Source organism: Geomicrobium halophilum, assembly GCF_014207655.1.
GTDB classification, from domain to species: Bacteria; Bacillota; Bacilli; order Bacillales; family Marinococcaceae; genus Geomicrobium; species Geomicrobium halophilum.
Window position 1 is genome coordinate 1,384,118 of the sequence record NZ_JACHHJ010000001.1, and the last position, 191,919, is coordinate 1,576,036.

A 191,919-nucleotide genomic window follows, 5' to 3' on the forward strand; every position below is an offset into this window, starting at 1 on the left:
GAAACGACAACAATTCTGCGTGAAGGATCAGACTGCATAATTTCGGTCAATTTTTCAATTTGACCCCCGCTTGCTACCGAAGTTCCACCAAACTTAGCGACTTTCATATACGATTAACTCTCCCTTTGCCTATGTGAAATATTTCCATTATTCGGTTTCTGAATGTAACATATCTTCTTCTGACCACTTCTGTTCACTGACACCGATCATTTGTAGCATCGCCACGAACAATGGAACATCAGATTCTTGATAGAATTCCGCCGAACAAGAAGACTCTGCATCATAATCAAGTGACAGTGCATGGCCGTAAGTGGTTTCCTGCAAATAATTCGTTACTTCCGCATCGTCAATACAAGAAGGCGATACATAGTTTTGTGTTGTATGGTCAAGGATTGTTCTTGTATCTGACGGAGCACCGACATTAATAGGAACTACCAAACCGCCCAAAAGCAATATAAGCACTATTACTGACAGACTTATGACAACTTTCCGCTCTTTCCTATCCATGATTATCCCTTTTCCCTATTCATTTACATTTTATCATTATACTCGGATTTAAGCTTCTGGTCTAGAGGGAAATGGGGAAAAGACAGGTTCCCCCCTCACCTTGACAAAATACTCTCTCCCTTCTAAGATAAAAATGAATGTCTTACGGTGTTGGCTAGCTATTGCTGGGCAGAGGGGAGTGACAGATGACGATAGAGACTCTAAAAAACAGACCATTAATGAACAAGGAGATTCACGATTTAATCGTTTCTCACGAAAAGGTCGCACACGTTCAACTTCAAAACCCGCTTGATCATGCCCTGTTAGTTTTAATTAAATCTGGTTATACAGCAATCCCAGTATTAGACAAAGATTATCGTGTACAGGGACAAATTAGTAAAACAGAAATTCTCGATTCAATTCTTGGACTAGAACGATTAGAAATGGAAAGACTGCACGATATCACCGTCGAAGCCGTAATGAATCCAAAGATACCACGCTTAAATACAGATGCTACCTTCGGGAAAGCGTTAACCACCTCCATTAGTCATCCCTTCATTTGTATTGAAGATGAGTACGAAGCATTTGTCGGAATATTGACTCGAAGGTCTATACTCGCCTTAATTAATCGTTATTTTAAATAAATGATGAACACCCGCCTACATAATGTAAGCGGGTGTTCGAATATCAACAATTACAGCTTCCACCTGAACCACAACCCCCACTGCATGAGGTTTCGTCAAAGTATGGATTGCTTGAAGGAACTTTTATATTTTGAGAAATTGAAGAAGCTAGTAACTCACTAATTTCTGTAAGTAACTTTTCTAAACTGCGCTCTGCCAGCTTATAAGCACTTACGCTTTCACACACATCCATGTTACGCTTTGCCAAACGTAAAGCTTTTGTAACTTCGCTATAGTCAGGGTGGTATTTGCCAAAGCGCTGAACCTCTTCGAATTTTATTTTATGATGATTAAAATCTTCAATCAACCTCTGAGCTTCTTCATCTTCCAACATCGTCTGGCGTGCCTCAACAAAGCTTTGATATATTTGTGATGAAAGAATCATCTTTGATAATTCTTCAGATTCATCCAACAGTTCAATCGGGGTTGATACAACAGCCTCCAACCATAACACCTCCGTGAGGTAATTATAACATGTCTGCCCGGAGAATGTTTAATCCCTCCCAATTATTATTTAACGTTACCCTTTCTTAACATCGATAACAGCCTTTATTCCGGGATGGAGAGCGAAAATGACTCTTTTAATCCTAAGGGTTGATCATTCTGATCATATACTTCTAATTCGATGAAATGTTCTCCGCTTTCTAGACCTTTAATAATGAAGGCGGCTTGATTGATTTCTTCTTCATATTCTCCATCTACGCGCAGCATTAAATATCCCTGCGTTACTTCTGGTTGATGATCATTTTCGTAAAAACTAAAGGACGGAATATAACTCTCTACATAAACCTGTCCATCCCACACATCATAATCGACATTAAACTGCATATCAAGTTCTTGTTGTTCAGATTTCATTACAGGTAAAGGTTGAACTTCCAAGTCTGGAATACTGCCGTTTGCAGTACCTAGTACAAGGCATGCTACTACTCCAATCAGAAAATTACTCATTAAAAAACCTCCTTAGCTCTAGTATGCAATAAGAAGGTTTTCATTATCCTGAGCGAATATGAGTTATCGTTTTATCATGTTGAGTAAATTAATCGTCATACCTAGACCCTGGTTCATACGAGCAACCCGTTGAGGCCACGTCTGCCCATTAAAAAGCCGTGCTTCTTTTTCCATTTCAGAAAGCCTCTCCGGGCGCCTTGCCAATATTCGGTACCATGAAGGTTCTGCTCGCAAATATTTTTTAAGATCCGGTTTTGCTAAGATATATCGGTTGATTTCCGGGTGCATATACGCCCCCCCTAGAAAAAATTAAGCAACGCGATACAAATGAATATTAGAGTATGTTCCCTATCTCAATCTAAATAAGAGTAAACCATTTTGCCAAGGTAATTAATGTTTGATACCATTTTGTTTTATTTTAAAATCCTCGAAAGGAAAAAGGGTTTTCATGACTATCACTACGTGGAGAGCCAGGCCTTGCCTGAAATTGATTCATTAACTGTTGCACATTCCCCATAACCCCACTAAATTGGGAGAGGTGGTTTTGTAGGTCGCTGATGTTCATTTGCCCGAGTGATTTCATTAGCGAAGCAACGGTTTGATTGGGATTAAACAGATTGGCATCTTCTTGCTCTGCATTTTCTGAAGAGGAAGATGAAGATACTGACTCAGGATTAGGGTCATCCACCGTTTCTTTGTAATCATGCCAATGCCGATCATCGCCCCCTATGATCACCCAATCCTGATATAAACCATTCCACGTTGTTTTTCCAGTTCGAACTTCTTGAACCAGCTTCGGGTGGCTCTTTACAAACTCCTTAAATTCGCGCACCGAAGGGTCCATATGCGTATTCTCTTGCACCAAGATCCCTCCTAGCGTTTCATCCTCATTGGTCAATCGAACAATGGAAACCTTACCTACCGTACTATACGCACATGGAGTAGTCCATGTTCGCCCAATCTCTATTTGCGTTTGATTGCATAATATGCAAATTCATAATAAGATAAAGTGGATAGAGTTGTTGAGGAGGTAAACCTTTGAAGTTAACAGATTTTAATTTTCCTGACAAAGAAGTAAAATTCGGTAACTTAATACCAGTGATGGAACAGGCAGGCTTCATTTTTGCGGAACAGTGGGATTACGAGCGTGTAACTTTTGATTACAAAATGCCTGACGAGAGTGATCCTGGAACCTTTTATCTACGTGTTCCCGCCTTCGCTGTTCACGGAGATATCCCCGGGGATGATACACTCGTGAAATTAATGACACCTATACTAGGGCGTCATTATTATCCTCACGGTGTAGAATACAGTGATGATTTGGAATTCCCGGATAAGATTATTAAAAAATGCAAGCAAAAACTAGCAGCCGTTGACGAGCAATTGTATGACTAAGGCGATTTGATCAGGGGACGATATCAAAAGGCATTCTTCGAAGTCCCCCACTTGATCGTTAAAATCACCTAAAAAATAATCCCGTACCACTTTCAAAGTGATACGGGATTATTTTGGTATTCAGCCAACGTTTAGACCCTTTTAAGACTGCCCCCTCTTTACGAATAATAAGGGGAAATCATAAGGTAAATCAAAACACCGGTAATGCTAACATATAACCATAAGGGCATGGTCCAGCGCACAATTTTACGATGCTTTTGAAGCTGGTTCGTGAAGCCCCAGATGACAGAAAACAACGCGAGCGGGACTATAATTGCTGCCAATGGAATATGTGTCCAGAGAATGAAATAATAGATCCCTGCCATTATACCGTCCCCACCATACACAGTAGCCTCCGATAAGGCATGATGAGCTAAGTATGTGACTAGAAATAGGGTGGTCGTTGTTAAGGCTGCATAGATGAACCGACGATGGGCCTTAATGTTCTTTTTCAAAATCGCGTAAAGCGCTGCTAGCAGGAAGACAGTCGTAAAGCTATTGTAAATGGCGTTGAGCATAGGTAGTAACGTAACATCGAAAGGTGCGGTTGCATTTACACCATCCAGAAAAAAAAGAGCGGCAATGAGCCCATTAATAATCACAGTTAATGTAGCAACGAGTGGTATATAGTTTTTCCCCTTGATTTGCGAATCCGTTATTTGATTCATGAAAGTCAACCTCCTTATCCACCATTATACTAAAAATAAAAGTACAGCTCCAAAACCGGCATTTGACGATCCCATGACATTGCAGGTCTTTAGCGAGAAAGCCCCCTCCTTTAGGGGGAGGGATAAATTGCTGCTCCCCCTAGTGTATAACTTAAGCCAGGGGGTTAAGATACAACTGTTGAAGACGACATTTTAAAATTTTCAATTGCATTGTATGCATTATAAAACGCTAAGACTGCAACTACCATTTATCAAACATTTTCTACCGTGGAATGGCCATCCGCGATCGGGACGAGACGTCAAATCGAAGAAGCGACACCAAAAAGCCAAAACCTTTCGTCGTTTCTAGTGTGATGGTAACAACCAAAGAGTTCTTAAACTCTAAGCAGAGGCCTAGTCCTTCCCATACGTATAGCTAAAGATAAAAAACAGGTTAACCCAATGGTTGGTTAACCTGTTTTTTTACATTAAAATTTCACGATACCAATCAACAACATTAAAGCGACGATCGTAGGTGCTGTGAGCACGAGACCCGATATCATGAATGAATTCGGCCAGCCGTGATCTTTGTCCTTTAAATGCATGAAGTAGTATAACTGTAAAAACAACTGCACAACCGCTAGTAAAAGAATAAACGGGATTGTAAATGTTCCTGGCAGCATATCGCTTCCGGCAGCAATAAACGCAAGCAATGTTAAACCAATCATTACCGCGAACGCGATCATTTGTACGCGCTGTTCGCGGTTAATCTTCCGTTTTTCTTCGTTAGACATTGAACTCTTCTCAAATGGTTGTTCCATGTCTTCAGCCATCTACGCTCATCCTCCTATTCCCATCAAGTATACGGCAGAAAAGATGAATACCCAAACAACATCAATAAAGTGCCAATAAAGGCTAAACACATAAAATTTCGGTGCATTTGTTAGGGTGATTCCTGCGTTTCGATTACGTACGAGCAAGAGAGTAGCCCATAAAAGACCAAACAATACGTGCGCACCGTGTAGACCTACGAGGGCATAGAAAGATGATGCAAACGCACTCGTCGTAAAACCAAGACCGTGTTCAACATATTCCACAAACTCATAAATCTCAAACCCTAGGAATACAGCACCTAGTGCAACAGTGATCCACATCCACCGTTTCAACTTTTGGAACTGGTTTTTTTTCATCGCGTATATAGCCATTACACTTGTCAATGAACTTGTCAAAAGCAACATCGTCATAATAAATACAAGTGGTAGTTGAAAAATTTCTGAGGGCTCCGGTCCTCCGGCCGTACCGCTTTGGAGTCCCAGGTACGTACCGAAGAAGACAGCGAACATTGTCGTTTCACCTGCTAAAAAAACCCAGGCTCCAAGAAATTTATTTTTGCCATCGAGCGTCGCTTTTTCCGGGTTGGCAGGAAGCCCTTTCGATAGATCAGCTGAATTTGCCATCGGTTAGCTCAACTCCTTTTCCATTTCTTCCACGGTTTCTTTCGGTATATGGTATCCGTGGTCATCTTTAATGGAACGCATAGCCATCGAACCGAAGGTAATGATTCCGCCAACTGCAATCCATATATACGGTGAGATGAATAGATCTAAGTGGAAACTAATGAACCCAAACCCTACAATAAACAAGCCTAAGCTCATCATGAACGGGATAAACGATCCATTCGGCATATGGATCTCATCCATAGGCTCTGCTGGTTTCATCTTGCCGTTCCCATGAATCTTCTCATAAAATAGCGGATCTAATGATCTTACCTGCGGGGTTTGCGCAAAGTTATACTCTGGGACAGGAGTATGTGTTGCCCATTCTAATGTACGCGCATCCCACGGGTCATCAACAGTAATGCGTTCAGCTTTTAGTGCTGAATAAATGATATTAATGATCAAGATAACAACTGCTGCAGCCATGATAAAAGCACCAATGGAGGAAATAAAGTTCATCGTGTCCATTCCCTGTTCTTCTAAATACGTATACACTCGTCTTGGCATACCGATAAGCCCAAGGATATGTTGGACGAAAAACGTGAGATGGAACCCGATATAAAACAGCCAGAACATGATTTTACCAAGTGTTTCATTGAGTTTATGCCCAAACATTTTCGGATACCAGTAGAATAATGCTGCAAATATCCCAAGAACAATACCGCCAACGATAATGTAGTGGAAGTGGGCCACAACGAAATACGTGTCATGGTAAAGGTGGTCGACTGGTGCCATCGCGAGCATAACCCCTGTTACACCACCGAGTACAAATGTAGGTACAAAGGATGCTGCAAAAAGCATTGCAGTATTAAACGTTAGTTTGCCTCCCCACATGGTAAATAACCAGTTAAAGATCTTAATCCCGGTGGGTACACCAATGACCATGGTAGCAATTGCGAATACGGAGTTTGCAATTGGGCCAATACCAACAGTAAACATGTGGTGAACCCAAACCATAAATCCTAGGAAACCAATAATTAGGGTTGCAAAAACCATCGCGGTATACCCGAAAAGTCTTTTCTTTGAGAAAGCAGGTATAACTTCTGAAATCATCCCAAAAGCCGGAAGTACAAGAATGTACACTTCAGGGTGGCCAAATATCCAGAAGATATGTTGCCAAATAACAACATTTCCGCCTTCGCCTGGTATAAAGAACTGACCATCAAAAATCCGATCCAGCATTAGCAACGCAAGGCCAGCAGCAAGCGGTGTAAAGGCAAAGACGATGAGAATTGATGTGACAAGTGTCGTCCAGCAAAATAACGGAATACGCATCATCGTCATTCCTGGAGCCCTCATATTAATGATTGTAACGATAAAGTTAATTCCCGATACGAGTGTACCAAGTCCAGATACTTGTAGACCAAGTACATAGAAATCAATGCCGATTCCACCGAATTCACGGCTGGCGAGTGGTACATAAGATGTCCAGCCAGCATCTGGAGCTCCACCAAAGAACCAGCTCAGACTTAACAACACTCCACCGAAAAAAAACAGCCAAAAACCAAGTGCGTTTACAAATGGAAAAGCAACATCACGCGCGCCGATTTGTAGCGGTACAACAAAGTTCATAAATGCAAACAAGATCGGTGTTACTGCTAAAAACAGCATGATCGTACCGTGCATAGTAATAAATTCATTAAACGTTTGCCCGCTTATAAACTCCATCTCCGGTGCTATAAGCTGTACACGCATCATAACAGCCATCGCTCCAGCCTTGAGGAAGAAGAGCGTACCCGCGATTAAGTATAAGATGGCAATTTTTTTATGGTCGACGGTTGTCAACCAATCCCAAAGCACGCTTTTTTGACGCGTGTTTGTAGCTTCACTTACCACGTCTGTTTCCCTCCTTTAAGCATCACTTGAACGTTTACCGATCAAGCTCTTCTTTCGTTTCTTCATCTAATTTCTCTAGCGAGTTAAGGTAAGCGATGATCGCATCCAGCTCTTCATCTTCAAGACCAGGATATGCTGGCATATTCGCCCCTTGTTTCAAGGCACCGGGATCCCGGATCCAATCTCTTAAGTTTTCATCATTTGCTTCGAGGAAACCTGCAACTGTTTCACGATCCCCGAAGTTTGTCAAGGTCGGTCCTTGGGCAGATCCTGCCCCTTCGGTAGCATGACACCCGATACACCCTTCTTGTTCAAATAGTTCACGTCCATCTTGCGCTAATGTTTCCTCGGGTTCTTCTTCTTCTTGTTGCATTTCTTCTACCCAAGCTTCATAATCATCTGGTTCGAGCGCAATTAATTTGAAGTCCATAAGTGCATGTGAGGGACCGCAAAGTTCTGCACATTTCCCCTGATAAACGCCAGGCTCATCTGCTTCAAGCCACAAGTAATTGGACACTCCCGGTATATTGTCCACTTTACCAGCAAGTGCAGGAACCCAAAATGAGTGGATCACATCTTCCGCTTCTAATTGAAAGGTAATTCGTTCACCTGCAGGAACATAAACTTCGTTACCGACAGTGAATCCTTCAGGGTAATCGAATTCCCACCAGAATTGATGGCCGGTTGTTTCAATGACATATGCTTCTTCATCAATATCTTCTTCATCAACTTCTTCACTTTCATCCTCTGCTACATCTGTTTCCTCAGCGTCGACCCCTGTATCAGCCAAATAGAACTGACCCGTAATCGTAGGAACAGCAAGAATAGCTAAAAGGAAAAGTGGAATAACTGTCCAGGCGACTTCAAGTTTCGTACTGCCATGAACCTGCTCTGGATACTCATCATCCCCTTCTTTATGTCGAAATCTCACGACGACAATAAAGAAAAGCACAAAGACCACAATGATTACGATGGCCATTACATACAGACTTAACATCATATTATCGAATATCCATTGCGATTGCGGCCCCATCGGATCCAATGCTGTTAACCGTTGCTCACCGCAGCCTGCAAGCAGCAGGAGGATGGCCATGAGCGGTGTAAACCGCAAGAAGCTTTTCCAGCCTTTCATGAATGTTTAACCCCTCTTTCTTTCAATCATTTAAATATCAGTATCTCCTTAATCGTAATAAAACATTTAAACTTTGTTTGATTATCGAGGAGAAGCTGCTTTCATATGTAAACTCCAAAAGAGGAGTTTACCCTCTTCGGGCGTTTGTAATCAATTGCACAGGGTTTACAAATGAACGACAACCATCAATACAAATATTATTGTCAAGTAGTTAAGAGAATACAAAAACATGTGTCGTGCCCATTTTTGCTCATCCTGGGAACGCAAACCTATGACTCCTAATGCTAACCAGCCAAAACCTAAAACTGCAGCTACCACAGTGTAAATAACCCCAAAGGGATAGAGCAGTAAGGAAATGGGGATCAAAGCTGCGATGTAGACGAGAATTTGACGCTTGGTCATATTAAAACCTGCGATAACCGGTAGCATCGGTACACGAGCTTTACGATATTCTTCGACTCGCATCATGGCTAACGCCAAAAAATGCGGAGGCTGCCAAATAAACATAACTGCAAACAATAACCAAGCATACATGTGTAAACCTGGGTCTACGGCCGCCCATCCAATTAGCGGGGGAACAGCTCCTGCAAAGCTTCCCACAACGGTATTAAGAGAGTGGGTACGTTTTAACCACATGGTATAAACAACCACGTATAAAAACAGGCCGATGGTTGCAATGATCGCAGCCATTGGTTGGATCATTAGCAGGACTGCCACACCTACCGCTGATTCAATCAAGCCGGCATAAAGCACTTTTCTAGGTTCAATCGTTCCTTTCACCGTCGGACGCTCGCTTTTGCTATCCATTAAAGGATCGATGTCCCTATCTATATAATTGTTTATGGTACATCCTCCAGCGATCACCAGCGCTGAGCCTAACATCGTTAATAAAAGGATGTGGACATTGGCACCCAAATCATATCCGGCGGTATATATAGCTGCTAAGTAAAATCCTGCAAATGCCGTGAGTAAATTTGAGATTACAATGCCTGATTTCGCTAATTCAAAGTAAGCCTTCCACGGTTTTTCTATTGTTTTTGCAGTCTGATTGTCTTCAACTACTTCAGATGATGTTTTTACTGCCGTGTTTGACTTCATCCTTTTCACCCCCTTCACACAACCGATCAGTTTTTGCCATTTAATAACGACAAACTGTTCCATACAAACCCCATCCTATCTTACTATATTACTAGCCAAAATCGGAAGGGGATTTATGCATTAGTGTCATTATAGCTTAAAAAAGTGATACTTTCATTAGAAAAACTTTTTCTTTCGACATTCATAATGAAAATGCCATTAAATGTTCACCTTTAAAAAATTGACTTCTGTGCTTATTGTTCTTACTATTTTCAATGAGCGTTGTTTTTATGTCTCCTATTTGTAATGATATAATCATGACGAGATCAAACACGGATGTTTACCTACGCAACTGTAGTCGGCATATAAAAGGAATCGTTACAGGTTGAATCATCAATGTATAACGCTTGTCAGTACTTTTTAAGATGCCAACCATCATTAAAAAGACTCTTGATATACAAAATAGAGAAGGTGATGGCTTGAATAAAGGATTAAAATTTTTCGGCATAATAACCTCAATAGGGATGCTGCTTGTACTTTTACAGGGTGCTGTTGTTACAAAAACAGACTCCGGAGATGGTTGTGGAGAAACTTGGCCGCTCTGTTTTGGGGAACTCGTCCCATCTTCCCCAGCCATTGCAACATTAATTGAATATAGCCACCGACTGGTTTCCGGTTTGGTCGGCTTACTTGTGGTTATATTGGCGATTTGGTCTGTGAAAAAACTATCGCATATACGCGAAACGAAATTCTGGGCTTTAATGGCTGTCCTTTTCATTATTTTTCAAGGATTAATGGGGGCAGCAGCTGTCATATTCGGTCATTCAAACCTTGTACTTGCCCTTCATTTCGGAATATCTGCGATTTCATTTGCTACCGTAGTGATACTAACTACACTCGCATTCGAGGATGGTAAACAAAGACCTGCTCCTCGTGTAAAACGAGGGTTCCGCGGTTATTTATTTTTTGTGCTCGCCTATACGTATGCGGTCATCTATAGCGGTGCATATGTAAAGCATACAGGGTCCACATACGCCTGTGATCAATTCCCGGGATGCAGCGGGGAGTTTTTCGGCTTCCAAGCCGGTGTGCAAATGACACATCGCATTGCAGCGATTCTTTTAATCGTCTTTTTGTTTATCCTTCTCATTCAATCCCTGCGTTACCGCAAAGAAAGTCGCATGCTCGCGGGCAGCGGTATTACAGTGTTTCTACTCGTCCTCATACAGGCGACTGCTGGTGTTCTGATTGTGTTCTTTCCAGATGCTTATATAGCAACCGCGTTAACCCACTCGCTGGTAGTCTCGATACTCTTTACGGTTCTTTGTTACATGGGAATGATTGTTACGCGTAACCGAGCATATTAGAAAAAAGGCTGTAAGGAAGACAATTTTTCCTGCAGCCTTTTTTCTATGAGCTAGTCTTTAAAAAGCGTCGTATAGGAATGGCTTTCCTTCTGGAATCGCCCTTTCCCACAACGTGACTGCAGCCTCGGGGCCTTTTAAAACCCCTCGGCTGAAAAGTGTTTCCCCGTCTACATAGCGGAACAGGAAGGGAACGATCCCTTTAATATCAGTCTCCAATACAGGACCGGTTATCGATGGGCTCTTTTGAACCACCATTTCGCCGTTTGTTTTCGTCACCCGATACGTCCCTGTATTCCATTCAGCAAAATCATCGTTTACGGCAATCGTAAGTTGTTCTCCCTCTTCAAGCTGAAAAGGAAAATGGGTTAAGAAGCTTTCCAGCTCTACAATACGAGCCATAAAATGAGTCCTGCGTTCTTCAAGAGCATCCGGATTGTTCATAAAAAAGCGCCAGTGTAGATCATTCGGCATCGTTATTCTCATTTCTTCAACCATTGAATCATGATTGGCAACGAGCCTCCACAATTCTGACTCGGCCTCTTGATCAACAGCTACAAACTCAGAGGCCTTCAAAACATTTTCTTTAACTTTATAGAAAATATATCCGCGGTCTTTTCCTTCATCATTCTGATAAACGATCCGCCGTTTATCTTTAAAGCGTGCACTTAATAAAATATTTTTCCACCACCACTCATCCCGGTCGATCATTCCGGTGTATTTCATGGCGTACTTATCATATATTTCACTAAATATCTGCCAATCCTCATCTTTGACGCGGCGGAATTTTCCTTTCCCGCTTTTGCTGGGAACAGGAAATTCTTCTTTTTTCATAACCGCAGTCGTTTGATCGCAGTATAACTCCCAACCAAATTTGCGATAGTAACTTATTGCAAATGGGTCAAGAAGGGATAGGACGTGGCCGCGGGATTTCATATCGAGTAAGCTTTGTTTCAATAACTTCCGAACATTTCCCCCTCTTCGTCCCTCAGGCCACGTGGATACGCTCGTTATACCACCTGCGGGCAGAGATGTACCGTACAGCCAGAGGCGGGTGGGGAGAACGGCAACTTTCGATAGAATTAGCTCATCTTCAACGGCCACCCAAATGTTATCTGCGACCATTCGGTTCATGATTTCTGTAGTCTGTTCTTCAGAAAACTCTTCCTGAAAAGCGAATGCTCCTAGCTTAACTGCTTCTCTTTTTTCATCTTCACGTAGCTTCCGAATGTCCATCGCCGCTCTCCTTTCACGTCCTCAGCCTTAGACTTCCACTTTTTTTCTCCCTTAGTCGGAAATTTCGATGAGTAAATCCCCGCTTTCAATTGCTTCACTATTGTCAACATGGATGGCTTTAATAACACCATCACGTGGAGCTTGTACAGTCGTTTCCATTTTCATCGCTTCGGTAATGAGAAGCTGGTCCCCCTTCTTCACTTCTTCGCCTTCTTTCACCAGTACTTTCAAAACGGTTCCTGGCATCGTTCCAGCGATATGGTTCGGGTTTTTCTTTTCTGCTTTTGGTTTTTCCTTAACCGTACTCTCGATGCTGCGGTCTTTAATAATCACTTCTCGTGGTTGACCATTAAATTCAAAATAAACGATACGGTTCCCATTTTCAGAGGCTTTCGAGATAGAAATGAGCTTAACGATTAATGTCTTCCCTTCTTCAATTTCCACTTCGATTTCCTCACCTAGCCGTAGTCCATAAAAAAACGTCGGTGTATCAAGGACAGAAACATCCCCGAAATAATTTTTAAACTGCTCATACTCCGTAAACACTTTGGGATACATCGTGTAATTCATAAGATCGTGAGCCGTCACTTCGCGATCAAGTTCATCATAAAGGGCGCTTTCCACCTCGTTAAAATCTACAGGTTCCATATGCTTACCAGGGCGATCGGTGTAAGGTTCACGATTTTTTAAGATGATATTCTGGAGTTCATTAGGGAAGCCCCCAGGTGGCTGGCCAATTTCACCTTTAAACATTTCGACCACCGATTCTGGGAAGTCCAGGGAATTCCCTGTTGCAAAAATATCCTCTTCAGTAAGGTTATTTTTCACCATATAGAGCGCCATATCCCCAACCACTTTCGAAGATGGGGTCACTTTTACGATGTCGCCAAAAAGAGTATTTACTCTTGCATACATATCCTTAACATCATCCCAGCGTCCCTTTAAGCCAACTGCTTGTGCTTGTTGTTGTAAATTGCTGTATTGACCACCTGGCATTTCATGCTCATAAACTTCTGGGTGGGGAGCGATCAATCCGTTTTCAAACCCTTGATAATAGCCGCGAACATCTTCCCAATAGTTACTCAACCTGCTTGCTTCTTTTACATCGATGTCCGGTTCCTTACCTGTTCCTTTTAAAGCATAATAGAGACTCTCCATGCTTGGTTGCGATGTAGATCCTCCCATGCTGCTAATAGCCGTATCAACCACGTCCACACCTGCATCGATCGCGCGTGCATACGTAAACACCCCGTTACCACTGGTATCATGCATATGCAAATGAACCGGCAAATCAACCGTTTCTTTCAGCTCACTTACCAATTGATAAGCTGCCTCCGGCTTTAATAACCCTGCCATATCTTTAATTCCGAGAATATGTGCCCCCTCGGATTCAAGTGTTTTCGCTAGCTCTTTGTAATAATTTAAATTATATTTTTGGCGATTTTCATCAAGAATATCCCCAGTATAACAAATGGCAGCTTCCGCAAGTTTACCAGTATTTCTTACTGCTTCAATCGCTTTAGTCATCCCCGGGAGCCAATTGAGTGAATCGAATACCCGAAAGACGTCGATACCTGCATGTGCAGAAGTTTTCACAAATTCCTCAATGACATTATCGGGATAATTCTTATATCCAACAGCATTAGCTCCACGTAAGAGCATTTGGAACAAGACATTGGGCACTTTTTCACGAAGGGTAATCAAGCGTTCCCATGGATCTTCATGCAAGAAACGCATAGCAACATCATAGGTTGCTCCTCCCCACATTTCCGTTGAAAATAGCTGTGGCAGCATCCGCGCAGTCGGTTCTGCAATCTTTTGAAGGTCGTGCGTTCGGATACGCGTTGCAAGCAGGGATTGGTGAGCGTCTCTAAAAGTTGTATCCGTCAATAATGTTCGATCCTGATCTTTTAGCCATTGGACGAGCCCATCTGCTCCTCGATCATCAAGAATTTGCTTACTTCCAGACGGAATGGGTTCATCGCGATTAACCGTTGGCTGACGCGGCGTTGAAAGTATCGGCTTTTTCTCATGTTCCAGGCCTGGATAGCCATTTACAATCGTTTCACCGATAAACGTTAACATTTTCGTACCACGGTCTTTTCGACGCGGGAAGACAAATAGCTCCGGCGTTTCATCGATAAATGATGTGTTGTACTCCCCTTTTAAAAATTGCGGATGTTGCACGACGTTTTCTAAAAACGCAATATTCGTTTTAATTCCGCGAATTCGAAACTCGCGTAAATTCCTCAACATTTTAGCTGCAGCCACATCAAATGTAAGTGCCCATGTCGAAACTTTCACAAGTAAGGAATCATAATGCGGACTGATGACAGCTCCCTGAAAGCCATTCCCTGCATCAAGGCGCACACCAAAGCCCCCACTAGAACGGTAAGCCATAATCTTACCTGTATCCGGCATGAAATCCTGTTCGGGATCTTCTGTTGTAACGCGCGACTGAATGGCATAACCATTCACCGTTATATCCTCTTGCTGCGGGAGCCCAATAATGTCACTGTGCAAGGATAAACCATCAGCGATGTACAATTGGGCATGAACAATATCAACGCCTGTAACCATTTCCGTAATCGTATGTTCTACTTGTATTCGGGGATTCACTTCAATAAAGTAAAACGATCCATCGTCCCCTACAAGAAATTCAACCGTTCCTGCATTTAGATAATTTACACTGCGGGAAAGATCAAGGGCGGCTTGACAAATGTCATCTCGAAGCTCTTCTTTAAGTGCCAAACTGGGGGCAACTTCGACGACTTTTTGATGACGTCGTTGTACTGAACAATCCCTTTCATATAAATGTAAATGATTCCCTTTGTGATCTCCGAGAACTTGTACTTCTATATGCTTTGGTTCCTCGATGAGTTTCTCCACATATACCTCATCACTGCCAAATGCTGACCTCGCCTCCGAACATGCACGTTCATACGAAGATTGCAACTCTTCAGCATTTCGGACAATTCGCATACCTCGACCGCCACCACCGAGACTTGCTTTAATAATAAAGGGGTATCCATGGGCGTCTGCGAATGCTTCCACTTCTTCCACACCGGAAACCGCACCATCGCTACCTGGGATCACAGGAATTCCGGCTTCAATCGCCGTCTGCCGAGCACGAATTTTATCACCAAACATATGCAGATGCTCACTCTTGGGTCCAATAAGAATGATGCCTTCTTCCTCACACCGCTCGGCAAAATAAGTGTTCTCCGCCAGAAATCCATACCCAGGATGGATGGCATCAACATCTATGCGTTTAGCAAGTGAAATGATGTTCTCAATGTCCAGATATGCTTCGATCGGTTTTTTTCCTTCCCCTACTAAATACGCTTCATCTGCTTTATAACGGTGAAACGCCCCTGTGTCCTCCTTAGAGTATATGGCGACTGTACGAATATGTAATTCCGTGCACGCTCTGAAAATACGAATTGCTATTTCTCCACGATTAGCTACTAAAACTTTGTTAATGTTTTTTAATTGACTCAACTGGCTTCCTCCATTCCCTTTTTCTAAAGTTTATAACAGTTTCTCATATGATAGCATTTATAACAAATAGATACCACTCTATTTTATAGTTTCCGATTCCATTCTCAATCATCCGCTCCTAGAAAGGGAATTCCTTGAATAAGTCTCCCTAATTTTTAAAACACCTTCTTATAAAAAAAACCAACTCTATATAAAATAGAATTGGCATTATTTATTTACTGTTGCTTCATGTAATACGGCTAATTTTCTTTCTAACTCACTCATGATATGTTTTCCTGACTGTTCGTCGATTAAATTAAGGCGAATAGCGAAATCTATTTCCCGTGAAAGTCCAAACATCTGTGTGTCCAGTACTTCCTCATAAAGTGGGCATTGCGGCATTGTTAAATTATCCATTTGAACCTCAATCAGCTGTCTGATCTTTTCCGCATCTGCTTTGAGAACAGCGTAGGCCTGCTCCTTGTTGTCAGTCACGGTCTCCATATGCACATGCATCCCTCCAGTTTGAACTCCTAGACCTATCTTATCCGGTATACCCTTAAATTGCAAGCATGCTTATCAAAATTATTAGTACTTATTTTTTTGATAGATAATAAGTTTCGGCCCGTGAAGCCTTTCAACTCTGATTCCGTTGTACAAAGGAGACGTCGCCTTTATGAATATGTTAGGATGAGAAAAGTTGAGAGACAAGGAGGAGCATACATGGACCCTTTTATTATTAACCTTTCAGGTGAAGTCAAACATAGCATTACCATTGACCCGACAGCATGGATTTTTGATCATCGTAAATTTAATTTGGACGAGTATTTTCTCGGCTTTCATGACAATAAAAAGGATGTATCGCAAGAGAATAATGCCGGACCGAGGCGCTTTCAAACAAACCAGATTCGCACGAAAAAAGAAGCCTCAATTGAGGGCTCCTATGGAATCATTCTTGAACCTTTTATTGAAAACGCAGAGCCATTGCCTTCAGCTGACAGGCTGATAGCGATTACCTCCGACGATAAAGAAGTATCTGCACCATTAGCAGATGGTAAAGCCTGGATTGCCTGTTTTTCCTCTTCTGAAGGCAAGGCGCTGAAAGAAGATGGACCGATTCATATTTATTTCCCTGATGGTTCGAATCGACACTCCCCTATTACCAATGTCGTTAAGTTACGTGTAGATTAATATTTGGAATCCAGTTTTTTTGATCAGTAATGGTTCTTTACGTGCGTGTTCATTAAGGAGGCCAAAAAGAACCGAATAAGTCAAGGGGACGTAGCTTTGAGCATCCTGCTGCTTGCAAAGTATTCACTTCACACGAAGGAAAAGTGGGTTTCTTTTCCGAGGAGCGTACGTTCTTGGTACGTGCGACGCGCCGGAGGCGCTAGTGCCAGCGTGTCACTGAAAGTGACAACGCTGGCCTCCTTCACCCCACAAGCTGATGCAGAAATTTGGCGGCTCTCAAATCCTCTTCCTCGAACCCTCCTCGCACGAAGAAACAGTGATTTTCTTTTGCGAGGAAGTTTTCCCGGGCTTTCTAAACAACCTCTTTAAGGCAGGTCGTCAGAGAAGGTCGGCTGCTAATTGGGCGAGATTCGATCGCTCCCCTTTTAGCAAGGAAACATGCCCGCTCACGGATTGCTCCTTGAACCGTTCCACCGCATACGCCAGACCATTATTATATGCATCCAAATATGGATGATCAATTTGTTCTGGATCTCCTACCAATACAATCTTACTTTTGTCGCCAACTCTTGTTAAAATCGTTTTGATCTCATGTTTCGTTAAGTTTTGCGCCTCATCAATAATAATCAACTGCCCTGGTAAACTACGGCCACGAATATAGGTGAGAGCCTCTACTTGAATGGAACCTAATCCTGCTAAAATATTTTCAAGTTCTTCGGGTTTATTTGTGTTAAAAAGAAATTCTAGGTTATCAAAGATTGGCTGCATCCACGGGCGGAGCTTTTCTTCTTTTTCCCCGGGCAAATACCCGATATCCTTTCCCATCGGTACAATGGGACGGGCGATCAACAATTTTTTATAAATATTCAGATCTTCGGTTTGCAATAAGCCCGCTGCCATTGATAGCAACGTTTTTCCTGTTCCTGCTTTTCCTGTAAGTGTAACAAGTGCCAAGCGTTGATCAAGTAATATATCCAAGGCCATCTTTTGCTGCACATTTCTCGGCTTAATCCCCCAAACACGATCTCGGTCATGAATGACCGGCTTTAACACCTTACCTTTGTCGTCTATCCGCCCCAATCCGGAAGCAGAGGGCTGCAATTTGTTTTTTAGGATGACAAAAGCATGAGGGTTGAGCGAGGGACAGGGTAACTCAGAAACGGAAATTTCTTGGTTTTGATAAAAACGTTCAATCACTTCAGAATCAACGTGAACGGTTATAAAACCTTTATAAAGATCATTATCCACGAGCACTCGATCGTTTAGAAAATCTTCTGCCTTCAGCCCCATTGCTTCTGCTTTAATCCGCACGAGAGCGTCTTTACTTACAAGAATGACTTGATCTGTAAGGTTTTCTTCTCTGATTTCTGCTTTCAGATTTAAGGCCAATGCAATAATACGGTTATCATTCGTAATTTCAGGCAGTTTCTCTTTTAACCTTTCATACGAAAGATGGTTCAACTCAACACGTAGATACCCGCCATTATCAAGGGGAACCCCTTGATGCAACGGACTTCGATCCCTTAAATGATCAAGAAGCCGTGCAACTTCACGAGCATTTCGTCCAATTTCATTCATATTCCTTTTTTTGGTATCCAATTCTTGCAATACAATAGCTGGAATGACAACATCATGCTCCTCAAATGAAAAAATTGCACGAGGATCTTGTAGAAGGACATTCGTATCAAGGATATAGATTTTTTTCAATTCGCTACCTCCCGGTTTCACGAATCACGACGACCGGAGACAATAGATAATCGCCTCTTACTTTGGTTTATGCACATCCTTGCTTAAAGTTGACAAGTCTTTTTGGGTGAATTCAAGAGATCCGCATGATATGTACACTTTTTCATTCATGTTATAATGAGAAGAGAGATGAAGAGTGAGAAGGTGAGAGTATGAGAGCAAAATGCGTATTATGCGATCGCATCGATACCATTGCCGATGATGACCCGCTTGCAAAGCGATTACGAAATCGCCCCATTCATACGTATACCTGCCCCGAATGTTATAACCGTATTTCAGCCAAAGCGAATAAGCGTCTAGAGAAAAAATAGAAAAAGGCTGATGTGCACCGTGGTGTACATCAGCCTTTTCTATTTAAGCCTTTTTGGCTTCATTTCTTTTATGCAGTTTTAATCGGACTCGGTAAATACTAAGCACCACCGCAACTGCCAAAAGCGACTCGACGACAGGCATAAATATGGCGAAAAAGGTTAATACGAAACAACCGAGCAAGAGTGCTGCATATACAACCACGTTTTTCAGCAATGGCAATTTTCTCGCAAAGCCGAGATTAAAAACCATGATACTTAAAACCACAACCGCTGCGTATAATAACCAAAAACCAAGCGTCATATCTTCATGGATATTAAACAGTGCTGCAACCCATGAAAAATCATCCAGTGTAAGCTGCCCTTCTTCCTGCACAGCGCCTTCTACCTCCTACTATGTTGAGATCTTCTTCTTGCGTTTTTGTTCGCGCTCACGCATGGAAGTGCTCAACGTCTTCTTCCGAAGGCGAATCGTCTTCGGTGTAAGCTCACAGTATTCATCTTCGTTCAAGTACTGAAGTGCTTCTTCCAATGTAAGAATGCGCGGGCGTTTTAACGTTACTGTTTGTTCTTTTGTAGCTGAACGAATGTTGTTCGCTGCCTTTTCTTTTGTGATGTTAACAGACAGATCATTTTCTCGGCTGTGTTCTCCGACGATCATCCCTTCGTAAACCTCTGTGCCCGGCTCTACAAACATCATTCCGCGGTCTTCCAACTGTGACATGCTATAGGGAGTCGCTTGCCCTTTTTCGTTGGCTACAAGCACCCCTTCCCGGCGGCCGGCAATTTGTTCTTTTATCAAGGGCTGGAACGAATCAAAAGAGTGATTAATGATTCCATATCCTTTTGTTTGGGCCATAAATTCCGTCGAATACCCAACGAGCCCCCGTGCTGGGATAAGGAAATCAAGACGTGTCTGCCCCTCGCCTTGTTGTTCCATATTAAGCATTTCACCCTTGCGTTCACCGAGCCCTTCCATAATTGGGCCCGTATATTCTTCAGGAATGTCGATTTGCACACGTTCAAACGGCTCGTGTTTAGTACCATCGATCTCTTTTACAATCACTTCAGGTTTTGAAACTTGCAACTCATACCCCTCACGACGCATGTTCTCAATGAGAATCGACAAATGCAATTCACCGCGTCCGGAAACCGTCCAGGCATCTGGGGAGTCGGTTTCCTCCACTTTTAGGCTTACATCCGTCTCTAACTGCCGCATTAAACGCTCTTCTATTTTTCGACTTGTTACATGATCGCCGTCCCGACCGGAAAAGGGACTATTATTGGCTAAAAAGGTCATTTGCAATGTGGGTTCATCGATACGAAGTGCGGGCAAAGCTTCAATATGATCTGCAGGGCAAATGGTTTCTCCTACGTTAATATCATCTACACCAGCAATCGCTATAATATCTCCGGCGGCCGCTTCCTTGATCTCCTGCTTCTCAAGGCCATGAAATCCAAACATTTTGCTGATGCGAAATTCGCGTTCTTTTCCATCCCTAGTGACAAGCACCGCCCTGTCTCCGTGGGCAACCTTACCTCGGAAAACACGTCCGACCCCAATCCTGCCTAGAAAATCATTATACTCTAACATTGTAACCTGGAACTGGAGCGGCTCATCGCTATTATCTTTAGGGGCAGGAACGTTTTCTACAATTGAGTCAAAAAGCACGTCCATACCCTGATTTTCATCATCTTCTGGCCTTTGGGCCGTTCCTTGAATGGCTGAAGTGTATAAAACCGGAAAATCGATTTGGTCTTCCGAAGCACCGAGTTCTATAAAAAGGTCGAGCACTTCATCCACAACTTCCTCTGGCCTTGCATTTTCACGATCAATTTTGTTTAAAACAACTACCGGCGTTAGTTCTTGTTCAAGCGCTTTTTTTAACACAAACCGGGTCTGCGGCATACAGCCTTCATAAGCATCTACCACAAGAAGTACGCCGTCTACCATCTGTAGAATCCGCTCTACTTCACCCCCAAAATCTGCGTGTCCTGGTGTATCAAGAATATTAATTCGTTTATCTTTATATAGTAAAGACGTGTTCTTCGCTAAAATCGTAATCCCGCGTTCTTTCTCTAAATCATTTGTATCCATTGCACGTTCTGCCACTTGCTCCTGCTCGTGAGCTGCAAATGTACCTGATTGTTTTAACATTTCATCCACGAGCGTTGTTTTCCCGTGATCAACATGTGCAATTATCGCGATATTGCGCAAATCGTTGCGAATGTCCACTTTGATTTTCTCTCCTTAATCGTGCGTATTCAAAAAGAGGGCTAGCTCCATATGTATGAGCTAGAAGTGAAAGCCGATGGTATACTCCTTTTCAAAAAGAGTGAGTTTCCCAATGTTCCCATACTTTTTGGACAGCACCTAGTATATACGAGTGCGTTCAACTTTTCTATTTTATCACAATCCAACCTACTTCTCCAGATTGAATCACTAGTGTTTTTGTTTTACACTTGATGTAATGAAATGAAAAAGCAGGTGAACCAATGCGAAACGTAGACTGGACTTTACTGTCCCTTGCCTTTCTTGCCACAGTTGCAATTGCATCCTACGGTATTGCTGTAGCAGAACGGAGCTTTCTGATTGCTATTATTGCTACGGTCGTTCTCATCCTTTCCTTTAGAGGCGCCGCCATATACCGTAAAAAGAAACTCGTAACTGATAACGATTAACACAATAAGTGCAAGATGACCGCTTAACCTCCCTTTTCGGTGGTACAAACACAACTGGGCGTAGCAGACCTGGCGTCTTGTGACTGCCCGACACTAAACCGTCCCTGGCAGCGGAACCCGGTTTATGGCTGCCGAGAAGTAGAAGGGATGGTTCCTTGCGCTAGACAATGGTAAATGTCAGTGTTTCTATACTTTCGTACCTGACACTCCAAAGAACAGCCTTCTTAAAGAAGTGCTGTTCTTTTGCATGGTAATAAATTTACTGTCCGTTGCACCTTGCGAACATTTCCTCATGCACGTGCTTTTCTCCGGCTAGTACGGAACATGATTCTGTAAATAACTCATCGCCATCAAATAGAGGCGTACATTCGCCTCCTGCTTCAGAAATCATAATAGCAGCTGCCGCGTAATCCCAGGGGGCAAGCCGCATACTCACATATGCATCCAGACGCCCGGCCGCAACATAGGCAAGTTCCAAAGAAGCAGAACCATAAGATCTGGTGGCCCGTACATCCCTGACCATTCCAGCAAAAACTTCTTTCGTCTTTGGACCTGCACTCCCAACAAGCCAGCGGGCGTTAAAACCAATAATCGCCCGTGAAAAATCTATACTCTTTCGGGGGTAGAGCTTTTTACCATTAAGATATGCCCCTTCGCCTTTGACGGCCGTAAACATTTCGTCAGCCATTACATCATAAATGATTCCGACTTTCCCTTCTCCTTTATAATAAATGCCAATGGAGATGGCAAAATTCATGTACTGATGCACATAATTCGTTGTCCCATCGATCGGATCAATGATCCACGTAATCGTATGATCAGGTATGTTCTTATATTGCTCCCCTTCTTCACCAATGACAAAGTGTGAAGGATAGGCTTGTTTGATTTTATCGCTCAAAAAATGCTGAACTGCAAAATCATTGGCGGTTACAAGATCATCTGCATCTTCTTTCGTATCAATATCCAGGTTACGAAGTGCAGGGTCATAAAGCCGATGTGCTGCTTCAGATATAAAAGCAATAGCTTGATCCTTTAATGCTGTCCAATCCAAGGGAGGACCCTCCGTTTCTCGATGATTGAATCCATCTGTAATGTCAGTATCTCATATTTATTGATATGATTGGAAGCCTACCCCTTTTCATTTTCACATGTCAAGCCACAAAAAGCGAGCCTCAGGGCTCGCTTTTCAACATATGAATTACGCTTCTAATCGAATGAGTTCTTGTCTTAATAATTTTAAACGTTTTTTTGTTTCTATCATACCATCATGATCATTGCCATTCATTGCATCATGGAGCGTGACAAGTTCATAATCAATTTCCAAACGTACGACCGGGATCCGTTGTTCAGCGTCATTCCTCTTAAGCGCCTGAATTACTTGTTCCATCATACACACCCCTCTTTTTATTAAAGCCTTTGACCAAAAAGCGATGACATGATTCATTATTCTGATTTCGGTTATTATATCATATGCGTGACAAATTTCAAATGTCCGTGTAAATGCTTCTTAAAAATTTTTACGCGAAAACGTTCGGTTTGCTTCCTTGACTTTCAAGCATTATGATGAAATAAAGCTTATCTTGCGAATAAAGGAGTTTTGCAAAAATGAACCTCCCCAGTTTTACAAGACATGATTTTGATACTTTTCATATTGAGGGGCTTGAACCGCGGATGGAAGCCATTCGTGAACGAATCCAGCCGAAATTCAAAACAATCGGAGATGCATTGGCAGACCAACTAAGTGACTTAACAGGAGAAGAAATGTTTTTACACATCGCCAAACACGCCCGTCGTAAAACAAATCCACCGAATGATACATGGCTTGCCTTAGCCCATAATCACCGGGGGTATAAAAAACACCCACATTTTCAGGTTGGGTTATTTGATGACCATCTCTTTATTTGGCTTGCATATATATATGAACTTCCTAATAAAAAAGAAATCGCGCAAGTATTGTTGGAAAAACAAGAGCAACTGGAACAACTTCCAAGTCATTTCGCTCTTTCTTTAGACCATACCCAAAAAAATGCACAAAAACTGGGAGAAATGAAGAGTGAAGACCTCCATAAAAGTCTCATCCGTTTCCGTGATGTTAAAAAGGGTGAATTTCTCATTGGACAACAGATTGGCAAAAATGATCCCCTCCTAAATGATGGAAATCAATTACTCTCAACGATCATGCAGACTTTTAAAAAAGTACATCCCTTTTATGAACAAACGATACAAATTCCGAGCCCATAAAAAACACAGGCTTCCATTCTTGCGGAAGCCTGTGCTTCTCTTTACGGCCTACGTACGAGCTCATCCTCATTGACTTTTCGCGCCTGCTGAACCGTCTGCCAACACGACTGATTCGTCTGCCGCTCATAATCTCGAAAATATGTTTTTTCCTCGTTTTTTGCTGGTACTACTTCTTTAAACTCTTCGTATGCCTTTAAAATTGTCCCAGCTCTAGTCCCCTTGTCATAAGCATCATCTACTTGTGTGAAAAAGTTAACAACCTTAACAATTTCCTCTTTTGTCCAATCCATGGAAAAGGGGAGCGATACATGATCTTTCATAATAAAAAACCTCCAGTCTGATTATACCAAAAAAAACCTATCCGTAGATAGGTTTACAATTTCTGTAAGCGTTTTTTCCGGCATTCCGCACAGCTTCCATACAATGTTGCCATCTTCTCTGCCTTATAATGCTCAATCGTGCGGTCACATCCTGAACAAATAATTACAGTCATTTCTCGCACCCCTTATGAAAGCGTTTAATGATTTGTTACTATAATAATATGTCATCATAATTAAAATGTCAATGCTAATTTGTATGTCATATTTATGGTGGATCACTGTTTTATAGAAAAGAACCGTGCACCATCACTGTAGTGCACGGTTCTTTATTCACTAACTTTTTCTAATTTAATTTCTGAAGGTTCTATGAACTCATACCCCTCGTCCACGAGTCCTTCAATAATATCTTTGAGAGCCTTATTCGTCCATTCACGATCATGCATAAGAATGTTAGCACCATTTCCTAAATATTCAGTTTCCACCATCACTTCAGCCAGAGCTTCCGCATCCGTATATTCTTCTTCCCAATCAAAGCCATACGTCCAATTCATCCCTAGCATACCTTCATCCTCCAACACTTCCCAACTTCTTTTTGTATTCGCGCCATGCGGAGCACGGAAAAATGTCGGACGTTCACCTGTTATCCGTTCTACTTCATCATTTAAAAGAACGATTTCTTCTTCGACTTCTTTTTTGGAGATCTCCTGTAAATTTGGGTGGCTCATTGTATGATTGCCGATTTCATGTCCATAATCCATGATTTCCAGCAGTTGCTCTTCGCCTTTCTCATCATTGATGAAATGATGATTTACGAAAAAAATGGCAGTAACCCCAAGATCATGAAGCGTCTCGGCCATTTCAGGACCATATTCATCCGGAGTATCATCGATCGTAATCAACACTGCTTCTTCAGGTGAATCATCAATGGGCTCTAAAGACCAGTTATTTTCATTAAGAGTATAGGACGGTGTCGGTTCTCCTTCTACCTTTTCTTCCTCATCACTTGTACCAGCAGCAGGATCTGGATCCTCCCCATCTGCATCTCCTCCATCTTCATGAGAACCGCTTTTAACGTCTTCTTCTGCTTCCAAACTTTGTCCATCATTCGTATTAACGTCCTCGGCAATCTGTTGACATGAGGCGAGTAACAGTGTAAAAACTGTACTGAAAACAAATAGTAATCCTTTACATTTCCCCATACCCTTCCCCCATTAATCATAAAAATATAATAATTCTTTCTTCTCTAATTTTACACTTCTCGTCACCTAATTCAATACATTGACCGTAAAATAAAGGTACACGCTATAAGCGGCACCTTTCTTATTTTATCCTTTTTAAAACTGTATCACCGCTTTTTCTTTTCCATTACAGTTCATTTAAGATCCGACGTTTGAAAAATCCCTCGTGCTATCATAAGCATATCAAGGTGAAAAGGAGCAGGGGATATGATGCAAAATCCAAAGCATGCTCTAACTGCTACGATAATTGTTATGATAAGCACTTTATTAGCCTGCAGCAATACTAACAATATAGATGAAAGTCTAGATGCTAAACCTCACCCATCTGAAGAGGCACGTATATTATTATTTACCGATGAAAACAACACAGAAATCGAGCGGCATTACTACAATGCCCTCCTTACGTTTAAACATGAACAAAAAGAGGATACAGAAGTAGATATTATCCGTGAAAATGAAAATTCACCTTTGGTTGATGACTACAACATTGATGAATTTCCAACCTTGATCCTGTTTTCAAATGAGCAGTCTCCAACATATGTTCAAGGCCAGAAAACTTCGGAAGACATTTTATCGTTCCTTCACGAACACTTTGCACTATAGTTAAGTACAAAAAAGTTACGCCGGTACTCATCGGCGTAACTTTTTTATTATTTCACATGAATGGGAGTACCTAGAGCAACTTCTGCTGCTTCCATCGTGACTTCCCCAAGTGTTGGATGGGCATGGATCGTCATCGCCACATCTTCTGCTGTCATTCCAGCTTCAATCGCTAGGCCTACTTCTGCAATCATATCAGAAGCGTTCGGTCCTGCTACCTGTGCCCCAATAACAAGGCCATCATCCTCACGTGTGACAAGTTTAAGGAATCCGTCACTGTCATTTAAGGAGAGGGCACGGCCGTTTGCCTGAAATGGAAACTTCGAAGCTTTTGCATTAAATCCTGCTTCTTTTGCTTCATCCTCCGTATAACCGACAGATGCCAATTCCGGCTCTGAGAAGGCAACAAGCGGGATGCCAAGGTAATCAATTTCAGAAGCTTCCCCTGAAATAACCTCAGCAGCAATCTTCCCTTCGTAGGAAGCTTTATGTGCTAAAGGCGGTCCGTCGGTAATATCACCGATTGCAAACACGTTCGAAACGCTTGTACGAGCCTCTTTATCGGTCTGAATGATTCCGCGATCGTCCATTTCTACGCCAATTTGTTCGAGACCAAGCTCGTCTGTGTTTGGTTTACGGCCAACGCTGACGAGAACGTAATCAGCCTCGATCTTTTGTTCTTCTCCTTTAACATCAGCAGTAACTGTAACTCCGTTTTCGGTTTCTTCCACTCCGTTTGCCATTGCCTGTGTATAGAAGGTTACACCTTTATTTTTTAGACGGCGCTGAACGAGTTGGGCCATTTGCTTTTCAAAACCACCCAGAATGCGCTTCTCACCCTCAAGAACGGTGACTTCACTGCCCAGATTCGCATAGGCTCCAGCTAATTCAATGCCAATATAGCCTCCGCCAATGACTACGAGTTTCTCTGGAATATCATCCAATGACAATGCTCCTGTGGAATCAATGACGCGCTCGCTGTACTTAAGGTTTGGAAGCTCAATGGGGCGAGAGCCTGTGGCAATAATACAATTCTTGAACTTATACGATTGACCACTATTATTCTCACTGGACACCCTTACTGTATCTTTATCAGAGAAATAGGCTTCGCCTTCCACAATATTCACCTTATTCCCTTTAAGAAGGCCCTCAACTCCGCCGGTTAACTTCTTCACAACACCACTTTTCCATTCCTGTACCTTGGAAAAGTCTACCGATACGTTTTCCGCAGTGATTCCCAGGTCGTTATTACCATGAGCTTTTTCATAGCTATGTCCAGCTTCGATCAAAGCTTTTGATGGAATACAACCTACGTTAAGGCAAACTCCTCCTAAATCTCCTTTTTCTACAACCGTCACGGACTGCCCAAGTTGAGCGGCACGTATAGCTGCTACATAACCCCCAGGACCAGATCCTATGATAATGGTATCGACTTCTTCTGCTAAGTCTCCTACGACCATGGTTTACCCCTCCATAATTAGTAATTCTGGATCGTTAAGCAATCGTTTTACGTGATTAAGCGCTTGTTGTGCTGTGACACCATCAATCAGACGGTGATCATAACTTAAAGATAACGCAAGCATCGGTCGAACGACAACCTCACCATCGTGAACCACTGCTTTTTCTTCAATACGGCCGATCCCAAGAATAGCAACTTCAGGATGGTTAATAACCGGCGTGAAAAACGCTCCATTGGCAGAACCTACGTTTGAAATTGTACTTGTTCCACCTTGCATTTCTGAACTGGTTAATTTTCCGTCTTTAGCCTTCTGGGCAAGCTCATTGATTTCAGATGCGAGCATAAAGATCGACTTACGATCTGCATCTGGAACGACGGGGACGACAAGTCCACGGTCCGTATCCGCTGCAATCCCAACGTTAAACTGTTTTTTGTAGACAATCTCTTCTTGCTCATCATCAATCGATGCATTCATTGCCGGAAACTCTCGCAAAGCGGACGTGTACGCCTTAACGACGTATGGCAAGTAAGTAAGCTTAATATCTTTTTCCGCTGCCACTGGTTTAAATCGCTTACGGTTAGCAACAAGGGCACTGACATCAACTTCGTCCATATGCGTGACATGTGGAGCTGTTTGCTTACTATTTACCATGGCATCTGCGATCGCCTTGCGAATACCTTTAAACGGCACGCGTTCCTCGGCAGGGCCTGAAGTTGAAGCTGTAGTTTCTGCTTGGGTGGCCGCTTTTTCTTCGGCCGGCTCTTCGTCCGCTGCTTCATCACCGCTTAGGAAGGCCTCCACGTCTTCTCTTAGAATCCGGCCGTTTTTGCCGCTCCCTGTCACTTCGTTAATGTTCACACCTTGCTCCCGGGCATACTTGCGAACCGAAGGCATAGCAATGACTCGCTTTTGTTCTTCTTGGTCCTGCGTACTTTCTTTCCCAGTGTCTTTTTCTTGTGAAGAAGAAGCCTCTTTATCTTCTGATGAATCTTTTTTCTCGGAAGAGGATTCAGCTTTATCTTCGCTATCTTCTTCGGCCCCACTCCCATCATCAATAGTAACGATGACATCGCCGACTGTAATTGTCGTGTTCTCCTCGACTTTGAGATCCAGGATCTTCCCGTCAACGGGAGAAGGAATTTCTACGACTGCTTTATCATTTTGCACTTCACAAAGCACATCATCTTCTTCAACATTGTCTCCTTCTTTTACCATCCATTGAACGATTTCTCCTTCATGGATCCCTTCGCCGATATCTGGAAGTTCAAATTTAAAAGCCACTCACAAGGCCTCCTTTATAGTGATGCCGCTACGACATAATCATGTTTGGACATCAAGTTTAGAAATCCAATGTTTCTTTTGCTTTTGTTACGATATCTTCATCATCGGGTAACCAGACATCCTCATCAGATGCAAACGGGTAGACCGTATCTGGTGCAGTCACCCGAGTTACAGGAGCTTCCAAATGCAATATAGCCCGCTCGCTGATTTCTGCAGATATGCTAGCAGCTACACCAGCTTGACGCTGTGCTTCTTGAATGACGACAGCCCGATTCGTTTTCTTCACAGATTCGATAATCGTTTCAATATCAATGGGACTTACGGTGCGTAAATCAATCACCTCAGCCTCGACACCGTCCTCAGCCAGTTGATCAGCTGCTTTTAATGCAGAATGCACCATTGCACCATAAGCTACAAACGTAATGTCACTACCCTCACGCTTCACATCAGCTTTGTCAAGCTCAATTGTATAATCATCTTCAGGTACTTCACCTTTTAAAGAGCGGTAAAGCTTCATGTGTTCCAAATAAAAAACAGGGTCATTGGAGCGAATCGATGAAATAAGCAAACCTTTGGCATCATACGGAGTTGATGGAATGACCACACGGATCCCCGGTGTCTGAGCCATCAAACCTTCTAAACTATCAGGGTGTAATTCAGGTGTCTTCACCCCACCGCCAAAGGGTGCACGCACAGTAATAGGGCTGCTATAGTGCCCGCCTGTACGATAATGCATTCTTGACATTTGTCCAGATAGTCCATCCATAACCTCAAAGAGGAAACCGACAAACTGAATTTCCATAATCGGACGAAAACCAGTTACGCCTAATCCAATGGCTAGCCCACCAATGCCTGATTCGGCCAATGGTGTATCAAACACCCGGTCTTCACCGAATTCTTTTTGCAACCCTTCTGTCGCCCGGAATACACCACCATAATAGCCGACATCTTCACCGAAAAGAAGGACATCTTCATCATTTCTTAACTCCGTGCGCATGGCATCTGTTATCGCCTGTATCATTGTCATTTCTGCCATAATTAATTCGACTCCTTCGCACGATACTCTTCCAGTTGTTCCTGGAGGTTGTTCGGGAGTTCATTCCCCATAATTTCGATTAAATCACTAACTTTCTGGCGAGGCGTATTTTCCGCCTCCTTCATTGCTGCTTTAACATCCGCTTTAGCTTGTTCAACGATTTCGTTTTCTTTCTCTTCTGACCAGAGGTCCTTTCCTTCTAGGTACGTTCGTAAACGAACTAACGGATCCTGTTTTTCCCATTCTCCGTCTTCCTCTGAAGAACGATAACGAGTAGGGTCATCTCCAGATAAGGAGTGAGGTCCATAACGATAGCAGACCGTTTCAATCAATGTTGGCTTCCCGTCGAGGGCATCTTTCCTAGCTTTTTTTGTTGCTGCATAAACCGCTAGTGCATCCATACCGTCGACTTGAACCCCCTCAATCCCAGCAGCTACAGCTTTTTGGGCAATGGTATCTGCTGCTGTTTGTTTATCTTGAGGAACCGAAATTGCGTATTGATTGTTTTGTACTACGAAAACGGCAGGCACTTCAAACGCTCCTGCAAAATTCATTCCTTCGTAAAAGTCACCCTGTGAGGCGCCGCCGTCCCCGGTATACGTGATTACGATTTGATCTTTCTTTTTCTTTTTTAAACCTAGTGCCACACCAGCAGTCTGAACAACCTGGGCACCAATGATGATCTGAGGGACGAGTGCGTTTAAGCCTTCAGGGATCTGCCCACCTTTGAAGTGACCTTTGGAGAACAAATACGATTGCCAAAGAGGATATCCGTGCCAAATCAATTGCGGAATATCGCGGTACCCCGGTGCAATCCAGTCTTCCTTGTCCAGCGCATAATGAGAGCCGATCATTGAAGCTTCTTGCCCAGCGACCGGAGCATAAAAACCTAAACGACCTTGACGCCCAAGTGAAACGGCACGCTGGTCAAGGATTCTTGTATAGACCATCCTGTACATTAAATCCTGTAATTCGTCATCAGACAAATCTGGCATCTCGTCCTTATTAACGATCTTGCCATTCTCATCTAATACTTGAAACATTTCAAACTTATCTTTAGCCAAAATGGCTCACCTCTTCCTTCATCATACTTTCAGTTTCCTCCAGAAATTGATGACTGACATCATAACCAAAAGCAGCCATCATCATTAATTTACCCGAATAACCTAGCTTTCAACCTTATCCTATCTTTACTGTTACATCGTGGAGGTTACATTGACTAATACAAGCTTTTCAAAAATAAGTTTACATCATTTCCAATTATCCCGTCAATCTAGCTGCTATCCGTTTTTTTACTCCCGTAAATATTTTTATATTCATATAAAACGATTATCTGTTATACATCAACTTGAATAATTGACGTGGATAAAGTGTTACAGATTTTGATTTGTACCATAAACGTTAATATAAATGGGGTTTTGATTTATGTTAACCGTATATCCGTTAATACAGAAAACCATGATCTTCACATTATGTTAAAAATCCAGCTACCCGATAGAACTCCTCCTTTTCAGCATTGAAAATTTCTGTATATTCATTGAAAACACCCTTTTTCTCGTTTACAATGTCATACTTGTTGTTTAATCAAGTTTATTTGCTCTTCTAGATCCCCAAAATCCACTTCCTCCTCGAGGAACATTTCATACAATTCACGGTCTAGACTTGCCGCTTGTATGTAAGCTTCATAAAGGGCGCTATGAACTTCATACCTTTTTTCCATGACTTCAACGAGTATCATGGCTTGCTCCTCCACATCCTCGTCTTCTATTTCATGAACATATGCTGCCCCTTTTTGAAATTCTTCGTAGGCAGCCTTAAGGCTCTTCCTTTCGGCTTCCATACGCTTTTTTCTTTCCTCCACATATTGAATGGCTTCAGAGACAAGTGCCTCATTTTCATCCCTTTCATTAAGACCCCGTTCCATCATTTCCTCAAAACGTTCACGTTCAGCCTCTTCGGCCGCAAGCAACGGTTCTTGCTGCTCTTGAAACCCTTCCTCTAATTCAACAGTCTGTTCTACGTGTGTTTGCATCCTCTGCTCTGGAGTTGTACCACAAGAGACAAGAGCCGAGAAAATCATAAGTCCTAAGCAGGTTTTGTAAAGTTTTGTTGTCACTATGCTCCCCCCTTGGGAAAAAACACGAGTTCAGTTGCGAAAAATTATAAGGAAATCAATACAATAAATAGGTGTATAACCCAGACAAAGTTGATTCATTTGCATAGGGTATAGTGTAAACGCTCAATGTAGTGTAAATATAAAAGGAGGTTTCTCCATGTCATTTGGTTTCAGAGGATATGACAATGGATTCGGCGGTTATGGTTGCCACCCTTGCTATAACGGAAGCTACGGGGGTAGCCATGGACGCGGGGGCGGTGGATTCGCCCTTATCGTCGTTCTTTTCATACTACTCATCATTGTAGGTGCCGCATACGGCGGCTATGGACACCGTGACGACAAGTGTTAACCAAAAGGATGGGAAGGGCTGGCGGCCAGCCCTTCCTTTATTTGCTTTATACTCTTCCCAAAAGTCGATCCTCCTATCACCCTGAACTTTTGTGAAAACCTAACTTCTGCTATACTTACAGCGTAGATATAAGCATAAACAATTTTCTTGATTATAATTATTCCCATTTCTATGAAAGTCGACTAAAGGAGGCACATCGTTTTGATTACGATGAAAGATATTGTACGTGAGGGGAATCCCGTTTTACGGAAGGTAGCCCAACCCGTAGAGCTCCCCCCCCCACAAGAAGATTTGAAATTACTTCAGGAAATGCTGCAATTCCTTATCAATAGTCAAGACCCTGAGCTAGCTGAGAAATACGAACTCCGCCCGGGCAGTGGACTGGCTGCACCGCAAGTAGGGGTGAGCAAGCGCATGTTTGTCATGCATACGACAGATGAACATGATCGTTTGTTTAGCTATGGTTTCATAAACCCGCGGATCATCAGCCATTCAATGGAAGAGACTCACTTGGAAAATGGAGAAGGCTGCTTATCAGTAGACCGTACCATTGAAGGCATTGTTCCGCGTCATGCTCGAATACGCCTGCGTGCGCAAACGCTAGATGGGGAGGATGTTAATTTACGACTCAGAGGTTTACCCGCTATTGTCGCTCAGCATGAAATCGATCATTTAAATGGTGTGATGTTTTATGATCGAATTGAAGATTATAGCGGACCGTACAAAAAAGCAATCTCTACGATTTAAAAAGGAGCCTCTTGCCGGCTCCTTTTTCCATTCCTATATAAGTCCGAGTTCTGTTAACCCTACAGTAATCCCATTTTCATCTACAGCTGTTGTTACGAGGTCTGCTGCTTCTTTTGTTTCATCTAAACCATTGCCCATTGCGATCCCCGTCCCCACATATTGGAGCATCTCGATATCGTTTAATGCATCTCCAAATGCAACTGTGTTCTCGATGTCTACCTGAAGGATATCGGCTGCCTTTTGTACCCCTTTTGCTTTTGATCCGCCCGCCGGCAATACATCAATCGAAAATTCATGCCAACGGACAAAATGTAAATCCCTGTATTCGTCATAAGGAAATGACTCATGTTCTGCGGTAAATAATAGCGCCTGATAAATATCACCTTTTTGCGGCTGAAGACTTATCGACGGGTAGGGCATCTTAAGTTCCCCTAAACATTGGGCAATTCTCGGATTGGCCTTTACATCCGTTACAGCACCTTTATGATCCATAAATACCATAACATAATGATGGTCAGCTGCATGATTGTGAAGAGAGGACAGTGCCACAGGTGGCAATGCTTTCGCTAAAACCACTTCCCCCTTAACAACCACATACGATCCATTAAAACTAACATATGTATCAATTTCTAATTCTTCACGGAGCTCTTCAAACATAAAAGGGGATCTTCCAGTTGCAATTGCTACGTCATGCCCCCCTTCCTTTAACATTTGTATCGCCTTTTTTGTCGAGGGCGGCACCCTTTTTGTCTGATCATAAAGTGTTCCATCAATGTCAAAAAAAACCAGTTTCTTTTCCATACGTCTTCTCACTCCCCTTCTCTTTATCCATTATGTCGCAATATCCTTTTGATGAAAAGTATTCTTCCATCAATTTACTTACACATTCCCGAGCATTTCTGCACAAACTAATAACAAACAAGATCAGGAGGGATAAAGGATGCTAAAAAAATGGAAGAAACGATTGCGTCAACGTTATCGCTCTTTATTGCCAAAACAACGATCCATTCGCACGTAGAAGATAATACGGAAATTCCTAACAATCGTTTGCTTATTTTAAAAGAATGAGCTATAATTGGAGAACTGTATACAGAATTACTCCACGCGGGTATAAGTCCCCTTGTTATAAACACCGGCCGAGCATGTTATAATGATGCGGGTGAAATCGTGCGTGTTGAAATTCTAAAACGGACGGACAACAATTTGAAATTCGATGTGGCAAGTTCAGTGGTTTCAACCTTGGACTTTCGCCCGCATCGGTGTAAAAACGATTGGATAAGGAGTGACCGAGAATGGTTTTTAAAGTGTTTTACCAACCAAATTTAGATGATGTACCTGTTCGGGAGAAAACAGAGTCGCTTTTCATTGAAGCAGAAAGCGAAAGGGAAGTCAGAAGCAAGCTTGCTGAAGATAAATTAAATATTGAATATATCCAAGCCTTATCAGATGCTCACCTTGAGTATGAACAAAAGCGTGATGGTTTTAAGTTGGAGAAAAGGTAAATGAAACAATTACAAAATGACCAAGTTGCCGTTTTTGCTCTAGGAGGGCTTGGCGAAATCGGCAAGAACACATACGCTGTTGAATACAAAGACGAAATCATTATTATTGATGCTGGAATTATGTTCCCTGAAGATGAATTGCTCGGTATTGACTACGTGATTCCTGATTATACGTATTTATCCCGAAATGAAGAAAAAATCAAAGGTCTATTTATCACACATGGCCATGAAGACCATATTGGCGGTATTCCTTATTTACTGCGGGAAGTCAATGTACCCGTATATGGCGGAAAACTTGCCATCGGCCTTTTACGCGGAAAACTAGAAGAACATGGGTTATTACGGCGAACGAAAATGCACGAACTATCCGAGGACGATGTCATAACGTTTAAACATACATCGATTTCCTTTTTTCGGACAACCCATAGTATACCTGATTCACTAGGTGTGGTCGTTCACACACCAGAAGGTAATATCGTCCACACCGGTGATTTTAAATTTGACTTTACTCCGGTTGGAGAACCTGCCAATTTGCAAAAGATGGCCAAGTTAGGTGAAGAAGGGGTACTTTGCCTTCTCTCGGATAGCACGAATAGTGAAGTCCCAGAATTTACGATGACCGAGCGGAGAGTCGGCGAAAGTATCGAAAATATATTCAGGCAAGTTGAGGGGCGGATTATTTTCGCTACATTTGCCTCCAACATTTACCGATTGCAACAAGTCGTCGAGTCAGCCGTAAGATATGGCCGGAAAATTGCAGTCTTTGGACGTAGCATGGAATCAGCTTTGACCATTGGTCAAGAACTTGGGTACATTAAAGCACCTAAAGATACGTTTATTGATGCCAGCCAAATCAACCGACTCCCCGATAATGAACTGACGATTCTTTGTACCGGAAGTCAAGGGGAACCGATGGCGGCCCTTTCAAGAATCGCTCACGGGACCCATCGACAAATTCAAATCATCCCTGGAGATACGGTTGTATTTTCCAGCTCCCCCATTCCCGGCAACGCTCTTAGCGTGAATAAAATTATTAATCAGCTATTTCGTGCAGGTGCCAACGTCATTCATGGCTCCTTAAACGATATCCACACATCGGGACACGGGGGTCAAGAAGAACAAAAACTGATGCTCCGTTTGTTGCAGCCGAAATATTTTTTCCCAATTCATGGGGAATATCGTATGCTCGTTAACCATAAAAAACTCGGCGTCGACTGTGGTATCCCAGAGGAAAATATTTTCATACTAGAAATTGGTGAAGTATTGGCCCTGAGGCGTGATGAAGCAAAGAAAGTCGGTAAAGTGCCGTCCGGAACTGTTTATGTAGACGGAAGCGGCATTGGAGATATCGGGAATATCGTATTACGTGACCGCCGCATCCTATCTGAAGAAGGGCTTGTCGTTGTCGTCGTTAGTATCGATATGAAAAACTTTAAAGTCTCCGCCGGTCCTGACATTATCTCCAGAGGGTTTGTATATATGCGTGAATCAAGTCATCTTATTCACGACGCTCAAAAACAGCTGGATAGACATTTGCAAGAACTGATGAAACGAAAAACAACCCAATGGTCAGAAATTAAAAATGAAATCATTGAGTTACTTTCTCCATTCTTGTATGAAAAAACAAAGCGTAAGCCAATGATCCTCCCGATTATTATGGAAGTATGAGAAGAAGAGCAAGAGGTCTAAAAAGGACCCTTGCTTTTTTTAATTTTTTATTGTAAGCGGCCCAAGCGCCTCCTGAGCGTAGAGATACTTGTGCTTCCTTGTTGTTTATAACGAAGCTCCTGCTCTTTATCAAATATAAAATAGGCCGGCATGAACCGGATACCAAAGGTATTAGCGATATCCTGATTTCCATCCATACACAACGGAACAGTAATTCCTGCCTTAGCTGCCACAGCTCTTACTTCGTAAAGATTCTGATCATCACCGTTACGGGGCATGTGAATGGACAGACAGGATGTATCATCTCTAAACGCCCTAAATAAATCCCCTACTTCTTGAAGCGTAGCCCGGCATGAATCACAACTAAGCGACCAAAAATGGATAAATATCGGCCCGTCGAAACCGATCTTATTTTCAAGCGGGTTTAGCCATTCCGTTCCCCCATCAAGCGATGGGAGCAAAGAACCTAATTGTAAACTCATGAATATTCACACCCTTTGTACATGATGAGTAGATATACCTTTTTGCTTAGAGGATCTTCAGCATGATTTGACAATATGTTATACTACGCTCCATGTACAAAAATTGTTCGAAGTTGTATAGAATAGGAGTGAACTTTTTATGGAATTCTTTGATCAGGCCTTTGTTACGAATACGTTCATGTTCATCGGGCAGCTGTTACTTGCCATTATTGGCTATTTTATTGCTCGAGCGATCGGTGGTTCTGTAATCAAACGGTCATTTCGAAAGATGAAAGAGAAAAGAAACATGCATGAAGGACGCGCAAAAACGCTTGAAAAACTATGCTTGAACGTACTGTCATATACACTACTGTTCATTGTGGTTGTCGTCGTTATTGATATTTTTGGACTGCAAATCGGACCTCTACTTGCGAGTGCTGGTATCGTTGGACTTGCCATTGGTTTTGGGGCACAAGGTCTCGTAAGCGACGTTGTTACTGGGTTTTTCCTTTTATTAGAGAAACAAATTGACGTAGAAGACTATGTAACGATTGCAGGCTTGGACGGTATCGTCGAAGAAGTCGGTTTAAGAACCACACGTATTCGTGGATTTGATGGGACGCTACATTTTATTCCAAACCGAGATATTACAAGTGTAAGTAATCACTCACGTGGAAACATGGAAGCACTCGTGGATATCGGAATTTCCTTTAATGAAAATATTAGCGAGGCGATGAAAGTTTTACAAGAGGCATGTGATAAACTTGCCGAAGAGGAAGAAGCGATCATTGAAGGTCCTGACGTTCTTGGTGTCGGGTCCATTGACGAATACGATGTAAAAATTCGCATTCTCGCTTATACTGAGAACATGCAGCAATGGGGCGTTCAACGTAAGCTGTTGAAAACTTGCAAAGAAGCGCTGGAAGCAAATGACATTCAAATCCCTCTTCCGCAACAAGTATATGTTAAAGAAGAAAAATAATGATTGTTGCCGTAGAATCCGTTATCTTTCTCCGAATTCTTGGGCGTAGCCCGCATCATTGAGTATTGCGAAAGAATATTAGACCCCCTGGCCGAAAAGTTAGTGAACCGTCAGCTGACAACATATGGCGGGGAGGCAACTCATATCCCTTTTTCTTACCTAGACCGCCCCATTACTTCAACGTTTTGTTTTAAATAAAAAATCCGATGTACATCGGATTTTTTATTACTTTACAAGGAATGTTTAGCCGGCGCCCATTCATAAGAAACAATAATTTTGATCCTTTGCTTTCTCATTAGATCATCCCCAGCAATGTATGGGAAATATTAACGGAATGTTGATGAATCCTAAGCATTCCATTCATTAAATCAGAGAATACAACGCTTACGGTACTGCTTGAACTAGCTCCTTGATAAAAATGTTGATAACGAAGTTCCCTTTCCAACCTCAAAATCTTGGGGTTCGTATGGATCACATCAATCGCTGCAGACTCATTATTTTCTTGAAAACCTTTGATAGCTTGATCATAATGAGGGACAATTTCATCATATAATTCCTCTATTTTCGTACGCTCCCACTTTGTGAGTGTCTTCCTCCCCTGATCTAATTTAGCGATGGACCGGGTCATGTCCTTAATTATGTTAGCCATTCTTTCCATATCATTGTTGAAGTAGAGCAATTTTAAAGCTTCTTCTGCTTCTTTATCGTTCAAATCCTCCTCCATGATGCGCTGCAGATGATGGTAAATGGCTTTATAAAGGTGATCAATCACTTGTTCCTCTTCAATCACCATTTTTCGAACCTTCTCATCATGTATCATTGTGATTAAATAGGGAAACATCCGATGCCGAATCCGGTGAGACATGTTTTCGAGTTCTTTACGTGCTTGCAGCAGACCCACAGTCGGAAATTGAACACTGTGCTGATCGATATATTTCACGTGCTTAGGCAATTCTTTTTTATCAGGTAATACTTTGACCATCCAGTTAGCAAACCGGTTGCAAAAAGGAAGAAGCAATAACATATTCACGATGTTAAATATCGTATGGGCATTGGCGATTTGCCGCTCGGCACCTCCTCCGGTGTAAGGAAGCAGCTGTACGAACAGACTTGTAAAAGGTAAAAAAACCAAGACTCCAATCGCCTTGAATATCGCATGGGCAAGCGCTGCCCGTTGCGCATCTTTGGATGTGGTCAGACTAGAGATCAGTGCTGTAACAACAGTGCCAAGGTTTGCCCCGTAGACGATATAAACCGCTGATTCTAATGACAACGGGCCACCCGAGGTTAGGGCTAGTGCCAGCGCAATCGTAGCCGCACTGTTCTGTACAATGGCAGTAAAAACGGCTGCAGCAATCACAAATAGGATTGGATAGTCGGAGATCATAAGTAAGAAATCTACGAATGCTTCACTGGACCGCAGCGGTTCCATCGCTTCAGTCATCAATCCTACCCCGAAAAAAACAAAGCCAAAGCCTAAAACAACGGATCCATACGAACGAAATCTGGAATTGATAAAAAATAAAGTGACACCTAGTATAACGAATACAATTGCATAATCAGTAATGGCGAAGGCGATGAGTTGTACAGTGAGCGTTGTTCCCACCGCTGAGCCAAGCATGACCCCCATTGCCCGCCGAAGACTGATAATTCCTGCATTTACAAAGCCGACGATCATCACAGTCGCTGCCGTTGAAGACTGCAAAACGGCAGCGAGTACAGCACCGGCAAGTGCACCATACCATTGATTCTTCGTTACTTTCCTTAGGAATTGTTTAAGATGATGGGACGAGGATTTTTTTAGACCTTCACTCGCAACATACATCCCATATAAGAAAATGGCGAGACCGCCTAGCAATTGAATACTAACTTGAACCCAACTCATTCCCGGCACCTTCTCCGTCTTATTCTCTTAGTCGGCGGCTGACATTAACGACATGATCAGCCATTCTTTCAACATAACGAATAACAAGAAAGAGGGGCGCAAGCTTTTCAATAATTCCCGGGCTCTCTTTCATGTCTTGAACAATTTGATGCTGTAAGTAAAAAAATAAGTCGTCTACTTCCTCGTCTAGTTGTTCAATTTGACCTTTAAGATCGCGATCTTTGTTTGTCATAGCTTCCAGTGTCTCTGCCATCATCTTACCACTCAACTGAAGCATTTTTATATACCCTTTTTCAAACGCCTCACTTGTATACAGCTTAAGGTTATCAACGTCTGATTCTATTCGTATTTCTGCGATGTTTACGACTTGATCCCCAATACGCTCAAACTCTCTTGCGATTCGCATCATCATTGTTAATGCTCTCAATTCTTCAGGTAAAGGGGGCTGAAGAATGATCAGATGGATAATTGAGGAATGGATGCGATTGTCCTTTTGATCCACCTCCTTATCCCTCTCTATCAATTCTTTTACGATCGTTTTTGACCGATCTTCAAAAAGAACGTCTTTAACATTCTCCATCTGGGCAGCCACAGTCTGGCCCATTTCGTAGAGCTCCCATTCGATTGATTTTACTTTTATACTGAAATTGCTCATTTCATACACTTTGCTCTGTCCCCCCTATCCCTTTAGTTAACGATCCACACCACCTATTCTTATTCATTTTTCACCGGCTCATCACTTTTAGCATATAGGTGGGCGATCCATATAGCTGAATTTTCTCTCATTCATCTTCACTCCCCTGTAGAATAAAAAGAAACTCCGGCGGCGGAGCTTCTTACGTTTCTTTTTCCATTTCATGATCAATGTAGTCAATTAAATGATGAACGGCAACCGGTATAGCTTCTTCATTAGGATTGACCTTGGTATCATGGAGGCCATGATCCTGACTATCAACGCCTAGCCAAAACATAAACCCCGGGATCTTATCGAGAAAAAAGCCAAAATCTTCGCCCGTCATCGCCATTTCCGAAGGCTCAAAATTCACATCTGTACTCCATTCAGAAAAAGCTATAAACGACTCCACTTTCTCGCTATTCCATACTTGTTTATATTGTGACCCCCACTCCACTTCCACTTCGCAATCAAAGCTTTCAGCGATTCCTGCAGCTATCTTTTTCACATGGTCTTGGACGAGGCTCATGGCCTCTTGGGAAAGTGTGCGTATCGTTCCTTCCGTATCGGCTTTTTCTGCAATAATATTTTCCTTTTTTCCACTCTCAATTTTTCCAATCGTAATTACAGCACTGTCCAGCGGGTCAATTCTTCTCGCTACCACCGATTGGATCTGGGTAACAAAATGACTTGCGGCCACCACCATATCGTTCGCTAAATGAGGATAAGCAGCATGGCCGCCGCGCCCCCGGAGATGAACCATAAACTCAGCCGTATTTGCAAAAAGCAATCCTGGTCTAGTCGCTACAGTTCCAACGGGATAATTCGGCGCAATATGAAGGGCAAACATCCAATCCGGAGCATTTTGTTGAAAAAGTTCAGAATGAAGCATAGGTTCCGCGCCGCCTGGGCCTTCCTCAGCAGGCTGAAACACGAAAAGAAGGTGGTCTTTCGGTTGATGTTTTGCATAATAGGACAAGACGCTAAGGGCAATGGTCATGTGAAAGTCATGTCCGCAGGCATGCATCCTTCCCTCATGTTCGGAAGCAAACGGAAGCCCCGTCTCTTCTTCCATCGGTAAACCATCAATATCGGTACGATAGCCAATCGTTTGCCCGGCATTCGATCCCCGAACGAGGACGAGAATACCTGTTCTCCATGTTTCAACCGTTAGATAGTCTGAATCCATCTTAGCAATTGCATCCAGTAAAAAGCGTTGCGTTTTCACTTCTTCAAAACCTAATTCCGGTATTTTGTGTAAAGTACGCCGGGTTTCTCGCATTTGTTCTTTATCATACATCTATATCCCCCTCATTTCTCTTGATGTATGTGATCTGAAAATTTATGAGCTAGCTCCCCTGGTTTCCTGCAATTCCATCGTTCCCTTTGTCCTTCACGTTACTTAATATGAGCGAAACTTCGCTTGATCGTACACCAATGTCAACCAATGCCGCCCTATTTCGCTAATTCTACACAAGACTACGTAGTGAAAAACTCCCTGCTCGTCAAAACAAGCAAGGAGCTACTTTTTTAATCATCTTTTAACTTTCTTAACTCTGATTTAATCTCGGTTTTACCTCGTGTGCTTTCATCAATATCTTTTATGATACGTGCCGGTGTTCCAGCCACAACTTTATTTTCTGGTACATCTTCAGTCACCACGGCGCCAGCAGCAATGACCGAACCTTTTCCGACGGTAACCCCTTCAAGAACTACGCAATTTGCCCCCATTACAACGTTGTCTTCAATGATTACCGGTTTAGCAGATGGCGGCTCAATAACGCCTGCTAAGACTGAACCTGCGCCGATATGACAATTATTTCCTACGGTTGCTCGTCCACCTAGAACGGCGTTCATATCAATCATCGTGTTTTCTCCAACAACTGAGCCAATGTTAATCATCGCACCCATCATGATAACAGCATTTTTCCCGATCTCAACACGATCACGAATCACGGCACCCGGTTCTATACGAGCTGGAATGTTTTTCATGTCTACGAGAGGAACAGCAGAATTACGGCGGTCATTCTCGACCACGAAATCTTCTACTTTGTCTTCATGCTTATCGAGAACTTGTTCAATTTCACTCCACTCCCCGAAAAGCACTGCTGTATCACCAAACGGAAACACCTTCGTATTCGCTCCAAAATCAAGCGAAGAAATGTCTCCTTTTATATGTACCTTCACAGGTGTTGATTTTTCACTATTTGAGATAAACTGTACAATCTCATTTCCATCCATCATTTCCATATGGTTGGCCTCCTTCTAACATCTTTTCTTTAATCTATACATTTTATAGCCTACCATAGTCTATGTTGGAAGGAAAGGATGAAGTCAGTATCATCGAGGATTAAGCGCTCTTTCAGGTAGTATTGGAAAATGAAAGGCCCGTTTGATTTATGCATTCTTAATTTCTCCATCAATGTCAGTAAAGGGGCGAATTTCAACCCCTATATTGACCGTTAAAATCACTTCTAAACGAGCGATCCCGTACCACTTCAAAGCGATACGGGATGATTTGTAGAATGAAGCCAATTGTTCAAGAGGATGTTCAAAAGGTTCGGGAAAAATAACCGTCGTATCTCTTTTTCGTCTTGCTTCTGTCCCCTCAGTATGAAACCATGTCCTCGAAAAAGAACCACTTTTTCTTCGTGCGAAGAGTCGCTTGCGAGGAAGCGTCATGGTGACACTAGCGATTCATTCTCATACTCAGTGGGGCGCTAGAAGCGCCATGAGTATTTTTGTCCTCACGTTCTATACCTATTTGGGAACCTCTGAACCTTCTTCTCCGGAAGATTTCTGAAGCTGATTGTCCTGCTGCATATAAAGATCACGACCTGGCAAGGCGAGGGAAACATTCTCTTCTTCAAGAATTTCTAATACACGGAGGTTCATTTCCTCTTTCAAACGTAACCATTCAGACCAGGACGTTGTATTTGTAAAATAGTAAAGCATTAAATCCAGCCCTGATTCTTTAAACTCGCGTATATGGACTTCAATCTCATCAGGGTGTACGTGAGGATGCTCCTCTAATTCCTGTTGGACCCGTTGTGAGACCCGACGCAACTGACTAACAGGTGTATTATAACGCAAGCTAATTTCAAAAGAGATTTGCCTTTTATTCATTAGCGACCAATTCGTAATCGCTTCGTGAGCAATGGTGGAGTTAGGAACGGTGACCAGGCCTTCAGCGAACGTACGAACTTGGGTACTCCGAAAAGATATATCCTCAACAATGCCTTCCACCGTGGGCGTTTCGATCCAATCCCCTCGTTTGAAAGGCCTCTCGGTCACAATGATAATCCCGCCGAAAAAATTCGCAATCGTGTCTTGCGCCGCCAAAGCAAACGCTAGACCGCCAAGCCCTAGACCAGCAATAAATCCGTTAATATCATAATTCCATTCCATTGCGATCACTGTAAACATAAGCACAATTATGAGACCCCGAAGAATCCTTGACGTAAACGGAATCAACATACTGTCCTCATCACCATCAATTTTTCTGCCAAGTCGCTTAAATAAATCAGAGGACGTTCCTGAGAAATTAAAGAATCCCCAACCGAAAAAAATAATGATGAAGGTACGTAAAATCCGGTGAGTCACACTCATGAAATCTGCAGGTGGATGCAGATAAAGGATGGCAAAATAAAAACCGATCACCACTAATAACATTCGCATCGGTTTTTCGAAAGCAAATAGGAAATTTGATAAAAACTCACTTTTTCTTTTCTTAGAAAAAAAGGTTATAAGTGCAAAAATATACCGGGTAAAAATTTTTCGTACGATCAAAAAGAATAAAACAATCAAAGCTGCGATCACATAACGCAGCCAAGGCCAAGTCTCCAGCCATCCATAATACCAATCAACCAACGTCATCCCTCCGAGTTTTTAATTCCATACCTCCAGTTTCCTGGTTACATACTAACATGATGAGACACAAAGGGCTAAGATCTCAATGATTCGATCACTAAATACCCTACATCACATAGACATAGGGTGGAGTATATCAAATATAAAAAAGTTTCGTTTATTCATAATTTAAATGGCAGATGGAATTCTCGCGGAGTCATGATTACTCCTTACAAACTGAAGCAACTGCTGAATCTCTTCAGCATCTAAGAGTTCATGCCATGTTCCTTGACGAATAGCAAGAGCACGGCGAATGACCTCTGAATAAGGCCACTGTTTAAGGGCCCATTTTGTACCCCTTGTTTTGGATGTAAGCACACCTGTTTCTTTAAAACACCATGTACGACAAGCATTCATCACAGCTTCATGTCCATAAGGGTCATAATATGGATGAAAAATGTGACTGTTATGCCAACGCAATGACCCTTTCATCGCTTCTTCAAGCCAAGGTTTTGGAATACTGCCAAATACCTCTTCTTTTGCTCGGCCTGTCAGAGTCTTACCGGATTGTACGTTAATGGCAAAGTCCATCAATAATCCTTCGTCCATCTCTTCTTCTTTAACCTTGTCATCGATATCTTGACCAGTCAAAAGCGCAAATTCATATGAGAGTAGCGAATGTGGTTGTGCTGCTTCCTGTTCTAGTACCACGTAAAATTCCAAACCTGCTCCTGGTGAAGGCAACGTTTGATGAGATAGGTTTTTAGCAAGGGCCCTCTTCTCTGATTCCTTAAGTGGTCGTTTTACGATACAAAGCACATCGATATCGCTTATCTTCTCGTTAAAGTCACCGAGTACCGTCGAACCACACAAGTAAAGCCCAACCAAACGATCTTCCAATACAGAATTTACGACTTCCGTAAGTTGATACAAATAATCATCAATCTGGTCATCCATGATGAGCCATTTCCCCCATCCATTATTGATCTGATGAAAAATCTATATATTATTATATTAGCTGATTCATGCGAACGATGCAATGGGAGATACTTGGCATTTACATTTATATTGAGCACGTAAACATTGTCAGCCGCAGTGTCCTTACGATTTAAAATTTATTAGAAAACTTGGCTTTTCGCCAAGCTTTTATGGCAGAATCCTTACCTGCTAAAAAAAAGCAGGCAAATGCCTGCTCAAAATCCGTTCAATTTAGGAGGAATTTACCACATGTCTCTTTGGTGCTGGAGGCTGGAGGTTTGATCACGTAAAGCTGACTTTTTCAAAACGGTTGATGGTAAGCTTTACACAATATCTTATGAATAAAATTTGCAGCCCTTGTAATGGATCAACCTATGTTAGAAAAACTTGGCTTATCCCTACGATAATGGAGTAGGAGACGGTGACTCTCAGACAGTGTCCCCAGAACATATTCGTTAGTTTTCCGTGAATATGTTCTCCGTTCTTGAAACGCTCGCGTGTTGCAGATATTACGATGACGGATAATTGCTTTATCAATGATCTGTAACCAGCGGTTACCCGAGGAAATATAGAAACGTCATTTCTATTACTTAATGCACATACGTGCTCTCCATGACCTTCTTCATTTAATCTGTCTTCAGCTGACGACTACATCGACTTCCTGACACACATAGGGTACAACTAGAAAAGTACGGGCGACACTCGCCCGTACTTCCACTCATCTATTAACAATCTAATCGAAATAACATTTAAACCTTTTACGATCGTCATCATCATCTCTACGGCGACGACGGCGACGACGATCGGAACATCCACAATCGTGGTCGTCTCTGCGGCGCTTCCTTCTCCGACCTCTCCGGCAATCTCGATCATCATCGTCGTCATCGTCATCATCATTTACAAAACGACACTTACACTCAATACGATCGAAATCAAAGTCATCATCATCATCACGGCGACTGTAGAAATCAAACATCCGATCCCATTTTTCATAATAATAACCCATGTCAATCTCTCCTTTTCATATTAAAATCATCTTACACTAAATCATATGTAAAAAACGTACATGCTTGTAATGGAGGTACCTATGAAGCTATAAAAATCGTTATAAGTCTATTAATGGGATCGTTCTTTGAGCAAAGTTCACCCTCGATGGCTTTTCAGAAATGATTTCTTACATCTCCTCATATTCCAAGCATTTAATGCTTACATATAAGAGAGGTGATCCTCTTGAAAACGACACTCGATGCATTTCTCAGTCAGCAACCAAATTGGGTTTTTTTTATTACCGGTCTCATAATTATCATTGGAGTAATCACCATCTTCATTTTAATTGGCCGTGCAGCGATTAAATATACGGAAAAAATTGATAAAGAGCTTGGGTTTCAAAAAATTCAGCAAGATCTGCACGAAACCAAATATCAAGCAGCTATTCACCAAGATATCTCCCTTCAAACGATTAATGCCCTTAGTAACGCCGAACGTTTTCTTGAACAACTTCAGCATGCCCGGATTGATTCGGTACAAGTAGAAGATAATCTAGAAACCTATGAAAATTTAATGATTCGTGTCGTTAATGCTCTTAGTTCAGATATTAAGTTTCACCCTGGGGAACAGCATCGATGTGCGGTCTGGATTGAGGAATCTGACCAGCTTGTTTACTTTACTGGCAGCAATTCCTTTGATGGCCGTCATGAAGCTCGCGTTCTTTCTCTGAATGAAACCATCCCAGGCCGCTGCTTTCGTAAAAAAGAAACTCAACTCGTTCAGGATGTAAGTACTGATGTAGATGGCTCACCCCATAACGGATCTTATGGTGCCATCCTTTGCATTCCACTTTCGGAATGGGGCGTACTCACCGTTGATGCCCATCGTTCTTTTAAAGAAGAGGTCACGCATATCTGTCACCTTTATGCCCGATTTGTCGATCTCGCATTCTTTGAATATAGTCAAATGCTTGATGACGGCTACTTTGATCAACATTTCCGGGAAGGAGAATAAACTACAAATGGGAGGGGATGAAAATGAGGGGGAAAGAAACCTTAAGAAAAGCTGCGGCAAAATCAGCTAAAAAACGTGGCATTCTTTCTAATCGAAACTACGAGCAATGGCTGAAAAACCAAACTAACCCTCATGTTGCCGGAGCAAAACAAACAAATGTCGCCTCACGTGCCAAGAAAGCACTTTTAAAACGGGCGTGAAATTCAACATTAAAAAAGGCACTGTTTTCCATGAAACTAGGAAAACAGTGCCTTTTTTCTCTATTAATTTTGTTTCATTTTTAAGTGATTTGCTGATCTCCTTTGAAAATCTGTACCAAGAGATCCTGGCTGCAACAACGGATATAATTTTAAGAACAACGGTACGAACAACAGGGATATAAATACACCTTTTACGATGTTGAAAGGTAAAATACCTACCAGCGTGGTATACCATAATGCTTGGCCGCTTAGTTCCCACCCGATTAACCAGGAATAGGCAGGCAAGAAAATCAAATAGTTTAAAAGAGCCATAGTAACAGCCATAAACACGGTTGCGATCCCTAATCCAGCAATCAATCCTTTTATAGTTTGAAAGTGTCGGTATACATAAGCAACAGGCAAAACGAATAAAATACTAGCCATAAAGTTAGAAACCATTCCAATTGGATCTCCGGCGCCTGTAGCGAAAAGGGTATACAGTAGGATCTTAATCCCTGCAACTGCAATTCCAGCTATCGGTGAAAATAACAATGCCGCAAATAATACCGGTAATTCACTGAAATCGATACTTAGAAAAGAAAATACCGGATATGGAATACTAATAAACATTAGCGCTGCTGCCATCGCACCGAGTACAGCATAAATCACCATTCGAAATGTTTTCGTATTTCTCATCGTATATGCGTCCTCCCGTTCTTCGGTCCACAAAAAGAACGAAAACGCAGAGCCTGCCCTATCACCATACAAATACCCCTAAGCAAGCGCTCAGGGGCATAGTTAACGAAGGGAATCCTGCATAGGAAATTAAACATCCCCATGCCATTGACGTCGATCCGTCAATACGGAATATTCTCTGCAATCTTCTCCCATCCAGACTTTACTGTCGGTTCCGGAATCACACCAGATCCACCGCTCGCGCGGGTCACGGACTCGTCGTCATTTTGGACGCATCACCGTCGGTCGGGAATTTCACCCTGCCCCGAAGATTATAATATAATTTTTACGATCTGTATTGGCACCAATACTTTAAGATCTTTAACGTATAATACCATCTTGTATGAATAAACGCAAGGTATAATGTTGATTTTTGTTATTAAAAGTACGTATTCAAAAAGGAAGACAACAAGAGCCGAGTAGGTCGAGAAGACGTAGCTTCGAGCATACCTGCTCGCCTCGTGATGTATACGGCGTAAGGGCTACCTCTCGTTCAACAGCGCGATCGCACGTACCGGCGACCCATCACCATTATTGATTGTTAACGGGAGACCAAAAAAAGTAAACGGTTCACCCAAAGGTATGTTCTCTAATGATACCAAATCTGTATACGTTACGATTTCTTGTTTTAGTAAATTCCACTCAAGTTCTTCACTTAACATCCCTCCAACAAAAGGAGGCTGGACAGAACAGATTTTTTCAAATTTATCCATATTGACCTCTTCATTAAAAAATAAACCGGTGTTTTCGGGAAAATTGATGGATGCATCGACCCGCATCGCTTTCCCGCAAAATTGTGTGAGCCCAATCTCATCTATCGATTGTTTCCCCTGATGCATGTGGGAAAAAGCATCCACATGGGTGCCCGTATGGGAACCAAATGCTAAAGATCTTACTTCGAAGCCATCTTCTTCTATTGTGGAGTTAAGACTAATGTTAACCGGTGGATCACCTGAATAAACCTCCATTCCATCGATGATCGGCATCGTTAAATCAATAATTTTCACGGTTCAACATCTCCTTCAGTAACCTGTAATTATTCGGGGGAGTGAAAGTTATTCTTAAATGATCGATAATAGCAGATCACTTCGTGGGGAGACACGTCCTTTTTGTATCATTGTCCTCTCTTTTAATGATATACTATAGGAAAGAAGTGCAAGGAGGACCATCCATGGAGGAAATCAATCCATCCATTTCACCTCAGCCTGAAAAAAAACCGGCGCACCCCCATTCACCTGCTGAGAAAGAGCGTATCCAAAATCGTCTGCGCAGGGTTGAAGGACAGATTCGTGGTTTACAGCAAATGGTAGAAGATGATCGTTATTGTGTTGATATTCTTGTCCAGATCACGGCTGTCCAGTCGGCTTTGAAAAAGGTCGGCTATTCGTTGCTTGAACACCATGCCAAAACGTGCGTCGTCCATGATGTTAAAAATGGAAAAGAAGACGAAAGCATAGAAGAACTCCTAAAGGTTATTCAGCAATATGCAAAATAGAGAAAAACTGCCATAACGGCAGCTTTTCTTTCTACATGATCCCTGTAAAGCTGTAATAACCGATAATAACAAGCGCAAGATAAACAACAGCTGTGCCTGCCCACGTCATTACTCGTTTTGATTGTAGCATCGAACTATGCCTCCCCTATTTCACTAACGTTCATTTTCTGTAAGCGTAAAGCATTAGTGACAACGGATAAGGAGCTAAAAGCCATTGCAGCACCAGCCACCCATGGGGCTAATAAACCGACAGCCGCAAAGGGGATCGCTGCTGTATTATAAACAAAGGCGAAGAACAGGTTTTGCTTAATGTTTCGCATCGTTTTTTGACTCATAAGCACAGCATCTGCCACGCTGTTTAAATCTCCGCGCATTAACGTAATATCCGCCGCTTCAATAGCTACGTCAGTACCTGTTCCAATCGCCATACCTATATCAGCCGTAGCAAGGGCGGGCGCATCATTAATGCCATCTCCGACCATCGCTACTTTCTTGCCGTGACCTTGAAGCTTTTGAACTTCAGCTCCCTTTTCTTCCGGTATCACTTCAGCAAGTACATGTTTAATCCCCACTTCACTGGCAATCGCTTCCGCTGTTTTCTGGTTATCTCCGGTCATCATTAGTACTTCCATACCGTTCTTTTGCAGACGTTGAATGGCACGGGCAGAGGTTTCTTTTACCGTATCTGCCACAGCGAGTACGCCCGCGTACACCCTATCAATGGCCACAAGCATAGCCGTTTTACCTTCGCTCTCCCATTTCTCTTTACGATCAAGAGCTACGGAAACTTCAATGTTATTATTGGTAAGAAATTGCTGCGTCCCGATCAGAATTTCCCGGCCCTTGACATGGGCTCGAATACCCTTACCAGGTACCGCTTCAAATGTTTCAGCATTCGGAACCGGAATCCCTTTCGCAGTAACACCATCGACAAGTGCTCGCGCCAATGGATGCTCAGATTGATTTTCAGCTGCGGCTACCAGAGATAAAAACGTATACTCATCTAACTGTTCAGCGTATACGTTTGTCAACGCTGGCTTGCCTTCTGTGATCGTTCCGGTTTTATCAAGGACGATAGTGTCCACATTTTGGGCGCTTTCCAAATATTCCCCTCCTTTGAAGAGAACCCCGATTTCTGCAGATCGACCCGACCCTGCCATAATTGACGTTGGTGTTGCCAAGCCAAGTGCGCACGGACATGCAATAACGAGAATCGATATCGTTGGAATAAGTGCACTGCCAAGCTCCCCTGGGGTCACCAAGAAATACCAAGTGAGGAATGTAAGTGCTGCAAACACGATCACAATTGGAACAAATACGCTGGATACTTTATCAACAGAACGTTGAATGTGCGCTTTTGACCCCTGAGCATCTTCTACGACTTTAACAATTTGTGCCAACGCCGTTTCCTTTCCAACTTTTGTTGCTTTCATTATGATGGATCCGTTTTTATTAAGGGTGGCCCCAGTAACAGTGTCACCGATTTGTTTATCAATCGGCACACCCTCTCCGGTCAGCATGGATTCATCAACGGCAGAACTTCCTTCAACAATCTCACCATCCACCGGTATCTTTTCGCCTGGCCTTACTCGAATATGATCATCTACTTTGACATCTTCAATAGCGACTTCTATTTCTTTACCACCGCGAAGCACGGTCGCAGTTTTCGCTTGCAAGTTTAGGAGTTTATTTATCGCTTGCGAAGTCCGGCCTTTGGCCCGGGCTTCAAACAGTTTTCCTAACACGATCAAGGTAATAATAATCGCCGCTGTTTCAAAATATAAATCGGCCATCGCTTCTCCTGAAGCCATCCATTCAATACCAAGATAAATGCTATAAAAATAAGCAGCAGACGTTCCAAGTGCCACGAGTACATCCATATTCGCACTTTTATTGAGTAATGCTTTATATGCACCCCGATAAAATTGCCAGCCGACCACAAATTGGACCGGTGTTGCGAGCGCGAGTTGCACCCATGGATTCATGAAAAGTTCGGGGATCCATATCCATTGGGTAAATTCAAAATGTGTGACCATACTCCAAAGGAGTGGGAGAGTAAGAATACTTGAGAAAATGAACTTTCCGGTTTGTTGTTCAACTGCTTTGTCTTTTTCTTCTTCAGCCGTTGAACGATCCGTTTTTTCATAAAGTTGGTAACCTATTTGATCGATGGCTGACTCCATATCAGAGATGGATACTGCATTGTGGTCATATGTCACCGTTGCCGTTTCCAGGGCAAAGTTCACATTCGCCTCACTGACACCGGAAAGGCGATTGAGTTTCTTTTCCACCCGGTTTGCACAAGCGGCACAAGTCATTCCGCTCACAGCAAATTCTCCTTTATCATGAACGACATGATATCCCAAGGATTCAATTTTTTCTTCAAATTGGGAGACATCGGTAACCTCTGGATCATAACTGACCCGGGTCTTTTCAGAAGCAAGGTTGACATTGGCATCTTCAACGCCTTCCATCTTCTTTAGACCCTTTTCAATACGAACAGCACAAGCCGCACAAGTCATCCCAGAAATTTGCAAGCTTGCTTCATCCTGCTTGCTCATCATCTCCCTCCTTCCTATGATTTTCTACTTCCATTATATTATACCCATAAGGGGTATTCAAGCATTTAGATTCATGATCTACCCATTAAAAAAGGAAGATCCCTAAAAAGGGCCTTCCTCTTCTTTCAGTAGTTACACAACATCATATCCTTGATCTTCAATGGTTTCTACAATTTCTTCATGCGTTACACCGCTTTGATCGTACTTCACCATGACCGTTCCTTGGTCAAGGTTTACCGTTACTTCAGAAACACCGTTCAATTCACCGACATTTCCTTCAACAGCGGAAACGCAATGGGCACATGACATCCCTTTTACATTTATAGTCTCTTGTTCCAATAGAGTCACCTCCATGTCCACTATTATACCGCTATTAAGAGAAAATCGTTAAGGATCCGCTCATTAGACAGCCATTTTTCTACACATCTCAGCACATTCGCGACATGCTTCTGCACACTGTTGACAATGCTCTTCCTCATGTTTTTCACATTCTTTCGCACATGCTTCACAAATCTCCGCACAAAGAGAGCAAGTTTGCTCTGCGAACGGACTATTTCTTGATAGCGCATTCGCAGTGTATGCACAAATCTCAGCACATTCACGATCGATCCGAATGCATTCTGCCATATGCCCAACATGTTCCTCTTGCAAACACGCATCAAAACAACGGTTACAAGCCTGCATACATTCTAGACAAGCATCGATACATTCTTGATAGGTATTCATAAAATAACCTCCTCGCTCACATCATACCCGGTATAGGTATATGAAAAACATCAAAAACTCATAAACAAACGTTCTTCTTCATTTAACCCGCACGTCCCACATTGAATTCGATAAGTTGGACCCTTATAAGGAATATGAAAAGGATCTAGTTGATGCTGATCAAACTCTTGTACAACCTCTCCGCTTTCGGGGTTTAATTTAACTGCCTGTGGTGATTGCTCCATGATATGAAAACGTGAACGATTGGTTTTACACCGTGGACAAACATACGTTTTTGCCATGAGTGATCCCTCCTGTTTTCCCTCATGTTTCCCCCATCTATATATTTTATCCAGACAAAAACGTCAAGGTCCAAGGTCCTTTAAGTTCGTGTTCAAAAAGAAGGACAACAAGAGCCGAGAAGTTTTAGAAAATGCTAGCTTATCGCCAAATCTAGATTTTCTTATGCTCTGAAGGGCAAGGTAGCCGTCTCGAGCCCCCTGCTTGCATCACAAAAGCATTCACTTCTCACGAAGGAAAAGGGGGTTTCTTTTTTGAGGACGTTTTCCGGACTTTTTTGCCACCTCTCTTTAATCAGGATCTACTTCATTAACCTCACCCTCATCCGGTAATTCTTCCTCACCAGGTGAACAAGCCGTGACGAACACTACCGCCATCGCAAGAAACAGCAATTGCTTTTTCATTGACCCTCACCGCCTTTTAAAGAAAGCATGTTCATAGATAACATCCCCTTTACTAAGCATACCTATCCGATCAAACTTCATTAAGCTGCCTTTATCTATTCATTGAGATAAAAACTCAAAGAAAATCATTGACATTCAATAGAAACATGCGTTATGATTTTTATGTTGTTGAACAAAAGGTTCCGTTAGCTCAGTTGGGAGAGCGCTACCTTGACAGGGTAGAGGTCGCTGGTTCGAGCCCAGCACGGGACACCATTCCTTTATGACGGTACTTACAGCGTTTCACTAAACGGAAAGCTACCTCTACCCTACCGCTAGGGTAGAAGTCACGACTCGTCTTCCTATTCGGCTCCTGACCGAATGAAAGGGGGCGAATTTTTATGCGCAAAAATAAACGAACGCCGAAATTATACCGCACAAAGTATAACGACGAAGCTAAGCGGCCGCAGTGAAAATTAAGCGAGTTGCTTGATATTTATGTTTTCGCGAAAAGTTCGGAGGACTGGCAACGTCGACGCTTGATAACAAGAAACGATATGTCAAGCAACTGATCGACTATTTCGGCGACATAACAACGGATAACATTTCGCTCGATGACGCACGCGCTTATGTTCATTATCTTCAACACGAACACGTTCGCTTCGAAAACAACTGGTATGTCGCTGATAGCCGCAAAACGAAGGGCCACGGTGTGAAAAGCGTCAACACGCACTTGCGCATCATTAAGGCGATGTTTGCATGGCTTGACGAAGAAAAATACATTGCTTACAACCCCTTTCAAAAGATCAAAAAGATTAAAGAACCGCAAGACGTTGTGAAAACGATAACGATTGACCAAGTGCGGCGGTTGATTAAAGAACCAGACGGACGTATAACGGCTTTCGTGACGCCGTTCTCATGACGTTGCTTATCGATTCCAGCTTGCGTGTTTCGGAAGCATCAACATTGAAATAAAGAATATTGACTACGCGACATGTTCGATTTATGTTCCGGCAGCAATCGCAAAAAACGGCGCCGCATCGTTACGTGCCGTTTAATAACAAAACAAGTAAGCTGTTGCGAGAGTTAGCCGCGGAAGTCGAAGACTTCGAAGTGCCGCACCTGTTCACGACAATCTACGGCAACAAATTGGACAAGTCCCGTTTTTCCCAAAAAATGAAAGAGTACGCCCAAGTAGCAGGCATTACGGACGCCACGGTAACGCCACATGTGCTTCGCCATACGGTTGCGGTTAACTACCTCATACAAGACGGCGACATTATGTCCTTGCGGCAAATTCTCGGCCATACGTCGCTGTCAATGGTTCAACGCTATACAGTCATGGCAGGGCCACACTTGCGAGAGCAGCACGACAAATATTCCCCTGCTTCGCTGATTTAACGAAAGCCCGGCACTGTTCGTGTCGGGCGTTTGTTATGTTATGCCGTTATTGTTCCAATTCGATTTCCGTTTCGATGCTTTCGCCAAGATCGTTTAATTCGTCATCGTGCAGTGCGTCGAACCGTAATTCTACGATTTCAACTTCATCGGCCGTGGAATTTTCTAGCATGTAAATGGACGTGCCTTGTTTCTCCACTTGGCCCAAAAATTGGCCCTCAATACGTTCGCTTGCCATCATTTCCGGCTCCAACTGCTCGCCCGTGTCCGTTATCATGGTTGCTTGCGACGGGTAAAACGAAATGTCGTCCTCGCTTGCGTTCTCTACCGTCATGTCTACCTGGATATACTCAGCTTCCATTAGCGTAAGTTATTTTCCTTATTAGCAAGTTCTTCCGCTCGATTTAAACGCTCTTTAAACTTCATTAATTTAGGGGATACATCAGAACGATGTGTATTTGACTCTAGTTTTTCAAATAATGATATAGCCTGTTTTAAGACTCTTACTTCTTCTTGATATTGTTTTCTTTTTCGGTAAATAATAGCTAATCGATCGTAAGGAAAATTACCTTCAAATTTTTCTAGAACATTAGCTTCATAAAATTCAATTGCATTATCAATGTATCCTTCTTTCTCTAATTTTTTACCATCTAAATTCCTATCAACGGAATCATCTGGTACCTTAATGCTTTTATTATAAGATTTTCCTTCCACCTTTTTGTTATTTTTTTCGCTCCATATGTCCATTCTAAATCCAATACCTTTTTCATCAGTTGGATAGTATATAGTTTTAATTGTTGCATTCAATGTATTATAGTTGGAGAGTTGCTTAGTATATTTACCAGGAACATAGCCTAAAAAAATAGTTTGTTCATTTCCATTTATTGTGCAAATCCCATTAACTTTAATAGCATTTTTATCATAAGAATTATCCGGTTCTTTTTCTAGCTCTAGGTATATATTTTCACTAATCGCAAATTTCAAAGCGTCTTTTTTTCTCCTTTGTATACCTGCAATTGGAACAAACTCAAGGACTTTTTTAGGTGTTCCTTTTGGTTGAGGTGGATTTACACGAACCATATTTTCCAAATCGTCACTGAGTCTATATGCTTCATTAATTTTTCTCTTGCTTGGATCATCAATAGTGGCAACCTTAGGGAATAGTTGACCTTTGCTTAATTTATCAACTTTTTTACTATACTGTTTATCACCTGCATTTTTTGTTTTAATGTTTGGTTTTTGCGATCTCATATGTTTAATTTCTTGTTCTTGTGAAGTTGAAAACATTTTTTTTAATAAATTAATCATGAATATAAGCTCCCTTATATTTTTTCTAGGGCCCTTGTACACAAAAAGGACACTTATACTAATTCCAAAATGGCTTGATTCAGAAGGACTCACTTATTCGCTTCACATACTCAATTTGGGTTATTCACCCGAAATTGCTTCTTGAATTTTGTGAACCGCTTACAATTCATTTTCAGCATTAAATAGGAACTATCTTATCTAAGTAAAAAGAAAAGCGCGCATTAACTTTCATATTCACTTGGAAAGAGCTCTTTTCTAATTATTAACTTCAGATCAGTTTTCATTGAATCAATATCTTCAATTAGTTCTGCACTAGATATCACATCTCCACCAGCCCTTATCTTATCTTCAAGGTGATCTGGGTCGTAACTTAGCCATAATTGCCATATTTTTTGTAAAAGATCACTTCCACTTTTTTCAATATCCTTAGATAAATAGAGAATCTTAAAATAAAAATAATTATTTGCCTCAATAATTTTTTCTTCTGCCTTATTATAATTAATTCTTTGCGATATTTTATCTAGATAAATCTTAGCTTGCTTTTTGTCATTGGTATTATTCCATAAACCTCGAATAAGTTCCCTATCCTTAGCTATAATTTGTTTATCGTGCATCTCTGATTCAATCTCTTGAGCGTTCAAACTTTCAAAATCTAATTTCCCTCGTTGGAACCCTCTTAAACCTTGAACTGCCCCATTACATATTTCAATTAATTTGAAGAGCTCAGGATAACATTCATGTTTTTTAACTGTATATAATTCAAAATTTGTAAGCAGTTTATTTTGTTCTCCCTTTACTTCTTCAGTTAGTTCAGTAATTCTCCGAATGTCTTGTTTAGTAGCTAAATTTTCCCCCTTCTTTTTCATGAAGCTCGGAAGAAAATTCCCAATTATTAAACCGATCATTAAATACAGTAAGGAGTATAGATCAGTTTCCATTTTCATCACCCAATTCCAGATATTTTTATTCCATATAATAGCCTGTTAATGAATAAACTGATGGAAATTTATTCATTATCTTTATTATAAATGAAACAACTTTATTTTCGCACCTTTTCTATGAAACAGTTTAGATTTACTTCAGTTTTTCCACCTTTGCTTTTACATTTGTCAAATGAACACGCTCGCCTACGTTTAACCATGGCAGGTAATTCGTTGACTTAGACTTCGGTTTAGAAAATTTTGTCGGAAAATTGCGGGCGCCTTTCAGAGCGCATATGTTCGTATAACCCCGGGGTGTTCGCCCCAATCGTTCGCACAAAATTATGTTCGCTATTTTCGAATCATACAAACGGAAGAACTCACTTAGCTATCGAACGAACAGCGCGGCAAGGTCGGCATGATCGCAACTTAACGTATAAGTGGCGCCGCCTTGACGTCGTTGAATAATTAAATCTATTCTATCCGGCCGTCGTTTTTGTTGCGATACATGGCAACGTGCTACGTGTCTAAAAGTCTTAACTTTTGAACGTTATAAAACAGTCCTTATATCGGCCTTAATTTCGTTTAGAAGTTAGTCTATAATCTAAAAGTACAAAAGATAGTTAACTTATAGACGGAGGTGTAACGAATGATCATAGGTTATGCGAGAGTGTCAACGACTGGACAAGACTATGAGACACAAAAAGAGATACTTGAACAGGAAGGCTGCGAAAGAATATTCGTGGAGAAGGTAACGGGAACCAGCACGGCACAACGGACACTACTTGTGGAAATGCTAAAATTTGCCAGTCCGGGTGATACCGTGATCGTAACGAAAATTGATCGCTTGGCCAGTTCCATTATCGACTTAAATAAAATCGTCAACCAGCTTGCGGAAAATGGCATTAGTGTTCGCTTTGTCAGTGATAACATGACGTTTATAGGACGGACGACGCAAACAGCTTGCAGACGCTTCTATTCAACGTGCTAGGTAGCTTTGCTCAGTTTGAACGTGACTTGATCGTAGAGCATACAACGAAAGGGCGTGAACGCGCAAAGAAGCAAGGTAAGCGTATGGGTCGGCCATCAAAGCCGGAAAAGGACGTCAAGCAAGCGCTAAAGCTGTATCAGGAACGGGGAACAAACGGCATGAGCGTGGCGGATATAGTGAAAGCGACAGGCGTGCCGAAGTCTACCTTGTATCATAAAACGAAGCAAACGTAAGGCAGACGACAGCTGGCGCAAGCGTAGGAGAAAAGCGAATATCATTCAGGGTCGATGTATGCGGGGCGGCGTCGCCGTGATCGCGACGACCAATGAACATAAAAAAATAATTCGGCAGTACACGTCAACATTACGTATACCACCGCAATTGTAAATCAATGTAATCTATACGTTAACATTTGTGTCGAGTTTCCTCATTTTATTTCATCATAAAAAGGAATACTGTATCTTCCACATCAAGCTTCTCTTTTTTGTAGCCTTTATAACCAAGCTTTTCATAGAGCGCAATATTCTTTGTGGAACGACTTCCAGTAAACAACTTATAAGTCACACCTTTAAACTGTTTTTCGATTCCTTCCATTAGCTTTTGAGCGATCCCACGATTCCTATATTCAGGGTGGACCATGAGTTTATTTATGAAACATTCACCATCTTTCTCATAGGCCCGAACCGAACCAACGATTCTTCCTTCTTCTACATATTTCAACACAATGTTGTCCTCGAAAGATTGTTCCGCGGTAGCTAAATCCTCTTTAAGCGGCATAATGTTGTAATTATTATAGATTTCAGCTTCACTCACATAGGCGAGCTTTTGTAATGATAAAATTTCACTCACATCTTGCTTCTGAGCGCGTTCAATCATTGCCATAATGACCTCCTATCTAATTTCTCCGTTTGGTAGTAGCGCTCCGTTTCATTCCATTCATTCCATTACGGAAAAAAGAGTATCACATGACCTCCATATTTTAAAATGAATAAAACTTCACAGGTTGGAATATTTTGCAGATCTAGGTTTTTCTTCATGATATAAAGTTATTCGACTGTTCATCACTAGGAGCTGTAACAGCTTTTTTGGTGTTAATACCTTCTTCATTGGTAGCCTAAATTATGGTATTATAAGATCTACTCCCAGCAGCCAAAAAGTATGACCGGTGACATTTCGCCATCGTGGATACTAAGGGATGGCTGTATTGGCTTTGCGTTGTTATTATTTATGTAATTAAAAATGTTGCTCAACAAAAAGAAAATTACAAAAACAGATTGACACCCAAAAATCTCAGGTGTTATTTTTATTGTAGAAAAGTGTTTAGTTGTATGAATGAGCCAATAAGAAGATCGTTTGCTACTCTTCTTGTTGGCTTTTTTTCTCGCTGAAATTTACAAAACGCCATTGAAGATGAGAAGGAGGAACTAAACTGTCTGATTACCAGAAAATCCTCGTATGCGTAGATTGTGAAGGGGCCTCATTTGATACTTTTGATCAGGCTTGCACATTTGCCATTACCCAAAATGCAAAACTGTATATCGCAACAGTTGTTGATCCGAAACCTTATGCCACCATACAAAGATTCGACCGTAAGATAGTGAAACGTACCGAAGAAGAAGCTCACGAAACGCTGATAAAATACCAACGAAGAGCAATAGACAAAGGCCTTACCAACACTGAAACCATTTTTGAGACCGGGTCCCCTAGTATAAAAATCACTCAGCATATTGTTCCCAATTATAACATTGACCTTGTTATGATTGGAGCTAACCAAGGAAACAAAGTGGAGCGGATCTTGGTAGGAAGTGTATCCGATGCAATTATTAAATCAGCCTCATGTGATGTAATTACGGTCAGAAGCGCAGATATCGATCATAAGGCGAAAAACAATTTATTTATAAGAAGTAATAAAAATACTCATGAAGGATGATAATTTACAGTTGGAAACAAACTTGAATAGCTCTTGCGAACATTCAATTTTTCTAATTATAAAATTAATAAATAATCCGAATTGACAAGATTGGAAAGTGACCCCTGGCTTTGACGTCCGGGGCGACAAAATGTTGATGATAGTCGTTCTTTGTAGGTACCTTTGCTATACCGCTTGTACATCTGGATCAAGGGTTGTATGAATGTAAAATCCCGGCGCTCTTCGGTCGACTTTGATTATTTCTTCTTTTCTTTCTCTACCCATCTTTTTCATGCACTTCTGTATAAGTATTTTCACTCAACGGAGAGCGTTTGATCATGTTGCAAAAAAATTAAAAAGCCGACAAGGCTTTTTAAAATAATGGTAACCGTTGCATATTACCTTTTTTATTTTTAAAATACCACCGTCCACTATTTGAATGCTTGTACACCTCTACTCCACAAATCGTAAGCTTATGAATATAGTTAAACATAACCCTTGCTCCCTTCTGATTTAGGTAACCTGAATCTTACCCTTTATATCAAGATTTTGTTTTTCTTAAATGATATGCGTGAACAAGGCCGGTAATGACTCTAATCTTACTTTGCCTCACCTAATCGAAACATATACATCTTTCGAAACGCTTACGAGCAGCCAGCTGGCGCTTTGCTCTTCGGAAAAGAAACTCACTTTTCCTTCGTGAGAAGGGAATGCTATCGTGGTTCAAGCAGGGTACTCGAGACGGGTTTCCTTGCACTCCAGAGCATAAAAATCTAGACTCGCCATTTTGGGGATAAGCTAACCTTTTCTAAAACTTCTTGGCTCTTTTTGCCCCTCTTATCAATTCATATGAAAAGATTTTAATGCATCTAACGAGGCATGGTGTAAAAATTGAGTAGTTCCCGCTAGGGAACTACCTACTCATAAGCCTCCTCTTCACTTTCCTTTTTTCTAAACACCCTAATTACTTCTCCAGCAATGACAAATAACGGAACAGCGATTAACAAGCCGATAAAACCGGCGAATTCATACCCTATCAATAACGCAAGCAAAATCAAGAGGGGATGAAGGTGTGCACTTTTCCCCATGATATAGGGAGATAAGACGTTACTTTCCAGTTGCTGAACAATAGTAATGGCAATCACCGTAAATAAAACCGTTTCCCAGGATATTGTAATCGCTACAATCACGGCTGGGACTGCCCCTATGTAAGGTCCCACATAAGGAATTAAATCCATCAGTCCCATGAAGATACCAAGGATCATCGGATAAGGAACCTGTACGATCCATAAAGCCAGGATCGAAAGAATACCGACGCATAGAGAGACAACGAGCTGGCCGCGAATATAGAAGCCGAGTGCATGATCAACGGCTTGCGCCAGTTTTTTCCCTTGTTCACGCCATCGCTTGGGAGTGATATACACTAAAGCTTTTTCAAATGCTTGCAAATCCTTTAGCAAATAAAAAGTTAAAAAGGGAAGTAAAAATAACATGACAATGGCTTCCATAATCGCCGGCCACTGTTCTAATACCCCTTCTAGCATTTCCTCACCATTTGTCTGTAGTTGCGACACTCCTTTTTCTGCCTGATCATGAAGGATGGGCGGTAAGGAATCAATTTGGCGGTGGAGCGTTAGCCAGCCATTCTCAAAGGTTTGTAACCACTCCGGCCATTCATTCACAAACGAAATATATTGACGCATAAGAATAGGAGCAGACTCGATCAAAGCCCAGGCTCCTCCACCAAAAAACATCACATAGATCAGCAAAACGGAAAGCGCCCGCGGGACTCCTTTTCGCTGTAAGAAATCAATCACCGGGTGAAGAAGATACGCGAACAATCCAGCGAGAAGAAACGGAAGCATAATTTTCCCTAAACTAGAAAGAAATGGCTTCCAAACAGGTGCAAGTAAATATATGAAGTATATACATGCCAAGAGAACGAGTACAAAAAGAAAACGAAGCAACCATGGGCGTGTTTTCATGCTTACCTCCACATAGAATTTCTAAATGATATTCCAAAAACCCGGAACAAAAGAGGAGCGGTCATAGCCAACGTTTGGTAGGTCTTCAGCAAACATCAACATAACCATAACAAACGGACGCCCTCGACTTCACGACGATAGCGCCTATGTCTTTTCGCCTGACGACTCAGTTTATTCCACCTTGTTTACGTACCATTAGCATTTACCATTGGAGGGTTATTATCCAGGTTAAGCTTTTATTTTCCTTCTTCCGTTTTTGACGGCCTCTCTATAAACGAAAAAATCGCCCGGCTTGGGGCGATTTTTAGCTAGAAAGCGCGCTTATAGGCTTTTCGCAATTGCTTATAATACCGGTTTCTTTTAAGCTGGGACATGAGATTGCGCCTTGAACCATTTTGGGCACTCATCATATAAATTGCGGTACCTACGCTTCCAATCCCTGCGATCAGCAGTGATGATGCGGTAGCTTTGTTGTTCATGAGCAATCCTCCGTTACACCATTATCATCCTGACGCTTTTGGTATGAGCCCGGAATCCTGTAATTGCCGTTCCTCGCTGCTGAAGAGGTCGTCCAAGGAGCTTAGTGAGCCGTCTTCCTCCACTTGAAACACGGACATAACTTCTCCTTGAACATCAACTTCTAAACAACAACGCCAACAATAATATTGACTGCTCCCTATTTTTCCTAAGTCTTTAAAATGACAATTAGGGCAGTGAACCATATGGACCCTCCTGTGAAAAATTCCCTTTATCACAAGAATGGCCCAATCATTCCTTTGCTATACATAAAAAGTGTCAGGATGATTAGTATAACTCAGATTTATGACCTTCATGTTTGGAACTTGCTTCCTCTTCATCCGCCAGGCGTACATGCAAATGGGAATAACGGCTATTCTGATCATTATTATTCACGGCAATGTCAAACGCTCGCCTTTCACCAACCAAGACTAAAGAATCCCGAGCTCTTGTGACCGCAGTATAAAGCAAATTCCTTTTCAGCATGCGGTGGTATGACATAGATAAGGGTACAATGACGATAGGAAATTCACTTCCCTGTGCTTTATGAATAGAGCTGCAATAGGCAAGCATGATTTGTTTTAAGTCTTGTTTTTCGTAATTGACTTCAATGCCGTCAAAACTTACGACGACTTTTTCTTTGCTATCTTCGCTTTCTTTTTCTTTGAGGATGGCTACAATTTCTCCTCTATCCCCATTAAAGACATTATCTTCAGGGTTATTGACGAGTTGTAAAACAATATCTCCCTGGCGATAATTCACTTCTCCGTATTTTATGGAACGCTTACCTTGGGCCGGAGGATTAAACAGCTCCTGCAACATTTCGTTTAACAAATGGATTCCGCTCGGTCCTTTGTACATAGGCGCAAGGACTTGAATCTCCCGGGCCGTATACCCCTTGTTCATTGCTTTCTCACAGATCTGTTTGACCATATCCGTCATGTTCATTCCGTTACACGGGATAAAAGAACGATCAGGCTTCGGTTTTGTAAACTCCGCGGATAAATGTCCTTCTTTAAGTGCGTGCGCCAGGTCGATAATCGAAGAACCTTCGGCTTGGCGGTAAACCGCTGAAAGCGATACAGCCGGAACTGCCTGGGACCTGAGTAAGTCACCAAGCACTTGACCGGGGCCGACCGATGGCAGCTGATCTTCATCCCCGACGATAACCACTTGCATATGAGAGGGAATCGCCTTGAACAATTGATTGGCGAGCCAAACATCAATCATCGAGGCCTCATCAACAATGAGTAATTCCCCGTCCAGTGGATTCTCTTCGTCATGTTCTAGATATTCCTCATCTTCGCCGCGCCATCCGAGCCATTTGTGGATCGTATACGCTGGCAGTCCGGTTGTCTCCGCCATTCGTTTTGCTGCTCTCCCTGTTGGAGCGGCAAGCAGGACTGGAAGGTTTTTTTCTTTACGACTTGCCCACCCTCGTATGCGTTTAAACATCTCAACAATCGCACGAATGACCGTCGTTTTCCCTGTGCCCGGTCCACCTGTCAGAATCATGAGGGGAGACTTCAACGCAAGTTCCACCGCTTCTTTCTGACGATCGGCGTATGTAATCTTAAATGCCTCCTCCATTTCCCCTAGCGTTTGCAGGAAAAGATCTTCAGAGAATGCTTCTTGATCTTTTGTGTCCATGATGCGTTGAATGCTGGTCGCTAATCCTTTTTCAGCAAAATAGAGCGAGAGCATGTAGCCACGGCCTTCTTGAACAGCAACGGCCCCTTCTTCGGCAAGCTTCAAGATGCTTTCCAGAAGCATCTCTTCGTTCACTTCCCGGCTTCGATAATTCAATAGTTGCAACGTTTCTTCGACCCATACATTTTCTGGCAAATACACATGGCCGACGCTTTGTGATATTTGAGAGAGAGAAAATAGCAAGCCGGATTTCAATCGTTTTTCAGAGGTTGCTTCAATTCCTAATTGCATGCCAAGTTCATCAGCTTTTTGAAAGCCGATACCTTCGATATCCTGGATGAGTTGATAAGGGTCTTTTTCTACAACTTGTAGCGTCTCACTTTCGTATTGCTGAATGATTTTCGTTGCCAATTCGGTGCCAAAACCATATGTAATCAAGCGGCTCATCACCCCCGCGAGCTCTTGTTCTTCCACTAATTGCTCGGCAAGCGTCTCCGCCTGTCTACGTTTAAGTTCAGGTACATTGGACAAACAGCTGGGGTCGTTAATAATTTTATCAATGGCGGAATCACCAAGGGTCTCGACAATTCGCGCGGCTGTCTTACGACCTATTCCTGGAAAGCGTTGACTCGATAAATATTGGATCAGCGCTGCACCGCCTCGGGGAATGTACTGTTCATAAAGTTCCATATTAAATTGTTGACCATAACGGGCATGCTCACGGTAATGACCAAAAAATGTCAGCATTTCTCCTTCAGGCGGTGAAGGAAAATGACCCACAACAGCAATCGAAGGGGCATCTATGACTGGCGCTGCTTCATCAATGTCTACATTCAAAACGGTATACCCATTGGTTTCATTACGAAAAATCACGTGACTAACCGTTCCGGTAATCTTTGACATTGATGACTTCCAGTCTTCACTCATGCTTTCCCTCCTCATACAAAGGTCACTTACGTTCTTCTTCCACTTGCTTCTTTCCGTTTGCAGCCAATAGATGATCAGGCTGCGCTGACAAAGCCCGGTTAAAATGATCCAATGCCTTATCGTCTTCTGCTTTTGCGTGGTAGGCAACCCCTAAATTATAATGGGCGTCCGCGTGATTTTCTTTGTCATTAATAACAGACTGGAACTCCTTTATAGCCTCATCCAGAAGCTGCGACTGGGCAAGGGTTAAAGCAAAATAAAAACGGGCCTCCACATCTTGCGGATCTAACTCTACAACGCGTTGCAACCTCGCCATCGCGAATGGGATTTGCCCAAGCTGGTATTCACACATCCCGATCATCAAGTGTAGACTTGCATCATTCATTCCCAGCGCTTCGGCTTGTTGGTAAAACTTCAATGCTTCCTTGTATCTTTCAATATTATACGAGATGTTTCCTGCCCCATAATAGGCACCTGCTTGCCCGTCGTCGAGCTGAATCGCCCGTTGATAGCTCGAGAGCGCCTGCTCGTATTCACCGGAACGTTCAAGCAGGTTACCAATATTCGTATACAACAAAGGATGATCATGGCCGATTTCTAAAGCCTCTCGAAAGTAGGATAAGGCTTCTTCGTAATCTCCAGCTTGCATGGCGTTTCTCCCTTTTTCGTATGCGTTCACCTTATTCACTTCCCGTGGCCATTTCTAATTCTTGATTTGGAACCGTCGAATCAATCGTTCCCCCGCCGAGGCAGACGTCTCCATCATAAAAGACAACGGCTTGCCCCGGTGTGACCGCCCGTTGAGGGGTAGCGAAAGAAACGTAGAAGTTATCTTTATCGTTCACCATAAGGGTGACTTCCTGATCTGCTTGACGATACCTAAATTTAGCCGTACACGTTACCGGCTCAGCAGGGAGTGAGGGTTTCAGCCAGTTTAATCCTGATCCGTAGAGTCCTTCTGACATGAGGGCAGGATGTTGACTCCCTTGTCCAACGATCAAAACGTTCTGATCAAGGTCTTTATCAACGACAAACCATGGCTCCCCGGAACCACCGATGCCAAGTCCCTGCCGTTGCCCTAGGGTGTAGTACATCAAGCCTTCATGACGGCCTTTATACGTCCCTTCAGGTGTCCGCATGTCCCCCGGCTGTGCTGGTAAATACTCCATTAGGAAGGATTTAAAATCACGTTCGCCAATAAAGCAGATGCCTGTGCTGTCTTTTTTCGAAGCTGTTGCAAGCCCACGAGCTTCTGCCATTTCCCGCACATCTTTCTTCTCATAATCGCCGAGCGGAAACATGACTTGCGCAAGCTGGTCTTGGCTCAACTGATTCAAAAAGTACGTTTGATCTTTATTGTTATCGATTCCCCGCATGAGATCAACTGTACCGTCAACACGTCTATGAAGGCGTGCATAGTGCCCAGTTGCCACATAATCCGCACCAAGCATCAATGCGTAATCGAGAAAGGCTTTAAATTTAATCTCCTTATTGCAGACGACATCCGGGTTTGGTGTACGTCCTTTTCGATACTCCTCTAGAAAATACGTAAATACCTTATCCCAATATTGCTGTTCAAAATTAACCGAGTAATAAGGAATACCGATTTGATCAGAAACACGGGCGACATCACGGTAGTCCGTTGTTGCCGTGCATACCCCGTTTTCATCTTCGTCATCCCAGTTTTTCATAAAAACACCAACGACATCGTAGCCTTCTTCTTTCAGCAAAGCCGCAGCGAGGGAAGAATCAACCCCGCCGGACATTCCCACGACGACGCGGATGTCACTATTATTCGCAGTCATGGTCTTTCACCTCACTTTTGACCCAATACTTTCCGTTGTTTCTTTGTAATTTTAGCTATTTGCTTAGCAGTCTCGTCCATTTGCGCCTCGTTATTCCCATAACCCACACTGATGCGAATCGACGAACGGATACGTGGATCATTCTCCCCATACATTGCTGCTAATACATGGGAGGGCTGGAAGCTCCCTGCCGTACAGGCCGAACCACTAGACACTGCCACACCTTCAAGGTCCAGTTGAGCAAGGAGAGGTTCAGTCTGCGTACCTGGAAAATGAACATTAATGATGTGCGGCAGTTTTTGTTCTTGGCTCCCATTCATTTCATAAGGAACCTTTTCAGCATCGAGAGCGGTCAATAGACGATGAATGAAACGTTTACAGGCTTGTGCCCGCTCTTCTTTTTCCTTTTGCAGCAATTGCACAGCCTCGCCAAAACCAACGATCGCGGGGACATTTTCTGTCCCCGGTCGCAAACGTCTTTCCTGTTCCCCGCCAAAAACGAGCGGATGGAGCGTCGTGTCTTTTTTTACGTACAAAAAGCCTGCTCCTTTCGGACCGTTGATCTTGTGAGCCGACCCAGTCAGCAAGTCAACATTTAGTTCTGCCACATCCACAGAGAGTGTTCCGAACGATTGTACAGCATCAGTATGAAAAAATGCCCCGTGTTCACGTAATTGATCACCAATATCAGCGATAGGTTGAATGGCACCCGTCTCATTGTTTCCGTGCATCACCGTCACTAAAATTGTATCTTCTCGAAGCGCATCAAGCAACGATTCCAAACGCACAATCCCATCGGCTGTAACTGGTAAATAAGTGACCTCGAAACCTTCTCGTTCCAGTTGTGCGCATGCGTGCAAAACAGCATGGTGCTCTGTCTTTGTCGAAATCACATGGTTCCCCTCATGTCGACGGGCTCTAGCTGCACCTGTGATCGCTAGATTATCTGACTCTGTTCCTCCACTCGTGAAAACAATTTCTTCAGAACTGGCACCTATACTTTCAGCTACTGCTACCCTCGCAGCATCCACCGCCTGACGAGCCTGTCTCCCGTAACGGTGAATACTCGACGGATTCCCGGGGAACGTGCCGTCAAGATAGGGCTTCATCCTTTCCCAAACTTCTGGACGAACGGGCGTCGTCGCGGCATGATCCAAATAAATGCCTGTCATGCAACCCCCCCTTTTTATTCGTGGACAAAAAGAGCCTAAGTGGGGTCCCATCCACTAAGGTTCTAACTTTAATCATCCTCTTTAAATGTAGAACATATAGTCTTCCAGATCAGCGGTCTCTTTATAATTCGCCAAGTCGTCCAGTGTCGTTGAATCAAGGACCTCCTTAACAGCATCTCTAATTTTAATCCAAAGATCACGCTTCGCCGGTTCTTCATCATCCAAAACCTCAACTGGACTGATCGGTCCTTCAAGAACACGGATGATGTCCCCTGCAGTAATTTCTTTTGGATCTGCCGCTAACATGTAACCACCATAGGCTCCGCGGATACTTTTCACGAACATAGCATTTCGCAACGGCGCGATTAATTGCTCAAGATAATGTTCAGAGAGATCATAATCCTTTGCAATTGATTTTAACGAAGTTGGACCCTCTCCATGCTTTTTAGCTAATGCCATCATAATGGTTAATCCATACCGGCCTTTTGTTGAAATTTTCATTTTTTCCCTTCTTTCTAAGCAAACATTCAATTCTTCTTACCGTGTGTTCATGTATAAAATCAATCGTTCCAGCAACGATGAAAACATCTTTTACATAAACCGATTCAAATGCCCCAATGGACACTCCCGAGATCCTCTCAAATGATGATAGGTGGCTCCTCCCATCCACTTGCGTGGAATGTAAAACATAGCGAATCGATCAGTATCCCCAGGTATTATACCATGTTGTCCTTTCCCTTTGAACACCTATGCATTCAAGACCAATCACTTGTTGATCTAAAATGTCTTTGCTATGATGAACATTAATAAGAACGTGCATTCCCAATCTAATGAGGAGTTGAAAATATGAGTACATCACCACTCGCCTACAGTATGCGCCCAAGTACCATCGAAGAAGTATACGGTCAAGGCCACCTGTTAGGCGAAGGGGCACTCATTCGCAGGATGGTAGAGGCGAATAAGCTTCACCCCATGATTTTATATGGACCACCGGGAACAGGTAAAACTTCCTTAGCCATTGCTCTTGCTGGCAGTGCCAACATTCATTACCGGCTGCTAAACGCTGTCCAGCATCAAAAAAAAGACTTACAAATCGCAGCAGATGAAGCAAAGATGTACGGAAGATTAATCGTAATCCTTGATGAGTTTCACCGGCTTGATAAAAGCAAACAGGATTTCTTGCTGCCCCACTTGGAAAGCGGACAATTACTTGTCATCGGAGCGACCACTGCCAATCCTTATCATTCCATAAATCCTGCCATTCGCAGCCGTTGTCACGTATTCGAACTCTTCAAACCTGAATCGAAAGATATTCGACACATGCTTAAAGCTTCGCTTAAAGACAAGAACAAAGGCCTTGGCGAATACCGCACCCACGTGGATGATGATGCGCTTGAACATATCGCTACGTCTTCCGGGGGGGATATGAGGGCGGCATTAAATGCATTGGAACTCGCAGTCCTATCAACGCCGCCTGGAAATGACCAAATGATTCATATCGATCTATCTATCGCTGAAACGTGTACCCAGAAGAAAAATTTCGATCATGATCATGATGGGGATCATCATTATGACGTTCTTTCTGCTTTTCAAAAATCAATCCGGGGAAGTGATGCGGATGCAGCCCTTCATTATTTGGCAAGATTAATTACCGTCGGCGATCTCACTAGTATAGCCCGCAGATTGCTCGTGATCGCATATGAAGATATCGGTCTTGCCAACCCGCAGGCCGGAGCGCGTACGCTCACTGCCATAGAATCAGCCGAGCGGCTAGGATTTCCCGAAGCCCGCATCCCCCTCGCGAATGCCGTTACCGAGCTAGCGCTCTCACCAAAATCGAACGCCGCGTATACCGCGATGGACAGCGCCCTTCAAGATATTCAAAGATACGGTTCGCCAGCGATACCTGCGCATATACGAGACAGTCATTACCAAGGAGCCAAACAATTAAACCGTGGCGTAGGGTACCTCTATCCCCATGATTACAAAGATGGGCTCATTCAACAGCAATACCTTCCTGATCCGCTTAAAGATCATCGATATTTGCGATTTAAAGGAAACAGTAAATTTGAACAAGCATTCCGAGAGGCACAAACAAAAATTAACCAGAAATTAAAATCTGACAAACAATAGCATGCTTCCCCAAACTTTCGTCCATTTACTTCTTTCTCTTTTTGGAAGTATAGAGATTATGAATATCGTCCATATTAATACCAGAAACATAAACTATGAACCACAAGGGAAGAAGGGATAGAGATGACGAAAGTCCGCCAGGATGCATGGTCTCATGAGGACGATGTTTTACTTGCAGATACCGTATTAAAACACATAAAAGAAGGCAGTACCCAATTAAAAGCTTTTGAGGAAGTCGGCGACATTTTAAACCGGACGGCCGCTGCGTGCGGATTCCGTTGGAATGCAGTTGTACGAGACCGTTATGAAGGGCATGTCAGCGACGCAAAGCGTGAACGGAAAACCTTCCAACGTCAGAATGCTGCCAATGCTGTCAAACGTACATTGGGCAAAAGTACTGATCAGCCTTCGCCTGCCGCCGACAACGGCAACAAATCAGAAGAAAGTACCGAAGACTTGCACCTCGAGCAGGTCATATCCTATCTAGAAACTTTGAGAAATAGAACCGAAGATTCCGATAGGAACCACAAAAGAATGGCTTCATTGGAAGAAGAGAATCAACAACTTCAGACAACTGTACAACAATGGCAAAAAAAGCATGAGGAATTGGAAAATGAATATCAATCCCTGTTATCTGTAATTAACCGTGCAAGAAAAATGATGTTTATGGACGAAACGAATCCGGAATCGTTCATGTCTTCTAATTTCCGGATGGACCAGGAAGGAAATCTCGAAAACATAAGCAAGGATTCAATGTAAACATTCATCAGTGTTAGATGATCTAACACTGATGAATGTTTATTGTTACATTTCCTTACATTATCGCCCGCTTTTCCCTATGCCTTGATATAATAAAGGTAACATGATCGAGGCGGGGATGTTTGTGAATTACAAAAAAAAGAAACTCATCACAATAGGAGTCGTCTGTGAAATGACAGGATTAAGCGAAAGACAAATCCGCTACTATGAGGAAAGAGAGTTAATATTTCCAGATCGTTCAAAAGGCGGGACAAGGAAATATTCATTTTTTGACATTGAAAGACTGATGGACATCGCGGAAAAAATGGAGGATGGCATGCAGACGTTTGAAATTAAACGACTGGACAAGAAAAAAAATACTTCATTACGTGATCAAATGATTAAAGGACAGATAAACGCGCGCTTCGGGCAACAAAACGAAGCAAAAGGTCCTAACCGGTAATTTTCATCAAAAAAGGGCTTCCCGCTTAGGAAAGCCCTTATGAATGTCTGTCTAGCGACTTCAAGAAGCCCCGTTGTGCCGTAAGTAATCACCAAGTTTTTCAAGCCTGCAATGGCAGGTGGGTGCCCTGTTCAACATTCCGTAAGTCCTTCGAACACGAGGCATTTACTTCCAGTTGAAACGTCAGGCTCCCTATCAAAAAGTGTTGGCTTTAAAACGTATAGTGGTATACGCACACTACAGGACTTCTTATTGATGAAATTATAGCACGATACACGACCCTCTGCAAGCCCCTCCTTTTACTTGTTTTTTTCATTTCCTTGTTTTTTCTCCTCATTGAGCGGGTATAATGAGCGCAGGAGGTTAGATTATGGAGAACAATTTATTAGCAACTCAGCCTATCACCCACATTGAACAAAAAATTGGAGCCATTGAAAAACATACGGTCAAATATGACACGGATATGCAATTATTTTACGATCGCATTGATATTGATGGCCATAGCTACCCGATTGAAAAAGTATTTGACATTTCCTATCGTTATCAACCCAATGAAGTTGGGTTTCTCTATCTCCATACCGCCCAAGGCGTACGATCTTTTTTTATATCTTCTAATCCCGAGCCTTTTATCGCAGCATTTCGCGAAGTTGAACAAAAATAACACTGATCGAACCAAGGAAGATGATGATATTTAGAAGAAAAGTATATTCCGTTAGGTGTAAATGACAAAAAGGACAAGAGTGGTGTAAGGGTTGGACAATCGAAGAGGTCTACTTTACTTACACCAGTATCTCTCCATCAGCCATTTCCACCAATGATTGTTACAGCGACGATTCCCTCGTCATCATTTGGTGAACTATTCCTCCATGACAAGTCATATTCCCATTTTCGATATTTGTGGTGTCATGAGTCGCCTATGGGGGCAATGGTTTCAGATAAAGAAAAACTTGGCTTCCGCTAACTTCTTCTAGGCGGAGCCAAGTTTTCTAATTTTAACGTCCAGATTGTTGTCTTGGGCTTAAATGCAATTCTTTCCATTGCTCTTGGCTGACCGGGCTTGGAGCTCCTGTTAATAAATCACCGGCGCTTGCTGTTTTTGGAAAGGCAATCACTTCTCGAAGATTATCGACACCCGCGAGCAGCATGACAATTCGGTCCATACCTAGGGCAATTCCCCCATGTGGCGGTGCCCCATAGGAAAGAGCATCCATCAAGAAGCCAAATTGTTCTTTAGCCTCTTGCTCATTAAATCCAAGGGTCCGAAACATTTGCATTTGCAACTCAGGTTCATGAATACGTTGGGATCCTCCCCCGAGCTCATATCCATTCAGTACAAGGTCGTAGGCATGAGCGGTAACGTCTTCAGGCTCAGATTCAAGCTTTTCTACATCTTCAGCAACAGGCCGCGTGAATGGATGATGGAGGGATACATGGCGCCCTGAATCCTTGTCGTATTCAACGAGTGGAAAATCCGTCACCCAAAGAAAATGAAAGGCCTCTTCCTCGATGAGCCCCAGTTCCTTCCCAAATTTCAAGCGTAAAGCACCTAATACATCAAAAACGACTTCCTGTACATCAGCAGCGAATAGGAGTAAATCGCCGCTTTCCCCATCCATCGCTTGAATGACATTTTCGTGTTCTTCATCGTCTAAAAACTTGGCAATCGGTCCTTTTAATGTACGCTCTTCATCAACTTTAAGCCATGCCAGCCCTTTCGCACCGTAAATGGCAGCAAAATCAGCAAGGTCATCGATCTCTTTTCTCGACATCGCATCACCCTGCCCTTTTGCATTTAACCCTTTCACGATTCCATTGTTTTCAAGCGCCTTTGTGAACACTTGAAAATTGCTGTTGACCACAATATCAGAAAGCTCCACCAGTTCCATCCCAAAACGTGTATCGGGCTTGTCGGAACCATAACGGTGCATTGCTTCATGATATGTCATACGTGGAAATGGAGTGGAAATATCAAGATTGTGGCTCATTTTTAGCAACCGCGCCATCATTTCTTCAGTCATTGAAAATAATTCGTCACTGTCCATAAACGAAGCTTCAATGTCAATTTGTGTAAACTCAGGTTGACGATCGGCACGCAAATCCTCATCTCGGAAACAGCGAACGATTTGATAATACCTTTCAAAACCAGCGACCATAAACAGCTGCTTAAACAGTTGCGGAGATTGTGGAAGAGCGTAGAATTCATGCTCATGTACACGGCTGGGAACGAGATAATCTCTTGCACCTTCCGGCGTACTCTTTGTGAGCATCGGTGTTTCAGCTTCCATGAAGGAACGCTCGTTTAAAAAGTTCCGGACTTCCTGGGTAATGCGATGCCGCAACCAAAATATTTCCTGCATTTTCGGCCGTCGTAAATCAAGGAATCGGTTGGAGAGACGAACGTCCTCTGAAACATTTGCACTCTCTTCCATGGAAAACGGCGTCGGTTTTGATTTATTAAGAACAGTTATGTCCTCCACTTGAACTTCAACTTTTCCGGTTGTGATCTTATCGTTGATCGTTTCTTCATCACGGCGAACGACTTTTCCGATTACATCTAGTACGAATTCATTACGAACATCATTCGCGATGCTTAACGCTTCTTCATTAATTTCAGGGTTAAAAACAATTTGAACGATTCCGCTACGGTCACGAAGATCGATGAAGATAACCTGTCCTAAATCTCTTCTCGTCCTGGCCCAACCCTTTAAACGCACTTCTTGTCCAATCATGTCCTCTGTAATTTCGTTACAATAATGACTTCTTCCTAATTCTGACATCCTTATTCTCCTTTGTTTACAACTTTTTCAACTGTTTGATGTGGCTAGCAAGCTTATTCATAGGAATGTTCTCTTCTTCTCCTGAAGACATATCCCGAAGTTTTACCATGCCACTTTCCAATTCTTCTTCACCGATAATCACCGTGTACGTTGCGTTCGAACGATCTGCGGACTTGAATTGAGCCTTTACCTTTTTACCTAAATAATCTTTATCTGCCGTAAGGCCCTCCGCTCGTAACTCTCTTAGTAAAGCCCCGCCTTTTTCAGCGGCCACATCCCCGACGGTTACAAGAAAAGCGTCAAGCCCCTGTTCAACAACCGGCAAAGCATTGCGAGCCTCTAGCGCCATTAACAAACGTTCAATACTTAACCCAAATCCAATTCCTGAAACGGACGGTCCGCCTAGCTCTTCAATCAACCCTTCATATCGTCCGCCTCCGGATAGTGTCGTAATTGAGCCGAATTCAGGCTCTTCGAGCATGATTTCAAACGATGTATTGGTGTAATAATCAAGTCCGCGCACGAGATTTGGGTCTATGACAAAGGGAATATCCATATCAGTGAGCAAGCGTTGTACCGTCTCAAAATAACGAGTGGATTCTTCATTTAAATAATCAAGAATGGCGGGCGCCGTTTCTTGTAACGGATGATCACGATCGATTTTACAGTCCAGAATTCGTAATGGATTTTGTTCGAGCCGCGCCTGACAATCCTCACAAAATTCATCAATGCGAGGGGAAAAATGTGCAATCAGTGCATCCTTGTGCGCCGTGCGACTTTCTCTATCACCCAAACTGTTAATCACCAGTTTTAAGTTTTTCAATCCACATGCTTGATAAAAATCCATCGCCATGGCGATCACTTCAGCATCAATCGCCGGATCATCACTTCCGATCGCTTCAACCCCAAACTGATAAAATTGCCGCATCCGCCCTGACTCCGGGCGCTCATACCGAAACATTGGACCAAGATAATAGAGTTTCAACGGTTGTTGTGGCTGCCCGTGCAGCTTGTTTTCCACAAAAGAGCGGACGACTGGAGCCGTCCCTTCAGGTCGAAGTGTAATCAAACGTCCGCTTCGATCTTGAAACGTGTACATCTCCTTTTGCACAATATCTGTGCTTTCACCTACTCCGCGCTGAAACAGTTCAGTAGCCTCAAAGATCGGTGTACGGATTTCCTTATAATTATACTTGCGGCTGACATCCCTTGCGATTCCTTCAACATATTGCCATTTCGCCGCTTCCTCAGGCAAAATGTCCTGAGTTCCTCTCGGAATCTTAATGTTCATATTCACGACTCTCCTCATACATTTCCTATATTTCTTACTCTGCCTTTTTGGACACTAAAAAATCCCTCTGAACGAAACTCAGAGGGACGAGCGTACGCCCGCGGTGCCACCCACATTGAAGTGATCTTTTTCGATCACTTCCGCTTACGACAGTTAACGCCTGTGTAACGTTTCGATCTAATGGCCGGGAGGCATTGGCAATGCAGCGTCCTACGTTCAATCGAAAACCTACGAAGTGTTTTTCCGCGAGATTGTACAGAAGGGCTCACAGCCACGGCGCCTTCCTCTCTGACTACAATGGGTCACGTACTTTTCTTCATCCACGGTCTAATTTTATCCTGTTACTTTATCATACGAATCTACAGGCACGATGTCAACATCTGACTTTAATCCCTTTCAGTCAAGGGGTTTCAAGCATAAGTGTCACGGGGCCGTCATTGGTTAAATCCACTTGCATGTTCGCCCCAAATTGACCTGTCTCCACATGAACCCCGAGTTCGCGCAAATAGCGGTTAAAGTCCTCATAAAGCTTTTCAGCATGGTCAGGCTTGGCCGCTTCTACGAAACTGGGACGTCTGCCTTTTCTCGCATCACCGAAAAGGGTAAATTGGGAAATGGAAAGAACCGAACCCGAGACATCGAGCAAAGAAAGGTTCATTTTCCCTTCATTATCTTCGAAAAGCCGCAGATGAGCCACTTTTTCAGCAAGCCAGCGTGCCTCTTTTTCCGTGTCTTCATGGGTCACTCCGATAAAAACGACATATCCTTGTTCAATTTGACCGACACAAGCCTCGTTTACGTTCACTTCGGCTTGGTTACTACGTTGTATTAAAGCTTTCAATGTTGCAGCTCCTTTACTAGTCTAATGTCAGGTATACAAGGCTTATTGGAATACTCTGCGTACCGCGTAAATATCAGGCAGGCGTTTAATTTTTTCTACCACTTTTCGCAAGTGGGAAAGGTTGTTAATGGAAATGGTCATATCAATAACAGCCATTTTATTATTATCCGAACGACCGTTTACTGCGTTGATATTAGTTTTCGATTCAGCAACCACATTTAAAACTTCATTCAGGAGTCCTCGTCGATCATAACCGGTCACTTCAATATCAACGTTATAACTTTTTGTTTTTCCTTGTTCTGGCTCCCATTCCACATCGATAAGACGGCTTTGGTTTTCGGGTGTATCCGCGACATTCGGGCAATCTGCACGATGGATCGATACTCCCCTGCCCTTCGTGATAAAACCACGAATCTCTTCACCAGGTACTGGATTACAACATTTTGAAAGACGAATCAGGAGGTTGTCCACGCCTTTCACGCGCACGCCCGTGCTGGAACGCCTCGTTCGCGCCGGAGTCGGTAGGTCCTTGATCGCTTCGGTAACTGTTTTCTTATCCAGATCTTTATTTTCATTACGTTTTTTTTCGGTTAAGCGAGTCACCACTTGCTTTCCGGAAACTCCGTTATAACCAATGGCCGCAAACATATCTTCTTCAGCGCCAAAGCTGAATCTTGACGCAGCTTCTTGAAGGTTTTTCTCTGTAAGGATCTCTTTCGGATTAAAATCCTGGGCGCGTAATTCTTTCTCAATGATATCCCGCCCTTTTTGCACATTCTCTTCCCGACGTTCCTTTTTGAAAAACTGCTTGATTTTATTTTTTGCATGAGAACTCTGTGTAAGCTTCAACCAATCTTGCGACGGTCCGTAGGAATGCTTGGACGTCATCATGTCAACGATGTCACCAGTCTTCAATTGGTGATCAAGGGGAACCATTTTGCCATTCACTTTTGCGCCAATCGTCCGATTTCCAATTTCTGTATGGATACGATAGGCAAAATCAATCGGAACCGATCCACGCGGCAATTCAATGACGTCTCCTTTAGGTGTAAAAACAAAAACCATATCTGAAAATAAATCAATTTTCAGTGACTCCATAAACTCTTGAGCATTCGAAGTATCGTTTTGCCACTCCAAAATCTCTCGGAACCAATCCAGGTTATCAATGGATTTCTGATTGTTTGTCTTACCTTCTTTGTATGCCCAATGCGCGGCAACCCCGTATTCGGCGACACGGTGCATCGCCTCGGACCGGATTTGTACTTCCAATGGCTCGCCTTTAGGCCCAATCACTGTGGTATGAAGGGACTGATACATATTGGCTTTGGGCATGGCGATGTAGTCTTTAAATCTGCCGGGCATCGGTTTCCAACGGGTATGAATCACACCTAATATCGCATAACAATCTTTAATGCTATTCACAATGATTCTAACGGCTAGGAGGTCGTAGATTTCGTTGAACTGTTTTTTCTGGATCGTCATCTTTCGATAAATGCTGTAAATATGTTTCGGGCGACCGGAGATGTCCGCCTCAAGGTTCAACTCTTTTACACTTGCATCAATATCATTAATTACTTTATCAATATATTGCTCGCGTTGCGCGCGTTTTTGCTTCATCAAATTTACAATTCGGTAATACTGTTGGGGATCAAGATAACGTAAGGCAATGTCTTCCAGCTCCCATTTTATCGTGGAAATCCCAAGTCGGTGGGCCAGGGGAGCAAAGATTTCCAGCGTCTCTTTGGAAATGCGTCGTTGTTTTTCAGAGGGAAGATGCTTCAGCGTCCGCATATTGTGAAGGCGGTCCGCCAATTTAATCATGATGACGCGGATATCACGGGCCATAGCTACGACCATTTTTCGATGATTTTCCGCTTGTTGTTCTGCTTTTGATTTATATTTAATCTTTTTCAACTTCGTTACGCCGTCCACGAGCATAGCGACTTCCTCGCCGAAAGACTCGCTCAAATCGTCTACGGTCGTATCTGTATCTTCCACCACGTCATGAAGGAAAGCCCCCGCGATCGTAGCAGGTTCTAATTCAAGCTCGACTAAAACTTCCGCGACTTGAACAGGATGATGGATATACGGTTCTCCAGATTTACGATATTGCCCTTCATGGACCTTCTCAGCATAGAGGTAAGCACGTTCAAGAAAAGCAACCTGCTCTTCCGACATATACCTCCCAACTTTTTCCAATAATTGCTCTATTGTCATGCAATCACCCTTCGTTCACTCGCAGTCTCTATTTTATCTATTATCAATAAAAATTCGACACCTGTAAAGTCCCTCGTTTTTCCGACCATGTCTGGGTGGTTCAAATCGTATAAGAGCCGATATTGGCAAAAATACTACAGCGAGGAAAGAAACTGGGCTGGGCCGTTGTTGGCCCCCTAATTAGGTGTCCCTATCTCCAGTTGGGTCGTTATCACCAATTTATATCATTCTTGCTTCAAGTCGGGTCATTTGTCCCGCTTTTGGCAGCTCCACCTATCGAACTCTCCTAACCTGATTGTATAACTCTATAAGTGCGTGTTCAAAAGGAAGACAAAAACAAATATGACACTTTGCAACACCCCACTGAGTATGAGAATGAATCCCTATGTCACCATCCCTTTCACAGAAAAGAGCCGAGGAAGTCGAGAAGAGCTTGAGCTTGCACCGCCGCGAAAGTATTCCCTTCTCACGAAGGAAAAGTAGGTTCCATTTCCGAGAAGCGGAGCGTACGCTGGCACCCCCTCAAGTGATTCTTCGCATGAATAAAAAGTGGTTCTTTTTCGAGGATATGGTTTTCATACGTGAGGACTTAGAAGCAAGACGACAAAGAGGTACGACGGTTATTTTTCCCAGACTTTTTGAACAACCTCGATAAACTAAAGAAAGAGCGCCTGTCCAGGCACCCTTAATAATAAGTCATCAGCGAGAATACATCATAGTCTTGCAATTCCTCCCCACGGTCAATGTAGGCAAGTTCAATGAGAAATGCACAGCCTACGACGGCCCCACCGAGTTCTTCCACTAATTGAATCGTTGCTTCAATCGTACCGCCAGTTGCGAGGAGGTCATCAGTAATAATAACGCGATCACCGGGTTGAATGGCATCACTATGAATAGCAAGGCTCGCTTTCCCGTATTCCAGTCCGTAATGTGTTTCTACAACAGGTCGGGGCAGCTTCCCAGCTTTTCGTACGGGGACAAAACTTTTTTGCAATGTATAAGCGATCGGACAGCCAAGCACAAACCCCCGGGCCTCTGGACCTGCAATGACATTTGCATTTCGCGATTTAACATATTCAGCCAGGTCATCAATCGCCTGTTTATATACTTCCCCATTTTGCAAAAGAGGAGTAATATCTTTAAATTGCACCCCTTCAGTCGGGTAATCTTCTATAATCTTGATATGCTGTTTATAATCCATGCGCCATCACCTTTGCTCGGTTCTTTTCTGGGGACATACAGGCAAACAAATAGGATTTTAGTTCTTGATACGTTGATAACATCAATGTTTGCTCGATCTCGCGTTTTTCCTCGTAATTAGAAAACGTCGGTGATGCTTGTAAGTCCTGTTTTAGCGGTTTGTTATTTAAAGAAATTTTTCCTTCTTGCATCGTAACAAATTCCAGTTCAATAAAAACTTGCAACATAAAATCGATCGTTTCAGATGACCATCCTTGATAACGGGAGATGACAGGCTTGTGATCATGAATATGCAACGGCGAATACTTTCTGATATAAGCATACAACCATTTAAAAGCTTCGCGTGTTGGCTTCGTTGTAAAAAAGGCACTGTTTTTCTCCATAAATCCTGTGTAAACCGACCGAATATATGCCTCATTTTCTCGTAAGAATTGCTCAAGTTGAGACAAGTGGACGGGTAAATCAAATAAAAAAACATCTGTAGGTGCGGTTAACTGGCCTTCTAAAGCGAACAGAAGGTCGGATTCAGAAAAACCTGCCGTCAATGCATCTTTTTTATGTTTATCTTGAAAAACCACCACTTGAAGGGAACGTTCCGTCAAAGTGTAGAAATCTTTCCAGCCCCGAACATCAAACAACTGTCGTTCTGTAACAGCAGCGTCTTTGATGACAAGCTGCGGTTTTTCATATCCTTTCCACTCATTAATTTCTAATTCTCCAACGAGATGGATATTGGCCTCATCATGGACGTAATCACTCATATGACCATAGCGGAAACCAATACATTCAAGCTTGGTGTCGTCTTCTCCTACGAGCAATTTCAAGTGATCTTTCTTACTTCCGATCTTTCGCTTTTGCCTAATCGGGGTACCTGAAATAACAACAAACGGTTTCGGGTTTCCAACACCAAAAGGCTCAAGCTGCCCGATTTCTCGGATTAAATCCAACGTTACATCTTCTACGTTCACTTCAAGCTCAATATCGGTTTTTGGTACGAAATCTTCGGCCGCCACCGTTTTCTGAACTTCTTCGGCGAACACCGCTTGAAGCTTAGGGATATCTGATTCCTTGATGGACAATCCCGCGGCCATCTGGTGTCCACCGAAATGCTGAAAGAGCGAGCGATGGCGTGAAAGGGCGGCATACAAATCAAAGCCGCTGATGCTACGGGCTGAACCTTTGGCATTCCCATCATCATCAACCGAAATAACAATAGCAGGACGGTAAAACTTTTCCACAAGCCGCGAGGCGACGATCCCCGTTACACCAGAGTTCCAGCCCTTTTTAGCAACGACAATTGCCCACGGTTCTTCTGCTCCGTCGGTTTGCAGTTGCGCGAGCGCTTCTTCTGACATTTGTACAACTGTTTCCTGCCTCTCGCGATTATATCCATCGATGCTGTTCGCTAACGTTCTTGCTTCTTCAATATCTACCGATAGCAGTAATTGTACCGCTGCATCCGCTGAGTCCATCCGTCCTGCAGCATTAAGGCGGGGACCGAACCCAAAGCCAACATCACCCGCTGAAAATGGCGGGTCGTTGATCCCGCATAAATCCTTTAAGGCCTGTAACCCTGGACGATCAAGGAAACCAAGCCTATGTAAACCTGCTTTTGCGAAATATCGATTTTCATCCCTCAATGGCACAAGGTCACTAATTGTTCCTAAAGCCATAAGGTCGAGGCCCTCCTCGGGAAATTCACCGATCAAGGCATGAGCAAGTTTCCCTACCACGCCTACACCAGCCAACTCTTTAAAGGGATACATGCAATCCTTTCTCTTCGGATTGAGAATCGCGTAAGCATCCGGAAGTTCAGGCGGCACTTCGTGATGATCCGTAATAATGACGTCTAATCCAATTTCCTTGGCATAGTGAATGGGTTCATGAGCCGCAATCCCCGTGTCCACAGTAATCACGAGTGTACATCCTTCGTCATAAAGCCGCTGAAATGCTGCGTTATTCGGGCCGTACCCTTCGGTAAACCGATTCGGAACATACCAGGTATAAATCGCACCTAATTTGTCCAGAGTTTCGCACATAAGGGCGGTACTGGAGACACCATCCACATCGTAATCCCCGAAAACGGCGATTTTCTCTTTTCCTGAAATCGCCCGTGTTATGCGTTCTTCAGCTTGTCCAACATCGGCTAATAAAAAAGGATCGTGCATTATGGTTTTATCGGGATACAAAAAAGTACGAGCGTCCTCTAGATTTGCATTTCCTCGACGGCAAAGCAGGTGAGCGGTACGTTCGGAAACTTCAAGGGCTTTTGCCAGCCCAGCCGCTTGTTGGTCCGTTTGTTGAACGTTCCATCTCGTTTTTGCATCTAACATCGTATATGAACACTCCCCACTTGCCTGTTCTTTTTATATAGAACCGCAAGTTCTACAACAATCACACTACTTCCGCCGTGCTTCTGAGCCTTCTTCCTCGGCCTGTGGGTCGGGGTGGTCATTGAGTTGACGGCCCTCAACATTATTTTTCTTTAATCGACGTATCTCCTGCTGCAAACGATAGACTTTTAACATGCCTACACCGCCAATAACGAGTCCTCCCGCAAGTACAGACCCTAAAATAACAAGAATCAAGGGGATTTGTGTCGTACCAAATAAAAAGTTGACGGTGACGCTATCGACATTAATGACAGCAAATATCGAGATCAGTAAGGCAGCGATTAGTCCAAGTATAAGCATCCATTGACCTTTCATCTCTCTACCTCCACTTTCAAGTTACACATCATCCTGATACGGGTTCACATGCACAAGAACATTTCGGACCCGTTCCTCTTCCAACAACAAATGTTTGACGTCTGTCGCGATATCGTGACCCTTTCGTACACTAATTTCAGGGTCTACTACTATTTTAATATCAATGATCACATAATGTCCATGCTGGCGAGCGTGAAATTCATCAATTCCCAGTACGCCTTCGACCCCCAGCACTTTGTTTTTCATATCTTTCGTATCCTCATCATGTAACACATGATCAAGGGCATTGTGAATGGCTTCTTTCCCTAACCTCCAAGCCATGAGCATAACAAGTCCAGCCACGAATACCCCAGCGATCAAGTCACCATAAAGGAGCCACCCTACGTCAAAATAGGATCCAAGAAGCGAAGCCCCGACCCCTACAAGGGCAGCAAGTGATGAAATTGCATCCGAACGATGATGCCAGGCATCGGTGACCATAGCATCGCTGTTATATCTTTTTCCTAGTCTTACTTTGTACCGGAACAGAAATTCTTTAACGATAATTGAGGCCAGGATAACATAAAAAGCAACAACGCCTGGGGCTTCAGTATCTCCAGTCATATCTTGAATGGTACTGACAGCAATTTCTAAACCCACCATAAACAACAGCACACTAACAATAATGGCTGTAATCGATTCTGCCTTCCCATGACCATAGGGGTGGTCCTCGTCTGGCGGAAGTTCTGCAGCCCGAATGCCGATGAGAACGGCGAAGGAAGTAACGACATCAGCCGCAGAGTGAGCAGCGTCTGCAATCAAGGCACGGCTGTTAGCCAAAAAGCCGAACACTCCCTTGACGACAGCTAAAGCAATATTAACAATGATTCCTACCCAAGCGGCATGCCTTATTTTTTTATAGCGGATATCATCAGATTCAGTCATATTATCCCTGCCTATCTTTATGTTCCGGGGCCTGCTGTTCCGTTATCCGGAAGGAAATCTTCTTACCATCCTATGTATGGGGATAAAATCCCCTCGTTCCAGAGATAACGAGGGGAGAATATTCACTAGCTTTCCTCTGCTTCAGAAACCGGTTTATTCCGTTCCTTTTCAATCACCTTATACTTCCATACGAGCCACAACTGTGCAGCAAAAAAGAGAGAGGAGTAGGTTCCAGCAATCATACCGATGACAATGGCAAAGGCAAATGAAGTGATCGCTTCACTTCCTAGCAGCCAAATCGCTACAGCTGCGAATAATACGGTTATGACAGTATTAAGCGAGCGTGTAAGTGTCTGCAGTAAACTATTGTTTACGACCCCTGCCAGATGATCAAAGCTCGTAATCTCCTCTTCCTTCTTCACGTTTTCACGGATCCGATCAAAGGTGACAATCGTATCGTTAATCGAGTACCCGACGACGGTCAGTACAGCCGCAATAAATGGAATATTTATTTCTAATTGTAGCAGGCTGAACACAGAAATAACCAAAAACGCATCGTACAAAAGAGCAGTTATAGCAGCAAGCCCGTATAAAAATTCAAAACGGATAGCAACGTAAATGACAATGCCAAGCGCAGCTAATCCGGTGGCAATTAAGGCATTGATCGCTAGCTCCCTACCAATTTGAGGGGAAACGGTACTTACGTTTGGCTCTGAGCCAAAGACATCTTCAAAATGCCCTTGAATATCTGTCACTTCCCCTTCTTCAAGGAAACCGATAAACTGCGCGGAGGCCTGTTCATTATTTTCACCTGCGAGCGTGATATCATCCGGTTCAAGGCCAACGACTGCAAATTCATTTTCAATTTCTTCTTCTGTGAGCGGTTCCTCAGACATGAAATCGACGCGTGTACCACTTTCAAAGTCAATGCCGAGGTTAAGTCCCATGGTTGAGAGTAAAATTGCACCGGCAAGCACGACCGCAATCGTAAAGACAAAATATTTCTTTCGGTGCTTGATAAGATCAATATTTTTTTTAGCCATATTAAAGTCCACGGCGAACATCACGCTCCTTTACGCCAAACAACCAGTATTTCCGATTTAAGGAACGGCTGTTAATCCATAGTCCAAGTAAGAGGCGTGAGCCGTATACAGCAGTGATGAAGCTGGTTAAAATGCTGACAATGAGCATGACGGCAAATCCCTGGACCGCGCTTGTGCCGAAGTAAAATAAAACAGCAGCGGCGATAATCGTCGTGACATTGGCATCGATAATCGTCCCCAGCGCCCGACGGCTTCCTGCTTTATATGCTGATTTCATTGATTTTCCATCTTTTAACTCTTCCTTGATGCGTTCGTACGTCAGAATGTTCGCATCCACAGCCATGCCGACCCCGAGAATTAAAGCGGCGATACCCGGCAAGGTTAGAACTCCTTGAATGGAATTAAAGAGAATCATAACAAGATAAATGTATACGCTCAGTGTGATGGCAGCGATCACACCCATAAACCGATAATAAGCCATCATGTATAAAAGAATTAGAGAAACCCCAACGAGTCCTGCAAATAACGTCTCTTCCAAAGCTTGCTCCCCTAGTGATGCCCCGACAGCGTTGGAGTATACTTCTTCAATTTGCACAGGGAGAGAGCCGGCATTCAGTACCTCTGCCAAAAACTCGGCTTCTTCAAGAGTGAAGCCTCCTTGAATGGTTACGGTATCCGTATATAAAGGTTCATTCACACTTGGGGCTGATAGAAAAGCTGGGTCCGCTTCACCAATTTCGTCATAGAAAGCATGTTCTTCTTCCTCGTAATCAAGCCAAATCACAAGGGAATTTTCAGGTGGCGGGTTCGTGTAGAGTTCTTCGGTAATTTCTCCGAATTCCTGACCATCCTGCAGCGTTAATTGTACAATCGGCTGATTTTGTTCATCAAAGACCGCACTGGCGCCTCCTTGCTCAAGGTCTTCTCCTGAAAGCATTAAATTATCATCGACATCCCGAAACGAAAGTTCTGCTTCAGTTGAGAGAAGCTCACGTGCTTCCTCCTGATCTTCAACCCCGGGGAGCTGTACGCGAATACGGTCTTCCCCTTCAACGGTTATCGACGGTTCCGAAACCCCTAATACATCCACCCTTTGATTAAGGGCTGAGGCAGTGGCCTGTATATCATTCTCAGTGAGTTCCTGCCCATCTTCAGGCTGCAGCTCATAAAGAACCTCGAATCCTCCTTGCAAATCAAGGCCAAGGTTTGTACTGCGAGCGACATCAAATGCCGTTTGCGAAATCAGGATGCCTACAGCAATAATAATGGCGAAAAATGCACCGATCCTTCCCCATTTTTTTCCCATATTATGTTCCTCCTTCAGTTACCGCCTAGCTCTACATCCAATTACCGTTCTTATGACAGAATACGAAAATTATACGGAAGGGACTTTTTTCATGTCAATGTCGGAGAATGTCTTCCAGTAAACCTTCTAATGGATCTTCGGTATCCTTTGACCAGCCTCCAATCCCTTTATACGCATTTACGGTCTGTTCATTCATGAAATCAGTCACAGAGAGACGCATCAATATATTCACCAATCGATAGAAAGGCACGAATTCCGTTTCTTTTTGCAGCTTTTGCAGTCCCAAATTCCAAATATCCTCTTTTGTAACTTCTTCATGATCGAGTAAATGAAATTCATCACGCTTTAGTTCGAGTATCGGTTCCACATCACTTTTCCATACTTCAAATTGTTGTGGATTTGTCATTGAATTCCCTCGCTTTTTAATACACAGGAATGCGCTTTTATTATGTATCTTTCCGTACCTTTTCAACATCCTCTTTTTGTATTGCTTGTCATGCTTGACCCAACTTGCTGCATAGTTATCTATTGGCGGACAAGTGCCCCATTACTTAGGAAGGAGGACGGGTATGACCAGACAGACGTTTTTCGCCGGCGCTCTCATGCTCATCGCAGCAGGCTTAATTACCCGAATCCTCGGATTCATCAATAAAATTGTCGTCGCACGCATTATGGGTTCAGAAGGAATGGGGCTCTATATGATGGCCGTACCTTCACTTTTGCTTATCATTACACTTACGCAGCTTGGCCTTCCGGTCGCGATCTCCAAATTGATCGCTGAAGCTGAAGCTCATGGAGAGCATGAACGAAAAAAAAGAATTCTTATTGTTTCCCTGATCCTTACCGGTAGCTTAAGCATTGTTTTGACAACAGCGATGATCGCGTTTGCTCCCCTTCTTGCCAGTTTCCTTTTGACTGATACACGTGCGATTTATCCCTTAATGGCAATTATCCCCATCGTACCTATCGTTGCATTATCTGCAGTTATGAGGGGTTATTTTCAGGGGATGCAAAACATGCGCCCCATCGCATATTCCCAAGTCATTGAGCAAGTGGTACGCATTGCCCTCGTTGCCTTTTGTACAACCATCTTTTTACCTTTTGGTGTTGAATTTGCAGCCGCAGGTGCAATGATCTCTGTCGTAGCCGGTGAGCTCGTTTCTTTGCTCTATGTCTTTTACGTCTTTAAAAATAAAAAAACCATGCGTATTCGCAAAAACTTTTTCTCCGCCCTTGAAGGCGGAAAGCGTACACTCAAAGATTTAATGGCCATTGCACTTCCAACAACTGGAAGCCGGCTGGTCGGTTCTGTCTCCCAATTTCTTGAACCTATTATCGTTGCCCAAAGCCTGGCAATCGCCGGAGTAGCAACGGTTACTGCGACAAGCCAATACGGTGAATTAGTCGGATTTGTCGTCCCTCTCTTGTTCTTGCCTGCATTTATTACACAAGGGTTATCCGTGTCACTGGTCCCAGCCATTAGCGAAGCTCATAGTAAAGGTGACTACGGCATGATTCAACGACGGCTGCAACAAACAACAAAAATTGCCTTGCTGTCAGGAGGCATTTCTGTTGTCATCTTGTACGTATTTGCTGTCCCGCTGCTAACACTTATGTACGAGGCACCACAAGCGGCCGTTTATTTAAAAGTCATCGCACCCTTTTGCATCTTTTTGTATTTTCAAATGCCGCTACAATCTGTATTACAAGCGCTCAACTTAGCAAAAGCTGCGATGTTTAACAGTCTCATCGGGGCAGTCGTTAAAATGTCAGCCATCGCCTTTCTCGCTTCCCGTCCGGAACTTGGCATTATGGGTGCAGCCCTTGCCATCTGTGCAAGCATCATGCTTGTCACGCTTCTGCATTTTATTAGCGTGTCACGGGCGGTTGGTTTTACGTTAAATGTTAAAGACTGGAGCGGCACATTACTCGTCACCATTTTAACCGCAGGTGTAGCAACGCTTGCATTTCGTACGTTTATCACCGCTGAGCAAATGCTTACAGGTACGTTGATCAGCCTTACCATTACCGTTGTTAGTTACTTCGTCGGCTTGTTTGTATTCCGATTACTTCATATTAAGAATATCAGTCGAATCCCAATCCTTCAATCTTTCTTTCGATAGTTCGTCTCCTTTTCATCAATGATTAGGGTACCATTTTTTTTCCCCGTGCACAGGGCAACGTCTTTAACGTCTGAATACCCACGGGCTTGTAGTTTAGCAATCAGCCACTCCGCATCTTTATCGATACGTTGTAGATGGTCATGTTGAATGACTCCATCAATGATAAATGGAAACGGATAGACAACTTCACCGGCATTCGTTTCCTTTTTAATCACAGAGAGGTCGCCGGATGGCTCAAGAACGGCAAACTCTATTTCGGAAAAATTACTAATGCTTTGCTTACGCAGCTGTAACAACAGATCATCGAAATTGTACCGCTGCTGGCGCATCGCTTTTTCATCAATCTTCCCATTTTCAATGATCATGGTCGGCTCCCCGTCTAGGCAATCACGGAGACGGTCACTTTTCAGTGACACATAAGCTAGAAAAATTTGGGTGCAGGCCAGTACAACAATCGGTAATACCCCTTTTATCAAGGATTGTTCATCGATTGCCATAACAGCAAATTCAGCAATCATAATCGAGACGATAAAATCGAGGAGCGAAAGTTCACCAACTTCCCGCTTCCCCATAATCCGCAGTGAAACTAAAAGGAAAAAATAGAAAAAAAGCGTTCGCCACGCCAGTTCAAATAACTCCATGCCCTCACCCCGTTGCTCCTTATCATTCCCAGATCAAGACACTAGCATTACGAAAGTTCGTAAACGGGGAGGGACGTAAACGATAGCGGCTGAACGGGGGATGCCCCGTAAGAAGCCCATTCAATGATTTTCTTAAGTCTCCTAGTCTAGATGCTTGTTTTAAACATATGCTTTACCAATATGACGAAAAGGGGGAGTTCTTATGGAATCAAGGCTCATCAAAGCATTTGTCATCTCATGTATCACGATGCTTACACTTGTATTATTTTCAGGATTGACACTGGCCACCATTTTACGTTTCAGCTCCCTGAGTGAACTATCCATTTCAGGGATCACCATTGGTACAACAGTTGCTATCACTTTTATCGGCGGAATCACAGCCGGCCTGAAATCACGTTCAAGGGGGTGGCTAGCTGGATTATTGGCCGGTATTGCTTTTGCATTCATTGCGGCTGCATTGCAGTATCTAGGCTACGGTGTTCAAGTAACCCTAAGTCAGATCCTCGTCTTCATCGGCAGCATCTTTAGCGCTTCATTTGGAGGCATGCTTGGCGTCTCGCTCTTTGGTTCGACGCGTTAGTTTTCTCTTTAGAAAACTTGGCTTTTCGCCAAGCTTTTATAGTGAAAGCCTTGGTTGCACTTATGCAGGTAAGAAATTTAATTTCTTACCTGCCAAAAAAGACCGGAGTAAAGGGTATATTATAACCCCTGCCTCCGGTCTTTTCTATGCTCTAATTTTGATTGACAACTTCCCGCACAGCTGAACGGTCATACGTAAGCTTACGGTTTTCATTCACGAGCAAGATCACTTTATCTTCATCAAGTGCATCAATCGTCCCGTGCAAACCGCCAATCGTAATCACGTCATCCCCTTTTTGGAGGTTCGCGTGCATTTCACGAATCTGCTTTTGCCGCTTCTGCTGCGGTCGAATAAGTAAAAAGTAAACGATCGCAAACATGAGCACTAACATAATAATTGCTTCCATGTTGTATACACCCCTTTCTCATCACTATAAGTAAGATGATGTTCAAAAATCCCGGGAAAATAGCGGTCGTGTTTCTTCGTCGGAAGGAAGTCGGCTATAATCGTTACCTCCTGCGCGCCGCACGTATGAACCATACGCTGGTGCCCGAAGACGGATCGGCTCTTTTACCCTTACTTGAACACGTACTAAAAAGTGTTGTTAAAAATTCTTCGCATCTGGCCGGTTAAAACCGTATTGCTCGAAAAATTCTTCACGGAAATCAAGCAGGCGATCTTGCTTGATCGCTAAGCGAACCTTCCTCATTAAGTCTATCAGGAAATGTAAGTTATGATAAGAGGTTAGTCTAAAACCGAACGTTTCCTTCGCTTTAATTAAATGACGAATGTACGCCCTCGAATAATTTCGACAGACATAGCATGAACAGTCTTCATCAATCGGCCGGAAATCACGGGCAAACTCTGCATTACGAATGACTTTACGTCCTTCGGATGTCATACACGTGCCATTACGCCCAATACGTGTGGGGAGCACACAATCAAACATATCGACCCCGCGGATGGCCCCGTCGATCAAGGAATCCGCAGACCCAACGCCCATTAAATACCGGGGCTTGCCTGATGGCAATAGGGGTGTCGTCTGCTCCAGCACCGTGTTCATCACCGATTTCGGTTCACCAACCGAAAGGCCTCCAATTGCATAGCCCGGAAAATCGAGAGAGATAAGATCATCAATACTTTGTCGCCGCAAATCTTCATACTCGCCCCCTTGGACGATTCCAAAAAGTGCCTGCTGTGATGGGGTTCCCTGTTCTTGTGCTTCCAGGCAACGTTCCGCCCAACGGCTTGTCCTTGCGACAGAATCGCTCATATACGCGTGAGAGGCTGGATAGGGCGGGCATTCATCAAATGCCATGATAATATCAGCTCCCAAGCTTTGCTGAATATGCACCGCTTTCTCCGGGCTCAAAAAAAGACGTTCCCCACTAATATGGTTACGAAAACGTACGCCTTCTTCATCGATATCACGCAAGTCGCTAAGACTAAACACTTGAAACCCTCCGGAGTCAGTGAGTATCGGGCGATCCCAATTCATAAACGAATGCAGCCCCCCCGCCTCTTCAACGAGATCTTCACCCGGTCGCAGCCAGAGGTGATACGTGTTTGATAAAATGATTTGGGCGTCCATTTCTTTTAATTCTTCGGGACTCATCATCTTAACGGTGGCAAGCGTCCCAACAGGCATAAAGACTGGTGTATCGATCGTACCCCGAGGTGTATGGATACGGCCCAGCCTGGCTCCTGACTGCTGACATGTTTTTATATGTTCATAACGAATGGCTGCTGTCAAAATGACCTTGCCCCTTTCTCAATGTACATGGCGTCCCCGAAGCTAAAGAATCGGTACTGTTTTGCAATGGCTTCTTGATAGGCATGCATGATGGCATCTTTGCCTGCAAAAGCACTAACGAGCATCATTAGCGTCGACTTTGGCAAATGAAAATTGGTAATCAGTCCATCAATCCCTTTGAATACATAGCCAGGATAAATGAAAATATCGCTCCAGCCGCACGTTTGCAAAAAACCCCCATGCGTATTTATGATCGTTTCCAACGTACGCGCAGATGTGGTCCCGCAAGCAATAATATCACGGCCATTTTCTTTTGCTTCATTCAACGTCTCTGCCGTATCAGCACTCATCTCAAAATACTCCGCGTGCATCTCATGTTCTTCTACCGTATCTACCGATACCGGGCGGAAAGTGCCTAACCCTACATGTAAGGTAATATAGCAAATATTAACGCCTTTTGCACGTAATTCGCACAGCTGCTCTTCTGTAAAATGCAATCCTGCCGTTGGTGCTGCTGCTGCACCTGATTTTCTGGCGAATACGGTTTGATAACGCTCCTGATCATCAAGTTCTTCCGTAATATAAGGAGGAAGGGGCATTTTTCCAAGTGACTCAATCACTTCCATGAAGATGCCTTCATAATGAAAACGAAGCACTCTTCCGCCGTGATCATTCGTAGCTATACAAGTCGCTTTTAGGCGTCCGTCCCCGAAGATAATTTCTGTGCCTGGCTTCACACGTTTCGCCGGTTTCACGAGTGTCTCCCACTCATCGGCTCTTTGTTCATGCAGAAGAAGAACTTCTACTCTGCCATGTGTTTCTTTTTTCTCACCGAATAATCTTGCCGGGAGGACACGCGTATCATTAAGCACTAAGCAGTCCCCCGCTTTTAGAAGCGTGTTTATATCAGAAAAATGGCGATGGTCCAAATCCCCGTTTTCCCGGTTCAGTAAGAGCAAACGGGAAGCATCGCGATGGGGAAGCGGTCGCTGTGCAATCAATTCTTCCGGCAATTCAAAATCAAAATCCTTCACATCCATATTATTTTACCTAAACCTTCCCATTATAAAAAAGATAAGAGACAAAACAACGCTCAAGATAATACATGTAACAATCGGGAAGTAAATCGTCGTACTTCCGCTTTTAAACAGAATATCACCTGGCAAGCGTCCGATTGGCAAAAACCTACCTCCCACTTGCCAAATCAAGCCAATGACAATAAGAACGACACCTGTAATCATCAACCATCTTGGGATTTCAGCCATTGGTATCCTCCGATCTGGTCCACCCAAAGTGTTCGTATGCTGAAGGTGCAACGACCCGCCCACGAGGCGTTCGTTGTAGGAAACCGATTTGCAAAAGATACGGTTCATAGACATCTTCAATCGTTTCAGATTCCTCACCGACTACTGCCGCCATCGTATCAATGCCGACTGGACCGCCGGAAAACTTCTCAACCAGAGTCTCCAACAGCCTATGATCAATGTGATCAAGGCCGAGCCGATCCACTTGCAAATGCCCCAGAGCTTCTTCTGCTTCTTGAAAGGATACCGTTTCTGCCCCATTTACTTGCGCAAAATCACGTACGCGCCGGAGCAAACGATTGGCGATCCGAGGTGTTCCACGCGCACGCCTGGCCACCTCATACGACGCTTCCTCGTCGATCTCCATCGACAGGTATTCACCCGTCCGAGCCACAATAGCTGCCAGCTCATCAAGCTTATAAAAATCTAATCGGCTCATAACACCGAAACGGTCACGCAGCGGTGCGCTTAGCATGCCAGCGCGAGTGGTAGCACCGACGAGCGTAAAAGGCGGCAAATCAAGACGAACTGATTTCGCCCCTGACCCCTTTCCAATCACAATATCGATACAAAAATCTTCCATAGCTGGATACAATACCTCTTCCACCGGACGCTGCAGGCGATGGATTTCATCAACAAATAGGACGTCTCCAGGTTCGAGCGTGGTCAGGATCGTTGCCAAATCTCCCGGCCGCTCAATCGCCGGGCCCGATGTAGTTCTTAAATTCACATTCATCTCATGAGCGATAATTGTTGCAAGTGTCGTCTTACCAAGTCCGGGCGGTCCGTAAAGCAAAACATGATCAAGACTTTCTTCTCTCATTTTCGCTGCTTCAATAAACACATGTAGGTTTCGCTTCACTTGTTCTTGCCCAATATAATGGGAAAGCGCCAACGGACGTATTCCTTCTTCTCCAGTGACCTCTTCTTCCGATAAGCGTTCCTGGGATATTAACCGTTCGTCCACAAGATCCCTCCTTAACGCTCAACCATCAAACGTAATGCACGTCTGACATACTCATCAGCCTCAAGTTCTTCGTGCTTTAATTCTTTCTCGCATTTTCCAATTTCTTTTTCACCGTAACCGAGAGCCCGCAAAGCTTCCATCGCTTCCTGCAGTGCCCCCTGCTTCTCCAGTGACAATGGTTGTGATGGAATCACTTCAGATTCATTTGAAACCATCACATCGAGCTTGCCTTTCAAATCGAGGATCATCTGCCGCGCCGTCTTCTTTCCGATTCCCGGAAATTTCACCAATACTGATTCATCTTCTTCCTCGATAGCCTGCACGACAACGGCTGCATTCCCTTCAGCAAGTATGGCAAGCCCCCCTTTAGGACCGATACCTGCCACCTGCAGAAGGCGTGTAAAAAGCTCCCGTTCCTCCCGCGTCGCGAAACCGTATAGCCGAAGGACATCTTCGCGGACATGCTGATACGTGTATACAACTGTTTCTTTTGCCTCATTCGTATCATAAATAAACGGATTGGCACAATAAATTAAATAACCAACCCCGTTTACATCCAGTGTTATCGACTCATGATCCCTGTAAACGACTTGACCCCTTAACCTCTCAATCACACATATTTCCCCTCTTTCAAAAAACCTTTCCTCCATTTTAACATATGCAACGGGGGGTATACGATCATTTGTTTGGAGGAATTGTTATTGCTTGGAGCCGGGTCGATCTGCGGGGGGACTCTCACCCACTTACCCTGCTTGGATCTCCCCATTGTGGTAGACATCCTGGACATCATCGTTGTCTTCGAGCATGTCAATAAGTCTTTCCACCTTATTTGCATCTTCACCTTCGACTGCTGAGGTTGTGCTCGGTATCATCGTCTGTTCACTTGAATCAATCGGGTAACCGCCCTTTTCGAGTTCGCTTCTAACTTCTTCCAACTCAACCGGCGAGGTCCAAATCAGATAATACTCCTGTTCTGATTGAACATCGTCAGCCCCTGCGTCGATGGCTTCTAGCATGACTGCTTCCTCATCATCTTCATGTAACTTGTTCTTTTCCAAAACAATGAGTCCTTTATCTGTAAATAGAAAAGAAACACAGCCATCTTCCCCAAGATTACCGCCGTTTCTGGAAAAAATATAACGAATATCCGCAGCTGTACGATTACGGTTATCGGTTAGAGCTTTTACGAATACGGCAACGCCACCGGGGCCATAGCCTTCGTAACTCATTTCCTCATAACTCACCCCGTCAGTGTCACCGCTCGCCCTTTTGATGGTTCGTTCTATATTATCAGAGGGAATATTTGCTGCCTTCGCCTTTTGTATGGCTAAACGCAGGCGAAGATTCGAAGCCGGATCATCGCCGCTTTCTCGAACAGCAGCAAAAATTTCTTTAGATATTTTTGTAAATATTTTCGCGCGCTTAGAATCCTGAGCTTCTTTGCGGCGTTTTATGTTATGCCATTTTGAATGACCTGCCATAAAAACTGTCACCTCCAGTATGTAAATATATCATGTCAAATCATAATTCTCCAGAATTTTGGATAGTTAAGGTCTTTCCACCATCACAAAAAAGAGGCCTTTATTGGCCCCTTTTTTGCTATCGACTACGTTCGAATGGACGTTGGGCAGCATCTCCCAAGTCTTCAATCATATCGGTGAGCGTTTGTTCTGTTTCTTCTAAAGCATTGCCGGTTCCCTCAGCCAAATCGTTTTGGATGTTCCCTAGCTCTTCAAAGTTATCTTCATCATCTGTGACGAATACTTCTTTATCAGCATCCATCTCATCTTCAATTTCTTGTTCAATGTGCTGGATCGTATCGTCAGTATCGTCACCATTCGTTTGAATACCGACAACAACATGCTGATCATCAACAACAACGTGACTGTTGTCTACGTTATCCATATCATTGACCTCTTCTTCAATCTTGCTAGCTAGCTCCTGAGCTTCATTATCGTCGTTTTGGTTGTTTGCATTCAGTTGACCGTGATCGTTTTGCATGCCAGCATTACCATTGTTACCTGCATTGCCTGTTTCATAACGATCACCGCGTTGGAAATTTGCATCACGCTCTTGATCGGTATACATATTTCCGTCTGCGACATCACGCGGGTTGTTATAATAAAAAGATCCTTGACCATCGTTCAGGTTACGCGTTCCATCACCTTGACCCTGCTGGTTCACTTGGTTGCCACGATCTGTCCGGTCATCGACAGTAAACATGTCTGTAATCGGACCTTCACCACGATCCCCACGCTCATTGTCCCAAGCTGCTTGTTGTTGGTTATCTACTTGATTCATCCCTGTATTTCCACCGTTGGGTCCAGCAGCATTATCGTCTGCTGTTCCACAACCTGCTAAACCTGCTGTAATAATTGAAAAAGCGGTCACTGATAGTGCCATCTTCTTCATAAATTAAATCCCCCCTTCACACTTTAAGTTGTGAAGAAAAGGGGATTGTTACACCTGTCATTTAGAGGAAGGGTCACCAGTTTGCTTACTTTGACCTTCGCTGTGATTTCGGGGTCTTGATGGCCGATAATAAGAATGTTCCTCCGTCGCTGGTTCATAATAAGGAACCGGCGGATAAAAGCTGTAGGGATCCGTCATAGGCGCTGCCATTGGCGGTGGAGCTGGAGCAGCATATGATGGATATGTTGGCATTGGGTATTGTACCGGTATAAATTGTTCTTCCATACCCGTTTGCCTTAATCCGCCGCCGTACCCCTGGGAATGGAAAAATTGGTCATACCCTTCCTGATAATAGCCTTGCTGAGCAGGATCGTTCATAGGATACCCTTGCGGCGATGGCATTCCATTGTACGGTTGTGGATAAACTGGAACCATACAATACTGCATGAGCTGCGGCGGCATGGATTGCGAACATGGTTGCTGCGGTGTGTATGGTGAATGCTGTGGCTGCTTATCAAAATTCTTGTTTCCACACTTTGGACATGGTTTTTGTAGTTTAGGTTTTTCCATTGGTTTTTTCTTATATACCGGTTTTTCTATTTCCTTTTCCTTTGGCTTCTCTTTCTTTTCCTCATACTTTTCCGGTGCAGGTTTTTGAATTTTCGGCGGGAGCTCCATTTTTTCTTTTTTCGGTTTTTCCGGTATTTCTTTCTTATATTCCTTTTTTTTAGGCGGTTTCGGTTTTTCTGGAACCTCGGGTTTCTTCGGTACTTCCATTACCGGCATCTGCTTCGGAGGAGGTTTTATTGTATGTTCTTTTTTTGGTTTTTGCGATTCTTTCGGTTTTTCAGGCATTTCCTTCTTCGGCTTCGGCGGCTCTGCGGGCTTATATTCAGGTTTTTCTTTCTTCGGAACTTCTTTGGTTTCTTTTGGACCTTCCTTTTTGATTTCTTTTTTCACGCTTTCTTTTTTGGCTGGAATTTTGATTTTCATTCCCGGCATAATCATTTCCGGGTCTGCTAAATGGGAGTTTGTCGCTTTTAATTCCTCGAAATCAACATCATATTTTTTGGAAAGGTTCCATAAGGTATCGCCTTTTTGAACAATATGAATTTTCATGTTTACCCATCCCTCCTGTACACATGGTTTTACCATTATCCGCTAACCGTATTGCATCCAATACAAGATATGCGCCGAAACTGGCAAGTATTCATGTGAAGAGGAATGGGGTTACATTATACTGTGTATTCCTTTTGTTCTTCATAAATCACCGCTGAAGGGTAAGTACCGAGCACACGAGTTTTACAACCGATCGCCTTCATTTCTTCTAAAGCACCAGGCAATAATACTTTATCATACGCATGGTCAATATCGATGATGAAGAAGTAATGACCAATTCCCGTTTTCATCGGCCTTGATTCAATCTTTGACAGGTTAAGTTTACGCCAGGAAAACGCTGACAACACCTGATGAAGAGCTCCAGGATAATCAGATGGCAGCGTCACAACGATCGTGGTTTTTTCTTGTCTTGACTGTTCAAGTTCAAATCGTTCTTCCTTAGAAGAAAGCAAAACAAAACGAGTATGATTGTTAGGAAAGTCATGGATGTTCTCAGCCACGATTTGTAACCCATATTTTTGAGCCGCTAATTCGTTCGCTATAACGCCACGCTTTAGGCTTGGGTCTTCCGATACTTCCTTTGCCGCTTGTGCGGTTGATGTCGCATATACCCACTGTGCTTCTGAAAACTGTTCCATTAAGTATTCATGGCATTGCGCAATAGCTTGAGGGTGCGAATACACAGCCTCCAATGCTTGCAGATCAGAGGCATTATCCTCATGGACGAGCAAATGCTGGGCAATCGGAATTGCTAACTCTGCCACAATCGGAAGATTATGCTTGTGTACAAGGTAATCGAGTGTAATATTAACCGATCCTTCAATCGCATTTTCCAATGGGACAATGGCGCCATCAACTTCTTGATTGTCGAGGGCTTGCAAACAACTTGGAATATCTTTATAGGGGATCCGCGTGGATTCATTTAAAAATGTAACAGCGGCTAGCTCAGTGAAGGTCCCTTTTGGGCCTAAGTAGGCAACTTTTTTCATCGTTCGTCACTCTTTCGCTATAAATATGTGTTCATAAAGGAGGAAAAAAGGAGCCGAGTAGCAGTTTCAAGCCTGAGGTTTCTCAGACTTCTATCCTCTATAGCTCATCTTTATTTTTTGCGGACCCTGTTCCTGATCCGATCAGTTCTACTTTCTCTACAGCTTGCATCTCTTTAATTCTTCGCATGAGTTTTTGTACTTCTACGTTCACCATTGTAGTATCAACGGTGAGCGTGACGTTCGCTCTTCCCTGTAAAGGAATGGTTTGATTAATCGTGAGAACATTTGACTGCGTATCAGCAACCACCCTTAATAGCTCCGACAAAGCGCCGGATTTATCTATTAGATGAATGGAAAGAGTAATGATTTGTGCCTGAATCATCGTATGAAACGGCAAGATCGCATCTTTGTATTTATAAAAAGCACTGCGGCTAAGCCCAACTTCCTGAACCGCATCACCGACCGTCGTTACAGTTCCGTTATCTAATAGACGTTTGGCGTCTAACGTTTTTTGCATCGCTTCTGTTAGCATATCTTCACGCACGAGAAAAAAATGATCGACTTGATCTGTCAACTATACCACCCCACTTACGAAGTCTTACATTCCTTACTCCATAAATTCGAATTCAATACCGAGTAATCGGATGGTATCTCCGTCTTTAGCGCCGCGCTCCCGCAAAGCAGCATCAACCCCCATTTTACGTAAAGTGCGTGAAAACCTTTCCGCTGATTCTCGGCGGCTCAAATCAAGCATTCGTACGCGTCTTTCTAGTGGTTCACCATATAAAACGAATGCGCCGTCGTCATCTCTTGTAATTTCAAATTCCTTTTCTTTTTCATACCGATACACAGCTCGAGATTCATCTTCATCTATATCTTCGGTTATTGGCTCTGGTTCTGGAGCTTCATCTAAGCGATCGGCCACGTTTCGGATTAACGAATCCAACCCTTGCTTGGTGTGGGTGGATACACGTTCAATACGTTCACCAATATTGGTTTCTAATTTTTGTATGAGCTCCTCGCTGCCCGGCATATCAATCTTATTTGCGACGATAAGCTGTGGCCGATCTTTTAACGCTTCGTTATACTTTTCCAATTCACGATTAATCGTTACGTAGTCCTCATAAGGATCACGTCCACTCATCCCCGATACATCCAGCATATGAACGAGTATACGTGTCCGTTCAATGTGACGGAGAAATCGATGACCCAGACCGACTCCTTCATGAGCTCCTTCAATGATTCCCGGTAAATCAGCCATAACGAAGCTCCTGCCGTCTTCAGAGGCAACGACACCTAAATTTGGATCAATGGTTGTAAATGGATAATCAGCGATTTTAGGCTTGGCCGCTGTTGCTACAGATAAAAATGTTGACTTCCCGACACTTGGGAAACCGATGATCCCTACATCTGCCAGCAATTTCAGCTCTAGGGTAACCTCCAATTCGACTCCCGGCTCCCCATTTTCCGCATGTTCTGGTGCCGGATTTGCAGGTGTGGCAAAGCGTTTATTCCCGCGGCCACCCCGCCCGCCTTTGGCCAGGAGCTTTTCTTCTTTATGTTCAACTAAATCTGCAATCACTTTTCCGCTTTTTTTATCTTTAATCACCGTACCTGGAGGGACAGTAACAATCAAAGGGTCTGCACCTTTTCCATGCTGCCCCTTCGGCCGGCCGTTTTCTCCATGCTTGGCTCTAAAATGATGTTGATAGCGAAAATCCATGAGCGTCCGTGTACCTTCATCAACTCGAAAAATAACGTCGCCGCCTTTTCCACCATCCCCACCGGCAGGACCTCCGTCAGGGACAAATTTTTCCCGGCGATAGGCAACCATGCCATTGCCGCCGTCTCCTGATTTCACAAATATATTCACATAATCGATAAACATCTATTTACACCCCTCAATCAGCATACACATCAAACTCAATATTCGCAGGCTATTACATCTCTTTATTGTACCACATATTAAAGAATTGAACCTCTCACGACTGACGCAAGTGTAAATCGCTGAATCTTCGCTCGATTTCCGAATTTAAGTGGAATCGAACGACATGCTGGAAATCATAAAATGAAATACACCACCGCTCGCCATCCATTTGTCATCAAGCATGTTAGCTTACACGAACGATTACAGTGGAAAGACGCCTGCCCCCGTTTGACAAGCGTCTTCATTGAAGGGCTTTAACTGCGACTTCCTGGCCTTGTCGGACGCAATCCGGAAGCCCGATCCCTTTATAAAAGGCCCCCGCTATATACACCCCTGGGTATTCTTTGGAAAGGGCAGATTCCCAATCAGCGACCCGTGTTTGATGGCCAACGGTATACTTCGGCATTGCATTTTGCCATCGGGTTACATTTGTAAAGAGGGGTTCTTCTCGAATCTCCAAAAAAGACCTTACATCCCTAAGAGTTTGTCCTACAATTTCTTCATCACTTTTGGAGACAATATCGTCATTTCCCGGACGCCCAACAAAACAGCGTAAAAGTGCATGCCCTTCTGGAACCATGTTTGGCCATTTTTTATGCACAAGTGTCACAGCTTTTAAGACAGCATCATTTCCTTTAGGAATAAGAAAACCCGTCCCTTCGATACGATCCGCAAGGGCAGAGGATTTTAACGCAATGGCCACTGTAGCAATGGATGCGCCAGGCAGCGACTTCATCTCTTCACGTGCTGAAAAGGAAGGGAGGACGTTTGCTGTAATCTCATGGGGCATGGTGAGTATCACACGGTCGGCTTCTTTGTTTGTTCCATCTGCAAATTGTAGGTTATATCCGTTTTCAAGTGGAGTCAATTCAAGAAGCTGTTTCTGTTTATGAATCGAACCTTCTCGCGCTTTTTTTTCTAATTCATCGACAATGACAGACAGCCCACCCTTAAACGTACGAAAAAGGCCTGATTTTTGTCCGGTGCCGGCTGATTGTTTTCGCTGTTTGGCCATTGACCTGGAACCAAGAATCAAACTGCGATGCTTTTTGCCCATATAGCTAAATTGCGGAAAGGTCGACTCTAGGCTCAACTCATTCATCTCACCGGCATACATCCCGGATAAAAGAGGTTCGAGAACCCGATCAACGAGTTCGTCTCCAAACCGTTTACGAAAAAAAAGACCAAGAGATTCATCGTTTCCTTCTGTTCGTTTGTCAGGCAACCATAGGTCTGCAGAAGCCCGTAATTTCCCCGAATTTGAAAGGAGCGAGGAGCGGAGAAAAGGCCTTACTCTAGTAGGAATCCCCATTACAGAGCCTTCAGGGATGGGATGAAAATCCCCGTTATTCACGATAAAGGCTTTTCCAGTTTCATTTTTTACCAATTGATCTTCCAACCCTAATTCCTGAGCGAGAGAAAGCATTTCAGGCTTTCGGGCTAGAAACGAATCCGGACCACGTTCAATGGTGAATCCCTCACGATGCAAGGTTTCAATTTTACCACCGAGTTTTGAATCTGCTTCAAAGAGTTCAGCCTCTATATTCATCCCGTTCACTGCCCGTTGTTTTTCAAGTTCATGAAAAGCTGATAGCCCAGTAATTCCTCCCCCGATAATCGCAACTTTCATGTCCGATCCATCTCTAATTGTTTAAAAATCGCGTCAGCCAACCCTTGAATAAATAATGGTTGGGTATTGGGCATTTCCGGGCGTTCATAGTTAACACCAAGATCATCGGTGACATCTTTACATTCAATGTCATTGTCATATAATACTTCGAGATGATCCGAAACGAATCCAACAGGGCAATAAATAAAGGTTTCATAGCCATGTTTCTCATAAAGCGCGCGTGTTAAATCCTGGACGTCAGGTCCGAGCCATTTATCTGCTGTATTCCCTTCACTCTGCCAGCCAGTCTCATAATTTTCCACGTCAGCCGCTTCCGCAATGAGCTTTGCCGTTTCCTCGAGCTGTTCAACATATGGATCGTTATCGACGAGAATTTTTTCCGGTAAGCTATGGGCAGAAAAAATCACCACTGAGTCCTCTTGGCTATGATGTGAAAATATCTCCTTCAATTGATCGCTCCAAAACTGTAAAAACTTCGGCTCCCGATACCAACTGTCTACAGCATAGATCGTTGGTCCATCGATTTCTTCAGATTTTTCAATTGCACGCCCATTATAAGATTTTACACTAAAAGTTGAATAATGAGGCGCTAAAACGATTGACACCGCCTCTTCGATACCATCGGCTTTCATTTGCTCCACAGCATCCTCAATAAAAGGGTCGATATGTTTGAGGCCAAGATATGCTTTGAACTCTATATCCACGGCGCGTTCATTCAACTGATCTTCCAGAGCCTGCTTCTGTTCTTCGGTAATACGTGCAAGCGGTGAAATTCCGCCAATAGCCTTATAACGGCCGATTAAATCATCCAAGGCTTCTTGACTGGGCTTACGGCCATGGCGAATGTGTGTATAGTAAGGTTCAACCTCATCTAAACTTCGCGGCGTTCCATAGGCCATCACTAATAACCCCATTTTTGTTTTAGCCATGTCGGTATTCCTCCTTAATTCGTGGCAGAGTATTCGTGGACGAAGGCGGTTAATCGTTTCAAGGTCTCAGGTTGAATACTAGGGGTGACTCCATGTCCCAAATTAAAAATAAAGGCCGGGTCATCTTTTGTCTCATCAAGAATCTGCTTCGTCCGAGCTTCAATAACATCCCAGGGTGCATGCAGAATGGCTGGGTCAAGATTTCCCTGCAATGCTTTCGTAATTCCAAGTTCACGGGCCTCGGTTACAGAGGTCCGCCAGTCCAATCCAATGACATCGAGATCAAGATCATCCCACTCCAAGAGGAGATGGCGGGCACCAACACCAAACATAATTAATGGTACACCCTCGTCTCGGAGGGCTGAAAAGATCTTTTTCATCGCCGGCTTTACAAATACCCGATAATCGGATGCATTCAATGCCCCTACCCAGGAATCGAAAATCTGAATCGCTTGTGAACCGGCGGCAATCTGCGCTTTCGTATAACTAATCGTCATATCCGCCAATCTGTCCATCAAGGTCATCCACGTTTTTTGGTCTCCATACATCATTGCTTTCGTATTCTCGTAATTTTTCGAGGGACCGCCTTCCACCATATAACTGGCCAATGTGAATGGTGCCCCCGCAAAAGATATTAAGGGCACACTCAACTGTGTGCGCAACAACCGAATCGTGTCGAGAACATGAGCCACATGATCATTAGGTTGAAGTTCCCCCAACTGTTCAACGTCTTTTAAGGTTCGAAAAGGCTGGTCAATCACTGGGCCGATGCCTGGTTTGATTTCAACATCCACGCCAAGCGGCGGCAATGGCGTCATAATATCCTTGTACAAAATCGCCGCATCGTTATTATATTGTTCCACCGGTAACCTCGTCACATAAGCACATAGCTCCGGGTCGTGAGTGATCTCAAAAAGGGAGTACTTCTCTTTTAACGCGCGATACTCAGGCTGAGAACGTCCGGCCTGCCTCATATACCATACAGGTTTCTCACGTCCCCCTTCCCCCCGTGCTGCTCGAAGTAAGCGATTGTTAAATGTCGTCAACGTAAACATCCTTTCAGGTAAACCCTAAATAAATAACTCATCTTACCGATTTAAACAATCATTCTTATGTACAGAGTTTATATTAGCATGTCCAATTGCATAGGCAAATCAACAAGGGTAAAAAATATTCCTCCCCCTTTTTACCATAAAGAAGAGCGAATGTCTTGTATCACTATTTCGGTTGTCCGATCGTTCATAAAATCGTAGAAAACCAATGACCATCGCCCATTTATTTTATAACTTTTGGCCTTCCCATTTATCTACCGGCCTCTGTGCCCTCTGTGTTTTCTTGGGTGACATGTATAGGAGAATATTCCCCATATGTTTCAGAAGAAATATATTTCAATGAAGGCTTTGAACATTAACAAAGCAAAATGAATAAATCCCTTTCATGTAATTGTATCTAGAAGGGAAATCTTCGAATTAGAATGCAAAACGGATGGTTTGATTCTCGTTTTTCACAATATCCCGAACGTAAGGGCGAAGCGAATCATTATCGATTGGGAAGCGCTTCGACCATCTCAGCACAGATGAACGAGCGACCCGTACCGGAGAAGATGTGAAAAGGGGAATACCGGCTCTCACGAATGAAGGAATCCAATTAGCTTCAGAAAGTGAAGAGTCAACCTAAAACGATCAATAAGAAGACCGTTACTATCGAAAAATCCCACAAAGCCATCATGGGAAGGTATCATCGCTGCAGGATAGAGGCAACCGCTGAAATGTTGAACCCCTGTCCGACGAGCCTTACCTCCTTCAGCACTAACTCGGAAACAAGTGACCCAGAATAGCCAAACGAGTTTCATCACAGTGAATAAGTAAAAAGAACTTTAATCATGCTGGCACCAACAGTTCAACGATCGCTGTAACTATGAAGAACAAGGAGCTGTTATCATTTCACAAGTCAAATTTCGAAGGAATTGACTGTGAATGTAATTTTCGTTTTAAAAATGACTCTAAAATCCAAGTCATCTCACTCAGGATCATTGAAGATACTCCCCCTGATCCGGCATCGCTATTGTATCAAATTCCTGAACGAGTGTTTGCAGGCCATCCTTCAGTTCCTTGCCAAACATCGGCATACCATGACCGGGAATTAGCATTTCTGGGCTTAAATGATTAAGCTTTTCAGCGGATTTTTTTGCTTCTTCCCAGTCTGTAGTAAAATATCGGGGTGGGCCTTGGACTTCTTGTGTTTGCGTGAGCACCTTGTAAAGTTCGTCTTGTTTTACAGTGATGACAGCATCCCCTGAAATCAAGAGACGATCTCTTTCTCTAAAAAGAGATATATGACCAGGTGCATGCCCAGGGGTATGCACCCATGTCCATTCACTTAAGAATGGCACCCCTCCGTTCTCAGGCAATTCTTGCACGGCGTCGCCCAGTTGAATCGATTCATTTGGGAATGACCTGGAAACCTTGGCCACAAGTCCGCCTTCCACACCAGGGTCTGGTTCAGGATAATCTTTTTCCCCCGTTAAATAAGGAATCTCTAAGGAATGAGCAAAAACCGGAACCTGCCATTCATCAGCCAATTCCGCTACTGCCCCTACATGATCAAAATGCCCATGCGTAAGGATGATCGCTTGCGGCGGTTGAACCTCATTGAATTCCTTTTCTAGTGAACCAATTAAATCATCTCTACACTTTGGCATACCAGTGTCTATTAATACCCAATTGCGCGTAACATCCCCGATCATACATACGTTTACAATCTGAATCGTTAAGCAGTGAACATCGGTCGTCACCTGTTCAATTACGCCGTTATTTTTAGATGTCATCGGGAGTATGAGTCCATTGGGTCCATGATTCTCTTGTTCTTGTTCTTGTTCTTTCATAAGCCCAACTCCTCGCTTTATATGATCAGTTTTATTCTTTCTAATCCCGTTGAAATTATGTAATCGGAAAAAGCCCCCAGACTTCAATGGGAGTCCAGGGGCTTTTCGCATAGTATATTAAAACCATGACATCATTTCCACATCAGCGATGTTCGAAGGCTCTCCTTCCTGTCCGGTTTGAGGGTTAAGAGGCACAACCATATAATCATTAAGAGAAAACATGTTAGCCCCAGTCACGGTGTACGATCCTTCTCCCTCTACTTCGTCAATTTTATTAGCTTCGTCACCATTCACTTCATAGACGTTGTATACGAGGCGCTCATCATCAGCTTCTGTCCAATTAAGTTCCACATTTATAAACCCTTCACCTTGAAGCGTTAGCCCCGCTGAAAGGTCATCAACTGTCGCTAATTGCACTGGCGGCTCTAAATCTTCAACCCCTTCTGGTTTTTGAAAAGCAATTGCTTCCTGATCTACGTTCGCCGTGTTTAAGATATCTTTAAACATACTCGTCGGATAGGAGCTCCCACCTTCTAAATAATCCTCTTCAGTGGTTTGATCATGACCCATCCAGAGAGCCCCTGTATATTGCGGTGTATATCCGACAAACCAGGCATCTCGGTTTCCACCTTCAACTTGTTCAAAACCAGTCGTTCCTGTTTTACCTGCAAGCGCATGGTCGGTATCGCCAGCTTGACCTGTCCCTTCATCGACAACGTCTTCAAGCATACGGGTCATGTACCAAGCCTCCTGCTCTTCTAACAACTTTTCTTGATTCTCTTCATGGACGTACAGCTCCCTGCCGTCAGTACTCTCTATCTTTGAGATAAAGTAAGGTTCAGATTTTACGCCTTCATTGGCAAAAGTGGTATACGCCTCGGCCATTTCTAACGGCGAAACACCTTCAGAAAGCCCGCCTAAAGCCATTGATAAACCACTGTCACTGTCATCAAAGGAAGATACTGCCTGTTCTGCCCACTGTTTCCCAGTCCCTACGCCCATTTGGTCGAGCAGCCATACCGCAGGCGCATTGGTTGAATTTACAAGCGCATCCCGCATCGTCATGGAGCCGCTATACTCTCCACTTAGATTTTCGGGACTGTAATCGTCATAATCTTCATAGACCATTTCTTCATCCTTTAGTAAGGAATAAGGCTTGTAATCACCAGAAGCAAGCGCTGGTGCAAATACCGATATGGGTTTAAAAGCAGAACCCGGTGCTCTCGGAACAAGCGAACGATTCAGCCCCTTTCGAACGTAATCCCTGCCGCCATGAATGGCTTTCACCGCACCAGTGCTGTTATCCAATAGCACAAAAGACCCTTGAACATTCTCATTATCACCCGGGAAATTTTCCTGGCTTTGCATGGCCTCAAAGGACGCTTCCTGCATCTCGGAATTTATGGGAAGCTGGATCGTATATCCGCCAGTAAACAATTCATTCTCACTAAGCTCAAAACGTTCACGCCCTTCCTCAACCACCATATCCACATACGTATACAGCGATTCATTCATCCCGGGCTTTTCGTAAATGTCAGTCGTGATCGCTTCCCCTTCGGCTGCTTGCTGCTCATTTTCATCAATATACCCATGCTGTTCCATGAGCGCAAGAACTGTATTTCGTCTAATCTCTGCATTTTCTACATCGGAAGCAGGGGAATATTGATATGGAGCCTTCGGAATCGCTGCGAGCAAAGCACCTTCAGCTGTCGTTAATTCACTCACCGGTTTATCAAAATAGGTTTCAGCGGCACGAGAAATCCCATAAGTTCCATGTCCAAAATAAATTTGATTTAAGTACATTTCCAGTATTGTTTCCTTACTGAATCTGCGCTCCAGATTCATACTGATCAGCACTTCTTTCGTCTTGCGCAGCCACGTCTGATCCTGTTCTAAAAAGACATTTTTCGCAAGCTGTTGGGTGATCGTACTTCCCCCTTCAACCTTGGCACCTGCGAGAATATCGCGATAAAGTGCGCGGCCAATGGCCCAGAAGTCAACCCCCTGATGGTCGTAAAAACGATGGTCTTCAACGGAGATAAAAGCCTGTTGTACTTCCTCTGGCACTTCCTTAATTGAAACATATTCACGATCTTCTATATATAAACGCCCGAGCTCTTCGCCCTCTTCATCGACTAATGTCGTCGTCTCGGGAAAATCAAGCTTAGATTCATCCACTAATAAACTTCCGGCAACGAGCACTGCTGCGTAGCTGCCGACGGCAATGACCAACATCGATAGAATAGCAACGATGGTTAGATAGAAACCTTTGTTGAATCGTTTCATTCGTATCCTCCACATTATTCGACTACGCTCCCTATTATAATATATAAGTTGGCGTAAAAACATGTAAGCTGATGGAAGATTTGTAAAAGATTCATGAGAAAGTGACGCAAACTGGTATCATTTTCGCCGTTTCTGAACAACCTTAACGTCGCCCAATACGCTATTAATTTTGATGTTAAAGTGTCCGAAAGAACTTGCGGGATGACCGACATCAATTGTTGACCGCTGGATAATTCCGTCTTCTTGATGACCGAGCGCTTTCACACTTCCTAAAAGGGTGTTCATTTCCACTGTTGCCGACCACTTTTCCGGCAACTTAATTGTCGTATCACCAAGCACATTCATCAGCGAAAGATCCATGAGTTCCCCATCCATAAGCGCACGCTCCAAATCAATCTTTGCACTGCCAAGGATGACGTTTAACTCAAGCTCATCACCAACGGAAAATGCCTGTTTTTTAATTTTGTAATCATTTAAGATGACCCATTTACTCCGCGGCAAAATGATGCGGGGATCTGATGACCCTTCTGAATATACCTTTTGCGCAGGGAAATCCCTGTCCACATCAATTTCCTCCACTGGCTGCTTCATCTTTATAATTAGTAAAAATAATACAGGGATCACAATCAGAAAAATCCATGTCGCTATGGTAGTCCAATACCCAACCATTACGCCTGCGGACAGTAACATAAATAAGTAAGCGCCGCCTTCATGGGCATTCACAACAAAAAATGCGGCAACGACCGCGAAAATGAATGGCACGATAAATCCAAAAGCACTGGTGCTCCCAGCAAAGATTGCTTGAAAAATAAGTCCTAGAATAATGAAAGTCAGGGAAGAAATAGATAAACCTCGGCGTTCCATACACGCTCCTCCTCGTCTATCCTTACTTTTACTTTATACGTGATCATGTGTAAAATGGTTTCGGATCTATTTTTCTGTGACAATTTTAATAACGATGGATGATTACACACATTTTTCAGTTACAATATTGATAGAATAAAATAGGTATTATGTACAACTTGTCATTGATTTACATAAATTGGAGGTATTTTCGACATGGAGGAAGTATCCATTAGTCTCGCAGGCATCGCGTTCTTCGCGGGGATGATCTCCTTTTTTTCCCCATGTATCTTCCCATTGGTACCCGCTTATTTAGCCCAATTAACCGGTACCAATGTTTCCGGTGGAATGGTGAATGCAGAGCGGCACCTTATCGTTTCTAGAAGTCTTGGCTTTATCGTTGGCTTTACGATCATCTTCTTATTAATGGGGGCATCAGCGACCCTCATTGGTGAATGGTTCCGCATGTATAGCAGTGCCCTCGAGCAAATCGGCGGGATCCTTATCATTATCTTTGGCTTACAAATGTCAGGAGTTATCTCAATACGGGCTTTGCTTTCAGAAAAAAAGATTGGCAACGCTACACCTAAAAAAGCAACGAGCTTCCTTGGATCGGTCGCATTTGGACTTGTATTCGCGGCGGGATGGACTCCTTGTATCGGTGTCGTTCTTGGTTCACTTTTAGCTCTAGCGACCACCGAAAGCCTTGCAGCTGGGACAGGAATGCTTTTGATTTATTCCATTGGCCTAGGACTCCCTTTTCTCGTCGTATCGTTAATCTATGCCCGTTCGCTGAATAAGTTAAGCCGCCTTAATCATTGGCTGCCTAAGATCCAACAATTTAGCGGTGTGCTTATGATCATCCTTGGAATCCTGTTATTTTCTGGATACTTCCAAACGATCTCCACGTATCTCGCCAGCTTTGTTCCAGAATGGTTATAATGCTAACAATGAAAAGCCGCACTTTCCACTGATAATTGCGGCTTTTTTTATATACCCAAAAATATATAAAAAAAAGTATAAATCTACCCTTTCTTTAACCATTTTATCTGATTCCTTCGTTCTTCTTCATAACAGAAAAATGAAATATGTTAGAATAAAGTATACAGTTTATGTGGGAGGGGTAGAAGTTGGAGAATCAATTATATGAACGATTGAATGACCTTTATCAAGAAATGGTCGATATTCGACGGTATTTACATCAAAACCCTGAACTTTCATTCAAGGAAGTAGAAACACCTGCCTATATTGCCCGCTATCATGAAGCACTCGGGCTTGAGGTACAAACAGGTGTCGGCAAGCGGGGAGTTGTCTCTACATTAAGAGGCGGAAAACCGGGCCCTACCATTGCTTTACGCGCCGATTTCGACGCACTGCCTATTCAAGATCAAAAGGATGTTCCATATAAATCCAAAGTCGATGGCGTCATGCACGCTTGCGGTCATGACGGTCATACAGCAATATTACTCGTGCTCGCAAAAGCATTAAGGGAGCAAGCGGAAAACATTGAAGGAAACGTTGTCTTTATCCACCAACATGCAGAAGAGCATGCGCCGGGAGGGGCTGCGCCCATGATTGCTGATGGCTGCCTCGAAGGCGTCGATGTCATTTTCGGCACCCACTTATGGGCCGTCGATCCACTCGGTACGATTCAAAAACGCAGCGGCCCCTTTATGGGAGCGGCTGATCACTTTTATATTCATGTCACAGGAAAAGGCGGTCACGGCGCTGAGCCACACACGGCAACCGATGCGATCGTCATTGGATCACAAATCGTCAACAATGTGCAGACCCTTGTGTCAAGACGTTTAAATCCGCTTGAATCAGCGGTCGTTTCCATCGGTGGTTTCGTTGCCGATAACGCTTATAATGTCATCGCGGAAACCGCTACCCTCACTGGGACCGTGCGTACATTTAACGAAGATGTTCGAAATCAAATTGAGCATGATTTAAACGAAATTATAGTTGGAACCGCTAAAACAGCAGGTGGCGAAGCAAAACTAGATTACCTCCGCGGGTACACCCCGGTTATCAACCACGAAGCTGAAACCCGATACATTGCAGACATTGCAAAGGATGTACCAGGGGTTGAAAGTGTGGTCACACGCGAACCTGCTATGGTTGCAGAAGATTTCGGTGCTTATCTGGAACAAAGAAAAGGAACCTTTTTCTTCACTGGTGCAGCATTTCCAGACCGGGAAACGAATTTTCCACACCATCACCCTAACTTTGACTTCGACGAGCGAGCGATGTTAATAGCTGCGAAAACCCTCGGCAAAGCTGTGCTGCAGTATAAATAACATATTGAAACCCCGGCAGGAAAGACCTGTCGGGGTTTTTCAGCGCAAGGTGCAGTTGTTCTAGCGAACTCCTTCGCGCTTCTCATCTATCATTCAGTCATTAAAACACAACACATATTCGCGTTATTCGACGTCTTCCTTATCTTGCTCCTGAAACCAGCGGATCCGATAACTATATTTCGCCGCTTCTCCTAACAGGTCGAGAAAATGATAATTCACCGTCGCTCCGACAATGGCCCCGAAACCAGGAATAAGTTGCAACGTTTTCGGTACATCAATATAGTCGCGGTATTCCAGCTGAAACTTCACCCAATCAATCGCTTCATCGGCAGTCAATTCGCCTGGAAAAGAATCGATAAATCCTCCCCAGTCATCGATGCGTGCGAGTGTTTCCTGTTTATTTTTTTCACTCGAAAAGGCCATTTGGAACACCTGAAGTAAAAACAAGCGTTCTTCGATTTTTACGGGGTTGAAGCCGTAAAGATGGGCGGCCGTGAACAAAAAGCGCATTTTGATGGCCATAAGAAGGGGCAAATCCGTCATGCCCAGGAAAATGCCGCCCGCACCTGTGCCTGCCCCTTCGATACTAGCTGTTCGTTTATACGAAGTGATGGCTTCCTGCAACTTCTTTTCCCGCTCTTCCAAACTTACCGCTTCCAACGGCTCCGATTTCGCCACATATTCTGAGCCGGAAAGCGTCGTTTCAACCATATTGCGAACCGCAGAAGCAACCGCCTCATGAACGCGCCCCGGGATTCGCTGATTAATTTTCCCTTGTAACCCTTTTGTCCATGTTTTCATCATCGAGGGATTCCTGGATATCTTCCTGCGCCAGTCATTCAGTTCCACCATTGCGTGTTTTTCGTATGACTCTGTCATAGGCTACCCCTCCCCTGAGATCATTCCTACCTACGACCTCTAATCGCTATGCATCAAAATACTTATTCAGTTGAAATTCTGAGTAGTAGAGACTGATGGCAACTCCTACAAGGAGTGCAAGAGCCGCCATGATCATCGGTACAGATGTCAACGCTGTGATCACCGCAAACCAAAACGTTTGTACGAGTAATACCCAGCGCACCATAGATTTCACCGCGCGTCTACGGCTCATATCCGGCACCGGGTAAATGGATGGCCACAATAATACGTCATGGTGATTGTAGATGGTGGCCATTTGTGCCCCTGTCATGTAGATAAACAAACCGACCACCACGAGGACCATCCAATCCCAAGCAGCGGGCGCAGCATAAATGAGCAATGCACCAACAACAGCGAGCCGAATACATATGCCTAGATAATCCCCCGAACGGGCAAACGTTTTCCCGTACAAGTATATATACGTATTGGCCTTTTGATGACGAATTCGTTCAAATGGTGCCGCCAGCCAACGCCGCCTATGCACGGTAGACTTCACATGGCGCACGTCGGTAAAGGCGTTTGCCAGACGGTAAAACGAATGCAGGCGCTGTTGCTCCCGGGCAATGAGCGTTTCCCATTTTAACGGATGATTGTAATGCATCGGGCGGTAATACAGGACCATCACAGCGAGCATGATCAGAGCGATCACTGCAGCGAACCACCACGCCGTTTGCAGCAGAAAATAGACGAATACAACATTGACAACGAAACGAAGCCAGCGATGACGCGAATGGGCAGCCGAAAATTGTTGTCTTATTTCTGTCCATTCCGCTACAATGTTCCATAACTGCGCAGCTACAAGTACAGCCATCGTCACGACTAAAGCCGTTAGCTCACCTGGAAGCCGGTCTAAATAAAGAGGTGCAAGTAAAAATAAGATTAGAAAAAGGATCGCTCCCTGCCAGAGCCAGCTATAAACGATGGCTTTACGTATATATGGCCCCATTTGCCCTTCGAAAGGAAGCAAAAATACGAGATCCCCTTCTTTTACAAACGTACGTACCGGGCTTCGAGTGAGCAAAAATGCAAACAATATGGTAAGCACGAGCAGGACAGGAAAACCGGCAGGTAGCCACTCTAAAAACGATTGGTAATAAAAGCCAATCATCAATAAAGTTCCGTAAACAGCTATTGCCAATCCGCCGTTTGCCATCAAGCGAATGTAGCGGATCGCTTCGTTCCAGTAATTACGTGAACGTTCACGCCAGAGTTCTACTGGATTCATAGGGATTCTTCCTTTGTCATTTCGATATAGAGCGTGTCAAGGTCTGCTTCCGGCATTTCAGCTTGCTTTCGTAACTCCTCCATCGTGCCTTGCATATAGACACGACCTTGATGAAGCAAAATAAAGCGATCGCAATGTTTCTCCGCGGTTGAAAGAATATGCGTACTCATTAAAATACCGGCTCCATTTTTTTTCATCGTGATCATGCGTTCGAGAAGTGACTGGATGCCCACTGGATCCAAGCCTACAAATGGCTCATCGACGACATATAATTCCGGCTCAATCAGGAACGCGCACATGACCATCACCTTTTGCCGCATTCCTTTAGAAAAATGACTGGGAAACCAATGAGTCATCTTTTTCATACGAAAGGTTTCGATTAACTGTTCGGCACGCCCTTGCCAATCCTGATCGGAAACACCATAAGCCATGGCTGTTAAACGTAGATGTTCCCACAACGTAAGTTCTTCATAAAGGATGGGCGTTTCCGGGATAAAACCGATACGCTTACGGTAACTATCCAAATCCTCCGCCATCGTTTTCCCCCGCAGGTGAATCGTTCCGTTAATCGGCTCCAATAACCCTAATATATGTTTGATGGTCGTGCTTTTTCCGGCTCCATTCAGCCCGATCAAGCCTACGATTTCCCCCGATTCGACTTGAAATGAAACTTCTTCAATCACTGGTTTACTCGGGCTATATCCCCCTGCTAAATCCTCAATATGTAACAATGACGCCATTGTTTACCTCCTCTTGCAGCTACATATAACTCCTTCCATTGTACCGTCTAAGCGAGAAAAAGGGAAATGCTCGTACACATACTCCAAAACTTAATGGGCAGATTCGTGTACGTCTGTTATGATAGGATATAATAGTGGGGTTCAAAAAGGAGGACAAAAAGAGCCGAGTAGGTCGAGAAGACGTTGCTTTTAGCATCCTGCCTGCACGACGAAAGCATTCACTTCTTAACTTAACAGAAGGAAAAGTGGTTCTTTTTCGAGGCTATGGTTTCATACGTGAGGAGCTTTAGAAGCAAGACGACGAAGAGATACGAAAGGGTATTTTTCCCCGACTTTTTGAACAACCTTTACTACCGATAAATGAGGAGGGGTTTTAATGTCCAATCAATCCGATTGCATTTTCTGCAAAATTGTACAAGGTGAGATTCCTTCCAGTAAAATTTATGAGGACGAAGAAGCTGTCGCTTTTTTAGATTTGAGTCAAGTTACAAAAGGGCACACGTTATTGATCCCTAAAGACCATCAGGAAAACATTTTTTCATTAAACGAAGAAACAGCTGCTAAGCTCTTTTCAAAAGTACCGGAAATTGCCCGCGCGCTGAAAAAAACCTTCAATTGTGATGGCTTGAACATCGTCAATAACAACGGTGAGAAAGCAGACCAATCCATTTTTCACTATCACTTACATTTTATCCCGCGCTACGGTGATGACATTTTATACCATTGGGTGGATAACAGTGACAAATACACGACCGAAGATTTGCAATCGTATGCGCAGGACGTAAAAGCGAATTTGGAATAAATGAACAAGCCATCAGGAAGATTGTGCAACAAGCTTCCTGAACTTATATACATAGGGAGGTTATGGAATTGACAACAAGAAGAATTCATAACTTCAATGCTGGGCCTGCCGCTCTCCCTCTAGAAGTTCTTCAACAGGCAGCATCCGAGCTTGAGGACTTCAACGATACCGGTATGTCCATCATGGAACACAGTCATCGCGGAGAAAGTTACGAGGAAGTGCACAATGAAGCGATTGCTCTTGTCAAACGTCTCCTTGACATCCAAGCCGATTATGAAGTTCTGCTTTTACAAGGAGGAGCGAGTTTGCAGTTTGCGATGGTTCCGTATAACCTGCTTGCACCATCTCAAAAAGCAAATTACATGATGACAGGCTCCTGGTCGGAAAAGGCGAAAAAAGAAGCTGACATCTTGGGGCAAACGTATAGCGGCGCAAGCACAAAAGACGAAAACTATGCGTACATACCTGTTTTTGACCAAATTGAAACCGATCCGGAAGATGCCTACATCCATGTGACTTCCAACAACACCATTTACGGAACGGCTTGGCAACGGGAAGATTTTGAACGAATGTCTGAGTGGAGCGCACCTGTTGTTGTTGATATGTCGAGTGATATATTCAGCCGCACCCTGCCGATTGAAAACTTTGATCTGATCTATGCGGGAGCACAAAAAAATCTTGGCCCATCCGGAGTCACCCTTGTCATTATTTCTAAAGCAATGCTCGAAAAGAGTACAAGCATCACTCAAAACGTACCGAGTATTTTACGCTACAATACCCATGCAGATAAAAATTCTCTCTATCACACGCCACCAACCTTTGCGGTTTATATGCTAAAAAATACACTGCAATGGATTGAAAACGCAGGGGGCCTTACAGCAATGGAGGCCGAAAACCGAAAAAAAGCACAGCTTTTATATAACGTGATTGACGAAAGCAACGGTTTTTATCAAGGGCATGCACACCCAGATAGCCGTTCAGACATGAACGTTACCTTTACGCTTCCTAGCGAAGCGCTGACAGATCGCTTTCTTCAAGAAGCTAAAGACCTGCATTTCATCGGCCTAAATGGCCACCGCTCTGTCGGCGGCTGCCGCGCCTCCATTTATAATGCCGTTTCGTATGAATCCTGCAAAGCCCTTCGTGATTTCATGATTTCATTTCAAATAAACAACCAATAATCACTGCATCCGTAATGATCTTTTCATCGTTACGGATCTTTCATTTTAATTAAGAGCCGAGAAGCAAAGGACATAAGCAGAAGTTTTTTGAACAACCTCTTTTCTTTTAAATACTTTTTCTCTATACTAAAAGCATAACGACAATATATTTTAAAAATTGACAAATGATACACAATTTTTTGAGAGGGAGGTATATATGGAACTTTCTAAGACTCAATCTTGGGAGCAGTCGCTTCACTTTAAACATCGGCTTGCCTATTTGAGCAAAGCGCTTTGGAAGTCTGTGGAACAGGATTGGCAGCGATGGTTACAGCCGCATGGATTGAATATTAATGAACACCAAATCCTATGGATTACTTACCAAATGGGCACCCCTGTCCTCTCTGAAATAGCCAGAAACGGGGTTATGCATGTTTCAACCGTTTATAATTTTTCGAAAAAATTAGAAGAAAGAAATCTCATCTGTATGGTAAAACAACAAAAAGATCGCCGCCAGACATATGTACACCTGACCGAAAAAGGGAAAGCGCTTTTTTTGGAAACATTGGATCATTTTGATGCCAATAGTCACGAAACCCTACAGGGTGCCATGCCCCTCAAAGAACTTTATGGAAAGTTCCCAGAATTTGCTGAGATTGCCACCCTTGTTCGTCATATGTACGGCGAGGACTTTACCGACAAATTCAAACATCCCCTTTCTGGATACAACACTACACCCTCCTGATAAGGGGGGTGTAGTGAATCTTCTTAAGAAATATCGCCTTCATGCACGCCCTCAAATGTGATTGTCTCCGTATCAAGCGAACCGATGCGCAAATACAGCTCATCTCCAATATCGATGTCATTGATATCCACATCTATGACTCCTTCATCTGGGTAAATATGGACCCATTCTGGCATATCAGCCTGTTGACGAATCACCTCCAAGACAGTTGAACCTGGTAACTCCAGAGCACCAATAGCGACCCCATTTTCCTCGAGACGCAAATTCCCACTATCGGTTACCATTGGCAATAAATAAAGATCAACATCAAAGTTTACTCCGAAGAACTCGAAGGTGCCCGTAAAGACGAATTCATCCCCTTCCTTTTGTATACGAAACCCATCGTTTTCCGTACTCAAATATGTATTGATTTGGTCTATAGATGTCTCTGCCGAAAAAAATACCTCTCCCTCTTCCGGCGCTTCTTGTATCTCGCTTGGGGAAGGCGAGTCAGAGCCAATGGGAGATAACAAGAGCCAAAAACTTCCAGCAATAATAACGTTAATGGCTAATAAAATAAAAAATGCCCATTTCCAGTTCATATTTTTCATCCTTTGCACGATTGGTTTATCATCATGATACCATATGAAGGTCAATGATCATTTACGATCGCTGACTCAAATCGCTATCTTTTTAGGCCAATGTTTGATACAGTAGGTTCAAGAGATGTATTGGAGGTTCAGGCATGTCTATTTTCGTATTTGTTTTTTTTGCAACGATATATCTGTTTATCATTAATTCTATGACCAACTCTCTTGTGGTACAAAAAGAATTATCTGAAGAACGAATACCCAATGTTTTTACCACGATAAACGTTTTAATCATGATTCTTCTTGCTTCTACATATGTAAGGCTTTTAGTCATCTAATCATTCGCCGCCTAAATGTTCCTTACTCAACGGAAAAAGGGCTGGCTTTAGAAGCCAACCCTTTCCTTCTTAGTAGCCGCCGAAGCCGCCCCAAGAAGCTCCAATAATAATGAGCAAGATGAACAACACTACAAGCAGAGCGAAACCTCCGCCGTTTCCATATCCTCCGTAACCCATATATATTTCCTCCTTCCAAAATTTAAAGGACCCCTAGCACCAAGAGGCACCTACAATAATAAGCAAAATGAACAGGACGACGATGAGCGCAAAACCACCGCCATGGCCATAGCCTTTTGACATGATGCCACCTCCTCCCATTCCTGAGTTATACTATGTAGGGAGAAGTCGAGACGTTTGGGCACTCAACCTATAAATTGAGTTTTTCTTGTCGATATTAGAAATTCACGGGATTGGCTGCCTCAATGAAGTGCTTCCTAAACGAGGGTGAAACCCGGATTTGCCAAAAAGATTTCTTCACGAAAATAAGTCCTGTTCTTCCTTCAACTTCGTGAAAAAGTGGCAGGCTATCCTGCGTGGCTTTTTTTGTCCTACTTTTTGAACATGGATTTTTATGATATAGTTAAGATTAGCTTTCGTCATTAGAATCATAGGATGTTTATCAATTACATATGGAGACGACTAAGGGGTGTGGAATGATTGAAAAAGACAAATATTGCCCTCGCAATAGGTTTAAGCGGCGTTATAGGTTTAACAGCTTGTAATGATAACGCTGAAGATGATGCGAATAATAACGATGGGGATGAAATTGTTAACGTTAACGGGACAGCGATTACTGAAGAAGAACTAACAGACGAATTAATGGATGAAGCTGGACAAGAGATGTTTAATCAAATGGTTCAAAATACCGTATTGCAGCAAAAAGCCGAGGAACTGGATATTGGCGAAGAAGAAGTTGAAGCTGAACTAGAGGATATGCGTGAGCAAATGGGTGTCGAAGATGACGAGCAATTGGTCGAAATGTTACAAATGCAGATGCAGGTTCCAATTGATTCCGTGGAAGAATTAAAAGAAGAATTTTTACTTCCTCAAGTGGTGATCCAGGAACTTTCTATGGAAGGTGTAGAAATTTCTGAGGAAGATAAGGAAGCTTACTTTGAAGAGAATGAAGAATCACTAATCGAAGTAGAAGCGCGCCACATTCTTGTAGACGACGAGGAAACGGCTGAGGAAGTTTTAAGCGAACTTGAGGACGGCATGAGCTTTGAGGATGCGGTTGAAGAATATTCAGAGGATCCCCAAGGTGAACAGGAAGGCGGAAACGTCGGTTATTTCACTCAAGACGGACAAATGGATGAAAACTTCACAGAAACGGCTTTTGAATTAGATGAGGGAGAAATAAGCGATCCTGTCGAGTCACAGTTTGGCTATCACATCATCGAAGTTCTTGACCGCAACGACTCCTATGAAGAGCTTGAAGAACAAATTGAAGACCAGCTCACGCAAGAACAGTCCAGAATGCCACAAGAAGTGATTCAGGAATTGATGGAAGAAGCTGACATTGAAGTAACAGACAGTGAATACGACGATTGGCTTCAAGATCCAAACGCGATGCCAATGCAATAGAGTAAAAATATAGGAAACCCCCTCTTACCTGATCAGAAAAGCACCTCTATAAAATGGAGGTGCTTTTCTTCTTCCTTTATTCATTTTCCGTAGAACCTGCTGATCGTCCCGCACGTTCCTTTTCCATCCGCCGTATATAGACTCGACCTTCTTGCTCAATCCATTCGGCTTCTGCTTTTCTTTCTTGCATGCTTGTCCTTATCCACATATACCCGGAAATAATAGCTGCCAAAATAACTGTAGCTACCCACCATGGAATCGTCGTTATGGCTGTATCCGCTGTAAATCGTTGCAAGATAGCGAGTACAAAAAAGACGATGACGAGTGTAAATAACATCCGTTTAGAGCGTTGTTCCAAATCTACCACCCCTTATCGTTCCTATGTTACTTTATGTGAACGTAGAGGCTTGTATGATTAAAATCAGTGTTCAATAGGCCAGCCTTTCTCTCTCCCTTTTTTACCTGGGCTTGTAAAAGGTACGGTTTTCTAAAGCCGGAATACGCTCAGTAAAATGTCCGGGCTCCGTTTTTTCTAGCGCTTTTTCCATCATGTTCATCTTGGCATCAAGGTTATCAATATAATGTAGGATCTCCGCCTCTTTAACGAGCGGCGGTTTAGGACTCCCCCATTCTCCTTTCCCGTGATGGCTTAAGACGATGTGTTCAAGCAGCATCGGTTCTTCGCCTTCAATATTCAGTTCTTCGGCTGCTTGGTGGATTTCTGAGGCAATGATTGAAATATGGCCAATCAGCTTCCCTTCAGGCGTATATTCCGTATCAATCGGACCTGATAATTCACGAACCTTACCAAGGTCGTGAAGAATGATACCGGCATATAGTAAATCTTTATTTAAACTTGGATAAAGTTTCACCACTGCGTTCGCCAGTTCAAGCATACTAACGACATGGTAGGCAAGGCCGGACATAAACTCATGGTGATGCCTGGTTGCAGCAGGCACTTCCAGAAAACCATGTTGATATTTTTTAAGCAAATGACGAGTGAGACGCTGAACTTTTGCATTTTCAATATCAAAAATATATTGATTGACTTGTTCCAACATATCGTTTTTATTAAGCGGTGCACTTGGGACAAAATCTGAAACGTTGACCTGATCTTGATCATTTGCTGGACGAATGCGCGCAATTTTTAACTGTAGGCGTCCGCGATAATCAAAGACTTCGCCTTGGACTTGAACGATGGTTTTACCAGAATACGTCGCTTCATCTTCTGGCTTTATCGCCCATAGTTTCGCTTCAATATCACCGCTTTGATCCGATAATCGTAACGTTAAAAACGGCTTTCCATTGCTGGCAATTCCCCGAATCGACTGGCGAATTAGCATATGACGATCAATTTTATCCCCAACTTTGGCATAATAAATTCCTTTTTGCATAGTAAGCACAGTTAGACGGTACACGCCTTTACTGCTCTCCCTCCCTTATTTTATTATTTATATCTGACGGGGGAGTGTCATCTGAAACGAAACACGCCCATTTTCGTTAACAACTCCGTGCCGCCCATGATGCAGCTCGGTAATTTGTCTAACAATCGCAAGTCCGAGGCCGAATTGACCTTTATTCCCTTTTCTAAAAGGATCAAACATCGTCTGCATATCTTCTTCATCGATCGGATCCCCATCATTTTCGACGATAAGAATGACCTCTTCTTTTGTTTGCTCGGCACGAATCCAGATTGTGCTTTCAGCATATCGCATGGCATTTTCGATAAGATTTTCAAGAAGAACTTGAATATGCTCACGATCTCCTTTAAAAATAATGTCAGCACCTTGAACCACAAATTGGAGATCGTCCCGCTGCAATCGATATCGCTCTTCTAATCGATAGGCAAGCGCGCCAAACGATAAATCTTCGAGATTAATGGTCTCCTTTTTTAAATTACCTAGTTTTGTAAAATAAAGCATATCTTTAACCCGTTGATCCATACGATTGGATTCCTGGAGAATGACGTCCATCGTTTCTTCTACTGTTTTTTTGGGTAAAACCCCATCCTTTACCGATTGTGCATATGTTTTCACAACCATAATCGGCGTTTTCAGCTCATGGGAAGCGTGTTGAATGAACGTCTTTTGAGCATTGTCATAGCGAATCAGGTTTTGGCGCATGAGTTCAAATTGATCAGAAAGCTTTTGGAAATCCTCGTCTCCTTCCCAGTGAAAAGGTTCTTTCCAATTTCTTTTCGCAATTTGTTCGAAATGACTCCCCAGCAATCGCAGGGGTTTTCTGAGGTAGCGCGTGAGCCACATGACCGGAAGCAAACTAAACGCCGCTGTTATGAGCATCAAATATACAAGATTTTCCCACAACTGATTGACCATAGAATCACGATAAGAGTCCAGCATAAAAGATATATATAATATTTCGTCTACATCCTCATCATCCCCCGCGTCTACCTGCGTAACAACATAGAAAATCGTAGAGTCCTGGTTGGTCACCTCATAACGTCCGGTTCCCTGTTCTTGAGCAAAGGCTTGGTCGACCATTTCTGGGACCGCGTCTTCTACTTCTTCTGGCAAAGCCTCCAGGATATCTTCTAAATCCTCACCTGTTGCACTTCCCCCAACCTGGTCGGCGATATAGATCGTACCGACATCCCGTTCAGACTGAGGGTCAATGAGTGCATCATCTGTAGTTGGAGGTGAAAACTGGCCGCTAAGAGGGCTGACTAATTGTTGTTGATGCTGCTCAATAATACGGTAGGTCTCTTCTGTAAGTGTACCTTGAATAGATAAAGGATAAATGATGGTCAGCGAAAGACCAAGCAATACCAACAATGCAAGAAAAGATAACCATATTCTTCGCGTAAGATTCATGCGAATCATGACGCCAGAATCCTATACCCATACCCATATAATGTTTCTAAGTGAATGCGCGGCATTTTTTTACGTACGCGACGCACAACATCATCGACCGCCCGTTCAGACCCAAAGTAGTTTTCGCCCCATACGTCTTCTATAATATCTTCCCGTGATAAGGCTTTACCTACTTGTACCGTCAACAATAAAATCAGGTCCATCTCTTTTGTCGTCAACTCAACCACCTGTCCATCGTTTTGCTCATCAACAACCGTTCGACCCTGGGGATCAATCGTATAGTCGTTTAAATCAATTTTTTTATTTTCCTCCGACTCAGGACCATATACACGTGTGAGAAGTTTTTTTACACGAATAATCAGCTCTTGCGGCAAAAAAGGTTTCGATATGTAATCATCGCTGCCCATCTCAAGACCAAGCACACGGTCTAAGTCCTGATCCCTCGCTGAAATAAAAATCACTGGGATATCACCTTGTACCTCACGAATGTTTTTTAGAATTTGATAGCCATCGGTGCCTGGCAGCATAATATCCAACACCCATAGATGCGGCTTTTCGTTAACAGCTTCCTGTGCTTGATCTCCATCATGAAATAATTTTACCGTCCATCCTTCTTTCTCCATATACGTTTTTAGTGCTTCTGATAAGTTCTCTTCATCCTCTACGAGGAAAATGGTATAACTCATCTTACTTCACTCATTTCTTCGAATTTGATTTAATACTATCAATCTTTCTTTCCCATGCCAACTCATAACAAAGATCATTCTTATACCAATTATCAAGGACAATTGATCCAAATGCAAAAACCCCCCAACCGAGAAGACCGGATGAGGGAAAATCTTTTTTACCATAAGAGGCTAAGTGCTGCTAATCCAGCTAAGGGTAAGGCTAATCTTCTCCAGCGCCAGCGAGGACCCCAGCCATATCCATATCCGCCGTATCCACCATAGCCGCCATAGCCGCCAAATACTCTATAATCACCATCATAACCCATAGACTTTTGATAATGGCTCCCGTGATGACCATGTTGGTGACCGTGCATGTAATTTCCATGATGGCTGTGCATATGATCTTTTTGATGATGTCCATCATCATCTGGTTCCAAGATGATCAAGTATACATTCTCTACATCTACATTTTCAACATACCCAAAAAACTTTTGGTGATCCTTCATATCTGCCTGCACATGCCTTCCTATGTGCTGCATACAATGATGATACATTTGTTCGTTACGCTGCATATTAAAAGCCTACCTCCTTTTACAAACTACATTATTCAAATACAAGGAGGTGTGTGAATGTCCATTTCATGTAGGTAAAAAGGAAGTGTCTCGATAAAGATCTGACGTTGTTATCGGAGAAATGTATTGTCACAGAATTTATTCGCATAACGCCGAAGAATGTGTTGTACGAATCCCCTGTGCTTCCCTTGGATAACAAAGTATTGCGCTGAAATATTTGACTCGCACGCTGGAGAAGAGACGGGAAACGGCCGATTGATCTACACTAAAGTCATCGTTGGGAGTAACTTAGCGGCCAACACCCTTAACTTCTTGAACCAGGCGAAAACGATTGCAAGATGTACTATGAAAAAAACTCCGTTGTGATGTGATAACAACGGAGTTTAACTCTTATGGGACTGCCTTTTGCTTTTGAGGCATCCCTTCTTTTATAACAAGGTTATTTGATTTCTACCGCTTCTGCTTCAGATTGTTCCGCTTTACGTTCGTTTCTTTGAATCATTAATGTTTGGATAATCATAAAGATACTGCCCGTAAACCAGTAAAGGGATAATGCCGAAGGCAAGGCCACTCCGGCACCGACAATCATAATCGGCATGATATACATCATGATCTTCATTTGGCCTGCGACCTCAGAAGGCATATTACGAGTGCTTAATTGCATTTGCACGAACATACCTGCACCAGCGAGAAGGGGCATAACCATGTAAGGGTCAGGAACACCGAGGTCCATCCACAAAAAACTATGCGTCGCGATTTCTTCCGTCCGAACAATCGCGAAATAAAACGCCATTAAGATGGGCATTTGAATGACAATCGGTAGACAGCCTGCCATGGGATTAACTCCACTTTGTTGGTAAAGCTGCATCATTTCCTGCTGCATTTTTTTCTGGTCATCGGGATCTTTCATATCATATTTTTCCCTTAGTTCATTAAGCTCAGGCCGCAATTTTTGCATGGCTTTACTGCTTTTCTGTTGTTTTAAAAACAACGGAAGAAGAAAAAGCCGAATGACAATTGTCATAACCATAATGGCCAGCCCATAGCTTCCTTGTAATATTTCAGCTGTTTGGATAATCATCCAAGACAATGGAAAAACAAAGAAATGGTCCCAAACCCCTTCGCTTTCAGAAGTAATCGGTTCCTGGTTCATTCCACAAGCGCTTGCCAACACAGTCAGCATTAAAAGTACGAACATTACTGCTAGATGTTTTAATTTCAACGATTCTCCTCCTCTTGTATAAATCTAGATTAACATCGAGGAGAATGCGTTTCTTCATCGTCATCTTCATGACTTCGATCTTGCAAAGCTGGAATTTTTCTCTGTATACGTGTGACAGCAAAGAAAGGCTCATGAATGAGACATGGCTCAACTTGTCCTTTCTCGTCATATTTCAGGTAGCCAGCTGCCCATTGCATCGTATACGCTTGCAGGAGGTGGCAGTGAAAACCGATAACAGCCAGGTTCGAAATAACTAACATTATAGGAAACCAGTTGATATCTGCAAGAACCTCAACCATCATTTGTACACCACCTCCAGTTCTGTAAATTTAATACCTTGCTAGTTTAACACACATATCCGTAACATTCGAATAGGATCCTTCCCTACACGCCTAAGGGCATTGGTCATGTAGATTTTCTCGATAACAACAAAGCCCGCTTTAGGCCTTTCCATGTACGGGAATGGCTATATAACAATACCCCTCCCCGATAGATTCGCGCGGCAACCATCGCAAGCAATGTGATGGTTACGATCATAATACCGATGGATAATAATACTTCCCAAATCGCCGCTTCTCCCATCCCAATCCTTAAAAACATGATCATGGGTGTAAAAAACGGAATATAAGAGGTGATGGTAACCAACGTGGCCCCCGGATTTCCCAGACTAAAAATCGAAATCATTAACGCCACGATAACGAGCATATTCATCGGACCAATCGCTTGCCCGACATCTTCAATCCGTGTCACCACTGAACCGAGCATCGCTGCCAAGGTCGCGTACAACAAGTAACCCAGAATAAAATACAAAAAGGCATAGAAGAAGAGCTCCATTGAAAAGACCGCTCCACTCATGTCCAAAAGCGCTTGATCACCGACGACCTCGTTTGCTTCATTTACATCTACTGACCCTATCATCGTCCCGACTGAAAAGACCGCGATCATAAAAATGAGCGCATACTGCGTGAGCCCTATCAATCCGATCCCAATGATTTTCCCGAACATTTGCTGAACCGGGGAAGCACTGGAAATTAAAATCTCCATCACTCTTGATGACTTTTCCGTCGCTACTTCTGAAGCAATCATATTCCCAAGAAAAAGCACGGAGAAATAGATGATAAAAAGCAACGTGTTGACGAAAAAACGTGCCTGATTAAGTTCTGCTTCCGAGCGGGCCGTATCATCTAAAGCTGTTTGTTCAAAAGGCACAGCCTCGTCAAGTGCCTGCAGTTCTCCTTCCTCTAAACCAAGGGCACCTGCAATTTGCATTTCTTTTACACTCTGCAACGCGCTTTCTAACTGCGTGGGTAAATATGTTTCATTCACCGTGGGCGCATAAAAATGACCCTCAATCTCCTCTCCTTCCCCGGAAACGATCAAAGAGGCATCGAAACCACCATCCAGAACATCTTCCTCTGCTTGCTCTTCATCGGAGGCTTCATACACGGTGATCTGATTATCTTCGTTTTGAACCTCCTGCGCCAGTAAACCATACACATTTTCGTTTTCAGCGAGAATGAGAACATCATAAGCCTGCTCAGCAGCATCATCATCAAAAAGCTGTATGATGTTATTCAAATTCAGAAGTACAAGCATAAAAATCGCCATCGTTAATGTCGTCGCTATAAACGTTTTTGATTTCACTTTCGTCCAGTAAGTATGTGCAAGAACAATCCACAGATTACGCATAGGAGCGACCTGCCTTTTCAACGAAAATATTATGTAGAATCGGCTCTTCAACGAAAAAATGACTGACAAGCCCATTTCCTTGCAATTGTTTAAAAACGTTTATAGCTATCCGTTCATCATGAATACTCAAGGTTGTCTCCTGCGCGCTGGGGTTAACGTTCAGCACTCCTTCGCTGTTTTTCACAAAATCGACTGGAAAATTAGATCGAAGTTGAACCTTTCGTTTTTCATATGTATGCTTGATCTCCCTTAGTGTTCCATTAACCATCGGATGTCCGCTGTCCATAATACATCGGTTTTCACAAAGAGATTCAACATTTGGGTAATGCAATAGTGATGCGATCAACTGCATTTTGTATTGATTACCTTTCGATAAGTGATCCATTTTCGATGTTCGATAAGCGTGATCGATATTCAAAGGCATGCTCTTTTTCACCTCAATTGTGCCGTCATTGTCATACTAGCAAGACATCCAGTGTGGAACAAGCAAAGCGGCATGATGAACACTTGTAAGCCTTTGCAAAAAAAGATACAATTTAGATCAAAGAAGCTGAATGGAGGGGTGCACATGAATTATGCCTTAACGGTCTTTAATCAAACGGGGGAAGTATTACTGAATGAATCGTTTTCATTTGATACCGATCAGGAAGCCATTGCCCACGGCCGGAAACGTTTATCCGATGAATCGTATATGAAAACGACCCACCGGCTTGTCCGTTCAGGAAAACTGTTATTGTTCTACCGGTAAACAAATCTCTGCCCCTCCAATTGTTGAGGGGCAGATGCTAAGCATTCAAAAGTTTTGGGAAGCCTTCATTTGTTTTCTAAATACTTCTTTAATCATATAAGAAAGTCCACCCTGATCATTGGATCTCGTCACCCAATTGGCTGACTTTCGCAATTGAATCGGTGATTGTCCCATGGCTACACCCAATCCAGCGATTTTTAACACCCCTTCATCTTCCGCCTTCGCGGCCGTTATTACCATCTCTTCAGGTCGAATGCCAAGCTCATGGCCAAGATAAAGAAGAGCATCTGCCTTGTTCGCTTCCTTAAGCTTAAAATGAAGGGACAATTCTTCATACTGCTTGATTACACTTATCCCTGGAATCCTTTTTTCAATCAACTCAGCTGCAGCTGCTTCCTCCTCATTCGAATCAAAATTTGCTTTCATACGAAGGGGGGCAATCCGATGTAGATCAACATGTTCACTCATATGTTCCACGACCGTTTGAGGATAGAATAATGAATCACTAACACTCACGGTCATTTTTCCTAAAAGATTTTGCGGCTGATGCGTTCGATTTGTCAATTCAAAATTCTCATGCTCAACGATGATTTGACAATTAAAACGCTCCAATTCAAAAGCCAAATCCCTAGCCATTTCTACAGGCATCCGCTGAACGTAAAAGGGTTTATCCACACGGCCGGCAATAAATCCTCCTCCATAACAAATCATTTCGTGATCCATCTTCAACATTTTCGCGATCTTATTCGCATGCTGATAAGATCGATGAGTCACAAGTGTGACATAAACCCCCTTGTTACGAACGAACTCAATAGCTTCTTTCGTTGATCTCGCTAAACGGCTGTTTTCTTTTAAAATGACACCGTCAATACCCAAGGCTAAAAGCCGGTAATTCAAGGTCATCCCTCCTGTTCGTACTCCTTACCCATTAGTAAAAACTATGTCCGAAGAGGGAAAATTAGAACTAGCGGAATCGGATTTTGCACTGGCAGAACCCCCGATCTTTACAGGCTTCGCCCGCCTTGCTTCCGTATCTATGCTGCTTCCGCTGAAAAGAACAGCTCACAAGTCATTCATGACCTGACGCTTTCCTTTTTAGCGTAAAAAAAGCTGAGAGCATTATGCCCTCAACCTTGTTCGCCTTGGCCTTGATCTTCAGGGGAGCCATAAAGAGATTCCAAAGGCTCAGTGATGATCTTATTCATATCGCCGATGACTGTGCTCATTTTTTGTTCCTGTTCCATAAGCTTAGAAATCACTTCATGTTGCTGTACCATTTCATATTGCTTTTGCGCTTGCGTAATTTCTTCTTCGGAAGGTTGTTCTCCTTGCATTTGCTTGTCCTGTAGCTCGAGTTGAATATTGCGGAAGTTAGTGAGCATACGGCTAGCAACGTCATCCTCTTCCACTTCTTCATGAAGGGCTTTCAACGTCTGGAATTCGTCGCTTTCCCTTAATGCTCTTGCCAATTCATATGCTTTATCATGTAAATTTGTAGCCATGATGAGCCTCCTTTAAAGTTGATGTAAACATTTGTCTAAAATTCACCTTACCTACGATAACATGTCCATCGCTCAAAATACAGTCTAAACTTATAACAACCCGATAAGAATGATCCCCTGAAGGAAACCGATCAATCCTCCTAAGATACCTCCCAAGTATTTAATCATCTGCAATTCCCGTTTAGAGATGTTTTTTACGATTTCTTCAAGTCGTGGCAAAGGGAAGGCTTTCACTTGGTTGGTCACAATGGTATCCAACTGTAAGGCTTTTAAAATTCCGCTCAACCTCACTTCTAGAAATCTTCCTGCTTGATGAACGACGGTGTCAGTAACCTGATCAAGCAACGTAAAATCCACGTGCTCTGCCCAATCTTTTACAGGTTTATGGAGGATATCCTGAATGGGAACTTGTTGTGTAATGAGATGTACGATGTCCATACGGTATTTTTCAACCGTTTCCGCTGACAGAAATTCAGTAACTTCTTTTTGTAAAACTTTCTCATATTCCTCGTGAAGTTTTGCCTCCAGCCAACGTTCGATATCTGTTGAGGTTAATGCTTCTACAACCTCAGGATACACTCGTTCAATCATTTTCTCTGTTCGCACCAAAGATCCTAACATTTGAATAATCGACCCACGACGGCGGATAAATGTTTCGACAATCGCTTTTATGTTAGCTTTTCCTTCTTCTGAGTATAAATAAATACGAAGCCGATGTAAAATCCAACGGGAAACTTCAGGGATAGCGTCTGTTCCTTTATGAATGATGGAATCTGGAACCACGTATGCGACAGGCTGATCTTGCCATTCTTGGAAATATTGATCAAGTCGGCGGGAAATGGCTGATTCGACTCTTTCCTCAACTCTCTCATCAATCGAGGACCAGGAACTATAGTGCTCAGCAATCTCCTGAATGGAGCGCTCTTCGCGTACCAGCCACCGTTTTCCCCCTTCTTTTACCCAAGCTTTCACCTCCTCTTGAAAAGCGCGCTCGGTTAAACGGCCTTGAAGCCCTTCTACCGTTAACAAATGCTCCATGACCACCCTGCCTAAATGATGAGCGATCTCATCGTGTCGTTTTGGAATTAATCCTGGCGTAAAGGGAAGTTTCCATGACCCGATATACATCGGTTTTCGCGGACGAAACAACATCGAAACAGCAATAATATTTGTCACAAATCCTATAAGGGCCGCCAATGCGACGGTAAACAGTAGTAATAACCAGCCATTCATCTTCAAGACTCCTCATCTAAGACATACTTCCGTAGTCATGATACCATAAAGAAAGGATGGAGATCATGAGAAGCAAGGGGGCCGACATCGTGCTTACGCATTTTCAATTTAAAACATTAAAAAACAACTGGATAAGTAAAAAATGGAAGGTATCTTTTTTTCATCAAGGAAAACTTTGTGAGGGGATCTATTTACAGGATGGAACCATTGAATGGGAAAACAAGCCTAGTGTTGAACAGTTAGAAAAGGTGGAAATGCAAGTCCATGATTTAATGCTGTATCATATCTATGAAGATCATGACCCCAATCAATAAAGGAAAAGATGGATGACTGAAAAAAGGCAGCCGAAGCTGCCTTTTTAGCCATCGTTATTCAATTATTGTTGATAGCCGTTCATTTGCTGTTCAGCCATCTGTACTAAGCGTTTAGTGATCTCACCACCAACAGAGCCGTTGGAGCGGGAAGAAGCATCTCCGCTTAGCTGTACACCAAACTCCTGAGCAATCTCTGTTTTCATTTGATCGAGTGCTTGTTGTACCCCTGGTACAACTAGTTGGTTTGAGTTGTTGTTGTTGTTAGCCAATGTAATTCACCTCCCTGTCGCTTGGTAACTATAGTTTGTATCGAAAATCGAACTCTATCCTTTATTTATATTAGTAACTTCATCCAGTATCTTATGTTAAAAACAAATCAAAGCTGGCATTGCCACCTCAGTGTAATGCCAGCTTTATTATCATAGGGAGCTTTTTACTGCAGATTTTCAATTTCCTTCAGCGTTTCTGGATTTTCCAAGGAGTCCAAATTTCCTGTTGATTTTCTTAAAAAGGCAGCTTTTAATACACGCCGCATCACCTTTGCATTTCGCGTCTTCGGTAAATCCTTGACAATATAAATGGAATGCGGACGTAACGCTTTCCCAAGATGATCGACGATCCTTCTCATTAAGGAGTGAACGAGGTTGTTATCGTCTTTAGAGACAACTACGAATGCGACAGGCACTTCCCCTTTCATTTCATCAGGAATACCTACGACCGCCGCCTCGACAACATCACTGTGATCAACGAGAATTGACTCCATTTCCGCTGGTCCCAAACGCTTCCCAGCAACATTAATAATATCGTCTGAACGTCCGGTTATCGTCCAGTATCCATCCTTGTCACGTTTCACCCAATCACCATGTGTCCAAACATCGCTGTATTTTTCCCAATACGTTTTTTCGTATCGATCAGGATCGTTCCAAAATCCATTCGTCATTCCAACCCATGGTTTTTCAATCACAAGTTCGCCAATTTCATCGTCGACTTCCTCTCCATGCTCATTATAAACATTTGCTGCCATCCCTAGCATGGAGGCATTAAACGTGACCGGCGAAATCGGCTTAATGAGTACATTTGTTAGAATGCCGCCAGAAATTTCAGTACCGCCTGCATAGTTGATAATTGGAACTTGGCCTTTTCCTATCTTATAAAATAACCATTTCCAAGGATCCGGATTCCATGGTTCACCGGTAGAAGCGATCGCCTTTAAATTGGGAAAAGAAACGGCCGGTACAGCTTCATCTCCATGACGCATCAATCCTTTAATTAGCGTAGGCGAGATCCCTAAATGAGTGAGTTTCTCCTCCCTTGTGACTTCCCAAAGCCGGCCGACATGAGGATAATCAGGCGATCCTTCATACATCACCATTGTGGCTCCGTTCACCAACGCGCCGAAAACGAGAAAAGGTCCCATCATCCAACCCATATCCGTTACCCAACAAACTCGGTCTCCCTGTTTCACATCCATACTAAATGCAGCATCAAAAGCTGCCTTTATTGGAAAACCGGCATGCGTGTGTACGGTTCCCTTCGGATTTCCAGTTGTACCTGACGTGTAAAGCAGCAGAAGGGGGGCATCAGGTTTCATTACCTCTGGTTCGCGCTCATTATGAAGTGGCGTTTGGAGCGAAGACCAAGATATGAATCCTTCCCCTTCCACCTTAGATTCCAAGCGTGGGACAACAACCACGTGCTGAATAGATGGAGATAACTCTGCAGCTTTTGAAGCCTCCTTTTGCATGTGAACGGTTTTCCCCCGTCGATAAAAGCCATCAGCTGTAATCAGTATTTTTGCTTCTGATGCCTTAAGACGTGTAGCAACCGCTTCTGCTCCGTAACCTGAGAATGTTGGTACTACGATGGCTCCCAATTTTGCAGCTGCCAGGATGGTAATAACGGTTTCTGGAATCATTGGCAAGTATACACCAATTACATCCCCTTTTTGGATGCCCTTTGACTGCAGGCCGCTGGCACACGTGCGACAAGCTTCTTCCAGTTCCTTAAACGTATAGGTCCTGATTTCCCCTTTTTCACCTACCCAATGGATGGCCGTTATATGGCGGGAAGCTTCAATTTCTGCCCATTTTGTCACGACACTTTCATAAATATTTATCTGGCCCCCAGAATACCATTTCGGCCATTTCACGCCAGCTGTGAAGTCTGCAGCTGTTTTATATGGTTTCCTCCAAACGATCCCGAGAGCCTTTTCCAATTCTTCGGAAAACCAGTTGACGTCGTTAATGGAAGCTTGATATAAGGATTCGTAAGACTCAAATCCCAATTGCTTCATCCATTGATACAAACGCGTATGCTCACTTGTTTCAGGATTTGGATACCATATCATTTCGTCCCTCATCTCATCACCCCCATTATTCGTTAAATCACAGCGTTTCTATCCATCGGTCCGTTACACAGGATCAACGCTGTGCTTTTTAGCAGGCGGCAATATTTTTTTCTGTCTGTAAATGTTAAATCGCGAGACGAGTACTTGCCTTAGATCTTCAGGCTCGACAATATCATCGATGACGAGTTCAGATCCTAAACGGTAGATATCAATGTTTTCTTGGTACTCTTTACGTTTTTCAGCAATATAAGCTGCCCTTTCCTCTTCAGGGAGGCTTGCAATTTTATTGGCATACACCGCATTTACCGCTGCTTCCGGACCCATGACAGCAATTTGTGCGCTCGGCAGCGCCACACAATAATCCGGCTCAAACGCTGGACCAGCCATTGCATACAGACCTGCACCATAAGCCTTACGGACGATAACGGAGATTTTCGGCACCGTCGTGCTTGCCATTGCTGAGATCATTTTCGCCCCGTGGCGGATGATGCCCGCACGTTCCACTTTTGTTCCGATCATAAATCCAGGGACATCTGCCAAAAATAACAATGGGATGTTAAAAGCATCACAAAGATTAATAAAGCGAGCGGCTTTATCCGCAGAGTCGTGAAAGAGCACACCGCCTTTAGCTTTAGGTTGATTGGCAACGATACCAACCACCTCACCATCCATCCTGGCCAATGCCGTAATGATCTCAGGTGCGAAGAGCTTCTTCATTTCAAATAGGCTGCCATCATCAATGATATGTTTGATAAAGGTGTACATATCAAAAGGAGCATTTTGATTTTTTGGGAGGAGGTCCGCTAATTCCCGATCTCCAATTTCTGGTGCCTTGGGAGGCTCTGAAGCAGGCTTTTCACGAAAATGTTCCGGAAAATAGGAAATATATTGACGAGCTTTGAGAATGGCATCATCTTCATCTGCAGCAAGAACATCTCCACAACCGGAGACACTGCAGTGCATGTGCGCCCCTCCCATTTCTTCCAAACTGACATTTTCGCCAATCACCATCTCCGCCATGCGCGGTGATCCTAAATACATCGATGCGTTTTTATCAACCATCATTACGACATCACAAAATGCTGGGATGTACGCCCCTCCAGCAGCAGACGGTCCGAATAACAGACATACTTGTGGAATTTGACCGGAGAGACGAACCTGGTTATGGAAAATTCGGCCGGCCCCGCGGCGCCCTGGAAACATGTCAATCTGATCAGTAATACGTGCGCCGGCAGAATCAACTAGATAAAAAATCGGGCACTGGAGGTTTTCAGCCTGCTCCTGAATCCGAATGATTTTTTCGACGGTACGCGCTCCCCATGACCCCGCCTTTACTGTAGAGTCATTGGCCATAAAACAGACTTGCTGCCCGTGAATATGACCGATACCAGTAACTACGCCATCTGCAGGCAGGTCATCAGCCATGACGTTGGCAAATTTACCATCTTCAAGCATAAAATCGTTTTCGTCGAGCAATAGACGTAACCGTTCACGGACGAATTTTTTCCCTTTTTCCGCGTTCTTATTGTGATTGCGCTCCGCCCCGCCTTGTTCTATCGTTTTCACAATGCTTTCGTGATCGTTTCTATTTGTCATAGCAACCTCCATCACTCGCCCTTATACACAGGCGATCGTTTCTCTTTAAAGGCACGAATGCCTTCTAAACGATCGTTTGTAGGTACTGTTTTTTGATAGGCTTTTGTTTCAATTTCCAAACCAGCCTGAATATTCGTTTCCAAGCCATCATCAATCGCTCGTTTTGCTTGACGCAAGGCTAATGGTCCGTTTTTGCCAAGTTTCTTTGCAAAAGCAAGCGCCTCTTCTTCTACCCTCTCGATAGATGTGCAGAACTCCAGCAGCCCAAGCCCATGTGCTTGTTCACCTGTAAGCATTTCCGCGGTATAAATAAGGTTTTTTGCATTTCCCGGTCCGATCAAACGTGCTAGCCTTTGCGTCCCGCCTGCTCCTGGAATGATCGCAAGAGAGGTTTCTGGTAGCCCATATTTGCTTTCATGAGCCCCGATTCGAATATCGCAGGCAAGTGCAAGCTCAAGGCCACCGCCAAGAGCACTGCCGTTTAATGCGCCAATGACAGGTTGAGGTAAAGATGCAACCGCGTTCACCGTTTCTTTTATATGAGCAACGGCAGCGATGACTTCTTCTTCATTCATTCCCGCCCGTTCTTTCAAATCGGCCCCCGCACTGAACATACGATTTCCAGCAGCTGTTAAAATGACCACATGGGTATTTCCATCTTCCTTGATGCTTTGGAGTTTATCAGCTAGTGCTTCAAGGAGCTCCTGGGATAATGCATTAGCAGCTTCGGGACGATTGATTCGAAGACGAGTGATTCCGCCTTCCAACTGTTCACATTGAATCCATGCGCTCATGAATAACCTCCCTCTCTATTCGATTTCGAATAAAGCATCGCCTTCATTGACAAATTCCCCTTCTTCTTTTAAAACAGCTTTTATTTCGCCACCTGTTTCTGATTCTACCGGAATCTCCATCTTCATGGATTCCAAAATCGCCACTTCTTCACCCGTCTCTACTTTGTCTCCAATTTGTTTCAGTACCTTCCATAAATTCCCCGCCATGCTAGCTTCAATTTTTGTCATGATGTTTTCACTCCCCGTGCAAATTTAGAAATGTTCTTTTACAAAATTCGTCGTTACTTGTCCGTTTACAACCTTCGGGTGTCGTGTAATTTCCTGTAAAAAAGGAATATTGGTACGAATCCCCTGTATATTACATTCGTCTAGCGCCTGTCTAAGTCCTGCTATCGCCTCCGCACGTGTCTCACCAATACCGATCAATTTTGCAAGCATCGGATCATAAAAAGGGGTGACTTCTGTGCCGGAACGAACGCCGGTGTCCAGTCGAATATGTTCTCCTTCAGGGACATCGAAAACTTCAATTGTCCCCGGGGAAGGGAAAAAGGTCTTTGGATCTTCTGCATATATTCTAGCTTCGATGGCATAGCCCTGCCAATCAACCTCTGATTGCTGAACGGAAAGGGCTTCTCCCGCTCCCACATGTAACTGTTCCTGAACAATATCTATATTCGTTACCACTTCGGTGACGGGATGTTCGACTTGAAGCCTCGTATTCATTTCCAGAAAATAAAATTCATCCTCTTCCACTAAAAATTCAAGCGTTCCCGCGCTTTCGTATTGTAACGATTTCGCCGCTTGAATGGCAGCGTGGCGTAACTGTTGCCGTAACCCTTCCGAGAGACCGGTGGCCGGTGCTTCTTCCAGCACTTTTTGATGCCGCCGCTGAATCGAGCAATCTCTCTCTCCAAGGTGAATCACATTTCCATAAGTATCACCAAGGACCTGGACTTCAATATGGCGCGGGGATTCTAACGCTTTCTCAATATACAGGGAGCCTGAACCAAAATAATTCGCCGCCCGGCGTTGATTGCTAGAAAACGCTTTCTTTAACGCTTCTGCGTCTTGCGCTATTTCCATACCAATCCCGCCACCGCCAGCTGCAGCTTTTACCATGACCGGGTATCCGATGCTTTCTGCAAAGGAGACGGCTTCATCTGCACTGGAAACCGGTCCATCTGAACCCGGAACAACCGGTACCCCCGCCGCTTGCATCTGTTTTCGTGCCGCAACCTTATCCCCCATAATCGAAAGCGTTTCCGGTTTTGGCCCAATAAAGGTAATACCCTCTTCACGACACCTGCGACAAAAATCAGCGTTTTCTGATAGAAATCCATATCCCGGATGAATGGCATCAACCTTTGCCTTTTTGGCTATATAGAGTACCTTCTCCATATTGAGGTAGCTGTCTGTGGCTTTCGCCGCACCTGCCTCGAAGGCTTCATCGGCCTGTTCTACATGCAAAGCATGACGATCAGCTTCTGAATAAATAGCAACGGTTTGTACTCCAAGTGATTGACAGCTGCGAATAATACGACAGGCAATTTCTCCGCGATTAGCGATCAATACTTTATTGAACATGTAAGCGTCCTCCTAAAAACAGCCAATTTCTCTAGCAATGACCATGCGTTGAATTTCTGATGTCCCTTCACCGATCTCCATCAATTTCGTATCTCTTAACATTCGTTCAATTCCAAATTCTCTCATATAGCCATACCCCCCATGGATTTGCAGTGCCTGATTGCAAACTCTGGTGGCCATTTCTGAAGAAAATAACTTGGCGTACGCTGCTTCTTTTTTGAACGGTCGATTCTGATCCTTAAGCCATGCTGCTTTATGAACGCTTGTTCTTGCGAGGTCGATTTCCATCGCCATGTCCGCTAACTTAAATTGAATGGCTTGAAATTTCCCGATGTTTTCACCGAATTGCTTTCGTTCGTTAGCATAGGCAAGCGCCTTTTGATAGGCTGCTTCTGCAATACCAACGGCCAAAGCCCCGATTGATATTCGTCCTCCATCAAGTGTATGAAGAAACTGTCCAAAACCTTTATCAGGATCGCCAAGAATATTTTCCTTTGGTACTTCAACGTCATTTAGCACAAGCTCTGTTGTATTCGAACCGCGCACCCCCATTTTTTCATAGGGGGATGTGATTTTGAACCCGGGTGAATCAGTCGGAACAATAAATGCGGAGATAATGTTTTTCCCGTTTTTCTTTTGACCGTTTACCGCTGTAATCGTGACCGCTTGGGCGTATGATGCATTTGTAATCCAACATTTTTCTCCGTTGATCACGTAACGATCCCCTTTAAGGACAGCTGTCGTTTTCGTACCGCCCGCATCAGAGCCGGCATTTGGTTCCGTCAAACCGAATGATCCTAACGTATCCCCCTTTGCAATCGGAACTAAAAATGTTTCTTTTTGCTTTTCCGTACCAAAATTAGCTAAAGGACCAGCACCAAGGGATACGGAAGCTGCATAACTTAACCCTGTACCTCCGCATGCTTTGCCAATTTCTTCGACAGCTAGTGCATAAGAAATCGTATCTGCACCTGCACCGCCATATTTTTCGGAAATCGGGAGTCCTAACAGCCCAAGTGACCCCATTTTTTCAAACGTTTCCTTTGGAAAACGATCATTTCGATCCACCTCATCGGCGATCGGGGCTACCTCTGTTTCCGCAAAATCCCGGACCATATCTCTGATCATACGCTGTTCTCTTGTTAATTCAAAGTCCATACCTTTCCCCCTTAATAAAGACTGAGCAAGCGCTCAATCAGTTAACTGAAATCGCTTACATCAAGCGTACTATAATAAATGGTATCCGTCCAGGTTTAAATGGAAAAAAACAACTTATTTACCTAAAATCTTAAATGTTGTTCTAGTGTAGAAAAGGGAATCATATGGTCTGAAATCAATCACTGAGTTTGTGCTTTTTATATGGTATAATTTGATAAAGAGTCCTATAGATAACTTTAGAGAAGGGAGGTTCCCTTGTCTTGGGATTTTCAATTATTCTAGGTATATTAATTGTCATAACCTTACTGGCGTGGATTATGGGGTACTACGTGCTTTTAAAATTTGTGACTCGTATGGAAACAAGTTGGCAAAGGATTACCCATCTACTCGCACATGTTGAACGTTCAACCAATGATTTTTTGATGATGCTTGATCAAATGGGGAAATTACCGGCCGGTACAACTGAATCGATGGAGAAAGTGATGGAAGAAATGCAAGATCCGTCCAATGAGCGTGGAGAACAATTGCATTCATTCGCCATTTTAAATGAACGTCTCGAAGATTTATTTGAGCAGGTTGAAGAGGACCCAGACGTCAAGGACCCTGAACTCACCGAAACGAGCCAAGATCTCAAAACCACTTTAACTTTATTGGAGACCGCCAGCCAGTCCTATAATCATGCAGTAACCAAATACAATAAAAGCATCACCGCTATACCCACAAAATATGTCGCAAGTATACATCAGTTCAAACCACAGAATGTTCTTGATGAAACCGTCAAACGATTATCCTCCAGCGATACAGCAATATAACTAAATGCATATTTTAAGAGATAACGCTAATTAAAAGGTAAGAGAATCAATCTGCTGCTATTTTTTTCGCTGAGATCATAAGTGGAGAATTTAGGAAGGGTATGCTATATTTATGCCATACAGGGCAAGGATGAAGTTCCTCTCACCCTGCTACCTTTTTTGCATTACCCTTCTTGATGCGTGTATCATGATCTTTGGCGGCCAATAAGGCCGTCCTTTTTTTTAGATAATAACCACGATAAAACCCGCATTTTTAACGAAAAATGCGGGTTTTATCGTGGCCCCCCCCAAAGTTAAATGTCCCCGGCCGTATAACCTCAACAACCTCCTAGTCCCCCATGCCAGAAGTTCTTTCTCCTTTCGGTTAATGCTGTTCACCGCGCCGATCCTCTAGGACGTGCGCTGAATAAACATGTTGCTGCGCCGAAAAACCCCCGCACCGAGTCCCGTTTCGCTCGCGCTTGATCATTCGATCAAGAATTTTTCCATGGATGGGAAAGAACTTTTGAAACATTGCACTAATCGTATATGAAGTAATCACACTCCCAATTATAAATGTCTTTCTGCGTTCTTTAGCCGAGAGGAAAAGCTCTTTCATTCTTACACTTTGTTGATGAGGAAGAATAGCACGGATCAGAGAGATAGGCATACAAAATTAATGAATTTATCCCCTGTAAGATACCTAAACATGCTCTTTTTGGATGCATATATTAAAAATGTAAACTACAAAAAGGGGGAGAAAAGAATGAGCTGGGATGATTTTGTATTCGGAAACCGTTGTGGTCACCAACACGGTTGCAAATTTGATCGTAAAGATGACAAAAAGAAGGACGACAATGATGAGTGCGATTGTCACTCACTATTTAAAAATATCTCAAAAGGTACACCTGTCGTCGTATTTCTCAAAGGCGGCAACTGTGTAAAAGGTGATTTCGTAGACATCCGTGGAGATTTAGTAGATTTAGCACTCTGCTATGATCACAAGGTTAAGGTCATAACGATCTGCTGTGACGATATTTCTGCAGTATCCATTGATTAATTTTCATGGATGATTTCTAAGATTAAATAACCCGGAAGCTCCCGGGTTATTTTCGTTTGCGTATCCTTATTTAAGTGCACAAAATATTTCTATTAAAGATGAGCTTTTTCGGTTGCCTGACGTATTTATCATGCTTTTCTATCATACAGGTCTTTTAAGTGCGTGTTCAAAATGTTAGCTTATCGCCAATGGCGAAAGCTTAGATTTACTTATGCTTTGGAATGCACGAAAGCATTCACTTCTCACGAAGAAAAAGTAATTTTCTTTATAAGGAAGTTTTCCCGAACTTTTTGAACATCCTCTTAGATAGAAACTTGTGGATTACAATCCATATGTTACCATTTTCATGGAGAAGAAGGAGCGTTGATATGAGAAAAGAAAGATATAAGCAATTAACAAAGGAGTTTCAACGAAAACTTCAACGGCCTTTAACAAAGAAGGAGAAAGAGCTTATTCACTGGATGGCAGAGAGTGAACGAAAATGAGATCCATCGTTACCGGGGTTATCCTGCACTTTCTCCATTCGGCTAATGCTGCGCTCCGCGCCGAATCCCGTATCGCTCGCTCCCCATCATTCGCCCAAGGAATTTTCATGGACGGGAAAGAACGATCGAAACATTGCACTAGCTTGGGACACTGCCCAAGCTAGGTTTTTCAGATACTGGTTCTTTATAAAAAAAGCCCCCCTAAGTGGTTTTACGGTGAACACGCCGCCCGTCATATGTGAAAATGGTCGGTTTACCTCCTACAACAGTTTCCATATGCACGGGGCGTCCCCATAGTTGAAAAATGTAGGGGATGGTTTTTTCTAAATACGTGACATCGAGCTCTGTGCCTTCATAATTGTGTTTCAGATACATTTCCCCTGCCTTTAAATAATCTCCATCGGTGACGGTTATATGGGGAAAACCACCATTGACACGAGAAGCTACCAATTCGTCTCGAATATTCGTCCAATCTTTATCAACGACCTCATAATTGGAACCTTTTTTCGCAAAAACGTACAAATCCTCTCGTTCGACAAATTCTTTCGTTAAATAATTTCGAATAAATGATTGGTCAGACTCCAGTTCTCTCACTTCAAAAATCTTTTCACGTCCACTACCGGGCTTCACGCCTCTTGCCTTCATTTCTTCATCAGGATCGTCGTAGCGTTCCTCAATATCTTCAAAAATCTTTAAGCCTAGATAATAAGGGTTGATGGACGTTTTGGAAGGTACAATTACGTTTGCATTCAAATTTGCAAATTCAATAGCCTCGGCAAAGTCTAAATCCATCTCGCGCATAATACGTCCATGCCAATAAGAGGCCCAGCCTTCATTCATAATTTTGGTCTCCATTTGCGGCCAGAAATAGAGCATCTCTTCACGCATCATAGTAAGAACGTCCCTTTGCCATTCCTCAAGTTCCAAACTATTTTCTTCTATAAACCACAATACGTCCTTTTCAGGCTCTTTAAGTTTTCTTTGCTTCTTTTTCTTTTCCTGTTTCTTTTTCGGTTCATCCATATCCCATAAATCGTCGTACGGCGTGGAGTGCGGGAGTTGTTCATCATCTTCATCCGAATCCATATCCCGGCTTCGAGCCATCATGCTTGGATCGACATGTTCCTGAATGGCAAGTACAGCATCTAGAAACTCCTCGACTTCTTGTTTTCCATGAGCTTGTTCATACATGGCAATTCTCTCAGCCGTCGCACTCATACTCTCCACCATATCTCTTCGCGTGTTCTGAAAGCGGCAATTATTTTTAAAGAAATCACTATGAGCGAGTACATGTGCAACAATTAATTGATTTTGGATTAAACTATTATTATTTAATAAAAATGCATAGCAAGGGTCAGAGTTAATCACAAGTTCGTATATTTTGCTTAACCCTAAATCATACTGTACCTTCATTTTGTGGAATTGCTTGCCAAAGCTCCAATGAGAAAAACGTGTCGGCATTCCGTAAGCTCCAAATGTATAAATGATATCCGCTGGACAAACTTCATAGCGCATTGGAAAAAAGTCTAGCCCAAATCCTTTGGCGATTTCGGTGATTTCATCGATTTTTTGCTCCAGCTGACGTTGCTCATCAATCGGCATTTCCATCCCCCCTAATCCTTCCTTCATCTATATGTCACCATATGCACTCCGATGCAAATGTTTGATAAACAGAAACTAAAGGGTATAACAATAGAAGAAAAATACATAAGGGGTGAAGTTAAATGTCGAATATTTACGCAGTCGTTTATGGAGAGGTGCAAGGAGTGGGTTTCAGAAGTTTCGTCCATCAGGAAGCGAAAAAACACCACCTTCTCGGCTGGGTACGAAACCGTGAAGATGGTGCTGTTGAAATTGCTGCTGAGGGAGAGAAAACGACACTGAATACCTTTATACAAGCTGTCAAAAAAGGAAATTCATTTTCTCGCGTCGAAAGCGTGAAGGTCGATGAGGATATAACGATCAATCACAACAATGAGTTTACCATCCGTTACTAATCGAGGAGATCCTTTGATCATTAAAGGAAGCCCACGTCAAATGCCCGCCTTCTTCTAGTCTTTCCAGGGCTTCGTGGGCTGGAAGCTCCGGCAAAGCAAGCGTTTTTGCAAGCACCGCTAACAATTCAGCGCGTGTCTTTAAGACCTTCTTCATTTTGCCCCCCTTATAGGAACGTATCGTTAGTTCCTTGTTCTTCAATGAAAGCATCCTACGTTTATGCCTACACCATTTTTCACAACGAAGTTGCTGCATATAAGGGGCTTCAGGTTTAAACGAAGAATGAATAAGTTCCTGAAAATCAGGAAGTTGATAATGCTCATGAATGTAAAAAGCCCATTTACGATCAACAATCCGGTCAGCTATCGCACGGATATACACATATTCTCCCTCGTTCTCCCCGGCTTTCAAAATGACTTTTTCTCCTGCAAACAGCGGGATCTGTGTCTGTTTATGCTCGTTTAAAGGCAACGGTGTTAAAAGCGGAGTGGGGGTTCCAACATCAACGTACAATGGTTCCCCGGATTCAGGTTTTAATACGAGCAGCGCCATATGGTCTCCCCCAGGTTTTAGGAAAAACACTTGAAAGCCTAACGCATCGAGCAAACGTGAAAATTGGAGATTAAGTGCAACACAAGTCCCGCCGGTGTGGTAACGCCGATGCCGCCACAAGAAACTTTCCACATCCTCTGTTACAAATGCTTGATTTCCAAAGGCAATCTTTCCTATGTTTTCAAACGGAAATACATGTCGATGCGCGCGCAGCAAATGCTTTAAATAAGGAGTTGAAGCTTCTTTTTTCTGAAGCCCTAGCCTTTGTAAATAATCCTTTACCCAGTCCATTCTTATCACCTACCGTAGCATTGGAGAAAAAAACGTAAACTTAAGATTTTTGAGCGCCCGCTTCAGTCAATTGTAATCGTGCTTGGATTTCATCCATAACGCTTTCCTGAAGCCGGAAAAGCGCCTGATCGGCCGCTTCTGAGTCAAGTTCTTTTACCCCAAAGTAACATTTCATTTTTGGCTCTGTGCCCGACGGTCTCACACATACCCATGACTCATCTGCGCACTTATACTTGATCACATTCGAAGCCGGTAAAGAGAGCGCGGTTCGTTCACCAGATTCAACGAAAATAGCTTCGTGTTTCTGATAGTCTTCAATAATGGTAACCGCTTGTCCATCCGCAAACGATTCAGGAGGTTGCTCTCGAAAGGAAGTAAGTAATGCTTCGATTTGTTCTGCCCCTTTTCTTCCCTTCAACGTAAGAGATTCAATTCCTTCCTGATAATAGCCGAATTGTTCATATAACATCGTAAAAGTATCCGTAAGCGTTCGCCCATCACGTTTTTCTGATAGCGCAATTTCAGCCACGAGAAGCGCTGCTTGGAGAGCATCTTTATCCCGGACAAAAGAACCGAGCAAATAGCCATAGGATTCTTCGTATCCGAACAAAAACGATTCGTTTTCTCCTTCTTCAGCTAATTGTTTGATCTTTTCAGCAATAAATTTAAATCCTGTCAGGGTATCGATACAATCCATACCAAAATGTTCGGCAAGGGCACGGCCGCTTTCCGAAGTGACAATCGTTTTGAACACTTTACCATTGACGGGCAGGCTGTCTTTATCATCCAATTGCGTTAAGACATAATGAAGGAGCAGAAATCCAGTTTCATTCCCGGTCAATACCCGATATCCACCCTCTTTACTTGTGTCGGGAATGGCAATCCCCAACCGATCAGCATCCGGATCGGTTGCGATTAAAAGATCAGCTCCCTGTTCTCTTCCTGCTTGCATCGCCATCTCAAACGCTTCTGCTTCCTCAGGGTTCGGCTTGGAAACCGTTGAAAAGTCAGGGTCTGGATGGGCCTGTTCAGGAACGATATGTACATGAGTATAGCCGTTCAGCCTAAAGGCTTCATACAAAGGAGCCGATGCCGTCCCATGAAGGGGGCTGAACACAATTTTCAATTGCTCGCCATTTTCATTACCCATAACGGGTTGATGAAGGATGGTACGAAGTTTTCGTTGATAACGCTCATCAATATCCGATGATAACCAATGAAAGAGGCCCTTTTCTTCAACATCCCCTTCATCTGCAATCGGGATGGTAAGTTCATCCTCAATCGCTTCTACATAAGAAATCAATTCTTCTGCAGGTCCCGGGGGCAATTGGGCGCCATAACGATCATACACTTTCAGCCCATTATAAATCGCCGGATTATGACTGGCTGTAATCATCACTCCTGCGCTGGCCCCTTGCTCTCGAACCGCAAACGATAACACTGGTGTCGGTCGTAATGAAGGAAATACATCGACCTCTATTCCGACATTTGTAAGCGTCAACGCAGCCTCCTTTGCAAAAAGGGCGGAATTCCTCCGAGAGTCATAGGCAATCACCACTCGCCCTGAATCTCCGACTTCCTTCAGATAATGGCCTAAACCTAACGCTGCTTTTCGTACTGTATAGCGATTCATCCGGTTAGGTCCAGGGCCCAGCTCCCCGCGCATACCTCCCGTACCAAAGGTTAAACTTCTGTAAAAACTATCTTCTAATTCTGCTTGATGGTTTATCATCATTTCTTCGAGTTGAGCGCTTAATTCCGGGTCGTTTTCAAGTCCTTTACGCCAACGTTCGATAATGGTTTGCATCCTCATCTCCTCCTACTATACTGGAATTTAAAATGAAGAAAGGCCAGTCGTTTCTTGCAAGCGATACAGCCAATACTTCCAGACCTCCCCTTCAGAGTGTTGAGAGAAATCATGGGTGTAATGGCTGCCATCATTATTCCAAAGGGCATGAAAATACTCCTCAATGTCTTCCATCATAGCATGATTTTTGGGGGCCACCAGCAATAAATTTGTTTCAAGGTTAAGATCATCAATATTTCTGCGGGTAAAATTCGAGGAACCCCCATTAACCATCGCTTCATCACCATCTGTCATATAAAGCATTTTCGTGTGATATTGCTCACCGTTTGTATTGTACCAACGAACCTCAATTTGGTCGGAATAAGACTGTAACTCATCAGCGACAGGCCGATTAGGAACGCCGATTTTTTCACGACCAAAAGCTTCATGATTTGGATCAAGAATTAATCGTACGTTCGCGCCGCGATCAGCAGCCTCTTTGAGAGCATTAATAATATCACGATCGGAAACATAAAAAGCACCAAGCCATATATCCGAATCTGCTTCTGCCGCTGAAATATACTTGAGCATCTGCTCCTTCACTTTACCTTCGGTAATCACTTTTGCTTCTGCCCCTTCGGCATCCGAGCTTCTTTTTCCATTGTATTCCATATCGTCGAACAGCGATGGGTCGGCATCAGACATTTCCACAACAGCACGTTCACTTTCCAAAATGTCATTGATAACCTTACCACGTACTGAAAGTGCAACATTGGAATGGTGAGCACTAGCATCATGAGGGTTTGCCGAAGTAACCAGCGCTTCCTGCTCATTGATCACCACTTTACGGTGGTTAGCTTTAAAGTTTAACATATCCAGATAGGAGCGCACCGTTACAGGTTCTGCTTCCGAACTAAATGGACTTGGGAGCCATCCCCCTTTTGGTGTTCCAAACCACTGAATGACTGAACGCCACAAGCCCGAATAAATGACATTGGAATCCCGAAGCGGTTCCATCTCTGCCCATACGACTTGTATCCCTGCTTCTTCTAGGCGTTGAATATGTTCAGGTACACGTGATCCGTAGAAACTATTGATCCGATCTGTAATCACGACCATAGACAAATCAGGATTTTCTCGCTTTTTCTCAACAAGTTGTTCACTGAACCAGGATGCTAAAGGTGGAAACGACAGATCTGGCGGATACTCATCATTAAATAAAAACATATCAACAACAAGAAAGTCTTCAGCATCCGCAATCATCTTTTCGATTCGATCAAAAATCTCATGGTCCTCTTTGACCTCCCCATCTTGTTCGTGTGTAATATCAAAAAGAACCTCCGCTTCTGTATCTTTATGTTTATCACTTTCATAAGAAATGTTCTCTGGTAACGGTTTGAACATTCCATAGAGCATAGAGAACCCATAGACAACGACAAACAAACTGAGGAGCTTACCGACCTGGTATCGCTTCAGAGGTTTTCTTTTCAGTCTATGATTCACCTGCACCCTCTCCTATCGTCATGATCTTCTGTTATTCATTACGTACAGATACCTTATATCATGTTTATTCTAACAGAAATAGCTGCGGTCAAGGAAATTTGTAGTGTAAATTCCATGTTTTCAGACCGTAATCATGTTAAAATTCCTACGTGAGATTCAAACTGGAGGAAATCAACCTATGGAATATGAAAAAGCAACATTTGCCGGTGGATGTTTTTGGTGTATGGTACAGCCTTTTGAGGAGATGCCGGGCATTATGAATGTTCGTTCGGGTTATACCGGAGGTCAGACTGAAAATCCATCTTATGAAGAGGTAAAAAGCGGGGGTACCGGCCACTACGAAGCCGTAGAAATTACGTATGATCCAAAGCAGTTCTCCTATAAGCAATTATTGGATCTTTTCTGGCCGCAAATTGACCCTACCGATGACGGGGGGCAATTCCATGATCGCGGGAGCCAATATCGGACGGCTATTTTCTTTTATAACGAGCGTCAGCGTGAATTAGCGCTAGCATCAAGAGAAGCGGTCAAAAACAGCGGAAGATTCAATTCTCCGATCGTCACCAAAATCCTCCCTGCAGCAACTTTTTATGAAGCAGAAGACTGGCACCAGCAATTTTACAAAAACCAGCCGCAGGCATATAAAAAAGACCGGCTGCAATCAGGTCGCGATGAATTTATTAATCAGTACTGGCGATCATAAATATTACTTGCTCAGGGAGCCATGCCATACTATAATTGGGACAGGTCATGCGACGGGATGTAGCTCAGCTTGGTAGAGCACAAGCATGGGGTGCTTGGGGTCGCAGGTTCAAATCCTGTCATCCCGACCATTAAAAATACTTACGTGATGCGGGTTCCAACGATTGATGGAATCCGTTTTTTATTGTGAACTGAGGTCAACTGGTCACAGATTAGTCACGTTTCGTATTGTAAAATATTAAATTGCATGATTACTAACCTTAGTCCAGAATTATTTTTAGAATGTGTAAAGGACCATAGGTAAATAAATGTAAACGGAGTGAGCTATGATAAGCTCACTCCGTTTGTAACATTACCCCGATTATCAACGATCCCATATAGACTTGACCTTTACGGCTCAGATTAGGCCAAGCGCCTTGAACCCCGTGAGATTCACGCAAGACAAAATCACCTTCATTAATAATGGGGCTAAAGTATCTCACATTATACGGAGGCATGGATTGAATCATGTAATTGAATCTCTAAGGAAAGAACAATTGTGTAGTAAGCACTTCTTTCCAGCTACAAAGACCTTCATATGAATATGTATCGTCCTCGTTTCACACCACCCGGGATATTTCGTCGAGAACTCTACCATTCTGTTTTCATCTGGCGACCACGCAAAAACGTTTCATTATTTATTGGCTCAATATGTTCATTATTATCGTCATTTTCAAGAGCTGCATTATCGTAGCCTGAGTAAATTCCGAAAGCATTGCTATGCAAATATCAACTTTTGCTCCCGGAATTGCTGTGCATCCCTTTACATTTACGAATTTTAAGCGTAGCAAAAGATCTTCCCCAGTCTGATTCTCGCGAATATCTCTGCGGTAAGGGGCATCGATCGTTAGTTTTGTCCGTATGAGCTTTCAGCCTGATCAGGAGGCATCGTTTTTCTTCGTGCGGGCAAGCTTTCCCGCTCGTTCCTCAACATCCATGATCATGTCCAACCATTATAACTCATAAAGCATCATCTCAATTCAGAACATAGAATTTTTTGATCCCATCCCACCATTATTCCACCGGCAATATTAACAACATGTCATCCAGATCCTCCGGATTCCCGCGTCCGTCGGTGTTGTTCGTGAGTACGTAGAGGTTATCGTCGTCTGTTTCAAGAACAACGTCCATGTCATCGGTTTCGACATCAAAGCGCATCAGTTCTTCCCCGGCGAGTCCGCCGACGTAAAAATCACTTTCACCGGCAAATGCTGCACCTGATGGTGCCCACGTGTCATCTCCCGATTCAAATACAGGAGATTCCATCCCTTTTGCTTTGTGAGCACCGGTGATCCCGGCCAACCATAATTGTTGCCCGCTTCAATTTCGTTGATCTCATCCTGGGCGCTCGGGCCGTGTTCCGAACTGAACAGTCTTCCGTCCGTCAACTCGAGGTCAAGTGATGAACTTTTAAAAGACACATATATACAGATGATCACCTCTTCAACGCAACGATTCTCCCATATGTCCCTATCCTCCAAAGCCATTCAAACGGACCATAATAAAATTTTTTCAACCAAAAGTGGCTAAAAGTCATTTGTGCCACAAATAAAATAACGCCTATACCTAGAGCAAACAGATAGGTTGGTTCCGTCCAAATCCCGATGCCTCCAAAAATTGATCTCCCACTTAGATGAAACACACTAACGAACACAAGTGATTGCATGAGATAATTGGTAAAAGCCATTTTTCCAATAGCAGTAAACGGCAAGAGGGTCTTTGAAATGATCGTTTTGCTTGTGCCCGTTAGAACAATAAAAAGTATCATTCCAAAAGTCACAACAAACGGATAAAGAGTTCTCAAAGGATTGTGGGATTCGTCATAATAGAGGCTGATCTTCCCCGCGAAACCGACAACAAGAAAGACAACAGACAGCACCCACATAAGTTTCCTGCGCTCTCCTATGAATGAGAAAAAACCCTCACGATAGGCGTACATCCCAAAAAGGAAAAAACCTAAATGCCTGACCATGGAAGAGAATTCATTAATGACATATTCTGTTCCCGTTGGCGATTCCCCTGGACCAAGCAGCAAGTTATTCAACCATGCTTTAAGGGAAAGCTCATATGACGAGTAATAGCTGATAAGATCCATCCCTACCGTATAGCCGAGCCAAAAAAGTAAGGCGGCTGTCATTAACCATGTTGCTGACAGATTCATAAATAGTAACAACACAAATCCGGCCATGGCATACATCAGTAAAATATCCCCCGCCCATATGGCATAACCGTGTATGACCCCTGCAAAAGCCAGCCATAATAACCTTCTAAGTAACTTCGGATATGGATTTACGTCCTTTTTTTTTAATCTGTTATAAATAAGCATCAGACTCATGCCAAACATGAACGCAAACAATGGCCTTGCACTATCGTTCAGTACGATGGATAAAAAATCGTCTACGGCTTGATTTACGGAGGACTGCCCTTCCGTATTTACCTCCGCTAAGCCAGGCACATTGGCTAAAAAAATGGCTAGTAAAGCCAGTCCGCGCATCTGATCTAAAATATCGATTCTCTGCTCTTTATTACTTTTCAGTGACATAAAACCTTCTTCTTTTCCTGATTCGCTTAATAATTCAATTGATGCTTTTGATGATTACGCTTTATGTTCCATAAAATAAGGATACGAAAAAGAACCCGACTTGCCCATTCGAGTGCCCGTATTTCCAAATTTTTATAGAATGATGCGCGCTGTGACTTCCCGGTGGGCCTGTTTCTGTTCGATGGGCAAGCCATCCAGCCACGAAGTTGGCGGGGGCTAATATTCATGGGTACTGTTTCATTTTCAGATGGCCAATGAAAGATCCCTTTCCCAGCCTGCGGTAATGGAGCCAAAAACCGTTGTGCTCCCACTGCAGGGTTTTCAGCTTATCCCAGAAGACATGGTTTCCTCTTCGACTTGAAAAGTCAACCATGGGTTGGTTCCGTTTCCGGCAACATCTCATCTTGCTTACATCTATTTTTTTCTTTAAGGGTCATTGCATAACCTGCCGAATGAATGTCTAAGAAGATTATCGCACGCAAGACCCTTTGTTCCTACGTGTATTCTATTTGACGCTTACAGAAAACTCTAAACTTCGAAAAAACCTTTTCATCTTAATACCCTTTTTTATAGAACTGGTATATTTAGAATCTCTTTTAGAATAACAATTGGAGTAAATTATAGAAAGGGGACAACCTAAAAATCCTGTTGAGTAAAAATAAAGTTGTTTCCGTTTAACGACCGAAAGGCATATTCTTACGTCCAAAATGAAGATGTTTAAATTTTATATTACAGACGATATTTATGATAAAAAAAGGTGTTTAAAGCTGTAAAAACTGCTCAACAATCGTTAGCAATAGGTAAGCCTTTGAAATTATCTCCAGCTTTTCCCCTGCTCCGCACAGGGCGTGTTAGTTTCCCTGAACCCTGCGGTCCATCTAACGAGATGTACTATGATGATAAGTTCCTCGTTACCTTCAAGTAAGGACACCATCGCCGAAATGCCTTTTGATTTCTAGATTAACGTTTTCAATTACTCCCATTCTGACGGCTACAACGGGAACTGTGCCAAAAAACTGTCCGCTGTAGTTTTGAAAAGAATGCCCAGAGTGTTAGCGACCTTAGCATTGTAAACAGAATAAAGGAAAACCATAATCCGTGATTCCCCCATGCCGGCACAGTAAGCCAAACAGAAATTACAAATATAAGCAAAGAAATAAGCAAAGAGTCTCGTACCGGACCTGCCTGTGTGGCTCCAGTGTAAAACCCATATAATTGAAGTCCTAAAAACCCTGTGATCGGAAATAAAGTCACCCACCACTCATAAGAAACAGCTGTTGAATATACTTCTTCAATATTCGTGAATAAAGAAATAAGCCAGGATCCACCCACGAACATCATTACAGTTAACAAAAAAGCAAGTGCAGCCGACCAAAAACAACCGAGGTAGATAGTACACCTAAACAGCTTTTTATCATTAGCTCCAACTGCCTTCCCTGCTAAAATACTGCTTGCATTGGCCAGGCCATCAAAAAAATAAGCCATAATAAAATGTAGTTGAAACAAAATGGCGTTTGCTGCAATGATGACTTCCCCCATCGAAGCTCCGGTCGATGTAAAGATCCCAAAAACAGCCAATAAACATGCGGTCCGGATAAATAAATCTTGATTTACTTTTACCATATGAATCATGGGTTGAAATGCCAAAATAGATTTGCTCTTAATTATGGAAGGATCTAATGTTATATATTTCATCATAAACAAAAGCCCAATGACAGTAGCAAGGACTTCAGCAATTAACGTCGCTAATCCTACACCTGCGATTCCCATTTGAACCGAATATACGAAATAAACATTTAATCCCATGTTAAGTAAATTGCATCCTAGCTGTAATAAGAGAACAACTCTTACTTTTGCTTTCCCGATCAACCAGCCCAAAATGACATAGTTGAGTAACGTAAATGGTGCCCCCCAAATGCGCACATCGAAATATTTGCTTCCCTGATCCATCACATTTGCAGAAGGCTGGATGACATACATCGCAAGATCCCAAATAGGCAACTGTAATACCAAGAATAGTAATCCAACACTTGTAGCTAGAAATGCTGCCCTTAAAAAATTCAGTAATACAGCACCTTCATCCCCAGCACCTACAGCTTGAGCTGTATATCCCGAAGTACTCACACGCAAAAAACCAAACAGCCAATATAACGTATTAAAAATCAGGGTGCCAACAGCCACTCCTCCTATATAAGCGGGGTCATCTAAAAAACCAACTACTGCTGTATCTACCGCACCAAGCAAAGGAGTAGAAATGGTCGCTAAAATCAGTGGAAGAGCCAAAAATAAATATTGTTTATGTGTAATTGTTCCTGCAGGAGCTTCCCCCAATTCTATCTCTCCTCTTTTACCTGTCTGTCGCTCATATGATTCCGTCACTATGGATATAACGTCCATCATCATATAGGGTGTTCCCGTTCATGCGTGGAAGATTGAACGCCTATTTCTAAATAACCTAGAGAAGCGATGATTACAGTGATTTTCTCTATCTCCGATACAGGCCCATCGTCAACGTTTGGGAAAACCCTATATTTCATCTGTGTTACAAAAAGAATTGGCTAACCATGTATTAATTCAAACTGTTCATTAAAATTAACGATTATTTCTGTAATCTATACTCTTAGAGTCAACTAAATTGGGGGCTAATGTTTTTGAACCTCAAACAACAATGAAATCAACTCACCATTCACTTCATCTGTTTACCTCACTCCTGTACATGCAATTCAGTAAAAAAGAGGGAGAAAATTCTTGTTCTTAACCCCCCTAATAGACTATTTTTGATGATACTCAATGATCAATCTTTCCTTTTTTTCTAAAAAGCATTTACTTCCCTTCTCGATTCTGGTTAAATGTCAATCAAATCGTAATTATTACGATTTAACTATAAAACACAAATCGTTATTTGTTAAGAGGTGAAAAGTATGAATGTATCTTTATCCAAAAATGATCAAAGAAATGAAATCCTAACGTTTTATAAATATGCCTATCATATTTTAAAAAGAGAAAAAGATTTATCCCCTGCCAATCCTCTCATTAATCATACATTATCAAATCTTGTGCATAAACTTTCTTCACCTATTCAACATGCACACATAATTCTCGAACACCCGCATATCCAAGAAATAAAAGACGATATGATAGAACAACTTGCAGCTGCTGAATGTGATATGGAAAAATACTTTGGGTCTTACTTTGTAGAAAATGCTTCTTCTTTGGATGATCTGTCTTCTTTTTTGTATTGGGAAAATTACAAGGAACTGACAACAACAGAAGTAAATAAGTTACATAACCTTACTTCTTCATGGAAAGAACTCAATCGTATCTGTTTTATAGGTTCAGGCGCTCTTCCATTAAGTCCCCTTTTAATGTCAAAAGAATTAAATGTCACGATCGATTGTTTAGACGTCGATAAGTCGGCTTACTCGATTGGAAAATCCCTGATACACCAACTTCATAAAGATGAACAATTATTCTATAAATATAAAGATGGGAAAAAATTTAATTATCAAGACACCGATCTAGTCGTTATTGCTAGTTTAGTACCGAACAAAGAGTTGATCATTGAACAAATTCGCCGCACTAATCCAAACACCATCATCGCATTGCGTTCATCCGAGGGGCTTCACACTTTGCTATATCACCCTATTAACATATCAATAATAGAACAATTAGGTTATCAATTAATAGGAAACACTTTTGCTAATTCATTTATCATTAATTCAACCTTATTTTTTGCACATAAAGGATATTGATCATTTGCCTATGCTTAATTCCGTGTAGGAAACGTACAGATAGTCAAACCGACGCACCTACACATGCTGGAAACACTGTGACATCGGCATTTATCAATAACATGGGTTCTACTTTTATTATGCACATCAAAAACCTTAATCAACCGGACATAATTATTTGAAGATAACGGATATTATGTACCTTCGCAATTATAGGATGAAAATAATGGCTATAAAAAAACCGAGAACCTCTAAGATTCCCGGTTGAATTTACCAATATGCATAACGAAAGAACCTCACGATGATGCTATTGTTTCACTTTGACCGTCAGTGGGGACTTAACAAGCCTTTCTCGACAGTTCTCGGATCGGGTACACTGTAATAATTTCCTACAGGACTAGAAATGCTGTGCCTTTTGAAAGCGACGAACCCCATCTAAGGTATCTTGCCAAAATAAACATCCGCACTGTATTCTGGCAAAACATTGATGAGCATCTGCTAAATGCGTTCAACCTCATCACCAGCCACCACTCAGGGTGAGCCTCGGCGAATGATTTTCCATCATACGTGGGAACACCCGTGGATACGTTACCGTTCACCCTTGACCGGAACGCTTTCATATTGATCCCTGGGCATGCATTTGTTGCATGACCAGGGTATTCGTTGTGCCCTTGCACATAAACGGTATCTACACCTAGATCAGATTGAAGGCTTGTACAACCTTCACCATTCCATCTTTCTGTGCTTCCGGCAGATTGCACTATCATTTATAGCACAAACGCCAACAAGTGGCGTATTATGGTTTCCGACATGATCGCCAACCGACTTTTTTAGGGATTTTATAAATGACAGGTCTTTTTAACCGATAAGCACCTTATCTTCAGGATAACTGATTTTACTGGGGCGTTGTTTATATGTGAGCGCATATGCAAGTGTCAACGGCCCTAATCGCCCAACGAACATGGTAATCATCATAATGACTTTACCGATAGGGGAAAGTTCCTCTGTTAGTCCCATGGACAGACCTGCGGTACTAAAGGCTGAGACTACATCAAATAATGTCGTGAGAAAGTGGACATCATAAATATCTTCGGTGATCGTTAACAACAGGGTCGCCCCAATGATCCAAGCTAAGGAGCTTACCACAACCGCTAGTGCCCGCATGACCGTTTCCAAGGCAATTTTCCGATGAAAGGCATGGACTTGATGGCCACTTCTGAACGTATTGACTGTGGCGAGCACAAGAATGGCAAATGTATTTGTTTTAATTCCCCCGCCAGTACCCCCTGTTGAAGCACCAATAAACATAAGCACGATAATGAAAAATTGTGAAGCGACAAACATACTACCAATATCAAATGTATTAAATCCTGCACTCCTAGCGGTCGCGCTTTGAAAATAAGCGGACCATAAACGTTCGGATAAGCTTAATCCTTCGGTTGCCGGATTAAAAAGTCCAACGATAAAAAGAAAAAGGAAGCCTCCGACCAAAAGTACAGCGGATGTGACCAAAACAAGTTTGGAATGCAAAGAAAGTTTCCGTAGTGATCGTTGCCGGTATAAGTCTACCAACACCATAAAACCAAGGCCACCCACAATAAAAAGCACGGACAAGCTAAGATTGACAACGGGATCCCCAATATAATCTTCCATACTGTTGTCAAAAAGGGTAAAACCCGCATTATTAAAGGCCATCACGGAATGAAAGAGAGCGGAGTAAGCGGCCTCAGCCCACCCTAATTCACTGCTCCAATGAATCGTAAGAATAATGGTTGTTATGGCTTCCAGAGATAATGCCAAAAGCAGAATGGTCATCGCTAATCGGATGATCCCCTGTGCTGAAAACGTATTGGTTGTAGGTTGAAGAAGCAAACGATATTTCATACCCATCACTTTTCCAACCAAAATCGCAACCGATACCCCAAAAATCATAAACCCAAGTCCGCCCAACTGAACGAGCACAATGATAATCGTTTGACCCAAACTTGAAAAGTCCCCGCCGGGTTCCAATACAGCAAGACCGGTGACACATACCGCTGAAACGGCCATGAATGAGGCGTCTAAAAAACCGACGCTTTCGCCATCAGCTGAAGCTTGCGGGAGAGCCAACAAAATCGTTCCTATTATAATCAAGATAATAAAACCGAGAATAATCCATTGAGGTGGACTGAATTGAATGGTTTTTTTATGCGAAATCATAAGTATGCACCTACTTCGGTCTGCTTTTCTCCCGATAATCTTTTTGAAGGCGACTGATATCCTTATGCTTTCCGATGATCGTAAGAATATCGCCGTGATGAATTTGATCTTCAATGTGAGGTGAAATATTAACCTCTTCATTTTTATCCTTGATCGCCATCACAATACACCCATACGTTTTGTTAATATTTAATTTCTGGAGAGTGCAGCCATCCATCGCTTTCGGCGCTCGGATTTCGGCCATATTATACTCAGAGGAAAGCTCCAAATAATCAATCAGGTTATTGGAACTTAGCAAATTTCCCAGTCGATCTCCCATATCCCGTTCAGGAAAAACAATATTGTCAGCACCGATTTTACTGAGCACTTTCCCATGGTGGTCATCTCTCGCTTTTGCCGTAATCTCGGCAACATTCAATTCTTTGAGCATCAATGTTGTTAAAATGCTTGCCTGTAAATCTTCGCCGATCCCGACAATCGCATGGGAAAATTTATGTAATCCTAATTGCTCTAATGCGTTCTCATCCGTCGAATCTATTTGCACGGCATGCGTAACTTCCGGAGCGATCTCTTGTACGATTTGTTCATCTTTATCAATGGCTAAAACATCATTTCCATTCTCACTCAGTGTCTTCGTTACACTCTGACCAAATCTTCCAAGGCCGATGACCACAAATTGATTTTTCATACCAATACCCCCAAGCGATAGCCACATTCTGTATAGAATTATATCTAAGTTTTATTCTTATTTTCTGCTGTTAAGTATAACTCAAATTTTAACCTCTAGGCTATAAGCTAACAAACAACGTTGAAATTCATTCGCATCCCTTCCAAAATCCTAAAAATAGCCAATCTGAAAAATTACCTTATGATGCGGATTGGTACCCATTTCCCTTTTGCTCAAATAACTCTTTGTGGCTGTACCATTGATGACCTTCACTCATACTTCCCTCCTCCCTCTTTTGGCATAAAAAAACGCCCTATACAAGGCGTAAAGTCTACAGATGTTAAAGAATCATTTTCATGTTGCCATTTTTCTTTTTATAATACCATCTTCCATTATTCGTATTCCTGTAAAACTCTACTCCTATGATTGAAAACTTATAGATATAGTTTTGCATAAAATGACCCCCATCTATTTTCCTGTTTCATTACTGTTGTATTACATATTTTACATTCACCAAGCCTTTGGAATCTAGTATATTTACGAAAATGTTTCATAACAAAATGAATACCACATATCTGTAGTCATAAAATCCTGATCTAGACCAAAAAATAACAAAAAGACTTTTTCCTCTTCGTTATTTATGAAAAATTTAGTAGCCTTGGGTATTGGCTCATTATTTACATTATCAATTTGTGGAGATGGCGAAGATAATGAAGACGATGTTGATGAAGTTGAGGCAGAAGATAATGACCCAAGTGTAAGGAGAAAGTGCGGATAAAGAAGATGACGACTACCCAGAGGATGATGAGGATGCTGATAGTGAAGACGGCGAGGATGTGGAGAATTTGACCGATGCCCAACCTAGTGATACTGAAACTACCGAGGGTTGAGATTTCATAATGGTGAGCCAGACTGAAGACGTAGGAACTTTTGGATCTGGGCCTATCGAGTTAGAGATTGAACAAGTGATTGACTTTAAATTCTTTCTAAACAATCACTCCCACCTTTAATCTTGTTTACATACGCTTAGTGATCAAACGAGTTTTACGTCCCTCATATGCAAACGAAGCACGGTGCTCGTCACCTCGAGCCCGTGCTTCGTTTTATTATACGAGTGCCTTTTCCTCTTCTTTACGGAAAAACCATTGTAATGCATGAAAGACGTGTTTTTTCTCCTTTAGCACGAAATGGCGAAATCTCGGATCGTCAATCGACTTAAATACATTCATTAACGTGGAGTGGCGGCTATACGCATTCACTTCACCGTAACCAAACATGTTCGCTTTTTCCATGATTTTTTTCAGCAATTGTAAACAATACTTATTATCAGATGTTAGATTATCACCATCGGAAAAATGAAAAGGATAAATATTGTAGATTCTCGGATCATAATATTTCTCAATCCGTTCTAACGCCAGCTCATAAGCGGACGAACAGATGGTACCCCCACTCTCCCCTTTTGAAAAAAATGATTCCTCATCAACTACTTTCGCTTCCGTGTGGTGCGCGATAAATTCAATATCCACCGATTCATATTTCGTCCTTAGAAACCGCGTCATCCAGAAGAAGAAGCTGCGAGCCATATATTTTTCCCACTTCCCCATGGAACCAGAGGTGTCGAGCATAGCAAGAATAATCGCTTTGGATTCAGGCTTGACTTTATCATTCCACGTCTTAAATCGTAAATCATCTTGATAAATCGGATTAATGCCCGGACGTCCTTCCATCGCATTGCGTTTAAGAGCCGTTAGAATCGTCCTTCTCTTGTCAACATTCCCCATTAAACCTTGTTTACGTACGTCGTTAAACTCAATATCTTCAACGACGAGATTGTCTTCTTCTTTCCGTTGCAAATTAGGAAGTTCTAAATGTTGGAATAACGCTTCTTCGAGATCTGCAATGGATACCTCCGCTTCATAGTAGTCTTCACCTGCTTTATCTCCTGGTTTACTTCCCTTTTGACCTTCTTGGCCTTTTTCTTTTCCAGAACGTGCGACAACATCACCGACTTCACTATCCCCATCCCCTTGCCCTACATGCTTATTTTTATCATCGCTATAGCGTATTTTATATTCATCTAACGATCGAATCGGGATGTGAACAACATCTTTCCCGTTTGACATGACAATACTTTCATCCGTCACAAGATCAGGTAAGTTCTTATGGATCGCATCCTTTACCTTCTCTTCATGGCGCCGTTGATCTTGATAGCCTTTTCTGTGGAGGGACCAATTTTCTTCTGAAATGACAAAGGATGGTTTCCGATCATTACTCAAAAATAAACCCTCCTTGCAGTTTTACATCCATTCACCACGTATCGGACACGTCGTGTACTTCCATCGTATGCAGCTAAGTCCAAGAATTGTCATTATAATTATATTTCCTTAGAGAAAATAAGATGGAGGTAAATCACATTAGATAATTGCTGCCTTTGCCATTGATTGGTTAACTTTTTTTTATAGAGCTGTCTCAATAAGAAGGGAAGCAGCTGGTTTCATCCCAAAATAATCCCGTATCACTTTGAAAGTGGTACGGGATCGCTTGTTTTGAGATGGAGATGTCTCAACAATATTTGTACCGATGAAAGCATTTTCGCCGAATTCCTTAGACGTAGGCCGAATAATCGTTTCGTTCGCTGAATTCTCGGGTGATTTCACCGAAAAACATTACATTGTGCCGAAATATTGAATCCTCCCGCCGAAAAGGGAAAAAACAATTGAATGCAGAAGCTGCCCCATGGGATAGCCCATCGATTGTTGAGATGGTTTTAACGTTTCCGCTATCAAAGTGAAGGTTGAAAATGCGAAAAATGAGATTCCCCACTTTATGGCAGGGAACAGGAAAGGAATAGGCCATTTATTTGCGCAGAAGATTCTTTTGCCTAGTTACTGCCATTTTTCTATCAAGTTTTCCCCCTGAGAGCTTAAAATGTCAAACGCTTCATCTGAGATCAAAGCATTGTCTTTTTGATGATTAAGGAGATCCTTAAAACCTTCCATGTGTTGAACGACTTTTTCTGCTTCTTCCTGATATTCATAATGACTAACAGCTGTTAAATGTCGGGTTAGGAAATAAGGAGCTTCATCAATTGCGAATTCTCCCTCTCCGGCAAGATCTTCAACGAGAACTTTTATCTCTGACGCACTTTCAGGCGATGCTTCCTCAGGTTCTGCGATTTGTACATCCATTTGCTGAGGAGGTATTGATCCTTGATATTCAAATTCATCATCGATCGTAACGGTTACTGTGCCACGGTTTTCTTCGATATTAGGGTCATCTTCTTCAACAATGACTTCAAAAGTGCGTTCTTCACCTGTTCCAAGTGTTCCTCGGCCGGTAAAGCTTGCCCAGCCTTCTTTAGCCTGGAGTTGACCGACTGCCTCCGCTTCTAACTCAATTTCTCTTTCCTCATCAGTAAAAAGGAAAAAACCAGTGGCTGACCTGTCATTAGCTGCTTGTTCAACAGAAATCGCTACCTCTTTATCAGAAAATCCGGGACCATCAATATCACGCAAAGTGCCAGCACCTTCAACGCTTACATCATGATCGACACTTATCGGCCGGCTTGGCATATTCCCTGTTCTTTGCAACACTTCGCCCGATTGAATGTTCGTTGTATCACCATCTTCCAGAGCAAACTCACCGTTGACAAGGACGTGCTCAATGCCGTCTGCATACTGTTTTGGATCTTCGAATTCAGCATTGTCTATAATTGTCTCTGGGTCAAATACGGTAATGTCAGCGACCATACCCTCAGCGATGAAACCACGGTCAGTCATTCCAATGATCGTGGCTGGCAATCCTGTCATTTTCTTAATGGCTTCTTCAAAAGAAAGCAAACCTTCTTCGCGTACATGCTGCCCAAGGGCTCGTGGTTGTGAACCATACCGCCGAGGGTGGATACTATCAGAGTATGTGGCTCCACCATCTGAAGCGATAGCAGTTGTTGGATGTTGTAAGATACGTTCATAATCATCTTCGTGTCCAAAGTGATAGATGGTGGTTAAACTTCCTTGCTCCTCTAATATTCTCATTGTCGCTTCACCTGGACTTACACCCTCCGATTCAGCGACATCGGCCAGCGTCTCTTGTTCACCAGGAAAATAAACATCCTCTGCCGTTTCCACCCTGCTTGTCATCACCTCTTCAATTTCTGCTTCAATTTGCGGGCGCAATTCAGAATCGGCAAAACGATCCAACATCGCATCGAAACCGCCATCCTGTACCCATTGCGGGATAAGCGCTGTTAATCCAGTTTGACTTGCCAGATAGGGGTAAACATCTGCTGCCGCATACGTGCCGCGGTCGATGGCATCCTCAATGAGACCGATGGTTTCTTCTGATGCGCCCCAGTTATCTGCCCCCATAACTTTCATGTGTGTGATGACGGGAACCAATCCTGCTTCTTCCCCAATTTCGATCGTTTCTTCTGTAGCTTCAACGACATCGTCCATTTCATCACGAATGTGATGGGGAAAATTAGTTCTCCATTGATCCGCTACCTTAACGACGTCGATCACTTCTTCTGTTTTTGCATAATTAGCGGGGGTATAAAACAGGCCTGCTGAGACGCCAAATGCCCCCTCTTCTAACCCTGTTTCAACCAATCCTTGCATTTCTTCAATTTCTTGATCCGTTGCACGCCGATCATCTTCACCGACAACCTCTTGCCAAACAGAGTTAAACCCAATGTATGTCCCGATATTAATCGCCAAACCATCACCTTCAAGTTCATATCGTTCTGTTACATCGACAGGACCGCCGCCATCCGGACTTAAAATTTCTGTTGTCACTCCTTGCGTTAAGGAGCTGGTCGCCGTTTGCAAAGCTTCAAGATGGGCATGGCTATGAATATCAATAAACCCTGGGGCGACGATTTTCCCCTCAACATCGACTTCATTCTGAGCCTCGACCTCATCTAAATCCCCAATATGATAAATGAAACCATCACGTATTCCCACGTCAGCTTCAAAACTAGATTGACCTGTACCATCCATAATCGTTCCATTTCTAATGATCGTGTCAAATTCATTTTCCTGAGCATCACTTTTATTGTTGTTTTCAATTCCTAATAGTGACCCGCCTATAAATAGCATCGCGCAAGAAACGAAAAATGACCGCTTTAACATATCATGCAATCCTCCCCTCAAAGTTTTCGGTTTTTTAATTCTTGCACTTATCTGTTGAAGGTCACCTCCTATTATTTTAAGAAAATCATTCATTTTATAATTTTCCCAATATTCAAACCTTATAATATGTACAATACCATAGAAATATTGATCATTCAAATAGTTTCAGTACAGAAAATACTTAGCTTTATATTCGAACCGTTCAAATCCCTTTTCTGTTTGTACAAAATCGATATAGGCGTCTTTCAACTAAAAATAACGTATTCTTATTCAATAAAATCCCAATGACAAAAACCTACGTAATAAATAACATTACCTAGGTTAGTGCCACTTAGCACTTAATCTTCCATAAAACTCAATCACGTTTGCCACTACGGCTAAGGTTACCTACTATCATTAATTAGAGAACCCATTTCGTAAGTCTTTCAGTTAATAATCGTAAATTCACTCAATGGCCAATAGCGGATATTCGCTTTCCCCACCACATCTTCATAAGGGATAAAACCGATCTGACGGCTATCTAGGCTATTATGCCGGTTATCACCTAGAACAAATAAATGATCCTCTGGCACGAATTGTTCTGCAGTCGGTGTCAATTCTTCGAGGGTAAAATCACCAGTAATTTCTCCATTATAATCGTCATCTAAGTAAGGTTCTGGAGTGGGCTCATCATTTATATAAAGAGTGTTATCTTCGTAACGAATTTCATCGCCTGGCAATCCGATCACTCGTTTAATATAGTCACTTTCCTCGGTTGCATGAAAAACGATGAGGTCATGACGATCGGGTTCAAAAATTTGATAGCTTATTTTATTTATAATAAGCCGTTCCCCACTTTCAATGGTCGGCATCATAGACTCACCATGAACCATATAGTTAGCAAAGAAAAACGTACGAACAATCAATACGATAATAATGACAATCGCAAATGTTTTTACCCAATCCCATATTTCCTTCGTAATCGCGTTCAAGTCTATTCCCCCGTTTCTATCCACTTATAAATGTATCACTCATCACATCCCGCGACAACGTAAATGTTCATCCATAAATACCTTATTCAAGTCGCAGAATATCAGGGGGACTATAGGTTTATTTACATATTTTTTGACTTTTCGCTTGCATTTTTCATCATTTTTGTAAAGAATGAAGATACACATGTAACTTTTCTTTCCTGTTTACGACTATATAGTATGGGGGAGGAAGAGACCTTACTATGAGGTGAATAAATATTGATACGCTGGCTGATCTTTATTATATTGTTAACGTTTGCGCCTGCAAGCGCTGACGCAATGATCACTCAACAAGATACAAATGATATGCCGCCTTCCGTTGAAATGGAACGGGATGGAGATGAACTTACACTGAGCTGGGGCCCGCACCCTAACACCGGCTATCAGATTTCGATTCTCGACAGTTACGAGGGAGAAGATGGATGGAATGTAGTCTACTCTCTTTCCTACCCTCCAGAAGGAAATCAAGAAGGAATTTTGCACACCGAGACACATCCACAAGCCAAGACAACCGTACCTAAAGAGGTTCAAGACATTCATTTATATGAAGAAAAAAATGGGCAAACCTATGAGCAGCTGCCAACTACAACCGTTCATGATCGTTATACATGGACATTAGACTTTGATCAAGATTTATCTGAAGATATGGTGAGCAATGATTTAATTTATTTAACCGATAAAAACAATGAAAAACTTGAAAATGTGATCCTGATATCCTCTCCTTCACAAATCAAAATATTGCCTCCAACTGAGGACTATGAACCAGGGGAAGTTTATCATCTTTACATTGACCCTATGCTGGAAAATACAGATGGTGACTCACTGGAACAAGGCTATAAACAGACCTTTTACATCGATGATGATGGGTATAGCAATCAAGACTGGCAGCCGCCAAATCCAATTGAAAACCACACCTTCACATTTGATGCTGAGGCTGAAGACGAAGACGAGCGTAATTCTATGGACAGTGAACGGATTTACAGCATCTTTCCGATCGAAAATGAGGATGGTAATGTTTACGTAATCCGTCACACAGACCCAGAGAATGAGGAGGAGGTTGCCATCCCCCCAGTGACGGCCCCTTCGTCCTTCTTCCCTCTTCATCCTTTACTTCCATACCCTCATCAATATGCTATCAACGAAATGAGCTAACCATAGTTCTGTGACGATTTTATATCTTCTTCCCTGTTAAAAAATCGAGTGAAGAGCATTGCTCTTTCACTCGATTTTTTCCCATGCCAAAAAGATTATCGATTTAATAAACTCCCTACATATTTTAGTAATTCATTGGCGGAATGCGTGTTGTATCCATGTTCATCTACAAGGCGCGCGATCACTTCATTGATTTTCTTTAATTGATTTTCATCTGGTGTTTTTACAGAGGTTGTAATTTTTACAACGTCTTTCAAATCCGCGAATAGTTTCTTTTGAATGGCTTCTCTTAAGCGTTCATGGGAATTGTAATCAAATTTGTATCCCTTACGTGCATACGCCGAAATACGGATGAGTATTTCTTCACGAAATGCTTTCTTTGCATTCTCAGAAATCCCGATTTGCTCTTCTATCGAACGCATTAATTTTTCATCCGCATTTAATTCGTCACCTGTAATGGGATCATGAATTTTATGATTATTGCAATACGCTTCTACGTTATCCAAATAATTATTGACGAGTGTTTTTGCCGATTCTTCGTAGGAATAAACGAATGCTTTTTGTACTTCTTTTTTAGCAATTTCGTCATATTCCCGGCGAGCTACGGAAATGAAGTCTTTATACCGCTCGCGATCTTCCTTAGAGATGGAGGCATGTTGATCCAGCCCCTCTTTTAGTGACCGCAGAACATCAAGAGCATTAATAGAATATGCATCCTTACGGATAATCGCAGAAGAAATTCGGTTGATCACATATCGGGGATCAATGCCGGTCATGCCTTCATCCTGATGTTCATTTTTCAAGTCTTTCACATCTTGTTCTTTAAAACCTTCCACGATTTCGCCGTCGTAAAGGCGGAGCTTTTTCGTTAAATCAATCCCTTGATTATGCGATTCCTTTAGCCTCGTAAGCACGGTAAAGATCGCCGCTGTCCGAAGAGCATGAGGTGCAATATGCACGTGTGACATGTCGCTATCCTCAATCATTTTTTCGTAGATCCGTTCTTCTTCTGTTACTTTTAGGTTATAGGGTACATTCATGACGATGATTCTCGAATGCAAGGCTTCATTTTTCTTATTGTTAATAAACGAACGATATTCAGATTCGTTCGTATGGGCCACGATCATTTCATCCGCACTAATTAACGCAAACCGTCCAGCTTTAAAATTCCCTTCTTGTGTGAGAGATAATAAATGCCAGAGAAATTTCTCGTCACACTTGAGCATTTCCTGGAATTCCATCAGTCCGCGATTGGCTTTGTTAAGTTCCCCGTCGAATCGATAGGCTCGTGGATCAGATTCTGAACCATATTCAGCAATCGTAGAAAAATCAATGCTTCCAGTAAGATCAGCAATGTCCTGCGATTTCGGGTCGGAAGGGCTAAATGTACCGATCCCTGTACGGCGGTCTTCCGAGAAAAAGATACGCTCAACCAACACGTCTTCAACACGCCCACCATACTCCTCTTCCAAGCGCATCTGATTAAGCGGTGATAGTGTCCCTTCCACCTTAATTCCATACTCTTCATAAAATTCATCCCGTAAATGATAAGGGATCAAATGGAGCGGATCTTCCTGCATTGGACAGTCTTTAATCGCATATACAGCCCCTTCGTCCGTAAGGGAGTATTCCTCCAGTCCCCGCTTCAACAAATTAACGATGGTTGATTTACCACCGCTGACAGGCCCCATAAGCAAAAGAATCCTTTTTCTTACATCCAGCCTTCTTGCTGCTGAGTGAAAATATTCTTCTACAAGTCGCTCAATGGACTCTTCAAGACCGTAAATATGGTCACTGAAAAACGGATATTTTTTTACATCACTATCTTTATGTTGTTCAATCCCTCGATCTCTGATCATATTATAAACACGGGAATGTGCAGATTGAGCAATCTCCGGCCGTTCCTTTAACAGCTCTAAATACTCTTCAAAGGTTCCTACCCACTTTAACTGTTCTTGCTCTTCACGGTGCTGTTTCACTTTTCGTAATATGTCCACCGAATGGCCTCCCTTTTAATTAAACTTTCCAAGTTCCAGATTGCTTCGCTTTCGCTGCTAAACGGTGAATGAAAAAGAAGCCTGAGGACCCTCGGGCTTGATGATTAATTTGTAAGTATTTGCATTCTATGCAGCAAAACAACTTGTGATAACCATTCAGGAAAAACTGCCGTTTTTTTTGTCCAATAAGTTTGATAAGTCTTCCGTTAACTGCTCCTATGGCTATTGGCTTCTGGTTACCTTATGGCCTGGAAAGCTTGATTGTATGGAGGGATTGTAGGGGTTCTTTGTAAAAAAGATGCCCCCGTGCGATTGGGGGCATCTGCATTCATTTTTAAATATCGTCCTTATGTGTGAAAAACAACTTGAAACGAACGCAATTCATTCTCCGTTGAAGGTTGTTGTTCTTTTGAAGATTTTCCGCCGTGTGCCTTTTTGAAGGAATCACTTTCCAACCAGTTTTCGTAGTCTCCCCTGCTCTCCCATTTTGTGTACACCACAAGCTTGTCTTCTTCTTTTTCACTTTCCAAAAAGAGAAATTCAAGGCAACCAGGAACTTCTTTCATTCGGTCTTTGCTTTTTTCAAATCGGCTTTTTAGATCATCTTTATTTTCTGCAGATACCTTTAATTCGTTCATCACCACATACATCGGAACGATGCCTCCTTTTTTCTGGATTCGTATACATGATCCAGTATAGCTTTATAAGACAACGATTGACAATGGACAGGTATTGTCAATAGGTCAACGTTTCAGCTATAATGAATATAATCACAGCGTTTGTAGAACTATTATACATAAAGGGAGGAAGCCCGAGGTTATGAGCCTACTTCTTGTACTTGGTGTCTGCTTAGCCTTTCTTGTTTCGATCTGGACAGCTGGACACAATTCAAAACCCCATAAACAGTAGTCATTCAACGCCTTTCTGCGATAAGCGGAAGGGTATTTTTATGCTAAAAAAGTTGCGGAAATGACTGCTGACGTAAGGCCTCGTAGAGGACGATTGCTGCCGAATTGGAAAGGTTAAGTGAACGAACTTGCGTATTCTGCGGTAAACGGATGCAACGGTCGGGGTACATCTCTGTAATCCACGTGGGCAAGCCCTTCGTTTCTTTTCCAAACACAAAAAAATACTCATGCTCAAGGTCACTATAATCCCAAGATGTGTAAGGCACACTCCCCGTCGTTTCCACAAAGTAAAGGTTCTCCTCAGCTTTATCAGCCAAAAAATCTTCCAAGGAATCGTGATACGCAATATTTACATGGGGCCAATAATCACATCCGGCCCGTTTCAACATCCGATCTTCCGTTGAAAAACCCAACGGGTGAATTAAATGAAGCGATGCCCCTGTTCCCGCGCAAGAACGGGCAATATTCCCTGTATTCGCAGGGATCTCTGGTTCATGCAAAACGATATGTAACGACATCCCATATAGCCACCTTTACCTATGATCACGGAGTAATTATAACATATTGGGTTCTTTTTAGCTCTTTGCCCGACATCCGAGTCAATTACTGCACATTTTACTCCTATTTCCACATTCCACTTCTAGCATGATTGATATAACCAGACTACTATTGGAGCGAGCCCTGTACATGTGGCACAAGCCGTCTCGTTCGCAGCTGCTGACTTCAACGATTGGAACACGGTACTCTATACGTCCCCCCATACTCACGCTTCCACTAAAGTTTACGGCGTTCTGATGACAAACGATTAATACGAGCGATTTATGGGGCCGCCAACATCTATCTTGACTATTTTCTTAACATCCCTGCTTCCAAGCTACCTACCGGTGATTTCAGATCGGCAAGAGCATTCATTAAACATCGGTGAATTTTTACAGCTATTGGATAAGCAGCAACAAAGCGAAATTCATTATGGAGACAACAAAACTAAATTATTCAACACATTAGGGCAAGCCTAGGTACGGAAAGGCGCCAACTTCCACTCCTACCAAATGGACGAAGTGATCATTGGGCCGAAGAAAACGATTCATTTGCGGGACAAGCAAGAGAAACGAAGATCATCACCCTATCCCGTTACCTCGCTGACTATTCTCCAATTCCTCAACAAATACCGCATATTTGCGACATTGCTTGGCGGTTACATTTAGGTGAAAAGTTATTTGGAGGAGCAGATTAATAAAGGGTCAATATCAGCTCGACCCAGTGGGGACATGACCCTCTATTTGACTCATTTACTTCTTCCCAATGTTGTAGCAGCTCACGTAAACGTATCATTAATATGGAAAAATTTATAAGTGATATTAGGTGTCCAAGCTGATGAATCTTCATAACTCCAATAGCGATTACGGCTGTTTTCGGTTTGGGCATTAACGAGAGGCTCTTGATTGCCATCTTTCATGACCACAATAGTATTATGATCCCAGTGACCATCGCCTTCAAAATCGTAACAAATAATATCACCTGGTTGGAGATCTTTGGCCCGTTCTACTTCTTTCGCGGTCAACCCTTTTGTCGCGCCACTTAAATACCAGCGCATTGAATGGGCTACTGCCCAACTATAACTCCAGTTATCGCCGGTGTACCACCAACCTTTCCCACGATCAGGCTCTCCGTGCATAGGTGCTCCTCCGGCTGCTAAACATTGTGAAATAAAGTTTGTGCAATTATCCGTAAAATGATGATATTGGGGGTTGTAGTCATCCCACCAACGTTCCGCATATTTGACTGCCTCCAGCCGGTTATATGAACGACGTTTCTGCCCAGAGCGCTGTAGCAAAGGCGCAGATCCTTCGCGTGCATACTGATCGATATGGGCAGCCTTCGGCAAGCTGATTCGTTCATCATGAACCATTTCATCACCTGTGAAAACAGCTTTTCGGCGTTCCCGGCACTCTTCCATGTAATACCTTTCGTTTGTATGCATAAAGCGGGCATAATCATAAAAATAATCAACATATCTACGCCCCTCGATAGAAAGCATTCGATAGGGTGTTATCTGCCCGCTAACCTTTAAAACGCGACTCTCCCGATCTTTCATGTGCTGTTGCTCCCGCTGTAAACACTTGCGTTGCGCTTTAGGAATGGTCTTGATTTCTGTTCCGTCTAAATAAGATTGATTTAATTGTGTGAGATGCCTCTCAAATAACAACTCCGTTTCCTTATCCATCATACTCTCCCCTTTATCTGGATTAGACGAGAAGACTCCCCTCCGAGATTGAACAGGCGGGAGTTGAATCTCCGTACGCAATAAAGATCAATCCATGCTAAGCTCTAACCACCGGGACGACAGGATATCGTTTTTAGAAATCCACGTAACATTCAAAACAGGACTGTTACTACGATATGTAACAACAATAGGTAAACATCACTATAAAAAAAAGATAGGTGTTGACACCCATCTTAAGCTCCTTCCAATTCCAGTAACATTTTCTTTTTATCCAACCCCCCGCCGTAACCGACCATGGATCCATTACTGCCAATAACCCGGTGACAGGGAATAATAATAGGCAGGGGATTTTGGTTGTTTGCAGAACCAACCGCACGAACAGCTTTCGGTGCATGGATAGCGGTTGCCACTTGTTTGTAGGATTGGGTTTCCCCATATGGAATTCTTTTCAAAACCCCCCACACGTTTTTCTGAAAAGGGGTTCCATACAAATCAACAGGGAAGCTGAATGTTCTTCGATCTCCTTGAAAATATTCCTGCAACTCTTCTTTTATTCGGGCAAAATACTCATCTTCACGATCGATCTCCCGACCTATGTTTCTTTTGACCATCCATGCCTGTATTTTCACGGCGTTCTGCTCATAGCCCCCAAACAACAGCTGACATAAACCATTTTCAGTCGCGGCAAGGGTAATCTTGCCACATGGACTATCCATTTCAGTCACTTTCACTTCAATAGCTACCCCCTTACCTGGTTATCGGTCCACTTGCTCTTTTGTTTTTCTTAAAGCCTTCTCGATTTCTTCGATGACCTCTTTTTCTTCTTCCTTTTCTCCAGCCGTTTCTAATTCATCCACCGCCTGTGATGTACCTATTTCTCCCAATGACCAGGCAGCGGTGCCGCGAATCACCGGTCGGGGATCATTCACGAGCAATGTTTGAAGTTTGGGAACAGCCCCTTCCTCCCGAAAGTGTCCGAGGGCAATGATGGCATTTCTTTGAATAGGTTTTTTTCCACGCCAAGATCCTGCCATCTTTCCATAGGTCTCTTTAAACTCCCGGTTGGAAATCGAGAGCAGCGGGAGTAGTTCTGGCTTCACCCTCTCCGGATCGGGTGTGAATTCCGGTTGATATTCTTCCCCTTTTCCTTTATTTTCTGGACAAACCACCTGGCATGTGTCACATCCGTATAGGCGATTACCGATCTTTTTTCTAAACCGTTCTGGAATCATTTCTTTCGTTTGGGTGAGAAAAGCAATGCATTTATTCGAATCAAGCTGTCCTCCCTGAACGAGCGCCCCGGTCGGGCAAGCATCTACACATTTATTGCATGTGCCACATTGGTCATCAATCGGCGTGTCTGGCTCAAAAGCAATGGTCGTAATCATGTCTCCCAAATATACGTAAGAACCAAACTCCGGGGTGATGATCGCGCAGTTTTTGCCGCTCCAGCCGATTCCTGCCCGCTCAGCAACTGCCCGGTCTGATAAAGCTCCTGTATCAACCATGGAAGCCATCTTCGCGCCTGGGACACGTTCCCGGATGAAGGCCTCCAGTTTTTGTAGACGATCGTTTAACACGGTATGGTAGTCTTCACCCCAAGACGCACGGCAAAAAAGCCCGCGGCGCTTACCCTTTACACCCTTAGGAGGGTTCTCCAGCTTTGCTGGATAAGCAAGGGCAATGCTAATAATCGTTTTAGCGTATGGCAATAACCGCTCAGGTTCTGTTCGCTCGTCAATATCACCTTTTTCAAACCCTGATTGATACCCAAGTTGCTGTTGCGTTTTTAGTCGCTCCTTCAAGGTCAAAAACGGATCTGCAGTGGCAAAACCAATTTTATCAATTCCAATGGTTTTACTGTATGCAACGAGTTCGTCCTTCAATTGGGCGTTTGTCATGCATTTCACCTTCTTGCACACATTCTTTCTATGATAAACTTAAGGCATTCGTTCGAAAATATGGAGGCCGTTTTATGATTCCAATTTCTTTACAAAACCAATTATTTGAGACTGTTCCCGATTTTAAGATCGGATGTGTTCAATATGAATCAATCGTTGTTGATAAGCCGCCGAAAGAGCTTTCGGGACGTATTGAGCTTTTTCAGCAAACAGTTGAACTTGATTTGGCTGAACAGTCTGTTACCTATTATGAAGGCGTAAAAGAGTGGAGACAAGTCTTTAAACAACTTGGCATGGATCCAGGTCGGTATCGCCCATCACATGAAGCTTTATTTCGACGCGTAAAACAGGGAAAAGGGGATATCTGGTCAGAATCCTCGGCCATTGCGTTGAATAACTTTTTCTCCCTTTATTATCAAATGCCAATGGGTTTATATGATTTGGAACAAGTGAAAGGAACAGTGGAAGTTCGATTAGGGATAGTTGAAGATGAATATGAAGGCTTAAACGGGCGCAGGAATAGAATGGAAGGGAAATTGACAAGCTCGGATCAAAACGGGGCTTTCGGAAGCCCGATCGTAGACAGCAAGCGCACTTCAGTCTCCTGGGAAACAACAAAAGGACTGCACCTGTTTTATTTACAGCCTTCAATCCCCATCAGTGATGCAGAAGCGCTGACGAATAGACTCGGAGAAATGTTCCAACAAGTTCATGGCGGGAACTTCGAAGCGGCTGTACTCTCTAGGTACAAGCCGCATGTGGGGTGAAACTTATTTACTTTTATAAGACAAAGTACGAATGACAGCATACGCCCCGTATACAAAACCAAGAACACCGAGAAGGATGAGACCCAACATCAAAAAGCTATACAACGAAAGCCCTCCTTTTCGGGTATTTTCACGCAAAAACAGCAAACTTATTCATTCCGTACAAATTAGAAAAGAGGGAGACATTCCCAATGACTGCACTCAGGGTTTTCGAAACCGTTAGTTTTATTGCATTAACTATAATTGCTATCCTTCTAATTACGGATACATTAAACGACGCAAACTTCTTATTATTGGCGCTTGTCATCGTCATTATACTCGTCAACTTTGTATGGAGAATTAAGGTACACAAGAAAAGTTGAACTACGAATATCCTCCCTTTTACGGTGGCATATTAAAACCCCAAGGAGGGATGTATGATGGCGAAACCAGATGACCGGTCCAACAACCCAGAACGAATCGAAAATAACATTGGTCATACGTTGCAAAATATGAATGAAGCCAGAGATTTTGAAAAAGCACACGAACATGAACTAAGTGAAAAAGATAAACAAGAAATCGAAGCCAAAAATGAACGCCGCGCTGAAAGTATTGAAGGTATGCGCGACGAAATTAAAGATGAAGTGAATGATCAAAGGCATCACGAATAATATACCCAGGCATGATGAGCGTTACATACGCCGTCATGCCTTACTTGATTCATCCCTTCCTTTGTGTCTGCCAGCCTGTCTTTCAAATCATGGACGACGAATTATCAGATGTGGTGTTAACACGAGGCTGTCAGCCAGGCTGTCAGCCAGTAATTTTTGCAGCATCTTCTCGACTTGCCCCCATAAAAATAACGTACCTCTTTCACTGAGAGAGGTACGTTATAATTTAATTAACTGTTATATACGCGATTTTTTCGTCTGATTTTCCTGTTGATGGTCTGTTTAGACCAGTGGTATATCAATGTTTAATGGTAGCGATGGTGGGATTCGAACCCACACTTCCGAAGAAACGCGATTTTGAGTCGCTTAATAACCTCGGAAAGCTAAAAGTATGCCAACCGTCCATTTGTGCGCACATATAGCGAAAATAAAGCAAACTACCGCTCTCTCTTAATTGTTATATTACATTGTAAGCGATAACGAGCGAAAATACAAGCCATAAATTTCCGCAATCATACGGCTACGGCAGAACGTCCAAATAACGCAATTAGATGGACGATGGTGCGCGAACTTCTAAACTACCGCGCTGTACGTCGATTCTCTGCACAAAAATTGCCCGGTGCGTTAATGCGCCGGGCTTTTTCACGTTAAATATCCCAAAAATTTTTCGCTTCCACATCGTGGCCAGCTTCACGTAAACAATCCAGTATCTTCCTTGCGCTTGCCAAAGAAGGTAAATTGTCATCTGATTTCGCTAATCGGCTTATAGTATTCCGGCTAACGCCGCTCCTTTTCGATAGTTCCCGTTGACTTATCGAATGTGCGTCTATGTAATGGCCGAACCTCGACCGTGGTTTTCCTAGGCCTGTCATATGTACCACTCCTGGATCAAAAAGTATGATTTCGATGTAAAATGTTGTGCATAATGGACAACCAGGGCGCAATAACATTTACTAAAGCAGTTGCCTTAGTTATTCGCCGCGCAGTTTTCTTATTCCTGCCTTAGCCGTTGCTAGTGTTAGTTTCCCGCCGATTACCTTAATTGTTTCGTTGTACTTTACCTTAGCTATTTCTAAGCATTTACCTTAGTTGCTGCCAAAGTATCTGCCTTAGTTTGGCTACCTTAGTTTTTGCTGTTTACAGCGCGGAATGAAGGGATATTGCGAATCTGTTTAAAGGGGGCAACAATGATGGAAGTTGGGGTTGTGGCCGGAGGGTATGCAGTCGTGGTCGGCTGTGGCGCAATGTTGATCGGCGCCGCAGTTGCGGAAGGAGCGAGCGTTAAGCGTGAAAAGAAAAGGCTAGCGCTTGCGATAGCAAACGGCGTAGAGATTGCGCTTCCTTGGGTAATTATCGGCGGCCTACTACTATTTGTCTATTTGAATCCGCTTTTTTAAGGAGTTGAAAAGTGTGAATGAGCGCCGAGCCAAACGCAAACTTAAACAGAAACTCACCGACTGCTTTCACGCCGCGGGTATTTACTTGGATTACAAAAGCGACAAGGGCGGCAAGTATAAGCAATTTATTTATCCGAAAATTCACGACATTGACGCCACTGAACGCCGGCTACGCTTCGTGTTTACGTTGCCCAACGGTTTCGATCCGGTCGAAGTGACCAAAAAGAAGCACGTATTCCGGCAGTTTTTCGGCAGTAATACGGAAGTTGACGGCGACGACGTGAAAACGTTTGTGGTGCGCGTGTATGCGCAAGGACTATTAAAGTCGTTTAACTGGCGCTACGCCGACATTAATCCCGTTCTTGACGGCAAGGAGGTGCCGATATATTGCGGCAAGGACGCGGCCGGGTATCACGTCGCTTACGACATGACGGACTATCACCATCTGCTTATAGCGGGCGAAACGGGTAGCGGTAAATCAACGCAAGTAAGGAGTGTGCTTACGTCCCTCATAAGGCACATGTCACCCGACCGCCTGCATATGTATCTTGCCGACATTAAACGTTCTGAGTTCCACGTTTTCCGTCATGTCGAGCATGTGCGTGAGCTTTGCACCGACGCCACACACTTACGCGCAGTATTGACGGACTTAGATGTAGAAATTGGGCGCCGTGGCGCTTTGCTCGAAAAATATGGCGCGGCGAATGTAACCGACCTTGCCGCCCCCGCGCCGCCGTTTATCCTGGTTTGCGTCGATGAGGTAGCGCTGCTCAAAGACGAAAAAGCCATAACGGACATCCTCGAAAAAATAAGCTCACAAGGGCGGGCGTTAGGTATGTTTCTAATCCTTTCGATGCAGCGCCCTGACGCGAAGGTACTTGACGGCAAATTAAAAGTCAATCTAACGGTGCGCATGGGCTTCCGCAGTGCTGACCGGATCAATAGCCGTATCATCGGCACGCCGGGCAGTGAAAAACTGAACGCGTCGGATAGTGGCCGTATGCTTATGAAGCTCGAAGAAATAAATGAAGTGCAATCGCCCTGGCTGGACGTTGACGACGCGCGGACAATGCTTGACCCGTACCGCGTAGCGCCACCGCCGCCGCAGCCAACTGTCGAGGCGGCCGAGAAGGAAAAACCAGTGCCGCCGCAAGAAACGCCTAAGTTTGGGGTGTTGAACGTTGACGACGAAGAATAAACGCGATAAGGCCATTATAAACGACCTTTCGCGGTTCCGGGTGTTGACGCGTGATCAATTGGTTGCGCTTCACTTTCGGGGCTTGCGACAGCCCGTAAAAAATTGCAACTTTGTTATGAAACGTTTGCGTCGAGACGGTGAAGTTAAGGCGCTAACGGACGGCAAGCAATACGTTTACATGCCGGCGGGCAGCACGATCAAAAAAGGCAGTACGAAAATACCGCACTTCTTGCGCATTGCCGACTTTTATCAAGAATTGTGCGAAATTGAACGGCCGCAAAGGTTTAAAGTGGAGCCGAAGATAGGAGAAAAAGGTACCGTTGAGCCGGACATTTTCATGATATGGAAGCAAGCGCCCTTTTTCGTGGAGTTGCAGCGGACGACGTACGGTCAACGAGTGTTTAATGAAAAAATGGCGCGGTATGACCACTATTACCACGGCGGCGAATGGAAACGTTCAGACTGGCAGCCGTCCGGCGAATCTTTATTTCCGAACGTGTGGATCATTACGTCACATCGGTATGAGGTTTCGGGAGATAAGCGACGGTCGTATCAGGTGTTGCAAACGGCAAGGGTGCGTGAGTTGTTTGGGTAACGAGGGTGCGCCAAAGTGACGCCCCGGTTATAAAAACGTTGTAGCAATTTATTGGGCGCCTGGGAAGCCGGCTGATAATTCAGACCACCCCCGCCCCTTTTTCGTTTCTCACTTTTTCGATTTTAGTTTTGTTTTCGTTTTCACTTTCGCAATTTCAATTTTATTTTTATTCATACGCGCTCATAAAAAACGTTACAAAATGACATTCTGTAATATCATCACCACCGACAACCGCCGCCGTTACAGTGTTTACGTACTTCCCCGAAACGATAACGCGGTCACTTTCGATATGCAGGCGCAACCATGCGGTATAACAACATCGGCCACCTGCGCTACTTCCCGGCTGTTTGCATAAATTTATGTATATTGACGTCAACTAACGCCGGCTAAACGGCTAACGGCGGCTACGCTTGGCATCACCTAACCCCGTGAGTTGCGAAAGGGCGTCCGCGTCGGGGGTGTCTAGCCGATGGTAAGCGCCACACAACCTAACGCCCATGCGACGGCAACGCAACCACGCAAGCGCCCCAACCGCAAGCTAACGCCTGCACTGCGGCCACTGTCGTTGCTGTACGATGCCTGTCGCTTGCTGTGGCGGCTGAATCACGCTGCTTAACCCGCGCAGTGCTGTACGCTTGTTGCACGCTGCCTGCCGCCCACTGCAACCGGCACACTTAGCGCTGTCAAGTAAATTACCTTGTCACCTATTGCGGCAAGGTAGTGGCGTGGCTGTGCCGACTTCCTTCCTATTGTATTATATCGTAACAGTACTACGGTAACAACGGCTGTGTAAGCGCAAGTGTGGGTGGGAAGTGTGGCGGGTATTGTGTGGGCTTTGTACGCAATAGTGGCGGAAAGGTGTGGGCCATTGTCGCGGAATAGTGGTGGCATTGTGTGGCGAATAGTTGCGGAAAAGGTGTGGGAAATGTGCTGAACTTTGTGGCGAAATAGTGGCGGGCAAGACGCGGAATTTCTGAGGGAAAAAGGTGCGGAATAAGCCTCGAATTTCTGAGCAAAAAGTTGCCGAATTTTTGGCGCGAATATATGAGAAAAAGGGGGCGAACTCTTTGGCTCGCCCCTCAGCGTTAGTGTACACGGCCGTCCGCAATCACATCGCCTGTACGCAAGGCATAGTTCATCTCATGCTCTTGTACGGTATAACGGACGCCGTCTGCGTGCTTGTCGCCGTTATAATTCCAACTCGGCTCGTGATAGGCGGCACGGGCGCGGCCGACCTGTTCGATTGCATTTTCATTCGTTCGCCGGCCGGTTTCCCCTACGATGTTTTCGCATTCTTTTTTGAAGCTCTTGTAATCGGCCAGGGCGTGCAAGTAAGCCATTTTCGCGCTCTCAATCGCCTGCATCTTTTGGTCTATACCTTCGCGGAACTTTTCGTCGCTTGCTTCTTTCGCCACTTGCACGGCTTTGACGGCCGCCTCGCGCTGTTCCGACTGCTTTAAACTACCGCCGCGCTTCTTGCGTTCTTGGGCGCCATTTAAATTTAACTCTAGCTCGCCCACCTTTTTACGGGACTGGGCTTCTTTCTTTTCGTTCTCGGCGGTCGGGTTTGCTATCGTTTCATCCATTAACCGTTGTAGCTTCGCTTTTTCCTGCTCTAGCTCTTGCGTCAATTCATCGATCCGTTCGGCTTGCTTGTCCACCGCGTCCGTGCGCGTTTGTGCTAAGTCCTGATATTCTTTAATCGCGTTTTGTACTGCTTCCGGTAAGTGTTCCATTATATCTTGCTCCTTAGCGTAAAATTTTATTAGGTTTTGCTATTTGCCAGTAGCCTAGTTTAATGCGGCCGGTGATCGTCCTTAATCGTTCTAATTCGTCCGCCGCGTCATCGGTCACGGCGACCTCGACCGGCTGTAAGTCATCATCGCTGCTCATCGCCGCGAGCTTATACAAATCAAAACGGTTAAACTTGCGCATTGCCTGTTCGTGTAGCTCCGGGTGGGCTGGCTTCTCAACACCGGCAAGCCCGAAGCCTACGGCGTCAATAACCGCCCGATCCATAAATACCGTTAGCTGCACCACGCCTGGCTGCTTCGCCGCCCTGCGCAATGCCCGCGTCAGCCCAACGTAGCAAGCGCGGCTGGCATCGCCCCTTTTGCTGCCCGGCGCAATGTATATGCCGTTGTCCTTGACGCCCTCGTACGTTGTGAGCGCCCAAGACAGGGCGCCGTTGCGGTCGTCCTGAGCGTATGATATGTATAAGTGGTAATTCATTCGCGTTCGTCGCCCTCGGCCGGCGTTATTTGCTTTAGTTCGTTGGACAATCGCAACACCTCACCAAAATCTTTTTTCTCTTGCGCCTTTTTTAGTTCTTGTAATTTTTCGTTATATTCCGTCATTTTATCGTCTCCTTTGTTTTGGCGCTTGGTTAGCCCACGGCTTATGTGCAAAAAATACGCATTGCAACGGCTTGGCTGGGCGCTTTAAATGCGCAAAGTCATCGTCTGTCTGTACAAAATGGTGCAGCCAGCCCGCGTACACGTCGTCAGGCTTTGTTGCGTCTTTAACTCGCTCCTTTACGTCCATGTAATCGCCTCCTTGTCGGCTGTGTCCGTAAACCCTAGCTCGTAGGCGCGTTGCCGTGCAGCCGTCTCCGCGTACTCGGCGGCTTTGTCCTTACCTACGTGGTACTGTTTCGTTATTTGTTCGACCATTTCGCCGGGTTCGGCGGCGTCCCGGATCGTCGCGGTTGCTTCTTGCCAGCCGGGCGCCGTACCCTCGCGCATCTTCACGTCAATAAGCGATCAGTGTCGGCGCTTTGTGGGCGGGCGCGTGGGCATATCGGGATATGTGGCCGAGCCGTCCGGCCAGTCTGTGCGTACTTGTTGTTCTTGTAAGCTATTAAATGCGTACGTTCGTTCTATCGTGTTCACTCCGAAATTACTCAAGTTTAACGCCCTCCGTTTATTGACCGTTAGAAATGCAGAAATCGGGGTTTATGATGTATAGGTCATCTAACACAAAAATAGGCGCTAAAACCCCCGATTTTACGGGGTTTTTGAGGCTCTAACGGTCAAATGTTAGCCGCCTTTTTCCGCGCCCACTCTTTCGCTTGCTCTCGTTTCACTTTCGCCTTGCATTCGTCGCAGTATTTCTGGCGGTTACTCCGGCGGACAAATTGCCGTTTACACTCGGCACAATCCGCCCGGTCAGCCGCCGACGACTTGGCCGGCTTTAACGGGTAATCGTCCGGGAAGTAGCTTAATAGCTCGTCATTTAACGCCGGGTCTGCAGGGGCGACCGATTGCATAAAGTAGGGACAAACGTTAGCTGCCGGCCGGTCGACGTCGAACGCAAATATGCACCTTTCGTGGGGTGTTATTAGGCAACCGTCACGGCCGGTGTGGTTCGCGCAAGTTTGGGCGGCGTGTTTATGTAAGCGTTTCTGTAAGCTATTTACCTTGCGTTGGTTCATCGGCGCCGTTCACCGCCCCTAGCATCGCCTCATATTCAGGTCCTAACGCTTCCGCCCATTGATCTATAAAGGCGCGGAATAATTCGGGCGTAAATTCGTCCGAATGTTCGTAAAAATCTACCAAGTTACGTGTCCCCTTTTTAGCGTTGCAGCTATGGCAAGCAAGCGCCACATTTCCTTTGCTGTTTATGCCGGTTGTTATATTTTTATTGGGCACTATATGGTCGAGTCCGAAGCGTTCGCCGTCCGTTCGCGCCTTGCCACAGTAAGCGCAGTTAGGCCGGCTCACGACGTCTAAGTATTGGTTAAACGTGAGAGCGTCAAGGTTTCCGGCCGCCTTTGCGCGGCGCTTGTGCTTCATAAAGTAAACGCGGTGGTAGGTTCCGTTGGCTTTCTCGCGGGCGTTTCGGCAAGGGCGGCATTCCCCTATAATGCCGTTCTTTGCGCGTTTGTCCCGCCTAAATTCGCTGGTGGCTTTCGTCTGGCCGCATAGTTTGCAAGTTTCCATTTCTGGCGCTGCTGTTGCCGTCGTCGTCGCTGCTGTCGTCGTCATCGTTTTTCTAGCTCCTTTATTCGTTAGTTTAATTTCGCTTGGATTAGCTTCGTCGTAGCTTGGATTTCCGCGTGTACCCGCACGCCTGACTTGCTCACGTCTGCCAACGTCTGTAGATAGTCGATAAGTAGCCGGACTTCTTCGCGCTGCTGCTCGTCTGTCATCGTTTCACCACCTCGGTTAATTTTACAGAATATTATGATTTAATAATACAGAAAGAGCGCCGGCTGTTAGTCTGCGAGCTTGCGGGCGCGCTCCATCGTTTCGACGTAGTGGTCGTTTAGTTCGTAGTGTTTCGAAATGCCGATACGCACGCGGTCGCTTACCGGCTTGTGGCCGGCCTCCATCCGCGATATGTACGGCACGCTAACGCCTAGTTGGGCGGCAAGCTCGGCTTGCGTGACTTCTAAGTACATGCGGATTTCTTTCAGCTGTTTTGCAGTCATATTTTCGTTGCCTCCTTTATCGTAAGTTTACTTTAACTTCAAATAAATTATGGGCGCTTATAACGCCTTTCTACCCTATAAAGGGATTTTTCCACGGCTACGGAGCATAATTTTCAATATTTTCTGATATAAATTCAGAATCTTTTTTGTTGCGCTCTTTCTGATCCTCCGTAATCGTTCTATAGGCATAAACAGGCAAGTACGTACCGTTCTCATAAATTTGAGCAGTTCTTTCGTATTCTCGCTGGGCGTCTCTCGCTGCAACGCGACAAGCATTTGTACAATATCGGCTGTCCTTGCGCTTGGACCAACCGGGAACAACGCAATTAGTGCTGTCGACCGGGTATATGTTGCGGCAAAACCGGTGCTGGCATCTTCGCCACTTTTTTCGTTCTGCTCGGTATTCTTCGCGGTCAAAGTCACGTAACCGATGGGCAAGGTCAATGATCGTAAATTCTTCGCGTTCTATGTGCCATTTTTCCAGCCGCCTCCATTCGGCCGCGCTCCGGGTGCGCGCCTGCTCCGCCTCGTATTGCCTCATAAGCTGTTCAGCATTGAACGCAAGCAAGTTCCCAGCGCCTTCGATCGTGCTGATCGGCGCCTTATGATCGGGCATGTTCGTTTTCGCGGTCAAGTCGTCGCTTTCATGGTCGTGTCGTTCCATGTGCGGCCGGTCGGCTGCCGTTAGCCATTCGTCAAGGTCGGCCACTAGGTGGCTATACCGGGCTTGTGTGGCGCTTAGTGTTTCGTTGCCGGCGGCGTGTTTGTGCTGTTCGTGGATTGCGTAAATGTCCTTCGGTGCTGCTGGCTGCGCTGCTGTCGTCGTCGTCATCTTTCGCCTCTCTCCTTCGTTCATCCATTCGTGAGAAAAGCGCCGGGCTGGGCGGATTACCCGGCGGCTGTTAGTCTCTCCATATGTCGCGGTAATTTCCCGGTTGTCCTGCGTTAACTTGCCGTATCTCTGACTTCACCTGTCCTTTGTGAAACTGCTCTTGACGCTCGAATGTATCGCCGGTTTCGCTTTGGTACTCCGTAACAATGGACGTTCCGCGGCCTGTTGGTGCTTCGCCGTGAGCAACTTTCAGCCCGTTCGCATCAATTGTGTAAATCGTGCCGCCGGCGTTTACGGTCAATTTCGTTAGATGCAACTGGTCTTCGTGTGGTTGGTTTAGCTCCTCGCAAACATCGTTAAATGATACGTATTTTTCGCGGTTGCTAATGTCTTTCACCGTTTAATCGCCCCTTTTTCGTAGATATGGTTCTTTTTGTGCCGGTTTTATAATCGGATTAATCCGCGTGGTGGCGGCGTTTATGGCGCTTTTTTCGGTTTCTACCTCTCAGGGCGGCCTTATTAATTTGATTCGTTAAACAAGGCGCTGATTGACTCTAATGCTTCGCTGTTCCCTCCGAACATCACCTTGGGATTTACGATAATTTTACGTTTTCTTACGTCCTTGTCGTCCTCGACAAACTGGAATACAGGCCGGCCGTTAACGCGGATGCCTCGCAATGCTTGTCTTAATTTTTTGGGGTCGCCATAGCCAAGAAACTCCGCAAGTGTGCCAAGTGACAACGGCGTCACGTCGTCCGTGTAATTTTCCGATGGATTTGCGCAAAGAATGTTATATCTAAAATGAACAAACGGCAGCACGGCATAAACTAAACCTAACTGCTTTCGGCTTTTGCCGGTAAATTTCTTATTCAAGTCGCGGATGGTCTGCCGATAAATTCGGATGCTTTTCATGTCGCCGGCAAACGGCTTAATAGTATCCAAGTCTCCGCGGAAAAAGTACATAGGGTTGATTGCTAACTTTTCGCCATCTTCATTTTCTTCGATGATTTCGTTTGATATTAATTTTCCGTAAAACTGTCTGAACGTTCTTTCCGCAATATTCAACAACTCAACCAGCCCCTTTTTACTAATATATCGCCCGTTATCGTGACGTAAGTAACAAAACACGTTTCCGTCAACCGGATAAGCTGCATATGTACCGACAACCATTAATAGTGCGTATTCTGCTTGCGTTAAGTTTTCCAGGCGCTCGCCTACGTGCTGGCCTTCCTCGCAAAGAGCGAGAACAAAACCGCCGTTTTCTTTGTGGTGCTGCCGTAGTTCAGAAAACTTGTCGTATGATTGTTTTTGATTATACGGAACGACCGGCGCCGGTTTGTAGTTTTGGATAATCTCGCCCGTTTCCGTATTCACAACTTGGTATTTCGATTCCTTTTCAATTAATCGCCTTCGAGCTTCCGGGTTCAACTTCTTGAAGAAAATACTGTCATCGTTTCTCATTTTTCATTCCTTTCTACTTTAGCGCGATAAAATAGGGTGCATTTTGTGCCGCTTTTGGGGCAAATAGGGTGCATTTTGTGCCGCTCAAGTTTTGCGCTAAAAAGCATGCTCATCACTACATATAGGGGTTTATCGCCTTTTTTCTCCGTTTTTCACCCCAATATGTAGTTTTTTGTGTTGCTCTGCTCAGTTCTACTCCTCTTATATCAGTCGTGTTTTTGGAATTAAAAACCCTTTCGCAAACTAGATATAATGGATATATAAGCGTTATAGATACTCGTAATATGTTAGCCAAGGCTCGTAAGAGCCGCAGGCAATGTTTTGACTTTCGGAATTAACGCCGATTGTTTACAATCAACGCAATAATTCCCCGTTACTATGGCGCCTTAATTAACGATACTAAAAACCAAGTCAGTCGTGAGCAAGCTCACTCCTTCCTGCTGCCCACTTGCGTGGCCAGCTATTGTACCTGATGCAATACTATATACATACATACTTGCGATGGAGTAAGTTAGCCAAGGCTCGTAAGAGCCGCAGGCAATGTTTTGACTTTGAATTTATAACGGAATAATAACGCTTAGTAAAAATGCACACATTTCCTATTAAAGTCTCTATTAGTAAATATGTTCACTTTTTGCGCTATCTCCGTATCGTGACCCGTTCGACTTTTGCGCGACCGCCTTCAATCGCTCAATGGCCTCGTAAGTTTTAGTAATTTCTTTGAGCTTGGCCGACGTTAAGTCGAGTTCTTGCGTAATCTTGCTCGCTACTCTCGCCGACATTGGCCGGCGGCCGCATTCGATCATTGATATTGCTGCGTTTGATACACCCACCTTTTGCGCAAGTTCTTCCTGCGTGATTCCGTAGGCTTCGCGGACTTGTTTCAGTTGCTCAGCCGTCATTGTTGTGATTTCCATTTTCTTGCCCCCTTAAAGTTCGTATGTTTAGCACACTATCCGCTAAATAAAAAATGCCCCGGCGGTGCCGGTTAACTCTCTCACTGTATCTGGGTAACTGAGGCGGTATTTTACGCCCCCTTAATCCGCGATTTACACGATTTTTCACAATTAGGCGATACCCCGCACGCCCTCACTGTATATGGCAGCGTTTTCCGGTATTTTATAACACCGGCCGCCTTTATATTTCTCACCCTTCCAGATACGTTTTCACCTAAATTACAACCCTTCCGCAAAAATTCCTTACGTTTCCCAATTCGATTTTTTACGGGTTGTGCCGAATTTTTCACCTCTACTTCTAATACGGATATTGCCGGCCGTTTTGGGACAAGTTTCCGCCTCACACCGGCCGGCGTCGACTTTTTCGCCCCTCACTATAGTTACAATTACCAAAAAACGGGAATTTTACGGTTTCAGCTGAAATTTTCCGCCCTCATATTGTTCTTACACCAGCCGGCGCCGATTTTTACGCTTTCGCTTTACTTTCCAGCCAAGTGTAATAAGTCGTGTCGTAATCGTCCGTCTGTTCTTCGTAAACGTGGACGTACTCGCCGGCCGCCGCCTTTGCTTCGTACTCGACCTTGTAAAAAATGTCGCTGTCTTGCGTGATGGTGTTTCCCGGCGCGCCGGACTCGTTTGATACGTAGTAAACTTTTGCTATTTTATTCGCCACCTTCCACGTTAATTGTGTTGCCTTTTCCGTCTTCCCAGCCGTCTACATCCTCGCCGGCGTCTAAGTCCGCCACTAGCTGCGCTTGGTCGTTTAAATCTGCCGGCGTGATCGTGACAATCGTTTCGCCGCCTTTGCCGGTCACAATAAATTCGTGCAAGTCGTGGTCAAACGGCACCTCCGACACACTGTAGCCAACTCTATCCCATGTTCTCATTGCGAAGCACCTCCGGATTTCTCAGCGCGTCAGCAATATGGAGCGCTTTTTCGTTACCGAAACTTTGATTTAATTCCATTAAGGCTAGGGCTGTAATAGCAGCGTCATCGAACGTCATCTTAACCGATATTTCCTTGCCATCGTTGTACGCTTTCATCGGCTCACCCCTTCCGTGATTTCCGCGAGTAGTTCCGCCGGAAGCCCCACATAGCCCATAATTGCGCCGTCTGTGACGAATCCTTGGTCGGTTATGAAGTCAGCCCATGCCGACGGCATAACGTGCCATACGCGGCCGTTGGCAAGCGCTGTGACTTCGTAAAAGCCGATTCCTAGCGCGGTTTTGGGCGGGTGATATTGAAAACCTGCCGTGACTATTGTGGTTGCACTTGTTTTGGTTGGTGTAGTAATTGACATTTTAACGTCCTCCTAAATGTGATATAATAACTTAAGTCATCATGTTGACTTGTTAACTTCTAACTATAATATTAATCTGTTTCCGTAAACATGTCAACTACCTGACATAAAATTCTTAGGAGGTTATTTATGATCGTGTGTACACTAGGAAAAATAATGAAGGAACGGGGGCTTACTAATCGCGATGTAGTGGAACTGACAGGCGTAAGCCGGAACACCGTAAAAGGATTTCAAACGGACTCATCCCGGCGTATAGATTTCGATACTATGTATAATCTTTGTGTTGGTTTAAACGTAGAACCCGGCGACTTGTTCGAAATACAAACGAACAATGAATAACTACGCAATAAAAAAGCCCGGCCTGAACTGCGCTGGGCTTTCGTTATTTAAACAGTTTTCCTAACCCTTTCCCGGTCGCTTTGCCGGCTATACGGCGGCCAATTCGACGGCCGACCTTGCCCTTCTTGATCGCGTTTATGTCGCCTAGTATCTTCGCTAGTTGATACAGAAAACTTCGGAATCCGTTCATGCGCTCACCCCCTGTTAAACTTCGATGGCTTCGTATGCTTGGTCGATCTCGTCTTTTGTCACGCCGATGTATTTCAATGTCATGGCCGGCGTGCTGTGTCCCATCATCGTCATGATCCGCGTAATGTCTGTGCCGTTATCGTGCAGAATATAGCCATGTGTCTTGCGCAAGGTGTGCGTGCCAATGGCGCCCACTTTATCGGCAATCCCCGCCCGTTTTGCCGCGTCGTTGAGGATGCGGTGCGCATGTACACGGCTTATCGGGCGGTTGTCGCCCTTGGCTGACCGAAATAAGTATTCTTCGTCGCTGACGCCCGTTAATTCTTTCATTTCCTTGCGGACGGTCGCATTCAGCTTAATATAGCGCGTCTTGCCGGTCTTTTGCTCGGGCAGGACTAGCGTTTCCTTGCCGCGCAGATCGCCCACCTTGAGCGTTAATAGATCGCTTATGCGCAATCCTAACGACACGCCGACCGTGAATAGCAGGCGGTTCCGGCCATGTAGCGCGTTTTTCATTTTGTTTCGGTCACGTTTCGACTTAATTGCGTTTACTTCGTTTGCCATTTTGCCTCGCCCTCCATAAATGTTACATATTTATGTTTTTTGTTATATTTATTCTACCTCTAATGGATAAATATTGCAAGGGTTATTTTGGCAACGTCCGCAATCTTTTCGCCTAGTTCTTCGTCCAACTTTTTTTGATCGGGAATGGCCTTCGGCACGGTTTTGGCTTGCCCTCGTCATTAAAACAATTGTTGTGATATATAGCCGATCGATGCCACGTGTCACACCTTGCGCCCGCCTCACGCAAGCCACGCCGGCAAGTCCACGCCCGAACCCTCTTCCGGCATCATGGCCGCCACTTCTTCGTTGTAGCAATCATTCAGCGCATTTTTGGCCGCCGTGTAAAAGTACCCCGGCAAGTCGCCCCGCAACTTGCCGGTTTTAAGCGTATATATCGCCCGTTTCAGCGCCGCCGTGATTTCATTAACATACGCCCCTACTTCGTAATCTAAGCCGCCTGTACGCCTATATGCCGCCTGTGCGCGGCGGTATAGCTTCGTGGTCGTGGCGGCGTCAAAAAACGGCCGGCACTGCTTTGCGAAGGCTTCGGGGACGTGGGCAAAGGTCGAATCAAGGTCGTCAATATCGGCGGCCGGTTCGTTTTGTTTGACCGGTTGCTCCTCGCGCGCGCCCGCGTTCGACTCTTTATTACTGCACTTTGTGGTACTAGCTTCACAAAGTGCAGTTTCGGCGGTGCTATTCGCACCCTGAACGCTTGCTGTGTCGGTATTTGTAGATTGGTCGCGATGGTCTATTTTGGATGGGTCAGACGGTAGGTCAGCCGGGGCAGGCGCCGTAATCACGAACACGTTGTGGCCATAGCCGCCCTTAGTTCCACGTGTCCTTTTCGTCCGATGCACTTCCAACATGCCGTACTTTTCCAGCGCACGAATGGAACGTTTGACGGTCGAGTATGAAACGTCACAGGCTGCCGCGAGCGTGTCGTACTTCATAAACGCGACACCTACATACTTTGCCGCATGATTTTTCAGCGCCTTGAATACCGCAATGGCTGCCTTGCTTAATGCGTGGCTGTTTTCGTACAAGTGGGCGCGGATTGCTTCGTTTAGTTGCTTGATAGTTTCAAATTGTGATAGGTGGCGGTAGTTTGCTGCGTCTGCGTTGGTTAGATTGCTTAGTTTCGTCATTTCCGTTCGCTCCTTTTTCGTTTAGGAGCGCCGCACCACATTCACGTACATACGTTCGATTTTACCGGCAAACGGGCAGAATTTGACTTTTGCCGATTTTTTCGGTAAAGTGAACGTACTTAGTTTTTGTTTGCCTTTTCGCCGTTTGCAGACGGCAAGGCGTGGGGTGTCCGTTTTGTGGCGGGCGCTCCTTTTTTATTTCTTGCTGCGTGTATTTTTGGTCATAAATCCTTTAACGGCGAAAACTCTCGGTGTTTTTCGTGTACGTCCTGCGAATATAAATTTACATATGTCCGCACCATATCCATCGTGCTGTGGCCAAGAATCTTTTGTAGTTCGAACACGCCGGCACCGTTCATGACACACATTTTCGCGAAGGTGTGCCGCAAGGTGTGGGGCGACAATCGAACGTTTGTGATGCCGGCCTTCTTGCCGTGTATCTTCACGGTCTTTTGCAGGTGGCTACGTGACAATGCTTGTTCTTCAATCGTCACAAATAGATGCTCGGTTTCACATGTGCCGCGCAATTGTATATACCGTTTAAGCTGCTGCTTCATCTTCTCTTGTATCGGCACATAACGGTGGAAATGGTTCTTTGTGTTGCGCACGAATATCTGCCCTTCGCTTAACTTCACGTCTTCAACCAGCATCCCGGCTGCTTCGTTTAGCCGCACGCCCGTTTCCAATACAAGTAATAAAAACGTATAGTCGCGCTGGCCAGTAAATGTTCGAAGGTCGGGCGCATTCAATAACCTTTTAACTTGGCTCGTTGTAAGCGTTTCGACGTTGCTGCGCCGTTCCTTCATGAGCGGGTATTTTTGCATCGGATTAGCTTCAATAAATTTATAATCATGCAGATAATTAAAAAACGTCCGTATGGCTCGTAACTTCGCATTGATTGTGCCCGGCTTTAATCGCCGCCGTATTTGCAAATCCTCGACGAATTGATCGATATGGTTCCGTGTAATTTCGCCGATAAGCATGGAATGTTCCGCATTAATTAAATATTTTCGGAACGAGTGGCATTCCTTCCGGTAAAACTCGATAGTAAACGACCGCAAACCTTTGCGCTCACCATCCGCAAGAAACCTGTCTAACGCCTCGTCGAACGTCATAATAACGTCGGTAATTGGTTGACGGACAATCTCCAATTCGCGGGCGTTTAAGTGGTTATTTCGCTTAGACACAAAAAATCCGCCCCCTTCGATAAGAGAGCGGATAATCGCGGTAAGCTATCGTATATGCAAACGACTCATTTGCCGTCACATATAACATAAAAATAACCGCGCTTGTTTGCTCCAAGCCCGGTATATGTACGTTAAATGGTAGCGATGGTGGGATTCGAACCCACACTTCCGAAGAAACGCGATTTTGAGTCGCGCGCGTCTGCCAATTCCGCCACATCGCCGTTTTTTGAATAACGATATCGTTTGTCCGACAAGAATTAATATAGCATATATGCTAAAGGTTACGCAAGGCATTTTTCATAATTCGTTACAGTAATTGGGAAAGCTCATGGCTCTCAGCATCACTCACCGAGAACCCGTTGAGCCAAACCCTCTCTTTCCTCTTTCAGTAGCTTCCAGCTCCTCTACCTCTGCAAAATTCGCAAACGGTACTTCTTGCAAAACCCCTTGGGCCAAGCGATCATGTTTTCTAATTACATAGGTTCCCTCTGGAAATTCCTCATTACACGTTATCCTGTTCCCATCAATTAAAAGAATCTCCCTCTTTTTTGGACCAGCAGCATGATCGTTCGTTAAAATGATGGCAACTTCTCCGCGATAATCAGCGTCAATTGTGCCCGGCGAATTAGGCAGCCGCAGCTTTGTTTTCACTGATGTGCCACTACGAGGGCGAACTTGCATTTCATACCCTGATGGGATCGCAAGTGCAAACCCAAGCTTCACCTTTTCTGTTTCCCCGGGTAAGATTACCGTATCTTCAGCTGCATATAAATCAAAACCAGCCGCATCGGCACTCCCATATGTTGGTATAACAGCATCCTCATTCAGTTTCTTTACTTTCACATCAATTTTTGATCTCATCATAAGCTCCTTGTTAATCAAAAATAAAGAAAACACTCATCCTAATGACGAGTGCCAGGATCACCATGTATGTAAAGCTTTCGCTTCATGTTTAAAATGGTGCCGAGGGCCGGACTTGAACCGGCACGGTTGTCTACCAACCGCAGGATTTTAAGTCCTGTGTGTCTGCCAATTCCACCACCCCGGCATGGTAGAGAAAATTTGGAGGCGGCACCCGGATTTGAACCGGGGCGTAAGGGTTTTGCAGACCCCTGCCTTACCACTTGGCTATGCCGCCCTCTACTGGAGCGGAAGACGAGATTCGAACTCGCGACCCCCACCTTGGCAAGGTGGTGTTCTACCGCTGAACTACTCCCGCATATATGGCTGGGCCAGCTGGATTCGAACCAGCGCATCACAGGATCAAAACCTGTTGCCTTACCGCTTGGCTATGGCCCAATGGGGCGGTTGATGGGAATTGAACCCACGAATGCCGGAACCACAATCCGGTGCGTTAACCACTTCGCCACAACCGCCACATAATTATGGCAGGGGTAGTAGGAATCGAACCCACATCGAAGGTTTTGGAGACCTCTGTTTTGCCATTAAACTATACCCCTGAATGGTGGAGGGGGACGGATTCGAACCGCCGAACTCAGAGAGAGCGGATTTACAGTCCGCCGCGTTTGGCCAACTTCGCTACCCCTCCATATTTGTTTTTTAATGGAAATGGTGCCGGCCAGAGGAATTGAACCCCCAACCTACTGATTACAAGTCAGTTGCTCTGCCAATTGAGCTAGACCGGCAACAAAGTGGTGGCTCGAGACGGAATCGAACCGCCGACACGTAGATTTTCAGTCTACTGCTCTACCGACTGAGCTATCGAGCCAATATGTAAATGGCGGGCCTGACGGGAATCGAACCCGCGATCTCCTGCGTGACAGGCAGGCATGTTAACCGCTACACCACAGGCCCTAATAAAAATAAAAATGTTTTGATGTGTTACATAGTATGTAATATCATATCAAAATGTGAATGATATTGGTTGCGGGGGAAGGATTCGAACCTTCGACCTCCGGGTTATGAGCCCGACGAGCTGCCTGACTGCTCCACCCCGCGATATAAAAATGGTGACCCGTGCGGGATTCGAACCCGCGTTACCGCCGTGAAAGGGCGGTGTCTTAACCCCTTGACCAACGGGCCATGTGTAAATAATTGAAACAATGGCGGAGAGCGAGGGATTCGAACCCTCGAGACGGGGTTGCCGCCTACACGATTTCCAATCGTGCTCCTTCGGCCACTCGGACAGCTCTCCAGTTGGCTCCACAGGCCGGATTCGAACCAGCGACCCATCGGTTAACAGCCGATTGCTCTACCACTGAGCTACTGTGGAATGTCTTGTTGGCCGAATGGACAACATCATTTTAATATATAAGTAAGTAAATTACAAGGGTTTTATAAAAAGGATTTTTGTCCTTTTTATAGAGTTTCGCACCCTCAAAACTGAAGAACGCTGGGCTTGAAGGACACCGAGCCCCATGATCGTGGATAAATCCTCGACCGATTAGTATCTGTCAGCTCCACGTGTCACCACGCTTCCACACCAGACCTATCTACCTCATCGTCTCTGAGGGGTCTTACTCCCTTTCCAGGATGGGAAATCTCATCTCGAGGGGGGCTTCATGCTTAGATGCTTTCAGCACTTATCCCGTCCACACGTAGCTACCCAGCTGTGCTTCTGGCAAAACAACTGGTACACCAGCGGTGTGTCCATCCCGGTCCTCTCGTACTAAGGACAGCTCCTCTCAAATTTCCTGCGCCCGCGACGGATAGGGACCGAACTGTCTCACGACGTTCTGAACCCAGCTCGCGTACCGCTTTAATGGGCGAACAGCCCAACCCTTGGGACCTACTTCAGCCCCAGGATGCGATGAGCCGACATCGAGGTGCCAAACCTCCCCGTCGATGTGGACTCTTGGGGGAGATTAGCCTGTTATCCCCAGGGTAGCTTTTATCCGTTGAGCGACGGCCCTTCCATGCGGTGCCGCCGGATCACTAAGCCCGACTTTCGTCCCTGCTCGACCGGTATGTCTCGCAGTCAAGCTCCCTTCTGCCTTTGCACTCTTCGAATGATTTCCAACCATTCTGAGGGAACCTTGGGGCGCCTCCGTTACTGTTTAGGAGGCGACCGCCCCAGTCAAACTGCCCACCAGACACTGTCCCTGAACCGGATTACGGTTCGAGGTTAGGATTTCCATACAGCAAGGGCAGTATCCCACCAGCGCCTCCTCCGAAGCTGGCGCTCCGGATTCCATGGCTCCTGCCTATCCTGTACAAGCTGCACGGAAACCCAATATCAAGCTACAGTAAAGCTCCATGGGGTCTTTCCGTCCTGTCGCGGGGGACCTGCATCTTCACAGGTCTTATAATTTCACCGGGTCTCTCGTTGAGACAGTGCCCAAGTCGTTGCACCTTTCGTGCGGGTCGGAACTTACCCGACAAGGAATTTCGCTACCTTAGGACCGTTATAGTTACGGCCGCCGTTTACTGGGGCTTCAATTCGGACCTTCGCCCTCAAAGGGCTAAGTCCTCCTCTTAACCTTCCAGCACCGGGCAGGTGTCAGCCCCTATACTTCGTCTTTCGACTTCGCAGAGACCTGTGTTTTTGGTAAACAGTCGCTTGGGCCTTTTCACTGCGGCTTCCCGGGGCTCGTCACCCCAAGAAGCACCCCTTCTCCCGAAGTTACGGGGTCATTTTGCCGAGTTCCTTAACGAGAGTTGTCCCGCGCGTCTTAGAATTCTCATCCCACCTACCTGTGTCGGTTTACGGTACGGGCACCTTCATCCTTCCTAGAGGCTTTTCTTGGCAGCGGAGGATCAGGGACTTCGGTACTCTTAGTTCCCTCGCGGTCACGACTCAGCCTTCTCGTTGGACGGATTTGCCTATCCAACAGCCTCGTGCGCTTCGACGCGCATCCAATTGCGCGCTCGCCCTACCTTTCTGCGTCCCCCCTTCGGTCTAACAGATGTCGGTGGTACTGGAATTTCCACCAGTTATCCATCGCTTACGCCTTTCGGCCTCAGCTTAGGTCCCGACTAACCCTGAGCGGACGAACCTTCCTCAGGAAACCTTAGGTTTTCGACGGAAGGGATTCTCACCCTTCTTTTCGCTACTCATACCGGCATTCTCACTTCTGTGCGCTCCAGCCGTCCTTTCGGTCGACCTTCTCTGCCCACAGAACGCTCCCCTACCATGCGCTTTGCGCATCCACAGCTTCGGTGATGTGTTTAGCCCCGGTACATTTTCGGCGCAGCGTCACTCGACCAGTGAGCTATTACGCACTCTTTCAATGATGGCTGCTTCTAAGCCAACATCCTGGTTGTCTAAGCAACGCCACATCCTTTCCCACTCAACACATACTTGGGGACCTTAGCTGGTGGTCTGGGCTGTTTCCCTCTTGACGACGGATCTTAGCACTCGCCGTCTGACTCCCGGATATCAAGTTACTGGCATTCGGAGTTTGACTGAACTCGGTAATCCTGTAGGGACCCCTCATCCAATCCGTGCTCTACCTCCAGAACTCTTCCTCCGAGGCTAGCCCTAAAGCTATTTCGGGGAGAACCAGCTATCTCCGTGTTCGATTGGCATTTCACCCCTACCCACACCTCATCCCCGTAATTTTCAACTCACGTGGGTTCGGGCCTCCAGTCGGTGTTACCCGACCTTCACCCTGGACATGGGTAGATCACACGGTTTCGGGTCGACGTTCACGTACTGCTGCGCCCTCTTCAGACTCGCTTTCGCTGCGGCTCCGTCTCTTCAACTTAACCTCGCACGTCCACGTCACTCGCCGGTTCATTATACAAAAGGCACGCCATCATCCCTAAACGGACTCTGACTACGTGTAGGCACACGGTTTCAGGTTCTCTTTCACTCCCCTCCCGGGGTGCTTTTCACCTTTCCCTCACGGTACTGGTTCACTATCGGTCACTAGGGAGTATTTAGCCTTGGGAGATGGTCCTCCCGGCTTCCGACGGGGTTTCTCGTGCCCCGCCGTACTCAGGATCCACGCCGGAGGAAACAAGGATTCGACTACAGGGCTCTTACCTCCTATGGCCGGCCATTCCAGGACGGTTCGTCTTCCTCGTTTCTTTCTGACTCCATTAGCGTGTCCTTCAACCCCAGACGGCAAGCCGTCTGGTTTGGGCTGCTTCCGTTTCGCTCGCCGCTACTCAGGAAATCGCTTTTGCTTTCTCTTCCTCCGGGTACTAAGATGTTTCAGTTCTCCGGGTCTGCCTTCAACCGCTTAATTCATTGGGCGGTTGATCTTCCCCCATGACAGGGAAGGGGTTCCCCCATTCGGATATCTTCGGATCCCAGCTTACTTACAGCTCCCCGAAGCGTTTCGCCGTTCGTCGCGTCCTTCATCGGCTCCTAGTGCCAAGGCATCCACCGTGCGCCCTTCTTCATTTAACCACAGATGGGGTTCTTACGCTTGGTTTCTTTGCGAAACCCGGTGTGTGTCTTCAAGCTTGCGTTCTTCAGTTTTCAAGGTACGAGTTTGAGCAGTTGCCCGCTCAAAACTGAATGAAAGCTAAAGCGTGTCGTTCGGGCCTTCGGCTAGAAGGCCCCTGTGCTCCTTAGAAAGGAGGTGATCCA

General features: G+C 43.8%; 198 protein-coding genes, 17 tRNA genes, 1 rRNA gene, 1 other RNA gene, 2 pseudogenes, 1 riboswitch and 1 other annotated feature (1 of these 221 running past the window's edge). Of the genes and pseudogenes, 50 read left to right on the forward strand and 169 right to left on the reverse strand.

The features are described 5' to 3' along the window. Both HNR44_RS06735 and HNR44_RS06740 read right to left on the reverse strand, forming a co-directional pair. Positions 1–107, reverse strand: partial view of an aspartate kinase gene (locus HNR44_RS06735; protein WP_184403297.1) — the beginning only. Its footprint begins 1,258 nt before the window's first position; the window shows 107 of its 1,365 coding nt (coding positions 1–107); its start codon is at positions 105–107; its stop codon lies off the left edge, out of view. A gap of 40 nt (positions 108–147) precedes the next feature. Continuing rightward, positions 148–507 carry a hypothetical protein gene (locus HNR44_RS06740; RefSeq protein ID WP_184403298.1) on the reverse strand — a complete coding sequence of 120 codons (360 nt, stop codon included), beginning with the start codon at positions 505–507 and terminating at the stop codon, positions 148–150. Between the two features lie 185 nt (positions 508–692). On the opposite strand from HNR44_RS06740, the gene cbpB reads away from it, so the two are divergent. Further along, on the forward strand, positions 693–1,130 hold the full coding sequence (gene cbpB / locus HNR44_RS06745) for a cyclic-di-AMP-binding protein CbpB (RefSeq protein WP_184403299.1): 438 nt from the start codon (positions 693–695) through the stop codon (positions 1,128–1,130). Positions 1,131–1,173: 43 nt separating this feature from the next. On the opposite strand, the gene HNR44_RS06750 is transcribed toward cbpB, so the two are convergent. From HNR44_RS06750 to ylbD, 4 genes are all read right to left on the reverse strand, one after another. Next, positions 1,174–1,623 carry a YlbF/YmcA family competence regulator gene (locus tag HNR44_RS06750; protein WP_343069392.1) on the reverse strand — a complete coding sequence of 150 codons (450 nt, stop codon included), beginning with the start codon at positions 1,621–1,623 and terminating at the stop codon, positions 1,174–1,176. 95 nt (positions 1,624–1,718) lie between these two features. Then, positions 1,719–2,117 carry a hypothetical protein gene (locus HNR44_RS06755; protein ID WP_184403301.1) on the reverse strand — a complete coding sequence of 133 codons (399 nt, stop codon included), beginning with the start codon at positions 2,115–2,117 and terminating at the stop codon, positions 1,719–1,721. A gap of 63 nt (positions 2,118–2,180) precedes the next feature. Continuing rightward, on the reverse strand, positions 2,181–2,405 hold the full coding sequence (locus HNR44_RS06760; RefSeq protein WP_184403302.1) for a YlbE-like family protein: 225 nt from the start codon (positions 2,403–2,405) through the stop codon (positions 2,181–2,183). Positions 2,406–2,535: 130 nt separating this feature from the next. Next, the gene (gene ylbD / locus HNR44_RS06765) at positions 2,536–2,979 is read right to left on the reverse strand and encodes a YlbD family protein (protein WP_184403303.1); all 444 of its coding nucleotides are present in this window, start codon (positions 2,977–2,979) and stop codon (positions 2,536–2,538) included. Between the two features lie 176 nt (positions 2,980–3,155). Here ylbD and HNR44_RS06770 point away from each other — a divergent pair, with 176 nt between their 5' ends. Continuing rightward, positions 3,156–3,512: a YugN family protein gene (locus HNR44_RS06770; RefSeq protein WP_184403304.1), complete on the forward strand. Its 357-nt coding sequence runs from the start codon at positions 3,156–3,158 to the stop codon at positions 3,510–3,512. 158 nt (positions 3,513–3,670) lie between these two features. On the opposite strand, the gene HNR44_RS06775 is transcribed toward HNR44_RS06770, so the two are convergent. The 6 genes from HNR44_RS06775 to cyoE form a co-directional block, all read right to left on the reverse strand. After that, positions 3,671–4,219, reverse strand: a complete 549-nt coding sequence (locus HNR44_RS06775; protein ID WP_184403305.1) for a DUF420 domain-containing protein — start codon at positions 4,217–4,219, stop codon at positions 3,671–3,673. Positions 4,220–4,686: 467 nt separating this feature from the next. Further along, a complete protein-coding gene (locus tag HNR44_RS06780) occupies positions 4,687–5,031 on the reverse strand; it encodes a cytochrome C oxidase subunit IV family protein (protein ID WP_184403306.1) in 345 nt (114 codons plus the stop codon). Between the two features lie 6 nt (positions 5,032–5,037). Further along, the gene (locus HNR44_RS06785; protein WP_184403307.1) at positions 5,038–5,655 is read right to left on the reverse strand and encodes a cytochrome (ubi)quinol oxidase subunit III; all 618 of its coding nucleotides are present in this window, start codon (positions 5,653–5,655) and stop codon (positions 5,038–5,040) included. Between the two features lie 3 nt (positions 5,656–5,658). Then, positions 5,659–7,530, reverse strand: a complete 1,872-nt coding sequence (ctaD, locus tag HNR44_RS06790; protein WP_184403308.1) for a cytochrome c oxidase subunit I — start codon at positions 7,528–7,530, stop codon at positions 5,659–5,661. Between the two features lie 34 nt (positions 7,531–7,564). After that, positions 7,565–8,662 carry a cytochrome c oxidase subunit II gene (gene coxB / locus HNR44_RS06795; RefSeq protein WP_184403309.1) on the reverse strand — a complete coding sequence of 366 codons (1,098 nt, stop codon included), beginning with the start codon at positions 8,660–8,662 and terminating at the stop codon, positions 7,565–7,567. Positions 8,663–8,827: 165 nt separating this feature from the next. Then, complete coding sequence (gene cyoE / locus HNR44_RS06800; RefSeq protein ID WP_184403310.1) at positions 8,828–9,760, reverse strand: heme o synthase; 933 nt, start codon at positions 9,758–9,760, stop codon at positions 8,828–8,830. Between the two features lie 458 nt (positions 9,761–10,218). Between cyoE and HNR44_RS06805 the strand changes: the two genes are divergently transcribed. Then, on the forward strand, positions 10,219–11,106 hold the full coding sequence (locus HNR44_RS06805; protein ID WP_184403311.1) for a COX15/CtaA family protein: 888 nt from the start codon (positions 10,219–10,221) through the stop codon (positions 11,104–11,106). A 57-nt stretch (positions 11,107–11,163) separates the two neighbouring features. Here HNR44_RS06805 and HNR44_RS06810 read toward each other — a convergent pair whose 3' ends face one another. The 3 genes from HNR44_RS06810 to HNR44_RS06820 form a co-directional block, all read right to left on the reverse strand. Beyond that, the gene (locus HNR44_RS06810; protein ID WP_184403312.1) at positions 11,164–12,339 is read right to left on the reverse strand and encodes a GNAT family N-acetyltransferase; all 1,176 of its coding nucleotides are present in this window, start codon (positions 12,337–12,339) and stop codon (positions 11,164–11,166) included. Positions 12,340–12,390: 51 nt separating this feature from the next. Continuing rightward, positions 12,391–15,840: a pyruvate carboxylase gene (gene pyc, locus HNR44_RS06815; RefSeq protein ID WP_184403313.1), complete on the reverse strand. Its 3,450-nt coding sequence runs from the start codon at positions 15,838–15,840 to the stop codon at positions 12,391–12,393. A 207-nt stretch (positions 15,841–16,047) separates the two neighbouring features. Further along, on the reverse strand, positions 16,048–16,335 hold the full coding sequence (locus HNR44_RS06820; RefSeq protein ID WP_184403314.1) for an Fpa/YlaN family protein: 288 nt from the start codon (positions 16,333–16,335) through the stop codon (positions 16,048–16,050). Positions 16,336–16,542: 207 nt separating this feature from the next. On the opposite strand from HNR44_RS06820, the gene HNR44_RS06825 reads away from it, so the two are divergent. Further along, positions 16,543–17,010, forward strand: coding sequence for a peptidyl-prolyl cis-trans isomerase (locus HNR44_RS06825; RefSeq protein ID WP_184403315.1), 468 nt, complete (start codon positions 16,543–16,545; stop codon positions 17,008–17,010). A 378-nt stretch (positions 17,011–17,388) separates the two neighbouring features. Here HNR44_RS06825 and HNR44_RS06830 read toward each other — a convergent pair whose 3' ends face one another. Beyond that, positions 17,389–18,717, reverse strand: coding sequence for a PhoH family protein (locus tag HNR44_RS06830; RefSeq protein ID WP_184403316.1), 1,329 nt, complete (start codon positions 18,715–18,717; stop codon positions 17,389–17,391). A gap of 191 nt (positions 18,718–18,908) precedes the next feature. On the opposite strand from HNR44_RS06830, the gene HNR44_RS06835 reads away from it, so the two are divergent. Next, positions 18,909–19,067 carry a YlaI family protein gene (locus HNR44_RS06835; RefSeq protein WP_184403317.1) on the forward strand — a complete coding sequence of 53 codons (159 nt, stop codon included), beginning with the start codon at positions 18,909–18,911 and terminating at the stop codon, positions 19,065–19,067. A 43-nt stretch (positions 19,068–19,110) separates the two neighbouring features. Here HNR44_RS06835 and HNR44_RS06840 read toward each other — a convergent pair whose 3' ends face one another. Beyond that, on the reverse strand, positions 19,111–19,368 hold the full coding sequence (locus HNR44_RS06840) for a YlaH-like family protein (protein ID WP_184403598.1): 258 nt from the start codon (positions 19,366–19,368) through the stop codon (positions 19,111–19,113). A 90-nt stretch (positions 19,369–19,458) separates the two neighbouring features. Continuing rightward, the gene (gene typA / locus HNR44_RS06845) at positions 19,459–21,300 is read right to left on the reverse strand and encodes a translational GTPase TypA (RefSeq protein ID WP_184403318.1); all 1,842 of its coding nucleotides are present in this window, start codon (positions 21,298–21,300) and stop codon (positions 19,459–19,461) included. A 260-nt stretch (positions 21,301–21,560) separates the two neighbouring features. On the opposite strand from typA, the gene HNR44_RS06850 reads away from it, so the two are divergent. Beyond that, positions 21,561–21,746 carry a DUF5325 family protein gene (locus HNR44_RS06850; RefSeq protein ID WP_184403319.1) on the forward strand — a complete coding sequence of 62 codons (186 nt, stop codon included), beginning with the start codon at positions 21,561–21,563 and terminating at the stop codon, positions 21,744–21,746. A gap of 259 nt (positions 21,747–22,005) precedes the next feature. Here HNR44_RS06850 and HNR44_RS06855 read toward each other — a convergent pair whose 3' ends face one another. After that, complete coding sequence (locus HNR44_RS06855) at positions 22,006–22,797, reverse strand: inositol monophosphatase family protein (RefSeq protein ID WP_184403320.1); 792 nt, start codon at positions 22,795–22,797, stop codon at positions 22,006–22,008. A 147-nt stretch (positions 22,798–22,944) separates the two neighbouring features. Then, positions 22,945–23,136: a hypothetical protein gene (locus tag HNR44_RS06860; RefSeq protein WP_343069394.1), complete on the reverse strand. Its 192-nt coding sequence runs from the start codon at positions 23,134–23,136 to the stop codon at positions 22,945–22,947. Between the two features lie 215 nt (positions 23,137–23,351). Between HNR44_RS06860 and HNR44_RS06865 the strand changes: the two genes are divergently transcribed. Further along, a complete protein-coding gene (locus HNR44_RS06865) occupies positions 23,352–23,987 on the forward strand; it encodes a YktB family protein (protein ID WP_184403321.1) in 636 nt (211 codons plus the stop codon). Positions 23,988–24,028: 41 nt separating this feature from the next. Here the strand turns inward: HNR44_RS06865 and HNR44_RS06870 are convergent, their stop codons facing one another. The 3 genes from HNR44_RS06870 to HNR44_RS06880 form a co-directional block, all read right to left on the reverse strand. Continuing rightward, positions 24,029–24,307 (reverse strand): UPF0223 family protein, encoded by a 279-nt coding sequence (locus tag HNR44_RS06870; RefSeq protein WP_184403322.1) that lies wholly within the window; start codon positions 24,305–24,307, stop codon positions 24,029–24,031. Positions 24,308–24,360: 53 nt separating this feature from the next. Further along, the gene (locus HNR44_RS06875; protein ID WP_184403323.1) at positions 24,361–24,480 is read right to left on the reverse strand and encodes a GapA-binding peptide SR1P; all 120 of its coding nucleotides are present in this window, start codon (positions 24,478–24,480) and stop codon (positions 24,361–24,363) included. Positions 24,481–24,633: 153 nt separating this feature from the next. Continuing rightward, positions 24,634–25,506: a polysaccharide deacetylase family protein gene (locus HNR44_RS06880; RefSeq protein ID WP_184403324.1), complete on the reverse strand. Its 873-nt coding sequence runs from the start codon at positions 25,504–25,506 to the stop codon at positions 24,634–24,636. 246 nt (positions 25,507–25,752) lie between these two features. Here HNR44_RS06880 and HNR44_RS06885 point away from each other — a divergent pair, with 246 nt between their 5' ends. Further along, on the forward strand, positions 25,753–26,148 hold the full coding sequence (locus tag HNR44_RS06885; RefSeq protein WP_184403325.1) for a thioredoxin domain-containing protein: 396 nt from the start codon (positions 25,753–25,755) through the stop codon (positions 26,146–26,148). Positions 26,149–26,195: 47 nt separating this feature from the next. Here the strand turns inward: HNR44_RS06885 and lpdA are convergent, their stop codons facing one another. The 5 genes from lpdA to HNR44_RS06910 form a co-directional block, all read right to left on the reverse strand. Beyond that, positions 26,196–27,605, reverse strand: coding sequence for a dihydrolipoyl dehydrogenase (gene lpdA / locus HNR44_RS06890; RefSeq protein ID WP_184403326.1), 1,410 nt, complete (start codon positions 27,603–27,605; stop codon positions 26,196–26,198). Between the two features lie 3 nt (positions 27,606–27,608). After that, a complete protein-coding gene (locus HNR44_RS06895) occupies positions 27,609–28,886 on the reverse strand; it encodes a 2-oxo acid dehydrogenase subunit E2 (protein ID WP_184403327.1) in 1,278 nt (425 codons plus the stop codon). A gap of 58 nt (positions 28,887–28,944) precedes the next feature. After that, positions 28,945–29,922, reverse strand: coding sequence for an alpha-ketoacid dehydrogenase subunit beta (locus tag HNR44_RS06900; RefSeq protein WP_184403328.1), 978 nt, complete (start codon positions 29,920–29,922; stop codon positions 28,945–28,947). 2 nt (positions 29,923–29,924) lie between these two features. Then, positions 29,925–30,965: a pyruvate dehydrogenase (acetyl-transferring) E1 component subunit alpha gene (gene pdhA / locus HNR44_RS06905; protein ID WP_184403600.1), complete on the reverse strand. Its 1,041-nt coding sequence runs from the start codon at positions 30,963–30,965 to the stop codon at positions 29,925–29,927. A gap of 524 nt (positions 30,966–31,489) precedes the next feature. Then, positions 31,490–32,038, reverse strand: coding sequence for a YkyA family protein (locus HNR44_RS06910; protein WP_184403329.1), 549 nt, complete (start codon positions 32,036–32,038; stop codon positions 31,490–31,492). 157 nt (positions 32,039–32,195) lie between these two features. Between HNR44_RS06910 and HNR44_RS06915 the strand changes: the two genes are divergently transcribed. Both HNR44_RS06915 and def read left to right on the forward strand, forming a co-directional pair. Next, on the forward strand, positions 32,196–32,387 hold the full coding sequence (locus HNR44_RS06915) for a YjcZ family sporulation protein (RefSeq protein WP_184403330.1): 192 nt from the start codon (positions 32,196–32,198) through the stop codon (positions 32,385–32,387). Between the two features lie 201 nt (positions 32,388–32,588). Beyond that, on the forward strand, positions 32,589–33,134 hold the full coding sequence (gene def, locus HNR44_RS06920) for a peptide deformylase (protein ID WP_184403331.1): 546 nt from the start codon (positions 32,589–32,591) through the stop codon (positions 33,132–33,134). A 33-nt stretch (positions 33,135–33,167) separates the two neighbouring features. Here the strand turns inward: def and HNR44_RS06925 are convergent, their stop codons facing one another. Next, complete coding sequence (locus HNR44_RS06925) at positions 33,168–33,935, reverse strand: Cof-type HAD-IIB family hydrolase (protein ID WP_184403332.1); 768 nt, start codon at positions 33,933–33,935, stop codon at positions 33,168–33,170. Between the two features lie 491 nt (positions 33,936–34,426). On the opposite strand from HNR44_RS06925, the gene HNR44_RS06930 reads away from it, so the two are divergent. Both HNR44_RS06930 and rnjA read left to right on the forward strand, forming a co-directional pair. Further along, a complete protein-coding gene (locus HNR44_RS06930; protein ID WP_184403333.1) occupies positions 34,427–34,636 on the forward strand; it encodes a DNA-dependent RNA polymerase subunit epsilon in 210 nt (69 codons plus the stop codon). After that, on the forward strand, positions 34,637–36,304 hold the full coding sequence (gene rnjA / locus HNR44_RS06935; protein ID WP_184403334.1) for a ribonuclease J1: 1,668 nt from the start codon (positions 34,637–34,639) through the stop codon (positions 36,302–36,304). It begins immediately after the preceding gene. A 47-nt stretch (positions 36,305–36,351) separates the two neighbouring features. Here the strand turns inward: rnjA and HNR44_RS06940 are convergent, their stop codons facing one another. Continuing rightward, positions 36,352–36,786 (reverse strand): TlpA family protein disulfide reductase, encoded by a 435-nt coding sequence (locus tag HNR44_RS06940; RefSeq protein WP_184403335.1) that lies wholly within the window; start codon positions 36,784–36,786, stop codon positions 36,352–36,354. 139 nt (positions 36,787–36,925) lie between these two features. Between HNR44_RS06940 and HNR44_RS06945 the strand changes: the two genes are divergently transcribed. Then, complete coding sequence (locus HNR44_RS06945; RefSeq protein ID WP_184403336.1) at positions 36,926–37,747, forward strand: mechanosensitive ion channel family protein; 822 nt, start codon at positions 36,926–36,928, stop codon at positions 37,745–37,747. A 295-nt stretch (positions 37,748–38,042) separates the two neighbouring features. Here HNR44_RS06945 and HNR44_RS06950 read toward each other — a convergent pair whose 3' ends face one another. From HNR44_RS06950 to HNR44_RS06985, 7 genes are all read right to left on the reverse strand, one after another. Further along, positions 38,043–39,632, reverse strand: a complete 1,590-nt coding sequence (locus tag HNR44_RS06950) for a Na/Pi cotransporter family protein (protein ID WP_184403337.1) — start codon at positions 39,630–39,632, stop codon at positions 38,043–38,045. A gap of 19 nt (positions 39,633–39,651) precedes the next feature. Then, on the reverse strand, positions 39,652–40,287 hold the full coding sequence (gene phoU, locus HNR44_RS06955; RefSeq protein ID WP_281381377.1) for a phosphate signaling complex protein PhoU: 636 nt from the start codon (positions 40,285–40,287) through the stop codon (positions 39,652–39,654). Positions 40,288–40,468: 181 nt separating this feature from the next. After that, positions 40,469–41,605: an N-acetyldiaminopimelate deacetylase gene (locus HNR44_RS06960; protein ID WP_184403339.1), complete on the reverse strand. Its 1,137-nt coding sequence runs from the start codon at positions 41,603–41,605 to the stop codon at positions 40,469–40,471. A 230-nt stretch (positions 41,606–41,835) separates the two neighbouring features. Continuing rightward, a complete protein-coding gene (dapD, locus tag HNR44_RS06965) occupies positions 41,836–42,555 on the reverse strand; it encodes a 2,3,4,5-tetrahydropyridine-2,6-dicarboxylate N-acetyltransferase (protein WP_184403340.1) in 720 nt (239 codons plus the stop codon). Between the two features lie 510 nt (positions 42,556–43,065). Next, positions 43,066–44,175, reverse strand: a complete 1,110-nt coding sequence (locus tag HNR44_RS06975) for a mechanosensitive ion channel family protein (RefSeq protein WP_184403342.1) — start codon at positions 44,173–44,175, stop codon at positions 43,066–43,068. 168 nt (positions 44,176–44,343) lie between these two features. Further along, positions 44,344–45,111: an aminoglycoside adenylyltransferase domain-containing protein gene (locus tag HNR44_RS06980; RefSeq protein ID WP_184403343.1), complete on the reverse strand. Its 768-nt coding sequence runs from the start codon at positions 45,109–45,111 to the stop codon at positions 44,344–44,346. A gap of 702 nt (positions 45,112–45,813) precedes the next feature. Beyond that, the gene (locus tag HNR44_RS06985) at positions 45,814–46,029 is read right to left on the reverse strand and encodes a hypothetical protein (RefSeq protein WP_184403344.1); all 216 of its coding nucleotides are present in this window, start codon (positions 46,027–46,029) and stop codon (positions 45,814–45,816) included. A gap of 333 nt (positions 46,030–46,362) precedes the next feature. Here HNR44_RS06985 and HNR44_RS06990 point away from each other — a divergent pair, with 333 nt between their 5' ends. After that, a complete protein-coding gene (locus HNR44_RS06990; protein ID WP_184403345.1) occupies positions 46,363–47,133 on the forward strand; it encodes a hypothetical protein in 771 nt (256 codons plus the stop codon). A gap of 23 nt (positions 47,134–47,156) precedes the next feature. Next, entirely contained in the window at positions 47,157–47,333 is a 177-nt protein-coding gene (locus HNR44_RS06995) for a hypothetical protein (RefSeq protein ID WP_184403346.1), read from the forward strand. 63 nt (positions 47,334–47,396) lie between these two features. Here the strand turns inward: HNR44_RS06995 and HNR44_RS07000 are convergent, their stop codons facing one another. After that, positions 47,397–48,008: an ECF transporter S component gene (locus HNR44_RS07000; RefSeq protein WP_184403347.1), complete on the reverse strand. Its 612-nt coding sequence runs from the start codon at positions 48,006–48,008 to the stop codon at positions 47,397–47,399. Between the two features lie 179 nt (positions 48,009–48,187). Then, positions 48,188–48,324: riboswitch (FMN riboswitch) on the reverse strand. A 205-nt stretch (positions 48,325–48,529) separates the two neighbouring features. Then, on the reverse strand, positions 48,530–49,054 hold the full coding sequence (locus tag HNR44_RS07005; protein ID WP_343069396.1) for a cyclase family protein: 525 nt from the start codon (positions 49,052–49,054) through the stop codon (positions 48,530–48,532). A 164-nt stretch (positions 49,055–49,218) separates the two neighbouring features. Between HNR44_RS07005 and HNR44_RS07010 the strand changes: the two genes are divergently transcribed. Beyond that, positions 49,219–49,542, forward strand: a complete 324-nt coding sequence (locus HNR44_RS07010; RefSeq protein WP_184403348.1) for a metal-sensing transcriptional repressor — start codon at positions 49,219–49,221, stop codon at positions 49,540–49,542. A 134-nt stretch (positions 49,543–49,676) separates the two neighbouring features. Here the strand turns inward: HNR44_RS07010 and HNR44_RS07015 are convergent, their stop codons facing one another. From HNR44_RS07015 to HNR44_RS07030, 4 genes are all read right to left on the reverse strand, one after another. Beyond that, positions 49,677–52,103, reverse strand: coding sequence for a heavy metal translocating P-type ATPase (locus HNR44_RS07015; RefSeq protein WP_184403602.1), 2,427 nt, complete (start codon positions 52,101–52,103; stop codon positions 49,677–49,679). A gap of 132 nt (positions 52,104–52,235) precedes the next feature. Continuing rightward, positions 52,236–52,442: a copper chaperone CopZ gene (gene copZ, locus HNR44_RS07020; protein WP_184403349.1), complete on the reverse strand. Its 207-nt coding sequence runs from the start codon at positions 52,440–52,442 to the stop codon at positions 52,236–52,238. 63 nt (positions 52,443–52,505) lie between these two features. After that, positions 52,506–52,829, reverse strand: coding sequence for a four-helix bundle copper-binding protein (locus tag HNR44_RS07025; RefSeq protein ID WP_184403350.1), 324 nt, complete (start codon positions 52,827–52,829; stop codon positions 52,506–52,508). 50 nt (positions 52,830–52,879) lie between these two features. Further along, entirely contained in the window at positions 52,880–53,110 is a 231-nt protein-coding gene (locus tag HNR44_RS07030) for a DNA alkylation repair protein (RefSeq protein WP_184403351.1), read from the reverse strand. Between the two features lie 581 nt (positions 53,111–53,691). On the opposite strand from HNR44_RS07030, the gene HNR44_RS07035 reads away from it, so the two are divergent. The 3 genes from HNR44_RS07035 (at position 53,692) to HNR44_RS07045 (ending at position 54,892) form a co-directional block, all read left to right on the forward strand. Then, a tRNA-Val gene (locus tag HNR44_RS07035) sits at positions 53,692–53,767 on the forward strand. Positions 53,768–54,014: 247 nt separating this feature from the next. Then, the gene (locus HNR44_RS07040) at positions 54,015–54,413 is read left to right on the forward strand and encodes a tyrosine-type recombinase/integrase (RefSeq protein ID WP_184403603.1); all 399 of its coding nucleotides are present in this window, start codon (positions 54,015–54,017) and stop codon (positions 54,411–54,413) included. A gap of 83 nt (positions 54,414–54,496) precedes the next feature. Then, positions 54,497–54,892 (forward strand): tyrosine-type recombinase/integrase, encoded by a 396-nt coding sequence (locus HNR44_RS07045; RefSeq protein ID WP_184403352.1) that lies wholly within the window; start codon positions 54,497–54,499, stop codon positions 54,890–54,892. Positions 54,893–54,938: 46 nt separating this feature from the next. Here HNR44_RS07045 and HNR44_RS07050 read toward each other — a convergent pair whose 3' ends face one another. The 3 genes from HNR44_RS07050 to HNR44_RS07060 all read right to left on the reverse strand — a co-directional run bounded on the left by HNR44_RS07050 (position 54,939) and on the right by HNR44_RS07060 (position 57,135). Then, positions 54,939–55,250, reverse strand: a complete 312-nt coding sequence (locus HNR44_RS07050) for a hypothetical protein (RefSeq protein ID WP_184403353.1) — start codon at positions 55,248–55,250, stop codon at positions 54,939–54,941. Continuing rightward, complete coding sequence (locus HNR44_RS07055; protein WP_184403354.1) at positions 55,250–56,197, reverse strand: HIRAN domain-containing protein; 948 nt, start codon at positions 56,195–56,197, stop codon at positions 55,250–55,252. The genes HNR44_RS07050 and HNR44_RS07055 overlap by 1 nt, the downstream gene beginning before the upstream one ends. Before the next feature lie 221 nt (positions 56,198–56,418). Beyond that, the gene (locus HNR44_RS07060; RefSeq protein WP_184403355.1) at positions 56,419–57,135 is read right to left on the reverse strand and encodes a hypothetical protein; all 717 of its coding nucleotides are present in this window, start codon (positions 57,133–57,135) and stop codon (positions 56,419–56,421) included. 631 nt (positions 57,136–57,766) lie between these two features. On the opposite strand from HNR44_RS07060, the pseudogene HNR44_RS07065 reads away from it, so the two are divergent. Then, positions 57,767–58,269: pseudogene (locus HNR44_RS07065) on the forward strand (recombinase family protein); the annotation flags it as partial. Then, on the forward strand, positions 58,267–58,341 hold the full coding sequence (locus HNR44_RS17925) for a hypothetical protein (RefSeq protein WP_343069423.1): 75 nt from the start codon (positions 58,267–58,269) through the stop codon (positions 58,339–58,341). The pseudogene HNR44_RS07065 and the gene HNR44_RS17925, both read left to right, overlap by 3 nt. A gap of 199 nt (positions 58,342–58,540) precedes the next feature. Here the strand turns inward: HNR44_RS17925 and HNR44_RS07070 are convergent, their stop codons facing one another. Beyond that, positions 58,541–58,990 (reverse strand): GNAT family N-acetyltransferase, encoded by a 450-nt coding sequence (locus HNR44_RS07070; RefSeq protein ID WP_184403356.1) that lies wholly within the window; start codon positions 58,988–58,990, stop codon positions 58,541–58,543. Positions 58,991–59,555: 565 nt separating this feature from the next. On the opposite strand from HNR44_RS07070, the gene HNR44_RS18015 reads away from it, so the two are divergent. After that, entirely contained in the window at positions 59,556–60,038 is a 483-nt protein-coding gene (locus HNR44_RS18015) for a universal stress protein (protein ID WP_425489448.1), read from the forward strand. An 896-nt stretch (positions 60,039–60,934) separates the two neighbouring features. Here the strand turns inward: HNR44_RS18015 and HNR44_RS07080 are convergent. The 8 genes from HNR44_RS07080 to cymR all read right to left on the reverse strand — a co-directional run bounded on the left by HNR44_RS07080 (position 60,935) and on the right by cymR (position 68,573). Continuing rightward, positions 60,935–62,002, reverse strand: coding sequence for an AI-2E family transporter (locus HNR44_RS07080; RefSeq protein WP_184403357.1), 1,068 nt, complete (start codon positions 62,000–62,002; stop codon positions 60,935–60,937). A gap of 308 nt (positions 62,003–62,310) precedes the next feature. Then, positions 62,311–62,481 (reverse strand): hypothetical protein, encoded by a 171-nt coding sequence (locus HNR44_RS07085; protein WP_184403358.1) that lies wholly within the window; start codon positions 62,479–62,481, stop codon positions 62,311–62,313. A gap of 24 nt (positions 62,482–62,505) precedes the next feature. Continuing rightward, entirely contained in the window at positions 62,506–62,724 is a 219-nt protein-coding gene (locus HNR44_RS07090; RefSeq protein WP_184403359.1) for a hypothetical protein, read from the reverse strand. Positions 62,725–62,806: 82 nt separating this feature from the next. Then, positions 62,807–65,095 (reverse strand): SF1B family DNA helicase RecD2, encoded by a 2,289-nt coding sequence (recD2, locus tag HNR44_RS07095; protein ID WP_246407013.1) that lies wholly within the window; start codon positions 65,093–65,095, stop codon positions 62,807–62,809. A 22-nt stretch (positions 65,096–65,117) separates the two neighbouring features. After that, positions 65,118–65,783, reverse strand: coding sequence for a tetratricopeptide repeat protein (locus HNR44_RS17930; RefSeq protein ID WP_343069398.1), 666 nt, complete (start codon positions 65,781–65,783; stop codon positions 65,118–65,120). Next, positions 65,776–66,900: a tRNA 2-thiouridine(34) synthase MnmA gene (gene mnmA, locus HNR44_RS07105; protein WP_184403362.1), complete on the reverse strand. Its 1,125-nt coding sequence runs from the start codon at positions 66,898–66,900 to the stop codon at positions 65,776–65,778. The genes HNR44_RS17930 and mnmA overlap by 8 nt, the downstream gene beginning before the upstream one ends. Positions 66,901–66,911: 11 nt before the next feature. Then, positions 66,912–68,072, reverse strand: coding sequence for a cysteine desulfurase family protein (locus HNR44_RS07110; RefSeq protein ID WP_184403363.1), 1,161 nt, complete (start codon positions 68,070–68,072; stop codon positions 66,912–66,914). An 81-nt stretch (positions 68,073–68,153) separates the two neighbouring features. Next, entirely contained in the window at positions 68,154–68,573 is a 420-nt protein-coding gene (cymR, locus tag HNR44_RS07115; RefSeq protein ID WP_184403364.1) for a cysteine metabolism transcriptional regulator CymR, read from the reverse strand. A 345-nt stretch (positions 68,574–68,918) separates the two neighbouring features. Here cymR and HNR44_RS07120 point away from each other — a divergent pair, with 345 nt between their 5' ends. From HNR44_RS07120 to HNR44_RS07130, 3 genes are all read left to right on the forward strand, one after another. Continuing rightward, positions 68,919–70,205 carry a replication-associated recombination protein A gene (locus HNR44_RS07120; protein ID WP_184403365.1) on the forward strand — a complete coding sequence of 429 codons (1,287 nt, stop codon included), beginning with the start codon at positions 68,919–68,921 and terminating at the stop codon, positions 70,203–70,205. 123 nt (positions 70,206–70,328) lie between these two features. Further along, a complete protein-coding gene (locus HNR44_RS07125) occupies positions 70,329–70,964 on the forward strand; it encodes an RsfA family transcriptional regulator (protein WP_184403366.1) in 636 nt (211 codons plus the stop codon). A 124-nt stretch (positions 70,965–71,088) separates the two neighbouring features. Then, positions 71,089–71,406, forward strand: a complete 318-nt coding sequence (locus tag HNR44_RS07130; RefSeq protein ID WP_343069399.1) for a MerR family transcriptional regulator — start codon at positions 71,089–71,091, stop codon at positions 71,404–71,406. Positions 71,407–71,469: 63 nt separating this feature from the next. Here the strand turns inward: HNR44_RS07130 and ssrS are convergent. Next, positions 71,470–71,655: non-coding RNA, 6S RNA (ssrS, locus tag HNR44_RS07135), on the reverse strand. A 121-nt stretch (positions 71,656–71,776) separates the two neighbouring features. On the opposite strand from ssrS, the gene HNR44_RS07140 reads away from it, so the two are divergent. Beyond that, positions 71,777–72,067 (forward strand): hypothetical protein, encoded by a 291-nt coding sequence (locus HNR44_RS07140; RefSeq protein WP_184403368.1) that lies wholly within the window; start codon positions 71,777–71,779, stop codon positions 72,065–72,067. Between the two features lie 331 nt (positions 72,068–72,398). Here the strand turns inward: HNR44_RS07140 and aspS are convergent, their stop codons facing one another. From aspS to HNR44_RS07195, 11 genes are all read right to left on the reverse strand, one after another. Beyond that, a complete protein-coding gene (gene aspS, locus HNR44_RS07145) occupies positions 72,399–74,183 on the reverse strand; it encodes an aspartate--tRNA ligase (protein ID WP_184403369.1) in 1,785 nt (594 codons plus the stop codon). Between the two features lie 16 nt (positions 74,184–74,199). Next, positions 74,200–75,474 carry a histidine--tRNA ligase gene (gene hisS, locus HNR44_RS07150; RefSeq protein ID WP_184403370.1) on the reverse strand — a complete coding sequence of 425 codons (1,275 nt, stop codon included), beginning with the start codon at positions 75,472–75,474 and terminating at the stop codon, positions 74,200–74,202. Between the two features lie 79 nt (positions 75,475–75,553). Next, positions 75,554–75,806: a binding site (T-box leader), on the reverse strand. Between the two features lie 68 nt (positions 75,807–75,874). Next, a complete protein-coding gene (dtd, locus tag HNR44_RS07155; protein WP_184403371.1) occupies positions 75,875–76,315 on the reverse strand; it encodes a D-aminoacyl-tRNA deacylase in 441 nt (146 codons plus the stop codon). A 42-nt stretch (positions 76,316–76,357) separates the two neighbouring features. Then, on the reverse strand, positions 76,358–78,532 hold the full coding sequence (locus HNR44_RS07160; protein ID WP_184403372.1) for a RelA/SpoT family protein: 2,175 nt from the start codon (positions 78,530–78,532) through the stop codon (positions 76,358–76,360). Positions 78,533–79,217: 685 nt separating this feature from the next. Beyond that, on the reverse strand, positions 79,218–79,733 hold the full coding sequence (locus HNR44_RS07165; RefSeq protein ID WP_184403373.1) for an adenine phosphoribosyltransferase: 516 nt from the start codon (positions 79,731–79,733) through the stop codon (positions 79,218–79,220). Continuing rightward, positions 79,723–82,065: a single-stranded-DNA-specific exonuclease RecJ gene (recJ, locus tag HNR44_RS07170; protein WP_184403374.1), complete on the reverse strand. Its 2,343-nt coding sequence runs from the start codon at positions 82,063–82,065 to the stop codon at positions 79,723–79,725. The genes HNR44_RS07165 and recJ overlap by 11 nt, the downstream gene beginning before the upstream one ends. Before the next feature lie 66 nt (positions 82,066–82,131). After that, entirely contained in the window at positions 82,132–82,440 is a 309-nt protein-coding gene (locus HNR44_RS07175) for a LapA family protein (RefSeq protein ID WP_184403375.1), read from the reverse strand. 21 nt (positions 82,441–82,461) lie between these two features. Beyond that, positions 82,462–83,364, reverse strand: a complete 903-nt coding sequence (locus HNR44_RS07180; RefSeq protein ID WP_184403376.1) for a cation diffusion facilitator family transporter — start codon at positions 83,362–83,364, stop codon at positions 82,462–82,464. A 125-nt stretch (positions 83,365–83,489) separates the two neighbouring features. Further along, entirely contained in the window at positions 83,490–84,419 is a 930-nt protein-coding gene (gene secF / locus HNR44_RS07185) for a protein translocase subunit SecF (RefSeq protein ID WP_184403377.1), read from the reverse strand. After that, on the reverse strand, positions 84,409–85,713 hold the full coding sequence (gene secD / locus HNR44_RS07190; protein WP_184403378.1) for a protein translocase subunit SecD: 1,305 nt from the start codon (positions 85,711–85,713) through the stop codon (positions 84,409–84,411). Before secD ends, secF begins: the two co-directional genes overlap by 11 nt. A 94-nt stretch (positions 85,714–85,807) precedes the next feature. After that, positions 85,808–86,119 (reverse strand): post-transcriptional regulator, encoded by a 312-nt coding sequence (locus tag HNR44_RS07195; RefSeq protein WP_184403379.1) that lies wholly within the window; start codon positions 86,117–86,119, stop codon positions 85,808–85,810. 163 nt (positions 86,120–86,282) lie between these two features. On the opposite strand from HNR44_RS07195, the gene spoVB reads away from it, so the two are divergent. Further along, the gene (spoVB, locus tag HNR44_RS07200; protein ID WP_184403380.1) at positions 86,283–87,836 is read left to right on the forward strand and encodes a stage V sporulation protein B; all 1,554 of its coding nucleotides are present in this window, start codon (positions 86,283–86,285) and stop codon (positions 87,834–87,836) included. Here the strand turns inward: spoVB and HNR44_RS07205 are convergent. Then, entirely contained in the window at positions 87,818–88,477 is a 660-nt protein-coding gene (locus HNR44_RS07205; RefSeq protein WP_184403381.1) for a DUF421 domain-containing protein, read from the reverse strand. The genes spoVB and HNR44_RS07205 overlap by 19 nt on opposite strands. Positions 88,478–88,679: 202 nt before the next feature. Here HNR44_RS07205 and HNR44_RS07210 point away from each other — a divergent pair, with 202 nt between their 5' ends. Then, positions 88,680–89,057, forward strand: a complete 378-nt coding sequence (locus HNR44_RS07210; RefSeq protein ID WP_184403382.1) for a TIGR04086 family membrane protein — start codon at positions 88,680–88,682, stop codon at positions 89,055–89,057. 151 nt (positions 89,058–89,208) lie between these two features. On the opposite strand, the gene yajC is transcribed toward HNR44_RS07210, so the two are convergent. From yajC to HNR44_RS07300, 18 genes are all read right to left on the reverse strand, one after another. Further along, positions 89,209–89,463 carry a preprotein translocase subunit YajC gene (gene yajC / locus HNR44_RS07215; protein WP_184403383.1) on the reverse strand — a complete coding sequence of 85 codons (255 nt, stop codon included), beginning with the start codon at positions 89,461–89,463 and terminating at the stop codon, positions 89,209–89,211. Between the two features lie 198 nt (positions 89,464–89,661). Further along, positions 89,662–90,810: a tRNA guanosine(34) transglycosylase Tgt gene (gene tgt, locus HNR44_RS07220; protein WP_184403384.1), complete on the reverse strand. Its 1,149-nt coding sequence runs from the start codon at positions 90,808–90,810 to the stop codon at positions 89,662–89,664. Next, a complete protein-coding gene (queA, locus tag HNR44_RS07225; protein WP_184403385.1) occupies positions 90,807–91,850 on the reverse strand; it encodes a tRNA preQ1(34) S-adenosylmethionine ribosyltransferase-isomerase QueA in 1,044 nt (347 codons plus the stop codon). The genes tgt and queA overlap by 4 nt, the downstream gene beginning before the upstream one ends. A 6-nt stretch (positions 91,851–91,856) precedes the next feature. Next, positions 91,857–92,075, reverse strand: coding sequence for a DUF2905 domain-containing protein (locus HNR44_RS07230; protein WP_184403386.1), 219 nt, complete (start codon positions 92,073–92,075; stop codon positions 91,857–91,859). Further along, complete coding sequence (ruvB, locus tag HNR44_RS07235; RefSeq protein ID WP_184403387.1) at positions 92,068–93,081, reverse strand: Holliday junction branch migration DNA helicase RuvB; 1,014 nt, start codon at positions 93,079–93,081, stop codon at positions 92,068–92,070. Before ruvB ends, HNR44_RS07230 begins: the two co-directional genes overlap by 8 nt. 11 nt (positions 93,082–93,092) lie before the next feature. Continuing rightward, positions 93,093–93,695, reverse strand: coding sequence for a Holliday junction branch migration protein RuvA (ruvA, locus tag HNR44_RS07240; RefSeq protein WP_343069401.1), 603 nt, complete (start codon positions 93,693–93,695; stop codon positions 93,093–93,095). A 129-nt stretch (positions 93,696–93,824) separates the two neighbouring features. After that, positions 93,825–94,562, reverse strand: coding sequence for a YebC/PmpR family DNA-binding transcriptional regulator (locus HNR44_RS07245; protein WP_184403389.1), 738 nt, complete (start codon positions 94,560–94,562; stop codon positions 93,825–93,827). A 118-nt stretch (positions 94,563–94,680) separates the two neighbouring features. Further along, the gene (locus tag HNR44_RS07250; protein ID WP_184403390.1) at positions 94,681–95,493 is read right to left on the reverse strand and encodes a YhcN/YlaJ family sporulation lipoprotein; all 813 of its coding nucleotides are present in this window, start codon (positions 95,491–95,493) and stop codon (positions 94,681–94,683) included. 57 nt (positions 95,494–95,550) lie between these two features. Next, positions 95,551–96,612 (reverse strand): SafA/ExsA family spore coat assembly protein, encoded by a 1,062-nt coding sequence (gene safA, locus HNR44_RS07255; protein WP_184403391.1) that lies wholly within the window; start codon positions 96,610–96,612, stop codon positions 95,551–95,553. A gap of 116 nt (positions 96,613–96,728) precedes the next feature. Beyond that, on the reverse strand, positions 96,729–97,601 hold the full coding sequence (pheA, locus tag HNR44_RS07260) for a prephenate dehydratase (protein WP_184403392.1): 873 nt from the start codon (positions 97,599–97,601) through the stop codon (positions 96,729–96,731). A 97-nt stretch (positions 97,602–97,698) separates the two neighbouring features. Then, positions 97,699–98,175 carry an ACT domain-containing protein gene (locus HNR44_RS07265; protein WP_184403393.1) on the reverse strand — a complete coding sequence of 159 codons (477 nt, stop codon included), beginning with the start codon at positions 98,173–98,175 and terminating at the stop codon, positions 97,699–97,701. Positions 98,176–98,208: 33 nt separating this feature from the next. Beyond that, positions 98,209–99,489 (reverse strand): GTPase ObgE, encoded by a 1,281-nt coding sequence (gene obgE / locus HNR44_RS07270; RefSeq protein ID WP_184403394.1) that lies wholly within the window; start codon positions 99,487–99,489, stop codon positions 98,209–98,211. Positions 99,490–99,769: 280 nt separating this feature from the next. After that, a complete protein-coding gene (gene hemY, locus HNR44_RS07275; protein WP_184403395.1) occupies positions 99,770–101,158 on the reverse strand; it encodes a protoporphyrinogen oxidase in 1,389 nt (462 codons plus the stop codon). Continuing rightward, a complete protein-coding gene (gene hemH / locus HNR44_RS07280; protein WP_184403396.1) occupies positions 101,155–102,087 on the reverse strand; it encodes a ferrochelatase in 933 nt (310 codons plus the stop codon). Before hemH ends, hemY begins: the two co-directional genes overlap by 4 nt. Positions 102,088–102,101: 14 nt before the next feature. Then, positions 102,102–103,142 carry a uroporphyrinogen decarboxylase gene (gene hemE, locus HNR44_RS07285; RefSeq protein WP_184403397.1) on the reverse strand — a complete coding sequence of 347 codons (1,041 nt, stop codon included), beginning with the start codon at positions 103,140–103,142 and terminating at the stop codon, positions 102,102–102,104. A gap of 974 nt (positions 103,143–104,116) precedes the next feature. Further along, complete coding sequence (locus HNR44_RS07290) at positions 104,117–104,971, reverse strand: MBL fold metallo-hydrolase (RefSeq protein ID WP_184403398.1); 855 nt, start codon at positions 104,969–104,971, stop codon at positions 104,117–104,119. Positions 104,972–105,088: 117 nt separating this feature from the next. Further along, entirely contained in the window at positions 105,089–107,257 is a 2,169-nt protein-coding gene (locus tag HNR44_RS07295) for a transglycosylase domain-containing protein (protein WP_184403399.1), read from the reverse strand. Positions 107,258–107,374: 117 nt separating this feature from the next. Further along, entirely contained in the window at positions 107,375–108,121 is a 747-nt protein-coding gene (locus HNR44_RS07300) for a LiaF domain-containing protein (RefSeq protein ID WP_184403400.1), read from the reverse strand. A gap of 195 nt (positions 108,122–108,316) precedes the next feature. On the opposite strand from HNR44_RS07300, the gene HNR44_RS07305 reads away from it, so the two are divergent. Beyond that, positions 108,317–109,042 carry a cytochrome c biogenesis CcdA family protein gene (locus HNR44_RS07305; protein ID WP_184403401.1) on the forward strand — a complete coding sequence of 242 codons (726 nt, stop codon included), beginning with the start codon at positions 108,317–108,319 and terminating at the stop codon, positions 109,040–109,042. A 188-nt stretch (positions 109,043–109,230) separates the two neighbouring features. Further along, positions 109,231–110,400, forward strand: a complete 1,170-nt coding sequence (locus tag HNR44_RS07310) for an amidohydrolase (RefSeq protein ID WP_281381360.1) — start codon at positions 109,231–109,233, stop codon at positions 110,398–110,400. 123 nt (positions 110,401–110,523) lie between these two features. On the opposite strand, the gene HNR44_RS07315 is transcribed toward HNR44_RS07310, so the two are convergent. From HNR44_RS07315 to HNR44_RS07325, 3 genes are read right to left on the reverse strand one after another with little or no spacing between them, the layout of a single operon-like run. Further along, entirely contained in the window at positions 110,524–111,279 is a 756-nt protein-coding gene (locus tag HNR44_RS07315) for an EcsC family protein (protein ID WP_184403402.1), read from the reverse strand. A gap of 46 nt (positions 111,280–111,325) precedes the next feature. Continuing rightward, positions 111,326–112,543: an ABC transporter permease gene (locus tag HNR44_RS07320; RefSeq protein WP_184403403.1), complete on the reverse strand. Its 1,218-nt coding sequence runs from the start codon at positions 112,541–112,543 to the stop codon at positions 111,326–111,328. Beyond that, positions 112,540–113,283: an ABC transporter ATP-binding protein gene (locus tag HNR44_RS07325; protein WP_184403404.1), complete on the reverse strand. Its 744-nt coding sequence runs from the start codon at positions 113,281–113,283 to the stop codon at positions 112,540–112,542. Before HNR44_RS07325 ends, HNR44_RS07320 begins: the two co-directional genes overlap by 4 nt. A gap of 376 nt (positions 113,284–113,659) precedes the next feature. Between HNR44_RS07325 and HNR44_RS07330 the strand changes: the two genes are divergently transcribed. From HNR44_RS07330 to HNR44_RS07340, 3 genes are all read left to right on the forward strand, one after another. Further along, a complete protein-coding gene (locus HNR44_RS07330; protein WP_184403405.1) occupies positions 113,660–114,085 on the forward strand; it encodes an HIT family protein in 426 nt (141 codons plus the stop codon). Positions 114,086–114,147: 62 nt separating this feature from the next. Then, on the forward strand, positions 114,148–115,266 hold the full coding sequence (gene serC, locus HNR44_RS07335; protein ID WP_184403406.1) for a 3-phosphoserine/phosphohydroxythreonine transaminase: 1,119 nt from the start codon (positions 114,148–114,150) through the stop codon (positions 115,264–115,266). Between the two features lie 196 nt (positions 115,267–115,462). Beyond that, positions 115,463–115,990, forward strand: a complete 528-nt coding sequence (locus tag HNR44_RS07340) for an HTH-type transcriptional regulator Hpr (protein WP_184403407.1) — start codon at positions 115,463–115,465, stop codon at positions 115,988–115,990. Positions 115,991–116,013: 23 nt separating this feature from the next. On the opposite strand, the gene HNR44_RS07345 is transcribed toward HNR44_RS07340, so the two are convergent. From HNR44_RS07345 to HNR44_RS07355, 3 genes are all read right to left on the reverse strand, one after another. Then, positions 116,014–116,571: a YpmS family protein gene (locus tag HNR44_RS07345; protein ID WP_184403408.1), complete on the reverse strand. Its 558-nt coding sequence runs from the start codon at positions 116,569–116,571 to the stop codon at positions 116,014–116,016. Between the two features lie 395 nt (positions 116,572–116,966). After that, a complete protein-coding gene (locus HNR44_RS07350) occupies positions 116,967–117,074 on the reverse strand; it encodes a YjcZ family sporulation protein (protein WP_184403409.1) in 108 nt (35 codons plus the stop codon). A 33-nt stretch (positions 117,075–117,107) separates the two neighbouring features. After that, positions 117,108–117,197: a YjcZ family sporulation protein gene (locus HNR44_RS07355; protein WP_184403410.1), complete on the reverse strand. Its 90-nt coding sequence runs from the start codon at positions 117,195–117,197 to the stop codon at positions 117,108–117,110. 357 nt (positions 117,198–117,554) lie between these two features. On the opposite strand from HNR44_RS07355, the gene HNR44_RS07360 reads away from it, so the two are divergent. After that, complete coding sequence (locus tag HNR44_RS07360) at positions 117,555–118,481, forward strand: peptidylprolyl isomerase (protein WP_184403411.1); 927 nt, start codon at positions 117,555–117,557, stop codon at positions 118,479–118,481. Between the two features lie 76 nt (positions 118,482–118,557). Here HNR44_RS07360 and HNR44_RS07365 read toward each other — a convergent pair whose 3' ends face one another. The 9 genes from HNR44_RS07365 to HNR44_RS07405 all read right to left on the reverse strand — a co-directional run bounded on the left by HNR44_RS07365 (position 118,558) and on the right by HNR44_RS07405 (position 125,887). Further along, positions 118,558–118,839: a sporulation YhaL family protein gene (locus HNR44_RS07365; protein ID WP_184403412.1), complete on the reverse strand. Its 282-nt coding sequence runs from the start codon at positions 118,837–118,839 to the stop codon at positions 118,558–118,560. Positions 118,840–118,939: 100 nt separating this feature from the next. After that, positions 118,940–119,875 carry a 3'-5' exoribonuclease YhaM gene (gene yhaM, locus HNR44_RS07370; protein ID WP_184403606.1) on the reverse strand — a complete coding sequence of 312 codons (936 nt, stop codon included), beginning with the start codon at positions 119,873–119,875 and terminating at the stop codon, positions 118,940–118,942. A 57-nt stretch (positions 119,876–119,932) separates the two neighbouring features. Next, positions 119,933–121,321, reverse strand: coding sequence for a sensor histidine kinase (locus tag HNR44_RS07375; RefSeq protein ID WP_184403413.1), 1,389 nt, complete (start codon positions 121,319–121,321; stop codon positions 119,933–119,935). After that, positions 121,318–121,998 (reverse strand): response regulator transcription factor, encoded by a 681-nt coding sequence (locus tag HNR44_RS07380; protein ID WP_184403414.1) that lies wholly within the window; start codon positions 121,996–121,998, stop codon positions 121,318–121,320. Before HNR44_RS07380 ends, HNR44_RS07375 begins: the two co-directional genes overlap by 4 nt. A gap of 158 nt (positions 121,999–122,156) precedes the next feature. Further along, complete coding sequence (locus tag HNR44_RS07385) at positions 122,157–122,552, reverse strand: hypothetical protein (protein WP_184403415.1); 396 nt, start codon at positions 122,550–122,552, stop codon at positions 122,157–122,159. 439 nt (positions 122,553–122,991) lie between these two features. Beyond that, complete coding sequence (gene yidC, locus HNR44_RS07390; RefSeq protein ID WP_246407025.1) at positions 122,992–123,774, reverse strand: membrane protein insertase YidC; 783 nt, start codon at positions 123,772–123,774, stop codon at positions 122,992–122,994. A 29-nt stretch (positions 123,775–123,803) separates the two neighbouring features. Further along, the gene (locus tag HNR44_RS07395) at positions 123,804–124,076 is read right to left on the reverse strand and encodes a hypothetical protein (protein ID WP_184403416.1); all 273 of its coding nucleotides are present in this window, start codon (positions 124,074–124,076) and stop codon (positions 123,804–123,806) included. A gap of 103 nt (positions 124,077–124,179) precedes the next feature. Further along, entirely contained in the window at positions 124,180–125,463 is a 1,284-nt protein-coding gene (locus tag HNR44_RS07400; RefSeq protein WP_184403417.1) for an ABC transporter permease, read from the reverse strand. Continuing rightward, the gene (locus HNR44_RS07405) at positions 125,456–125,887 is read right to left on the reverse strand and encodes an ATP-binding protein DrrA1-3 family domain-containing protein (protein WP_184403418.1); all 432 of its coding nucleotides are present in this window, start codon (positions 125,885–125,887) and stop codon (positions 125,456–125,458) included. The genes HNR44_RS07400 and HNR44_RS07405 overlap by 8 nt, the downstream gene beginning before the upstream one ends. Positions 125,888–126,031: 144 nt before the next feature. Between HNR44_RS07405 and HNR44_RS07410 the strand changes: the two genes are divergently transcribed. Then, positions 126,032–126,211, forward strand: coding sequence for a YhzD family protein (locus tag HNR44_RS07410; protein WP_184403419.1), 180 nt, complete (start codon positions 126,032–126,034; stop codon positions 126,209–126,211). A 45-nt stretch (positions 126,212–126,256) separates the two neighbouring features. Here HNR44_RS07410 and HNR44_RS07415 read toward each other — a convergent pair whose 3' ends face one another. The 3 genes from HNR44_RS07415 to HNR44_RS07425 all read right to left on the reverse strand — a co-directional run bounded on the left by HNR44_RS07415 (position 126,257) and on the right by HNR44_RS07425 (position 128,946). Beyond that, positions 126,257–127,108, reverse strand: a complete 852-nt coding sequence (locus HNR44_RS07415) for an HAD hydrolase family protein (protein WP_184403420.1) — start codon at positions 127,106–127,108, stop codon at positions 126,257–126,259. A 230-nt stretch (positions 127,109–127,338) separates the two neighbouring features. Beyond that, positions 127,339–127,713, reverse strand: a complete 375-nt coding sequence (locus HNR44_RS07420; protein WP_184403421.1) for a YlbF/YmcA family competence regulator — start codon at positions 127,711–127,713, stop codon at positions 127,339–127,341. A 90-nt stretch (positions 127,714–127,803) separates the two neighbouring features. Continuing rightward, positions 127,804–128,946: a DUF445 domain-containing protein gene (locus HNR44_RS07425; protein ID WP_184403422.1), complete on the reverse strand. Its 1,143-nt coding sequence runs from the start codon at positions 128,944–128,946 to the stop codon at positions 127,804–127,806. 65 nt (positions 128,947–129,011) lie between these two features. Between HNR44_RS07425 and HNR44_RS07430 the strand changes: the two genes are divergently transcribed. Then, a complete protein-coding gene (locus tag HNR44_RS07430) occupies positions 129,012–129,260 on the forward strand; it encodes a DUF5342 family protein (RefSeq protein ID WP_221434211.1) in 249 nt (82 codons plus the stop codon). 62 nt (positions 129,261–129,322) lie between these two features. Here the strand turns inward: HNR44_RS07430 and HNR44_RS07435 are convergent, their stop codons facing one another. From HNR44_RS07435 to HNR44_RS07465, 7 genes are all read right to left on the reverse strand, one after another. After that, positions 129,323–129,529, reverse strand: coding sequence for an alpha/beta-type small acid-soluble spore protein (locus tag HNR44_RS07435; protein ID WP_184403423.1), 207 nt, complete (start codon positions 129,527–129,529; stop codon positions 129,323–129,325). Between the two features lie 164 nt (positions 129,530–129,693). Further along, a complete protein-coding gene (locus HNR44_RS07440) occupies positions 129,694–131,619 on the reverse strand; it encodes an AMP-binding protein (protein WP_184403424.1) in 1,926 nt (641 codons plus the stop codon). Between the two features lie 51 nt (positions 131,620–131,670). Continuing rightward, on the reverse strand, positions 131,671–133,203 hold the full coding sequence (locus HNR44_RS07445; RefSeq protein ID WP_184403425.1) for an acyl-CoA carboxylase subunit beta: 1,533 nt from the start codon (positions 133,201–133,203) through the stop codon (positions 131,671–131,673). Between the two features lie 11 nt (positions 133,204–133,214). Then, positions 133,215–133,997, reverse strand: coding sequence for an enoyl-CoA hydratase-related protein (locus HNR44_RS07450; protein ID WP_184403426.1), 783 nt, complete (start codon positions 133,995–133,997; stop codon positions 133,215–133,217). A gap of 15 nt (positions 133,998–134,012) precedes the next feature. Continuing rightward, entirely contained in the window at positions 134,013–134,225 is a 213-nt protein-coding gene (locus HNR44_RS07455; RefSeq protein ID WP_184403427.1) for an acetyl-CoA carboxylase biotin carboxyl carrier protein subunit, read from the reverse strand. A 24-nt stretch (positions 134,226–134,249) separates the two neighbouring features. Further along, positions 134,250–135,581, reverse strand: a complete 1,332-nt coding sequence (locus tag HNR44_RS07460; RefSeq protein ID WP_184403428.1) for an acetyl-CoA carboxylase biotin carboxylase subunit — start codon at positions 135,579–135,581, stop codon at positions 134,250–134,252. 12 nt (positions 135,582–135,593) lie between these two features. Further along, positions 135,594–136,739 carry an acyl-CoA dehydrogenase family protein gene (locus tag HNR44_RS07465; protein WP_184403429.1) on the reverse strand — a complete coding sequence of 382 codons (1,146 nt, stop codon included), beginning with the start codon at positions 136,737–136,739 and terminating at the stop codon, positions 135,594–135,596. Between the two features lie 260 nt (positions 136,740–136,999). Here HNR44_RS07465 and HNR44_RS07470 point away from each other — a divergent pair, with 260 nt between their 5' ends. Next, on the forward strand, positions 137,000–137,551 hold the full coding sequence (locus HNR44_RS07470) for a LemA family protein (protein WP_184403430.1): 552 nt from the start codon (positions 137,000–137,002) through the stop codon (positions 137,549–137,551). Positions 137,552–138,296: 745 nt separating this feature from the next. Further along, the gene (locus HNR44_RS07475; RefSeq protein ID WP_184403431.1) at positions 138,297–138,590 is read left to right on the forward strand and encodes a hypothetical protein; all 294 of its coding nucleotides are present in this window, start codon (positions 138,297–138,299) and stop codon (positions 138,588–138,590) included. A 686-nt stretch (positions 138,591–139,276) separates the two neighbouring features. On the opposite strand, the gene HNR44_RS07480 is transcribed toward HNR44_RS07475, so the two are convergent. Then, a complete protein-coding gene (locus HNR44_RS07480; protein WP_184403609.1) occupies positions 139,277–140,677 on the reverse strand; it encodes a SpoVR family protein in 1,401 nt (466 codons plus the stop codon). A 122-nt stretch (positions 140,678–140,799) separates the two neighbouring features. Here HNR44_RS07480 and HNR44_RS07485 point away from each other — a divergent pair, with 122 nt between their 5' ends. Continuing rightward, positions 140,800–141,072, forward strand: coding sequence for an acylphosphatase (locus HNR44_RS07485; protein ID WP_184403432.1), 273 nt, complete (start codon positions 140,800–140,802; stop codon positions 141,070–141,072). Here the strand turns inward: HNR44_RS07485 and HNR44_RS07490 are convergent. From HNR44_RS07490 to HNR44_RS17935, 3 genes are read right to left on the reverse strand one after another with little or no spacing between them, the layout of a single operon-like run. Beyond that, the gene (locus HNR44_RS07490; RefSeq protein WP_184403433.1) at positions 141,056–141,913 is read right to left on the reverse strand and encodes an arylamine N-acetyltransferase; all 858 of its coding nucleotides are present in this window, start codon (positions 141,911–141,913) and stop codon (positions 141,056–141,058) included. The two genes, HNR44_RS07485 and HNR44_RS07490, sit on opposite strands and share 17 nt — an antisense overlap. Before the next feature lie 40 nt (positions 141,914–141,953). After that, complete coding sequence (locus HNR44_RS07495; RefSeq protein WP_184403434.1) at positions 141,954–143,726, reverse strand: phospho-sugar mutase; 1,773 nt, start codon at positions 143,724–143,726, stop codon at positions 141,954–141,956. Between the two features lie 21 nt (positions 143,727–143,747). Beyond that, a complete protein-coding gene (locus HNR44_RS17935; protein WP_184403435.1) occupies positions 143,748–145,202 on the reverse strand; it encodes a phospholipase D-like domain-containing protein in 1,455 nt (484 codons plus the stop codon). Between the two features lie 178 nt (positions 145,203–145,380). Here HNR44_RS17935 and msrA point away from each other — a divergent pair, with 178 nt between their 5' ends. Both msrA and HNR44_RS07510 read left to right on the forward strand, forming a co-directional pair. Next, positions 145,381–145,905 carry a peptide-methionine (S)-S-oxide reductase MsrA gene (gene msrA, locus HNR44_RS07505; protein WP_184403436.1) on the forward strand — a complete coding sequence of 175 codons (525 nt, stop codon included), beginning with the start codon at positions 145,381–145,383 and terminating at the stop codon, positions 145,903–145,905. 53 nt (positions 145,906–145,958) lie between these two features. Continuing rightward, positions 145,959–146,035: transfer RNA gene (locus tag HNR44_RS07510), tRNA-Pro, on the forward strand. A gap of 922 nt (positions 146,036–146,957) precedes the next feature. Here the strand turns inward: HNR44_RS07510 and HNR44_RS17625 are convergent. The 5 genes and pseudogenes from HNR44_RS17625 to HNR44_RS07530 all read right to left on the reverse strand — a co-directional run bounded on the left by HNR44_RS17625 (position 146,958) and on the right by HNR44_RS07530 (position 150,816). After that, positions 146,958–147,245, reverse strand: a complete 288-nt coding sequence (locus tag HNR44_RS17625) for a PQQ-dependent sugar dehydrogenase (protein WP_246407028.1) — start codon at positions 147,243–147,245, stop codon at positions 146,958–146,960. Between the two features lie 41 nt (positions 147,246–147,286). Beyond that, a pseudogene (locus tag HNR44_RS18020) lies at positions 147,287–147,430 on the reverse strand (hypothetical protein); the annotation flags it as partial. Then, positions 147,379–148,485 (reverse strand): DUF418 domain-containing protein, encoded by a 1,107-nt coding sequence (locus HNR44_RS07520; protein WP_184403437.1) that lies wholly within the window; start codon positions 148,483–148,485, stop codon positions 147,379–147,381. The pseudogene HNR44_RS18020 and the gene HNR44_RS07520, both read right to left, overlap by 52 nt. Before the next feature lie 223 nt (positions 148,486–148,708). After that, entirely contained in the window at positions 148,709–148,888 is a 180-nt protein-coding gene (gene tnpB / locus HNR44_RS18025) for an IS66 family insertion sequence element accessory protein TnpB (RefSeq protein ID WP_425489442.1), read from the reverse strand. A 566-nt stretch (positions 148,889–149,454) separates the two neighbouring features. Beyond that, on the reverse strand, positions 149,455–150,816 hold the full coding sequence (locus HNR44_RS07530) for an MATE family efflux transporter (RefSeq protein WP_246407031.1): 1,362 nt from the start codon (positions 150,814–150,816) through the stop codon (positions 149,455–149,457). 590 nt (positions 150,817–151,406) lie between these two features. On the opposite strand from HNR44_RS07530, the gene HNR44_RS07535 reads away from it, so the two are divergent. Continuing rightward, positions 151,407–152,237: a nicotianamine synthase family protein gene (locus HNR44_RS07535; RefSeq protein WP_184403439.1), complete on the forward strand. Its 831-nt coding sequence runs from the start codon at positions 151,407–151,409 to the stop codon at positions 152,235–152,237. A gap of 837 nt (positions 152,238–153,074) precedes the next feature. Here the strand turns inward: HNR44_RS07535 and HNR44_RS07540 are convergent. From HNR44_RS07540 to lepB, 5 genes are all read right to left on the reverse strand, one after another. Next, positions 153,075–154,415 carry a TrkH family potassium uptake protein gene (locus tag HNR44_RS07540; RefSeq protein ID WP_184403440.1) on the reverse strand — a complete coding sequence of 447 codons (1,341 nt, stop codon included), beginning with the start codon at positions 154,413–154,415 and terminating at the stop codon, positions 153,075–153,077. Positions 154,416–154,425: 10 nt separating this feature from the next. Continuing rightward, positions 154,426–155,103, reverse strand: coding sequence for a potassium channel family protein (locus HNR44_RS07545; protein ID WP_184403441.1), 678 nt, complete (start codon positions 155,101–155,103; stop codon positions 154,426–154,428). Between the two features lie 1,085 nt (positions 155,104–156,188). After that, positions 156,189–157,358, reverse strand: a complete 1,170-nt coding sequence (gene yhbH, locus HNR44_RS07550) for a sporulation protein YhbH (RefSeq protein ID WP_184403442.1) — start codon at positions 157,356–157,358, stop codon at positions 156,189–156,191. Between the two features lie 609 nt (positions 157,359–157,967). Then, positions 157,968–160,211 (reverse strand): N-acyl-D-amino-acid deacylase family protein, encoded by a 2,244-nt coding sequence (locus HNR44_RS07555; protein WP_184403443.1) that lies wholly within the window; start codon positions 160,209–160,211, stop codon positions 157,968–157,970. A 425-nt stretch (positions 160,212–160,636) separates the two neighbouring features. Continuing rightward, the gene (gene lepB / locus HNR44_RS07560) at positions 160,637–161,182 is read right to left on the reverse strand and encodes a signal peptidase I (RefSeq protein ID WP_184403444.1); all 546 of its coding nucleotides are present in this window, start codon (positions 161,180–161,182) and stop codon (positions 160,637–160,639) included. A gap of 258 nt (positions 161,183–161,440) precedes the next feature. Between lepB and HNR44_RS07565 the strand changes: the two genes are divergently transcribed. Beyond that, complete coding sequence (locus HNR44_RS07565; RefSeq protein ID WP_184403445.1) at positions 161,441–162,373, forward strand: hypothetical protein; 933 nt, start codon at positions 161,441–161,443, stop codon at positions 162,371–162,373. 95 nt (positions 162,374–162,468) lie between these two features. On the opposite strand, the gene HNR44_RS07570 is transcribed toward HNR44_RS07565, so the two are convergent. From HNR44_RS07570 to queG, 6 genes are all read right to left on the reverse strand, one after another. Beyond that, a complete protein-coding gene (locus tag HNR44_RS07570) occupies positions 162,469–164,370 on the reverse strand; it encodes a PrkA family serine protein kinase (protein WP_184403446.1) in 1,902 nt (633 codons plus the stop codon). Between the two features lie 347 nt (positions 164,371–164,717). Continuing rightward, entirely contained in the window at positions 164,718–165,020 is a 303-nt protein-coding gene (locus tag HNR44_RS07575) for an antibiotic biosynthesis monooxygenase family protein (RefSeq protein ID WP_184403447.1), read from the reverse strand. A gap of 302 nt (positions 165,021–165,322) precedes the next feature. Then, on the reverse strand, positions 165,323–165,796 hold the full coding sequence (trmL, locus tag HNR44_RS07580) for a tRNA (uridine(34)/cytosine(34)/5-carboxymethylaminomethyluridine(34)-2'-O)-methyltransferase TrmL (RefSeq protein WP_184403448.1): 474 nt from the start codon (positions 165,794–165,796) through the stop codon (positions 165,323–165,325). 797 nt (positions 165,797–166,593) lie between these two features. Further along, positions 166,594–167,505, reverse strand: a complete 912-nt coding sequence (locus HNR44_RS07585; protein WP_246407034.1) for an amidase domain-containing protein — start codon at positions 167,503–167,505, stop codon at positions 166,594–166,596. Between the two features lie 230 nt (positions 167,506–167,735). After that, positions 167,736–168,233, reverse strand: coding sequence for a methylated-DNA--[protein]-cysteine S-methyltransferase (locus HNR44_RS07590; RefSeq protein ID WP_343069406.1), 498 nt, complete (start codon positions 168,231–168,233; stop codon positions 167,736–167,738). Between the two features lie 24 nt (positions 168,234–168,257). Continuing rightward, positions 168,258–169,403 carry a tRNA epoxyqueuosine(34) reductase QueG gene (gene queG / locus HNR44_RS07595; protein WP_184403449.1) on the reverse strand — a complete coding sequence of 382 codons (1,146 nt, stop codon included), beginning with the start codon at positions 169,401–169,403 and terminating at the stop codon, positions 168,258–168,260. 74 nt (positions 169,404–169,477) lie between these two features. Between queG and HNR44_RS07600 the strand changes: the two genes are divergently transcribed. The 3 genes from HNR44_RS07600 (at position 169,478) to tlp (ending at position 170,820) form a co-directional block, all read left to right on the forward strand. After that, a complete protein-coding gene (locus tag HNR44_RS07600) occupies positions 169,478–170,170 on the forward strand; it encodes a B3/B4 domain-containing protein (protein ID WP_221434214.1) in 693 nt (230 codons plus the stop codon). Positions 170,171–170,361: 191 nt separating this feature from the next. Next, entirely contained in the window at positions 170,362–170,532 is a 171-nt protein-coding gene (locus HNR44_RS07605) for a hypothetical protein (RefSeq protein WP_184403450.1), read from the forward strand. Positions 170,533–170,589: 57 nt separating this feature from the next. After that, positions 170,590–170,820, forward strand: coding sequence for a small acid-soluble spore protein Tlp (gene tlp, locus HNR44_RS07610; protein WP_184403614.1), 231 nt, complete (start codon positions 170,590–170,592; stop codon positions 170,818–170,820). A gap of 647 nt (positions 170,821–171,467) precedes the next feature. Here the strand turns inward: tlp and HNR44_RS18030 are convergent. Continuing rightward, a complete protein-coding gene (locus HNR44_RS18030) occupies positions 171,468–171,770 on the reverse strand; it encodes a helix-turn-helix domain-containing protein (protein WP_425489443.1) in 303 nt (100 codons plus the stop codon). 237 nt (positions 171,771–172,007) lie between these two features. Here HNR44_RS18030 and HNR44_RS07620 point away from each other — a divergent pair, with 237 nt between their 5' ends. From HNR44_RS07620 to HNR44_RS07630, 3 genes are read left to right on the forward strand one after another with little or no spacing between them, the layout of a single operon-like run. Further along, positions 172,008–172,217: a hypothetical protein gene (locus tag HNR44_RS07620; protein WP_184403452.1), complete on the forward strand. Its 210-nt coding sequence runs from the start codon at positions 172,008–172,010 to the stop codon at positions 172,215–172,217. A gap of 13 nt (positions 172,218–172,230) precedes the next feature. Continuing rightward, positions 172,231–173,415, forward strand: a complete 1,185-nt coding sequence (locus HNR44_RS07625; protein WP_184403453.1) for an FtsK/SpoIIIE domain-containing protein — start codon at positions 172,231–172,233, stop codon at positions 173,413–173,415. Continuing rightward, the gene (locus HNR44_RS07630) at positions 173,399–174,010 is read left to right on the forward strand and encodes a replication-relaxation family protein (protein ID WP_281381362.1); all 612 of its coding nucleotides are present in this window, start codon (positions 173,399–173,401) and stop codon (positions 174,008–174,010) included. Before HNR44_RS07625 ends, HNR44_RS07630 begins: the two co-directional genes overlap by 17 nt. A gap of 1,085 nt (positions 174,011–175,095) precedes the next feature. On the opposite strand, the gene HNR44_RS07635 is transcribed toward HNR44_RS07630, so the two are convergent. From HNR44_RS07635 to HNR44_RS07705, 16 genes are all read right to left on the reverse strand, one after another. Beyond that, positions 175,096–175,746, reverse strand: coding sequence for a hypothetical protein (locus tag HNR44_RS07635; protein ID WP_184403455.1), 651 nt, complete (start codon positions 175,744–175,746; stop codon positions 175,096–175,098). Positions 175,747–175,759: 13 nt separating this feature from the next. After that, a complete protein-coding gene (locus tag HNR44_RS07640) occupies positions 175,760–176,242 on the reverse strand; it encodes a hypothetical protein (RefSeq protein WP_184403456.1) in 483 nt (160 codons plus the stop codon). Further along, positions 176,239–176,367: a hypothetical protein gene (locus HNR44_RS17820; protein WP_281381363.1), complete on the reverse strand. Its 129-nt coding sequence runs from the start codon at positions 176,365–176,367 to the stop codon at positions 176,239–176,241. Before HNR44_RS17820 ends, HNR44_RS07640 begins: the two co-directional genes overlap by 4 nt. Position 176,368: 1 nt before the next feature. Further along, positions 176,369–176,554 carry a hypothetical protein gene (locus HNR44_RS07645; RefSeq protein ID WP_184403457.1) on the reverse strand — a complete coding sequence of 62 codons (186 nt, stop codon included), beginning with the start codon at positions 176,552–176,554 and terminating at the stop codon, positions 176,369–176,371. A 218-nt stretch (positions 176,555–176,772) separates the two neighbouring features. Beyond that, on the reverse strand, positions 176,773–176,916 hold the full coding sequence (locus HNR44_RS07650) for a hypothetical protein (protein ID WP_184403458.1): 144 nt from the start codon (positions 176,914–176,916) through the stop codon (positions 176,773–176,775). A gap of 504 nt (positions 176,917–177,420) precedes the next feature. Beyond that, a complete protein-coding gene (locus HNR44_RS07655) occupies positions 177,421–177,996 on the reverse strand; it encodes an HNH endonuclease (RefSeq protein ID WP_184403459.1) in 576 nt (191 codons plus the stop codon). A gap of 23 nt (positions 177,997–178,019) precedes the next feature. Then, a complete protein-coding gene (locus HNR44_RS07660) occupies positions 178,020–178,160 on the reverse strand; it encodes a hypothetical protein (protein WP_184403460.1) in 141 nt (46 codons plus the stop codon). A 66-nt stretch (positions 178,161–178,226) separates the two neighbouring features. Then, the gene (locus HNR44_RS07665; protein WP_184403461.1) at positions 178,227–178,442 is read right to left on the reverse strand and encodes a helix-turn-helix domain-containing protein; all 216 of its coding nucleotides are present in this window, start codon (positions 178,440–178,442) and stop codon (positions 178,227–178,229) included. Between the two features lie 97 nt (positions 178,443–178,539). Next, a complete protein-coding gene (locus tag HNR44_RS07670; protein ID WP_184403462.1) occupies positions 178,540–179,151 on the reverse strand; it encodes a hypothetical protein in 612 nt (203 codons plus the stop codon). Between the two features lie 193 nt (positions 179,152–179,344). Beyond that, positions 179,345–179,671, reverse strand: coding sequence for a hypothetical protein (locus HNR44_RS07675; protein WP_184403463.1), 327 nt, complete (start codon positions 179,669–179,671; stop codon positions 179,345–179,347). A 122-nt stretch (positions 179,672–179,793) separates the two neighbouring features. After that, positions 179,794–180,735 carry a hypothetical protein gene (locus tag HNR44_RS07680; protein ID WP_184403464.1) on the reverse strand — a complete coding sequence of 314 codons (942 nt, stop codon included), beginning with the start codon at positions 180,733–180,735 and terminating at the stop codon, positions 179,794–179,796. A 614-nt stretch (positions 180,736–181,349) separates the two neighbouring features. Continuing rightward, positions 181,350–181,652 (reverse strand): helix-turn-helix domain-containing protein, encoded by a 303-nt coding sequence (locus HNR44_RS07685; RefSeq protein WP_184403465.1) that lies wholly within the window; start codon positions 181,650–181,652, stop codon positions 181,350–181,352. A 505-nt stretch (positions 181,653–182,157) separates the two neighbouring features. Further along, positions 182,158–182,364 carry a hypothetical protein gene (locus tag HNR44_RS07690; RefSeq protein WP_184403466.1) on the reverse strand — a complete coding sequence of 69 codons (207 nt, stop codon included), beginning with the start codon at positions 182,362–182,364 and terminating at the stop codon, positions 182,158–182,160. Then, positions 182,354–182,578 (reverse strand): hypothetical protein, encoded by a 225-nt coding sequence (locus HNR44_RS07695; protein ID WP_184403467.1) that lies wholly within the window; start codon positions 182,576–182,578, stop codon positions 182,354–182,356. Before HNR44_RS07695 ends, HNR44_RS07690 begins: the two co-directional genes overlap by 11 nt. Further along, the gene (locus tag HNR44_RS07700; RefSeq protein ID WP_184403468.1) at positions 182,562–182,735 is read right to left on the reverse strand and encodes a hypothetical protein; all 174 of its coding nucleotides are present in this window, start codon (positions 182,733–182,735) and stop codon (positions 182,562–182,564) included. The genes HNR44_RS07695 and HNR44_RS07700 overlap by 17 nt, the downstream gene beginning before the upstream one ends. Continuing rightward, on the reverse strand, positions 182,732–182,992 hold the full coding sequence (locus HNR44_RS07705; protein WP_184403469.1) for a hypothetical protein: 261 nt from the start codon (positions 182,990–182,992) through the stop codon (positions 182,732–182,734). The genes HNR44_RS07700 and HNR44_RS07705 overlap by 4 nt, the downstream gene beginning before the upstream one ends. 129 nt (positions 182,993–183,121) lie before the next feature. Between HNR44_RS07705 and HNR44_RS07710 the strand changes: the two genes are divergently transcribed. After that, on the forward strand, positions 183,122–183,331 hold the full coding sequence (locus HNR44_RS07710) for a helix-turn-helix domain-containing protein (protein ID WP_184403470.1): 210 nt from the start codon (positions 183,122–183,124) through the stop codon (positions 183,329–183,331). 43 nt (positions 183,332–183,374) lie between these two features. On the opposite strand, the gene HNR44_RS07715 is transcribed toward HNR44_RS07710, so the two are convergent. The 21 genes from HNR44_RS07715 to HNR44_RS07815 all read right to left on the reverse strand — a co-directional run bounded on the left by HNR44_RS07715 (position 183,375) and on the right by HNR44_RS07815 (position 191,736). After that, on the reverse strand, positions 183,375–183,521 hold the full coding sequence (locus HNR44_RS07715; RefSeq protein ID WP_184403471.1) for a hypothetical protein: 147 nt from the start codon (positions 183,519–183,521) through the stop codon (positions 183,375–183,377). 14 nt (positions 183,522–183,535) lie between these two features. Further along, positions 183,536–184,084, reverse strand: a complete 549-nt coding sequence (locus HNR44_RS07720; protein WP_184403472.1) for a tyrosine-type recombinase/integrase — start codon at positions 184,082–184,084, stop codon at positions 183,536–183,538. Between the two features lie 239 nt (positions 184,085–184,323). Continuing rightward, positions 184,324–185,232, reverse strand: a complete 909-nt coding sequence (locus tag HNR44_RS07725) for a helix-turn-helix domain-containing protein (RefSeq protein ID WP_184403473.1) — start codon at positions 185,230–185,232, stop codon at positions 184,324–184,326. A gap of 221 nt (positions 185,233–185,453) precedes the next feature. Beyond that, positions 185,454–186,419 carry a tyrosine-type recombinase/integrase gene (locus HNR44_RS07730; protein ID WP_343069407.1) on the reverse strand — a complete coding sequence of 322 codons (966 nt, stop codon included), beginning with the start codon at positions 186,417–186,419 and terminating at the stop codon, positions 185,454–185,456. A 136-nt stretch (positions 186,420–186,555) separates the two neighbouring features. Beyond that, a tRNA-Leu gene (locus tag HNR44_RS07735) sits at positions 186,556–186,640 on the reverse strand. A 124-nt stretch (positions 186,641–186,764) separates the two neighbouring features. Continuing rightward, positions 186,765–187,283 (reverse strand): dUTP diphosphatase, encoded by a 519-nt coding sequence (locus tag HNR44_RS07740; RefSeq protein ID WP_184403474.1) that lies wholly within the window; start codon positions 187,281–187,283, stop codon positions 186,765–186,767. 94 nt (positions 187,284–187,377) lie between these two features. Next, a tRNA-Leu gene (locus HNR44_RS07745) sits at positions 187,378–187,467 on the reverse strand. Between the two features lie 15 nt (positions 187,468–187,482). Next, positions 187,483–187,557: transfer RNA gene (locus tag HNR44_RS07750), tRNA-Cys, on the reverse strand. 6 nt (positions 187,558–187,563) lie between these two features. Further along, positions 187,564–187,638: transfer RNA gene (locus HNR44_RS07755), tRNA-Gly, on the reverse strand. A 5-nt stretch (positions 187,639–187,643) separates the two neighbouring features. Then, a tRNA-Gln gene (locus HNR44_RS07760) sits at positions 187,644–187,718 on the reverse strand. A 1-nt stretch (position 187,719) separates the two neighbouring features. After that, positions 187,720–187,795: transfer RNA gene (locus HNR44_RS07765), tRNA-His, on the reverse strand. 10 nt (positions 187,796–187,805) lie between these two features. After that, a tRNA-Trp gene (locus HNR44_RS07770) sits at positions 187,806–187,879 on the reverse strand. Positions 187,880–187,882: 3 nt separating this feature from the next. Continuing rightward, positions 187,883–187,968 (reverse strand) — tRNA-Tyr (locus HNR44_RS07775). Positions 187,969–187,989: 21 nt separating this feature from the next. Further along, positions 187,990–188,065 (reverse strand) — tRNA-Thr (locus HNR44_RS07780). A gap of 7 nt (positions 188,066–188,072) precedes the next feature. Then, positions 188,073–188,148, reverse strand: a tRNA-Phe gene (locus HNR44_RS07785). Positions 188,149–188,158: 10 nt separating this feature from the next. Then, positions 188,159–188,234, reverse strand: a tRNA-Asp gene (locus tag HNR44_RS07790). 67 nt (positions 188,235–188,301) lie between these two features. After that, positions 188,302–188,378, reverse strand: a tRNA-Met gene (locus tag HNR44_RS07795). Positions 188,379–188,387: 9 nt separating this feature from the next. Further along, positions 188,388–188,462, reverse strand: a tRNA-Glu gene (locus tag HNR44_RS07800). Positions 188,463–188,483: 21 nt separating this feature from the next. Then, a tRNA-Ser gene (locus HNR44_RS07805) sits at positions 188,484–188,574 on the reverse strand. A gap of 3 nt (positions 188,575–188,577) precedes the next feature. Next, positions 188,578–188,652: transfer RNA gene (locus HNR44_RS07810), tRNA-Asn, on the reverse strand. 151 nt (positions 188,653–188,803) lie between these two features. After that, positions 188,804–191,736: ribosomal RNA gene (locus tag HNR44_RS07815) — 23S ribosomal RNA — on the reverse strand. Between the last annotated feature and the right edge of the window lie 183 nt (positions 191,737–191,919).

Excerpts from the sequence above, each read along its gene's own strand:
- HNR44_RS06740 (WP_184403298.1), bottom strand. The coding sequence starts at position 507 with ATGGATAGGAAAGAGCGGAAAGTTGTCATAAGTCTGTCAGTAATAGTG.
- cbpB (WP_184403299.1), top strand. The coding sequence starts at position 693 with ATGACGATAGAGACTCTAAAAAACAGACCATTAATGAACAAGGAGATT.
- HNR44_RS06755 (WP_184403301.1), bottom strand. The coding sequence starts at position 2,117 with ATGAGTAATTTTCTGATTGGAGTAGTAGCATGCCTTGTACTAGGTACT.
- HNR44_RS06760 (WP_184403302.1), bottom strand. The coding sequence starts at position 2,405 with ATGCACCCGGAAATCAACCGATATATCTTAGCAAAACCGGATCTTAAA.
- HNR44_RS06775 (WP_184403305.1), bottom strand. The coding sequence starts at position 4,219 with ATGAATCAAATAACGGATTCGCAAATCAAGGGGAAAAACTATATACCA.
- HNR44_RS06780 (WP_184403306.1), bottom strand. The coding sequence starts at position 5,031 with ATGGCTGAAGACATGGAACAACCATTTGAGAAGAGTTCAATGTCTAAC.
- HNR44_RS06785 (WP_184403307.1), bottom strand. The coding sequence starts at position 5,655 with ATGGCAAATTCAGCTGATCTATCGAAAGGGCTTCCTGCCAACCCGGAA.
- coxB (WP_184403309.1), bottom strand. The coding sequence starts at position 8,662 with ATGAAAGGCTGGAAAAGCTTCTTGCGGTTTACACCGCTCATGGCCATC.
- cyoE (WP_184403310.1), bottom strand. The coding sequence starts at position 9,760 with ATGAAGTCAAACACGGCAGTAAAAACATCATCTGAAGTAGTTGAAGAC.
- HNR44_RS06810 (WP_184403312.1), bottom strand. The coding sequence starts at position 12,339 with ATGGACATTCGGAAGCTACGTGAAGATGAAAAAAGAGAAGCAGTTAAG.
- HNR44_RS06820 (WP_184403314.1), bottom strand. The coding sequence starts at position 16,335 with ATGCATGTGCATATGGAGACCGTGACTGACAACAAGGAGCAGGCCTAC.
- HNR44_RS06825 (WP_184403315.1), top strand. The coding sequence starts at position 16,543 with ATGGACCCTTTTATTATTAACCTTTCAGGTGAAGTCAAACATAGCATT.
- HNR44_RS06835 (WP_184403317.1), top strand. The coding sequence starts at position 18,909 with ATGAGAGCAAAATGCGTATTATGCGATCGCATCGATACCATTGCCGAT.
- HNR44_RS06840 (WP_184403598.1), bottom strand. The coding sequence starts at position 19,368 with ATGACGCTTGGTTTTTGGTTATTATACGCAGCGGTTGTGGTTTTAAGT.
- HNR44_RS06850 (WP_184403319.1), top strand. The coding sequence starts at position 21,561 with ATGCGAAACGTAGACTGGACTTTACTGTCCCTTGCCTTTCTTGCCACA.
- HNR44_RS06860 (WP_343069394.1), bottom strand. The coding sequence starts at position 23,136 with ATGATGGAACAAGTAATTCAGGCGCTTAAGAGGAATGACGCTGAACAA.
- HNR44_RS06865 (WP_184403321.1), top strand. The coding sequence starts at position 23,352 with ATGAACCTCCCCAGTTTTACAAGACATGATTTTGATACTTTTCATATT.
- HNR44_RS06870 (WP_184403322.1), bottom strand. The coding sequence starts at position 24,307 with ATGAAAGATCATGTATCGCTCCCCTTTTCCATGGATTGGACAAAAGAG.
- HNR44_RS06875 (WP_184403323.1), bottom strand. The coding sequence starts at position 24,480 with ATGACTGTAATTATTTGTTCAGGATGTGACCGCACGATTGAGCATTAT.
- HNR44_RS06880 (WP_184403324.1), bottom strand. The coding sequence starts at position 25,506 with ATGGGGAAATGTAAAGGATTACTATTTGTTTTCAGTACAGTTTTTACA.
- HNR44_RS06885 (WP_184403325.1), top strand. The coding sequence starts at position 25,753 with ATGATGCAAAATCCAAAGCATGCTCTAACTGCTACGATAATTGTTATG.
- lpdA (WP_184403326.1), bottom strand. The coding sequence starts at position 27,605 with ATGGTCGTAGGAGACTTAGCAGAAGAAGTCGATACCATTATCATAGGA.
- HNR44_RS06900 (WP_184403328.1), bottom strand. The coding sequence starts at position 29,922 with ATGGCAGAAATGACAATGATACAGGCGATAACAGATGCCATGCGCACG.
- pdhA (WP_184403600.1), bottom strand. The coding sequence starts at position 30,965 with ATGTTTCAAGTATTAGATGAGAATGGCAAGATCGTTAATAAGGACGAG.
- HNR44_RS06915 (WP_184403330.1), top strand. The coding sequence starts at position 32,196 with ATGTCATTTGGTTTCAGAGGATATGACAATGGATTCGGCGGTTATGGT.
- HNR44_RS06925 (WP_184403332.1), bottom strand. The coding sequence starts at position 33,935 with ATGGAAAAGAAACTGGTTTTTTTTGACATTGATGGAACACTTTATGAT.
- HNR44_RS06930 (WP_184403333.1), top strand. The coding sequence starts at position 34,427 with ATGGTTTTTAAAGTGTTTTACCAACCAAATTTAGATGATGTACCTGTT.
- rnjA (WP_184403334.1), top strand. The coding sequence starts at position 34,637 with ATGAAACAATTACAAAATGACCAAGTTGCCGTTTTTGCTCTAGGAGGG.
- HNR44_RS06940 (WP_184403335.1), bottom strand. The coding sequence starts at position 36,786 with ATGAGTTTACAATTAGGTTCTTTGCTCCCATCGCTTGATGGGGGAACG.
- HNR44_RS06945 (WP_184403336.1), top strand. The coding sequence starts at position 36,926 with ATGGAATTCTTTGATCAGGCCTTTGTTACGAATACGTTCATGTTCATC.
- HNR44_RS06950 (WP_184403337.1), bottom strand. The coding sequence starts at position 39,632 with ATGAGTTGGGTTCAAGTTAGTATTCAATTGCTAGGCGGTCTCGCCATT.
- phoU (WP_281381377.1), bottom strand. The coding sequence starts at position 40,287 with ATGAGCAATTTCAGTATAAAAGTAAAATCAATCGAATGGGAGCTCTAC.
- HNR44_RS06960 (WP_184403339.1), bottom strand. The coding sequence starts at position 41,605 with ATGTATGATAAAGAACAAATGCGAGAAACCCGGCGTACTTTACACAAA.
- dapD (WP_184403340.1), bottom strand. The coding sequence starts at position 42,555 with ATGGAAATGATGGATGGAAATGAGATTGTACAGTTTATCTCAAATAGT.
- HNR44_RS06980 (WP_184403343.1), bottom strand. The coding sequence starts at position 45,111 with ATGGATGACCAGATTGATGATTATTTGTATCAACTTACGGAAGTCGTA.
- HNR44_RS06985 (WP_184403344.1), bottom strand. The coding sequence starts at position 46,029 with ATGATGATGACGATGACGACGATGATGATCGAGATTGCCGGAGAGGTC.
- HNR44_RS06995 (WP_184403346.1), top strand. The coding sequence starts at position 47,157 with ATGAGGGGGAAAGAAACCTTAAGAAAAGCTGCGGCAAAATCAGCTAAA.
- HNR44_RS07000 (WP_184403347.1), bottom strand. The coding sequence starts at position 48,008 with ATGAGAAATACGAAAACATTTCGAATGGTGATTTATGCTGTACTCGGT.
- HNR44_RS07010 (WP_184403348.1), top strand. The coding sequence starts at position 49,219 with ATGGAGGAAATCAATCCATCCATTTCACCTCAGCCTGAAAAAAAACCG.
- HNR44_RS07015 (WP_184403602.1), bottom strand. The coding sequence starts at position 52,103 with ATGAGCAAGCAGGATGAAGCAAGCTTGCAAATTTCTGGGATGACTTGT.
- HNR44_RS07025 (WP_184403350.1), bottom strand. The coding sequence starts at position 52,829 with ATGAATACCTATCAAGAATGTATCGATGCTTGTCTAGAATGTATGCAG.
- HNR44_RS07030 (WP_184403351.1), bottom strand. The coding sequence starts at position 53,110 with ATGGCAAAAACGTATGTTTGTCCACGGTGTAAAACCAATCGTTCACGT.
- HNR44_RS07045 (WP_184403352.1), top strand. The coding sequence starts at position 54,497 with ATGTTCCGGCAGCAATCGCAAAAAACGGCGCCGCATCGTTACGTGCCG.
- HNR44_RS07050 (WP_184403353.1), bottom strand. The coding sequence starts at position 55,250 with ATGGAAGCTGAGTATATCCAGGTAGACATGACGGTAGAGAACGCAAGC.
- HNR44_RS07055 (WP_184403354.1), bottom strand. The coding sequence starts at position 56,197 with ATGATTAATTTATTAAAAAAAATGTTTTCAACTTCACAAGAACAAGAA.
- HNR44_RS07060 (WP_184403355.1), bottom strand. The coding sequence starts at position 57,135 with ATGGAAACTGATCTATACTCCTTACTGTATTTAATGATCGGTTTAATA.
- HNR44_RS07070 (WP_184403356.1), bottom strand. The coding sequence starts at position 58,990 with ATGGCAATGATTGAACGCGCTCAGAAGCAAGATGTGAGTGAAATTTTA.
- HNR44_RS07080 (WP_184403357.1), bottom strand. The coding sequence starts at position 62,002 with ATGAAAACACGCCCATGGTTGCTTCGTTTTCTTTTTGTACTCGTTCTC.
- HNR44_RS07085 (WP_184403358.1), bottom strand. The coding sequence starts at position 62,481 with ATGAACAACAAAGCTACCGCATCATCACTGCTGATCGCAGGGATTGGA.
- HNR44_RS07090 (WP_184403359.1), bottom strand. The coding sequence starts at position 62,724 with ATGGTTCACTGCCCTAATTGTCATTTTAAAGACTTAGGAAAAATAGGG.
- recD2 (WP_246407013.1), bottom strand. The coding sequence starts at position 65,095 with ATGAGTGAAGACTGGAAGTCATCAATGTCAAAGATTACCGGAACGGTT.
- mnmA (WP_184403362.1), bottom strand. The coding sequence starts at position 66,900 with ATGACTGCGAATAATAGTGACATCCGCGTCGTCGTGGGAATGTCCGGC.
- HNR44_RS07110 (WP_184403363.1), bottom strand. The coding sequence starts at position 68,072 with ATGACAGGCATTTATTTGGATCATGCCGCGACGACGCCCGTTCGTCCA.
- cymR (WP_184403364.1), bottom strand. The coding sequence starts at position 68,573 with ATGAAAATTTCAACAAAAGGCCGGTATGGATTAACCATTATGATGGCA.
- HNR44_RS07120 (WP_184403365.1), top strand. The coding sequence starts at position 68,919 with ATGAGTACATCACCACTCGCCTACAGTATGCGCCCAAGTACCATCGAA.
- HNR44_RS07125 (WP_184403366.1), top strand. The coding sequence starts at position 70,329 with ATGACGAAAGTCCGCCAGGATGCATGGTCTCATGAGGACGATGTTTTA.
- HNR44_RS07140 (WP_184403368.1), top strand. The coding sequence starts at position 71,777 with ATGGAGAACAATTTATTAGCAACTCAGCCTATCACCCACATTGAACAA.
- aspS (WP_184403369.1), bottom strand. The coding sequence starts at position 74,183 with ATGTCAGAATTAGGAAGAAGTCATTATTGTAACGAAATTACAGAGGAC.
- hisS (WP_184403370.1), bottom strand. The coding sequence starts at position 75,474 with ATGAACATTAAGATTCCGAGAGGAACTCAGGACATTTTGCCTGAGGAA.
- HNR44_RS07160 (WP_184403372.1), bottom strand. The coding sequence starts at position 78,532 with ATGACAATAGAGCAATTATTGGAAAAAGTTGGGAGGTATATGTCGGAA.
- HNR44_RS07165 (WP_184403373.1), bottom strand. The coding sequence starts at position 79,733 with ATGGATTATAAACAGCATATCAAGATTATAGAAGATTACCCGACTGAA.
- recJ (WP_184403374.1), bottom strand. The coding sequence starts at position 82,065 with ATGTTAGATGCAAAAACGAGATGGAACGTTCAACAAACGGACCAACAA.
- HNR44_RS07175 (WP_184403375.1), bottom strand. The coding sequence starts at position 82,440 with ATGAAAGGTCAATGGATGCTTATACTTGGACTAATCGCTGCCTTACTG.
- HNR44_RS07180 (WP_184403376.1), bottom strand. The coding sequence starts at position 83,364 with ATGACTGAATCTGATGATATCCGCTATAAAAAAATAAGGCATGCCGCT.
- secD (WP_184403378.1), bottom strand. The coding sequence starts at position 85,713 with ATGGGAAAAAAATGGGGAAGGATCGGTGCATTTTTCGCCATTATTATT.
- HNR44_RS07195 (WP_184403379.1), bottom strand. The coding sequence starts at position 86,119 with ATGACAAATCCACAACAATTTGAAGTATGGAAAAGTGATGTGGAACCG.
- spoVB (WP_184403380.1), top strand. The coding sequence starts at position 86,283 with ATGACCAGACAGACGTTTTTCGCCGGCGCTCTCATGCTCATCGCAGCA.
- HNR44_RS07205 (WP_184403381.1), bottom strand. The coding sequence starts at position 88,477 with ATGGAGTTATTTGAACTGGCGTGGCGAACGCTTTTTTTCTATTTTTTC.
- HNR44_RS07210 (WP_184403382.1), top strand. The coding sequence starts at position 88,680 with ATGGAATCAAGGCTCATCAAAGCATTTGTCATCTCATGTATCACGATG.
- yajC (WP_184403383.1), bottom strand. The coding sequence starts at position 89,463 with ATGGAAGCAATTATTATGTTAGTGCTCATGTTTGCGATCGTTTACTTT.
- queA (WP_184403385.1), bottom strand. The coding sequence starts at position 91,850 with ATGGATGTGAAGGATTTTGATTTTGAATTGCCGGAAGAATTGATTGCA.
- HNR44_RS07230 (WP_184403386.1), bottom strand. The coding sequence starts at position 92,075 with ATGGCTGAAATCCCAAGATGGTTGATGATTACAGGTGTCGTTCTTATT.
- HNR44_RS07245 (WP_184403389.1), bottom strand. The coding sequence starts at position 94,562 with ATGGCAGGTCATTCAAAATGGCATAACATAAAACGCCGCAAAGAAGCT.
- HNR44_RS07250 (WP_184403390.1), bottom strand. The coding sequence starts at position 95,493 with ATGAAGAAGATGGCACTATCAGTGACCGCTTTTTCAATTATTACAGCA.
- safA (WP_184403391.1), bottom strand. The coding sequence starts at position 96,612 with ATGAAAATTCATATTGTTCAAAAAGGCGATACCTTATGGAACCTTTCC.
- pheA (WP_184403392.1), bottom strand. The coding sequence starts at position 97,601 with ATGAAAAAAGTTGCCTACTTAGGCCCAAAAGGGACCTTCACTGAGCTA.
- obgE (WP_184403394.1), bottom strand. The coding sequence starts at position 99,489 with ATGTTTATCGATTATGTGAATATATTTGTGAAATCAGGAGACGGCGGC.
- hemY (WP_184403395.1), bottom strand. The coding sequence starts at position 101,158 with ATGAAAGTTGCGATTATCGGGGGAGGAATTACTGGGCTATCAGCTTTT.
- hemH (WP_184403396.1), bottom strand. The coding sequence starts at position 102,087 with ATGGCTAAAACAAAAATGGGGTTATTAGTGATGGCCTATGGAACGCCG.
- hemE (WP_184403397.1), bottom strand. The coding sequence starts at position 103,142 with ATGTTTACGTTGACGACATTTAACAATCGCTTACTTCGAGCAGCACGG.
- HNR44_RS07290 (WP_184403398.1), bottom strand. The coding sequence starts at position 104,971 with ATGAAAGAACAAGAACAAGAACAAGAGAATCATGGACCCAATGGACTC.
- HNR44_RS07295 (WP_184403399.1), bottom strand. The coding sequence starts at position 107,257 with ATGAAACGATTCAACAAAGGTTTCTATCTAACCATCGTTGCTATTCTA.
- HNR44_RS07300 (WP_184403400.1), bottom strand. The coding sequence starts at position 108,121 with ATGGAACGCCGAGGTTTATCTATTTCTTCCCTGACTTTCATTATTCTA.
- HNR44_RS07305 (WP_184403401.1), top strand. The coding sequence starts at position 108,317 with ATGGAGGAAGTATCCATTAGTCTCGCAGGCATCGCGTTCTTCGCGGGG.
- HNR44_RS07315 (WP_184403402.1), bottom strand. The coding sequence starts at position 111,279 with ATGACAGAGTCATACGAAAAACACGCAATGGTGGAACTGAATGACTGG.
- HNR44_RS07320 (WP_184403403.1), bottom strand. The coding sequence starts at position 112,543 with ATGAATCCAGTAGAACTCTGGCGTGAACGTTCACGTAATTACTGGAAC.
- HNR44_RS07325 (WP_184403404.1), bottom strand. The coding sequence starts at position 113,283 with ATGGCGTCATTGTTACATATTGAGGATTTAGCAGGGGGATATAGCCCG.
- HNR44_RS07330 (WP_184403405.1), top strand. The coding sequence starts at position 113,660 with ATGTCCAATCAATCCGATTGCATTTTCTGCAAAATTGTACAAGGTGAG.
- serC (WP_184403406.1), top strand. The coding sequence starts at position 114,148 with ATGGAATTGACAACAAGAAGAATTCATAACTTCAATGCTGGGCCTGCC.
- HNR44_RS07340 (WP_184403407.1), top strand. The coding sequence starts at position 115,463 with ATGGAACTTTCTAAGACTCAATCTTGGGAGCAGTCGCTTCACTTTAAA.
- HNR44_RS07345 (WP_184403408.1), bottom strand. The coding sequence starts at position 116,571 with ATGAACTGGAAATGGGCATTTTTTATTTTATTAGCCATTAACGTTATT.
- HNR44_RS07350 (WP_184403409.1), bottom strand. The coding sequence starts at position 117,074 with ATGGGTTACGGAGGATATGGAAACGGCGGAGGTTTCGCTCTGCTTGTA.
- HNR44_RS07355 (WP_184403410.1), bottom strand. The coding sequence starts at position 117,197 with ATGTCAAAAGGCTATGGCCATGGCGGTGGTTTTGCGCTCATCGTCGTC.
- yhaM (WP_184403606.1), bottom strand. The coding sequence starts at position 119,875 with ATGCAAAAAGGAATTTATTATGCCAAAGTTGGGGATAAAATTGATCGT.
- HNR44_RS07375 (WP_184403413.1), bottom strand. The coding sequence starts at position 121,321 with ATGATTCGCATGAATCTTACGCGAAGAATATGGTTATCTTTTCTTGCA.
- HNR44_RS07380 (WP_184403414.1), bottom strand. The coding sequence starts at position 121,998 with ATGAGTTATACCATTTTCCTCGTAGAGGATGAAGAGAACTTATCAGAA.
- HNR44_RS07385 (WP_184403415.1), bottom strand. The coding sequence starts at position 122,552 with ATGCAGCGTAACGAACAAATGTATCATCATTGTATGCAGCACATAGGA.
- HNR44_RS07395 (WP_184403416.1), bottom strand. The coding sequence starts at position 124,076 with ATGATGGTTGAGGTTCTTGCAGATATCAACTGGTTTCCTATAATGTTA.
- HNR44_RS07400 (WP_184403417.1), bottom strand. The coding sequence starts at position 125,463 with ATGCGTAATCTGTGGATTGTTCTTGCACATACTTACTGGACGAAAGTG.
- HNR44_RS07405 (WP_184403418.1), bottom strand. The coding sequence starts at position 125,887 with ATGCCTTTGAATATCGATCACGCTTATCGAACATCGAAAATGGATCAC.
- HNR44_RS07410 (WP_184403419.1), top strand. The coding sequence starts at position 126,032 with ATGAATTATGCCTTAACGGTCTTTAATCAAACGGGGGAAGTATTACTG.
- HNR44_RS07420 (WP_184403421.1), bottom strand. The coding sequence starts at position 127,713 with ATGGCTACAAATTTACATGATAAAGCATATGAATTGGCAAGAGCATTA.
- HNR44_RS07425 (WP_184403422.1), bottom strand. The coding sequence starts at position 128,946 with ATGAATGGCTGGTTATTACTACTGTTTACCGTCGCATTGGCGGCCCTT.
- HNR44_RS07430 (WP_221434211.1), top strand. The coding sequence starts at position 129,012 with ATGAGAAGCAAGGGGGCCGACATCGTGCTTACGCATTTTCAATTTAAA.
- HNR44_RS07440 (WP_184403424.1), bottom strand. The coding sequence starts at position 131,619 with ATGAGGGACGAAATGATATGGTATCCAAATCCTGAAACAAGTGAGCAT.
- HNR44_RS07445 (WP_184403425.1), bottom strand. The coding sequence starts at position 133,203 with ATGACAAATAGAAACGATCACGAAAGCATTGTGAAAACGATAGAACAA.
- HNR44_RS07450 (WP_184403426.1), bottom strand. The coding sequence starts at position 133,997 with ATGAGCGCATGGATTCAATGTGAACAGTTGGAAGGCGGAATCACTCGT.
- HNR44_RS07455 (WP_184403427.1), bottom strand. The coding sequence starts at position 134,225 with ATGACAAAAATTGAAGCTAGCATGGCGGGGAATTTATGGAAGGTACTG.
- HNR44_RS07460 (WP_184403428.1), bottom strand. The coding sequence starts at position 135,581 with ATGTTCAATAAAGTATTGATCGCTAATCGCGGAGAAATTGCCTGTCGT.
- HNR44_RS07465 (WP_184403429.1), bottom strand. The coding sequence starts at position 136,739 with ATGGACTTTGAATTAACAAGAGAACAGCGTATGATCAGAGATATGGTC.
- HNR44_RS07475 (WP_184403431.1), top strand. The coding sequence starts at position 138,297 with ATGAGCTGGGATGATTTTGTATTCGGAAACCGTTGTGGTCACCAACAC.
- HNR44_RS07480 (WP_184403609.1), bottom strand. The coding sequence starts at position 140,677 with ATGCCGATTGATGAGCAACGTCAGCTGGAGCAAAAAATCGATGAAATC.
- HNR44_RS07485 (WP_184403432.1), top strand. The coding sequence starts at position 140,800 with ATGTCGAATATTTACGCAGTCGTTTATGGAGAGGTGCAAGGAGTGGGT.
- HNR44_RS07490 (WP_184403433.1), bottom strand. The coding sequence starts at position 141,913 with ATGGACTGGGTAAAGGATTATTTACAAAGGCTAGGGCTTCAGAAAAAA.
- HNR44_RS07495 (WP_184403434.1), bottom strand. The coding sequence starts at position 143,726 with ATGAGGATGCAAACCATTATCGAACGTTGGCGTAAAGGACTTGAAAAC.
- msrA (WP_184403436.1), top strand. The coding sequence starts at position 145,381 with ATGGAATATGAAAAAGCAACATTTGCCGGTGGATGTTTTTGGTGTATG.
- HNR44_RS07520 (WP_184403437.1), bottom strand. The coding sequence starts at position 148,485 with ATGTCACTGAAAAGTAATAAAGAGCAGAGAATCGATATTTTAGATCAG.
- tnpB (WP_425489442.1), bottom strand. The coding sequence starts at position 148,888 with ATGAGATGTTGCCGGAAACGGAACCAACCCATGGTTGACTTTTCAAGT.
- HNR44_RS07535 (WP_184403439.1), top strand. The coding sequence starts at position 151,407 with ATGAATGTATCTTTATCCAAAAATGATCAAAGAAATGAAATCCTAACG.
- HNR44_RS07540 (WP_184403440.1), bottom strand. The coding sequence starts at position 154,415 with ATGATTTCGCATAAAAAAACCATTCAATTCAGTCCACCTCAATGGATT.
- HNR44_RS07545 (WP_184403441.1), bottom strand. The coding sequence starts at position 155,103 with ATGAAAAATCAATTTGTGGTCATCGGCCTTGGAAGATTTGGTCAGAGT.
- HNR44_RS07555 (WP_184403443.1), bottom strand. The coding sequence starts at position 160,211 with ATGTTAAAGCGGTCATTTTTCGTTTCTTGCGCGATGCTATTTATAGGC.
- HNR44_RS07575 (WP_184403447.1), bottom strand. The coding sequence starts at position 165,020 with ATGTATGTGGTGATGAACGAATTAAAGGTATCTGCAGAAAATAAAGAT.
- trmL (WP_184403448.1), bottom strand. The coding sequence starts at position 165,796 with ATGTCGTTACATATCGTTTTGCATGAACCAGAGATCCCTGCGAATACA.
- HNR44_RS07585 (WP_246407034.1), bottom strand. The coding sequence starts at position 167,505 with ATGATGGATAAGGAAACGGAGTTGTTATTTGAGAGGCATCTCACACAA.
- queG (WP_184403449.1), bottom strand. The coding sequence starts at position 169,403 with ATGACAAACGCCCAATTGAAGGACGAACTCGTTGCATACAGTAAAACC.
- HNR44_RS07600 (WP_221434214.1), top strand. The coding sequence starts at position 169,478 with ATGATTCCAATTTCTTTACAAAACCAATTATTTGAGACTGTTCCCGAT.
- HNR44_RS07605 (WP_184403450.1), top strand. The coding sequence starts at position 170,362 with ATGACTGCACTCAGGGTTTTCGAAACCGTTAGTTTTATTGCATTAACT.
- tlp (WP_184403614.1), top strand. The coding sequence starts at position 170,590 with ATGGCGAAACCAGATGACCGGTCCAACAACCCAGAACGAATCGAAAAT.
- HNR44_RS18030 (WP_425489443.1), bottom strand. The coding sequence starts at position 171,770 with ATGTTATTGCGCCCTGGTTGTCCATTATGCACAACATTTTACATCGAA.
- HNR44_RS07620 (WP_184403452.1), top strand. The coding sequence starts at position 172,008 with ATGATGGAAGTTGGGGTTGTGGCCGGAGGGTATGCAGTCGTGGTCGGC.
- HNR44_RS07635 (WP_184403455.1), bottom strand. The coding sequence starts at position 175,746 with ATGGAACACTTACCGGAAGCAGTACAAAACGCGATTAAAGAATATCAG.
- HNR44_RS07640 (WP_184403456.1), bottom strand. The coding sequence starts at position 176,242 with ATGAATTACCACTTATACATATCATACGCTCAGGACGACCGCAACGGC.
- HNR44_RS17820 (WP_281381363.1), bottom strand. The coding sequence starts at position 176,367 with ATGACGGAATATAACGAAAAATTACAAGAACTAAAAAAGGCGCAAGAG.
- HNR44_RS07645 (WP_184403457.1), bottom strand. The coding sequence starts at position 176,554 with ATGGACGTAAAGGAGCGAGTTAAAGACGCAACAAAGCCTGACGACGTG.
- HNR44_RS07655 (WP_184403459.1), bottom strand. The coding sequence starts at position 177,996 with ATGACGACGACAGCAGCGACGACGACGGCAACAGCAGCGCCAGAAATG.
- HNR44_RS07660 (WP_184403460.1), bottom strand. The coding sequence starts at position 178,160 with ATGACAGACGAGCAGCAGCGCGAAGAAGTCCGGCTACTTATCGACTAT.
- HNR44_RS07665 (WP_184403461.1), bottom strand. The coding sequence starts at position 178,442 with ATGACTGCAAAACAGCTGAAAGAAATCCGCATGTACTTAGAAGTCACG.
- HNR44_RS07680 (WP_184403464.1), bottom strand. The coding sequence starts at position 180,735 with ATGAGAAACGATGACAGTATTTTCTTCAAGAAGTTGAACCCGGAAGCT.
- HNR44_RS07685 (WP_184403465.1), bottom strand. The coding sequence starts at position 181,652 with ATGGAAATCACAACAATGACGGCTGAGCAACTGAAACAAGTCCGCGAA.
- HNR44_RS07695 (WP_184403467.1), bottom strand. The coding sequence starts at position 182,578 with ATGAGAACATGGGATAGAGTTGGCTACAGTGTGTCGGAGGTGCCGTTT.
- HNR44_RS07700 (WP_184403468.1), bottom strand. The coding sequence starts at position 182,735 with ATGAAAGCGTACAACGATGGCAAGGAAATATCGGTTAAGATGACGTTC.
- HNR44_RS07705 (WP_184403469.1), bottom strand. The coding sequence starts at position 182,992 with ATGTCAATTACTACACCAACCAAAACAAGTGCAACCACAATAGTCACG.
- HNR44_RS07710 (WP_184403470.1), top strand. The coding sequence starts at position 183,122 with ATGATCGTGTGTACACTAGGAAAAATAATGAAGGAACGGGGGCTTACT.
- HNR44_RS07715 (WP_184403471.1), bottom strand. The coding sequence starts at position 183,521 with ATGAACGGATTCCGAAGTTTTCTGTATCAACTAGCGAAGATACTAGGC.
- HNR44_RS07720 (WP_184403472.1), bottom strand. The coding sequence starts at position 184,084 with ATGGCAAACGAAGTAAACGCAATTAAGTCGAAACGTGACCGAAACAAA.
- HNR44_RS07725 (WP_184403473.1), bottom strand. The coding sequence starts at position 185,232 with ATGACGAAACTAAGCAATCTAACCAACGCAGACGCAGCAAACTACCGC.
- HNR44_RS07740 (WP_184403474.1), bottom strand. The coding sequence starts at position 187,283 with ATGATGAGATCAAAAATTGATGTGAAAGTAAAGAAACTGAATGAGGAT.